The sequence below is a fragment of the Algoriphagus sp. genome, from assembly GCF_029254265.1.
In the GTDB taxonomy this organism is placed as follows: Bacteria; Bacteroidota; Bacteroidia; order Cytophagales; family Cyclobacteriaceae; genus Algoriphagus.
Genome location: NZ_JAQWXX010000132.1, coordinates 1 through 163,435, shown reverse-complemented (window position 1 = coordinate 163,435; position 163,435 = coordinate 1). Strand labels below are relative to the sequence as shown.

Annotated in this window: 138 protein-coding genes, 2 tRNA genes and 1 pseudogene; 55 read left to right on the top strand and 86 right to left on the bottom strand. The window is 39.7% G+C overall.

The annotated features are described in order from the left end of the window. Window positions 1-372: 372 nt before the first annotated feature. The 5 genes from P8O16_RS20105 to rpmH are packed head-to-tail and all read right to left on the bottom strand — an operon-like array spanning window position 373 to window position 3,825. Complete coding sequence (locus tag P8O16_RS20105) at window positions 373-882, bottom strand: DUF2480 family protein (RefSeq protein ID WP_300318050.1); 510 nt, start codon at window positions 880-882, stop codon at window positions 373-375. Beyond that, window positions 879-1,568 (bottom strand): tRNA (adenosine(37)-N6)-threonylcarbamoyltransferase complex dimerization subunit type 1 TsaB, encoded by a 690-nt coding sequence (gene tsaB, locus P8O16_RS20100; protein WP_300318047.1) that lies wholly within the window; start codon window positions 1,566-1,568, stop codon window positions 879-881. The genes P8O16_RS20105 and tsaB overlap by 4 nt, the downstream gene beginning before the upstream one ends. Window positions 1,569-1,574: 6 nt before the next feature. Continuing rightward, complete coding sequence (locus P8O16_RS20095; protein ID WP_300318045.1) at window positions 1,575-3,236, bottom strand: S41 family peptidase; 1,662 nt, start codon at window positions 3,234-3,236, stop codon at window positions 1,575-1,577. Next, on the bottom strand, window positions 3,229-3,618 hold the full coding sequence (gene rnpA / locus P8O16_RS20090; RefSeq protein WP_300318042.1) for a ribonuclease P protein component: 390 nt from the start codon (window positions 3,616-3,618) through the stop codon (window positions 3,229-3,231). The genes P8O16_RS20095 and rnpA overlap by 8 nt, the downstream gene beginning before the upstream one ends. A gap of 48 nt (window positions 3,619-3,666) precedes the next feature. Beyond that, window positions 3,667-3,825, bottom strand: coding sequence for a 50S ribosomal protein L34 (rpmH, locus tag P8O16_RS20085; RefSeq protein WP_074226946.1), 159 nt, complete (start codon window positions 3,823-3,825; stop codon window positions 3,667-3,669). A 132-nt stretch (window positions 3,826-3,957) separates the two neighbouring features. Here rpmH and P8O16_RS20080 point away from each other — a divergent pair, with 132 nt between their 5' ends. Then, window positions 3,958-5,607 (top strand): M61 family peptidase, encoded by a 1,650-nt coding sequence (locus tag P8O16_RS20080; protein WP_300318036.1) that lies wholly within the window; start codon window positions 3,958-3,960, stop codon window positions 5,605-5,607. 47 nt (window positions 5,608-5,654) lie between these two features. On the opposite strand, the gene P8O16_RS20075 is transcribed toward P8O16_RS20080, so the two are convergent. From P8O16_RS20075 to P8O16_RS20030, 10 genes and pseudogenes are all read right to left on the bottom strand, one after another. Next, window positions 5,655-7,700 (bottom strand): pitrilysin family protein, encoded by a 2,046-nt coding sequence (locus tag P8O16_RS20075; protein WP_300318035.1) that lies wholly within the window; start codon window positions 7,698-7,700, stop codon window positions 5,655-5,657. Window positions 7,701-7,727: 27 nt separating this feature from the next. Then, window positions 7,728-9,056 (bottom strand): pitrilysin family protein, encoded by a 1,329-nt coding sequence (locus P8O16_RS20070; RefSeq protein ID WP_300318054.1) that lies wholly within the window; start codon window positions 9,054-9,056, stop codon window positions 7,728-7,730. A 214-nt stretch (window positions 9,057-9,270) separates the two neighbouring features. Then, window positions 9,271-10,266: an adenosine kinase gene (locus tag P8O16_RS20065; protein WP_300318033.1), complete on the bottom strand. Its 996-nt coding sequence runs from the start codon at window positions 10,264-10,266 to the stop codon at window positions 9,271-9,273. Between the two features lie 165 nt (window positions 10,267-10,431). Next, window positions 10,432-11,595 carry a hypothetical protein gene (locus P8O16_RS20060; RefSeq protein WP_300318031.1) on the bottom strand — a complete coding sequence of 388 codons (1,164 nt, stop codon included), beginning with the start codon at window positions 11,593-11,595 and terminating at the stop codon, window positions 10,432-10,434. Window positions 11,596-11,646: 51 nt separating this feature from the next. Next, window positions 11,647-12,516, bottom strand: a complete 870-nt coding sequence (locus P8O16_RS20055; RefSeq protein ID WP_300318030.1) for a glycerophosphodiester phosphodiesterase family protein — start codon at window positions 12,514-12,516, stop codon at window positions 11,647-11,649. A 182-nt stretch (window positions 12,517-12,698) separates the two neighbouring features. Continuing rightward, window positions 12,699-14,051, bottom strand: a complete 1,353-nt coding sequence (locus P8O16_RS20050; RefSeq protein ID WP_300318028.1) for a toxin-antitoxin system YwqK family antitoxin — start codon at window positions 14,049-14,051, stop codon at window positions 12,699-12,701. A gap of 82 nt (window positions 14,052-14,133) precedes the next feature. Further along, window positions 14,134-14,316: pseudogene (locus P8O16_RS20045) on the bottom strand (TRAM domain-containing protein); the annotation flags it as partial. Window positions 14,317-14,403: 87 nt separating this feature from the next. Next, the gene (locus P8O16_RS20040; protein WP_300318026.1) at window positions 14,404-15,591 is read right to left on the bottom strand and encodes a hypothetical protein; all 1,188 of its coding nucleotides are present in this window, start codon (window positions 15,589-15,591) and stop codon (window positions 14,404-14,406) included. Between the two features lie 93 nt (window positions 15,592-15,684). After that, window positions 15,685-16,998: a 30S ribosomal protein S12 methylthiotransferase RimO gene (gene rimO / locus P8O16_RS20035; protein WP_300318022.1), complete on the bottom strand. Its 1,314-nt coding sequence runs from the start codon at window positions 16,996-16,998 to the stop codon at window positions 15,685-15,687. A gap of 83 nt (window positions 16,999-17,081) precedes the next feature. Then, window positions 17,082-18,170 (bottom strand): hypothetical protein, encoded by a 1,089-nt coding sequence (locus P8O16_RS20030; RefSeq protein WP_300318020.1) that lies wholly within the window; start codon window positions 18,168-18,170, stop codon window positions 17,082-17,084. A 384-nt stretch (window positions 18,171-18,554) separates the two neighbouring features. On the opposite strand from P8O16_RS20030, the gene P8O16_RS20025 reads away from it, so the two are divergent. From P8O16_RS20025 to P8O16_RS20015, 3 genes are all read left to right on the top strand, one after another. After that, a complete protein-coding gene (locus tag P8O16_RS20025) occupies window positions 18,555-20,561 on the top strand; it encodes a dehydrogenase E1 component subunit alpha/beta (RefSeq protein WP_300318018.1) in 2,007 nt (668 codons plus the stop codon). Window positions 20,562-20,767: 206 nt separating this feature from the next. Next, the gene (locus tag P8O16_RS20020) at window positions 20,768-21,925 is read left to right on the top strand and encodes an ATP-binding protein (protein ID WP_300318015.1); all 1,158 of its coding nucleotides are present in this window, start codon (window positions 20,768-20,770) and stop codon (window positions 21,923-21,925) included. A gap of 56 nt (window positions 21,926-21,981) precedes the next feature. After that, complete coding sequence (locus P8O16_RS20015; RefSeq protein WP_300318013.1) at window positions 21,982-22,680, top strand: hypothetical protein; 699 nt, start codon at window positions 21,982-21,984, stop codon at window positions 22,678-22,680. Here P8O16_RS20015 and P8O16_RS20010 read toward each other — a convergent pair. The 10 genes from P8O16_RS20010 to P8O16_RS19965 all read right to left on the bottom strand — a co-directional run bounded on the left by P8O16_RS20010 (window position 22,674) and on the right by P8O16_RS19965 (window position 38,096). Then, window positions 22,674-23,861, bottom strand: a complete 1,188-nt coding sequence (locus P8O16_RS20010) for a hypothetical protein (RefSeq protein ID WP_300318012.1) — start codon at window positions 23,859-23,861, stop codon at window positions 22,674-22,676. The genes P8O16_RS20015 and P8O16_RS20010 overlap by 7 nt on opposite strands. 64 nt (window positions 23,862-23,925) lie before the next feature. Next, window positions 23,926-24,432 carry a hypothetical protein gene (locus P8O16_RS20005; RefSeq protein ID WP_300318009.1) on the bottom strand — a complete coding sequence of 169 codons (507 nt, stop codon included), beginning with the start codon at window positions 24,430-24,432 and terminating at the stop codon, window positions 23,926-23,928. Then, window positions 24,413-25,516, bottom strand: a complete 1,104-nt coding sequence (locus tag P8O16_RS20000; RefSeq protein WP_300318007.1) for a 6-bladed beta-propeller — start codon at window positions 25,514-25,516, stop codon at window positions 24,413-24,415. The genes P8O16_RS20005 and P8O16_RS20000 overlap by 20 nt, the downstream gene beginning before the upstream one ends. A 155-nt stretch (window positions 25,517-25,671) precedes the next feature. Next, window positions 25,672-28,851, bottom strand: a complete 3,180-nt coding sequence (locus tag P8O16_RS19995) for an efflux RND transporter permease subunit (RefSeq protein WP_300318004.1) — start codon at window positions 28,849-28,851, stop codon at window positions 25,672-25,674. Between the two features lies 1 nt (window position 28,852). Further along, complete coding sequence (locus P8O16_RS19990) at window positions 28,853-31,897, bottom strand: efflux RND transporter permease subunit (RefSeq protein WP_300318002.1); 3,045 nt, start codon at window positions 31,895-31,897, stop codon at window positions 28,853-28,855. A 4-nt stretch (window positions 31,898-31,901) separates the two neighbouring features. Further along, entirely contained in the window at window positions 31,902-32,972 is a 1,071-nt protein-coding gene (locus tag P8O16_RS19985; RefSeq protein WP_300317999.1) for an efflux RND transporter periplasmic adaptor subunit, read from the bottom strand. 99 nt (window positions 32,973-33,071) lie between these two features. After that, the gene (locus P8O16_RS19980; protein WP_300317997.1) at window positions 33,072-34,346 is read right to left on the bottom strand and encodes a 6-bladed beta-propeller; all 1,275 of its coding nucleotides are present in this window, start codon (window positions 34,344-34,346) and stop codon (window positions 33,072-33,074) included. A 351-nt stretch (window positions 34,347-34,697) separates the two neighbouring features. Continuing rightward, the gene (locus P8O16_RS19975) at window positions 34,698-35,837 is read right to left on the bottom strand and encodes a carboxypeptidase-like regulatory domain-containing protein (protein WP_300317995.1); all 1,140 of its coding nucleotides are present in this window, start codon (window positions 35,835-35,837) and stop codon (window positions 34,698-34,700) included. Beyond that, window positions 35,834-36,997, bottom strand: a complete 1,164-nt coding sequence (locus P8O16_RS19970) for a hypothetical protein (protein WP_300317992.1) — start codon at window positions 36,995-36,997, stop codon at window positions 35,834-35,836. Before P8O16_RS19970 ends, P8O16_RS19975 begins: the two co-directional genes overlap by 4 nt. Window positions 36,998-37,508: 511 nt before the next feature. Further along, window positions 37,509-38,096, bottom strand: coding sequence for a septal ring lytic transglycosylase RlpA family protein (locus tag P8O16_RS19965; protein ID WP_300317989.1), 588 nt, complete (start codon window positions 38,094-38,096; stop codon window positions 37,509-37,511). Between the two features lie 378 nt (window positions 38,097-38,474). Between P8O16_RS19965 and P8O16_RS19960 the strand changes: the two genes are divergently transcribed. Both P8O16_RS19960 and P8O16_RS19955 read left to right on the top strand, forming a co-directional pair. Next, on the top strand, window positions 38,475-39,704 hold the full coding sequence (locus tag P8O16_RS19960; RefSeq protein ID WP_300317986.1) for an exonuclease subunit SbcD: 1,230 nt from the start codon (window positions 38,475-38,477) through the stop codon (window positions 39,702-39,704). Beyond that, complete coding sequence (locus tag P8O16_RS19955) at window positions 39,701-42,733, top strand: SMC family ATPase (protein WP_300317983.1); 3,033 nt, start codon at window positions 39,701-39,703, stop codon at window positions 42,731-42,733. The genes P8O16_RS19960 and P8O16_RS19955 overlap by 4 nt, the downstream gene beginning before the upstream one ends. 80 nt (window positions 42,734-42,813) lie before the next feature. Here P8O16_RS19955 and P8O16_RS19950 read toward each other — a convergent pair whose 3' ends face one another. From P8O16_RS19950 to P8O16_RS19930, 5 genes are all read right to left on the bottom strand, one after another. Next, a complete protein-coding gene (locus P8O16_RS19950; RefSeq protein WP_300317980.1) occupies window positions 42,814-43,425 on the bottom strand; it encodes a dienelactone hydrolase family protein in 612 nt (203 codons plus the stop codon). Beyond that, window positions 43,418-44,368: a ring-cleaving dioxygenase gene (locus tag P8O16_RS19945; RefSeq protein WP_300317977.1), complete on the bottom strand. Its 951-nt coding sequence runs from the start codon at window positions 44,366-44,368 to the stop codon at window positions 43,418-43,420. The genes P8O16_RS19950 and P8O16_RS19945 overlap by 8 nt, the downstream gene beginning before the upstream one ends. 65 nt (window positions 44,369-44,433) lie before the next feature. Continuing rightward, the gene (locus P8O16_RS19940) at window positions 44,434-44,979 is read right to left on the bottom strand and encodes a YceI family protein (protein ID WP_300317975.1); all 546 of its coding nucleotides are present in this window, start codon (window positions 44,977-44,979) and stop codon (window positions 44,434-44,436) included. A gap of 76 nt (window positions 44,980-45,055) precedes the next feature. Continuing rightward, on the bottom strand, window positions 45,056-45,508 hold the full coding sequence (locus tag P8O16_RS19935; RefSeq protein WP_300317972.1) for a MarR family winged helix-turn-helix transcriptional regulator: 453 nt from the start codon (window positions 45,506-45,508) through the stop codon (window positions 45,056-45,058). A gap of 114 nt (window positions 45,509-45,622) precedes the next feature. Further along, on the bottom strand, window positions 45,623-48,523 hold the full coding sequence (locus tag P8O16_RS19930) for a triple tyrosine motif-containing protein (RefSeq protein ID WP_300317968.1): 2,901 nt from the start codon (window positions 48,521-48,523) through the stop codon (window positions 45,623-45,625). A gap of 205 nt (window positions 48,524-48,728) precedes the next feature. Here P8O16_RS19930 and P8O16_RS19925 point away from each other — a divergent pair, with 205 nt between their 5' ends. Both P8O16_RS19925 and P8O16_RS19920 read left to right on the top strand, forming a co-directional pair. Continuing rightward, the gene (locus tag P8O16_RS19925) at window positions 48,729-50,129 is read left to right on the top strand and encodes a hypothetical protein (RefSeq protein WP_300317965.1); all 1,401 of its coding nucleotides are present in this window, start codon (window positions 48,729-48,731) and stop codon (window positions 50,127-50,129) included. 62 nt (window positions 50,130-50,191) lie between these two features. After that, on the top strand, window positions 50,192-51,055 hold the full coding sequence (locus tag P8O16_RS19920) for a glycoside hydrolase family 16 protein (protein WP_300317961.1): 864 nt from the start codon (window positions 50,192-50,194) through the stop codon (window positions 51,053-51,055). A 23-nt stretch (window positions 51,056-51,078) separates the two neighbouring features. On the opposite strand, the gene P8O16_RS19915 is transcribed toward P8O16_RS19920, so the two are convergent. The 10 genes from P8O16_RS19915 to P8O16_RS19870 form a co-directional block, all read right to left on the bottom strand. Next, entirely contained in the window at window positions 51,079-51,879 is an 801-nt protein-coding gene (locus tag P8O16_RS19915; protein WP_300317959.1) for an alpha/beta hydrolase, read from the bottom strand. A 49-nt stretch (window positions 51,880-51,928) separates the two neighbouring features. After that, entirely contained in the window at window positions 51,929-53,521 is a 1,593-nt protein-coding gene (locus tag P8O16_RS19910) for an amidohydrolase family protein (protein WP_300317955.1), read from the bottom strand. Window positions 53,522-53,745: 224 nt separating this feature from the next. Beyond that, complete coding sequence (locus P8O16_RS19905; protein ID WP_300317952.1) at window positions 53,746-54,561, bottom strand: SDR family oxidoreductase; 816 nt, start codon at window positions 54,559-54,561, stop codon at window positions 53,746-53,748. Between the two features lie 84 nt (window positions 54,562-54,645). Next, entirely contained in the window at window positions 54,646-56,295 is a 1,650-nt protein-coding gene (gene recN, locus P8O16_RS19900; protein ID WP_300317949.1) for a DNA repair protein RecN, read from the bottom strand. Window positions 56,296-56,333: 38 nt separating this feature from the next. After that, a complete protein-coding gene (locus tag P8O16_RS19895; protein ID WP_300317947.1) occupies window positions 56,334-57,236 on the bottom strand; it encodes a DUF4835 family protein in 903 nt (300 codons plus the stop codon). 28 nt (window positions 57,237-57,264) lie between these two features. Then, window positions 57,265-58,473: a bifunctional phosphopantothenoylcysteine decarboxylase/phosphopantothenate--cysteine ligase CoaBC gene (gene coaBC, locus P8O16_RS19890; RefSeq protein ID WP_300317944.1), complete on the bottom strand. Its 1,209-nt coding sequence runs from the start codon at window positions 58,471-58,473 to the stop codon at window positions 57,265-57,267. A gap of 7 nt (window positions 58,474-58,480) precedes the next feature. Beyond that, window positions 58,481-58,792 carry a DNA-directed RNA polymerase subunit omega gene (locus P8O16_RS19885; RefSeq protein WP_300317941.1) on the bottom strand — a complete coding sequence of 104 codons (312 nt, stop codon included), beginning with the start codon at window positions 58,790-58,792 and terminating at the stop codon, window positions 58,481-58,483. A gap of 18 nt (window positions 58,793-58,810) precedes the next feature. After that, window positions 58,811-59,719: an outer membrane protein assembly factor BamD gene (locus P8O16_RS19880; protein ID WP_300317938.1), complete on the bottom strand. Its 909-nt coding sequence runs from the start codon at window positions 59,717-59,719 to the stop codon at window positions 58,811-58,813. Window positions 59,720-59,784: 65 nt separating this feature from the next. Continuing rightward, complete coding sequence (locus P8O16_RS19875; protein ID WP_300317935.1) at window positions 59,785-60,501, bottom strand: T9SS type A sorting domain-containing protein; 717 nt, start codon at window positions 60,499-60,501, stop codon at window positions 59,785-59,787. Window positions 60,502-60,641: 140 nt separating this feature from the next. Beyond that, entirely contained in the window at window positions 60,642-62,312 is a 1,671-nt protein-coding gene (locus P8O16_RS19870) for an OstA-like protein (RefSeq protein ID WP_300317932.1), read from the bottom strand. 48 nt (window positions 62,313-62,360) lie between these two features. On the opposite strand from P8O16_RS19870, the gene tilS reads away from it, so the two are divergent. The 10 genes from tilS to P8O16_RS19820 all read left to right on the top strand — a co-directional run bounded on the left by tilS (window position 62,361) and on the right by P8O16_RS19820 (window position 77,865). Then, window positions 62,361-63,680 (top strand): tRNA lysidine(34) synthetase TilS, encoded by a 1,320-nt coding sequence (gene tilS / locus P8O16_RS19865; protein WP_300317930.1) that lies wholly within the window; start codon window positions 62,361-62,363, stop codon window positions 63,678-63,680. A 2-nt stretch (window positions 63,681-63,682) separates the two neighbouring features. After that, the gene (locus tag P8O16_RS19860; RefSeq protein ID WP_300317928.1) at window positions 63,683-64,198 is read left to right on the top strand and encodes a Crp/Fnr family transcriptional regulator; all 516 of its coding nucleotides are present in this window, start codon (window positions 63,683-63,685) and stop codon (window positions 64,196-64,198) included. A gap of 147 nt (window positions 64,199-64,345) precedes the next feature. Continuing rightward, the gene (gene mdh / locus P8O16_RS19855; protein ID WP_300317925.1) at window positions 64,346-65,281 is read left to right on the top strand and encodes a malate dehydrogenase; all 936 of its coding nucleotides are present in this window, start codon (window positions 64,346-64,348) and stop codon (window positions 65,279-65,281) included. A gap of 100 nt (window positions 65,282-65,381) precedes the next feature. After that, complete coding sequence (locus P8O16_RS19850; protein ID WP_300317922.1) at window positions 65,382-68,087, top strand: hypothetical protein; 2,706 nt, start codon at window positions 65,382-65,384, stop codon at window positions 68,085-68,087. A gap of 66 nt (window positions 68,088-68,153) precedes the next feature. After that, entirely contained in the window at window positions 68,154-69,809 is a 1,656-nt protein-coding gene (locus P8O16_RS19845; RefSeq protein WP_300317919.1) for a mechanosensitive ion channel family protein, read from the top strand. A 208-nt stretch (window positions 69,810-70,017) separates the two neighbouring features. Then, entirely contained in the window at window positions 70,018-74,304 is a 4,287-nt protein-coding gene (gene dnaE / locus P8O16_RS19840; protein WP_300317917.1) for a DNA polymerase III subunit alpha, read from the top strand. Between the two features lie 150 nt (window positions 74,305-74,454). Continuing rightward, complete coding sequence (gene trxA, locus P8O16_RS19835) at window positions 74,455-74,775, top strand: thioredoxin (RefSeq protein WP_075351735.1); 321 nt, start codon at window positions 74,455-74,457, stop codon at window positions 74,773-74,775. 68 nt (window positions 74,776-74,843) lie between these two features. Further along, the gene (mnmH, locus tag P8O16_RS19830) at window positions 74,844-75,878 is read left to right on the top strand and encodes a tRNA 2-selenouridine(34) synthase MnmH (protein ID WP_300317914.1); all 1,035 of its coding nucleotides are present in this window, start codon (window positions 74,844-74,846) and stop codon (window positions 75,876-75,878) included. Next, window positions 75,853-76,914: a selenide, water dikinase SelD gene (gene selD / locus P8O16_RS19825; protein WP_300317911.1), complete on the top strand. Its 1,062-nt coding sequence runs from the start codon at window positions 75,853-75,855 to the stop codon at window positions 76,912-76,914. Before mnmH ends, selD begins: the two co-directional genes overlap by 26 nt. Before the next feature lie 45 nt (window positions 76,915-76,959). Then, a complete protein-coding gene (locus P8O16_RS19820) occupies window positions 76,960-77,865 on the top strand; it encodes a DUF5050 domain-containing protein (RefSeq protein WP_300317908.1) in 906 nt (301 codons plus the stop codon). On the opposite strand, the gene P8O16_RS19815 is transcribed toward P8O16_RS19820, so the two are convergent. The 10 genes from P8O16_RS19815 to cmk form a co-directional block, all read right to left on the bottom strand. Further along, window positions 77,862-78,416, bottom strand: a complete 555-nt coding sequence (locus P8O16_RS19815) for a DUF502 domain-containing protein (RefSeq protein ID WP_300317906.1) — start codon at window positions 78,414-78,416, stop codon at window positions 77,862-77,864. The two genes, P8O16_RS19820 and P8O16_RS19815, sit on opposite strands and share 4 nt — an antisense overlap. Window positions 78,417-78,460: 44 nt before the next feature. Next, the gene (locus tag P8O16_RS19810) at window positions 78,461-79,561 is read right to left on the bottom strand and encodes a 6-bladed beta-propeller (protein WP_300317904.1); all 1,101 of its coding nucleotides are present in this window, start codon (window positions 79,559-79,561) and stop codon (window positions 78,461-78,463) included. Between the two features lie 9 nt (window positions 79,562-79,570). Continuing rightward, window positions 79,571-80,191: a DUF1080 domain-containing protein gene (locus P8O16_RS19805; protein ID WP_300317902.1), complete on the bottom strand. Its 621-nt coding sequence runs from the start codon at window positions 80,189-80,191 to the stop codon at window positions 79,571-79,573. A 125-nt stretch (window positions 80,192-80,316) separates the two neighbouring features. After that, window positions 80,317-80,928, bottom strand: coding sequence for an NADH:ubiquinone reductase (Na(+)-transporting) subunit E (gene nqrE, locus P8O16_RS19800; protein ID WP_300317900.1), 612 nt, complete (start codon window positions 80,926-80,928; stop codon window positions 80,317-80,319). A 15-nt stretch (window positions 80,929-80,943) separates the two neighbouring features. Continuing rightward, window positions 80,944-81,627 (bottom strand): NADH:ubiquinone reductase (Na(+)-transporting) subunit D, encoded by a 684-nt coding sequence (locus tag P8O16_RS19795; RefSeq protein WP_075351746.1) that lies wholly within the window; start codon window positions 81,625-81,627, stop codon window positions 80,944-80,946. Window positions 81,628-81,655: 28 nt separating this feature from the next. Continuing rightward, window positions 81,656-82,405, bottom strand: a complete 750-nt coding sequence (nqrC, locus tag P8O16_RS19790) for an NADH:ubiquinone reductase (Na(+)-transporting) subunit C (protein ID WP_300317896.1) — start codon at window positions 82,403-82,405, stop codon at window positions 81,656-81,658. Continuing rightward, window positions 82,392-83,606: an NADH:ubiquinone reductase (Na(+)-transporting) subunit B gene (locus tag P8O16_RS19785; RefSeq protein WP_300317893.1), complete on the bottom strand. Its 1,215-nt coding sequence runs from the start codon at window positions 83,604-83,606 to the stop codon at window positions 82,392-82,394. Before P8O16_RS19785 ends, nqrC begins: the two co-directional genes overlap by 14 nt. 5 nt (window positions 83,607-83,611) lie before the next feature. Continuing rightward, window positions 83,612-84,967 carry a Na(+)-translocating NADH-quinone reductase subunit A gene (locus tag P8O16_RS19780; RefSeq protein WP_300317891.1) on the bottom strand — a complete coding sequence of 452 codons (1,356 nt, stop codon included), beginning with the start codon at window positions 84,965-84,967 and terminating at the stop codon, window positions 83,612-83,614. A gap of 133 nt (window positions 84,968-85,100) precedes the next feature. After that, window positions 85,101-85,997: a 4-hydroxy-3-methylbut-2-enyl diphosphate reductase gene (locus P8O16_RS19775; protein ID WP_300317887.1), complete on the bottom strand. Its 897-nt coding sequence runs from the start codon at window positions 85,995-85,997 to the stop codon at window positions 85,101-85,103. 3 nt (window positions 85,998-86,000) lie between these two features. Further along, entirely contained in the window at window positions 86,001-86,684 is a 684-nt protein-coding gene (cmk, locus tag P8O16_RS19770) for a (d)CMP kinase (protein WP_300317885.1), read from the bottom strand. A gap of 130 nt (window positions 86,685-86,814) precedes the next feature. Here cmk and ade point away from each other — a divergent pair, with 130 nt between their 5' ends. Further along, window positions 86,815-88,437: an adenine deaminase gene (gene ade / locus P8O16_RS19765; protein WP_300317882.1), complete on the top strand. Its 1,623-nt coding sequence runs from the start codon at window positions 86,815-86,817 to the stop codon at window positions 88,435-88,437. Here the strand turns inward: ade and P8O16_RS19760 are convergent. The 11 genes from P8O16_RS19760 to P8O16_RS19710 all read right to left on the bottom strand — a co-directional run bounded on the left by P8O16_RS19760 (window position 88,434) and on the right by P8O16_RS19710 (window position 99,694). After that, window positions 88,434-90,014, bottom strand: a complete 1,581-nt coding sequence (locus P8O16_RS19760) for a peptide chain release factor 3 (RefSeq protein WP_300317880.1) — start codon at window positions 90,012-90,014, stop codon at window positions 88,434-88,436. The two genes, ade and P8O16_RS19760, sit on opposite strands and share 4 nt — an antisense overlap. Window positions 90,015-90,200: 186 nt before the next feature. Beyond that, complete coding sequence (locus P8O16_RS19755; RefSeq protein ID WP_300317878.1) at window positions 90,201-91,436, bottom strand: ATP-binding protein; 1,236 nt, start codon at window positions 91,434-91,436, stop codon at window positions 90,201-90,203. A 207-nt stretch (window positions 91,437-91,643) separates the two neighbouring features. Beyond that, complete coding sequence (locus P8O16_RS19750) at window positions 91,644-92,954, bottom strand: ABC transporter permease (RefSeq protein WP_300317875.1); 1,311 nt, start codon at window positions 92,952-92,954, stop codon at window positions 91,644-91,646. Beyond that, entirely contained in the window at window positions 92,947-93,840 is an 894-nt protein-coding gene (locus P8O16_RS19745) for an ABC transporter ATP-binding protein (RefSeq protein WP_300317872.1), read from the bottom strand. Before P8O16_RS19745 ends, P8O16_RS19750 begins: the two co-directional genes overlap by 8 nt. An 18-nt stretch (window positions 93,841-93,858) precedes the next feature. Next, entirely contained in the window at window positions 93,859-94,746 is an 888-nt protein-coding gene (locus P8O16_RS19740; protein ID WP_300317870.1) for a hypothetical protein, read from the bottom strand. 77 nt (window positions 94,747-94,823) lie between these two features. Then, the gene (gene dnaJ, locus P8O16_RS19735; protein WP_300317868.1) at window positions 94,824-95,930 is read right to left on the bottom strand and encodes a molecular chaperone DnaJ; all 1,107 of its coding nucleotides are present in this window, start codon (window positions 95,928-95,930) and stop codon (window positions 94,824-94,826) included. Between the two features lie 2 nt (window positions 95,931-95,932). Further along, entirely contained in the window at window positions 95,933-96,478 is a 546-nt protein-coding gene (locus P8O16_RS19730; protein ID WP_300317867.1) for a nucleotide exchange factor GrpE, read from the bottom strand. 106 nt (window positions 96,479-96,584) lie between these two features. Further along, window positions 96,585-97,580, bottom strand: a complete 996-nt coding sequence (gene obgE, locus P8O16_RS19725; protein WP_300317864.1) for a GTPase ObgE — start codon at window positions 97,578-97,580, stop codon at window positions 96,585-96,587. Between the two features lie 75 nt (window positions 97,581-97,655). After that, window positions 97,656-98,228 (bottom strand): adenylate kinase, encoded by a 573-nt coding sequence (locus P8O16_RS19720; RefSeq protein WP_300317861.1) that lies wholly within the window; start codon window positions 98,226-98,228, stop codon window positions 97,656-97,658. A 3-nt stretch (window positions 98,229-98,231) separates the two neighbouring features. Continuing rightward, complete coding sequence (hpt, locus tag P8O16_RS19715; protein ID WP_300317858.1) at window positions 98,232-98,780, bottom strand: hypoxanthine phosphoribosyltransferase; 549 nt, start codon at window positions 98,778-98,780, stop codon at window positions 98,232-98,234. Between the two features lie 5 nt (window positions 98,781-98,785). Further along, on the bottom strand, window positions 98,786-99,694 hold the full coding sequence (locus P8O16_RS19710; RefSeq protein WP_300317855.1) for a M20/M25/M40 family metallo-hydrolase: 909 nt from the start codon (window positions 99,692-99,694) through the stop codon (window positions 98,786-98,788). Window positions 99,695-99,865: 171 nt separating this feature from the next. Here P8O16_RS19710 and P8O16_RS19705 point away from each other — a divergent pair, with 171 nt between their 5' ends. The 5 genes from P8O16_RS19705 to P8O16_RS19685 all read left to right on the top strand — a co-directional run bounded on the left by P8O16_RS19705 (window position 99,866) and on the right by P8O16_RS19685 (window position 104,908). Then, window positions 99,866-101,152 carry an OmpA family protein gene (locus tag P8O16_RS19705; protein ID WP_300317852.1) on the top strand — a complete coding sequence of 429 codons (1,287 nt, stop codon included), beginning with the start codon at window positions 99,866-99,868 and terminating at the stop codon, window positions 101,150-101,152. A gap of 268 nt (window positions 101,153-101,420) precedes the next feature. After that, window positions 101,421-102,728 (top strand): OmpA family protein, encoded by a 1,308-nt coding sequence (locus P8O16_RS19700; RefSeq protein WP_300317849.1) that lies wholly within the window; start codon window positions 101,421-101,423, stop codon window positions 102,726-102,728. Between the two features lie 149 nt (window positions 102,729-102,877). Further along, window positions 102,878-103,522, top strand: a complete 645-nt coding sequence (upp, locus tag P8O16_RS19695; RefSeq protein WP_300317847.1) for a uracil phosphoribosyltransferase — start codon at window positions 102,878-102,880, stop codon at window positions 103,520-103,522. 7 nt (window positions 103,523-103,529) lie between these two features. After that, complete coding sequence (locus P8O16_RS19690; RefSeq protein WP_300317845.1) at window positions 103,530-104,459, top strand: calcium/sodium antiporter; 930 nt, start codon at window positions 103,530-103,532, stop codon at window positions 104,457-104,459. Then, window positions 104,456-104,908, top strand: a complete 453-nt coding sequence (locus P8O16_RS19685; RefSeq protein ID WP_300317843.1) for a hypothetical protein — start codon at window positions 104,456-104,458, stop codon at window positions 104,906-104,908. Before P8O16_RS19690 ends, P8O16_RS19685 begins: the two co-directional genes overlap by 4 nt. On the opposite strand, the gene sdaAA is transcribed toward P8O16_RS19685, so the two are convergent. Both sdaAA and P8O16_RS19675 read right to left on the bottom strand, forming a co-directional pair. Continuing rightward, on the bottom strand, window positions 104,897-105,805 hold the full coding sequence (gene sdaAA, locus P8O16_RS19680; protein ID WP_300317840.1) for an L-serine ammonia-lyase, iron-sulfur-dependent, subunit alpha: 909 nt from the start codon (window positions 105,803-105,805) through the stop codon (window positions 104,897-104,899). The genes P8O16_RS19685 and sdaAA overlap by 12 nt on opposite strands. A gap of 57 nt (window positions 105,806-105,862) precedes the next feature. Continuing rightward, complete coding sequence (locus tag P8O16_RS19675; protein WP_300317837.1) at window positions 105,863-106,267, bottom strand: OsmC family protein; 405 nt, start codon at window positions 106,265-106,267, stop codon at window positions 105,863-105,865. Between the two features lie 72 nt (window positions 106,268-106,339). Between P8O16_RS19675 and P8O16_RS19670 the strand changes: the two genes are divergently transcribed. Together P8O16_RS19670 and lipA are read left to right on the top strand one after the other, a co-directional pair. Further along, window positions 106,340-107,068: a hypothetical protein gene (locus tag P8O16_RS19670; protein WP_075351877.1), complete on the top strand. Its 729-nt coding sequence runs from the start codon at window positions 106,340-106,342 to the stop codon at window positions 107,066-107,068. Between the two features lie 53 nt (window positions 107,069-107,121). Then, window positions 107,122-108,000, top strand: coding sequence for a lipoyl synthase (gene lipA / locus P8O16_RS19665; RefSeq protein WP_300317831.1), 879 nt, complete (start codon window positions 107,122-107,124; stop codon window positions 107,998-108,000). A gap of 70 nt (window positions 108,001-108,070) precedes the next feature. Here lipA and gcvP read toward each other — a convergent pair whose 3' ends face one another. Next, window positions 108,071-110,968, bottom strand: a complete 2,898-nt coding sequence (gene gcvP, locus P8O16_RS19660; RefSeq protein WP_300317828.1) for an aminomethyl-transferring glycine dehydrogenase — start codon at window positions 110,966-110,968, stop codon at window positions 108,071-108,073. 193 nt (window positions 110,969-111,161) lie between these two features. Between gcvP and P8O16_RS19655 the strand changes: the two genes are divergently transcribed. Next, window positions 111,162-112,658 carry a M28 family peptidase gene (locus tag P8O16_RS19655; RefSeq protein WP_300317826.1) on the top strand — a complete coding sequence of 499 codons (1,497 nt, stop codon included), beginning with the start codon at window positions 111,162-111,164 and terminating at the stop codon, window positions 112,656-112,658. Window positions 112,659-112,696: 38 nt separating this feature from the next. On the opposite strand, the gene P8O16_RS19650 is transcribed toward P8O16_RS19655, so the two are convergent. The 3 genes from P8O16_RS19650 to P8O16_RS19640 all read right to left on the bottom strand — a co-directional run bounded on the left by P8O16_RS19650 (window position 112,697) and on the right by P8O16_RS19640 (window position 116,398). Continuing rightward, window positions 112,697-113,782, bottom strand: a complete 1,086-nt coding sequence (locus P8O16_RS19650) for an alpha/beta fold hydrolase (RefSeq protein WP_300317823.1) — start codon at window positions 113,780-113,782, stop codon at window positions 112,697-112,699. A gap of 74 nt (window positions 113,783-113,856) precedes the next feature. Beyond that, window positions 113,857-114,966: a DUF4221 family protein gene (locus P8O16_RS19645; RefSeq protein ID WP_300317820.1), complete on the bottom strand. Its 1,110-nt coding sequence runs from the start codon at window positions 114,964-114,966 to the stop codon at window positions 113,857-113,859. A 58-nt stretch (window positions 114,967-115,024) separates the two neighbouring features. Then, window positions 115,025-116,398, bottom strand: coding sequence for a DEAD/DEAH box helicase (locus P8O16_RS19640; RefSeq protein ID WP_300317818.1), 1,374 nt, complete (start codon window positions 116,396-116,398; stop codon window positions 115,025-115,027). A 49-nt stretch (window positions 116,399-116,447) separates the two neighbouring features. On the opposite strand from P8O16_RS19640, the gene P8O16_RS19635 reads away from it, so the two are divergent. The 6 genes from P8O16_RS19635 (at window position 116,448) to P8O16_RS19610 (ending at window position 124,091) form a co-directional block, all read left to right on the top strand. Beyond that, window positions 116,448-117,791, top strand: a complete 1,344-nt coding sequence (locus P8O16_RS19635; protein WP_300317815.1) for a dihydroorotase — start codon at window positions 116,448-116,450, stop codon at window positions 117,789-117,791. A 77-nt stretch (window positions 117,792-117,868) separates the two neighbouring features. Further along, window positions 117,869-117,944, top strand: a tRNA-His gene (locus tag P8O16_RS19630). Between the two features lie 342 nt (window positions 117,945-118,286). Continuing rightward, window positions 118,287-120,203: an amylo-alpha-1,6-glucosidase gene (locus tag P8O16_RS19625; protein WP_300317813.1), complete on the top strand. Its 1,917-nt coding sequence runs from the start codon at window positions 118,287-118,289 to the stop codon at window positions 120,201-120,203. A 10-nt stretch (window positions 120,204-120,213) separates the two neighbouring features. Then, the gene (locus P8O16_RS19620; RefSeq protein ID WP_300317810.1) at window positions 120,214-121,503 is read left to right on the top strand and encodes a glycosyltransferase family 4 protein; all 1,290 of its coding nucleotides are present in this window, start codon (window positions 120,214-120,216) and stop codon (window positions 121,501-121,503) included. Beyond that, window positions 121,500-122,711: a glycoside hydrolase family 57 protein gene (locus tag P8O16_RS19615; RefSeq protein WP_300317807.1), complete on the top strand. Its 1,212-nt coding sequence runs from the start codon at window positions 121,500-121,502 to the stop codon at window positions 122,709-122,711. The genes P8O16_RS19620 and P8O16_RS19615 overlap by 4 nt, the downstream gene beginning before the upstream one ends. 294 nt (window positions 122,712-123,005) lie before the next feature. Next, window positions 123,006-124,091, top strand: a complete 1,086-nt coding sequence (locus P8O16_RS19610; RefSeq protein WP_300317805.1) for a hypothetical protein — start codon at window positions 123,006-123,008, stop codon at window positions 124,089-124,091. Window positions 124,092-124,162: 71 nt separating this feature from the next. Here the strand turns inward: P8O16_RS19610 and panB are convergent, their stop codons facing one another. The 4 genes from panB to P8O16_RS19590 are packed head-to-tail and all read right to left on the bottom strand — an operon-like array spanning window position 124,163 to window position 127,704. Further along, complete coding sequence (gene panB / locus P8O16_RS19605) at window positions 124,163-124,984, bottom strand: 3-methyl-2-oxobutanoate hydroxymethyltransferase (RefSeq protein ID WP_300317802.1); 822 nt, start codon at window positions 124,982-124,984, stop codon at window positions 124,163-124,165. Window positions 124,985-124,988: 4 nt separating this feature from the next. Beyond that, window positions 124,989-125,483 carry a phosphoribosyltransferase family protein gene (locus P8O16_RS19600; protein ID WP_300317799.1) on the bottom strand — a complete coding sequence of 165 codons (495 nt, stop codon included), beginning with the start codon at window positions 125,481-125,483 and terminating at the stop codon, window positions 124,989-124,991. 59 nt (window positions 125,484-125,542) lie between these two features. Then, window positions 125,543-126,466 (bottom strand): ribosome small subunit-dependent GTPase A, encoded by a 924-nt coding sequence (rsgA, locus tag P8O16_RS19595; protein WP_300317796.1) that lies wholly within the window; start codon window positions 126,464-126,466, stop codon window positions 125,543-125,545. Beyond that, window positions 126,463-127,704, bottom strand: coding sequence for a glycosyltransferase N-terminal domain-containing protein (locus P8O16_RS19590; RefSeq protein WP_300317793.1), 1,242 nt, complete (start codon window positions 127,702-127,704; stop codon window positions 126,463-126,465). The genes rsgA and P8O16_RS19590 overlap by 4 nt, the downstream gene beginning before the upstream one ends. A gap of 183 nt (window positions 127,705-127,887) precedes the next feature. Here P8O16_RS19590 and P8O16_RS19585 point away from each other — a divergent pair, with 183 nt between their 5' ends. Genes P8O16_RS19585 through P8O16_RS19575 form a run of 3 tightly spaced genes read left to right on the top strand, consistent with a single transcriptional unit; the run spans window position 127,888 to window position 129,738 of the window. After that, window positions 127,888-128,373: a low molecular weight protein-tyrosine-phosphatase gene (locus P8O16_RS19585; RefSeq protein ID WP_300317791.1), complete on the top strand. Its 486-nt coding sequence runs from the start codon at window positions 127,888-127,890 to the stop codon at window positions 128,371-128,373. Next, entirely contained in the window at window positions 128,366-129,241 is an 876-nt protein-coding gene (locus P8O16_RS19580) for a fructosamine kinase family protein (protein WP_300317789.1), read from the top strand. Before P8O16_RS19585 ends, P8O16_RS19580 begins: the two co-directional genes overlap by 8 nt. A 2-nt stretch (window positions 129,242-129,243) precedes the next feature. Continuing rightward, the gene (locus P8O16_RS19575; RefSeq protein WP_300317787.1) at window positions 129,244-129,738 is read left to right on the top strand and encodes a GNAT family N-acetyltransferase; all 495 of its coding nucleotides are present in this window, start codon (window positions 129,244-129,246) and stop codon (window positions 129,736-129,738) included. An 8-nt stretch (window positions 129,739-129,746) separates the two neighbouring features. Here the strand turns inward: P8O16_RS19575 and P8O16_RS19570 are convergent, their stop codons facing one another. Both P8O16_RS19570 and P8O16_RS19565 read right to left on the bottom strand, forming a co-directional pair. Beyond that, window positions 129,747-130,865, bottom strand: coding sequence for a Gfo/Idh/MocA family oxidoreductase (locus tag P8O16_RS19570; RefSeq protein ID WP_300317786.1), 1,119 nt, complete (start codon window positions 130,863-130,865; stop codon window positions 129,747-129,749). A gap of 159 nt (window positions 130,866-131,024) precedes the next feature. After that, on the bottom strand, window positions 131,025-132,299 hold the full coding sequence (locus P8O16_RS19565; protein ID WP_300317783.1) for an aspartate kinase: 1,275 nt from the start codon (window positions 132,297-132,299) through the stop codon (window positions 131,025-131,027). A gap of 56 nt (window positions 132,300-132,355) precedes the next feature. Between P8O16_RS19565 and fbp the strand changes: the two genes are divergently transcribed. The 3 genes from fbp to P8O16_RS19550 all read left to right on the top strand — a co-directional run bounded on the left by fbp (window position 132,356) and on the right by P8O16_RS19550 (window position 135,925). Next, window positions 132,356-133,402, top strand: coding sequence for a class 1 fructose-bisphosphatase (gene fbp, locus P8O16_RS19560; RefSeq protein ID WP_300317780.1), 1,047 nt, complete (start codon window positions 132,356-132,358; stop codon window positions 133,400-133,402). 60 nt (window positions 133,403-133,462) lie between these two features. Next, a complete protein-coding gene (locus P8O16_RS19555; protein WP_367182862.1) occupies window positions 133,463-134,626 on the top strand; it encodes a PQQ-dependent sugar dehydrogenase in 1,164 nt (387 codons plus the stop codon). A 138-nt stretch (window positions 134,627-134,764) separates the two neighbouring features. Continuing rightward, window positions 134,765-135,925 (top strand): PQQ-dependent sugar dehydrogenase, encoded by a 1,161-nt coding sequence (locus tag P8O16_RS19550; protein WP_300317777.1) that lies wholly within the window; start codon window positions 134,765-134,767, stop codon window positions 135,923-135,925. Window positions 135,926-136,034: 109 nt separating this feature from the next. Here P8O16_RS19550 and P8O16_RS19545 read toward each other — a convergent pair whose 3' ends face one another. The 3 genes from P8O16_RS19545 to P8O16_RS19535 all read right to left on the bottom strand — a co-directional run bounded on the left by P8O16_RS19545 (window position 136,035) and on the right by P8O16_RS19535 (window position 139,327). Next, a complete protein-coding gene (locus P8O16_RS19545; RefSeq protein WP_300317775.1) occupies window positions 136,035-137,093 on the bottom strand; it encodes an NAD(P)H-dependent glycerol-3-phosphate dehydrogenase in 1,059 nt (352 codons plus the stop codon). Next, entirely contained in the window at window positions 137,068-138,762 is a 1,695-nt protein-coding gene (locus P8O16_RS19540; RefSeq protein WP_300317774.1) for a 1-acyl-sn-glycerol-3-phosphate acyltransferase, read from the bottom strand. The genes P8O16_RS19545 and P8O16_RS19540 overlap by 26 nt, the downstream gene beginning before the upstream one ends. A gap of 85 nt (window positions 138,763-138,847) precedes the next feature. Then, a complete protein-coding gene (locus P8O16_RS19535) occupies window positions 138,848-139,327 on the bottom strand; it encodes a DUF4199 domain-containing protein (RefSeq protein WP_300317772.1) in 480 nt (159 codons plus the stop codon). Window positions 139,328-139,478: 151 nt separating this feature from the next. Between P8O16_RS19535 and P8O16_RS19530 the strand changes: the two genes are divergently transcribed. Then, window positions 139,479-140,453: a polyprenyl synthetase family protein gene (locus P8O16_RS19530; RefSeq protein WP_300317769.1), complete on the top strand. Its 975-nt coding sequence runs from the start codon at window positions 139,479-139,481 to the stop codon at window positions 140,451-140,453. A gap of 81 nt (window positions 140,454-140,534) precedes the next feature. Further along, the gene (locus tag P8O16_RS19525) at window positions 140,535-141,497 is read left to right on the top strand and encodes a Fic family protein (RefSeq protein ID WP_300317766.1); all 963 of its coding nucleotides are present in this window, start codon (window positions 140,535-140,537) and stop codon (window positions 141,495-141,497) included. 3 nt (window positions 141,498-141,500) lie between these two features. Here the strand turns inward: P8O16_RS19525 and thrC are convergent, their stop codons facing one another. Genes thrC through thrA form a run of 3 tightly spaced genes read right to left on the bottom strand, consistent with a single transcriptional unit; the run spans window position 141,501 to window position 146,226 of the window. Next, entirely contained in the window at window positions 141,501-142,799 is a 1,299-nt protein-coding gene (thrC, locus tag P8O16_RS19520) for a threonine synthase (RefSeq protein WP_300317763.1), read from the bottom strand. A gap of 44 nt (window positions 142,800-142,843) precedes the next feature. Beyond that, entirely contained in the window at window positions 142,844-143,776 is a 933-nt protein-coding gene (locus P8O16_RS19515) for a homoserine kinase (RefSeq protein WP_300317760.1), read from the bottom strand. After that, window positions 143,776-146,226, bottom strand: a complete 2,451-nt coding sequence (thrA, locus tag P8O16_RS19510) for a bifunctional aspartate kinase/homoserine dehydrogenase I (protein ID WP_300317757.1) — start codon at window positions 146,224-146,226, stop codon at window positions 143,776-143,778. The genes P8O16_RS19515 and thrA overlap by 1 nt, the downstream gene beginning before the upstream one ends. A 407-nt stretch (window positions 146,227-146,633) precedes the next feature. Between thrA and P8O16_RS19505 the strand changes: the two genes are divergently transcribed. Beyond that, entirely contained in the window at window positions 146,634-147,056 is a 423-nt protein-coding gene (locus P8O16_RS19505; protein WP_300317755.1) for an META domain-containing protein, read from the top strand. Here the strand turns inward: P8O16_RS19505 and P8O16_RS19500 are convergent. From P8O16_RS19500 to P8O16_RS19490, 3 genes are read right to left on the bottom strand one after another with little or no spacing between them, the layout of a single operon-like run. Then, entirely contained in the window at window positions 147,053-147,508 is a 456-nt protein-coding gene (locus P8O16_RS19500; RefSeq protein WP_300317752.1) for a hypothetical protein, read from the bottom strand. The genes P8O16_RS19505 and P8O16_RS19500 overlap by 4 nt on opposite strands. A gap of 4 nt (window positions 147,509-147,512) precedes the next feature. Next, the gene (locus P8O16_RS19495) at window positions 147,513-147,974 is read right to left on the bottom strand and encodes a nuclear transport factor 2 family protein (RefSeq protein WP_300317750.1); all 462 of its coding nucleotides are present in this window, start codon (window positions 147,972-147,974) and stop codon (window positions 147,513-147,515) included. 11 nt (window positions 147,975-147,985) lie between these two features. Next, a complete protein-coding gene (locus tag P8O16_RS19490) occupies window positions 147,986-148,663 on the bottom strand; it encodes an SDR family NAD(P)-dependent oxidoreductase (protein WP_300317747.1) in 678 nt (225 codons plus the stop codon). A gap of 59 nt (window positions 148,664-148,722) precedes the next feature. Here P8O16_RS19490 and P8O16_RS19485 point away from each other — a divergent pair, with 59 nt between their 5' ends. Next, a complete protein-coding gene (locus tag P8O16_RS19485; RefSeq protein ID WP_300317745.1) occupies window positions 148,723-149,616 on the top strand; it encodes a mechanosensitive ion channel domain-containing protein in 894 nt (297 codons plus the stop codon). Continuing rightward, a complete protein-coding gene (locus tag P8O16_RS19480) occupies window positions 149,597-149,935 on the top strand; it encodes an MGMT family protein (RefSeq protein WP_300317744.1) in 339 nt (112 codons plus the stop codon). Before P8O16_RS19485 ends, P8O16_RS19480 begins: the two co-directional genes overlap by 20 nt. Here P8O16_RS19480 and P8O16_RS19475 read toward each other — a convergent pair whose 3' ends face one another. Continuing rightward, complete coding sequence (locus tag P8O16_RS19475) at window positions 149,936-151,378, bottom strand: sodium:solute symporter (protein WP_300317742.1); 1,443 nt, start codon at window positions 151,376-151,378, stop codon at window positions 149,936-149,938. It abuts the gene before it with no gap. 52 nt (window positions 151,379-151,430) lie between these two features. Between P8O16_RS19475 and P8O16_RS19470 the strand changes: the two genes are divergently transcribed. The 7 genes from P8O16_RS19470 to P8O16_RS19440 all read left to right on the top strand — a co-directional run bounded on the left by P8O16_RS19470 (window position 151,431) and on the right by P8O16_RS19440 (window position 154,807). Continuing rightward, window positions 151,431-151,724, top strand: a complete 294-nt coding sequence (locus P8O16_RS19470; protein WP_300317739.1) for an ATP-dependent Clp protease adaptor ClpS — start codon at window positions 151,431-151,433, stop codon at window positions 151,722-151,724. Between the two features lie 14 nt (window positions 151,725-151,738). Beyond that, window positions 151,739-152,359 carry a recombination mediator RecR gene (recR, locus tag P8O16_RS19465; RefSeq protein ID WP_300317737.1) on the top strand — a complete coding sequence of 207 codons (621 nt, stop codon included), beginning with the start codon at window positions 151,739-151,741 and terminating at the stop codon, window positions 152,357-152,359. Window positions 152,360-152,469: 110 nt separating this feature from the next. Then, window positions 152,470-152,546: transfer RNA gene (locus P8O16_RS19460), tRNA-Ala, on the top strand. 277 nt (window positions 152,547-152,823) lie between these two features. Then, on the top strand, window positions 152,824-153,234 hold the full coding sequence (locus tag P8O16_RS19455; RefSeq protein ID WP_300317734.1) for a hypothetical protein: 411 nt from the start codon (window positions 152,824-152,826) through the stop codon (window positions 153,232-153,234). A 43-nt stretch (window positions 153,235-153,277) separates the two neighbouring features. Beyond that, entirely contained in the window at window positions 153,278-153,703 is a 426-nt protein-coding gene (locus tag P8O16_RS19450; protein ID WP_300317732.1) for a hypothetical protein, read from the top strand. A 20-nt stretch (window positions 153,704-153,723) separates the two neighbouring features. Continuing rightward, window positions 153,724-153,996, top strand: coding sequence for a hypothetical protein (locus P8O16_RS19445; protein ID WP_300317729.1), 273 nt, complete (start codon window positions 153,724-153,726; stop codon window positions 153,994-153,996). A 1-nt stretch (window position 153,997) separates the two neighbouring features. After that, window positions 153,998-154,807: a Cof-type HAD-IIB family hydrolase gene (locus P8O16_RS19440; RefSeq protein WP_300317726.1), complete on the top strand. Its 810-nt coding sequence runs from the start codon at window positions 153,998-154,000 to the stop codon at window positions 154,805-154,807. Between the two features lie 56 nt (window positions 154,808-154,863). Here P8O16_RS19440 and P8O16_RS19435 read toward each other — a convergent pair whose 3' ends face one another. After that, a complete protein-coding gene (locus P8O16_RS19435) occupies window positions 154,864-155,541 on the bottom strand; it encodes a DUF2461 domain-containing protein (RefSeq protein WP_300317723.1) in 678 nt (225 codons plus the stop codon). Window positions 155,542-155,604: 63 nt separating this feature from the next. Then, entirely contained in the window at window positions 155,605-156,900 is a 1,296-nt protein-coding gene (gene murF / locus P8O16_RS19430; RefSeq protein ID WP_300317721.1) for a UDP-N-acetylmuramoyl-tripeptide--D-alanyl-D-alanine ligase, read from the bottom strand. Between the two features lie 93 nt (window positions 156,901-156,993). Here murF and P8O16_RS19425 point away from each other — a divergent pair, with 93 nt between their 5' ends. The 4 genes from P8O16_RS19425 (at window position 156,994) to P8O16_RS19410 (ending at window position 162,748) form a co-directional block, all read left to right on the top strand. Beyond that, window positions 156,994-159,078 carry an FG-GAP-like repeat-containing protein gene (locus tag P8O16_RS19425; protein WP_300317720.1) on the top strand — a complete coding sequence of 695 codons (2,085 nt, stop codon included), beginning with the start codon at window positions 156,994-156,996 and terminating at the stop codon, window positions 159,076-159,078. 171 nt (window positions 159,079-159,249) lie between these two features. Further along, window positions 159,250-160,956, top strand: coding sequence for an amidohydrolase (locus tag P8O16_RS19420; protein ID WP_300317719.1), 1,707 nt, complete (start codon window positions 159,250-159,252; stop codon window positions 160,954-160,956). Between the two features lie 32 nt (window positions 160,957-160,988). Next, a complete protein-coding gene (locus tag P8O16_RS19415; RefSeq protein WP_300317717.1) occupies window positions 160,989-161,900 on the top strand; it encodes a Gfo/Idh/MocA family oxidoreductase in 912 nt (303 codons plus the stop codon). Further along, window positions 161,897-162,748, top strand: coding sequence for a glycosyltransferase (locus P8O16_RS19410; protein WP_300317716.1), 852 nt, complete (start codon window positions 161,897-161,899; stop codon window positions 162,746-162,748). The genes P8O16_RS19415 and P8O16_RS19410 overlap by 4 nt, the downstream gene beginning before the upstream one ends. Here the strand turns inward: P8O16_RS19410 and P8O16_RS19405 are convergent. Next, window positions 162,723-163,283 carry a dTDP-4-dehydrorhamnose 3,5-epimerase family protein gene (locus P8O16_RS19405; protein ID WP_300317715.1) on the bottom strand — a complete coding sequence of 187 codons (561 nt, stop codon included), beginning with the start codon at window positions 163,281-163,283 and terminating at the stop codon, window positions 162,723-162,725. The genes P8O16_RS19410 and P8O16_RS19405 overlap by 26 nt on opposite strands. Window positions 163,284-163,435 lie beyond the last annotated feature (152 nt).

Here is a 163,435-nt window from a genome sequence, read left to right as displayed (position 1 = left end):
AACTCTCCATTGTAAATTACTATATACACTATTTGACTTGGCACACCGAAGTGCCCAAATCTTCTCTTTCTTTACTCAGGTTACTATTTTTTTTCGCCTTACATCATTTCAAAGAACTTTTCCCTTTCTTTTAAAGGGTTTGTGAGGATCGTTTTCCCCAAATGCGAGTGCAAATATCGGGATTTTATTTTTGATTCAAAGCTTAATTTGAAAAAAAATAAAATCTTTAATTTTTATCACATTTCAATTTCTGTTTCCGCTTAAGTCTTTCCTCAAATGGGAGTGCAAACATAGCTCAGTGAAGCATATTTCACAAGCCTTTGCCAATCAAAATTAAAAGTATTTTAAAAGATTTTTTCTACCCCTTCAATATCAGGCTTTTGATTTTTTAAAAAGTGGAACTGTACTGCATGGTTCACCATACATTATGCTTTTGGCACGATCCTGAATCAATGATACAAGTCTTCCGTAAGCAAAAAGTGGAATCGGAAAATTACTACATCCTTTGATTACGACTGGTCTATCAGTAAGAGATACCAAATCAATTTTACCCAAAACCAATTCAGAAATTAAAACCTCTAGCTCTGTCAAATCTCCAATCACATATCCTTTACTTATAGGAGTAAGATAGGTAGCCACTAACATAAATGCCCAATTTGGAACAATCGCATCAGCAGAACAGATAATAGAAACCCATTTATCAGAATAATCCTTCCACTCCACTTCTTTCAATGCAGATCTAAATTCCTTCTCTCTCAACACAAACTCCTGAAATAAAAAAGGCTTCAAATCAAAAATCACCCGCTCTTCTTTGGGGTAAATCTCTTCCAGATCTATTGAAACTATAGGACTTTGCGTAACTCTATTTACAATTTCACTCATGATAGTAAAGGATTCTTTTTAGCCTGAAGTGCTTTAAACTCTTTTAGATAATTGGGAGCGAAATACGCCAAATTAACAAATTCTCCTCTTTCAAATTTTTCAAACGCCAATATCCCCATATGTATAGCGTCAATTTTTGTATCAAGAAAAGTAGCATTAACATGAGAGATTATTTGACTTACCTTTTCAACCCCATCCCCCACAAAGTAGGTAGGTCTCTCTTTCAGAATCTCATGATATGAATCCTTATCAATCAGTGCCGATCCTAAAGAGACAATGGATTTTAGATCTTGATTAAACACCTGATGAAAAACCTCCATTCTTCGAGCGTCTAGAAGAGTAACAATATAAGCATTGTCTGAAATCCTGCTTTTGGCAGCAATAGCTAAAATCTTCAACGTAGAAATCCCAATTAGCGGCAAGTCCCATGCAAAGGCCAGTCCTTTTGCGGTAGAAACACCTATTCGAAGACCAGTATATGAACCCGGACCTTCTGAAACGGCGATCGCATCCAACACCTCTGCTTGAAACTCATTTCTTTCCAAGAGCTGCTGAATCATAGTCATCAACCTCTCGGAATGAGCTCCGGGAACTTCGATGGATTCAGAATCGATTAAAATTCCATCTTGATGTAGAGCAATTGAACAGATGGGAGTCGAAGTCTCTATAGATAGAATAAGAGCCATTTTCAACTATTTAGCAGAGGCGGTCAGTGTTAATTTAAATTTTTCTGGCTGATTGAAATATTCTTTTGAAGCCAGAATATCAGGATCTTTGACCAAACCCGCAGCTATCATTCCCTCTTGAAAATAATACCTAGAAATAATTTCCTCTGAAAGTATTTTCTGGATTTCCCCTTTATAAGTAATCAAATCTTGCTCCTTGCTATGATTAACGCGCTTTTCTAAAGCCTCAATTTGATCCTTGATCTCAGGGTAATAATCCACTTTTTCAGCATTCTTTTTCATATCCTCCACGGACTTTTCCAAGTAGGTGGTATAGTCATATTCTTTCCCTTTCAGCCAATTTACAAAGTCATTGTAATCTTCTTCAGAAATAGAAAACGAGGTTGGATCAGCGATTTCCGAATGCTTATAAAAATATTCAGTTGCAAAATCAAAAATATGATTGCGGGCAACCAAGCTGTAAGAAATAGGTTTATAGCTAACTGACTCAACTTTTTCATCGGGTTCTATTCCAGCACCATCCAGAACTATCCTACCATTTTTAGTTTTAAATTCTTTCCTAAGTGAATCTGGTACAGAAGTCAGCTCTCCGTTTTCTCGACTCTGCATATAATCTATAGCTTGAATACATCTTCCGCTTGGAATATAATATTTGGCAGTGGTGATTTTCATCTGCGCATTATAATTAAGGGGGATTGTAGTCTGCACCAAGCCTTTTCCAAAAGACTTTCTCCCCACCAGAACTGCCCGATCATAATCTTGAAGGGCTCCCGCAACAATCTCAGATGCACTTGCACTTCGCTCGTTAATCAAGACGATTAAAGGAATATCTTTATCTATAGGAGTCTTGGTTGTTTTATAAGTGAAATTGACGTTTTCTAACTTCCCAATAGTCTTTACTACTTCCCTTCCTTTCGGAATAAAAATATTCACAATCTCAACAGCCTCATTCAAAAGTCCTCCAGGATTATCTCTTACGTCGAGAACTAGGCGCTCTATTCCCTGGCTTTTCAAATCTACTAGCGCGTTTCTAACTTCGTTTCCCGCATTGGTTGTGAAATCACTTAGTTTGATATATCCAGTCTTTGAATCAATTTTTCCGTAATAAGGGACATTTTTAATCGCGATTTTTTTCCTTACCACTTTAAAGTCTAGGGTATCATTATTTCTCTTCACCCTCAAGAAGACCTCGGTATTTGCTGGACCTTTCAAAAGTGTGGAAACCTCGGCTGTGCCCATACTTGTCACAATTGTAGTATCTACCTGAATAATATAATCTGCGATTTTCAACCCTGCATTTTGAGCTGGAAAACCAGTATAGGGCATGATTACCATATTGCCTTCTCCACGATTACCTATCACTGCTCCGATCCCGGCATATTCTCCTGTAGTCAGCATTCTGAAGTCGTCTGAGTTTTCCTCTGGAATATATTCCGTATAGGGATCCAACTCTTCCAACATGGCATTGATACCAATTGTCACCAACTGATCCGGGTCAATCTCATCTACATAATAGGAATCCAGCTCCCGGACCATCGTAGCAAAAATATCTATGTTCTTAGCTATCGCAAAAAGTTTATCGTTTTTGAAAGTGAAAGCTAGTACTCCTGAGAGTAGCACTATTCCCAAAAGGGCAATAATCCCTGCTTTTTTTGTTGTTTTATTCATTCTTTGAATCGTTTTGATCAATGATGATTGATATCTTTTTGAGAATTGGGATGATTTTGGATTCCAAATTGGTAAATTCCATTAAATTCGAGGATACATAAACCAAGCCTATAGAAATGTCTTTAGCCCCTAAGTTAAGAAGTGATTTATTTAACCTGTAAACTTCTTTTATCCTCCTTCTTACCAAATTTCTTTGGGTAGCTTTTTTTATTTTCTTCTTTGAAACGGAAAAAAGGACTTGAGCAGTTCCATTCCCCTCCTCCTTTTTAACATAAAAAAGGACTTTAAATGGGTATAAAAAAAAAGAGGAACCTTCGTTAAAAAGTTCCTTGATAAGTTTATCGGCATGAAGCCTTTCACTTTTTGGAAGTCGATAATTCATCGCAGATACTGTAGTCGTATGTGAACATACGAAAATCAGTACAAAGAATTACTTCTTCAATGTCTTTTCAGAAGAAACACTCAACTTGTGTCTTCCTTTTGCTCTTCTAGCCTTCAATACTCTTCTACCGTTAGCAGAAGACATTCTTTCTCTAAAGCCGTGCTTATTTTTTCTTTTTCTGCGCGAAGGTTGAAATGTTCTTTTCATGATCGAATATCTTTATCTAATTGCTTTCTAATTTGTAAATACCTGGATTACCCCCCAAAAAGGACTGCAAAGATAAGTACCATTTCTTTAAATACAAGCCAAGCAAATAAAATTGTTTCCAATTCGAATTACATGAAAATCAATTACCATTTCAGTTGCAAGAATCCCGCTTCACAATTTATCCAAATCGAAATAAAACTTTGTGCTGTGGATAGTGATCAGGTTATACTCCAAATGCCCAGTTGGCGACCAGGTAGATATCAGTTAGCCGATTACGCTCAAAATGTACGCTTTTTTCAAATTAAAGATTTTGCCAATAATCCAGTTGCTTTTGAAAAAGTATCCAAAAATCAATGGAAATTCTTAGCTAAAAATGAACAGGATTATTTAATAAGCTACGAATATTATGCAGCAAAAATGGATGCCGGTTCCTGCTGGGTAGACGAAAGTCAAATTTATCTCAACTTCGTAAACTGCTGCTTGGAGGTTCTAAATTTTCCGGATTTGAATTATGAGCTCTCTTTCGACCTTAATCCCCAATTCACGATCGCAACGACACTTACTCCAAAAGAGGTAAACAAATTCAGTACTTCCAATTTTCAAGAATTAGCTGATTCCTCATTTTTGGCTTCACAAAATTTGACTCGTTGGGAATATTTGATCGATAAAGTTCATTTCAACTGCTGGTTTAATGGAGAAATTCACTTTTCGAAAGAAGAGTTTTTAGAACAGTTTCAAAGATTTACCCAAAGGCAAATTGAGGACTTTGGAGAATTCCCAGAATCTCAGTACCATTTCATATTTCAATTACTTCCCTATCCGCATTATCACGGAGTAGAGCATAAAAAGGGAACGGTGATCACTTTTGGGCCTGCGGAAAGCCTCACTGACCCAAGTCAGATGGAAGAGCTTTTAGGAGTGAGTTCCCATGAATTGTATCATGCTTGGAATGTCTGTAGGATTCGACCCACCGAGCTATTGCCATACGATTTTTCAAAAGAAACATACACCAATGCTGGCTGGATGCTAGAAGGAATAACAACCTATATGGGTGATTTGTACTTATTGAAATCCGGGGTCTATTCGTTAGAGACTTATCTAAAACATCTCGAAAAAATCATTAACCGAGAAGCTCAAAATTTTGGATGGAAAAATTATACCATACTTGAATCCAGTATGGATCTTTGGCTGGATGGCTACCAGGCTGGCATTCCAGATCGTAAAGTAAATATCTATTCTCATGGTGCGCTAATCTGTCTTTGCTTGGATATCATGCTAATGCGAAGAAATGGATGTTCATTAGCTGACGTAATGAAAGCTGCTTGGGAAAAGTTTGGAAAAAGGAATAAGGGGTATTCACAGCGAACATTCTGGTCTATTTTTTTAGAAAAAGCGCTGGATGAAAGTGAGTTCAAGCTTTTTTATGAAAAATTCATTGCTGGAAAAGAAGACTTACTGGAAAAAGTCAAAGCACTCACCCCACTTCTAGGGTTGGAATTAATCTCAGATCCGAAAATTAATCCTCTGGCATCTAAGGCGGGGATCTTAACTTCTAATGGCAAAATCACAAAAATACACCCTGAAAGTGCTGCTTATAAAACCCTAATGATAGGGGATGAAATCAGTTTTTCACTTTCGGAAAAGTCAGTTGAATTAGAAGCAAAAAGATCAACTGGTCAGCTTATTCGTACTACTTTCGGGTTTAGTGATCAGGAATTTTTTCCTTCCTACACTCTAAAAAGAAATGAGGAGACAGATCTTCGAACCAAATGGATGAACTAAAAAAGGGAGCCTTTTGAGCTCCCTTTTCATGTATTCAAAATTAATAATTAGAAATCTGCATCTGTTATAGCAGGGTTGATTTCAAGATTAGTCACCTTAGCCTCAAGAGGCACTGGGATCATTGCTGATTTGATAGTCCACAGCATCGGAAGTAGGACACCGCTTTTTTCCTGGTAGTCACTAAAGAATGTATCACCACTGGCTGGATTTTCGTTTTTAATTTTTAATCCAGTTTCTTCAGAGTAGAAGTTTACCAGTTTAGCCCCGTTTGCAGAAGCAAAAACAACTTTATAAGCCGCAATTCCATCTACGTCTTTTAGCCCTTCCAGTGTAGCAGTATACCCTTTTTCGGCATACCAAGCCTCAGGGAATAAATAAGCATTGATCATAGCTTCTTCGAGTTGAGCACCAGTTAACTGCATGCTTTGACCTTGAGCACTTATCTCAGCTGCTCCATCTTTGATTTTGGTTGCTTGCATTACATTACCCATCACTGAGGTTTTTTGCCCATAAGCACTGTTTTCAGCGTCAAATACTATGGCAATGCTCAACGGATTACCCATCACATCTGCCTCCAACGTCATTTTTGCAGTTTTAACAGCCTGCGCTGCAGCCTTTCCTCCAATTGCATTTAGGTAATTCTCGATCACGTTTTCTGCAGAGATATTTGCATCAACCATTTTCATTTCTTTGGCCGGAAAGCCCATATTATCATACATAGTCACTTCGCCAAACTGAGCAAGTTTATCTTTGATTTCACTTGCATTTCCTACTGCAGTAATGTAAAGCTTATCTGGATCGATTAATTCGCGGGCAGTTTCGTTAATATCTTCTACCGTCAATGCATTCATTTTTTGCAGATAAGTCGCATAGTAATCTTTAGGAAGATTATATCGCTCAGTATTTAGTGCAAAATTTGCGATCGTCGAAGGACTTTCCAGTGATCTGCCAAATGATCCTGCTATACTTGCTTTTGCCAATTCCAATTCTTCTTGAGTGATTCCATTATCTACCAAGTTGTTGATCTCGTATATAAATTCATACACTGCAGAATCGGTTACTTCATTTCTCACTGAGGCAAATGCTGAGAACTGACCAACTAGCTTATCTGCTGAAATTGAGCTATTCGCCCCATAAGTGTATCCTTTATCCTCACGAAGATTCATGAAAAGACGGGATGAAAATCCTCCTCCAAATATCTCATTCAATAGTCGGCTTGCTATGTAATCCTCATCTCCTAGCGTCAAGTCAATCGGTTGGGCGATATTGATCACAGTTTGTACTGAGGAACTTCTATCCACCAAACCGACTGCATTTTTTGAAACCGGAGCTGGCTTATTGTAAGTAAATGTCGGAACTTCTCCCTTTTGCCATTTCGCAAAATACTTATTAACCACTTTCTCAGCTTCAGCTTTGTCCATATCTCCTACTATTGCCAGATATGCTACGTTTGGCTTGAAGAATGTTTCGTAGTAAGATTTGATATCAGACAATTCTACATTTTTCACAGTCTCTTCGGTCTCAACTTCTCCATAAGGATGATCTTTTCCATAAACAAGAGCTGAAGACAGTCTGCCAGAGATCGAATTAGGATCGTCTTTAGATTGCGCCAAACCTGTCAAAGTTTGCTTCTTGAGCTTGTCTAGTTCCTCCTGAGGAAACTTAGGATTGTACAATACGTCAGCCATTAGATCCAAAACTTTATCCTGATGCTTTTTAAGAGAGGATGCAAAAATCGAAGTTGATCCAGCTGAAAGGCTAGCTCCGATAAAATCTATCTCCTCATCCAGCTGATCTTTAGTCCGGCTTTCAGTCCCAGCCATCATCATTTGACCCACAAGGCCTAATAATCCAGCTTTATCACCTTCCATTATCGGATCACGCTCTAAAACTAGAGTAAATGAAACTCTCGGAAGTTTATCGTTTTTAACGACAAACACTTTTAAGCCATTATCAAGCGTGAAGGTCTCTGCCTCGCCAATTTTGATTTCTGGCGCAGGTCCTGATGATGGTAATTTACTTCGGTCTACCTGGGCAAAGCTCATCCCAGCGACCAAAAATGTCAATACAAATGCTATTGCTATTTTTTTCATGTCTTTTTTGATTATTAGGAGAAACAATTACTCAGTTGACTGAGCTGACTTTGGAAGGTAATACAACACTACCCGTCCATTCAGATCCAAGTATTTTTGAGCCACTCGCTGAAGATCAGCCTTGGTAACTTTACTATACATCTCCATTTCTTTGTTGATGTACTCAGTATCACCAAAAATCACATGAGATTCTGCCAAATTTTGGGCAATTCCAGCCATGGATGAATTTCCACTCACCAAATTGTTTTCCATGATGTTTTGCAGCTTCGCAAAATCCTGATCCGAAATACCTTCGTCCTGAACTTGCTTTATCAACTTGTCCACTTCGGTTTCCAAATCTTTTGGTTCAACCCCCATGTTGGTAATACCATACATGATAAATATGCCACCATCCTCCAATTCTAGAGGAATTGCTGCCAAAGCAAGTGCTTTTTGCTGCTTATCTACCAATTCTTTAGTCATCAATGAAGAATTACCACCTGTTAAATAAGTAGAAAGCATCGAAAGGGCATAGGAATCCTGATCAGTTCGCTTTGGAAGGTTATAAGCCTGAATCACAGCAGGAATCTGAATATTGTCATAAATGATATCTCTAATCTCAGCAGTTTTCTTAGGCTCAACGATATTTGGTCTATAAATCTCTTTAGTACCTCTTGGGATTTCAGAAAAATATTGTCTTACCCACTTTTCAGTTTGGGCATAATCAAGATCTCCCGCAATAGTCAAGGTGGCATTGTTTGGCACATAGAAATCCTTGTAAAATTGCTGAAACTCCTCGATAGAGGCCGCATTCAAATCATCCAAAGACCCAATAGGTGCCCAACGGTAAGGATGAACTGTGTATGCTCTTTTTAAAGTTTCGATAAGGATAGATCCATAAGGTCGGTTATCATAGCTCTGTCGCTTTTCTTCTTTTACGACTTCCCGCTGTGTTTCAACTCCTGTCTGATCTACTTTGGATTGTAGCATTCGCTCACTTTCCATATAGAGCGCTAGCTCCAACTCATTTGATGGAAGCAACTCATAATAATAAGTGATGTCATTTGAAGTGAATGCATTCAGCGTTCCACCACGACTCTGAATGATGTTCATATACTCTCCTCTTTCAATATTAGGTGATCCTTCAAACATTAAATGCTCAAAGAAGTGAGCAAATCCAGTACGGTCGGGTTGCTCATTTTTAGAACCTACGTGGTAAAGAACCGAAGTTATCACAATAGGAGTAGTCTCATCTTGGTGCATGATCACATGCAGACCGTTGTCCAAATCGAATTCCTTGTATTCGATTTTCTTTTGAGCAAGTGCAGGCAAGGTCAACATGCCGGCAACTAAGCCCAAAGCGGTAATTTTTCTCATCATAATCAAATTGGGTTTGTTTTCAATAAATACACTTAAAGTTAAAATTGTTTCAAAAATACCGATAAAGCACCATTTTAAACTTCTTAGCTCTCATCAGAACCTTTTATCACAATTAATCCTCTAAAAAATAACATTATAACCAAACTAAAAAATTTTTAGTGTGGTTTTAGAAAAAATTAACCCGAAACAAATTGCCTCGGGTTAATTTTTTTTAAGGATTCAATCTTGCTAAGATATCTTTAGCCTCATGCCATTGTAGTCTGGGACCAAACTGGCTAACAATTTTCGAACTGGCCATTGATGCTAATTTCCCGCTTGATGCATAACTGTGACCATTTGTGATCCCATAAATAAAAGCGCCTGCAAACATATCACCAGCTCCATTTGAATCTATAGCCGTGGTCTCATAAGGTTCGATATCGATAAATGTATCTCCATCAAATATCATCGCTCCATTTTTACCTTGCGTGATTACAAATCGCTTAGCCACTTTTTTCAATTCCTCCCGCGCTTCCAAAAGATTGTCATTTCCTGTGAACAGCATCGCTTCTTCCTCATTGGCAAAAAGTAAATCAACACTCGCTCCGATCACAGCATCAAAAGGTTCTCTGAAATACTTTACCATCGCAGGATCAGAAAAAGTCAAAGCTACTTTGACTCCATTTTCCTCCGCAATCTTCTTGGCATGAATCATCGCTGCTTTCCCATTTTCAGAAGTAATCAAATACCCTTCGATATAAAGATATTTTGAGTCCTTGATCGCAGCTTCATTTACATCAGCGATGGAATAGGTCTGAGTGATTCCAAGAAAAGTATTCATGGTCCGCTCCGCATCTTCGGTGACCATTACCAAACATTTCCCTGTGATTCCTGACTCAAGTTGATCCACATTTAGATTGGAAGTCACCCCAGCTTCTTTCATATCATCCATGAAAAAATGCCCCAACTCATCATTGGCAACCTTGCAAGAATAATATGATTTGCCTCCAAACTGACTCACCGCAATGACTGTATTTCCGGCGGATCCTCCACACTGTTTTTTAGCTGAAGCGGTAGGAATTACTTTCATCAAGGCATTTTGTCTCTCTTCATCGACCAATGTCATCAGGCCTTTTTCTACACCATTTTCAGAAAAAAACTGATCAGTAACTTTAAATTCAATATCTACTAAGGCGTTTCCTATTCCTGTTACGTCGTATTTTTTCATTCTTATTTTTTATTGGAAAATTTTAAAATTGAAATATTGGAAAATTGGATTCAGAGGTTAACGGTACTTCATTATTTGATATTCAGCATTCTTCATTCAAAATTTTAAGATTAGGAAATTGTGCCAACAATACTTTCAATCTCGCATTTCGAACTTAGTATTTCGTCAATCAAAAATTCGATGCCGCTCGAAAGGTTTCTCTCTATCAAATAAATACCGGTAGGTATGATGGGTTTTATAAATATCAGCTAAAAGTTGTTCACAGACTCGCATCATCTTTGGATTGAAGTCTCCAATCCAGTTCATCTCTATGGTTTTATATTGAAAATCACTTTTCCCACTCATTTTGTCATATTCTACTACCATGGCACTTTCTACGCCTTTTCCTTGATGCTCTGGCACTACGCCAAACACCAATCCCAACATTTTATTAGGTGGAGAAAAGGTCTTGTACCAAAGGAATTTGAGTTTTCCGATCAGATCCATTTTCCCATTTACATGCTTGAAAATCTGATTAATCTCCGGAATCTGAATAAACATGGAAACGGGCTCTCCTTTATAAAAACCAAAGTAAATTAACTTCGGATCGATGATCGGTTTCATCTTTCCAAACATCAGTTGCGCTTCCTTTAGCGCAATAGTTTTACCCATATGCCGAGCCCAGGCTTTATTATACACCGTCATAAAGTATTCCGGCGCTTTTTCCTGTAGTTCTTTTCCTTTTATATACCGAAACGAATAATCAGGATCTGCAATGACTGCATTTGCACGCTTGATCATCTTTTCATCAAAGCCTACATTCTGCACATTTCTGGCATAGGTGAATTGCTTGAAGTAAAGCTGAAAGCCATAATTCTCAAAGAATTCTTGGTAGTAGCCAAAGTTCCAGGGCATATTGTAGTTCGGCTCCGTAAATCCATCAACCAGTAGTCCCCACCACTTATCCCGCTCTCCAAAGTTGATCGGGCCGTCCATGGCTTCCATTCCCTCGCTTTCCAACCAAGCTTTTGCGGTATCGAAAAGTAAAAATGCGGCTTCCTGATCTTTGATGCATTCAAAGAAACCAAGGCCCCCGGTAGGCTGCTTTTCCTTCATCTTAGGATTGATGAAAGCAGCTACTCGTCCTATGGTTTCACCTTTGTCATTTTGTAAAAGCCAGCGTTTAGCTTTGGCACCATTTCGAAAAAGCTTGTTGGTTTCTGAATGAAAAAGTCCTTCGATATCAGCATCCAAGGGTCGAATCCAATTTTTCTCATTTTTATAAAGACGCACCGCCATCTCAATAAACTCCTTCTGATGGGCAGGCGTGGTGACTTCAATCAACTTCATTCGGGGGATTTTAGTCTGCTAAATTAGGAAAAGGGAGTCAAAGGGCAAAAACTAACGCTTCGGAGCCAAATTCGGATAATCTGTGATAATCCCATCCACACCCATTTCGAGAAGCTTTTCCATCTGAGGAGTAGTATTCACGGTCCAAGGAATAATTTTCATTCCTTTTTCTTTTAGCGTCTGGATGATTTCAGGAGTTAAACCCACAAAGTAAGGTGAGAAAATCTCCGGTTGAAAACCCAATTCCTCCAGATCTGCTTTGTAAGTTGCCGCATTCTCCACCAGCATGGCTAGCGGAACATCGGGATAAGTCGCATGAATATATTTTAAGACCCGAAAGTCAAAAGACTGGATATTCACCCGCTCCCAGCCTATCGATTCGGAAATCAGCTTGACCACTTTGTCTGAAAACTCGCTTACTTCAGGATGATAGATCCCATCTCCCTCCGGACTGCTTTTAATCTCAATATTGTAGCGTGGCGCAGGAAGATTCATATCCTTGGCGTATTTCTCAGTCACCACAAAAACATCTTTTAAGAGTGGTTTGGTGGCAAAAAACTTGACTTGCTGCGGAAATCCCTGATGAACTTTAGTTCCACAATCGAATCCCAAAATCTCACGATAAGTCATTTCATACAGATTGTAAGAATGATCTTTCGCATCAATCGTGGCTGCATCCGGAGTCAGGCAAATCACCGGATTCATAAATGGCTCGTGTGAAAGAATCACATCCCCGTCTTTGGTGATTGCCAGATCCATTTCCAGCGTCGTCGCACCAAGATCCATCGCTTTGATCATGGCAGGAATGGTATTTTCCGGCATCAAACCTCTACTGCCCCGATGGCCTTGAAGGTCGTAAGAGAATTGAGCAAAAACAGTCATGGGTAAAAGTGCGAGCAGTGAAAGAAGGATTTTTTTCATACTTTAAAAATAGAAGGTTTAACCGAGACTTGCCAAGAACTCCCAAATGTTTAACAGCTTTCTAATTGACTATTTTAAATTCAAATCATAGGGATCCCAAACCAATGATCTTATAAAAAAGCAATGCAGTCAAACCTTTCAGCCTGACTGCATTAAATGAAACATATAAGTGATTTTAAAGCTTAGAATGTGGAATTGACAAAATTAAACCGCTGCAAATAACTGAGATCATTGGCCGATTGAGGTTGGTTGGAAAAAAACCTTCCCAGACCTAATCGATCCTCTAACTGTTTTTCCGGTGTTGGTGGATTTCTAAAATCAGCATTTTCATCTTTGCTAAAGTCTTTTTGGCTGACCAATTGCCCGGCAAAGTCGTAATAGTTCCAAGTACCAATTTTGTTTCCCCCAGAATAGTTGCCAGTACTAGCCACACTTTCTGTTTTTGGAAAATACTGATACCATAGTCCTGAACGCTTACCTTTCGCATATCTTCCTTTTTCAAGAATATTCCCTACAGAATCGAAGATAATTCGCCTGCCGTTACCATTTTTTATTTTTCCACTTTCCAAAAGATTGCCTGAAATGGTTTTGAATTCGCTTATTGAGACCAGTTTGTCCTCAATATAGATTTCCTCCTGATACACGAATCCGTCGGAATCAATCACCTTCCAACTCCCTGTCTTTAAACCAACAAGGTATTCTCCCGATTTGTAAAGTCCGGCTACTCCTTCAAATACTTCTTTCCATTCTCCACTTTTTTGACCCGCTTGATAAGTTCCTTCGGAAAGCAATATGCCATCAGCATTAAAAAACTCCCAGTTCCCACTTAGACTACCTTTTTCGAATTCGCCTTTAGCACTTATTTTTCCATCTGGATAATATAAAATGAAATCTCCATGCTCCTTTCCATCCAGAAACTGTACCATTTTTTGCTTGACCCCATTTTGAAAAAAAGATTGATAGGAACCATCCATTTGGCCGGATTTTAATGAAATCAATTCCGCAACTGTCCCGTCTGGATAGTAATTTTTTGTAATTCCAGAAAGAAGACCTTCTTCATAAAAAAAATCAGATTTCTTAGTCCCATCCGAATAAAAAGAATTCCATTCTCCCACTTTCTGATCTTCAAAATAGCTTCCTGAGAGCAGAATTTCACCTTCCTGGCTAAATTCAAAAAAGTCACCATTTAGCATTCCTTCAGAATAATTTACCAACTTTTTAATTTTCCCATTTGAAAAATGCTCTTCCAAAATACCATCAGGGAGGTCATTTTTAAAGCTAATTCGATAAACAGTTTTCGTAAGATCAAATTGCTGACTAATCTTCTCACCATCCACTGCTTCGATAGATGCTACCGGCAATTCTGAGAGATCTATTCGTTGGTAGATATTCCAATCCCCATTCTTTTTTCCATTTTCCATTGGACCAGTCCCAATAAAATTGGTATTTCCAAAATAGAAATAAGTGTTTTTGTCTTCCTGTTGAGGATTATAAAGGAATATTAATCCGATGAGAAAAGTGAAGATCGTTTTCATAGGGATAGCGTTTTCAGATGAGCACGAAAAAACCCGATAGGTTCTAATTCTATCGGGTTAACGGTATTTGAAATTTAATTGTTTAGATCACTTCTCCATACAAATCAAATTCCGTCGCATCGGTGATTTTCGCTTGCACAAAGTCCCCCACTCGGCAGTAATGTTTGGCCGCATCGATTAGCACCTCATTATCCACTTCGATTGAGTCAAACTCCGTTCGGCCGACGAAGTGTCCGCATTCTTTCTTATTGATTAAGACTTTGAAAGGCAAGTCTAATTTCCTACTTCAGCATCTGATCAAATCGAAACGGCAATTTGATCAGATGATTTGGTCAAAAAAAACTGCTATTATTTATTTTAAAAATTGCCCCATGGTGGACATACGCATTTGCGTTTCGGCGAATTTGTCCGGAGTTAATGGTGATCCAGATCCAAAGGGAACACCCTGTCTGCCACTATCCAATTTCAATGAGTCTTGTCCGCTATAAGATTCCCCCTTTTCTCGTCCATAAGCAATTTGATCTAAGGTTTCACCGTCAAAACTGTAAAAATACCAGGTGCCAACTCGCTCAGATCCTGATAGCTGGCCTAAAGCTGAGATCCGATTGGATTCTGGAAAATAAAAATACCAATTACCCTTTACCATCCCTTTGGAGATTTTTCCCTTTGCAAGGATCTGCCCTTCTTCATTATAGAAATATCGTTTTCCATTGCCATTTTTTACTTTGTTTTTATCCAATTCCGGATTTGGAATCTGAAATTCACCCAGAGATATCAACTTTCCTTTCTTGTATTGCTCTGCCTGCAAAATCTTCCCTTCTGAACCAAGAAGTTGCCATTCACCTTCCTTGAGTCCGTTTTTATAAGTTCCTTTTCTATAAAATCCCGGAACGATTTCCAATTTCTCAAACCATTCTCCAACCGGAATATTCTTAGCAAATTGACCTTTGAATTTAATTCCCGAATCAGGCAGGTAATACGCATAAGGACCATCCAGTTCTCCTTTTTTGAATACACCCTCCCATTCTACGCTTCCATCAGGAAAATATCCATGAGATTTTCCGTCTAAATATCCTTGATTATAAATCAGCGAAGTTTTGATTTCTCCAGATTTTAGATATTCTATCCACTCCCCGTCCTTTTTACCCTGCAAAATTGTACCTGTAAAATGTAACTCCCCGTCTTCTTGAAATTCGCTGAATTCACCATCCAAAACTCCATCGGTCATATGAGTTACTACTTTGGGCTTGCCATTTGGATGATTTTCCAAGAAACGTCCATTGGGAACTCCTTTTTCAAAGTCTATGACAAACAAAGGAAATTCCTGTTTAAAATCTCGTTCAAACTCTTCAAGGTCAGCTTGAAGTAATGAACTTTTAGGAAGTTGCTCTGGATTATTTCTAACATAAACTTTCCATTCTCCCTCTTTCTCTTCTCCTTCGAGTATCCCTACTCCTATTACATTGGTATTGCCAAAATAATAATACCCAGTATCCAAAGTTTGGGTCTGTAGAAACACTGATAACAGTGCAAAAGCCATTGTATACATCTTAAAAAATTATTTGGTTTAACTAAAAATACGATAGCTAGGACAAAATTAAAACCATGTCTTTCAAATTTATTAAAAACTAGATTACTCTTCCACTGTAGCGTACAAATCAAATTCCGTCGCATCGGTGATTTTCGCTTGGACAAAGTCACCTACTCTACAATAATGTTTGGCTGCATCGATCAGCACTTCATTATCCACTTCTATCGAGTCAAACTCTGTTCGGCCGACGAAGTGTCCACCCTCTTTCTTATCGATTAGCACCTTAAAGGTTTTGCCTATTTTTTCCTGATTCAAGTCATAGGAGATTTGCTCCTGCACTTCCATCAGATGGTTGGCTCGCTCCTGTTTTACTTCCTGAGGAGTGATGTCGTCCATAGTATGCGCGTGAGTATTTTCTTCGTGTGAATAGGTAAACACACCCAAGCGCTCAAACTTCATTCGCTCCACAAAGTCTACCATCTCTTGGAATTCCTTTTCGCCTTCTCCCGGGTGTCCCGCAATCATGGTCGTACGTATCGCAATCTCTGGCAAAATATCTCGGATACTATGAATCAGTTCTTCCTGCTTTTCACGGGTCGTTCCTCTTCGCATCGCCTTGAGCACATCGCTTGATCCGTGTTGCAATGGAATATCCAAGTAGTTGCAAATATTCTCCCGCTCCTTCATCACTTCGATCACTTCCATCGGAAATCCAGTCGGATAGGCATAATGCAGGCGAATCCAGTCTATTCCCTCCACATCAGAAAGTCTTCTCATGAGTTCAGCCAGATTTCGCTTTTTATACAGATCCAAGCCATAATAAGTCGAATCCTGAGCTATCAAAAGCAATTCCTTGGTTCCTCCAGCTGCTTTATGCTGCGCTTCTTTCACCAGTTCCTCAATCGGTCGGGAGATATGTCCTCCACGCATCAAAGGAATCGCACAGAAAGAACAAGGTCTGTCGCAACCTTCTGAAATCTTCATGTAAGCATAGTGCGCGGAATGAGTTAAAAGCCGCTCGCCCACCAACTCATGCTTGTAATCTGCTTTGAACTTCTTTAAAATCGCAGGCAAGTCTCGCGTTCCAAAAAACGCATCTACTTGGGGGATTTCTTTTTCCAAATCGTCTTTGTAGCGCTGCGAAAGACAACCAGTCACATAGACTTTGTCCACCAAACCCTGCTCTTTGGCATCCACATATTGCAAAATCGTATCAATCGATTCCTGCTTCGCATTGTCTATAAAACCACAGGTATTGATGATCACAATATTATTATCATCCGAATTGGACTCATGGCTGGCGTTAATGCCATTGCCTCTAAGTTGGGTCAGTAGCACTTCCGAATCCACTAGATTCTTGGAGCAGCCCATGGTGATAATATTGACTTTGTCTTTTTTGAGAGTTCTCGCTTTCACAGTTTTCCTACTTTTTGAGGGTGCAAAGGTAGGGAAAATTTTATGTCAACAGACCACTGTCAACAGTCGACTGTGGTCTGTGGTCAATATCCCGTTATTTCTTTCATTAGCCTAAAGAACCCCTTTTTTCGCTCAGAATTAATTCCCCAATCTACCGGGACACTCTGGTAGCCTTTGGAGAATCCTTCTTCTTTCATTCGGTAATCAAAATATCCCCAGGAAGCGTAGGCAGAAACTGCTGCCGTGAAATTATTCAGGTCTTGATCAAAATTGAAGTGATCATCCTCATTAAAGACAATAGGTTTTGGGGCATAGCCTGCTACCGATTGAGTTTCCTGCACCATGGCTTTGATCCGATTGGGATCTTTTACACCATTTCCATGAAGAAGAATATAATCTGAAGTTCGAACTACATTTTCTAAAGGAATAGCCCCTCCGCCATAACTGGTGCTGACCAACAATCTCCGGCCTGATTTAGTTGGAATTTTCATCAATTCGATTAATTCGTGAACTCGCTCAGGTTGCAAAATCGCATGATCGTAGCGAATATTGCATTCGTTATTGATTTCAATCAAAACATTCCGGTAATCCTTTTTCAGTAGCCAGTCCCGCATCCCCGTAACAGCACGGATCACCGCTGTTTCATCTTCCAAATTTTCATCCTGACCAAAGTAAAATAAGCCTAAAATAGGCGCCATCCCCAATCGGTCAGCTTCATCAAGAATTAGTTCTAATCGAGCGAGATAGGCTTTTCGGATTTTTCCTTTTTCATCGAAAGCTGAATTGATCCAAGGCTGATTTTGAGAATAACCAAAAGGACTTCCTCCCTGTAGATTAATGGTAAAAGAAAGCATGCCGTAAGAATTCCACTCTTCCATGTGACTCACAAACTCACTCGTATTCCTATCGGCATCCCAAGTTTTAGTATCCGGGTATTCCCAATTAAAAATCGTCTCCTGGTTCAAATCGTCAAAAATTCCTTGAACCATTCTAGAATTCATCAGTAACCCTTCTATTCGATTTCCCTTCCAAGTCCTTCCTTCGTAAGTAGGCTTTCCATTAATAAAAAATTGCTCCCCTCGGATCTCAACTTCTGTTTTACCCTGAGCTAAAAGACACACTGATGAAGCGAAAAAGAGAATACCAATTAAAAATGCAGCTGTAAATTTCATAGGTCTTTAGGAGCTTCGTTAACTTAAAATTATGTCAAAAAGTACCCAAAACTTGCAAGAAAACATATGGAACGAGTAATTTTTAATCTCACTCAAGCCTGTATTACCAATTTATTAAACCTGCTCTTTTTTGTTAAACTAAGCATAACCGAAAAGTGTCGCTGGACGGAATTCCGATAGCTACTTTTGAATCATACAGCAAAACTTTTTAACTCCTTGCATTTATTTTTTAACCCCGGCCAAGGCCGGGGTTTTGCATTTTATAGGTTTAAATGGATTAAAAGACACATTTTTTAAAAATCCCCTAGACTGGATCAGAAAGCCGAATTTTAAGCTTTGTAAAGCCTAAAAGCTATTTTAACTTAGTGCTCAAATCCCAAAGAAATGACTGAATTGACCCAATCGGCTTTATTGACTTTTGATCGAAAGAATTATTCTAACGAAACACTTCTTTCTCTTTACGAATCACTGATTATGCCTCGCAGAATCGAAGAGAAAATGTTGATTCTGCTTCGTCAGGGTCGAATTTCCAAATGGTTTAGCGGTTGGGGACAAGAGGCAATTTCGATTGGAGCAGTCAATGCCTTGGCCGCAAATGAATACATTCTACCAATGCATCGAAATCTGGGGATTTTCACCGGCAGAGATATGCCGCTGGAAAAGCTTTTTGCTCAGTTTCAGGGAAAAGCTTCGGGTTTCACCAAAGGCAGGGATCGTTCTTTTCACTTTGGAAGTAATGAACATCACATCGTCGGGATGATCTCTCACTTAGGCCCACAACTTGCAATTGCAGATGGGATCGCTTTGGCAGATAAGCTTTCAAAAGAAAAGAAAGTGACCTTGGTTTTTTCAGGAGATGGGGCAAGTTCAGAGGGTGACTTTCACGAAGGTTTGAATGTCGCCGCAGTGTGGAAACTTCCGGTGATTTTTATTGTAGAGCACAATGGCTACGGACTTTCTACCCCAAGCGAAGAGCAATTTGCTTTCAAATACTTTACTGAAAAAGGCCCAGGCTATGGTATGGAAACTCTCAGAATTCAAGGAAATAACGTTTTGGAAGTCTACGATGCAATCAGGAATCTAGCAGAGGATATCCGGAAAAACCCACGTCCAGTGCTTGTCGAAGCCATCACCTTCCGAATGCGGGGACATGAGGAAGCATCTGGGACAAAGTATGTTCCTAAGCAATTGATGGAAGACTGGTCAAAGCTTGATCCGGTGGATAATTACGAAGCCTACTTAGAATCCATTGGCGTATTGGATGAAAAAACAAAAGAACGAATCAACAAAAAAGTAAAGAAAGCCATCAATGATGGACTGGAGGTTGCATTTGCGGAAGAAGCCATTCAACCAGATCTTGAGTTGGAATTGAAAGATGTTTATGCGCCATTTACCCAGGAAGTAATTTCTCCTTCAGAAAACAATCCCAAATCCGAAAAACGATTTGTGGACGCAATCTCAGACGGGCTTTTCCAGTCCATGGAAAAGTATCCAAACCTCGTGCTGATGGGACAAGATATTGGTGAGTACGGAGGAGTATTCAAAATCACTGATGGGTTCAAAGGAAAATTCGGAGCTGATCGCGTTCGAAATACGCCGCTCTGTGAAAGTGCTATTATCGGAGCAGGATTGGGACTTTCCATCAAAGGCTACAAAGCCATGGTGGAGATGCAATTTGCGGATTTTGTCTCGGTAGGCTTTAATCAAATCGTAAATAACCTGGCCAAAATCCATTACCGCTGGGGGCAAAATGCCGATGTGGTCGTTCGGATGCCAACCGGTGCCGGAATGGCTGCTGGCCCATTCCATTCTCAATCCAATGAGGCTTGGTTTTTCCATACCCCAGGATTAAAAATCGTCTATCCATCAAACCCTTACGATGCCAAAGGCTTACTCAATGCGGCTCTGGAGGACCCGAACCCTTATTTATATTTTGAGCACAAAGGCATGTACCGGTCCATCAGTGCGGAGATTCCGGATGAATATTACACGGTAGAAATAGGCAAAGCAGCTTTAGCGAAAACTGGAGATCAGGTATCCATCATCACTTATGGCATGGGAGTCCACTGGGCACTGAAAGCCATAGAAGAAATGGGGATTTCTGCAGATATCTTGGATCTGCGGACTCTTTTACCTTGGGATAAAGAATCTGTGAAAGCTACGGTGAAGAAAACAGGGAAAGTGATTTTTCTTCAGGAGGACTGCCTGACTGGCGGAATTGGAGCAGAGATTTGTGCCTGGATTTCTGAGCATTGCTTTACCGACCTAGATGCGCCTGTCATGCGGGAAGGGAGTTTGGATACCCCTGTTCCTTTTGCTCCAAGCTTGGAGAAGCAGTTTTTGCCTGTCGCCCGATTCCAGAATAAATTGAGGGAGTTGGTGGAGTATTGATTGGAAGATTACTTCGCAAAAGACAATTAACTGCCGCTGTTTGTCCTCACGGACAGCAAAATCTTAAGCTTCAAATAAACATCATTTATGTGAGTGGAGACACTCACTTGGGAGAAGTAGCAAAATCTTAAATCTTTGATAAAACAATTTAGGATTTGAGAATATCAACCCCTGCATTTTTAAAATTTATTTTTAATTTTACAGGGATGATAAAACGAAGCATAGAAAAGGATTTCATAGAATCACTACGGTTATTTCCAGTTACAGGAGTAATCGGCCCCCGCCAAGTCGGCAAAACCACCCTAGTGAAATCTATCACTTACAAAGTCCCATTTATCTATTTGGATTTGGAGCGTAATTCTGATTTGAATAAACTTTCGGACCCTGAATTATTCTTTTCACAGAATTTAGACAAAACAATTATTCTGGACGAGATCCATCATTTACCAAGCCTTTTTCCGATTATTCGAGCCATGGTGGACGAAGATCGGAGGCCAGGACGATTCGTTATTCTGGGCTCGGCAGCTCCGACCTTACTTCTCCAAAGTACAGAAAGCCTAGCTGGAAGAATAAATTACCTAGAAATGACTCCGCTAAATCTTCTCGAAATTTCAGATGTAGATCAAACTAATTCACTCTGGATAAACGGAGGCTTCCCAGAACCATTTCTCTCCACAGAAAACTCATTTTCACATATTTGGTATCGGAATTTCGTCAATAGCTATATCCAACGAGATTTACCTCAATACGGACTTCCCGCTGAACCAAGACAGACCCGACAGTTGATGATGATGATCGCAAATGCACAAGGTGGCCCGCTTAATTACAGTGCCTATTCGAAAGCACTAGGACTTTCAAACCCTACGGTGAAAACATATATGAGTTTCTTGATCGAGGCATTTCTCTTGCGTGAACTCCCCTCCTGGCACGTAAATCTCAAAAAGCGATTGGTAAAATCCCCAAAACTGTACTACCGAGACACCGGAATGCTTCATTACCTGACAGGGATCCAATCGATGAATGACCTATTCGGAAATATACTCTTGGGATCATCTTGGGAAGCTTTTGTGATCAATCAAGCGGCAAGTGTTTTGCCTCAAGATTGTGAACTTTATTATTACCGAACTCAGGACGGAGCTGAAATCGACCTCCTGATTAGAAGAGGGAATCAATGGCTTTCCGCAGTGGAAATTAAATTCAGTTTAACCCCTAAAATAAGTAAAGGGACTTTTCTAGCAATGGATGATCTGGGAATCGAACACCTCCATGTGGTCATTCCAAAAGAAGACAGCTACCCGATTGCAAAGAATGTGACTGTGGTCGGAATTGTAAAATTCTTGAAGGAGTTGGAATCTCTATCCTAGTCAAAATAAAAAACCCCGACAACTCCTTTTTCCGTATCAATTTAAAAAAACAGTTGATGCAAAGATTTCTAACATTCTCTTTTTTCTTCTTCACTACGCTAACCGTTCAAGCTCAATTTTTTCTTGCCGGTGGACATTTCAATGGGAGTTCGTCAGTAGGAAAACTTAAGGAAGAAGCAGGATCGATTTTTTTTCCTACCCTTTCAGGATTTATGCTTTATGAATTTCAAACCGCTCCCATACAAATTGGATTGGATTTGGGCTATGGTCTCTATGGAAGTAAGTTGGAAAAGCGAACTGATTTATACCAAGGATTTAGCGATGAGTTACGGCTGCGAAGAAATAATTACATCGCTACAGGCATGATTACCATGCGATACTTGCCTTGGGTAAATGCCAAATACACTCCTTTTATCGAAACTCAATTCGGGGCAAATTACCTCTATACACGATACCAAATCCGGGTAACCATCGATGAAGAACCAATCGAAGCAGATTCCGATCACAGGGATTGGGCTATAGCTTATCGAATCGGAGCGGGAATTCAGATTCCCTTGCCTTTTTTGGATGAAGGAACCAAGTTGGAATTAAAAACCAGTTACCAAGACAGCAACAGTATCCGTTTTTTGACCAAAGGGGATGTCACTTACCTTCCAGATCAGGGAAACGGGGAGTTTGACTACAATTTCCGTAGAAGCCCGCTTCAGTTACTTACTTTTTCAGTTGGAATCGTAGTGTATGATTTGTTTCATTGAGCGGTCTTGAGTCTCAGTTTATAAAACAAATTATAATCCCGCTCTATTTCTCCTTCAGCGGCTTTGACAATCAGCGTTCCATCAGACAAACCAATGTTTACAACACCTGCCACTGGAAGCTCATTGAGGATTCCAATTTGCTGATCTTCTTTTACAATAATATATCGCGGTTTTCTATACTTGGTTAGGGCTTCTCTGAATTCCGGATCTCTGAAATACTCCTCAGATTTTGCCCTGAAACCCATTAAAATATCTTCAGGCATTGGAGTGAAAAATATAAGTATCTGATAGGGGCCAAAAGCTTTGATATCGTTAAAACCTGGGTATACTAAACCATCCATACCAAGAGATGCCTCATACCCATCCCGATCAGGATGGCTCAACTCTACTACTGTTTGATAAACAGCGTCATTTCCTTCCAGCTTATAAATCCCAAGTTGATTACCCATCTGCGGTAAGGAAGCCAGGGTTTTGGTAGTTGGGTTAAACGATAAACTTGGATAAGTTGCCCCGATCCACTTTTGCTCTTTTTTATAAGTCCAGTCATCAGGATATACATTTAGGTAGTGAACGGAGTCCTGCTCCAAATCAAGTATAAATCCTTTATTCACCTTATTGTAAAAATCAGCTCCAATGGTCTCCAAATCTATATCAGCGATAGAGAAGGAGTTCGGTTCCTCCCCCACCAACTTATACTTCCCATCCTCTTCAAACACTGTAAAACTCTGTTTATTTGAGTTGATAGAAAGAGACATCATCTCTTTCACCGTACCCTTGGTTTTTTTGATCTTAGTAAAATCAGCATCGAACAAGTGATATGGCATCTCCATAGAAAGCTCTTTAAAAACATATCCGGATTCTCCGTAAAACCTCCCTTCAAAAAATTGAGGAACCTGATTTGGCCCTTCGCCTCCTAGCTCATGCTTTTCAAGTATTTCTCCCCGTCCATTGACCAGAAAAACCTTTCCTTCTCTGGTATTTTTCATCAGATATAGATCCTTTGAGGGATGGTAATCCAAAATGGTAACCGGCTCAAGCAAATCCACTAGGATAGAATCCACCACCTCAAACTGAAGCTCTTGAATTGGGCTAGTTGGAGTTGTAGTGGTTTCTTTTTCGGAACAGGAAAAAAGGGCTGCGAAGAACATCCCGAAACAAATTAAAAAAACAGGTCTGTACATGGATAAGGAGTTTGGTTTTATGATAGGTCGCATTTTCTAGCAATTATAGGACAATTCGGCACGGTTATTTTCCTTTAAGCTCATCCAAAAAATCCTGATAATTGGGAAATGAGGGATTTTCTAAAAACTGAACTTTTCCGTCTTTCGTATTAAAAACAATCCCATTCGTATCTCCGACTACATTTTGAATATAAAACTCCTTGGCAGGATCATACAATATGGGCCGCTGAAAATCCGTTTCTTTCATCCATTTTTCTATTTTACTCTTTTCATTTCCAGAATAGTAGAAAATGAATTTTATCTCAGGATTATTTTCAAAATAGGGATTCCAATCAAAGTTAAATATTGAATATTCCGAGAGGTTATTAGCAAAAACTATGACCTGAAAGTCTGCATCAAACCAGCTGGAATCAAACTTTGTACCCCGATCAGGATTGATTACTTCAGCGTTTCTAAAATGCTGAATCTGCTTTCCTTTTGGAGTCTCCGTCTCTTTTTGATTGATGAAAAATAACAAAGCGCCAATCCCAATCAGTAAAATTAGAATGACACTATTCTGGTATTTTCGCATACAAGATCACCGGGTTTGAATCCTCGCTTAGTTTCGATAGTTGCTCCAAAATGGCTGGACTAGCCTTGATCGAATTAAGATTCTTGATCAGATATGGTGCATAGGCTATAAAAACGATCTGATCCCCTTCGATGCCGATCGGACTATAAAATTGTCCAAGTCCTTCCTCATCTACCAAAAACTTCAACTGCTTCTGAGTTTTCTTATTTAAGATAAAAAGCTCCTTCTTCCGAAATTCAGAACTTTGGGTGATCACATCGGCAAAGAAGTAATCTGCAGTTTCAGCCATAAAATAAATATCTGAAAAACCCTGTTCTTGGATCATTTCAAAGCCTGCAAAAGGGTCGGTCATCTCCCAAAACTTCTCTGGAACGGTATATTTTCCAAAATCGATTTTTATGACCGGCTGAATGGTGTCAGACTCCATTTCATATACCATAGTTTTAAATGGTTCACGAAACAAAATCCGATTATCCCCTTTAAAAAAAACCTGCTCGTCGATAGGAAGCATCTCATCTGCAAATAGATTTTCCAAAATCGAGCGTTTTATTTTTCCATTTTGATCAGTTTTTATCAGACGATGTGTCCCCGCAACCTTGTTATAACCACTATAAAACCAATGGCCATCTTTCAAAGGTTGAAAAGAGAATACATTGAGTGGGAACTTCGTAGTAGAAACCAACTCATTTGAGGGTGCAAATTTATACAACTCAATTCTATCCCCAAGTCCATCAATGACTTGAAGGGTATCCCGATATACTTTAAAATCGTTGAACCCTCTGATTTGACCAGGAGCCTCACCTACCATAGCTGCTAGCCCTAAGTAATTTCCCTCCCTGGAAAAATGATGAATACCTTTTGGCCGCATGTAATTCGCTACATAAAATTGATCAGAATCATAACTAACCTTCAAATCTGAACCAAGCAACTCAGTAGTATCTGATTCAAGAAGAATCACTTTTAGAATTTCAAAATCTGGAGTAATTGCCTCCAATTGATCAAATTGAATAGCGATAGGTCCGGATTCCTCTGATTTACCACAGGCAAAAAGAGTAAGCAAGATGATTGGCAATAGATTTTTCATGTGATTATTTTTGATTTTCAAAGGTTACATGGAATCTCGCATCCAGCAAAATCATCCAAGTGTGTGACTTTTGAGTCATACTCGATTTCATATGAATTTTAATTTAATATTACATTCAAAACCTTCGAGGTTCGAAAAAAACCTCAAAGGTTATCTCACGTTCCGCCGCCGCGTCGCCGTGAGAAAAACCATTTGCGCCTTGGCTCCTTAGCGGGAGCCACAATCTTCTCCGCAATAACCTCTCTTTTCCAAAGCAACATCGGCAAGATCCAGAACACCCCCACCATACTAAATACCAATCCTCCGATCGTACCAATTGCCAGTGAAAACCAGAAAATCTCATTTTGCCCCTCAATCAGAAATGGAATCAATCCAAAGCAGGTGGACATGATCGTGAGCAAAATAGGAATTGCTTTTCCTGCTACTGATTTTAAAACATTGCGATTATAAAGTCCCGTTGAACGGTTGTTCAGGTCGTTGATGATAAAGATTCCGGCATTGACCGCCAAGCCCCCGAGCATCACAAAAGCGGCATATCCTCCCTGATCAAAGTAGAAATCAAACAGGGAAAAGATCAAAAATAAGCCGATAAAGCTAATCGGTATAATGACGATAATATAGATTGGCTGCTTGAGATTCTCAAACAAAACGGCACAGATAAAGAAAATCCCGATGATCAGGAACCCGATCAAGCCGTATTGACGCTTCGCTTTTTCGTAATCCCAAGACCAGGTTTGCTTTTTCGCTTCATAGCCGATTGGCATGAGTTGCTTCATTTCGGCTAATACTTCATCCAGATATTCATTTCCGAATTTAGCAGACCCCATGTACTCAAAGGAAGCTACCCGGAGGTATTGCCGATCTTCTTTATGCAGGGCATTGGTGGTGGTTTCTTTGGTCAGGGTGCCGTAATCAGAGATTTTAAAAATCCGATCTCCTCCACCAATCAATCCTTTTTGCTCTAAGTCAAACTTGCTGAAATCCTTAGAATCTGTTTCTCGAATTACTAAGCCATAGTTTTTTTCTTCCAAAGTCAACATCCCAGAGGGTCCTTGCGGCTTGCTCAGATCCAGCATGGTATTAATCACTTCATACTGATTGGTCTCGCCAAGAGCGATTTGATTCTGATCCAATCGCAAGACATATTCTTCCGTCTTTTGCTCATTGTAGCTGAGACGCTCGTTGGTATTGACCTCTTGGATTCGCTTGTGTTTCAGTAGTTTTTCAGCTAGGATTTCGGTTTGCTTTTCGAGTTCGTCAAAGTTGTAACCCCGCATTTCCACTCGGAAATTTGGGATTCCTTCACCTCCACCTCCGGTGTAAAAACCCTGACCCACTCCGTAAATATTCCATTGAGCACCCGACCAATCTGTGGATTTAACGGATAGTTTTCCCTTCAACTGATAAGGTAAAGCACCTTTTTCGTAGGCTTCATCAAATGTGATCGAGATCTGTGCACTTTGTCCAGATTGCACAAATGTGACAAACTGATCTATTCCTTTGACATCTTTCAGATAGGTTTCAAATTCCCGCATGATGAAATCCATCTGATCCAAGGTATTTCCAAATGGAAGTCGGGCATAAACATAGAGCCGAGTTTTCTCCGCTTCCCGATAGGAGCTTTTTTCATACACTCCACGCACAAACATCCGAAGGGAACCGCCCAAAGCTTTATCTACATAGGGTCGGATTTCCTCTTGGTAAAAGGTATTTCCCACCGTCTTATTGTACCATTCCTGACCTTCCCATTTGGCGGGAAGAAAGAAAATAGGCGTACCAAACAACAAAATCATCAACGTGATAAAGGACTTTCGGTAGCGCGCAGTCCACGCAATCCCGCTTTCATAGCGTCGCAAAGCCTTAACCCGCTTACGGAGTTTAGGGATAGTCAACCCCCTGGCCTTTTTCACAGATTCTTTGAACATCACCTGATAAAAGGCAGGCGTAAAAAACAGTGCAATCAACAAGCTAATCCCCAGCATCACGGATACCACAATGGAAAATTCTGTCAGGTTCTTTCGATCTTCTTCCGGAAGAAGAAAGACAATCATCAGCGCTGCAATCGTAGTCAGCGAAGCGGCCAGCAAAGCGAGGAAAACTTTACGATTTCGATGCTTGTGCAAGTGATCGATCATGATGATCGCATTATCCACAATCAATCCAAAACTAATCGTGAGACCCGCCAGTGAATAAAGATGAATATCAACTTTCAGAAAATAGAGAATGATCGCACAAAGGCTCAAATTTGCCACAATCCCCAAAAAGAGAATCGTGAGGTACTTCAAATTGCGATTGATCAAGAATATAAAAAGGATCAAGATCAAAATCGAGAGTCCCGATCGCTTGTAGATTTTATCAAGCTCTTTTTCGAGAAACTCAGTGTCGTCATTTTCGAGACGAACCTCAAATCCCGCAGGAAGTAGTTGCCCGGCTTGCTCGATGGATTCTTTTAGATTTTGCGCTAGCAGGACTTTATTGACCCCATCTCGGTTAAAGATGGAAAGCGTAACGGAGTTATTGCCATTGATCCGGTAATAGCTACTCGGCTCAGCTTCTTCCAAGGTGATTTTTGCAACATCCCGAAGACGTACCGGCATTCCGTTTACTTGTTTGATGGTCAGCTCTTCAAGTTGAACCATTTCCTTTAGCGAGCGATCCACTTGTACAAAAAGTGTCTCTCCTTTATTATTAACGACTGCACCGGGAAATTCCCGACCAAAAGCCTGATTGACCCTCGAATTCAATTCACCTCGAGTCACTCCAAAAGCCTGCATCTTTTGGATATCAAAGGTCACATAAAGCTGCAAGTCATTCGCTCCACGAACAGAGACTTCTTCCACCGCTTCGAATTTTGTCAAGGCTGGCTTCAAAATATCTTCTGCTATCTTTTTAATTTCGAAGGAAGCAAAAGGTCCGTTGACGCTGTAAGTCAAAATAGGAGTCTTGACATTATTTTGCCTTTCGGCAGTCTGACTCACCAATGGATACGAAACCCGCTGATCAAGTTGCGGATAAACCTGCCGAATCATAGAGGAAACCTCAAACTTTTTGAGCTCCATGTCCGCTTTCTTGTCAAATGTGAGCGTGATCGAACCCTGGTCGTAATTGGAAACTGAGGAAATTTTTTTCAGCTCAGAAAGTCTGGAAAAAGTCCCTTCCAGCGGAGAAGTCGCCAACTTTTCGACGATCTCAGGCGAAGACCTTGGAATCGAATAGCTGATCCGAAGCACGGGTTCCCGCTCTCGTGGGTTCAAATCCACAGAAAGCAAAGGAATAACCGCAAATCCACAAATGGAAAGCAATACAAAAGCAATCAGGATTCGAAATGGTGTCATATCAGATTTGCTTTAATTTTGACTTTGGTACAAAAAACCAGTAGGCTAGTGGCACAAAATACAAGGCTGTCAATGTTCCGATCGTCAAACCTCCTATCACCGCCTCCACCAAAGGACGCTGCAAATCTGCTCCCAAACCACTGCTGAAAATAATCGGAATCAAAGCTAGAATTGTCGTGATTGAAGTCATCAGAATCGGCTTCAATCGAATCTGACCTGCGCGATGAAGTGCCATTTCCAAAGCCTGCTCGGCATTGATTTCATCCGATTCTACATAGACCAGCCGTAAGCGATTGATCGTATCGATTTTCAAAATCGCATCATTCACCATGATTCCAAGCATCACCACCAAGCCGATGGCAGACATTACATTCAGCGAAGAACCTGCAAGCCACAAGACCAAAAATGCTCCTCCAATACCCAAAGGAAGCGTAAAGACCACAATCAGCGGCTGAACAAAACTTTCAAATTGGGCTGCCAAAATAAAATACAAGAGCAAAACCGAGATAAGTAAAATACCAATGAGTTGTTGAATATTTTCCCGGTCTTTGAAATATTGCCCGACGATAGCTATTCCTAAATTTTTGTCTTGTCCCCAATGGAAAAATTCACTCGCTTGTTCCTCGGGATTTTCAGCAGTCACCAAAGCAGATTGATAGATTCCACCTTTGTCTGCAGTCACATATTTATAATGATCCTCATAGCGAAAATCCACAAACTCACCCAAAATGTAAGAGGTGGAATCCGATGCATATACTCTCGTATTTCGCAGCAAATCTTCAAAGCGATCTTCCGGTTCCTTGAGCCGAATCGGGGTAATCTCCCCAAATCGTCGAATATCTGTGATGGTAAAACTTCCGAAAAGCTTCGAAAGCTGCTCCTGAATCGTATTCACAGGAATCTGATAAGTTGCCAATCGATCTGCTCGAAGCGTAAAAACTACCGAAGCCTCCTTTTGCAAACCTGGTCCCCGCTCCCACTCCGAAGTTGGAAATTGGCTAAGCCAAGGATCCATTTTTTCTTCTGGCACTGGCTCTTTCGCAGTCAGATCTTTCCATCGCACTTCATAATAAGGCATCGCCGAATTGAACAATTGATCAAACGCATTCGGGGCGTCGCCCAAAGTAAATGCTGCTTGTGGAAAGGTAGTCCTTACAAATTTTTCAAGCTTTGCGATCGCAGCCTCTTTTTCTTCCACAGTTGGGAAGAGAAAATAAAGCAAGGATTGCTGTATGGAATTTTCCCCGTCAAAAAGCAAAAACTGCCGGACTCCGACATCTGCTTCTGCCTGAGCAAAATCTCCTTCCAAAGTTTTCATCAGTTGGATCACTCTTTCCCGATTTTCCAAAGCAGAAATCGGCTCATTCCAATCCACTTCCAGGGTAGCATCCAATTTTTCAATTTCAGGAAGCCCTTCAGTTTTCAAAACCTGACTAATCAACAATCCCAGAGGAATCAGTATCGCAAAAATCGAAATCGCCAGTTTCCGATTCGCAGTAATTTTTCGATAGCCAAATTCATATAAACCTAAAATTCTGGAGAAAAAAGGACCTTCTTTCCCATCGTCCACTTTTTTGCTTTTGGAGAAAAACAGAAAATAAAGCATGGGAAGCAGGATAAATGCCACCGCCAACGAAACCGAAAGAATCGCAGCAACGGCAACCGCCTGATCGAAAAACAAAGCACCTGAAATTCCACTCAGAAAAACCAGCGGCACAAATACTGCCAAGGTAGTCAAGACCGAACTGATCAGCGCCCCCATCACTTCTTCCACACCTTCTACACAGGCGTCAAAAAGTCCTAATCCACTTTCCCGCTTGCGGGTAATATTATCCAGCACAATAATCGCATTATCAATCAGCATCCCGATCCCAAGTGCCAAACCGGAGAGGGAAATGATATTAATGGAAATATCAAAAAAGTAGAAAATCAGAAAACTGATCAAAAGTGAAGAAGGCAAACTCACCCCGATAATTAAAGGTAATCGAAAATCCTTCATAAAGAGAAAGAGCACTGCAAACGCGAAAATTCCTCCAAAAAGCAAGGAAGTTTGCAGATTGGAAATGGCCGCATTTAGCAGATTAGATTGATCTTGCGTCAGTTCAAAATCCACCTGAGGATAATCTGTTTTGAAAAGCTCCAGCGCAGCTTTCAATTCAGGAATCAATTCATTCATTTTGGCCGAAGCCTGCTTGTGAACCGTAATAACTAAGGCTTCTTTGGCTCCAAAGAGATGATAGCCGAGCATTTCCTTGGATTCATAGGTCACTTTTGCCAATCGGCCCAAGGGAATAATCGCACCTGAGGGAGAGGCTACAGGAAGCGTTTCGATATCACTTGGGCTATCCACCCGAGTTGCCAGCCTCAAATAATAGCGGAATTGCCCATCTTTTACGGAGATTCCCGGAAGCTCTGAGTTTCCGGACTGGATCGCCGAAATGACTTGTTGCTGGGTCATCCCCAAAGCTGCGAGCGCTTGCTCATCAGGTTCTACCGTGATGATGCGTTCTTTTTTTCCATTTATATCGACTAGTGAAACTCCGGGAAGCTGCTCGATTCGTTTCTTTAGCACATTTTCGGCAAGTAAGCTCACCTCCACTTCATCCACATTTTCTTTGGGAACCACCTGCACACGCGCCACAGGAATATCCGAAGTATTGATTCGGATGACCTCCGGTCGGCCAAGATCTTCAGGAAGGGAATTAGTCAATCGGTCAATTTTCTCATTGACATCGATGTAGGCCAGCTCCATCTTGGTACTGTAATCAAAAGTCAATCGAATAGTCCCAACCTCCGAACCAGCCTTCGAGTCCATTTCCTCCAGGCCATTCAAAGTGATCAATCCTTCTCGGATTGGACTGAGCACATTTTGCTCGATGGCTTCCGGGGAGGCATTGGGATAGTTGACCTTCACGACGATTTGAGGCACATCGATCGGAGGCAGAAGGGAAATTGGGAGCGTGCGCAGGACGATGAAGGCAAAAACCATCAAAGCCATAAAAGTCATGAAAACGGCGATCGGCCGGGCCAGTAAAAATCGTACCATGGGCTTAGTCTTTTACGATTTGAACCGGTGCTTGATGCGCTAGTTGCAGGTTGTTTGTAGTGATGACCGTACTTCCCGCTTCGATTCCATCCAAAATTTCCACTTCCTGTCCATTGTCTTTGCCTACTTCTACGTAGTTCCACTTGGACTCATTATTCTCGATGGTAAAGACCACTGCCCGACCGGAACGATAAACCAAAGCCGCTTTTGGAACAACCAGTGAATTATTTTGCGGAGCGCGGATGATGGCACGAGCATTCATGCCGGGAAGTAGATTTTTATTTCCTGCCAAAGCAATCGACACCTGTACCAAGCCATTCTCATCTACCCGAGGATTGATCCCAGTCACCCGACCAGCTAGCGCAACTGTAGTTGAAGTGATCGGATAGACTTCGGCAGTTTGTCCAAGGGAAATCTGTGGGATATCTGACTCCAAGACTTTCACTCTTAGAATCAATTGATTGGTACTGAGAATCTCACAAAGCGCCTGCGAACTGCTGACCAAACTTCCGGAATTGTATTTCAAATCGGCTACTTGACCGGAAATCGGCGCTTTGACTTCGCAGCGCTCAAAAATCATTTGAGCTTCTTTAAGCTCCAATTCTGCCAAAAACACCCCGCTTTTTGCCTTAAGCTGATCATCGATCAACGTAATTCGCTCCTGATCATTGGAAGAAAAAACAGCATCATAACCCATCTTCATCGACTCGTATTCGGCTTTCGCATTTCGAAGCGCGATCTGAGCTTTCTCGAGGCGAAACTGCGCTTCGGCCGGATCAAGCTTCGCAATGATATCTCCCTTTTTCACAAACTGTCCTTCTTTCACATTGACTTCCAAGAGGTAGCCAGCTTGCTCGATGATGGCCATGACTTCCGAACCCGCCTCTAGCTTTCCGGTGGCATTGATCAGGTAATCGAAGCTTTTGCGCTCGGCAGCGGCGGTGCGAACTTCTGTAGCGGCAACTTCATTTCGGAAGGATTCGGTGGGAGCTTCTTCAACTTTTTCGGTTTCTTCCTTGCAGGAAAAGGTAAAGATGAGCAGGCATGCAAAAAGTAATTGGGTATAATTTTTCATCTGGTTTTAGTTTACAACCTGAATAAACTAACTAATCATTCAAAATCAAAACGAAAAATTCGGAAAAGCTGTTAAAAAGAGTGAAAACTAAGATGTATTTTAAAATTCCTTCAAATCAAAGATCAACAAAACCGGCTGTTCAAAATCCTCTACGGACTCTAAGAATTTTTTAACCTTGGTGAATTCCCTCCCGCTCGCTTCCATCTTTTTAAATAATTCTTCATAATCTTTAAACTGCGTTCCCCCCAATCTGATAAAGGAAACACATCGTTGACCATCACATGCTAAGGGAAAACTATAGAAAATCAAATCCTCAAAATCAAATTCTAATCCTGTACCTGAAATAACCTCTCTAGTTGTTTTATTATAGTAAACATGAAGTTCCGGCCCACCAAACCGATTAAATTTCATCCCCATCCAAGTTGGGCTAACAAAATGGAGCCCAAAACCATAGAATTTTTGATCTTCTTTTCTATCAGAAATAAAATCCGGACCAATGTCTTCTAAGTCCTTTTCTAACAACCCTTTAGATTCCAGATTTACTTGGAAGATTGGGGATATTGTATTGTTTGCTACATCTATTTGAAGAAGTTCATTTGAAAATCTTGGAAAGTAAGTTACCACTCCGCCATTTGCTCTAATCACATCCCTAGGAACATAATTTGAAAGCATCTGATTGATTTTGGGGTATTTATAGGTGTTTTGGATGATAAAATTACTATCCAGCAAAAAAATATCACTTTCAGCGGTTTTCCCTAAATGACCATTCCCATTATTAAAGCTTGAGAAAAGAAGTTGATTTCCACTAAAAATCTTAAAAGAATGAGCCCTTATCGGAAGTCTCTTTTCAAAAAGAAAATCTCCTTTAAAATTGAAATACAAGACTTTCGCCAAAGAATTATCATAAATCAGGATTCTTTGGTTCGCTTCATCCAAATCAAACTCGGTGATTTCCTTCATTTCTCCTGGTCCCTCCCCGGTTGGGATAAATTGAAGTACTTGTTCACCTGTGAAAAAATCAAAAATTTGCAGTGAGTTGAAGGTGTACTGATCCAGAATAAAAATCAAAGAATCTGAAAGAAGGATTTTATCAATATCTCCCACCACTCCGCCTTCCCAATTCTTCAGACTCAGCAATCTATAGTCAGTCATTAAGTCTGAAAGCTTGATCTTCGCATCTATTTGATTCTCGTCCAGATTTAATACAACAGGATCACTTTCAGAATAGATAAATTCGGTACTCAAAGAGTCTGAACCTACAAAACTGAGAAATTTGCTATTTCCAGTTTCTGTCACTTCATCTTTCTGTCTTTCACATGCTGAAAACAGAAACAGGATGATAATTAATTGCAGCTGAAAATTAGATCTACACATAGATTACATTTGACAAAACTGAGATAGCGTTCGTGTTAATTAGTTTTGAAAAATAACAGACTTCGGCGCCGACCTTGATCTTTCGTTTTTAAACTTGAAAACAAACCCAATTATACGCAAGCTTAGTTTGAAAATATTTTAAACTAAGCTTGTAACTAATTGACTATCAAAGACTAGGTTTTTTGTTTGCATTAAAAAAGTAACCTAGAACACTCTATATCTGCTAGTTAGTAAACCTAACTTTACCTACCTCCCAAGTCCAAGCCGGTTCTGGTCTGGGTAGGGAAAATGGTTTTTCATAAATTCTTACACGAATCGTATCTGTCGGAAGTCTTACAATTCCTGAAAATCTTATCGGAGGTAATCCTGCACAAATTTATAATCAATTTTGGCCTTTTTATCAACCTTCTGATCAGTCAAATTATCAATCAGTAATCTGCCATAAATAAATTTTCTCCCGAGAGTTGGATTCGTTCCGATTAGGCTTTCTTTCTGGATTACTAACTGCTTTAAATGAGCTAAACCATTTACAACGAAATAATCAATTCTAAATCCTATTGAACCAGGATGATACGAAGCCATTGGGCTTGAATTCTTAGTGGTATCAAAAGGAATAAATCCTTCAATTGAATTAATTTCAAATGAATTTCTGTCTATCCAATAAGAAAAAAAATAGCCGCTTGCCCCTGAGTTTGTTACTTTGATAATTGTGCGTTCATCTTGATGTTCTATTTTCTCGAAATACCAATCAGACGAAGATACTTCCCGGTTGACAATGAATGCTCTTTGTTCGATCGCATTTTTAAATACAAAGAATTGAGAAATAAATGAATCCTCTTCGATTCCACCACCTCCGTATGGAAGCTCAAAACCAATCATTTTAGCAGCCATTAATAAGTTATACTTCTGGTGACCAGTTTTAGAGTGAATTTTCAGTAAATAAGCTTGATCATTTTCCACAAATTTATTTTTCCTCATTGCATCGCGAAAACCCTCTGACTCGATCATTAAGTTGATATCATATGAAAAAGTAGAATCACCATCCTCGATTATTTGCTCTTGATAATTACCTACAGATCGGTATTTATTAACTTCGAATGTTTCCTCTATTTGGCCTAATGCTTTGTTGATAAAATCCGTTGGACTCATTCCGATATCTATTACTTGAATCTCGTCCAACTCAGTGGGAGATACTTCCAAATAAAATCGATTCGTTTTACTTACCTCGAGCTGTCGTATTGAAAGGAAGAGTGTAGAATAGCCAACAAAGGAAATACCAATTGGCTTGTCTTTGAATTGCTCAGCGATTGTAATTGTACCTCTACCGTTTAGATCTGTGACTGTTCCGATGAGTTCGTTTTCGAGCTGGATATGAGCAAATGAAACGGGTTGTCCAGTGTCTTTGTCCATAATTTCAAAAGAAAAAGTCTGACCCATCAAAGGAATCGCTGAATGAGTAAAAAAAATAAAAATCAATATCCAATTCCTCATAATACATCCAATTTGAATCTGTATAAAATCAATTCTTCATTATCAGGGTTTTCAGCCGATCCATCCGCATAGTAAAAGTCACCTATCTTCCCTATTATTTTAAAGAAATTAGGCACCGAAACATCTCCTACCAATTGCTTCCCTTTGTAAATCTGCATGCGCTGTGGATTATCTCCATATTCATAAGCCAAAATATCTGGATTGCCCAAGGTATAGGTTCTAAATAATAGATCCTCTTCACTGAAAAACTTAATATGCTTATAGAATCCCTTTTGTGCTCTATTAATCCGCCAGTAGTCTTCCCAATCTTCCACCGTTGATACCTCTCTGTAAGATTGATCCATGCCTTTTCCAGAATTTCCAAAAGACTCTTTAGCCTCAAAGTCTTGATCCAAAACATAAATTAGAGAATCCGGCTCGAAACTGATGTAAATCTGATCCTCGTGGCGGTCATGGTAATAATAGTCAAAGTGAGGCAGTTGATTATAGCGCTGATATACCGGAGGATGCTTGCCAAAAAGGCTTAGTACTTTTCCGCTTTTGGGATCTACCTTTGCATAGAGATAAGAGTTACGATAATATTCAGAATTCATCACAAAATTGAATTTGGGATTTGAAGATTCAATTTTTGTATAGAGGTATCCATCGATCACTTCTAACTGATTTTCCCAATACTTGACTTCATAGATCCCAGCATCATCAGGGTTTGGATTACCCTCAATTTCCTTTAGACTACTTTGGTGATGAAAATTCAGAACAGAGCGACTGACTAACTCATTGTTTTTGTCATAGACCATTAGAGTATATCCATCCAAAAAATACCTGAATTCTCCATCACTGGTATAGGATTGAAATTTGGGAATTTCTGCAGGGCCTTCTCCATTTTCAAGGATCGTTTTCTGAAATTTGCCATTATTATCAAACTCTAGAACTTTCATTCCCAATCGATCTAAAAAAAGGATACTATTCCCTTCAATTTGAAAAAAACCTTTTCCAAAAAGTTGAACTGTTCCTGTAAATTCAATTTTTTCAATATTGACCAATGTGTCTATGAAGATCATCGGTTCAACATACAGAGAAGTCAAAGACACACCCTGTTGCTTTTCACTGCACCCCAAAGCAAAAATAAAAATCTGTATAACTATTAACGTTTTTTTCATGATTATCATAAAAAGAACCAGTTCTATTTGAACTGGTTCGATTAATTAAGCTTTAGTCTAGTGAAGGCATTTCCCAGTTACAGGAAGTCCCTAATTCACAATTAATTGGTTCACAAGATTTTCTAAAACTTATAGAAGAACCTGGTAAACAATACCCCTCGCCAACTGTGTGACATCTTGCATTAGAACATGATTCTTCTGCGTAAGAATCAGTACTCATTGAGAACAATAGTATCATTGTGCCAATCGAGAAAACAGATAGTAACTTTTTCATCTTTTTTTTTGGATGTGCCCCCGACCTACGAAAACTGAGACCGGGTTAGAATTCATTGATTTTGAAAAATTCCAGATTTTGGCGCCGACCTTGATCTTTCGGTTTCAATATCAAAAAAAAATCTAATAAGTAAGATTAGTTTGAACTATTTTACTAGAAAGTTTCTAACTAACTGATTTTCGGTTACTAAGTTTTTAGCCTTGACTCATAAAATCAATTCAACTCACTCAATATCTGCTAGTTAGTAAACATAACTCTTCCTACTTCCCAGTTCCAAGTCGGCTGGGGTCGAGCAAGGGTAATGGGTTTTTCATAGATTCTTAAACGGATCGTACCCGGAGCTTCTCCCTCAAAGTGCTTATAGAGCCGGTTCATTTCTTCAATGGTGGCGACATGAATACTCACTTCAGCGATTCCCTTTTCGATCATGTGGAGTTCTTTGGCTGCGCTTCTAGAGATATCGATGATTCTGCGTGAAGTCTTTGGCAGTCGATCGTTTACTCGCACCCAAACCGAATCTTTGGTATCCACTCGAGTTACTTTCACCCAGGTATTAAAAGGGAGGTATTTATGTGCGGCAGTCAAGGAATCCATATGGAAAATCTCCCCACTGGAAGTCATTCGCTGATGAAAACGCTTTCCATAAAAACTAGCAGTGCCCGTTTGGATCTTCACCGAATCGGCAAGCTGTCCAAAAGAGGAGCTGACAAAAGCTATTAGAAAGACGGAAAGCAAGAATAACCGCATATACAAAACTAGGATTTCGTCCCTGCTTTCCAAGAAGCCTGCCAATTGCTGACAAGTCAAGGTTAAAGTTTGTTCCAAATGGGGATAAAATCTAACTTAGATTTCTAGTCGAAAAACTTGATTTTCCCAAATTTCAACTTCACATGAAATCGAGCATGTCGTAATCGACACATACTGGTATGATTATAATCTGCGAGATTCCATATGGCCTTTAAAAAACAAATTATAATCATATGAAATGAATTTGACTTAAATGCTTTACAAAAGGCACTCGAAGATTAGATTACGCTGTGAATCTAATTTAGGGATGTAAGTTCAAAGAAATTGAAAGTCAAGCAATTGACTTAATCTAGATTTTTAAACCTGAACAGTGGTAATTAACCTGAAAACGAATAAGATTTCCATTTGCAGTCTTCGTGAAACCTTAGCGTGCGCTGTGGTTAAAAAAGAAAAAAAATGATAAAAATTCTACACACTGCCGATTGGCATCTTGGGAAGCGCCTGCAGGAATTCTCCCGCATTGAGGAGCAAAAGCTTGTATTAGCCGAAATCTGCGAAATCGCAGATCGGGAGGAAGTGGATCTGGTACTACTAGCCGGCGATATTTTTGACTCCTTCAATCCTAGTCATGAGGCAGTGGAGTTGCTTTACAAAACTCTTCGAAAACTCTCTAAAAATGGCGAAAGGCCAATCATTGCCATTGCCGGAAATCATGATAGCAATCAATTCATCGAAGCTCCGGATCCATTGGCTCGAGAACTCGGAATCTTTTTTTACAGTACTTATCAAAATCTCATTCCAACAGGGAGACTGGATTCCGGGATCGAAATCACTGCATCTGAACCGGGCTTTGTGGAACTCCGCCTTCCAAAATTTGAATTCCCTATCCGAATCCTTTTAGCTCCCTATGCCAATGAAGTTTCGCTCAAAACCTATCTCGGGGAGGGAAATCGGGAGTCAGAATTTCGCAATATACTTGCCGAGAAATGGAGTAAGCTTGCCGACAAGCACTGTGACGACAACGGAGTAAATTTGTTGATCGGGCATTTCTATTTTACCAAAGAAGGCGAACCGTTGGAAGCCGAGCCCGAATCCGAGCGGCCTATTCTACATGTAGGAGGTACCCAAGCACTTTTTACGAGTTCTATCCCTTTACAAATTCAATATGCCGCTTTGGGTCATCTTCATCGCTATCATGCGGTTTCCAAGTCTCCACAGCCAATCGTCTATTCCAGTTCGCCACTTGCTTATTCCTTTAGCGAAGCAGATCAGCAGAAACAAGTGGTCTTGATTGAAGCCGGGCCTGGAAATAAAGTGACTTATCAGCCAATTCCTTTAGAAAGCGGTCGTCCACTTTACCGGATGAAATTTGACAACCTTCCTGATACGCTAAAATGGCTGGAGGAAAATCCCTATTGCTTCGTGGAGCTGACTTTTGTAGCGGAGACATCCATCGAAGCAAGTACTCGAAAGGCAATTATGAAAGCACATGATGGCATCGTTAATCTGATTCCCCAACTAAAAGACCGAGGTAGAGCGGGAAGTAGCGCGCTGAAAGTAGAAGATCTGGGGAAAGACATGACCAGTTTATTTTCACTTTTTTATCAAAGTGAAAAAGGGGAAGAACCCAATGCGGAAATCCTCGCTTTATTTAAAGAAGTAATCAGTCAGGAGGGCAGCATATGATACCGATTCGATTAGAAATTCAGGGACTTTATTCCTACCGGGAAAAGCAAGTCATCGACTTCGACAAGTTGACGGCAGCTGGGCTTTTTGGGATTTTCGGAGCAGTTGGTTCTGGAAAATCCTCGATTTTAGAGGGAGTGCTTTTGGCACTTTACGGAAGTACAGAAAGGCTTTCCGACCGGGGCGAAAAAAATTCAATGATCAATCTGCAAAGCGATTCATTGACGATCAGCTTTCAATTTCGATCCGGCCAAAACAATCAATTCCTGTATCTAGCGCGCTATGCTGCAAAGCGAAATAAAAAAGACTGGGAAAAAGTCGATCCTGCGGAGCATACTTTTTATCAAGACAAAGGCGGAGAATGGGAGCCACTAGAAGCGCGAGCCGAGGAAATCATCGGCATGAAGAAGGAGCACTTCAAGCAGACCGTAATTATTCCGCAGGGCAAATTCCGGGAATTCATAGACCTTACTCCTGGCCCTAGAGCGGAGATGATGAAGGAGCTCTTTGGATTGGAGCGATTCGATCTCTCCCAGAAAACGGGGGCATTGCTGAAAATCGAAAAGGAAAATAAAATCCGATTAGAAACCCAATTAGCAGGGTTAGAAGAATTTTCACCTGAAAATCTTCAGGCATCTGAGCTGCAACTCGCTGAAGTCCAAACCAAAACTCAAGACTCAGCCAATAGTCTGGAAGTCAAGGAAGAGTTACTGAAAACCTTGGAAATAAAGGGACAACGATTTGCGGAGCTACTTAAATTCCGAGAGGAAAAGGCAAAGCTAGAAGATCAAAAACCTGAAATCGAGCGAAATCGAATTTTGCATCGGGAATTTATCAGCGCAAAGACTAATCTAAAACCGACCTGGGATAACCTTCAGGATTGTAAAGTTGAATTGGAAAAAGCAAAAGTGAGTGCGGATGATTGTGCACGATTTGCCATTCGATATGAGCAGGAAGTCGCCGAACTTGTCCAGGAAGAAACCGAGCTCAAGCAAAAAAATCAAGATCGCCCCAATCGCGAGGCAAAAATCCGAGATCTTAAAAAAGTGGCTGAAATTCAAGCTTTGGATCAAGAGCTAGCCGAGGCCAGTAAAAAAGTTGAAACCCTTCAGCCTGAAATTGAATCAAAGAAAACAGCTCAGAAATCACTGGAAAACAAAATCAAGGAGCTGGAAGATCAATCCGAAAATCTCATAAACGTGGACGCCAGTCAGTTGGCAGAATTGAAAAGCGCAGCTCGGGAATCTGAGCAAATCGAAAAGCAAAAATCGTATCTGGAGGAAAGCCTTCGGCAAATCTCCGACCTAGATCAGCGAATCGAAGTAGAATATCAAACCCTTCTTTCCAAAAAACCGGAAAAAGAAAAAACCTTGCTCAGTTGGTCTGAATCTGAAAAATCAACTTTAAAGTCCCTTGAAATCGATCGGGAAAAATTGATCACGAAACAAGGCTTGGCAGCGCATGTTCACTTATTGCATGCTGGGGAATCCTGCCCGCTTTGTGGTTCACTCGAGCATCCAAACCCGCTCCAAGCTGAAGCTGAAGAGCAGGAACTCCAAGCAATTAATCACCGGATCGAATCCATCAAGTCTGATCTTGAAGCGATTTCAAAGCTGATTCAAAAGCAGCAGGAGCTTGATATTCGGAAAGAAAATCAGCAGAAAAACAGGATCGAAAAAACTAAAGAATTTGAAGGAATTCAGAAATCTAGCTCGAATCTAACTACTAAGCTTGATTCCTTTGGCCTATCTGATCCAACAAAATTAGGCGCACAAATAAGCTCATTGGATCAGGCTGCACAGCTCAAATCCAAGCTAGATCAAGAACTCAAAACGGTACGTCAAACTTGGGAAAACCAGCGAACTCAGGTTGAAGTTCTGGAAAAATCGTTTAACCAAGCGACCCTTTCCTTTCAATCAAAGCAGATTGCCATCAACACCAAAAAAGAGGAAATCAAAGATCCGACTTTCTGCAAGCCGTTTTTTCAGAAAGAGCTGGAAGTCATCAAAGCCACCATTCAAAATGTGGAAAATGATATCCAAAAAGCGATCGAAGCCCTCGATGGAAAACAAAAACACCTTCGCGAAAAGCGAGCAGAACAGAGTACTAATCTTGCTGATCAAAAGAATTTCGAAAATCGGAAACGTGAGCTAAGCGACAAACTCACAGAATTAACCTCCACTTTTTCTAAGCTTAAACTCCAATTCAACTTTCATGACGAGCAAGCCCTAATCCGGCTTTTTGAGCATTCGATCAATGCGGAGAAAGTAGATTTAGAGATCCGCCAGTTTGATCAAAAATTGGGAACGGTGACAAGCCGAATTCAAGAACTGGAAAATGAAAAGGGCGTTTCGGATTTTGATGCAACAGGATTTTCAGATTTAAAACTCGATTTTCAGAATTTAAAATCACAGCATGAAGCATTGCAGCAGGAACTGATCTTGCTCCAGCAATCCATCAAAGAAACTCAGAGTAAGTTGGCCGAGAAAGTGATTTTAGAGCAGACGCTGGCCAAACTGGAAATCCGGGAAAGTAATCTCAAAGAACTCGAGCGGCTTTTTAAAGGAAGCGGATTTGTAAAGTATGTGAGTTCGATCTATCTCAAAGAGCTCTGCAATACCGCAAACTTGCGTTTTATGAAACTCAGCAAAAACAGTCTGAGTCTGGAAATCGATGATGATAATACCTTCTGGGTGATTGATTACCTGAACGGCGGTAAGCGAAGATTACTCAAAACCCTTTCGGGTGGACAGACTTTTCAGGCTTCACTTTGTCTGGCTTTGGCTTTGGCAGAAAAAGTGAAATCACTCAATCAAGCTGATCAGAGCTTTTTCTTTTTGGATGAAGGCTTTGGGGCCTTGGATCGCAATGCCCTTCGTGTAGTTTTTGAAACTCTCAAATCGCTTAGACATGAAAACCGAATTGTCGGAATCATCAGCCATGTGGAAGAGTTGCAACAGGAAATTGGAGTATTTGCACAGATCGAACTTGATCCGGAAAAAGGATCACAGGTAAGCTACTCTTATTAATGGGAGGAGATTTTGTGAAGAAATTAATTGGCACAAAAAAGCCCTGACGAATGCCAGAGCTTTTTTAAACTAAGAAAACCTTATGATAATATGTTATTGTTGACCCAATCAATCTCTTCCTTTCGAATAGTATGATCTGAGTCTTCAAAAATTAGCGTTTTCACATCCGCTCCTAGATCAACTAGCAAATCGGCAGAAAGTTTTATCCTCTCTAAAGGAACATGAAAATCCTGCTTGCTACTTCCAATAAAGATTGGAGTTGAGGCAAAATCTCCAATATATTTTTCACTTCTCAATTCCGCTCCAATCAGCCCTCCGGTGAATGCAATTACGCCTCCATACTTCTTGGCATGAAGCGCTGCGAATTCAAGCGAAAGACAAGCCCCTTGAGAAAATCCGATGAAGTATATCTGATCAGATTTGAACCCCTTGGAATACAAGCTTTGCACAATTTCTTCCAATTGCTTGATTGCTCTGGAATAAGCAGGCTCATTACTTGCATCAGGGGCCATAAAGCTGTAAGGATACCAAGAATTACCTTCTGCCTCAGGTGCTAGTAGCGCAAAATCTGAAAGATGCAGATGATCTTTCAGACCAAGAATTCCAGATGCACTTGCACCTCTTCCATGAATAAGGATTGCTACTTTTTTAGACTTGTCAAGTGGCAATCCTGCCGACAAAATTTTAGACATATTTTTCAGTGTTTAAGACAACTGGTGCAAGTCCTTTGGCTATCTGTGCTCTACTAGACTCAGCCCAGTCTGGCAATTTTAATAATTCACCCAAATGTGCTTCCTCTTCATCAATCGCAAAGCCAGGCTCGTCTGTGGCGATTTCAAATAAAACCCCACCCGGCTCCCGGAAATAAATAGACATGAAATAATTTCTGTCCTTTACCTCTGTCACCTGGTAGCCATTTTCCCAAAGTATTTTTTGAACCTCAAGTTGAGTGGTGGTATTGGCTGTTCGGAAAGCAATATGGTGAACTGTTCCAGCACTTTGCTGGCCTCTATTTCCAGCAGGATTCACCAAAATATCTACAATATCTCCAGGCTTGCCTTCAGTCCCGTATCTGAACCTCCCATTTTCTTCTCCAATAAATCGGTAGTCCATGTGATTAGTCAAGAGCTGGGCAGTTAGCTCTTTACTGCGCAAATTTAAAGTCGCTCCATAAAATCCTTTAATGGAATTTTCCTTCGGAATCTGACCATAAGACCAGCCTTCCCGATCATCCTGATCATTGGCGATCAACTCGATTCCCATTCCATCGTGATCTTCGAAGCGGATTAACTTATCTCCAAATCGAGTTAAGACATCAGAAACTTTGACATCAAATCGCTCTAATCTAGTTTTCCAATAGTCCAGAGAATCAGCAGCAATAGAAAAAGCCGTATATGTCAATTCCCCTGTTCCTTTAGTCCCTTTTCTGGCGCCTGTAAATGGGAATGTAGTAAAGACTGTGCCTGGCCTTCCTAACTCATCTCCGAAATAGAAATGATAAACATCAGGAGCATCGAAATTGATTGTTTTCTTTACCAATCTCAATCCCAAAATCCCAGTATAGAAATCAATATTCGCTTGGGGATTTCCTGCGATGGCAGTAATATGGTGGATTCCTGTGATTAATGGTTTCATTGATTTTCCTTTCTTTTTGTAAAAAAAAAGCTGCCATTGCGGCAGCTTTTAGATTAAGAATTTTCTTATGCTAATTCTGCTACTTGTTGTTTTACCAACTGCACATTCAAGTGTAATCTAACTTGATCGCTTACTACTACACTACCTGCCTCAGTGATTGCTGACCAAGATAATCCGAAATCTTTTCTGTTTACTTTACCGTCGATTTCAAATCCAGCCTTAGTCTGTCCGTATGGATCGCCAGCTACACCACCAAAGTCTACGTCCAACTCAACCGCTTTAGAAGTTCCTCTCATAGTTAGATCACCTACCAATTTATAATCTCCACCTTCATTCTTGATCACTCCAGAGAAAGTAAGGTTTGGATGATTTGCTACATCAAAGAAGTCACCTGATTTCAAGTGATTATCTCTATCTGTCTGATTGGTATCGATACTATCTATTGCTGCAGAAAAATTCACTTTTGCTCCCTCAAAATCATCAGATGTGCTTTCTACACTTCCTTCGAATTTTCTGAAAAAACCAGTAACTGTAGAGATTACTAGATGCTTCACTTTGAAAGATACTTCAGAGTGAGTGGGGTCGATAGTCCATTTTGTTGTGGTCATCATTGTGTTTATTTAGTTATAGTTTATTTATTACTTGTTTTAACATTTGTTGTCTATACATTGATTAGCTAAAAAAAATTTAGCCTCGCATTTTATCCAGCAGATCGTTCAATTGATTGACTTCATCAAGGTTAAGATTCACAAATTGCTTAGTTCCTTTTTCGACTTCAGCTTGAATTAGATTGAGCAGATTCAATCCTTCCTGAGTAATCAACACATCTACTTGCCTTCGATCATTAGGGCATTCTTCACGTTTTACAAGCCCTTTTAGCTTTAATTTCTCTATAAGCCGACTTGCGTTGGACATTTTATTCAACATGCGATCTTGTATAGAAGACACCGTAGTGGGCACACCATTTTGGCCTCTAAGGATACGAAGGACATTATATTGCTCAGGAGAGATTCCATGCGGTTTAAAAAACGCATTTTGAGAAGTTACCAAATAGCTATTTGTATAAAGTAAGTTCACCACTACTTTATTGTAGGGATCCTTGAATACTTTCTGCTGAATGGCATCTTCTATCTTGCCCATGATATTTGTAATTGTATTTAATGTATATACATTTAAATGCATGAAAAGGTTTACTTTAATTGAGTTTTTTTTTTAAAATGGTGGAAAAACTGTCAATTAGAACAAATTGAGACCTTAAAATCTTATGAGGTAGTCACTCAAATTATTCTTTCGCTCCAAATTAAGTTTCTTTCGAACCCGATATCTCCCAATTTCAACTCCCCTAACAGAGATGCCTAGCAGATTAGCAATCTCTTTTGTATTGAGGTTCATTCGGATGTAGGCGGCAAACTTTATCTCCTGAGGCGTGAGTGTTGGGTACATTTCTTTTAGGCGCCTGATAAAATTACCATGGACCTGATCAAAATTTTCTGAAAACTGTTCCCATTGGTTTCCATTTTCAAGATCCCGCTCAATTGACTTGATCAATCTGGAAAGCTGTGCATTAAATGCCTTACTTTTTTCTTCACTTGATATGGTTTTCAGAGTACTTTTTATTGTTGCCAGAAGCTGATTCTTTTGAATTAAATGCATCGCAGAAGATGTCAATTCTTGATTTTTATAATCTATTTCTGTCTGTAACTTTTCATTTTTAAGTTTTATAATTTCTTGTTCGGCACGTTGAGTTAAGCTCTCAAGCTCCATTTCTTTTTCACGCAGAACCAAACCTTGTTCTTTCTCCAATTTAATAGTGTTGCTTTTGTATCGCCGGTCCAACCATTTGTAGGCAAGAAAAAGCATAAAAAGAGTTCCGAAAAAGTAAAACAAGTAGGCAAAGACACTTCTATAAAAAGGAGGTTTTATGGAAAAAGAATAACTCAATTCAGGACTTATTTCATCAAATATATTTCTGGACCTTAATTGGAATTCGTATTCTCCTTCTCTGAGATTGGTGTATTCTTTTCTGTTTTCATAGGTCCAATCAGACCAATCTTCCTCAAAACCATACAATCTATACTGATATTTTATTTCATCACCACTTTCAAAATGAGGTGAAATAAACTCAAAGTGCATGGAGTTTTGAGCGAATGGAAAACTTACTTCTTTTATTCGCTCAAAAACATCCCCTTCAAAATCATGGCCCTGAAAAAGAATTGAATCCTTTTCCCCCAGATTGACGATTTCTTTAAACAAAACTTTGGCCTCTGAAACTCTTGAGAAATCATGGTCTGGCGAATAATGAATAAATCCATTCTTCCCTCCGATAAGAATATTTTTCTCATCTAAAACCATAATATTAGCTAAATCGTCATTCCAAAAACTTTTGATTTTATTGAAGCTCGAATAATCAAGTCGAAATCCATCCACCAAGTCAGATTTTAACACTCCAAGCTTATCCCTTTCTATAAAATAGAGATTATTCAATTCGTCACTTTCGATATCAATAATTGTGGCCCCCTTACCGAGTATGTTCGAAAATAGTTCGACAGGAACGAACTTATCTTCAATATCTGAGTACTCAAAAAAACCACTATCCGCGGTGAATACTAACCTATTAGCGATTTTAAAAACATTAATCAATATATCACGAGGGAATCCGTTTTTACTGTTGTAAAGCTTATAGCTTTTCACTTCAGTTTTTTCATCATTCAGACTGACTTTAAAAACGCCTTTATATCCATGTGAAACCCACAGATTCTGTTCGTCGAATTCAATGAGCCGAGAAGACTCATCAAACCCTTTTATTTTCCGGAGATATTTAACTCCACTTTCGGATGATTCTAAAAATGAAAGCCCGTCATAATTTCCCACAAGGATCAGGTTTTCATTGCCTGGCATTTGCTTAAAAATCCAAGTTCCTTTTTGTTTTGAAATCTGCTTCACCTCTTTTTCTTTCACAAGAAAAGTCCCCGCATCGTGACCCATCAACACATGACCATTGATTTGTTGGATGGTGTAAACTTGTCCTTCTGATCCTGGTAAAAACTCGAGCTTTCCATTCTCCAAAAGGTATAATCCAACATTGGTACCTAAATAGAGTTTTTCTTTGACTAAAAGGGAAGTATACCCAGCACCCAACAAACCCATTCTATCATCTATAAATGAAAATGGTGAATTAAGATCAACTCGGGAAATCCCATTATTCAGAGCCAACCAAAGTCCCTCAAAACTATCTTCAAAAATATAGTTAATGGTCAAATCTGGAATCCCGGAGGATTTGTCCAGATGTAGGATTAATTCACCAGCCTCCGAAATAATGAAAAGACCTGCATTTTGAGTGGCGAGAGCTATGGAGCCATTTCGAAGTCTAGTGCTATAATTGATTAAATAATTATCCTTCCAAAAATCACCTTTGAATTCAAATGGCAAAACTGATCCATTATAAAGAAAAGCTCCATTGTTAAAGGTTGTAATCAAAAGCGTCTCCTTATCAAAATTCAAAATATTAGAGATTCTCTTATCTATGAAAAAATTACCATTTCTAACTGTGTCCAATTTCCCATCTTTCAGTTGAACCAGACCTTTTTCAAATTCATATGAGTAAAGCCTATTATCAACTTTGAAGGAGACATCAAGACGGGTTTCAGTTGGAATATATTCCAACTTGGTACCTTCATAAATATAAATCCCTTTAAACGTGCAGAAATAAATTTTGCCTTCTATTTCAAAAACCTTCCAAGTCTCATCAAAATCCCTAAGTGAATCAGGAAGACTATCTGCTATCGACACATACTCTAATTCACCTGAAACATTCGCTCCTAGGTATCCGAAATCCGCTTGGCTACCCAAATAAATCTTGTTATCTGCTGCTTGGACAATTGATCTGACTTTGGTATCACTTCCAAAACGCTCCCAATATTTCCCGTCAAATTGCAATAAGCCCATATTGTTTGCGATATAGATAAATCCGGATTTATCTTGAATAATATCCCAATTTTGAATGCCTGCTTTGTAATCTTCAGGACTGTAATTGATAATCATGGGCAGCCCTTGAAAGGCTTGTTTACTTTGAGCATTGATGCTCAATAAAGTGATGACTTGTACACAAAAAAATAAATTGATCCCCCGACTCCATCTTTGTAAAATGAATTTCATACACTGCCCTTTTGCGAAAAGACATTCGCAGTCTTGCGAAAGTCGAAATAATTTAAAACCAAGCTCAATTCAATTAAATAGAAGATAATTCACAAAATGATGAATTTTTGATGTATTAAAAAATTCCATTTGATGAAATCTTGTAGCATACTTAGTTTTGTAATTTCAAAACTATATGGGCTTATTTGAGAAAAAAAATAAACCCATGAAAAATTTAATTCAAAACGGATTATTGGTGCTCTTTTCAGCGCTCATTATATCTGCTTGCGACAACGGTTTTGCAGATATTCCAATTGTAGATACTGCACCAAGTATTCAACTAGGAGCTATCACAAGTGGAACCACTGAAGACGAAGATTTTGTGATCAGTGTCACCCTTAAAGATGCTGTCGAAGGAAGTAAAATTAGTAGCCTCGGCGAGCTTGACTACGTGATCACAAGTGGTGGTGCTTCCATAGCTTCAGGAAAAGAAGTTTTGACTGGATGGACGCAAACTGTAACTATTCGAGTGGCTGGTGGTTTCCCGGCTGGTGATTACAATTTCGATGTTACTGCACGTGATTCTAATGGTAACTCAAGCGTTGATAACGTTTCATTTACTGTGGCACCTGCCAAACCTGCATTTGACATCACTGGGGTTTGGTCAATGGAGCAAGTTCCAGGTTCATTAGCGGTAGGACCAGGCCCCGGCACTGGAGATTTCTTCTCTATCAACGCTGGCCAGATTACTACAAGAGCATGTTTTTATGATGATACGTATACATTCGAGCCAGACGGTACGTTCAAAATCGATATGGGAGATGCTACTTGGCTAGAGCCTTGGCAAGGAGTTAATTCAGATGCATGCGGGACTCCAATTGCTCCTTTTGACGGCAAAGGAAGTTATACTTATTCTTATTCATCTACAAGCCTAACTCTTGTAGGAGTAGGTGCTCATGTTGGCTTAGCCAAAGTATTTAATAATGGAGAGCTTGCAGCAGGAGATACGCCAGCTAATCAAATTACTTACACCATTGCTGATCAGTCTCAAACTGGTAATGTAAAAAGAATGACACTTCATATCCAAGTTAGCCCTGGAGCTTGGTGGACATTCAAATTAATTTCTGGAGCAGATGCTCCTGCAGCGACAACTATCGAGGGTAATTGGAAGATTGCACCAGAAGCAGGCGCTTTCGTAGTAGGAGATGGTAACCAAGTATTCTTCTCTAATCCATTAAGCGATGTAACAGGAAGAGATTGTCTATTCGATGATATTTACACATTTGATGCTAACGGAGATTTCTCCATTGAAATGGGTAACTCCACTTGGTTAGAACCATGGCAAGGTGTGAGTGACCCTACTTGTGGAACACCTCTTGCGCCTCATGATGGAGCTGGTACTTACACTTACGAATTAAGTGGCGGTAAGCTAAAACTAATAGGAACTGGTGCACACGTAGTACTTCCTAAGGCAGTCAATGGTGGTGAACTGCCAAATGTACCTGTACCAAACGAAGTGACTTATGACGTGCTAAGCCTTACTTCTGATGGAACTACCAAAAGAATGGTTCTTGAGATCAATGTAGGTGGATCAGTAAGGTGGACATTTACTTTAGTGTCAGCCTAATATTTTCATAATACCCGCCTACCTAGTGTAGGCGGGTATTATCATTTATAATCCTATTGATTATGAAAAAAATAAAAATAATTCTTTCTCTTTTTGTCCTTAGCTTTATTACAGCTTGCGGTGATGACGAGAGTCCTAATACTCCTGGAGGCAGTTCGGCTAAAATCTCTATCCCGACGACTGGTTTCACTTCACCAAACTCTTATGGAGGAATGACCTTAGTGTGGGAGGATGACTTTACCGGAAATAGTCTGAATACATCTAATTGGTCTTTTGAAACAGGACGAGGACAAAATGGTTGGGGCAATAATGAACTTCAATTCTATCGAAGAGAAAATACTTCTCTACAAGATGGAAATCTCATTATTACGGCAAAAAAAGAATCTTTTGAAGGAAGTGAATACACTTCTTCTCGATTGATTACCCTCAATAAACAACAATTTCGATACGGACGAATAGATATAAGAGCCGTAATGCCTAGAGGCCAAGGATTATGGCCTGCACTATGGATGCTCGGGTCAAATTTCAACACTGTCGGATGGCCAGCATGTGGAGAAATCGATATCATGGAGATGATAGGTGGCCAAGGCAGAGAGAATACCGTTCATGGCACAGTCCACTGGGATAATAATGGCTCAAGAGCCCAATTCGGTGGTGAAAAAAAGCTTACAACTGGAACGCTGGCAGATGAATTCCATGTTTATTCAATCACTTGGGATGCTACCACTATTCGTTGGTTTATCGATGACATTCAATATCATGTCATAGATACAACTCCAGCTGAACTAGATGAATTCAGAAGACAATTCTTCTTTATTTTCAACGTAGCTGTAGGAGGAGATTGGCCAGGATCGCCTGATAATTCAACAACATTTCCCCAACATATGATTGTAGATTATGTCAGAGTGTTTCAAGTAAATCCTTAAAAAAAGCCCTTTAAGGGCTTTTTTTATTTAATCTGGATCAACCACTCTTTTATTAATTTATTTATTTCTTCAGGTTTTTCAATGCTACTACTATGACCCGCTCCAGTCACCATATGTAGTTTGGAACCTTTTATACCCATTTGGATAAATTTAGCTTTTTCAGGTTTTGTAGCTACATCCTCATCCCCGACTATAATCATGGCTGGACAGTTGATTTTTGAAAGCTCATTCTCCACTCCCTTCCGATAGATCACTCCCTCAACCGGTCCAGTAATTGATTTTTTATTTGAACTCAGTTGCTTTTTCCAAAACTTAATTGACTCTTTATTAATGGGGTCATTAAGCCAACTTTGAGCAAACATAATCGGCATGACTTGATTGGCTACTGGAGGTATAACCCCAAACCATTTCACGATACCATTAAGCATTTTATATTTTGGTAAGTTTTCAACCGGCTCTGGGTTGGCAGAGGTATCAAGTAGAATAAGACTTTTGATCAATTTTGAGTGGCGTGCCGCAAGTCTCATCCCCACAAATCCTCCCATCGAAAGTCCTGCAAAGTGAACAGGTCCCTTTACCAATTTTTTGATAATCTGTGCAGCATCCTCAGTCAGGGTCTCCATGTCAAAAGGACCAATAGATTCACTTTGTCCTTGACCACGGTGATCATAGGCAATGACTCGATAGTTTGTTTTCAGAAAATCAATCTGATCCTGAAACATACGGTTGGAATATAATAACCCATGTGAAAACACAATGGTCTCCTCTCCCATCCCAGTGTCTTGATAGTAGATTTTAGCCCCATTTATATCTATCTCTGCCATTTTTGATTTGGTTTATGATCTTATAAACAATCTATTTAGAAGGAAATTTTTATTCCCAATCCAATCCAGGTTGCTTTAGTATGACATTTCCTTCAGCCTTGGCCTTTTCAACCATTACTTTTACATCATCCAATAATTTTTTGGCATCGTAAACGATTCCGTCTTTGACGGTATATTTTACTCCGCCCACTCGAATAGGCTGGTTATTTTCATCAAGTCTGATTGCACCAGTTCCATACAAAACCTTTAAGTTTTGAAGTGGATTCTCTTCAAGAATTACAAAATCGGCCAATTTACCAACCTCCACAGTTCCAATTTCCTTTTCCATACCTAGAAGTTCTGCACCGTACATTGTAGCTGACCGAATGACTTCCAAAGGATGAAACCCTGCTTCTCGAAGCAATTCTAATTCTCTGATATAAGCAAAACCATACAACTGATAAATAAAACCAGAGTCTGAACCTGCCGTAACTCTTCCTCCACGATTTTTGTACTCATTGATGAACGTCATCCAAAGGCGGTAATTCTCCTTCCACTGAATCTCCTCCTCCGTAGTCCAATCAAACCAATAAGAACCGTGAGATTGTCGACTAGGCTGGTAGTATTTCCAAAGGGAAGGTAGCGTATAAACGGGATGCCACTCTGCAGTTCTCGCCCGCATCAGATCCCGATTAGCCTCATAAATATTGAATGTCGGATCAAGAGTGAAATCAAGCTCCAAAAGCTCATTCATTACATTATTCCAATGCTCCGAATAGGGTGCTGCGGCTTGCTTCCAGAGCTTTCCGGCTTCTCCAAATCGATGCTGCTCATTCTGATAGTTGTAATCTAATCGAAAATCCTGAATCGTACGATCTTCAAATAATGCCTCGGGAAGACCATACCAATGCTCCATCGAAGTCAATCCGGCCCGTGCCGAATTCAACACATTCCATCTTGCCACATCTAGTTGTTGATGATGCATCGCCGAACGAAGTCCCAAACGCTTGTTTTCTGAGATAGCTGCCTGCATGACTTCAGGACTTGCTCCAAAAAACTTAATCCCATCAGCACCTTTAGATTTATTTTCATTAACCCAAGCTTTTGCTTGCTCGGGAGTTGTAATTGGTTTTTCAGCTTTTTGTCCAAAAGATGTATACGCAAATAGCCTAGGGGCAGTAATCTCATTGGCAGCTGATCTTTTCTTTTGCTCTAGCACCCAATCCAATCCATTTCCTGCAGAAGGATCTCTCACAGAAGTGATTCCATGAGCCATCCAAAGTTTGTAAACATATTCAGCTGGAGTACCCTGCCCTTCTCCACCAATATGGGCGTGTGAATCAATAAACCCAGGAAGTAAATAATGACCTTCGAGCTCATATACTTTGTCATTTGGCCCAGCCTTTGGACGTCTGCTTTCTGGGATCGGAAGCCCAGGATAACCTACCACCTGAATTTGAGCAATTTTATTTTTCTCTACTACGATATCCACTGGGCCTATCGGAGGCGCTCCTGTCCCATCGATTAAGGTGACTCCCCGAAGTATCAATCGTCCGTATTGTCCGTCGCCTTCAGCACGGTCTGGGGCTGGTTGGATTTGAGAGAGTGCTGGAAGCAAAGTCCAAAAAGCGAGTAAAAGGAGTAGTGTAAAGTTCTTTTTCATTTGTTTATAATTTTCTTTTCAATTGTCATATAGAATCTCGCAGAATATAATCATCCGAGTGTATGACTTTTTAGTCATGCTAGATTTCATAAGGTATGGTGGTAAATTCAGATCAATAAGATAGCTGAAAATCCTTCAACAAAAAACTGCCTTTTGACAAAGGAAAGCATAAAAAAAGCCCTTCAGAAAATCTAAAGGGCTTTTTGGTATAAGGTTGGTGGTTGTTATAAATCTTTAACTTTTTCCATCATCTCTTCTGAGATTCCGGTAAATGAGTAGCCACCATCATGAAATAAATTCTGCATGGTAACCATTCTCGTCATGTCTGAAAACATAGTGACAATGTAGTCTGCACAAGATTCTGCAGAAGCGTTGCCTAGTGGTGAGAGCGATTCTGCAAAGTTGAAAAAGGAGTCAAATCCTCCAATTCCTGTTCCTGCAGTAGTTTTTGTAGGCGATTGGGAAATCGTATTTACTCTTACTTTCTTCAATTTTCCGAATCGGTAACCATAGCCTCTTGCGATGCTTTCTAGTAAAGCTTTTGCATCTGCCATATCGGTATAAAAAGGGAAAACACGCTGTGCGGCAATGTAGGATAACCCAACGATTGATGCCCATTCGTTCATCACATCCTGCTTTTCCGCTACTTGCATCATCTTGTGAAAAGAAATCGCCGAGACATCATAAGATTTCATCGCCCAATCATAGTTCAAATCACCATAAGATCTGCCTTTTCGAATATTTGGTGACATTCCAATAGAATGTAAAAGGAAGTCAAAATTACCTCCGAGATACTCCTTTGCTTCGGTATAAAGTTTTTCTATATCTTCCAAACTTGTGGCGTCAGCTGGAATCACGATCGTGTTACATTCCTGGGCTAGTTCGTTGATAGCTCCCATTCGCATAGCAATTGGGGCATTGGTTAGGACAAATTTAGCGCCTTGCTCTTTAGCTTTTAGCGCTGTTTTCCAAGCAATTGAATTCTCATCCAGTGCACCTGTGATGATTCCTACTTTTCCTTTCAGCAAATTTTCTGGCATATAGCTATGGGGTTGATTTCAAAAATATGTTCAAAAATAGGTAAAAAATATGATTCTAGACTTCAATCCGTAACAACAGGGCAATTACTGCAGTAATTCCTTGGCACTTTCCAAGGCTGAAGCAGATGGAGAAACCCCAGCTATCATTTTTGCCAACTCTTCAATTCTTTCTTCTCGATTCAACAATTTTATTTTGCTTATCGTCTTTTCCGAACTGTTGTCTTTGTAAACAAAAAAGTGAACATCGCCTTTTCCAGCAACTTGCGGCAAATGCGTAATGCAGATAACCTGATGGTTTTTAGAAATATCCTGCATCATCCCAACCATTTTGAGTGCTACTTCTCCAGAAATACCCGAATCTATTTCGTCGAAAATAAGTGTAGGCAATGCCATCTTATCTGCCATCAAATATTTGATCGCAAAAAGTAGTCTTGAAAATTCTCCCCCCGAAGCTACCTTTTTCAAGGGCTGGGGAGCGGATCCTTTATTGGCAGAAAAGAGAATCTCGATTTCATCAATTCCACTTGAATTCGGTGAAATCGATTTATGTTCAAACTCAATTTTTGCGTTTTCCATACCGAGGCCAGAAAGCAGAATCTCCAGTTCTTTACTAAACGCTTTAAAACAGGAAATCCGCTTTTTTTGAAGCTTTAAACCTGAACCAGAAAGATTTTCTTGAGCTAACTCCAACTCTTTAGCAGTATCTTGAAGGACTTCCTCCAGATTTTGAACTTCAAAAACTTTTTCAGCCAGTTCTTTTTCCAAAGCCATCAATTCTTCAACTGTAGCTAGTCCATGTTTTTTCTGAAGCTGATAAATCCTACTCAATCGATCTCTTGTATGTTCAAGCTTTTCAAAATCTACTTCTACAGCACTTTCCTCATGACCAAGAGTTTCCTCAATATCCTGCAATTCGATTAGTAAAGATTGAAAACGGGACCTCAATTCTTCGTAAACATGAGCCAGTTTAGAAAGCGCCTGCATTCCATGATTTAGTTGAGTCATTCCATTGAGAATCCCTAACTCTTCGTCTTGCAGTAAATGAAGCATCTCATTCATCCTTTGCTTAATTTCTTCGGCATTTTCGAGAATTTCCTGAGAAGATTCCAGTTCATGTTGCTCACCCTCTCGGAGCTCCAACACACTGAGTTCTTCGAGTTGAAAAGCATTAAAGTCAGCTTCCTTTTTCAGCTCAATCGCACGTTGTTGCAAAGCCTCAAATTTCTTTTGGGCAGCTTTAAAAATTCTAAAGTTCGATTTATACTCCTTTATCTCTGAGCTAGTCTGTGCAAAAGCATCGATCAAACCAAGTTGATATTCTCCAGAGCCTAATTGAAGGGTGTCATGCTGAGAATGAACATCCATCAATTTGGCGCCTAGAATCTTGAGGGTCTCAAGCAATACCGGCGTATCATTGATAAAAGATCTTGACTTACCACTGGGGCTGATTTCTCTTCTGATAATACATGTGGAATCATAATCCAAATCCTCACTCTCAAAGAAGCTTATCAAGCCATAATTCCCGATTTCAAAAACCCCTTCGATAACACATTTCTTATCTTCGTGAAGTAAGACTTTAGTATCTGCTCGATTACCAAGCAGCATCCCCACAGCACCTAACATAATCGATTTTCCTGCGCCAGTTTCCCCGGTAATCATACTCAGTCCTACTCCGGGCTGCATAAGCAACTGGTCTATCAGGGCATAATTAGCGATGCTTAGGGATTTGAGCATGATGGATAAAAACGATTGGTAAAACTAGAAAAACGAATTTAGCTTTTCAGCAAATCATTATACTTTTTCGCATTATTGGGATCTACTTCCAATAATAATTCGACCGCTTCGGTCCGAATATCCAATGGCGCATTTTTTAATATTTGAGAAATCTCATCACTTTTTGCATCCATAAAGGAAATCGTAAAAATTCCATTGGGTTGTGCTTTATTGGCTTCTGCCAGAATTCGAATTGATTCTAGGATATTTTGATATGCCTGATTGGGTTGAGTCTGAAGAATATCCAAACCTTGTCTATGATATAAGTAATAGGCATCACGAATCTTTGAAAAAACTGAAGAAATATAAATATCATTAATCAACCAGTAGCGATTTCTTCGATCAGAAGTACTCTGTGTCCAGCCCTGTCTGCCGGATTTTTGTGCATTGTTTACGATGTCATTTGCGATCTCAAAAAAGTCATCTCCCCCTCGACTTTGAAATGAATCATAATCCATTCCTAATGCAATGTGTGCATAAAAGGCTAGCAGTGAACTGACATTATTTAAATAAGTGAACCGATTAAACTCTAAAGGCTGAGATTCGATGTATTCAAAATTCCAGTTTCGGTCTGCAAAATTAAAAAGTAAGCTTTCGAAATTCGTACCATAGACCGGACGAACGGTTTGTATTTGCACAGTGGCATTATAACTCCCAACCTGCGGCACTTCATTTATTGTAATCAAAAGATTACCCTTGATTCTTTCCTCACCCCGAAACTCATCTGTCGTCCAAGATCGTCCATTGAGAAATTGTTCAAAACTGGTTTTCATCTGATTGAAAACATCTGTGTTTTGAATTCTAGATCTATCGCTATTAATGATAACCGTAAAATTGAGCTCTTGGGAAAAAGCTATGATAGTCATCAGGAATAAAGGTAAAAGAAGCAGGGCTTTTTTCATGAATTTAAAAATAAAGAAATATCCATGTTCAAATCCAAACTGGGATAGTTTTGATCTGATCCAAAATTAAATTTGCAATCACATCCTTAGTAGAAACTTCAGATGAAACAGAGTAGCCTGAACCTTGAAAAATCTCGACTTTATTTGTGTCTAGTTTAAATCCAGCTCCTTCTTCCCTAGTCGAATTTAGAACTATGAGATCAAAATTCTTTTTTTGAAGTTTAGCTTTCGCGTTCTCTTTTTCATTCTCCGTCTCCAAAGCAAAGCCTACATGGATTTGATTTGCCCTTTTTAATTTCCCAAGTTCGGCAGCGATATCTACATTCTTTTTCAACTCCAAAATCACGTTAGAATCACTTTTTTTGATTTTCTCTTCTGAAATTTTTGCAGGCGCATAATCCGCTACAGCAGCTGCAAAAACACAAATATCCATCTGAGGATGAAGTGATGAGGTTGCTCTGAACATTTCATTCGCTGTATTGACATCCTTCCAATGAAATTTTCCCTTTTCAACTTCTAGGGAAACTGGGCCTGAAATCACGAAAACATCAGCTCCTCTTGCCTTAAAAGCCTTGGCAAGAGCGAGCCCCATTTTTCCACTGGAATGATTGCTGATAAATCTCACAGGATCTAACGCTTCCTGGGTGGGTCCCATTGTAATTAAGACTTTTTTTCCTTTAAATTCTTGTGAGGAATTGAAAAATCTAAGGAGTTCAGAAAGGATGTGCTCAGGTTCCATCATTCTACCTTGACCTGATAACCCACTTGCGAGCTCACCGGATTCAGCATCTAAGATTTGATTTCCAAATGATCTCAGCTTGGACATATTTGCCAGTACCGATGGATGCTGATACATATCTAAGTCCATAGCCGGGGCAAGAATCACTGGGCAACGAGCAGAGAGATAAACTGCCGATAAAAGATTGTCGCAAAGCCCGTTTGCAAATTTCGCAAGGGTATTTGCACTCACAGGAGCAATTAAAAACAAATCAGCCCAAAGACCAAGCTCCACATGATTATTCCATTCTCCAGTCTCATCTTTCTTAAATTGACTTAAGACAGGATTTTTCGAAAGTGTGGCTAAAGTAAGAGGGGTAATAAAATCAGTAGCAGAAGCGCTCATAATAATTCGCACTTCTGCTCCAGCTTTGACCAATAATCGAGTAAGATGAGCTGACTTATACGCAGCTATGCTGCCAGTCACCCCCAATAAAATTTTCTTACCCTGAAGGCTCATAAGATTATTACCCTTGTGGTTCTTCAGGGAATCTATGGTAAACTTTTCCCTCGATAAATTCTTCCATTGCCAAAGTACTTGGCTTAGGCATTCTTTCGTAGAATTTAGAGATTTCGATTTGCTCCTTGTTTTCGAATACCTCTTCAAGATTATCTACAGTAGAAGCAAACTCAGAAAGCTTATTATTCAATTCTTCCTTAAGAGTATTTGAAATCTGCTTTGCTCGCTGTCCCACGACATGAAGTGACTCGTAAATATTACCAGTCTTATCTGCGATTTTGTCCAAATCTCTTGTAATGATCGATGGATTAGTAGCCATGTGCTTATTAGTTATGTTTTACTTATTTTCTTTTATTTCCGCAGGAGGGCCAGTAGTAATCTTTGCTGCCTGTGCAGCGGCTTGCTCTGCGTATTTCATTTTCAGTTCCAAATGGTCGACAAGCTCTTTTTTAACTTGTTCCTCATATTTTTTCACTTCACCTGTAAATTGGCTGCTTGGATATCTTCGATAAAAGGTTGAAGCAAATCCAATCGCATCATTAAGCCTTTCTTCCTTTTTTTGGTAAGCACTATTTTTTGCATAACCAGCACTGACCTCTACCAGTTTATATGCGAGCTCCTCATTGTATTTACTTTCAGGATAGTCCTTCGCAAAATTCTGGAAATTGATGATGCAAGCCCGATAGAAATCACCCGGATACAAACCGTCTTTCAGCCTATAATACATGGAAGATTCCTGATAGGCTTTCTCTTCAAATCTACTTTGTAAATCCACTAGCATCTCCATAGCTCGCTCATAGCTTGCAGATCCTGGAAAAGCTGTCACAAACTGCTGAATAGCCGAAACTGCTTCTTGTGAACTTTGTTGATCCAAGTTGTAATCAGGAGAATCCAAATAAAGGGAGTATGCATTCATAAAAAATGCTTCTTCTGCTAATGGACTTCGATTATAGGTTCTATAGAAATTACTAAAATAACCTGCAGCTTCGATGTACCTTTTTGTCTTAAAGTGACAATTAGCATAGTTATAATCAGCTAATTCGGCTTTTTCACTCCCACGAATCACAGGAAGCACCTTATCATAAAGAATAATGGCTTTATTATACTCTCCAGCCTGATAATAGTCATTCGCTCCTTTATATAGCTCTTCCCAATTGGTGCTTTTCTCCAATTTATTGAAAGGCCCACATGAAGTAAAGGCTAGGGTAATAATCAGAAATAGAATGGATTGTACGCGCATTTTCATTTTCAAGACCGCAAATATACGGGATAATTATTCGGATTCAAATGGGTTGTGAAATGGCATGAAGATCACTTCTTCACAACGAGCTTCTTGGTGACAATATTTTTATTGTCGAGGAAAAGAGTGTAGAAGTACACACCTGGATTTAAATCTGACACATTAATTATCAGTGATTTTCTACTTGGATCAAGCTCATAATCCACAATTGGGTTTCCAATAAAACTATTTATTGCAATCCTCGCTTTAACTTTTGAGTTTTTGAATTCGTAGTCAAATTGTGCTATTCGATTACTTGGATTAGGGTATACATCACTTAGAATTATCTCCTTATAATCAAATTCGTCTACTTTATTTTCTGCGTTAGCGACTTCATAGATAGCCTCTACAACGAACGTTTCCCTGATATTAGTTTCATTTGCAAAGAACAGATCAAAAGAACCTCGAGTCTCGGCGATTCCCATTTGAAAATCCAAATACAAATCAGTTACTATTTCCCCAGGTTCTAACGTTAATTTTATCTTGGCAAGATCTCTTTTAGGATCATAACACTGATCTCCGATACAAACTTTAATACTTTGAGAAGAACCTATATTTCCTTTCAAATTCTTAAGAAAGAAGGTTTTTTGCTGATCAGAATCGTTTTGAAGAATTACGGTTTTTCTTTGGGTAGTCCCCAAATCCCCGTTGAACTCAAGGGATTCGCTGAGCACACGAACTTGCTGCGCACTTCCCAAAATAGGAAGCGACAGCCAGAGGCATGTAAAAAGTATCAGCAATCTGTTCATGTAGAATTTTAATCTATAAGCTCTTCAGTTTTTGAAACTGTAATCAATATACGGACAAATTTAGCTTTAAGGTTATCAGATTGAGGAAAATTGCGGTTAAATTCTGTTAACCCCCAGAAAATAATTTCAGAAAGATGTCGTTACTCGTTTTCCCTCAAGATTAATTTCGGATTCAAACTCCTTTTGCCTGTTGTTTGAATTCGTTTTTCTATGGATTTTCGAATCTCATCTTCAGTAGGCATTCTAAGTTTGGCATTCGGAAGATTAAAAAGATTTTTTGCTTTTAGATCAACTTCTTCTACTTTTCGCCAGTCGAATATATCCTCCATACTTGGCTTCTCCTCAATTCGCCAATTGTATCCAGTCAGTTTTGATGTTTCTTCATCCAACATCTGGAAAGGAGTAAATCTCCCATCTGGCTTAACACCATAAGTAACCCTAGTAATAACTCCATCGGCAAATCTGAGCTTGATGGTAGCACTCAAGGTTTTATTTACACCTTGTGTAAGTGTATCTCCCTCCAACGCGAAATATAGGGACTCCCCGTTTCCGTCAATATCGAGACGACTGATCTGACCCTCTTCAAAATAGCCATTCAAAGTCCTTCCCTTCATTTGATTGGAATTGAAAAGAGTATCCTGTGTGATCACAAACCCATTGTCTTTGAGATAAACTCTATCGAGTTGTTCATTTACAATGTAAAAAATCATCGAGTCTGCAGAGATCTGACTTTTATTGTTCCACATTACCGGATCTTGGAATAGCCTTATAGATGAATCAGAGTAATTATAAACCAAGGAGTCTGCTACACCGGAAATGTCTTTATTTAAAATTTTGATAGCCCGAAATGCGAGCAAAAACTTAGCAGAATCTGCTTCATTGTCCTGAGAAATAAGCGAATCAGAAGTCATGTATAGGGTGTCTTTTTCGAAGTACCTTCTGACTAAGGCATTTCCGTGAACCAGACTATATTTTCGTTCTTCCCAGTATTCACCCACATCTCCAAAGATCTCTACTTGCCGTTCTTTATTTAAAACACTGACATCTTTTTCGCCTTTGTAATAGGCTGCCAGTTCATCATAAAACAACTCTTTCCCTTTGATCCGGCTCGTCTCCGTCTCAACGATTCCATCAAAAAAACGGAACTGCTTGGATTGAGTATTGTAAAAACTCCCCTCCTGAGCATCTAATTTATTCCCGTCTTTAGAGACAAGGTTGGTTAAACCCTTTGTCTCCGCAGTCTTTGGAATAGTCAGATAGACCAAATAATCTGTCTTCAAGGTATAATCTGGATTTACCAGTACCACTTCATTTTGAAAAGTGATCCGCTCCAGGTTTACTTCATACTTACCTCGCTCACTTGTCAAGACATTTACAGAGTCAACGACTTTTCCGTCGTTGTAGTAGTAAGCGATGTTACCAAGACGATCATAATCCAAGTATTCAGTATATAAAGTGGTAGCTTCATTAGTAAATACCACCTTATTTCTCAATTTGGCTAGCTTGGTGTTTCCATCATATTCTGCATAGGCACTTCTGGTTTTTACAGAATCAACTTCATCTTCAATAACTACATTTCCAAAAAGTCTAGCCTTATTTTCCATTCTGAAAAAATGTGCAGAATCACAGTAAATTAAAGTATTCTGATTTTTCATTCGCACAGAACCAATCAATCGCTCAAATCCCTCCGCTCCTTCCAAGACATCCGCCTGCCTAATTTCCAAAGTGGAAGAGGCTTGGCCTAGTACTTTTCCAGTAATCCCTGAAAAAAACAAAGTGAATAGAAATAGCGATAGGAGCTTTTGAGTCATGTGAAAGTGAATGTGCGCAAAATTAGTAGAAAATGATATTTTTGATCAATGGTAAACGCTTTTATCCAGCACATCGGCAGTAAATCTTTGTTAATTCCTTCCAAAACCTATCTACTCGCATGCAGTGGTGGCTTGGATAGTATCTGCCTTGGTGAACTTTTGATTCGAGCAGAGATTCCTTTTGAAGTTGCTCATGTTAATTTTCACCTTCGGGGCAAGGAAAGTGATGGTGATGAGAAATTTGTCAAGGATTGGGCAAAGTCCAATTCAAAAACAGTCCATTTCCATCAAGCAGAAACATTGGAGTTTGCTGTAGAATCTCACATTTCCACCCAAATGGCAGCCCGGGAAATTCGCTATGAATGGTTTGAGAAAATCCGGTCAGATCGAAATCTTGAAGGAATAATCCTGGCTCATCACCAAGATGATCAAATTGAGACGATATTCTTGAATTTGCTTCGAGGGACAGGGATTGAAGGGCTTTATGGGATGGCAGAAAGGCGAGGATATCTCATTCGTCCTTTGCTTCCTTTTTCAAGGGAGCAAATTGAAATCTTTGCCCAGCAAAATAAAATCATGTGGCGAGAGGATAGTAGCAATCAAAAAACTGACTACAAGAGAAATAAACTTCGCCACGATATTCTGCCTCACTTATACGGTTTTTCTTCAGACTCAAAGAAAAACCTGATTACTAGTTTTGAGCGATTAAAGGATACCGGAAAAGCTTTCAGTGGCCTATTTGACCATTGGGTCAAAGCAAATATCCAATCGGAAGAGGGAATCCAGAGCCTTTTGATTGCTGACATCCTGCATATGACTGGAGCCGCAAGTTTGATCTATTTTTGGCTGCGCTCCTACGGTTTCAATTCAGATCAGTCACAAGATATTTATGAAAGTATCCGCAAAAGGGAATCGGGAAAAATATTTGAGTCGGGAAGTCATCTATTGAATATCGATCGAGAGAAGTTATTCTTAGCTCCGACAGTTGCTCCCTTTGAATCAATTCAAATTGAAAGCTCCGAGATTGAGCTAAAGCTGCCTGATAGTGAGTATGAAATCTTAAAAATCGACTCTGATGTGACCATCGATTCACATCGGGCAAATGCGATGCTTGATCTTGACAGACTTACTTTTCCGTTAACAATTAGAAATTGGGAAACAGGAGACAGGTTTATACCACTCGGTATGAAGAGCAGCAAAAAAATCTCCGACTTTTTAATAGATTTGAAGGTGCCCCTGCTTAAAAAACCGATGGTTAAAGTTTTAATCTCTGATGGCGAAATTGCTTGGGTGATCGGGTACCGAATCGCTGATTGGGCTAAAACTACAGCCGCTACTCGCAAAATTCTTTACTTCAAAAAGAACTGACTATGATGAATCCATTTTCAAAAACCTACACCGAAGACGAACAGCATATGTTTGATTTTTTGGGATTGATCAAGTTTTTTGAGCGATTAAGAAATAAAGAAATGTCCCGTTTTATTCCAGCGATGCACCATCGAAAATATGTGCGTGATGAAGTCGTTTTTTTCAGTAAAGACCCCAGTCAAGCATTGTATTTGGTCAAAAAAGGGGAAGTATGCTTGACCATCGATATCAAAGACAATTTTGAAACGATCCTTGAAATAAAGAAAGGTGAGGCTTTTGGAGAAAACTCACTACTCGAAAATGCGAAGCGAACCTATACCGCGTTAATTACTTCTGAAGAAGCTGAGCTGATTGTGATTCCTCATTTTGCGATACAGGAGATTTTTGAAAGCAACCCAAAGATCAAAGCTAAAATGATGACATCCTTGTCAGAATATTATAACGAAAATAATCAGCGCCTTTTCCGGTCCTATCGTGAATCCTTTGGTTTTTTCAGTCTCCGCCAAATGTTTGAATAGACCGATCCGAACAGATAGTTTCCTTTCTGATAAAAATACATGCCGGAATCAAAGTATTCTTGGCTGAACTTCTATTCCTAGCCTTTGTTTAATAACTTAGCCCCGCTTTTTAGCAGGAACTATACTTAAAAAAATCAATATCTAATTATGAGCAAAGTAACCGTAGTAGGAGCCGGAAATGTGGGCGCAACTTGCGCAGATGTATTGGCTTATCGCGAAATCGCTGAAGAAATTGTTTTAATCGATATCAAAGAAGGTGTCGCTGAAGGCAAAGCATTGGACATATTTCAAAAAGCACCTATCAATCAGTATGATAGCCGAACAGTAGGAAGCACGAATGACTACAGCAAAACTGCAAATTCAGACGTCGTTGTAATCACTTCCGGCTTACCAAGAAAGCCAGGCATGACTCGCGATGATTTGATTGAAACCAATGCAGGCATTGTAAAGTCGGTGACTGAAAACGTAGTAAAGCACTCTCCAAATGCCATCATCATTGTAGTGTCCAATCCACTTGATGTAATGACCTACCAAGCTCATTTGACTTCAGGATTGAACAGAAATAAGGTGATCGGTATGGCTGGAATTTTGGATACAGCACGTTACAGAGCCTTTTTGGCAGAAGAATTGAATGTTTCTCCAAAAGAAATACAGGCGATCCTAATGGGTGGTCACGGAGATACGATGGTTCCACTTCCTAGATACACTACAGTTGCAGGTATTCCTGTAACAGAATTGGTAGCCAAGGATAAATTGGATGCAATTATCGAGCGTACCAAATTTGGTGGTGGAGAATTGGTGAAGCTAATGGGAACCTCAGCATGGTATGCTCCGGGATCCGCTGCAGCTCAGATGGTTGAAGCTATTCTTAAAAATCAGCGTAGAGTATTCCCAGTTTGTATCAAACTCGATGGAGAATACGGAATTGACGACTGTTACCTTGGAGTACCTGTAATATTAGGTAAGAATGGTGTGGAGAAAGTCATTGAACTCGATCTGAATGCAGAAGAAAAAGCACTTCTTGAAACTTCACGAGGTCACGTGAAAGAAGTAATGAATGTGCTTGACAATCTTGGAAAGTAATTTTCAAATCTCAAATTAATCAGACCTTCGAGGCTCGCTCTCAGTAGCGGGCATCCTAGGTCTGATTTTTGTAATATTACCCCCGAAGCACCCGAAAACTGTGAAAATCTGGAAAAGCCTTCTTGTTCTTATTTTTTTAATTCTTTTTGCCGCATCCGGCTATTGGGTTTACCAAACGTACTTTTCCGCTCGCAAGCTCAATAACCTCGAAGTTGTAAGCAACAATGCAGTTTTTGTTTTTGAAACGGCTCAACTTGGCACAACCTGGAAAGCCCTTACTGAAGATCCATCTTGGGAAATATTAAAAACTTTTCCAGGCTTTCAAAAACTATCTTCCCAACTCAAAGCGCTCGATACCTTATCAAAAGGAGAGGGTCAAATCCTAGAAAAACTCGCAGGTAGGCAGTCATCAATCAGTCTTCACCCTACAGGAATCGAAAGCTTCGAATTGCTTTTCACCTTCAATCTCAGCGAGGAAGAAACTTTGAGATTGATTGAAGAATTAAAAAGCCAAATCCCCCCTGGATCACAATTCCAAACAAGGACTTATTCGGATGAAGCTGTATTTGAGTACTTCAATGCTGATAATACACAGGATTGGAGTATTACCCATGTAGGTGATTTAGCCATTCTTTCCGAATCTTCTTTCCTGGTTGAGGAAGCTATAAGATTCTATGTGAATGGAAATACAGGGAGTTTTTTTGATTTAAATAAGACAGAACCATTGAAGAATTCAGGACTTGGAAGGTTATTGCTTTCAGGAAAAAGTATTGCAAGTCTTTTAAAAGGAGTTCGAAAAGACCGGGAATCAGCAATTATCGAAAGCTTTGATCTTTTAAATGGAGCTGTAGCGCTTGATTTGAATTTGAAAGAAAACGAATTGGAGTTTTCAGGCCCCATATTTTATGGAGATCAAGTCAATTTCACACCGTCAATTGCTGCAAACCTTGGCAGTATTCAAAATTTAATTCCAAATCAAACTAGGAGTGTTACCCAAATCAACCTTGAAAGTATTTTTGAAACTCAAAAAATTATCAATCGAGCATTTTCAGGTAGATCTACCTTGAGCGGAGAGATCCAACGTAAATTAATCGACAGGGGATTTTTTGACAGCTTTACAGGGGAGTTGTATTCTTTGGAACTGGAAAACTCAGGCGGAGCCACAAATAACAAAGTGCTCCTTGCTAGAACAAACTCAACGGAAACTCCTTTAGAATTGCTAAAAGACTTCCTTGCTATCGAAAATGAAAGCAATCAGGAGTTTTACCAAGGACAAGAGATCATATACATTCCAGAGGAAGAGTTTCCAGCACATTTATTTGATGGGAAATTTCAGGGGTTTCTTCAAACATTCGTTTCCAGCCAAAGTGATATTTTAATTTTTGCTAATTCGCAGCAGGCGATGAAGTCAATATTGGATGACATCCGACTTGAAAATACTTGGGGCAAATCCAGCAGAGGGCCTCAAGAATCGCAGTTTCTAAATCCAACTTCCGGCTTTGATAAGCTTTTCCTCGTTGATTTAATTTGGGATTCTTGGGTTGCAGATACCAATCCTTCTTGGAGTTCCTTTCTTCAGAAATATTCTAACTCATTTCGATCCTTTGGAGCCATTAATTTCAGAATTAATCAAATCCAGGGAAATCAGATTGGAACGCTGAGTTTACACTATTCAGGTGAGAGCAAGCCTACAGTTCAATCCAATGAGGCAATCTCACTTTCCCCTAGCAATAGAATTTCTTTTTCAAGCTCACTTATCTATGGACCGAAAGTGATCACTAATTACCAGGACAATACGGAGGATATTCTGGTACAAGATGATCAAAACATCCTCCATGTGATCAATGCTGCAGGAAAAGAAGTTTATTCAGAACAGCTTTCTGGTCCCCTAGTCTCAGATGCTTTTCAAATTGATTATTATAAAAATGGAAAGCTTCAATTATTAGTCGCTACTTCAGACTTTCTATACGGTATAGACCGTCTGGGAAATCCTTTGCCAAATTACCCGATAAGGATCAATGGAAAGCAAATCCATAACTTGAATTTAGTCGATTACAGCAATTCAAAAGATTATCGCTATTTCATTTCCACGACAGATGGAGACCTGTACTTATTGGATAAAACCGGAATTCAGTTGGAAGGCTGGAACCCGCTCTCTGTAAAATCAAAAACGATTGGCCCGCCAGCTTTTTATCGTGTCCCCAGTAAAGGAGATTTTATGGTTTCACTTTCTGAAAAAGGTCAGCTGCACCTTTTTAACCGACGCGGAGAACTTCAGACTAAATCTCCCATTCAATTGGCAGATTCATTCGATTCCAGACTAGTCGCATGGAATGATCCAAGCTCGAAGACAGTCCTTTTGGTGGGAATTTCTTCAGGAGGGGAAGTAATCCATACGAATTTCAACGGGGAGGTAACTTATCGAAATCAGTTGGTCAAAGGGGATCGAGATCATGAATTTTTAATTATCCCTAGTTCTGACGAATCCGACTTTATTTTTATTTCTCGACAATTCAATGAAGTCCAGGTATTGGATCGAAACGAGCAGCTTATTTTCAATGTCCGTGCATCAGCAGAAGGATTGACTTATCAGTATTTTGATTTTGGAGCGAGCCGGCAACTGGTTGCTATTACAGACCTTACCCAAGGCTTTTCCTATTTGTATGATCTTGCCGGAAAACTATTGACGACCATGCCCCTTGAAAGTGTCGGACCTATCCAGATATCGTATCAACCCGGCAACGGTCAATACTTGATCCGGGCCATCTCTGGCAAAACCCTGACAGAATTCCAACTGGCAGATTAGCAAAAAGGAGTTTCCTTTGGGCAGGGCCGCCTGAATCAGTAACTTGCACCCAAATACAATTGATTCATGATTAAAAAATATTTCCTTTTTCTAGTTCTTTCATTTCTGATCAGTAATCAGTCTATAGGACAACTGATTACTGAAGATAAGAACCTTCCAAAAATAGGAGAAAAGGTAAATCTCAGTTCTCCATATCATACAACACTCACCTTTTTTTTTAATCTAGAAGAATCTCATTTTGAACCAGAGAAAGCTGGTAAAACATTAGATGTCTCGGGAATGAAAAATCCCGATGCAGAAAAACTTGCTGTGCAACTCAAGCAGATTTTTGAGGGAAAAGGTGTAATTATTCGAACAAGTGAAATCCCGAATGATCAAAATTATCGGGACAGCACATCAGGTGCTGAACTCATCTTTTACTTTGATAAAAAAAATCTTCCCGGAATCTTTTTGGAAAAAGAAGGGAATGAATGGAAATTTTCTTCCTTTTCTGTAAGCCAGATCGAAGAACTTCACTCAGAAACCTACCCATATGGCACAGCCAAACTACTGAACATACTTCCAAAGATTGGGACCCAAGAATATCTCGGCTTGCAGCTTTGGCAATTGGTTGGAATCTTTATTCTAATCCTTTTGGTGTTTCTGGCACATTGGATTTTTACGGTGGCCGTAGATAATGTGCTGCTTTACTCCTTCAAAAGGTTTGGATATGGGAAATTAGGAGAGAATTACCTACTCCCTGTGGCTCGTGTGACCAGCTTTTACCTTATTGTACTTTTACTTTCCATTTTTATCAGAGTCCTGCAGCTCCCAACCGAAATTTGGTCTTGGGTATTGGTAGTTTTTAGAACGCTAAAGCCGTTTTTGATCACTTTGATTTTCTACAAATTGGTAAATGTTCTCGCAGCTTATTTTGCGCGATTAGCGACCAAAACCGAATCTACTCTCGATGATCAACTTGTTCCCCTGCTTCGCAAAACGCTAAAAGCTTTTGTTGTGATCATTGGTACACTTTTCATCCTTCGGGATGGGCTGAATCTAGATATCATTCCATTCCTGACAGGCTTATCTATTGGTGGTGTGGCAATTGCTTTGGCAGCGCAAGATACCATCAAAAATTTCTTTGGTTCGGTGATGATCTTTATTGACAAGCCATTCCAAGTTGGCGATTGGATTACTTCAGGAGATATAGATGGAACAGTGGAAGAAGTTGGATTTAGATCTACTCGAATCCGGACTTTCCGAAACTCACTCATGTACGTACCAAATGGCAAAATCGCAGACGCAACATTGGACAATCACGGACTGAGACAATACAGAAGATTTTACACCACACTTACAGTCACCTACGATACGCCCCCACAATTGATTGAGGAGTTTGTCAAAGGATTGAGAGAGATTGTAGTAGCACATCCGCATACTCGAAAGGATATGTATCACATCTATTTCAACAACCTTTCTTCCTATAGTCAGGACATTATGTTCTATATATTTTTCGAAGTACCTACTTGGGGCGAAGAGTTGGCTTGCCGGCATGAAATATTAGTACAGACGGTGAAGCTAGCTAATACACTTGGAGTTCGCTTTGCATTCCCAACACAAACCCTTCATATGGAAACTTTCCCCGAGAAGAAAGGATTGGTTCCGGAATACAATTCGGATTCGGCTTTCTACCAAAACAAGCTTGGTGAGTTTATGAATACCACCTTAAAGAAGAAGTGACATTCTTTTCTTGACTTGTGAGATTTCCTCAGCGGAAATAAATAGGATATCAGGTAAAATTAGACCCAGCATAAAAACTCAGATTTCCAATTTCAAAATCTGATTCCTGAAAAATCATGGAAAGAAAAATTCTCTGACAATTACCTCCTGTTCACTTGGCAGCTTCCCGAGATTAGTCCTATTTTGAAGTCTCAAATCCCCGAGCTGTATGTATTTAATTTTTGATACCGAGACCACCGGTCTTCCCCGCGATTACAATGCACCCATGTCCGACGTGGACAACTGGCCTCGCCTTGTCCAACTGGCATGGCAACTGCATGACGCTAAGGGAAATCTACTCTCGAATCATAATTACATCATCCGACCAGAAGGTTTTACGATTCCCTACAATGCGGAAAAAGTTCACGGCATTTCTACCAAACGCGCTTTGGCAGAGGGTCATGACCTGAAGCAGATTCTTGGAATTTTTGAAAATGATGTCCAGAAATCAACCTATTTAGTCGGGCATAATATCGAATTTGATATTAATGTGGTCGGCTCAGAATACCTGCGGGCAGAAGCTACCATGCCGCTCACCGCTACCCAGCTTGATACCAAAGATATCTCTACAGAATTTTGCGCCCTGCCGGGAGGAAGAGGAGGCAAATTCAAATGGCCCACGCTTACCGAATTGCATCAAAAATTGTTTGGAAAAGGATTTGGAGATGCGCACGATGCCGCTTATGATGTGGACGCCACAGCACGATGCTTTTTCGGACTAATCAATCAAGGTGTACAAACTCCAGTAGCGGGAATTGGGATTTCGGAAGTAATCTATGAAGCACCAAAGCTGGAAGAAGCCAACTTTGCGCAAGCAAAAGACAGCCAGAAAGCTGCCGCAAAAGATATCCTCAAGCAAGCCGGCAAAGCAGACATCTCTGATCTGACAGATGTGCCATTTACCCATCTGCATGTACATAGCCAATTTTCTGTGCTTCAAGCTACTTCAGAGATTCCGGCAATGATTGCTCGGGCAAAAGCCTTGGGTATGCCTGCAATTGCCATGACTGACCATGGAAATATGATGGGAGCTTTCAACTTTGTGAAGGAAGCAATGGCGAAAGAGATCAAACCCATTTTAGGTTGTGAATTCAACCTATGCCGTGATCGCAAAAACAAAAGTAATAAAGACGATGGCTATCAGACTGTCCTTTTGGCCAAAAACAAAGCTGGCTATCATAATCTGGCCAAATTAGCTTCCTACGCTAATATTGAAGGCTTTTATTACGTCCCTAGAATTGATAAGGAGTTGCTCCTTCAGTATAAAAGTGACTTGATCGCCACCACAGGAGGGCTTTGGGGAGAGATTCCTTATTTGATTTTGAATGTGGGGGAAACCCAAGCGGAAGAGGCTTTTCTTTGGTGGAAGGAACAGTTTGGGGAAGATTTCTATGTGGAATTAAATCGTCACGGAGTCCCTGAAGAGGAAAAAGTAAATGAGGTTTTGTTGGAGTTGGCTCATAAATACGATGTCAAATATTTCGCAGCAAACAATACTTATTACTCTGAAAAAACAGATGCCAAAGCCCATGACGTCTTGCTTTGTGTGAAAGACGGTGAACTCTATGACAAGCCGAAGAAATACATCGGGAAGCGCGGAAGAGAATTCCGGTATGGATTTCCAAATGACGAATTCTACCTCAAGACTCCTGAGGAGATGAAGAAGCTTTTTGCTGATCTTCCTGAAGCGATCGAATGCACTAACGAGATTGTAGCCAAAGTAGAAGCTTATAAGCTAGCACGTGAAGTACTCCTTCCAAAATTTGATATCCCAGCTGAATTCGTCCATCCAGAGGATGCTGAAGATGGAGGTAAGCGAGGGGAAAATGCCTATTTACGTCATTTGACTTACGAAGGAGCCAAAAAACGCTACAAAGAAATTACTCCTGAAATCCAAGAGCGTCTTGACTTCGAGTTGGCTACGGTAGCGAATACTGGATATCCGGGTTACTTCTTGATTGTACAAGATTTCATTGCAGAGGCAAGAAAAATGGGCGTATCGGTAGGACCAGGCCGTGGATCAGCTGCTGGATCAGCTGTTGCTTATTGCACAGGTATTACCAACATTGATCCAATCGAATACAATCTCCTATTTGAGAGATTCCTGAATCCTGACCGTGTATCACTTCCCGATATTGATATTGACTTTGACGATGAAGGCCGCCAGTCGGTGATCGATTATGTGATCAAAAAATACGGTTCGAATCAGGTGGCTCAGATCATCACTTACGGTACCATGGCTGCTAAGTCAGCGATACGAGATACTGCGCGAGTGCTGAATTTACCTTTGGCTGAAGCAGGAAGATTGGCAAACTTAGTTCCTGATATTAAATTAAAAGCACTTTTTGCGCTCCAAGGAAATAGAGCCGCTATTTCTGACAAACTCAAAGGTCAGGGCGAAATGATTGCTAAGGCCGATGAGTTGATTCGGATTTCCAAAGGTCAGGATGAATCGGCCAAGACGATCAATCAGGCGACGATGCTTGAAGGCTCGGTACGAAATCTCGGAATTCACGCCTGTGGGGTAATTATCACGCCGGATGACATCACCAATTTTGTCCCGGTAGCTTTGGCAAAGGATTCAGAGATGGTTTGTACTCAGTTTGACAACTCGGTAGTAGAATCTGCAGGTTTGTTGAAAATGGACTTTTTGGGTTTGAAAACCCTCACGCTGATCAAAGATGCCATCAAAATTGTAAAAGAGCGTCATGGGATAGAACTCAATGCTGATGAGTTTCCGATCGACGACGAAAAGACCTATGAGCTTTTCCAACGTGGTGAGACGGTAGGAATCTTCCAGTATGAATCTGCTGGAATGCAGAAATACATGCGAGAACTGAAGCCTACAGTTTTTGCAGATTTGATTGCTATGAACGCCCTTTATCGTCCAGGTCCACTTGCTTACATTCCTTCTTTTATCAAGCGAAAGCATGGAACGGAAGTGATCGACTACGATCTGGATGACATGAAAGAATATTTGGAAGAGACTTATGGAATTACAGTCTACCAAGAGCAAGTGATGCTTTTGTCCCAAAAACTTGCAGGATTCACCAAAGGTGAGGCTGATGTTTTGCGAAAGGCGATGGGTAAAAAGCAAAAGGATGTCTTGGACAAGATGAAGCCAAAATTCGTCGAACAAGCATCTGCCAAAGGCCATGATGCAAAAAAGCTTGCAAAAATCTGGACTGACTGGGAGGCATTTGCATCTTACGCATTTAATAAGTCCCACTCGACTTGTTATGCTTGGATAGCTTACCAAACAGCTTATTTGAAAGCGCACTATCCCGCAGAATATTTAGCTTCTGTTCTGAGCAACAACATGAATGATATCACTCAAGTGACATTTTTCATGGAGGAATGTAAGCGTGCCGCTATCCCAGTTTTGGGTCCTGACGTAAATGAATCCAAAAGCGGATTTACTGTAAATAAAGCCGGAGAAATCCGTTTTGGAATGGCCGCAATCAAAGGTGCAGGTTCGGCTGCAGTAGAAGAAATCATCAAAGAGCGCGAAAAAGGCGGGGTATTCAAAAATATCTTTGACTTTGCGAAGCGAGTGAGTTCAAAGGCACTAAATAAAAAGACGATGGAAGCTTTAGCAATGGCTGGTGCTTTTGACTGCTTTCCTGAGCATCACCGCAGACAATACCTCGAAGCGCCAGATGGTGATATCACTCTGATCGAAAAAGCCACAAAGTATGCGCAGAAAATACAACAGGAGGAAGATTCTTCGCAGTTTAGTATGTTCGGTGGCGGATCAGGTGGAATGGCTGTCCCAATGCCGACCATTTCTCCAATGGAGCCTTTCTCCCAACTTCAGCAACTTAATATCGAAAAGGAAGTCGTGGGACTTTATATTTCCGGACATCCCTTGGATCAGTATAAGCTGGAGATTGAGTCTTTCACCAATGCCACGCTTCCTGACCTCACTGACTTGGACAGTCTACGAAACCGAAGTGATATTAAATTAGCTGGTTCGGTGCAAAGCTTTGCACATCGTACCACTAAAAACGGAAAACCCTTTGGCACGTTGACTCTTGAAGATTATGCGGGTTCTTTTACCTTTTTCCTCTTCGGAGAAGATTATGTGAAGTTCAAAGAATACTTCATGTCGGGATGGTTTATTTTCTTGACGGGAAAAGTAGAACCCAAGCGCTGGGCTGAAAATGAGTTGGAATTTAAAATCAGTAGCATCATGCTATTGAGTGAAGTTCGTGGAAAAATGGTCAAAGGAATTCGGGTGAATATCAACTTGGATGATCTGACTTACGATTTGATGGAAAAACTGCAATCCATCACTGAGAAATACAAAGGCGAAGCAAAGCTTTATTTTGATGTAATCGACCGAAAGGAAAATATTTCACTGGAGCTTTTCTCTAAAAAATTCTCCATTGACCCAAGTGCGGATATGATCAAAGAGTTGAAACAAATCCCAGAAGTGATGTATAAAGTGGTTTGATTCGCCCTATATCAAAGGGAATTAAGAACGGAGGAGATGACGTTCCAGATTTAGAATTTAAAATATTTTTCTGGTACCTAGGAACTTATTAAACTTGAATTCACTTTAAAACCTATAATTTGAAATCTTAAAATATTAACAACACATAAAATGGCAAAAGCAATAGAAATTACCGACGCAAACTTTGAAGAAATCATCAAATCTGAGCAGCCGATCTTGGTTGACTTCTGGGCAGAGTGGTGCGGACCTTGTAAAATGATCGGACCAGTAGTGGAAGAACTTGCTGGCGACTACGAAGGAAAAGCAATAATCGGTAAAGTAGATGTGGATTCTAATCCAGGTGTAGCGCAAGCTTTTGGGATTCGTTCCATTCCTACACTTCTATTCTTCAAAGGTGGAGCTATCGTAGACAAGCAAGTTGGTGCAGTGCCAAAATCTGTACTTTCTCAAAAACTAGATGCACAATTATAAGCCAAAAGCTTAGAATCAATTCTGGCCGCAAGTATTCCTTGCGGCTTTTTTTTTAACTTCACCCAGCCATGGCAGAAACCCTTATTACCCTTCCTGAATTTTTTGAAATGCGAAAAACACTTCCCATCATCGATGCGAGAAGCGAAGGCGAATTTGATCAGAGCCATATTCCGAATGCCATTAATATTCCGATTCTGAATAATACCGAGCGGGTAGTCGTAGGCACTTTGTACAAAGAAAAAGGAGCAGAAGCTGCCACCTTGAAAGGTTTTGAATTGGTAGGGCCACGGTTTCATGAAATTCAAAAATCAGCTTTGACAGAATTTCCTGATAAAAGAATTTTAATCTATTGCTGGCGCGGTGGAATGCGAAGTCAAATCCTCTCCTGGTTGCTAACGATGGTGGGTTTTGAAGTATATCGTTTGATCGGAGGATATAAAACTTACCGGATCCATAGTTTCGATTTGGTTCGGAGCAAGTTAAATCTGATCGTATTGGCGGGAAGAACAGGAACAGGGAAAACGGTTTACCTTAAACTTCTGAAAGAAAAGGGAGAGCAAATTCTGGATTTGGAAGGACTTGCTAATCACAAAGGGTCCAGCTTCGGCGCAATCGGGCAGGCTCCACAGCCAACGGTCGAGCAATTCGAAAACTTACTGGCAGAAGCCATCGGAAAACTAGATCCCAACAAACCCACTTGGGTGGAAAACGAAAGCCGGAAGATTGGCAGATTGATTTTGCCGGATTTATTTTACCAACAAATGCTTAATGCACCTTTGGTTGATATTCATCGAAGTGACGCGGAGCGAATCAAATTAATTGCTTCGGAATATGCCATTTTACCGAAAGACGATTTAATTCAGGCAGTACTTAGACTCAAAAAGAAACTGGGAGGTCTTCGAACTTCTCAGGCGATTGAAGCCATCGTGGAAGAAAATCACGAAGATTGGATTGCAAATCTCCTACTCTATTACGACAAGGCTTATGATTTCGACTTGGACAAGCACGAATCAAAGCAAACCATTTCACTTGATTTGGAAGGGATTTCTGAATCTGAAGCTATAAACCAACTAATTCATGCTAGACATAAACTCTTCTCCTAAGCAACCCACTAGACTGACTGAATGGAGTGAAGGATCCGGCTGCGGCTGTAAAATCGCTCCGGCCATACTTGATCAGATTCTCAGTGCAAGTGGCTCTTTTACCCAGACTGACCCCAATCTTTTGGTGGGGAATTCCGGTAAAGATGATGCGGCAGTTTATCAGGTTTCAGAAGAAATTGCAGTCATCAACACGGTGGATTTTTTCACCCCGATTGTAGATGACCCATTTGATTTTGGTAGAATTGCGGCGGCCAATGCACTTTCTGATGTGTACGCCATGGGCGGAAAACCCATTTTTGCTAATGCAATTTTAAGTTGGCCGGTGGAAAAACTGGCACCCGAGCTAGCAGCCAAGGTGATGGAAGGCGCCAAGAGCATTTGCAAAACCGCAGGAATTGAATTGGCCGGTGGCCACAGCATTGCCGCTAAAGATCCAATTTTTGGACTTTCGGTAAATGGGATTATTCACCCCAAAAAGATCAAACTGAATAAAGGTGCTAAAGCTGGGGATTTGATTTTCCTGACCAAGGAATTGGGAGTTGGAGTTTTAGCTACAGCTCTGAAACGGCAAAAAATCTCTGAAGAAGATTACGCCAAACTGATAGAGACGGCTTGTAGCCTAAATTCAATTGGGGAAGTTTTGGGGAATCATCCCGAAGTGCATGCCATGACCGATGTAACTGGTTTTGGACTTTTGGGTCATTTGATCGAGATGTGCGAAGGTGCAGAACTATCAGCTGTAATCGAATTACCAAAACTCCCAATGATCGCTGGAGTACAGGAATACATCAACCAGTTTATTTTTCCTGATAATACCTACCGAAACTGGAATGCCTATTCGGCAAAAACCAAAGGTGTGGTAGGAATGGATTTAGTCAAACTTTGTGATCCACAGACAAGTGGCGGTTTAATGCTGGCTGTTGATCCTGAACAATTGGATTGGTTTCTTCAAGCGATGAAAGAGGCTGATCAGACTATTTGGCAAATTGGCAGGTTTGTGGAAAAGACTGAGTCAGTCGTAGAAGTTTTGGTGTAAGCTGGCGATGAGTTTCTTATATTTAATGAAACCAAGACCAAACCCATGAAAACCTTTTACCTTCTCGGAATCCTCCTAATCTCATCACTCCCTATTTTGGCACAAACTCCAGAAAATATAAGCAGTGAATTGGTACTCCTGAATGTCAATACAGGTGAAGAGAAATCCATTCTCAAAGAACAACGCCATTTTGAAGCGCCGAATTGGTCAAGAGATGGCAAGTATTTACTGATAAATGCAGCGGGATTTTTGGAAAAGATTGATTTGGAAGGAAATAACCTTGGGAAGATTTTTCCAGAAAAAGTATCCACTATCAATAATGATCATGGATTGAGTTTCGATGGAAAAACTCTGGTTTTCAGCAAGAATGAAAAAGGTTTGGGCTCACGAATTTATGTGATGCCACTGGCTGGAGGAGAAGCTAAACTTATAACAGAAAAGTATCCCAGCTATTGGCATGGAATCAGTCCTGACGGCAAGAGCTTAGTCTATTGCGCCATGAGAGAGGAGCAATGGGACATCTATGCGATCCCAACTTCAGGTGGTAAGGAAATTAGACTGACGGATGCAGAAGGACTGGATGATGGGCCGGAATTCTCCTATGATGGGAACTGGATCTATTTCAATTCCCACCGCACTGGGAGAATGCAATCCTATCGGATGAAACCTGATGGAAGCGGAACGGAACAACTGACTTTTGATGAGTTGGACAACTGGTTTCCACATCCTTCGCCCGATAACAAATCCGCAGTGATCATCTCTTATCTGGAAGATCAAAAAGGATCACATCCTTTTGGCAAGGATGTGAAGCTCCGATTAGTAGATGTCGAGACGAAAGTAATCAAGGATTTAACCTCAGTATTCTATGGAGGTCAAGGCACCATCAATGTTCATAGCTGGTCACCCGACGGGGATTGGATTGCTTTTGTGAGGTATCACAAACAAAATTAACCCAAGGGTGAAACTCCTCCAGAAACCATAAACTTCATCACATCAGAGCTCTTGACACCAGGCAGCGATTTTATTCTATCACGTGATATGAGAAAAACATTCCCCGATACATTGTAGCTATGTGGGAAATAGACTGCCACCAATTCCGGAAATCCAATCTCCGACATATCCTCTTGAGTGATAAATCCCAGCCTAGAAAGGTGATCACTAATCTGTACCAACACTGGTGTACTAAATTTTTTCTTATCCCCAACAAAAGCTCCCATCAAGTCCTTGATGCTTGTGTAGATCAAATTGACTAATGGAATCTTGATCAAGCCACGCTCTAGCCATTCAAAGAAAGGCTTCGCAAAGAAGAGGCTAGCCAAATAGCCAAAAAAAGTGATCAACCCCAAAACCATCAAAATCCCTATTCCAGGTATAGGAACTGGGATTAGGTTGTCTAAAAAGAGGATAGTTTGATAAATAATATAAACAGTGACCGTAATTGGGGTTAGAAATAGAAGTCCCCGCAAGAAATAGGAAACAATTCTACGATAAGTAAAATCCATAAACTTTATAAAATGAAATCTAAATTAAATGATAGTCCAAATTCCTAATCCTTGAATAAAAACCTAGCCAAATAGAAATTTTCTTTTTGAATATATTCATTTGGTAAGGGAGAGAAATTCCTATCTGTATTGGAGTAAAAAGTGAAGACACTTTCTTCATCCATAAAAAAAGGATTCCTGAATAACGAGTTCTCTGATACTAGTTGATAGAATTCATTTTTACCTTTAAAGTAAATTCCATTTTGCTCGTATTCTTTTTCATTCACCCAATTGAAGATCAAATACTTACTGTTTTCAAAATTTCGCCCTAAAGAAAAGAAAGATGCCTCTTTTTGGATTCCTTGTCCCAGCTCCATAATGTCTAGGACCTTCAACTCAGTTGATACTTTTCTATTTCCGAAATCGAGAAAATATTTTGGTTTGAATTCATTTTCTAAAACCGTGTAGATGGTATCATTTAATGCCCTACTAAAAAGGAAACTATGGCTGGATTTAGTAAATTCTTGACCATAAAACATGACAACTGTTTTTGGATAGTCAAGAATCCCTTTAAAAATCGTGTCGTTAAGGGTGAAATTCACAATATGACCAAGATTCTCTTTCTCACTTACCGTATTTCTCCCATCTACCTCGACTGCAAATAAGTCTTTGGAAAAAGCGATGAAATTTTCAACCTGAAAAGTTGAGTAGGAAAACTCTCGAATAAAACTTCCAGTAGTCTTATCGAAAACTAAGAATTTTCGGCTGTTCATATCCAGAATGAAGAGTTCTACCCCATTTTCCAGAAGATCAAAATCAAATGGGAGTTTAAATTGTCCAGGTCCTTCTCCTTTTGTATCAATTTTAAAGATGAAATTTCCCTCCAAGTCAAATTTGAAAATTGCTTCTGCGCGATTTCGATCTAAAATATAAAACCCAGAATCATCTTTTACGACCTTATTAATATCACCCATCAAGCAACTATCACATTGCTCCAATTCTATTATTTCAGGTTCTTCAAAAATATCAGCAATTCTTAATCTATTTTCTGAAGCTACTTTTATAGTGACTAACTCGGTCGGTTTTTCAACAGATTTATTATTACATGCACTTAACAACAAAAGGGCAATAAGGAGACATTGCCAAAATGAACCAGATTTAATCATGCCCTAGAATCAATCAAGGATTTTAACCTTCACGCTTCGATAATAAATCACGCTCTCAGGATCGTGAGCTTGAAGTGCGATGGTTCCCGAGCTCAATTTCTTATCTCCGAGATCTCCGGTTCTTACATCTGACTCATCGTATTCATTGATAGTTTTACCATTGATTTTAACTGTGATTTTGTCCCCATTGACGATTACGTGCTCAGTGTACCATTCCCCATCCTGAACATAGGTTTCCTTTACATCCTGAAACGAATAAACAGAACCAGTTTTTCGCCAATCGCTGTGACTTTGGTTAACCTGGATTTCATAGCCTTTATTGGGCCATCCATTTTCCTGATATTCTGTATGAATAAAAATTCCTGAATTTGCCTTCGGCATAGTTTTCAATTCCACCATCACTTCAAAATTTTTGAAATCGTGATTCCCTACTTCTCCTATGTAAAACGCATGACCTCGAGGGCCTGCTACCTTGATTACTCCATCTTCAACAGTGAACGAACCCGGATTTTCGGAGATCTTCCAGCCATCTAGATTTTTACCATTGAATAATTCTATCCATTCTCCAGACTGGGCTGAAAGTTGAAACGTAAAGGCTAAAAGAGCAATAATTGAAAAGAAATATTTCATAGCTAGGTGTGGGTTTGATTGAATAATTCAAAAGTTAAAAACTTCAGGCGAATACTTTTCTACCGAAAACAAAAAAGGCTCTGAAAATTAATTCAGAGCCTTGATATTTCTGCTTGAGCAACCGATTATAAATCGATACCCATAAAGGACATAAATGCTAATCCCATAAGTCCGGTCAAAAGCATGGTGATTCCCAAACCTTTCAAACCATTTGGGACGTGAGAATATTTCAACTTCTCTCTAATCGCTGCCAAAGCAACAATTGCAAGACAGAATCCTGTTCCTGATCCAAAGCCATAAACAGAAGCTTCCGCCAAGGTATAATCACGTTGAGCCATAAACAAAGAACCTCCAAGAATGGCACAGTTTACTGCGATCAAAGGAAGGAAAATACCCAAAGCACCATATAGCGCAGGAGCAAATTTCTCAACCACCATTTCTACAAGTTGAACCATCGCAGCGATAATCGCAATGAACATGATGAAACGAAGGAAAGAAAGATCAACTGTAGCTAATTCTCCATTTACCCAAGAAAGAGCTCCTTCTTTCAATACAAACTCATTCAAAAGCCAGTTGACGGGCACAGTTACTGTCAATACGAAAATAACAGCTGCACCAAGACCAATCGCAGTGCTTACTTTTTTAGATACAGCTAGGAAAGAACACATTCCTAAGAAGTAAGCGAAAATCATGTTGTCGATAAAGATCGACCGAATACCTAAATTAAATAAATCCATTTTTTCAGCTTCTATTTAGTGTTCAACATAACCTGTTTTGGTACGCTGTACCCAGATAATCAATCCTAGAATGATAAATGCTCCAACTGGAGAAACCATCAAACCATTTGTTGCTAATTTGAAATCAGGCCCGAAAAGGCTAGACACATACTCAAATACCGGAATACCGAATACTGCACCTGATCCCCAAAGCTCTCTAAAGAAAGCTACAGCTAAGATGATCCAAGAATACCCTAGCGCTGATCCAAAACCATCCAAGATCGAATCATAAGGCTTATTTCCCAAAGCGAATGCTTCTAGACGACCCATTACAATACAATTGGTAATAATCAAGCCTACGAATACAGAAAGCTCCTTATACATGTCGTATGCAAAAGCTTTCAACACCTCACTTACCAAAGTCACCAAGGTAGCAACCACAGCAAGCTGTACGATAATTCGTACTCGGCTTGGGATGGTATTTCGCATCAAGGAGATCGTCAAGTTTGACATCACTACTACGAAGATTACCGAAATGGCCATAACCAAAGTAGGCTTCATCTGAGTAGTCACCGCCAATGCGGAACAAATCCCCAATACCTGAATGGTGATTGGGTTATCATCCACCAAAGGATCAGATACTAATTTCTTTCTACGTTTCGAAAATAGCGCTTCAGCCGGCTTCTTTTCAATCGTTTTTTCTATAGTTTCAGCACTCATGTTTTTATATTCTTGAGTTGATGTTCAATTAAAGTGCAGCTACTGCTGTCGAAGACTTCTTACTTTCAATATAAGCCTGGTAGTATCCCAAGTAATTCTTTAGCATATTATTCACGCCATTACCTGTAATTGTTGCTCCAGACATACCATCTACTTGATGCGGATTAGACGAATAATCTTTTCCTTCACCTTTTTGCATTTGGATTGCTACTAGCTCTCCAGACTCGTTGAAGATTTCTTTTCCTGTGAATCTAGCTTGAACTCCTGGTTCAGTGATTCTAGCTCCTAGACCTGGAGTTTCACCTGCGTGTGCTAAGGTAATACCACCAACTGTATTCATGTCTGTGTCCAAGGCAAGGTATCCCCAGATTGCATCCCAAAGCCCAGCTCCGTAAAGTGGAAATATATAAGACTTCACAGATGATACATTTCCTTCTTCATGGAAAATGTAAACTGGAAACTGACGCTCTTCCACAGGCTTCTTATAATTCTTTGCTACGTCAACACCTTCTGCAGTAGCTCCTGCAATTTCTTTTCCATTTACATCTACCACTGTAGATGCTATATGACTTCCATAATAAGCATTTACTTCATCTGGAGTCATGGCTGCAATTTCGTCACCTGAAATTACTGCACCAAGAATTTGCTTTTTCTGATCCAAAGCAATTGCCTCTTTCTGCATCGGCCCTAAAACCTGGGAAGTACCTGACAGAAGAAGTCCTAATACAACCGTCAAAATGACGGAAAATGTAATAATATATGTGTTAGACTGTTGCACGTTGTAACCTCCTTGTTTTGTTAGCTTTAACTACATAATAATCGATTAGCGGAGCGAATACATTCATAAACAACACCGCCAACATAATTCCTTCAGGATAAGCTGGATTGGTCACACGGATAATTACCGTCAAGAAACCGATCAACAAACCATAAATCCATTTTCCTGTTTCGGTCTGCGCTGCCGAAACTGGGTCAGTTGCCATAAATACAATACCGAAGGCCAAACCACCCATTACCCAATGATACTGAGGAGGCATTGCCATGTATTCGTTTACTGCAAAAAGATTCATCACAAATCCCATGATATATGCTCCTGCAAAACCAGATACAATAATTTTCCAGCTTGCCACTCCAGTTCCTATCAGAATCAATGCCCCCAAAAGAGCCATTAAAGTCGAAGTCTCACCGATTGAACCCGGAATCCAACCCATAAATAAATTGGAGAAACTGAATAAATCTGCTCCCAAAACTGAGTTATGTGTGGATAGTGCTTCTGTCACAGGAACTCCATCAACTCCTGCGTTGTAGGCTACTGCAAGAGCTGTTGCTCCAGAGAATCCATCTACTGCTACTTTATCTCCTAGGTAAGTCCAAACCTGATCACCAGAAATCTGAGCCGGATATGCGAAGTACAAAAATGCTCGAGCAGTCATTGCTACGTTCAGAATATTCATCCCAGTACCACCGAATACTTCTTTAGCAATCACAACAGCAAAAACAGTGGCTAAAGCAACTTGCCAAAGTGGTGTAGTTGCAGGTACTACCAATGGAATTAACATCCCTGTAACCAAGAAACCTTCGTTTATTGGGTGCTTTCGGATCACTGCGAAAGCTGCTTCAACCATACCACCAGCAGCATAAGCTACAATTACGATAGGAAGAACCAAGATTAAACCTGTAGTGAGCTTGTCTCCAAAGTTTTCCCAAAGGCCTGCAGTACCACCGGTTGCTAATAGGTGCTGATGCCCTGTATTATAAATACCAAAGAGTAAAGCAGGAATCATAGCCACCACAACGGTGATCATCATTCGCTTCAAATCAATGGCATCTTTTACCTGAGCTCCCTTGATACCAGTGGTATGATTAGGGCTGAAGAGGAATGTCTCACCTGCTTCGAATGCGTAATATAAACTTTCAAGCTTGCCTCCCTTTTCAAAAAGAGGTCGCTGCTTGTCCATTAAATCTCTTAGAAACTTCATATGGATTAACTGTATTGGATTAATTCTATACCTTTTCTTACCAACTCCTGCACCGGATGCTTGGATACATCCACAAATTCACAAAGTGCTAAATCTTCTTCTACAATCTCATAGATTCCCAACTCTTCGATTTCATCAAAGTCTTCTGCCAAAATCGCTTTCAACAAGTAAACCGGAAGGATATCCATTGGAGTCACTGACTCAAAAACGCCTGTTTGTACAAAGGCTCGCTCCTCACCTCTACCATTTGAATCGAGTACATATTCTTTTTTAGGAGAAAGGAAAGACAACAAGCCAAGTGCTCTATGATAGCTCAACTTTTCTGTCGTAGGTTTTGCCCAACCAAGGAATTCGTAATAATCTCCCTCTGGAATGACGGTAATTTGATTATGATAGAAACCTAGGAAACCTTCTAAATGAATTTTCTCACCTGTCAAAACATTGCCAGAGATCACTCTCACATGTCCTGAGTTTAAATTTCCTTTTACGAAAGTGGATACGTTAGCCCCACTGTAAGTTTTTACATAAGATGGCTTAGTAATCTCCGAACCGGTCACTGCAATTACTTTAGAAGAATCATAAATTCCTTCCAATATAAACTTACCAATTTGAACCACTCCAGTTGGAGAAACAGTCCAAGCAATTTCGCCCTTATTAATTGGGTCTAAATGGTGGATTTGTACCCCAACGTTTCCTGCTGGATGTGGACCTGAAAATTGATTGACCTGCGCTCCCTGGATTCCTGAAAAAACTGCAGGAACTGGCTTCGATCCATCTACATTAAGATGAACTTTCCCGGAAGTAAGTTTCGATAAAGCATCAATACCAGCCTGAAGGTATTTTTCTTCTCCCTGTAGGGTAAATCCATAATCAGGAGCTAAAGGATGAGTATCAAATGCAGAAATGAAAATCGCTTTTGGAGTATCTGCAGGGTTAGCTACAATCCCAAAAGGACGCTGGATGATGTTTGGCCAAACTCCACTTCCTGCCAACTTTGCAGCTAATGTATCTCGATCAATTGATGCAAGATTCACTTTTTCGGAAGTCTCAAAAGTCATTGCTTTATCAGCCAATACTTTTATTTCGAGCAGTTTTCGGCGATCGCCTCGCTTGATTTCGACGATTTCTCCAGAAACAGGTGATGCGTAGATAACCTGATCCATGGCTTTATCGATCAGAAGGGGAGTACCTGCTTTCACAGTGTCTCCCTCATTGACAAGGACTTTAGGGCGTTGAAACCCAATGAAATCCGTTGGCTTAATTGCGAAAGTTTGAGCTGCAGCGAAATCAGCAAGCTCTTGCTTTGCTTTTCCCACTAAATTGATGTCAAAACCTTTCTTAAGCTTCACTATTTTAGACATATCTGTTTTTAAGTATGAGCCTTTGAAAAACGCCCCAAATCTAATAAATAACCTTTTTATTTTTGGGTTAATTGAAGTTTAATCTTTGAACTTTTACCAGAGCGGTAGTGAATTATCCCGATATCGCTCATTTTTAAACGGTTAACACTTGCTCCGAATGGAGTTCTAGATGCTCTTTCACCTGTTCCATTAACCACATCGGGGTGGAAGTAGCTCCACAGATCCCGACTTTATCATTTTTTGAAAACCACTCCAAGTCCAACTCTGTTTCGTTTTCGATGAAAAAACTTCTAGAATTTTCATTCAAACAAACTTGATACAATGCTTTTCCATTGGAGCTTTTCTTACCTGACACAAATAGAATCACATCATTTTCCTTTGCAAATCGCTGAAGCTGGGGCTCTCTATTCGAGACTTGGCGACAAATCGAATCATTTGAATTGTAATCAAGCTCTGTCAATTCTCCTTTTGAAGCTTTAATCCGCTCTTCGATTTTTTTGGAAATTTCATAAAAGCCTTTGGTGCTCTTGGTAGTTTGGCTGAAAAGGGTAACTGGTCTGGTGAAGTCGATTTTTTCCAAATCCGAATCTTCCATGACCACAATAGCTTTTTCTAAAGTTTGACCAGTCAAGCCGATCACTTCAGCATGACCTTTTTTACCGTAAATAACAATTTGACCTTCTTCACGCTCCATCTTATCGAAGGCATTTTTTACCCGATGCTGAAGCTTCAAAACTACCGGACAGGAAGCGTCAATCAGTTCAATATTATTTTCAATGGCTGTCTTATAAGTTTCGGGTGGCTCACCATGTGCACGAATTAAAACTTTACAATTGCTCAACTGACCTAGTTGTTCCCGATCAATGACCACAAGTCCCTTTTCACTCAGACGCTTGACCTCCATATCATTGTGCACAATATCTCCCAAGCAGTATAGCTTTTCGCTATGCTCCATCTCGTCCTCCGCCATCTTGATGGCAAATTCCACTCCGAAGCAATAGCCTGAATTCTTATCGATTGTCACTTCCATATCCTAATTCATTTCAATTTTTGCCTTGGCCAGTCGCACGATTTGTGCCACCTGCCCCTCAAAAGTTAAATTACTTGTGTCTACTTCTACTGCATCCTTCATTTTAAGCAAAGGACTTTCCGTTCGCGATGAATCTACCTCATCCCTTCCCGCCAAGTTTTCTTGGATAGCTTCCAAATCCACCGATTGCCCTTTTTCTAGGAGTTCCAGTTGTCTGCGTACCGCACGAGTTTCCAGATTAGCAGTCATGAAAACTTTCAACTCTGCATCCGGAAATACAACGGATCCAATATCTCTTCCATCCATCACTACTCCTTTACCTCTCCCCAAACGCTGTTGCTGGGCTACTAGTTCTTTCCGGATTGATGCAACGGTTGCCAATTCGCTTACTTTCTGTGAAATCTGCATGGAACGAATCTCATCCTCCACATTCTTCCCATTTAAATAAGTTTCCTGAAGACCTGTTTCCGGATTTATCTTGAAAGAAATTGAAAGTGTTGCGAGCCCTTTGATTACATCCTCCTGTTTAGCAGGAGAAAGTTTTTCATTTAAAAAGTGTAATGTAGCAGCCCGATACATGGCGCCTGAGTCGATATAGGTGTAACCCAGAATTTTTGCCACTGCTTTGGCAGTTGAACTTTTCCCGCAACCCGAATATCCATCGATAGCAATGACGATTTTACCCATCTAAAAACTATGCGTTTCCGCTTTTTAATTCAGGCGCAAATATAGTAGTTTTAATCTAAACCGGTCCTTCAATCCCCGAAAGCTCTGCTAGTAATTTGACTTATATCATCTTTCCAAAGCCCCAATTCTCATGCAGCTCAAAGCGCAATTTGTAGACATCCCCAATCGAAAAATTTACCCAGTTTTACTTACTCTGTCGAATTCCACAATTCTGAAAATCGAACCCATTGCTCCTGAAGTAGGCCTTCCCTATTTGATGCCGGGGTTTATCGATGCACATGTGCATGTGGAATCTTCGATGTTGGTTCCATCAGAATTTGCTCGATTAGCGGTGGTTCATGGTACTGTGGCAACGATCTCCGACCCACATGAAATCGCCAATGTCTGTGGAATGGCTGGTGTAGATTACATGATCGAGAACGGAAAGCAGGTTCCTTTCAAATTTTATTTTGGTGCTCCCTCTTGCGTGCCGGCTACTCCTTTTGAAACAGCGGGAGGAGAAATCAATGTCGCAGCTATTGAAGAGTTAATGAGTAGAAAAGAAATTCATTATTTAGCCGAAATGATGAATTGGCCAGGAACTGTCAATCAGGATCCTGTGGTGATGGAAAAAATCCGGATCTCCCAGAAATACGGCAAACCTATCGATGGGCATGCTCCGGGACTGCAAGGTGAATTAGCCGAAAAATATGTAAAAGCAGGTCCGAGTACAGATCATGAGTGCTTCACTTATGAAGAAGCTTTGGGTAAAATTAAACTCGGAATGAAAATCGCCATTCGGGAAGGTTCTGCTGCCAAAAATTTTGACGCGCTGATCGATCTGATGGACGACTATTCCGACATGCTCTTCTTTTGCTCGGATGATAAACATCCCGATAGTTTGGCAGTAAGCCACATCAACGAATTGGCAGCTCGGGCGATTGCAAAAGGGAAAGACCTCTTCGATGTCTTGAAAGTCGCCTGTATCAATCCGATTTCACATTATTCCATGGAAGTGGGTCAGCTTCGCAAAGGTGATCCTGCGGATTTCATTTTGGTGAAAAATCTTGAAAATTTTGAAGTACTCGCCACTTATATCAATGGGGAAAAGGTAGCCGAAAATGGCAAGACACTTATTCCAAGGGTGGAGAATAAGCTAATTAATAACTTTAATACTTCCCTTAAAAAACCTGCGGATTTCCGAATTCCAGCCAAAGGGACAAAAGTTCGGGTTATCGAAGCTTTGGATGGACAATTGATCACTCCGGAAACTTCTGGAGAAATTCTAATCCAGGATGGCTTTGCCGAATCAAACCCGGCAGCAGATATTTTAAAAATCACCGTGGTCAATCGCTACGAAGATGCTATACCTGCAGTGGCTTTTATCAAAAATTTTGGACTAAAATCTGGAGCGATCGCTTCCTCCGTAGGGCATGATTCGCATAATATTATTGCAGTTGGAGTAGATGATGAATCAATATGTAGAGCGGTAAATTTACTTATCCAGGCAAAAGGTGGTGTTTCTGCTGTCTTTGGAGAGAAGGAAGAAATTCTCCCTTTGCCTGTAGGCGGAATTATGTCAGCCGAAGATGGCTACGAGGTGGCTGCTGCATATACCCGGATTGATCAACTATCAAAAAAAATGGGCTCCAAGTTGGGCTCCCCATTTATGACCTTGAGTTTTATGGCCTTATTGGTAATTCCTGATCTGAAACTGAGTGACAAAGGGTTGTTTAGTGGGCAAAGATTTGAGTTTGAGGAGGTATTTATTTAATACTCCGAAGTAAAATGAAACTCTATCTCCGGATAATTATCCTGCACCATTTGTAGCCATGCTTTTGACTCAGCCATAAATACGAGCTTTCCGTCCTTGTCATGCGCGATATGACGATTCTTAGAGCGGACAAATTCGTCGAGCTGCTTTTTGTCCTTGCTGGTAATCCAGCAGGCTTTGTACAAGTTCATCGGCTGAAACTCAACCGTGGCGTTGTATTCGTTTTTCAATCGGAACTGGATCACTTCAAACTGAAGTTGACCCACTGTACCTACTACTTTTCGCGAACCCATATCAAAGGTAAAAAGCTGGGCAACACCTTCTTCCATTAATTGCTTGAGGCCTTTTTCCAGCTGTTTGGTTTTCATCGCATCCTTATTCACTACTTCCCGGAAAATCTCAGGGGAAAAGCTTGGAATTCCAGTAAACACCATGTCTTCACCTTCTGTCAGCGTATCTCCGATTTTCAGATTTCCAGTGTCGTAAAGACCTACAATATCCCCTGGAAATGCTTCATCGATGATTTCCTTGTCCTGTGCCATAAACTGGGTTACGTTGGAAAAACGAAGCGGCTTCGGTCCATGGACATGATTGTAGGGCTTGTTTCGCTCAAATTTCCCAGAACAGATTCGCAAGAAGGCAATTCGGTTTCGATGATTCGGGTCCATATTCGCGTGAATCTTAAATATAAATCCAGAAAATTTCGACTCATCTGGCTTCACTTCACGTGTATCGGTTTTTCTGCTTTTTGGTTTAGGAGCAATTTTGATAAAAGTATCCAGCATCTCATTGATACCGAAGTTATTTACTGCTGAACCAAAAAATACCGGTGCAACTTTCCCTGAAAGATAAGCCTCCGTATCAAACTCAGGATAAACTCCTTCGATCAATTCCACATCCTCACGAAGTTGGTTGGCAAAGTTTGGACCGATTAATTTATCCAATGCGGGATCATCCACATTTTCAAATTCCTGTCGAACATCACTCAGCTTTCGCTGCGAAGGAGTAAATAGGTTCAACTTATGATCAAAAAGATTGTAAACACCTTTGAAGGTTTTTCCCATTCCGATCGGCCAAGAAAGCGGATGACATTGAATATTGAGCTTTTGCTCCACTTCCTCCAGCAATTCGTAAGGATCCCTCCCCTCGCGATCGAGCTTGTTGATAAAGCAAATCACTGGCGTATTTCGCATACGGCAAACTTCCATCAACTTCTCAGTTTGAATCTCGACACCTTTCACACAGTCAATCACCATGATTACCGAATCCACGGCAGTCAACGTTCGATAGGTATCCTCTGCAAAATCCTGGTGACCTGGAGTATCCAGCAGGTTGATTTTAATCCCTTTGTATTCGAAGCCCATCACGGAAGTAGCTACTGAAATCCCTCGTTGCTTTTCGATGGCCATCCAGTCGGACTTGGTCGCGGTATCAATTTTGTTGGATTTCACTGCCCCTGCCGTTTGGATCGCTCCTCCAAAAAGGAGTAATTTCTCCGTCAAAGTAGTCTTCCCAGCATCTGGGTGAGCAATGATGGCAAATGTTCTACGCTTTTGGATTTCTTGATTCAAACTCATGGGTAATGTTTTTCAGCGGGCAAAGGTAGGAAAAAAAGCGCGAAGGGATTTACGAATGACAAAGTACGATTTACGAGTTTTCCAACACAATTTCCCAACCTAGACATTATTGGACATCCCATAAATCAGAATTGGAAAAAAAGATAGAGGTTCAAGAAAATGTCGTAAATCTAAAATCGTAAATCGTCAATATTCCAAAATTCCTTCCGTAATAAACTGTGACGCTCCTTCCAAGCTTCCATGTAACACGATTCTGAACGTGGTCCCTTTTCCTATTTCAGAATTTTTGACAAAAATCTTTCCTCCATGATAGCCTTCAATGATTCTTTTGGCAAGGGTCAAACCTAACCCCCATCCTCGCTTGCGTGTAGAAAAGCCAGGATTGAATACTCTTTTATACATATTCTTTTCCATTCCCTTTCCTGTATCCGTGATATCTACGATCACATATTTATCACTATCCTGCAAGACATCGATAGTAATGGTACCTTTCCCTTTCATGGCATCGACCCCATTTTTACAGATATTCTCAATCACCCACTCAAAGAGCGGTTTGTTCATCATCGCTTCTAGATCTTTGGAATCAGCATTGATGATTAAATCCACTTTGGTAGAAATTCTGGGACGTAAATAGGTAATCGTCTCCTCAATGCTTTCATAGAGATTTTCAGGCTGGATAACAGGCTTACTTCCAATGCTGCTAAATCGCTCGGTTACCATTCTCAGTTTGACCACATCCTTATCCATTTCTTGGATGATTTCCCGATTTTCCTCCCAAACTGGAGAATTTCGCAGATAATCAATCCAAGCCATCAGGGAAGCAATTGGAGTACCGAGTTGGTGTGCGGTTTCTTTAGTGAGTCCTGCCCAAACACGATTTTGTTCCGCTATTTTACTTTGATTAAAAAGTGTGTAGGCTAATACTCCAAAAAGAAGGATAACTGCAAGCTGGATATAAGGGTAGTATTTGAGATTGAGCAAAAGCTCAGAATTTCGGTAATAAACCTGAATATCTGCCTCAGAAAGATAGATCGGTTCATATTCCTCCTGCATTTCAATCAACTCCTTTTCAAGGATTTTAGCAGAATCTTCTTTATTGGAATTTTTCTTAAAAATGATATTACGAAACTCAAATGGGTCTCCCTCGGAGTCTACCATTATGATCGGGATCGAATAATTTTGATTAATGATCTCCTGAGAAATAAATGTGAGGTTTTCGGAGGTAGTAGAAGCATATTCCAATGCTTTTGACAACAGCTCGATTTGGCGTCTTTCACGCTCTTTAAGTTCTTCAACCAATCGATTGGTATACCAAATCGAACCTGTACCAATGACTAAAGACACCAATATCACAAGCCATTTTACTTGCTTTTTATTTCTGTAAAGATCTCCGGATGTCAAGTCTTGGAATCGGTTTTTCATTCGAAATAATCAGATGCTCGGATAATTAACTCGGCAATCTATAGGTTAGTATGATTCTGGTCTGGAAAATGGTGATTTCCATTTGAAACTTTGTATGTAAAAATAGACCATAAATACTTGGATGAAAATTTCTTGAGTTATTTAAAAAGTGAAGCTATTTCCAGGGTGAAAAGAAAAACCCGGAAAATAGAGTTCCGGGTATTAGTATTAATTGTTTGTTTTTATCCACTTCCAAAGTGTTTTATAAGTTGGCTTAGTCCCATGCATGAGAATGCCTATTCGGTAGATCTTACCAGCCAGCCAGGTGGTAAATAAAAACCCGGTAATTAAAAGTCCCATCGAAAGTATTAACTCCCACAACGGCACCCCATAGCTCACTCTTCCCATCATCGCTATGGGGGAAGTCAAGGGAATGATGGAAAGCCAAAAGGAAGTAGTCGAATTTGGGTCATTTAACACAAATACAAAAAGTCCCATATACGCGACAATCAAAGGAATCGTAACAGGAAGCATAAACTGCTGCGCATCGGATGGGGCATCCACTGCAGATCCAATTCCTGCGAATAATGCTCCATACAAGAGGTATCCTCCTAGAAAATAGAAAATAAAAGAAAGGACGATCTGAGTCACATTGATTCCTGATAGAACCAGAAGAATCTCACCTACGTCGGAGTTGTTTGCCATGCCTTGTGCGATTTCAGGATTTGCCATTTCCATAGCCTGCTGCTGAGGCATCTGCATTCCAAGAAAACCTGTGACAATAGTGGTCAACGTTCCAATCAAAACTATCCAAATCAGCAATTGTGTTAGTCCCACTCCCGCGATTCCGAGAATTTTCCCCATCATGAGCTGAAATGGTTTCAAAGAAGAAACCAAAATTTCCACAATTCTACTGGATTTCTCTTCAATCACCCCCTGCATAATCTGGTTGCCATAGATGAAAATAAACATGTAAATCAAAATCCCAGCGAGAAAACCGATCGCATAATTTACAGTGGCATCGCTTACGGTTTCAGTTCCCTGATCATCCAACGTGATAGATTTGATGGCGACTTTAGTCCTGACCTCATTGATTATTTTTGGATCAATTCCACTTTCAAAAAGCCGCTGTTCCTCGATTTTCTTTTTTAGATTATTTTCTAGATAGCTAATCAAATTCATGCTGGGATTTTCCTCACCATAATAAGTAATGCCTTTTGGGTCTTCCAGCTCAAAGTTGGGAATATGCAAAAATCCATACCGCTCTCCATTTTGAACCAATTCCTTAGCTTTTTCCTCACTCAAATTTGAAAATGAGAAAGCATATTGCTCAGAACTTTCCAGAAAAAACAAATTGTTATCATCTACGACTTCAATGATTCGCAGCGATTGATTGTCTTTCTCCTCTAATGCGATCCACACAAAAATCCCCATAATGGCAGGGAAGATCAAAGGCGTCAAAAGTGTGACTAATAAAAAAGATTTTTTCTTGACTCGTGCGAGGTATTCCCGCTGAATCACCAGCCAGATTTTATCCATTTTCTGTCGATTTTACCTGGTGAATAAAAATTTCTTCCATACTCGGAATTACCTCTCTAAACTGAGCCACTTCTCCATATTCCATCAGTTCATGTAAGAGTTGATTGGGTGTCTTACCACTAAGGGGAAGCGTAAAGTGATAGGATGTTTCATCTTGTTTTGCAGCCCATTCAGCTGGAATAGGTTGCTTGATTTGATCAATGGTAATCGTAAATACCTCAGGCCGATAGCTGGATTTCACTTGTTTGATAGTCCCGTCGAGGATTTTTTGAGACTTGTTGATCATAGCAACCTGATCACAAAGTAACTCTACAGATTCCATTCGGTGAGTAGATAGGATTACTGTTGTGCCTTTTTCTTTCAACTCTAAAATTTCATTTTTTATAATCTCCGCATTGACAGGATCAAATCCTGAAAAAGGTTCGTCTAAAATCAGCAGTGGCGGATTATGAATAATCGTAGAAATAAATTGGACTTTTTGTGCCATTCCTTTGGAGAGATCTTCGATTTTTTTGTCTCTCCAGGTAGACATCTCCAATTTATCAAGCCAGAATTTAATTTTCAATTTAGCATCAGCTGGACTTAATCCTTTTAATCTGGCGAAATACAGCATCTGGTCCCATACCTTCATTTTTTTGTACAGACCCCGTTCCTCCGGTAAATACCCAATTTGAGAGATATGCTTGGGAGCAAGAAGTTCACCATTAAGATATACCTTCCCACTATCCCCTTCGATAATCTGATTGATGATTCGGATCAAAGTCGTCTTCCCTGCTCCATTTGGCCCCAAAAGACCAAAGACCACCCCCTTACTTACTTCAAGATCCAGATCTGTGAGCGCTTTACTCGCTCCGTAGGATTTGTTTAATTTTTCGATTTTTAGCATTCGCTCAAAAAGTAAGGATTATTCAACAGTAATCGACCCTACACCCACATCAATTATCAAATCTAATAACCGAGGATCGGACTCTTTATAACCTTTGGTGATGTAAATATTATTCTCCAATTCCTTTAGATATTTTGGCAAATTAGTTCGGCACATTGGAGTAGTCTTCATTTTGATTCGAACTGGAAAAGAATCAGGAGGTAGATGAATATAAAGTTTACCTGCACCAACGGAAGCAATGACTTGACTTTGATTAGACATTCCATCCGAAAAATCAAGATTTATTGCTCCATAGTTTACTTCGAAAATCATTTTGTTGGCATTCGTGTAATTCGCTTTATCGACTTGAACTGTCCCCATATTAAGCGTAACCAAAAGTGTATCCATCTGTACTTGATTCGGAGCTTTTGAACTGTAATGGACTAATACATCTGCGCTTGCACTTCTTATCTTCAACTGACTGACTGTCAGATTAGCAAGGTCAAAATCTGATTTTCCCATCCCCAGATTAAAATCCAGATGATATAAAAAATTAGTGGTCAGTCCAAGATCCCAAGTATGATCAAAGTCTTCTGATGCACTTGCAAACAACTTTGAGGTGATACTTTTTCCTAAGTTTTCTGACTCCACATTTTTATGAACCAATGAAGCACTTAGGATATTATTGGAAATTTGACTTGAAAAAACAGGAAGAATATTGGCTTTTTCCAGATGCCCATGGATATATAAGGGATCTGACGATTTAACTCGTTTTAATTGAGTAGTGCTTTTATAGGAAGTAAATTCAAAGGCAACCAGATCAAACCCTTTGGACTCGGTGACTCTGAATTCCTTGACCAACTGAGCCTTACTCGCATTTACCCCTCCGACAAGCAATAGGAAAAGCAGACACAAATTTTTAAGCATAGGGATAAGTTACGGTTTGCCTGTCAAAAGGTTCTTTAAAAATATAAAAAAAGCCAGAATTGCTTCTGGCTAAATTTTTAAAAAAACTCCTTCATTTTATCAAAAAAGGTTTTATCACCTTTTCCAGGGTCTGGCTTGAAGTTTTCAGAGAATCTCAAATTTTCCAAAACGTTTTTCTCTTCTCTGGATAAATTTGTTGGCGTCCAAACATTTACCATTATTAATTGGTCTCCACGAGTATAGCCATTGATATCTTTGATCCCTTTTCCTTTTAAGCGAAGCATTTTTCCACTTTGTGTTCCCGGATCAATTTTGATTTTCACCTTTCCTTCGATTGTAGGCACCTCTACAGATGCTCCAAGAGCTGCATCTATGAATGAAATATATAAATCAAAGATGACGTTATTTCCGTCTCGCTGTAAAGTATCATCTTCAAGCTCTTCGATTACTATCAAAAGATCACCTGCTATTCCACCTGGAATTTCGTTGCCTTTTCCAGACATGCTTAATTGCATTCCTTCAGCGACTCCACCTGGTATATTGATTGGAATAATTTCTTCTTTGACAACCAGACCTCTGGAATCTGCTTCTGCAGGTTTTTTATCAACGATTTGTCCACTACCGCCGCAAACAGCACAGGTGCTGGCGGAGACCATCTGGCCAAGCATGGTATTTACTACCTTCTTGATTTGGCCCGAGCCTTGACAAGTAGAGCAAGACTTGAAAGAAACACCATCAGCGACAACATGTCGCTTTACTTTTATCTTTTTCTCTACTCCATTTGCAATTTCGCTTAGAGTCAACTTGAGTTTTAACCTGAGGTTTGTTCCTTTCTTAGTACGCCGGCCACCGCCTCCGCCACCTCCAAAAAATGACCCGAAGCCACCTCCGCCGAAGATGTCACCGAATTGGGAGAAAATATCTTCCATATTCATACCTCCTCCGCCATATCCGCCACCGCCAAGACCTTGATGACCGAATTGATCGTATCGTTGTTTTTTCTCTGGGTTACTCAATACCTCATATGCCTCAGCAGCCTCTTTGAATTTATCTTCAGCTTCAGGGTTATTAGGATTTTTATCTGGATGATATTGGATTGCTAGTTTTCTATAAGCTTTCTTAATCTCATCTGCTGAGGCAGACTTGGATAATCCTAGCACCTCATAATAATCTCTTTTTGCCATAATTATGCTCCTATCACTACTTTGGCAAAGCGGACAACTTTATCCCCAAGAGTATATCCTTTCTCCACCACATCTACTACTTTTCCTTTCAATTCTTTTGTTGGGGCTGGTATTTGAGTAATTGCCTCCTGGGTATCGGCATCAAATGGCTTACCTATCAAATCATCCATAGGTACAAGGCCCTTGCTTTTTAGAATTCTGATCAATTTTTGAAAAATCAGATGATTTCCCTCTCCAACTTTGGAAGCATCTTTTTCATTTTCGCTAGCTTTAAGCGCTCTTTCGAAATCATCGACAACGGGAATCAAATCTCTCAATACTTCCTCAGAAGCTGTCGAAATCAGATCTAGACGTTCTTTAGAAGTCCTCTTACGAAAGTTCTCAAAATCCGAATACAGTCTGAGGTACTTATTTTTCAATTCTGCGATCTCCTGCTCAAGCGTATTTTCTCCGCCTTCTCCATTAGTCGAATCAGAAGATTCAGTTGGACCATCTTCCATATTTTCCTTTTCGCTTACCCCTTCTAATTGGTCTTCTTGTTCGTTCATTTCTTGATTTATTTGTTCTTCATCAATCATAATTCAATTTCTTCTAGTTGGCTTTGCATCCATATCAATATTGTTGCCATCTGGCAAAAACTGACAATGTGGCACTTTATGCCTGATGTATTGCCTGCCAGATTAAATCTTTAAGCACGTCAAGATTGTATTGGGAGACCGAGGAAATAAAAGTGTAAGGAATTCCTTTTGGGATTTCTCTTTCCATTTCCTTCATCAACTCCTCGTCTAGCATATCGGATTTTGAAATAGCCAAAATCCTTCGTTTGTCTAATAATTCAGGATTGTACTTTTCCAGCTCTCCAATTAAAATTTCATACTGCTTTTTTAAATCGGGTGCATCTGCAGGAATCATGAAAAGTAAGATGGAGTTCCTCTCAATATGCCTTAAAAAACGAATACCTAATCCTTTCCCTTCGGCGGCTCCTTCTATGATACCAGGAATATCTGCCATTACAAATGATTGATCTCCGCGATAGGCTACTACTCCGAGATTAGGAACCAATGTCGTAAAAGGATAATCTCCAATCTCAGGTCGTGCCGCAGAAATTGATGACAATAAGGTAGATTTACCGGCGTTCGGGAAACCAACTAAACCCACATCAGCCAAGAGTTTAAGCTCAAGTATGATCCATTCTTCAATTCCAGGTTCTCCCGGTTGAGAATAGTGTGGAGCCTGATTCGTAGATGTTTTAAAATGATCATTCCCCAATCCACCTCTACCTCCACGGGTTAAGATCACTTCTTGCCCATCTTCGGTTATTTCAAACCTTTTTTCCCCAGTTTCAGCATCTTTGGCTACAGTTCCCAAAGGCACTTCAAGAATAATATCTTTACCATCAGCACCTGTCCTACGTCCTCCTTCACCGTGCTTTCCCCCGTCAGCAATGACATGTTTTTTATATTTCAAATGGAGTAAAGTCCATACTTGAGTAGTTCCCTTTAAAATAATATGACCACCTCTTCCACCATCACCGCCGTCTGGTCCGCCTTTAGGCACATGCTTTTCCCTTCGGAAATGCATAGCACCAGCACCCCCAGCACCTGATCGGGAGCAAAATTTAACATAATCTATAAAGTTGGAATCGGCCATTTTTTTGGAAAGAAAAAGGCTAAGCTTTAAAGCTTAGCCAAATATTGAAATGCAAAATTACTAAAATAAAGGCAATCAGTAGCTATCTATCACAGAAGCGATCTCAGCAAAGATTTTTTCAATTTTTCCCACTCCGTTTATTTTGGTTAATTTATTTTGACCCGAGTAGTAATCAGCTACAGGAAGCGTTTCATCCAGATACACCTTAATTCTTGTATTTATTTTAGCATCATCTTGGTCATCAACTCTATTGGAGGTCTTACCACGTTCCTTTATTCGCTCTTTCAAAATCTCTTGTGGGACTTCTAAAGCAATCATTCCCGAAATCTCCATTTTATGATTTTCAAGCATCTTATCCAAAGCCTCAGCTTGCGCAGTGGTCCGGGGAAAACCATCAAAAATAAATCCGTGGGTATCCTTTGTCTCGCTGATTTTATTCTCAACCATGCCAATTACCACTTCATCGGGAACAAGATGACCTTCATTCATATACTTTTTAGCCAACAATCCCAACTCCGTTCCTTCCCCTAAATGTTTTCGAAACAAGTCACCGGTTGAAAGATGGGTTAATCCATATTTTTGAATAAGCTTTTCACTTTGAGTGCCTTTTCCTGCACCAGGAGGGCCAAATAGTACAATATTATACATTCCTTAGATAATTAATTGAGATACCGATAACTGATAAATTGAGGGTAAATTTCTTCCTAAACCATCGTAATCGAGACCATAACCGACGACAAATTTATTCGGAATTTCAAAACCGACATAATCTAAAGCATAATTAAACTGAAAAGCCTCTGGCTTAAAGAGCAAAGTTGCTATTGAAATCTTAGCTGGATTTAAGTTTGAGATTTCTGAAATTAGGTATTTCATGGTAATTCCTGTATCTACAATATCTTCTACGATCAAGATATTTTTCCCATCTAAGTCATCATCTAAACCTAGAATTGATTGAATTTTCCCTGAACTTTCAGTACCCACATAACTTTTGACTTTGATAAAAGAAGTAGATAACGGAAGATCTATTGCCCTACATAAATCTGCCATAAAAATGGAAGCTCCATTTAACACGCCAATCACCAGCAGTTCCTCCCCTTCAAAATCTTTAGTGATCCGCTGACCAAGGTTTTTAACCTTAGTCAAAATTTTTGCCTCCTCAAGAAAGAGTGAAAATTCTTGATTGCGTATACTTATACTCATATATCTTATAGGTTCTTAAGTAGATATTGATACATTTTTATCATGGCCTCTAAATCAAATAGAGAAACCTTTTCGTCTGGAGTATGAACATTATCCTCCGGAGCCCCTATAAAACACCAATCAATTGCATAGGGGGAAAATTGAACTTCTCTTCCGTCAGATCCACCATACGCCTCGACTTCCAGTTGATAAGGTATACCGCTTCTTTCCGCCAGTTCAATAATTCTATCTATAAATTTTTTTCGTGGAACAAATTTATCTCTAATTGATATAGCTACTCCTTCATGATGCCTTATGCCTTCTGTCACCCAGGTAATGTCAGAAATAAGCGCCTGTTTAATAGGGGCTTTTTCCTGAATAAAATCTAAAAGAAAAGGAATACTACCTCCTCCATGTTCCTCATATGTGGAAAAAACTACCCAACCATCGGAAATTGTTTCGCAAAGTTTTAGCGCATTATAAACGCCAAGCCTATTATCAAGATAAGCCCCCTGAATAAATTGATCATCAATTCTAAGATTTTGTTTGAAAGAAAGTCTTGTGCCCGGAATTATTTTTCTGGGAAAATCATGGAAAATAGCATCATCATCCCCTACTAATTTACATTGAATACCACCCAATTTATCCTCTCCAATAAGTTCTGAACCTTCAATTATCTCGGGACCTCCAATGCTAATCAGTTGATTAGCATAACGAACCATGAATCCCACAGTGTCTATATGGGCAAAAACAGCAGTTTTGGGGTTTCCGAATTTCAAAAGAATACAATCATGAAACTCTTCACCAGAATATATTTCTGGCGAAACTTTCCAAGTAACACTTCGTTTCTGTATTGTCTTGATCAAAAACTCAGAAATGCTAGATTCATCACCCGAAACTGCATTTATATTAAGGATTTCAGTTAAAAATTTCATTTTGGCATAAAATATGTTAAATTCATTAACTTAATTTGAAAAAAAGTTTAGAATTATTTTTTTGCTGCAATATGCTTTTAAATAATTCATTTAGATTTGTAGTAAATTAAAAGTTTATAAATTTGTATTCACATCTATCAACACTTAAAATTTGAACAAAAATTTTTTGTTATGAAAAAAATAATACTATCAACAATTATGGCTGGCGCCTTAGCATTCGGCGCTAACGCTCAAGAATTCGACAAATGGTCACTAGAAGTAGGTGGCGGTTTTAACAAGCCAATGGCTCCGCTGGGTCCTGACTTTCTATCTCCTACGTTAAATTTGGGTCACATCGAATTCGGTGCTCGTTACATGTTAAATGAAAAATTTGGTCTAAAATTGGATTATGGATTTGGATCAATGAGAGAAGCAAAAGGAAATGATTCCCAAAGCCTCCCATTCGATACCAAATATTTTAGAATGAATCTTCAAGGTGTAGCAAACATTGGAAGAATCATGAATTTCGAATCATTCACAAGAAGTTTTGGATTATTACTCCATGGTGGAGCTGGAATAGGCAGAGTTAATCCTGAAGAGAATCTGTATAATGATTTCGACGATGATGTTTATACCATCATGTTTGGATTAACACCTCAATTGAAACTAAGTAAAAATATAGCCTTAGTTGGTGATATTAGTACTGTTTTGAACGGTAGACAAACTGTCACTTGGGATGGCTCTACAGCTATTAGACCTTCAACTGACAACGGTTTCTATGGTGCAAATGGTACTTGGTGGTCTGGAACACTTGGATTACAGTTTTATTTGGGTAAAAGCGAAGAACATGCAGACTGGTTTATTGCTGCTGACAAATATGCTACCAAAGAGGAACTTGCTACTCAGATCAACGGTATTAAAGACATGTTGAAAGATTCAGACGGTGATGGTGTTCCAGATTATTTGGACAAAGAGCCTAACACTCCAGCAGGAGCAAGAGTTAATTCTTCTGGTATGACTATGGATTCTGATGGTGATGGTACTCCTGATCACATGGATAAATGTCCATTCCTTCCTGGTCCAGCCTCTACAGGCGGTTGCCCAGTAGAAGAAGTTGTTGAGCAAGTTGATTTCTTCAGAAAGGCTTTAAATGACGGATATGTGAATGTTTACTATGCATTCGACAGCGATAAGCCACTAGGTTATTCTACTAGCGCAGCTAACTATGTATCAAACTTCTTGAAAAAGAATCCAGGTGTAAGTGTTGAGGTTAAAGGTTATGCCGACGAATTAGGTCCAGAAGATTACAACATGAAGCTTTCTGAAAGAAGAGCTAAGGCTGTATATGATCTGATAATTGCTTCTGGAATTGATGCTTCAAGAATCTCTTACAAAGGTTATGGCGAGGACACAAGTGTTGATAAGTCTTCAGCTGATGCAAGACAAATGGCAAGAAGAGCAAGCTTCGAAGTGAAGTAATTCTCCTAACATATATTTAAGAAAGCCTGATCAAATTTGATCAGGCTTTCTTTTTTATAAAGAATTGGAAAAAAAATTCAGATTATCAATCTTCTATTTTTAAAACTGAAAATCAAAATTCATTTTATTATTCATTCGCTTTTCCATCGGAAGTCAGAATTCTCATGCTGAAAATTGATTATTATTCAAAGAACAAAGAAAGTAAGTTTTTTTACTCCTTTTTTCTATAATTTTGAAGCTGAATTACCCTAATCAAATATCCTTTGAAATGAGACACCTTTTATTATTCCTATCAATTGTATTTATTTCCAATACAGCATTTTCCCAAAAAGATTTCAACAAATGGTCAATTGACGCTAACCTAGGTGTAAATAAGCCTATGGGACCACTCACAGGTGGCTATTTATCTCCTACACTTAATATTGGACATGTCGATTTTGGTGGAAGATATATGGTCAACCAATACTTTGGATTTTCCGGAAATTTTGGATTTGGAAGTTTTAGTGAAGCCAAAGATGTAAGTCCTGAATTCAAAACAGATTACCTAAGTCTTAGTTTACGAGGTGTTTGGAATATTGGTCGATCACTTTCATTTGAAACATTTACAAAAAGGTTTACTGTTTTAGGTGAATTTGGAGCAGGTTTTGGATCTTTAAAATCAGAAGATCGGATTAACTCAGAAGGTAAGTTACCCGATTTTGATCCTGATTATGTTTATTCTTTTAACTCATCATTAAAAGGGCTGTATTCTCTTTCAAATAGAATCAGCTTACAAGGAACTATTTCTATGATTGTCAACGGAAGACAGCGATATACATTCGACGGAAATGACTTTAATCAGATTGGAAGACCTTTTTTACCAGAAATCCCTTTTCCCCACGCTACTGCCACCTGGTGGACCGGTACCATAGGGCTTAATTTTTACTTAGGAAAAAATGAGACTCATGCAGATTGGTTCATAGAACCCGATAAGTATGCTTCTAAAGAAGAACTCACTTCTAATATCAATGAAATCAAAGATATGTTAAAGGATTCTGACGGAGATGGAGTACCTGATTACTTAGATAAAGAACCCAATACTCCCGCTGGAGCTAGAGTAAATAGCTTTGGAGTAACAATGGATTCTGATGGTGACGGCACACCAGATCATCTGGATAATTGTCCATTCCTTCCTGGCCCTTCTTCAACAGGAGGCTGTCCAGTAGAAAAGATTGTAGAACAAGTTGACTTCCTAATAAAAGCCATTAATGATGGCTACGTGAATGTTTACTATGCATTCGACAGTGATAAGCCACTAGCCTATTCTACTAGCGCAGCTAACTATGTATCAAACTTCTTAAAAAAGAATCCAGGAGTAAGTGTTGAAGTTAAAGGTTATGCAGACGAATTGGGTCCAGAAGACTACAACATGAAACTTTCTGAAAGAAGGGCTAAGGCAGTTTATGACTTATTGATTTCTTCTGGAGTTGATCCTTCAAGAATTTCTTATAAAGGCTATGGAGAAGATACAAGTGTAGATAAGTCTTCTGCTGACGCAAGACAGATGGCAAGAAGAGCAAGCTTCGAAGTAAAATAATTCTCTCTTCAAATATTTAGGAAAGCCTGATCAAGTTTGGTCAGGCTTTCCTGTTTTAATAGTTTTAATTACAATTTGAAAAGATTTGTAACTTCTACAAGAATAAAAATCGGTCTTAAACAGCCGGTTTTTTCTTTTATCTTTGAAACATGTTTATCCTTTCTCAAACTCCTTCTATTGCCAACCAATTTATGGCAGAAATGAGAGATACTGTCATCCAGAAAGACAGAATGAGGTTTAGAAAAAACCTAGAACGTTTAGGTGAAATTTTGGCTTATGAAATATCCAAAACTCTCGTTTATCAACCGAAACTGATTCAAACACCACTTTCTAAAATTAATATTTTAACTCCTTCCGAAAATCCTGTTATAGTTTCTGTTCTAAGGGCCTCCCTGCCGTTTTACCAAGGCTTTTTGAATTTCTTTGATCAAGCAGAAAGTGCTTTTATAGGTGCTTTTAGAGAAGAGGAAAATAATGGGAAAATCAAAATCAATCTTGGCTACCATGCAAGTCCTTTTCTAGGGGAAAAAATAATGATCTTAACAGATCCAATGCTCGCAACTGGGAAATCTTTAATGGAGTCAATTGACACACTTTCTAAAAATGGAACTCCAAAACACATCCACATCGCTGCGGGGTTTGCCGCTCCAGAAGGAATAAAATTTATTAAGGATAATTTAAGCATACCGCATAGTTTTTGGATTGGAAGTATGGATGAGAGATTGAATGAGCAATTTTATATTGTTCCTGGATTGGGTGATGCAGGAGATTTAGCCTTCGGTCCAAAAATTTAATCAAAAAATGGCAGCGTACTTTCTTTTATTATTAGGGTTTATAATTCTTCTTGCTGGTGGTAAAATATTGGTAGATGGAGCATCTGGCATAGCAGTCAAACTAGGAATGAGTGCAGGCCTAATTGGTTTAACTATCGTTGCTTTTGGCACTTCTGCACCAGAACTTTTGGTAAGTGTAAATGCAGCGCTAAAAGGAAATAGTGATATATCAATTGGAAATGTAATCGGTTCGAATATTGCCAATATTGGGCTAGTACTTGGAATTACGGGACTTTTCTACCGCGTATTAATTAGAAGAATACATATACGATTTGATTATACAGTTACCCTTCTTGTTTCAATACTTTTTTATGGTCTAAGCTATAATGGGATAATTGAAACTTGGGAGGGGATTTTACTCCTTGTTTTATTCATTGTTTTCAATTTTTATTTATTCAAAACTAGTACTATAGAAAACCCTGAGATTGATGAAGAAATTGAGCAAGTAAAAAGTTTTTCTTGGCTGAAATCTATTATCTATTTCATTGGGGGAATAGTAGGGCTATATTTTGGTTCAGAGTTATTAGTAGAAAATGCAGTTCTGATTTCGAGAGAATTTGGAGTGTCAGAAAGAGTAATCGGGGTGACAATTATCGCTATTGGAACTAGTCTACCAGAACTGATTACCTCCATAATAGCTGCTCTTTCAAAGCGCACCGATTTAGCTCTAGGCAATATTCTTGGAAGTAACATCATGAATATTCTCTCCATTATAGGAATCACTGCAATAATTAAACCTATTGAGGTCTCCCAGGAATTCATAAACTCAGATTTTCTGTGGATGCTAGGAATCACAATTTTGCTTTTTCCTCTGATGCGTACCAAAATGCAAATTTCGAAAGTTGAGGGTTCATTTCTATTATTGGCCTACTTCACCTATATATTCTTCTTACTATGATCGAATCTATCCTCAAACTTCTGGGGATTTATTTCTTGTCTTGGTTCAAATTTATTGCTGGACCAGTACTTGGTACTGCAGCGGGATACAGTGTGATTCAAACCATTCTGGTGACTGTCTCTGGTATGATGAGTAGTGTAGTTGTATTCACATTTATTGGAGCACGATTTAAAAAATTTATAGAAATACGCTTCCCAAAACCCAAGTTTTCCAAAAAAAATCGGAACATCGTGAAAATTTGGAAAAAATATGGGGAAATGGGAATTGCGGCGATCACTCCACTTCTGTTGACTCCAATAGGAGGAACTTTAATTATGGTTTCATTTGGAGTGAAAAAGAGAAGAATTTTTATTCAAATGCTAATTAGTTCAATTCTTTGGGCAACATTCTTTTCCCTCACCATTGATTCAATCCTGAAAATCCCCTTTTTCAACAATCTATTCCTCTAAATCTTGGTCGGGAAGAATCTCTATATCTTGGATTAAAACCCGATTTGAAATCTCCTGACCAGTAAGAGTTGCTGCCAAACCACCCATAGCAGTTTCTTTATATCTGCTTTCCATTGAAGCCCCGATTTCTCCCATTGCCTCAATACATTCGTCAACGGGGATTACCGCGCTTACATTAGCGAGAGCTATCTGGGAGGAACTAAAGGATATCGCTGCCGCACTGGCATTTCGGACAACACATGGCACTTCAACTAAACCTGCCACAGGATCACAAACCAGACCAAGCATACATTGAATAGTAATCGCAACTGCATTAAAAATCTGATCAATATTCCCTCTAAGACAGTATACTATTGCTCCAGCTGCCATTGCAGCTGCTGATCCTGTTTCTGCCTGACACCCTCCTACTGCTCCTGCCAAACTGGCTTTCTCCTCAATAATTAGCGCGATCCCTGCGCCCACTAAAAGCCCCTCTATAATCTGCTCGTCCGAAAGAGAATGAATCTCTTGCAGGGTTACCAAAGTTCCAGGCAAAATTCCACTTGCCCCAGCTGTAGGAGCAGCCACCACTCTTCCCATACAAGAATTGACTTCCTTAGCTGCCAAAGCTCTGGAAATTAATTTTTGAAATTCTGGTGAAAGGACTGCAAGTGGATAATTAAAAACTTTTTTTGCCCCATTATTAATCATTCCTGATCTAGAAACCATGTCTTCCTCCAAGCCTGCTTTCACAGCATCCTTCATCACTTGATAGGCATGTAGTAATCCGATTTTTATTTTACCTTCTTCACCATTTTTTTGCTCTACCTCGTATTCGATGACAGACTGAGGCAAACTTATATTATTCAATTCGCAATAGGCTTTCCAGCCTTTGAAGTCTTCAAAAAGATAGCACATAGTAAATTTGGGTTTATATAATTTGGTAATCTTGAAATTTGTCTTTTTGTTCCAATCTTAAAAATTGAAATTTAAAGTCTGCTTAATCGCGGGATCTAAACTTAAAGCTACTGGACAAGTCTTGGCAGCATTCTTTAATTTTTGAATAAAAACAGAATTGTTCACCGGGACTTCCCAGGTAAAATCAACTTTTATTTCTTCAATTTTTCTAGGGTTTGCTTGCATGATTTTGGTTACTTCCCAATTAAGCCCCTCTAAGGAAATATTTTCTCTGGCAGCAATTATGCCCATAATGGTAACCATGCAACTCCCTAATGCGCTTGCTACCAAGTCCGTAGGAGAAAAGGCCTCTCCTTTTCCATTATTATCAACTGGTGCATCCGTCAGGATCTTTGTACCAGATTGAAGATGCTCGGACTCAGTCCTTAAATTCCCTAAATACGAACTTTTTATAGTCGGCATAAACTCTTACTTTTAAAATTCAGTTTAAAATAAATGAACCCAAAAATAGGGCTATATTTTCGACCAACTCGAATGAAGAAGCTGAATTTAATTCTAACGCTTATTTTATTTTTCCTTTCAATTGAGTCGTGGGCCCAGCGAGAAGATGCTGGAAACTACGATTATGATAAGGAATATACATTTGGATTGAATAAAAACACCAATGGAGGATTGATTGGTGGATTTGTTTTTAAATCCGGAACTCGAATAGATGACAATCAATTTAGCTTTTGGGCTATCGAACTTTCTAATGTAAAAAATCCAAAGGAAGTCCGCTTTAATACCGTTTTGGGAAATAGCTATATTTTTGGAAAATCAAATTATCTCTATTCCATAAGGCCTCAATACGGAAGAGAAATTATTCTTTTCAAAAAAGCACCAAATCAAGGAGTGCAAGTATCTGCCCTTGCTGCTGTAGGCCCCACATTTGGTTTGATTGCACCGTATTACATAGAATATGCTATCAACCGGATAGAAACTGTCCGAGAGCAATATGATCCTGAAATTCATCAAAGTAGATTCAATATCCTTGGGACAGGAAGACTTTTTGAAGGATTAGGCCAATCGGAGTTTGCATTTGGTGCTAACTTGAAGGCAGCTATGTCTTTTGAATTTGGCGTTTTCAGATCAAATGTCACTGGACTGGAACTTGGTTACATGCTTGAGGGTTTTACAAAAGAAATTCCACTAATTCCAACGGTTGAAAACAAGCAGTTATTCCAATCAGTTTATTTCACCTTTTTCTACGGATTTAGACAATAAGCAATCATTGGCTTTTTTAGGATAAGCCATACCTTTGCCACAAATCAATATACATGATCGAATTACCAGTTATATCAGAAGAAGCAACAAGAAGGAAAAAGCCAAATTGGCTCCGAGTAAAGCTTCCTGTTGGAAAAGAATACGCAAAAGTCCGAAAACTAGTCGACGAACATAAGCTCCACACTATTTGCGAAAGCGGTAATTGTCCTAATATGGGTGAATGTTGGGGAGCTGGTACAGCTACCTTCATGATCTTAGGGAATGTCTGTACCAGATCTTGTTCATTCTGTGCAGTAGCGACCGGAAGACCACCAGAGTATGATACTGATGAACCTAGAAGAGTTGCTGAAGCGATCAAATTAATGGGCGTAAAACATGCAGTAATCACCTCTGTGAATCGGGATGAATTAAAAGACCGTGGGGCTGAGATATGGTATCAGACCGTGGTTCAAACCAAAGCTCTTTCTCCTTCTACCACTATTGAGACATTGATCCCTGATGTGAAATCTAATTGGGACGCCCTTTATCGGATGATTGAGGGTGGCCAAGAGGTAGTTTCACATAATATGGAAACTGTGGGAAGTCTATACAGAAGAGTACGTCCCCAGGCAAAATATGAACGCTCCTTAGAACAAATCAAATTGACCAAAGAATATGGAAAGCGTACTAAAACTGGGATAATGCTAGGTTTAGGTGAAAAAAAGGAAGAAGTGTTTCAGGCGATGGACGATCTTGTAGCTCATGGTTGTGACATCCTAACTCTTGGCCAATACCTACAGCCAACAAAGTTGCATATTGAAGTTGCAGAATTTATTCATCCTGATCTTTTTGATGAATATCGAGAAGTTGGCCTTTCCAAAGGATTAAAATATGTGGAATCTGGGCCACTGGTGAGGTCTTCTTACCATGCCGAAAGACACGTAAACGTTTAAGTATTCCCAAATAAGTTCATAAAAAAAGCCTCGAGAAATCGAGGCTTTTTTTACGTTGATGATTTAAATTTTAAGCAATCTCTTCTTCAGAGGTTGCATATTCTTCTACTGGAATACAGCTACAAATTAAGTTTCTATCCCCATAAGCTGAATCAATCCTTCTAACACTTGGCCAAAATTTATTGGCTTTTACATTCTCAGACGGGAAAACTGCTTTCTCTCTAGAGTAAGGCAAATCCCATTCTCCGGTCAATACCATAGTAGCCGTATGAGGAGCATTTTTCAAGACATTATTTTCACGATCAGCTTTTCCATTTTCTATTTCACGGATTTCCTCACGGATTGAAAGAAGCGCATCACAGAACTTATCCAATTCAGACTTAGTCTCAGATTCAGTTGGCTCGATCATCAAAGTACCAGCTACTGGGAACGAAACTGTTGGTGCATGATACCCATAGTCCATCAATCGCTTTGCAATATCTTCTACCTCCACTCCGAATTCTTTGAAAGCTCTACAATCCACAATCATCTCGTGTGCAGCTCTTCCTTTTGTTCCTGTATATAGAATTTCAAAATTACCTTTAAGTCTTTCCTTGATATAATTTGCATTTAGAATCGCCATTTTGGTTGCGTTGGTCAAACCATCACCACCCATCATTGCGATGTATGCGTAGGAAATAGGTAAAATACTTGCACTTCCATAAGGCGCTGCAGAGATCGAAGACACTGGATCTTCACCACCAGTTTTCACCAAAGGATTTCCCGGCAAGAATGGTGCAAGGTGCGCTGCTACGCAAATTGGTCCCATACCAGGTCCGCCACCACCATGAGGAATACAGAAAGTTTTATGAAGGTTAAGGTGACAAACGTCAGCACCAATTCTTCCTGGACTGGTCAATCCTACCTGAGCATTCATATTTGCTCCGTCCATATAAACTTGTCCTCCAAACTGGTGAATGGTAGCACAAATCTCTTGAATAGCCTCCTCAAATACACCGTGAGTTGAAGGATAAGTAACCATCAAGGCAGCTAAGTCATTTGCATGAGCAGCTGCTTTTTCTTTAAGATCTACCAAATCAATGTTTCCTTTTTCGTCACATTTCACTAAGACAACTTTCATTCCCGCCATAACTGCAGAAGCTGGATTGGTACCATGAGCTGAAGTAGGAATCAAAGCTATATTTCGATGAGCATCTCCTCTGCTGAGGTGATATTGACGAATTACCATTAATCCTGCAAACTCTCCTTGAGCACCTGAGTTCGGCTGAAGAGAGGTATCTGCAAAACCCGTAATTTCATTCAGCCAATGTCTAAGGTGAGCGAAAAGTTCTTGGTATCCAGCTGTCTGATCGATTGGAGCAAATGGGTGCATTTGACCAAACTCAGGCCAGGTAACCGGGATCATTTCAGCAGTCGCATTCAATTTCATGGTACAAGAACCCAAAGAAATCATGGAATGAACAAGCGAAAGATCTTTCGCCTCCAAACGCTTAATATAGCGAAGCATTTCATGCTCACTATGATAATTATTGAATACAGGGTGAGTTAAGTATTCAGATTTACGCATCAATGAATCTGGGAGATCCAAAGTCAAGTCTTTAGCAAGACTACTGAGATCTGGGCTTTCAATTCCTTGAGCCTTCGCAAATACGTCTACGATATGTGCTACATCATCTAAGGTTTTTGCTTCATCAAACGTCATGAATACCGTATCATAATCGTATCTGAAATTCATTTCTGAATCCACTGCAATTGATTTGATAGTATTCAAAGTTTTTGCCTCTATGGCGACTTTCAGCGTATCAAAATAAGTTTGAGAAGAGACTTCATAACCTAGAAGTTGCAATGCTTTTCCTGTCAACTTTGCTAAACCATGTGTTCTAAGCGCTATGTTTTTCAAGCCTTTTGGCCCGTGATAGACCGCATAAAAACTAGACATTACTGCTAAAAGCACCTGCGCAGTACAGATATTTGAAGTTGCTTTCTCTCTTTTGATGTGCTGCTCTCTGGTTTGTAAAGCCATTCTGTAAGCCTTATTTCCCGCTCGATCAATTGATACACCAATGATCCTTCCAGGAATTTGTCTCTTATAAGCTTCTTTAGTTGCGAAGAATGCTGAATGCGGTCCTCCATATCCCATTGGCACACCAAATCGCTGCGCTGAGCCTACCACTACATCAGCTCCCATTTCACCTGGAGGTGTCAGGAGTGTCAACGCTAGCAAATCTGCCGCAAAGGCAGTGCTTACATGATTCTCTTTTGCAGAAGCTACTATTGCCGAATAGTCCATTACAGCACCTTCTGCATTCGGGTATTGAAACAGAACTCCATAAAGATTTTCATCTGTCAGGTCCAGTGAATCCAATGATCCAAAAACCAATTCTATTCCAAGTGGCTCTGCCCTTGTAACCAAAACTGCTTTGGTTTGTGGAAAAACCTGCTCGTCTACAAAAAACTTTTGGGCGTTTTTCTTTTCTCTTGGCTTGACCGAATACAACATGGTCATTGCCTCAGCTGCAGCTGTTCCTTCGTCCAAAAGTGAAGCATTGGCAAGCTCCATTCCAGTAAGCTCCATTACCACTGTCTGGAAATTGATTAAAGCTTCTAGCCTACCTTGTGCAATTTCTGCTTGGTAAGGTGTGTAAGCAGTATACCATCCCGGATTTTCCAAGACATTTCTCAAAACTACTCCTGGCACTAGGGTATCATAATATCCCAATCCAATGAATGATTTGAAGACTTTGTTTTTGGCTGCCAAAACTTTGAATTCCTTAAGAAACTCAGATTCCAACTTTGCTGCCGGGAGATTCATAGGCTTCTCCAGTTGGATTGATTTTGGTACAGTCTGGTTGATTAATTCCTCTACTGATGAGGCACCGATTTTCTCCAACATCTCTGCGATTTCCGCTTCAGTCGGGCCATTGTGTCTGCTCTCAAATTTGACAGCGTTTGAAAGGTTGATCTGCATAAAGAACTTAAGGAATAATGAAGTATTTGGGTATGGAATCTTAAAGATTTTTCAAGGTGCAAAGGTATAATATCTAAAAAGAATTAGCCCTTATGAACCTCAATAATTTACCCCCATAACATGCATAATTTACAAACGGTTTATTGCAGGGTTAAAATTTTATCTAGTTTAGGGCCAGAATAAAAATAAATCAATGAAAAAAGGACTGTTATTAACCGGGACTTTGGCGTTGGGCCTGACAATAAGTGCAGTAGCTCAAGATCCCATTCAAGTAAAATATGCCAATACTATTACTGCTGCTGATCTTACAGAATACCTTACTTACCTAGCATCCGATGAAATGAGAGGGAGAGATACAGGATCTGAGGAGCAAAAAATTGCAGCACAATATCTTGCTGATTTCTACAAAGAACTTGGTTTTACAGGACCAGTTGAAGGAAGCTACCTGCAGCAGGTCCCCTTGGTCAGTTCAGCATTTAATGCGGTTGATCTGAAAATAGGAAAGAATAAACTCGTAATGAACGAGGATTTTGTCTTTTCTGGGGATGGCAATATGGCAAAAGCCATGAAGACGGATTTAGTATTCCTTGGGTTGGTAAATGATGAAAATCTTGCCAAAGTGGCTGTTACGGACAAACTCGTGGGCATCTGGGCTGTAGGCGTACGAACTAATGATTTGATCAAAAAAGTAATGGATGCCGGTGCAGCTGGAATCGTCATGGTAAACATGGAAGGTCAGGCGAACTTTGACAGAATAGCAAACAGAGCTAAAACGCTTGCAGGAAAAGGTAGAATTGGCTTTGAAAAAGAAGTGACTCAGAGACCAATATTTACGGTAAGCTCTGACAAAATGGGAGAGTTATTCGGGCAACCTGTAGAAACTTTGAAAGAAGCTGCAAAAACAAACCCTGAATCTATTCCTTTTCAAAAAGCAACTTTTCAAGTAAAGAAAACTGTGAATCCTGTAGAAAGCTCCAATGTGATGGGCTACTTGGAAGGTACAGACCTTAAAGATGAAGTGTTGGTAATTTCATCACACTATGATCACGTAGGCGTAAGTAGCACTGGCGAGATTTTCAACGGAGCAGATGACGACGGTTCAGGAACTGTATCGGTGATGGAGATTGCTCAAGCATTTGCCACTGCTGCAAAAGAAGGCCATAAACCTCGTAGATCAATCCTGTTTTTGAACGTGACAGGTGAAGAAAAAGGGCTTTTGGGATCTGAATACTATGGCGACCATCCTATTTTCCCGATGGAAAATACGGTGAACAACATCAATATTGATATGGTGGGTCGAATCGATTACGAATATCAAAAGGCTGACAACAAAGATTATATCTATGTGATCGGTTCAGAGATGCTTTCTTCTCAATTGAAAAAGATCAACGAATACAACAATATCACTTATACCGATTTGATTTTAGATTATCGCTATGATGCGGAGGACGACCCAAATCGATTCTACTACAGATCTGATCACTACAACTTTGCAAAACATAATGTACCTGTGATCTTCTTCTTCAATGGTGTACACGATGATTACCATCAGGTAACAGATACCGTAGACAAAATCGAATTCCAACTGATGGAAAAAAGAGCCAAGCTAGTTTTCCACACAGCTTGGGACTTGGCAAATCGCGATAAGCGAACTCCTGTTGACGGGACAAATACTAGAACAGACCGATAAAAATTAAGCCCTGAAAATTTAAAATTTTCAGGGCTTTTTTAATTTTTCGCTCGAACCGAGTTGTAATCACTTTTTAAATAAAGAAGGTCAGCTTTCTTGAGTTCTTCGTATACTTTTATTTTGGAAGTGTGTCGATTCAAAATGAAAGCTTCTAAAAAGTCTGAGTAATATGGTGAGGATTGAAACACCTTTAAAGCATGACCATCTTTCAATTGGATTAGCGTACTATTCGGGTAGAATTCTGCCAGCACATCGAGTATTTTTGGATTAAGTAAAAGATCAAAAGCACCGCCAATCAGAACTACTTTTCCCTCAAATTCCAGCCATTTGTCAAAGTTTAACCCGTAAACAAGGAATGGTTTTTCCTTAAAGGTTTGGAAAATAGGTAAAGCGGCTCTAAGAAAAGATTCAAGTGTTTTTGAAGTAGTTTCTGAAAAAGGAGAAGTATTGTAAATCAGTTCAAATGCTCTAACCCTCAAAGAAATTGATTTAAATTGAAGTTTGGAAAATCCAGATATTTTATCAGCTTTAAATTGGTTTAACGCCAACACTAGCAAGCTGTCTTTTATTGATTTCGAGGAATTGAAAAAATCAGAATGAGAAAAATAAGCAAAATCAAGCGCTCTATCTGAGTTTAATTTTTCAACTTTTTCTTCAATGAAACTGAATTGATTCCAAAAACTCAAATTCTCTTCTACATCAAAAAACATTGGACTTATGCTGATCATAGTTGAAACTTGATCGGGATAAAGTGAAAGGTAATAATGTAAAACTGAAGCTGAAGATGAGTATCCTAAAAGTGTCACTTTTTCATTCCCAAGAAGCTCCCTTCTAATCAATTCAACATCCTCAGCAACTTGTTTTTGATTGAGCAGATTGTACTTCATGTCCCAATCAGGAGCCTTTCGATTTTCAAAGAAATCATTTAAGTCTCTTGATTGATACCTCCCTTTTATGGAGACAAGATTAAATTGATCAGTGAGTTGAATGGGAATATTTAAATAGCCAAACACTGAATCTACTGGATCTTCTAAATAAAACACAGTAAGTTTAGAGCTATCAAAAGAACCTGAAATCGAATATTCAATTGAAATTTTCCTACTGCCCGAATTAAAATGATCCATAGGAACCTGAATCGAAAAGATAGTAGCAATTCCAGATTGCAGCACTAAAAGCAGTCCTAGACAAAATCCAAGCATCACCTAATTTCTTTGAATTTGAATAAATCAAACACTAAAAAATCCTCGGAAACAGTTTCATTTTTGGGATGCGCTACATTGAGGTAAAGCCCATTTTCATTGACAAACCAATTATTAATCTGATAGGTATAGCTTGGGAGAGAAAATTCCTGAATCAAACTTAATTCCGAATCAAAAACAGAAATGGACGAAGATTTTTCAGTAAATCCATTTTCTCCAAGACTTGGATCCGGTGCTCCCCAAGTAAATCTGTAGATCAAATTCTTCCAAGGATCAGGCACTGGACTGAGAAAGTGTGGATTTTCGATTGCGTGTCGATCAAAGACTTCTGAGTCTTCCTGTGTCAGAAGCTCACTAATCTTCTTTTCTTCATGAATGCTACTTTGATCAATCACATCACCGATTGGTGAATAAGCATATAAAGGTGATTCGTACTGAAAATTATAAATCATCTTTTCATTCAGAAATCCGGAGAATCCCAAATAAGAAATAAACCCAACTTGACCATTCAGGTTTTTGAAATGCTCCGTATGCTTAATAGGCAATAGTTTCACAGTCTTATTTTTAATTGATAATGAAGTGACTAAGAACAGGTCACTTTTCCCCTTTAAATCAACTGTTGGATTTATCATAAAAAAGAAAACCTCTTTGGTTTCCTTTACATAATTCAATTTGAAATAAAAGTTGCAAACTGGTTCACCAAGATTCAAATTCCCATAAATCTCATAAAGATCAAAGGTGTCTACTTTTTCACCTTTGCTTGAGACGATGTGGAGCTTTCCTCGCTCATACATAAAAATAGAATCTTCATTATACCAAGAGAGCGATTGGATTTGGCCAAGCCCGTTTGGCCCATCTGAAACAAGGGATTGCGATCTTTCTACCTTTTGATTATCTAAATCAAAAAAATCAAGAGTATGACGGAGATAGTTATATCCTACCATCTTATTGTTTTCAGTTTTATAAACACTGAATTCCTGATAGCTATTTAACTGATCTGAAGAAATGGGAATACTTATTCGAACTTGCTCAAAAGCTAGTTCAGAGGCCTCCTCTTTCCTATCGCAGGCGAATGAAAGAAAACAAAGCAGTACTAAATACCTATTCATTCCGAAAAATAAGAGCTACAGCACTAAAAAATATTCCCTTAAAGAAATTTAACTTCTATTACTTCCCTTTATTCTTCTGATGTTTAGTCTTTAGCTGGTTTCGATTGGTCTTAGCTTTGGAGTTTTTGTTGCCACGCTTCTTTTCTTCTTTTGCTTTTTCTTTGAACAGATTCGGCTTCTTCCGCTCCTTTTTATCATGGAAAGCACCTTTGTAATCTGGATTATCCCGCTGCATCAAGTGATCGAGCTCCCGAGCATATGCTTGGCGCTCCGCGAAAGGTGTTTCCGGCACATCTACTTGCGCTGGAATTTCTAATTCAGAAACTTCCATTCGGATCAATTCCTCGATTCTTTGGAAATGGTAGGCCTCTGCTGGATTTATGAAAGTGATGGCCTTACCTTCATGCTCTGCCCTTCCAGTACGTCCAATTCGGTGAACATAATCTTCATAGATAAGTGGCACATCGAAATTAATCACATGCGATACCAAGGTAACATCCAAACCGCGAGAAGCCACATCAGTAGCCACTAACAGTCTAACATCCCCAGATTTGAAATCATCGATGGAATTAATCCTTGTATTTTGTCCTTTGTTTGCATGAATTACCCGAACCTCACCTTCCACCCGATTTTTCAAATAGGCATAGACCTCCTCCGCATTTTTGCGTGACCTGGTAAAAACAATCGCCCGGGCAATTTCCTCTTTCTTTAGAAGTTCCCCTAGCAAATTGATTTTGGTTCGAATATTTGGCACGAAATATTTGACTTGAGCAATGGTCTCAGCTGTGGTTGCAGAGGGAGTCACTTCCACTCGCTCTGGAAACTCCAGAAATTCCGAAGCCAACTTCTCAACTCGATCACTGAAGGTTGCTGAAAAAAGTAAGTTTTGACGTTTAACAGGGAATATCTCTAAAATATTTCGAATCTGAGGCATAAAGCCCATATCCATCATTTTATCAGCCTCATCCAAAATCATGGTTTTGATCTCTTTGGTGAAGATTTTCCCTTTTTTGTAGAGATCTAAAAAACGACCAGTTGTAGAGATAATAATATCTACACCAGCCTCTATCAATTCGATTTGGGTTTTTGGGCCTAATCCACCATAAAGACAAACGATTCGTAAATCAGTATTTTCCGCCATCTGAATGGCAACTTCCTCGATCTGCATTGCCAACTCTCTGGTAGGAGCCAAAATCAGCGCTTTTGGATGCATCCCTTGAGCATATTTCACCTTCATTAAAAGTGGTAAAATATAAGCGGCAGTCTTCCCTGTTCCTGTTTGGGCAATCCCCAAGACATCATGTCCAGCCAGAGCTAAAGGAATTGCCTTTTGCTGTATCGGAGTTGGAGTAGTATATCCGGCTGCCGTTACTGCTTCCAAAAGCTGACGATTTAGCTTAAATACCTCAAATGTTGGGGTTTCATTGGACATGATTGATTATTTTTGAAAGGAGTTGTAAACCTGATAAAAAGCGAATAAGATGAAAAGTATTTTAATCACCGGTGCAAATATAGTCAATGAAGGTCGGATAAGTCCGAATGACGTATTAGTCGTAGATGGAAGAATAGCTAAAATAGGCGTAGATCTTTCAAATGAGAAGGCTGACATTCATATAAATGGGAGCGGAAAGTATCTTTTTCCTGGTTTGATTGACGATCAAGTCCATTTCAGAGAGCCTGGGTTGACTCATAAAGGTGAAATTTATACCGAAGCAAAAGCAGGAGTGGCAGGCGGAACTACCACCTATATGGAAATGCCAAATACTGTCCCTCAAGCAGTGACTTTACCACTTCTTGATGATAAATATGCTCGTGCAGCCGAAGTTTCTTTAGCAAATTATTCGTTCTACTTTGGCGCCACAAATAACAACTTGGATGAAATCCTCAAAGTTGATTTTGAAAATGTATGCGGGTTAAAGATTTTTCAGGGCTCCTCTACCGGAAATATGGTAGTAGATAATATTGAATCTCTAGAAGGAATCTTCAGAGAATGCAAAGCACTCATCGCGATACATAGCGAAAACGATCACATCATTGCAGCCAACCTCGCCGAATTCAAAGCAATCTATGGAGATGATATTCCGGTAAAATTCCATCCTAAAATCCGTTCTGAAGAAGCGTGCTATGATGCTTCTAGCCGAGCAGTAGCTATGGCAAAGAAATACGGTACCCGTCTTCATATTTTACACATCAGCACAGCCAAAGAACTAGAGCTTTTTGATAATACCATTCCCTTAGAAGAGAAACACATCACAGCTGAGGCGTGCATTCACCACATGTGGTTTTCAGAAGAAGATTATGCAGAAAAGGGTAATTTGATCAAATGGAATCCCGCTATCAAAACTTCTAAAGACAGGGATGCTATTTTTCAGGCAGTCTTGGATGATAAAATCGATGTGATCGCTACCGATCATGCTCCGCACACTTTAGAAGAAAAAGCGCAGATTTACACCAAAGCTCCATCTGGAGGACCGCTAAATCAGCACAGTTTGGTCGCCATGTTGGAATTCTATCACGCTGGCAAAATCAGTCTAGAAAAGATTGCCGAAAAGATGTCTCATAACGTAGCAAAGTTATTCAGGATTAAAGAAAGAGGCTACATCAGGGAAGGCTACTTTGCCGATTTGGTATTAGTAGACCTTAATTCCCCATGGACTGTGTCAAAAGAAAATATCTTATCTAAGTGCGGATGGTCACCTTTTGAAGGACATACATTTAAGTCAAATGTGACTCATACGATTGTTTCAGGGCATTTAGCATATGAGAATGGTAAGTTTGACGAAACTAAAAAAGGAGAGCGGCTGAAATTTTTTATAAATAATTAGAATCAGTGTTGTACTAATTTGTCTTAATTATTACCTTTGCCAACCGTTAAGGAAAACATTCCTCAACAGACACAAATGGTGATTGTAGCTCAGCTGGTTAGAGCGCCGGTTTGTGGATCCGGAGGTCGCCGGTTCGAACCCGGTCTTTCACCCAAAGCCCCTCTATATGAGGGGCTTTACTTTTAAATAGAAGGCCCCTTTTGGCACAACATTTGACTAAATAAAAAAAACTAAACCAATTTTCAGATGTTTCCGTTATTCAAAACTTCCCCAAAATTTCCGGTGGTAAAGCCAATCAACATTCGGCAAGCGAAAAATTACCTTCGGAAATTTGAAGAATCGTTGAAAAATTTCGAAGAAGTACAAAAAGAAGCGATTCACTCTTGAAAAATCACGATTAAAACAAAGGTTATGGAGACATAACCTTTATTTTTTTGTTTTTCATTTTTCTTATGGATGCAAAACTCTATTTTTAACTCTTTAGAATTTTCTACTATGAGTTATATCCATTTCGATAAGACACAACTGGTAAACTTGAATTATTCCTTAGATCGTGAGATTATTAGGACTAATCAATCAGGAACCTACACAAGTACAACAATCATCGGGTGTAACACCCGAAAATACCACGGTTTACTGGTGGTTCCTCAGCCTCAGATTGATTCACAAAATCATGTAATGCTCTCCACCGTACACGAAACGGTAATACAACATGGAGCAAGCTTCAACTTAGGTATTAGTAAATTTCCGGGAAATTATTCTCCAAGAGGACACAAATATCTTGAAGATTTCGACTCTGAACCTATTCCAAAACTAACCTATCGTGTGGGTGGGGTTTTGTTGCAAAAAGAATTAATACTTGATACTAACCGCGATCGTTTGATGATCCGGTACACATTATTGGACGCCCACTCTCCGACCAAAATAAGAATATCCCCATTCTTGGCTTTTAGAAGTTTTCACAACCTTTCTAAAGCGAATACAATCGTTAATAAAAAATTCAAAAAGGTACCAAATGGCGCTAGTTTCCATCTATATCAAGAATACGATCCACTTTTCCTTCAGCTATCAAAGAAATGTGAATATGTTCCTGCTCCGGATTGGTATTACAATATTGAGTATATAATGGAGCGAGAGCGGGGCTACGACTATCAAGAGGACTTATATGTTCCCGGATATTTCGAGTTTGATATTGAAAAGGGAGAATCTGTTATTTTTTCAGCAGGATTGACTGAGGCAGACCCAAAAACCAGACAAAACGCTTTTCAAAAGGAAATTGCACGAAGAATCCCAAGGAACAATTTTGAAAATTGTCTTAAAAATTCTGCAGGTCAATTTCTTCGAAATAGAGATGGGGAAACCAGAGTAATTGCAGGGTACCCTTGGTTTGGATGGTGGGGAAGAGATACTTTCGTGGCAGCTCCTGGGCTTACGCTTACCAAAGGAGATTCTAAAACGTTTCTCAACATCATGGACACAATGTCCAAAGATTTAACTGGACCACTTTTCCCTAATGTAGGAAGCGGCGTGATGACCAATATGAATTCAATAGATGCACCTCTGTGGTATTTTTGGTCCTTGCAGCAATACATTATTTATACAGGTGATAGTAAAACCATAAAAGAGCGTTATCTCGGGAAAATGAAAGGAATCATCGATGGCTATCGGGCTGGAACTGATTTCAACATTCATGTTAGGGAAGATGGATTGGTTTATGGAGGTGTTGAAGGCATTGCCTTGACTTGGATGGATGCTGTAACTCCTGATGGACCTGTAACTCCAAGGATTGGTTGCCCAGTTGAAATTCAAGCTCTTTGGTACAATGCCTTATGTTTTTATCACGAACTAACAGGAGATCAGGAAATTGCTTCCTTGGCTGAAAAAGTTCGCGACTCCTTTGAAAGAGAATTTTGGTCTATAGATCATGGTTACTTAGCAGACTTGGTAAATGGTGATGAGAAAGATTGGGCAATAAGACCAAATATGGTTTTTGCCACATCACTTCCATATGTTATGCTTAATGAAAATCAAAATGATCAGATCTTAGAAACTGTCAAATCAAAGCTTTTGACAAACAGGGGACTAAGATCTCTTTCACCAGATGATCTTGCTTATAAAGGATATTATTTTGGAGATCAAATTAGTAGGGATAATGCCTACCACAACGGTACAGTTTGGGTTTGGCCTATGGGGCATTTTGTTGAGGGTTATATTAAGCTACATGGCAAATCCGCGAGCAATTTCATTAAAAAAATAATAAAGGGGTTTGACGGAGTAATGACCCAATACGGCATAGGCACAGTAGCTGAAATATATGATGGAGATCCTCCTCACCGTCCAAAAGGAGCTGTATCCCAAGCTTGGAGTGTGGCAGAACTATTGCGAATGATGGATTTGACCAATAAGATTTAAAGGACTTTTTATGAAGGTATTAATGTTTGGGTGGGAATTCCCACCACATATTTCAGGAGGCCTAGGTACAGCTTGCTACGGCTTAGTAAAAGGAATGGTTCACCATAAGCAAGATGTCATTTTTGTTGTCCCAAAACTTTGGGGTGATGAAGAACAAATGGCAGATTTTGTGAATGCCAGTGATATTTCTATTGACTACCGGGAGAAAAAATTTAAATCTATTTGGAAAAATCTCACCTACTTGGAAGTCAGCAGTTTCTTAGTACCCTATCTTGGCCCGGAAGAGTACCAAAAATTCACTGATTATGCCATCCATGATCGAGCTGATGTAGATGAAAGTATTTTTTCAACGAAATATGAATTCAGTGGGAAATACGGAAAAAATCTACTAGAGGAGGTTTCAAGATATGCTCTCACAGGAGCTCAAATCGCAAGAGATCGAAGTGACTTCGATATTATTCATGCGCATGACTGGCTATCATTCCCGGCAGGAATTGCTGCTAAAGAAATAAGCGGTAAACCATTGGTTGCGCACGTACATGCAACTGAATTTGATCGATCAGGTCAATCTGTAAATAAGCCGGTATACGAAATCGAACGAGCTGGCATGCATGCTGCAGATCACGTATGTGCGGTAAGCCAATTGACCAAAAATATCATCATTGATAAATATGGAGTTCCAGCACACAAAATCAGTGTATTACACAATGCAGTGCTGGATGCTTCAATTATCAAATCTACTTACAACAAGAAAGTCCCTGAGAAAATAGTGACATTCTTAGGTAGAATCACTTTCCAGAAAGGCCCTGAATACTTTGTGGAAGCTGCAAAAAAAGTGCTCGAAAGAGATCCGAACGTGCGTTTTGTGATGGCTGGTTCCGGAGACCTACTGAATAGAATGATCGACCGAGTAGCAGAACTTCGGATTGCTGACAAGTTTCATTTTACGGGCTTCTTGAAAGGAGATGATGTGGACCATATGTATGCAATCAGTGATGTGTATGTTATGCCGTCAGTTTCAGAACCATTTGGCATTTCTCCTTTAGAGGCAGTAAGACATAATACACCTGTCATTATCTCTAAGCAATCAGGAGTGGCAGAGGTACTTGATAATGCAATCAAAGTTGATTTTTGGGATATCGACTCAATGGCAGATGCCACTTTTGCGCTACTTCACTATGAAGGTATTTCTAAAATGTTCAAAGAGTTGGGTACTGAAGAATTGAAAAAATTGAAATGGGAGCATGTGGCTGCCAAACTTGTCACCATCTATCAAAAAATATTAGCTGAGAAATCATGAGAACTATCTGTTTTTACTTCCAGGTTCACCAACCTTATCGTTTAAAACCTTATCGTTTTTTTGACATTGGTGAGGATCATCATTATTGGGATGACTTTCTAAATAGAAGTGTCATGAGGAGAGTTGCTCAAAAGTGCTACTTGCCAATGAACGCACTACTATTGGAATTGATCAACAAGTATGATGGTGGCTTTAAAATTTGCTTTTCTATGTCTGGGACTTTCCTAGATCAAATGGAATCTTATGCACCAGATGTACTTGAAAGCTTTCGGAAATTAGTTGACACAGGACATGTGGAACTGTTGAATGAAACCTACGGCCACTCGCTTGCTTCACTGAAAAGCAAGGCTGAGTTTCAGACTATGGTGAGAAATCACCAGGAAAAAATAAAGAAATTATTCAACGGCTATACTCCAACGATCTTTAGGAATACTGAATTAATCTATTCGGATCAAATCGGAGCCATGATTGCAGAGATGGGTTTTGAGGCAACTCTAACTGAAGGAGCTAAGCATATCTTAGGCTGGAAAAGCCCCAATTATGTGTATTGCAATAGTATTGAGCCAAAATTGAAAGTCCTTTTAAAGAATTTCCAACTCAGTGATGATATCGCATTCCGATTTGGAAATAAGACATGGGCTGATTATCCATTGACTACAGATAAGTTTGTAAAATGGATCAATAATGTACCTCAATCAGAGGAGGTTATTAATCTTTTCATGGATTATGAGACCTTCGGAGAGCATCAGTGGGCAGAAACAGGGATTTTTGAATTCATGAAGCATCTACCGGAGGCAGTTTTTAAGCACACCAATTATGGCTTTTCAACTCCTTCCGAAGTGGTAGCAAAAGTTCCACCTATAGGTAAAATTCATGTCCCTACGCCTATATCTTGGGCTGATGAAGAGCGGGACTTGACCGCTTGGTTGGGTAACGACCTTCAGGATGAAGCATTTGGCAAACTATATGAGTTAGAAAAAATGGTCAATCAAATCGACGATGCAGAAATTAAGCGCGATTGGACATATCTGCAGACTTCTGATCATTTCTATTATATGTGTACCAAATTCTTTTCGGATGGAGACATACACTCTTACTTTAGTCCTTATGATTCTCCTTACGATGCATTCATAAATTACATGAATGTACTAAGTGATTTCGTCCTGAGGCTTAAAGAAAAAATAAAAGAACAAGAGGCTGAGGCCTAGAATAAAGACCGGTTAAACCGGTCTTTTTTTTGAGAAAAATTGACCGAAAAGTTTCAAGTTTTTTAAAAAGATAATTTAGTAGCCCTTTTTTCTTGTAGGGCATTTGCCGTATTTAATTATCAAAACTTATTTTTTAATTAATAATAAAATCATTTTAACCGTCTAATATTCAGTATTTTAATTCTTTTTCAGGCCTGCCTAATTGAATCACTCAAGAATTCAATAATTGTATTTTTGACTACGTAAAGGCTAATTTAGATCCAAGAAGAAATACAACCATTTACTCTAAAAGCTATGAAATCACTACTTACAATTATCCTATTAGTCCTTGCCGGAATATTACAGCCAGCAGATCCATACATTTCTTCCAAAGATTATGACGTAGGATCTTTTCACAGAAACAAGCAATCATCCAAATCTCCAAAGAGAGTTTACATCCAGAAATTTCGAGCGCTATTCGAAGTCTTTGAAGAAGCTTCTTCAAGTACCGCTGCATACAAGAATGAAAGTGCCAACAGTGTAACCACAGTATCCGGCACGAAAACTCGCATGGGAGTCCAGTTGAGCGGAGTTGACATCCCTGATTTTCAAAAACTAGTTGATGAAGCTTATGCAGATTTTGTAGCACAGCTAGAAGCAGATGGATACGAAATTATCTCAGCTGAAGAAGCTGGAAAAACTGATTACTATGCTGGTTATACCAAATTAAAGGGTGGTGCCACTTCCACAGATCAAGTAAAAGGTTTTGTGATGGTCACTCCTTCGGACTATGAATATTGGGTAAAAGGAGTTTCAAACAGTGGTCGGGAAAAAGGAACTTTTACTGATACCAGTTCAAAACTTTCTCAAGATTTAGGTGAAGCCTATATCGCTGAAGCTACATTTGTTTTCCCTTTTGTAGCATTGGACGCGAGCTCTGTCAGCTGGGGAAACTATGCATCCTCAAAAGTGAAGGCTGATATTAATCTAAGATTAGATGTTTCGACATCAACTAAAGATAACGAACAGATGAGTTTAACTAGTTTTGCGAAGGGATTTACTAATTCAGGAGCCTCAGCTACTCTAGCTTCCCGAGTTCGCTTTGTGGCAGGTCATATGGCGAGCTCTCCAATGTTCGACTCGAGTACTGGTCTCAAAAGGGCCGTGTATTTTGACGGAGTTTTCAAAGAAGACAAGCTGGTAGAAGTGACCTCAGCTGAAGTAGCCACATTTAGTAAAACTGGATATCCCCAATTGGTGATGGTTTCGGGCGGAGAATTAAATTTAGCGTCACATTATGTGGCTTGCGATACTAAGACCTACATCGAAGCTGCTAAAGGCTCAATGAAAGAACTAATCGGAAGCGGAATTTATAATTTCAAAACTCTTGTGAAGGACTAATTGCTCCCCTTCACTTAAAAGCAAAAGGCTGGAAAAATTTTCCAGCCTTTTGCTTTTGTCCGATCTGAAGCTTAATAACTCTCTCCCTCATTCGGGAAATCTTGGCTTTTCACATCTTTGATATAATTGGAAAAAGCCTCCATCATGATTCCTTGTAGGTCGGCATATTGCCGTAAAAACCTTGGCTTGAATTCTTGAGTGATTCCCAGCATATCATGCATCACAAGCACTTGTCCATCCACTCCTCCTCCTGCACCAATTCCAATAACAGGTATAGAAACAGTCTGAGCCACTTTTGTCGCCAACTCGGCAGGAATCTTCTCCAACACAATCGCAAAACATCCGCAAGCTTCAAGAATTTTGGCATCCTCTAGGAGTTTGTTTGCCTCTGCCTCTTCCTTTGCCCGAACGGTATAAGTACCAAATTTATAAATTGACTGAGGAGTCAAGCCCAAATGCCCCATTACAGGAACTCCAGCGCTGAGGATACGAATCACGGATTCTTTGATTTCTGCTCCGCCCTCCACCTTGACTGCGTGCGCACCAGATTCTTTCATTATCCGGATTGCAGATCGTAATGCCTCAGAACTATTGCCCTGATAATTTCCAAAAGGAATATCTACCACGATAAATGATCGCTTCACTGCCCTTACCACAGCTGATGCGTGATAAATCATCTGATCCAAGGTGATCGGCAGGGTAGTTTCATGACCTGCCATTACATTGGAAGCCGAGTCCCCTACTAGGATGATATCAATACCCGCTGCGTCAACAATCTTCGCCATCGAAAAATCATAAGCAGTAAGCATAGAAATCTTCTCTCCACGATCCTTCATTTCCTGGAGTATATGAGTAGTGATTCGCTTTATAGTAGCGGAAGAATAAACTGACATAAGGTTAGTGAAGATGTACAGAATAATTGTTTTCGGTAGAAAAGTCTACTCGAATATGCTCATTGAAGGTTGTGGAAAGCTCATATCCCGTATAATCAGGCCGAATTGGAAATAAGCCGTGACTTCGGTTGACCAACACTGCTACTTCCATTTTATACAACTCAATGTCTAAAAATGGTTTCATAGCATAGGCAAGTGTTTTTCCGGTATTAAGGACATCATCTACGATCAGTAAGGTTTTCCCTTGTAGATCAATGTTTTTAGAAAGCTTTACTTCAGCCTCTGCAAGATTAGATTTATCCAAGATCACTTCAACTTCCTCCACTTTCAAAGGGGAAATAGCTTGAAGTTCTTTTGCTAAAAGATCTGCCAATGTCATCCCCATACCAGAAATACCAGCTAAAACTACCGCTTTTGAATTGAGATTTCTTTCATAAATCTCATAAGCCATTCGTGTGATTTTCTTCTTGATTTGCTCGTGATTGAGTACTTCGCTCATAATTCTTTTAAAAATGAAAATTAAGTATTTATGTGCGGATTCAAAATTTAATCCGTCCACTATCTCCTGTTGTCCTCTTCATTTAGAATATTCAAATAGCTTTGATAGCGGTAGGGATGAATAAAGCCTTCCTCCAATTTTTGTAATACTACGCATCCGGGCTCATTCACATGCTGGCAATTGTTGTATTTGCATTGACCAAGATACTTCCGCATTTCGGGGAAATAATGAGAAAGTTCATTATCCTCTATATCCAGTATTCCAAACTCTTTGATTCCTGGAGTATCAATTAGACTTCCATCATATTCCAATGGAAAAAGCTCTGCAAATGTAGTCGTATGAACGCCTTTGTCACTAAAAGAGGATATTTCTTTGGTACTCTGTGCTGCTTTAGGAATCAATGCATTTAGCAAGGTTGATTTTCCTACCCCGGAATGTCCGGAAATAAGCGTTGTCTTTCCCTCGAGAAATGGCTGGAAAAGTTCTTTAGGATTTTCAGTATACAATGCGGACACTTCAATCACTTTATACCCTAATGGCTCATATATTTCATGAATATCCAACAACCAATCTTCGGCGGATTCTCCAGACAACAAGTCCATTTTATTGACTACAAGGATTGCTGGGATTCTAAAACTTTCTGTACTCACCAAAAACCGATCAATGAACCCCAAAGAAGTCCGTGGATTTTTCATGGTAATGACCAGTATTGCCTGATCTATATTACTTGCAATAATATGGGAGAAATGCTGCTTTCTTGTGGACTTTCGAATGACGTAATTTTCCCTCGGAAGAATCTCATTAATGACCGCAGTATCTTGATTTTCCTCCTTTTCCATTTCTACCCAATCCCCCACGGCTATTGGATTAGTCAACTTCAGTTCATCTTGCTTAAACTTCCCTTTTAACCTTGCGGAAACTAGACTCGAATCTGTCTGAACAATATACCAGCTCCCGGTAGATTTGATTACTCTTCCTTTCATAGCTCGCCTTTTAAACTAATTTTGGATATGATTTTTGCTGCAGCTCCTCTATTTGCTTCTACCCAAGCCATCGCAGAATCTTTACTTTTTTTGTAATAATCAGAATCTTGAAGATTCTCAAATACACTGTTTAATCCCTCAAAATCTTCTACTTCGAAACCACAACCTTGTAATTGACTCTGAGCTGCTTCCGGGAATTTGGATTCTTTTTTCAACTTTCCATAAATAACCGGCGCCCCAAAAGCAATCGGCTCCAGTATATTATGAAGACCTTTCCCAAATGCACCTCCTACATAGGCTAGCTTTGCAAACTGGTAAAGTGAACTTAACATTCCAATATTGTCTATAAATATAACTTGATAATCTCCACTCTTATCCCACTCTGAATATCGAACACTAGAGACTTTAAGTCTCGACGCCCAATCTATCATTGGAGAAGGATCAAGGGAATGAGGTGCGATTATCCATCGATAATCTGGGTTTGAATTAATCAAGGGAATTAATAAACTCATATCCTCACCCCAGACTGAACCAGCTACCAATACAGGCCTTTCGTCCTTCCATTTATTGATATCCTCGAAAATTTTGGGACTCTTTGCTATCTCCACAACTCGATCGAAACGAGTGTCTCCAGCTAACATCCCATCACTATAACCTATCGATTGAAGTAAGTCTATACTATTTTGATTTTGAGTGAAAATCTGATCAAAGAAGAAAAGTAAATTCCTGAAAAATGGAATCCTTTTAAAATAGATTTGATCGGAACGGAAAGAGGCCGAAATCAGATAAAGCGGGATTTTTCGAGTTTTAATAGCGCTCAAGTGATGATACCATAGATCGTATTTGACAAAAAACACCAAATCAGGATTAAGTAATTGTACAAATTTTTCAGCATTTCGCTTAGTATCGATAGGGAGATAGCTAATGAAATCCACTTGTTGCTGAGGTTTCTTGATCACATGATCATAACCAGAAGGACTAAAAAAACTAATAACAACATGGTAGTCCGGAAAGACTGTTTTCAATGATTCAATTACGGGTATTGCCTGCTCATATTCTCCGAGAGAAGCAACATGAAACCATGCTGTTTTGGCAGAATTACCTTCTTTGAATTTGCTTAACTTCTCAAACAGCGTTTTGCGACCATCTAAAAAATGAGCTATCCGAGGAATCATAAGCGCCGCCAAAGGCAGAAACAAGCGTGCTAATAAAATTCCAAACCGATAAATCAATTTCATTTTCCAAAAGTAGACAATCAGAGGCAAAACCTATTTCATCAACTTTTCCTTTCCAGCCAAATACCAAAGATTTTGTATTAATTCAGGAAAAAAGATCTCAACCACATGCAATTCCTGATAAAAATCAGTAATTTCAAAGCCCAAATTTTTCGTACCCGAATTTAGTCTTCCATTCGATGTAATATGATTAAAGTGCTATTTGTATGTCTTGGAAATATCTGTAGATCGCCTTTGGCAGAGGCAATTTTCAATAAGAAAATCGAGGAAGCTGGAATACATCACCAATTCAAATCAGATAGTGCAGGGACATCGGATTTTCATATCGGTGAACTCCCAGACGAGCGAACCATTAAATGTGCGGGTAAACATAACCTTACTATTAATCATAGAGGAAGGCAAGTCAATCGAACTGATTTAAGGGATTTTCATTACATCATTGCGATGGATGATAGCAATCTCCGAATACTAAATAACCTCAAAGAGCGTTTTGGATTCCAAACAAAGCAGATTTATCTCATGAGGGATTTTGCCGAAGGAAGTGAGGGACAATCTGTACCAGACCCTTATTACGGTGGTGAAGAGGGATTTGAAGAAATCTACACAATACTCGATGAATCAATAGAGGGGTTTTTAGGAAAAGTGATCCAAACTCATCAAATCTATGTTTGATCTCAATGAGATCTACGAACAAGTACTTTTCGAATGCCTTGGAGCAGAGGCTACTTTAAAATCTGCTTCTCTAATTGCAGCAGGTAATCACAATCAAGGAATCCAATTAAAATCTTCAATTGGAGCATTTTTTTTGAAATTAAATTTTGATCATGAGCGTGATATTCTAACGAAAGAAGCAAATGGATTAAGAATACTCAAGAAATCAACATTTCTAAAAGTGCCTGAAACCTATGGATCAGGTAGAATAGGTGATTATAACTACCTCCTTTCTGAATTTATTCCCACGGGGAGATATCAACTTGATTATTGGGAAAATCTAGGGATTGGTTTGGCTCATTTGCATTTGACTGAGTCTAATCGATTTGGTTTTGAAGAAGACAATTACATTGCTTCGATTCATCAAAAAAATAATCAATGCTCGAATTGGGCGGACTTTTTTATAGAACAAAGATTGGAACCATTGGCAGGTAAGGCCTATTTTGACAAATTGATTCCGCTGGAGTTTCTTAAAAAATTTCAAGAGATCTACCCAAAAATAGAATCTATCTTTCCAGACGAAAAACCTGCTTTAATTCATGGGGATCTTTGGTCAGGAAACGTACTTAGTAATTCTTCCGGTGAACCCTGCTTGATCGATCCTGCAGTTTATTTCGGGCACAGGGAAATGGACTTGGCTTTCAGCCGGCTTTTCGGAGGATTTGACTCGCTCTTTTATGAGTCTTATGAGTCGGTATTCCCTTTAGAATCTGGCTTTGATTCCAGAATGGGCATCTATAATCTCTACCCTTTGCTTGTTCATTTGAATCTTTTTGGATCTGCATATTTACCCGGAATAGAGCGGATCGTAAATCGTTTTGTAAAATAATCATGATCATTTTACGAAAAGCAGAAGTGGAAGATTTGGAAGAAATTCTAAAAATCAACAATCACGAAATCCTCAATTCGACGATCAATTATGACTTTGATGCAAAAACTTTAAAGGAGCAAACCGACTGGTTTAACCAAAAAAATCTTGCTGGTTTCCCGATACTAGTTGCTGTTTCGGATGGGAAAATTGCTGGATTCGCGACTTACGGCACTTTTCGACCGAAACCCGGCTATCGATTCACGGTTGAGCACTCTGTGTATTTAGGGGAAAACTTCCGTGGAAAAGGAATTGGGACGCTTCTGCTGAGCGAACTGATAATAATCGCCAAAGAAGCTGGATTCCATACTATGATCGGAGGAATCGATAGCTCGAACAAGGGAAGCTACTTATTTCATCAAAAACTTGGATTCAAGGAAGTGGCCCGCTTCAGTGAAGTGGGCCATAAATTTGGTCGATGGCTCGATATTATTTTTATGCAGCTTATTTTAAAGTGATTCCCAGATCAGGAAAGCATAACTTTTTTTCCAGTTTTCACAGCTTTAAATATTGCGTCGATAATCTTCATGTCCCTTACTCCCTCTTCTCCATTTACAGGAACCTCAGGCACTTTTCCATCAAAGATAATCGCAGCCATTTGATCCATTTGTACAGTCTGATGAGTCACGTGTGGCAGTTCTAATGGTCCTTTATTTGTCTTTCCTTTGATCGGGCCATACCCAGTGGAAGGCTGCATTTCTACCCAACCTTTTGATCCATTCAGAAAAAATTTATCCAGTCCGTTCATGGCATAAGTCGATAAGCAGGAGGCAACAGCGCCGCTAGGGAATCCCATTTGAAACTGAATCGTCTCGTCAATCCCCTCCTTAAATTTAACAGGATCAGTTTTTGTTTCCTGTGCAGTCACCCAAATAGGCTCCTCCCCCAACATGTATCTAGCCCCGTTGATCGAATAGATTCCAATATCCATCATGGCACCACCTCCTGAAAGCGCTGGGTCTAATCGCCACTGAGTAGGATCGCCTATCACAAAGCCACTTAATCCTTGGAAAAATTTCAATTCCCCAAGTTCTCCGGATTTTCTCATCCGAATAGCCTCAAGCGTATTTGCTTCAAAATGCATCCGATATCCAATCAATAATTTTACTCCAGCAGCTTTGCAGGCATCAACCATTTCCTGACCATCTTTAGCGTTTATTGCCATTGGCTTTTCACAGATTACATGTTTACCAGCTTTTGCCACACGGATTGATTGTTCCTTATGGAGGGCATTTGGTGTGATCACATAGACGGCATCGATGCTTGGATTATTTTTTATCTCATCAAAATTCTCATAGTTATAACAGTTTTCTGCTGGTATTCCATATTTAGCTTTCCAAGTTTCAACTTTTGAAGGTGTCCCACTGATTACTCCAACCAACTTTGCTCTTTTACTATCCAGCATCGCTTCAGCTACTCGAGTACCATAACTTCCCAGCCCCATGATCGCAACTCGAAGTACTTTATCTTCCTTGAGTATAGATTCAGCAAGATTATTTTTCGCAGATAATGTCGCAATGCTGGGAATTGAAATCGCTAATGCAGACAAACTTGCTTTTTGTAAAAAAACTCTTCTTGATTTCATATGATTATATTTTGTTTTTTAAAGGCCGTATGGAATGCCCTCCATGAAAAATCATTCCACTATGTGAGAACTTTTCTTTTGGGCATTCCATAGGGGTTAATTTTAGGTTTGGAATAACGTAAAGTATTAATTTTCTGGCGCTAATGAAAAAAAAATAGACTAACTTAATTTGGATCTTCTTACCACTTGATAGGTATTTCGGGTACTTTGCTCCAATAGTGACTCAAATCCTTCAAGCTGTGCTGAGATCACTTTCTCATTAGGATGCAAAATCGTCAAAAGCTGTAAATTCTCATTGTATCGAATTTCAAAGGAATCCTGAAGTGATTTAATAAGATTTTCTAATTTAAATAACTGACTATCTATTACAATTGAAATACTAATCGCAGCTATTTGGAGCATATTTACCCTTAATTTCAATTTCTGCAACTGATCATAAACTTGATGAATGTGGCTTTCTTCAATGAAAGTAAAATCTTTTACTTTAAAGCTTACCAGCACTTGATTTTCTTTAAGAATAATCGTTGGTATTTGGTGAGCTCTAGAGTTTTCATGGATTTTGGTACCCGAAGCTTCTGGAGCTAGGAAAGATTTTACAAAAAGTGGGATTTTCAGATTGGCTAAAGGCTTAATGGTTTTCGGATGGATCACAGAAGCACCATAATAAGTCATTTCTGCCGCTTGTTTGTATTCCAATTCCTCAAAAAGCTGTGTATCTGAAAATTTCTTAGGATCGGCATTTAAAATCCCGGGAACATCTTTCCAAATAGTCACTGAAGCCGCATCCAAAGAAGCTGCCAAAATAGCGGCGGTGAAATCCGACCCCTCCCTTCCCAATGTGGTTGTCCTTCCTTTTTGATCCGCTCCTATGAATCCTTGGGTAACCACTGGAAATTGATCCAAAATAGGTAGAAGTTGAGCTTGACATCTTTTTTTGGTTTTCCCCCAATCAACTTTCGCGAAGCGAAAACTGCTATCGGTCTGAATCAATTCTCTTGCATCCTTCCAAACAACCAAGATTTCTTGAAGACAGAGGTATTCCATGACGATCTGGGTCGCAAGTAATTCCCCAAAACAAATTACCCGATCGTAATATTCATCGTAGTTTGAAGGGGAAATAGGCTTTTGAAGTTCCTGATTCAAAAGGACAAAATAATTTTCAACCTTAGGGAAAATGAGATGATTTTCCGGAAACAGCTCCTTACAAATCTCAAGATGATAAGTCTTTAAAATTGAACTATTCAAAGAAAAATCTTTATTAGCTAATTTATCACCGAGAAGATTTTCTAATGCATTTGTTGTTTTTCCCATCGCCGAGATTACGATTATCAATTTTTTTCGCAATCGATTACGTAAAATATCAGCTAGGTTTTTTACTCCAGCCGCATCTTTAACTGACGCCCCTCCAAATTTAAAAATTACTGTTTTTGCCATAAGAAATATTTCTTACTTTTCGAAAGTATAAACCCATTAATTGTATTTTTCTAAGCATGAAAATTCTTCCTTACCAGCCCGACCAAAGCGGTTTAGCTTACACGGTCGGCACCACTTTAGATCGATTCATCAAACTTAAACAAAGCGATTTTCCCTATGCCTCAGGAGAGCTTTCGCAACTTCTGCGTGACATCGCACTTGCATCCAAGATAGTCAATCGCGAAACAAACCGAGCAGGACTTTCTTCTATTGGAGGTGCTTTCGGGCAAACAAATGTACAAGGCGAAGAGCAGCAAAAGCTAGACGTGATAGCAAATATTCGTTTTATGAGAGCGCTCAGCAAAGGAGGTGAAGTTTGTGCAATTGTTTCGGAAGAGGAGGATGCGGTCATTGATCTTCAAAATAAATCAGGCAAGTATGTGGTTGCAATTGATCCATTAGACGGAAGTTCTAATATTGATGTGAATATCAGCATTGGAACGATCTTCTCAATTTATAGAAGAAAAACCCCTGTTGGTAGTCCAATTTTAAAAGAGGACATCATGCAGAAAGGCACTGAACAAGTGGCGGCTGGCTATGTGTTGTATGGATCATCCACCATGCTGGTATACACTACTGGTTTTGGAGTCAATGGCTTCACTTACGAAAACTCCCTGGGTGAATTTTTTCTTTCCCATCCCGACATCCAAGCGCCAAAAACCGGGCAAATTTACTCTGTAAACGAAGGCTTATACAATGATTTTGATCCTTCCATTCGAAGCTATATCGAGGAATGCAAGACTAGAAAATATTCTGCAAGATATATTGGGTCATTGGTAGCCGACTTTCATAGAAATCTTCTCAAGGGTGGAATCTACCTCTATCCTGCAACAAAAAAGAATCCTTCCGGAAAGCTCCGCTTGCTATATGAGGCAAATGCTTTGGCTTTTATAGCTGAGCAGTCTGGAGCTTTGGCAGTAGATGGAAAGCAACGAATTCTCGAAATCGAACCGACTTCCCTTCATCAGCGGACTCCACTTTATATCGGTTCAGAACAGATGGTAAGTGAGATCCAATCTGTGATCCTGAATACGAATGATCAAATCAAGGAATATCACCATTGAGAAAAGATTGCGATTAGTCTTACAAAGAGTTATTATCTTGGGGGTCTAAAATCAAAATCTATGAAATCTATTAAATTAAGTTGGTCATTGGCCCTTGTTGCCGGTACAATCTTTCTTTACACAAATTGTGAGACCAAAGATCAAGTTGTAGAAGAGCCTATTGATGAGACTTTTGCTGTACAAACAGAAAAGCTTTTATTAAATGTAGACACCCTATACACCGAATTCGAAAATCCATGGGGAATGACCTGGCTTTCCGATGGAAAAATGCTTGTAACTGAGAAAAAAGGAGAGATCCTGATTTTTCAAGATGACAAATTTACTGGTGAAAAAGTACTAGGCTTACCTGCTGTTTGGAATGTCGGTCAGTCAGGACTATTGGATATCACGACACATCCTCAGTTCGAAGAAAATGGATGGATCTATATTGCTTATGGTAAAAATATGCCGGATAGCACGGGAGCTACCACAATCATGAGATTCAAGCTAGAAGGCAATAATGCTATACAACAGGAAGAATTAATTACTGCTGGCCCGGCTTGGAAAGGTGGACGTCACTTCGGAAGCAGAATCGTGTTTGACAATGATGGCTATCTTTATTTCTCCAATGGAGACAAAGGAAATATGCCTGAAAACGCACAAGACCTGACTAATTCTCATGGTAAAATTCACAGAATCCATGATGATGGAAGAATCCCTACAGACAACCCTTTTGTAGGAGTTGAAGGTGCTATCGGTTCGATCTGGACCTATGGCAATAGAAATCCTCAAGGAATGGTTTACGACAAAGTAAATAATCGATTGTATGAAACTGAGCATGGCCCAATGGGTGGAGATGAGCTAAACTTGATCGAAAAAGGAAAAAATTATGGCTGGCCCGTGATTACTTACGGTCAGAATTATGATGGAACTCCTATCACAGAAATCACCGAGAAAGAAGGAATGGAGCAACCTCTAACCTATTATGTTCCTTCTATAGCGACTGCAGGTGTAGCATTGGTTACTTCTGATCGATACCCTGCTTGGAAGGGTGACATACTAATCGGAGCTTTGGCTAAAATGCATATCAATCGAGTAGATATGGACGGGGCAAAAGCCGGAGCTCAAGAAATCATGCTTCAAAATATTGGACGTGTTCGTCAAGTAAAAGAAAGCCCTGATGGATATATTTATGCAATTACTGAAGGAACAGGCTTATTAATCAAGTTGATTCCAATCAGATAACCTCATTTTAAATGCAGTGATGAAGTCCCTTTGAGAAATCAAAGGGACTTTTTTATGCAGAAAATTTCGAAAGTTTTTAAAACCGAATTAAACTAATTCAACTCATCATCGTTTTTTAAATGTCAATAAAATATTATCATGAAACTGAAAGTCAAACTTTTACCACTTTTTATCCTGATTTCTTTTGTCAATGTCGCCTGTTCCCAAAAAACGGGAGACGAATTGCCAGTTATGGAAAGAGAAGTACTAGAGTTTTCGACCCCAACCGAAAAACTTGCTATCAAGCTTGACACCTTATATACGGGTCTTCAAAACCCTTGGGGGATAACATGGCTCGAGAATGAGAAAATGCTTATCACAGAGCGGAAAGGAGAAATTCTCATTTTTGAAGATGATAAATTCACCGGTCAAAAAGTACAGGGCCTGCCGGCGATGTATGTCAATGGCCAGGCAGGCTTGTTGGATATTATTCCGCATCCTGAATATTCACAAAACGGCTGGATTTACATTTCCTATGCAAAAGCAGTTCCGGGAGGAGGCGCCACGAGTGTTGCTAGATTTAAGCTCAATGGCAATCAAGCAAGCGAATTTGAAGACTTAATTGTCACCGTTCCCGCCTGGAATGGAGGCACACATTATGGCAGCAGGATTGTTTTTGATAAAGACAATTTCCTTTTTTTCACTAATGGTGAAAGGGGATCACAAAATAATGCTCAAAACCTCACCAATTCTCATGGGAAGATTCATCGGATCAAAGATGACGGCACAATCCCAAGTGACAATCCATTTGTCAACAGTCCAAATGCTATTAAATCGATCTGGACCTATGGAAACCGGAATCCTCAAGGAATGATTTACGATCAAGCTAATAATCGCATCTGGTCTGTAGAGCATGGACCACAAGGTGGAGATGAACTCAATCTAATCGAAAAAGGAAAAAATTACGGTTGGCCCGTAATTACTTATGGCATCAACTATAACGGAACTCCCATCACCAACATCACAGAAAAGGAAAGAATGGAACAGCCGGTACATTACTGGACACCTTCAATAGCAACTTGTGGCATGACACTGGTTACTTCTGATCGATACCCTGAGTGGAAAGGGAATATTTTGGTAGCAGCATTGGCCAAGCAACACATCACCAGAATAGAATTAGATGAGACTGATTTTTCATCAGAAGAAAAGCTCTTTCAGAATATCGGACGAGTAAGACAAGTCTCCCAAAGTCCAAATGGCTATATCTATGCAATCACAGAAGGTACAGGATTGCTTGTGAAAATGATTCCAGCGAGATAGAGCTGGTTAGTTTTAATTCAAATCTCAATAAAAAATAAGGTTGTCAGTGGTAATTCTGACAACCTTATTTTTTGCTTTCAAAGACCAACTATGGCAGACCAGATTCAAATTACACAAAATCAACATCCACACTAAATGGATACTTCATCAGAAACTGAAGTGCCTCTTCAATTTCAAGATCTTCAAATAATACTTTATACAAATTCTCTGTGATGGGTGCTCGGAGTCCAGTAGTTTCTAAGAAAGCCTTGATGATCCGTACCGTATTGATCCCTTCAGCTACCTCATCCATACTTGCCAAAATCTCTTCCAAACTTTCTCCTTTTGCTAGTCTATAGCCTACTGTATAATTTCTCGAGTCAACCGAATTGCAGGTAGTTACCAAGTCTCCAATTCCGGCTAGTCCAAACACGGATTTTACGCTTCCTCCAAGTGCATTACTTAAATGGACCATCTCGACCATTCCTCTGGAGATCAAGAGTCCTTTCGCATTTTCTCCCAATCCCAAACCTGCTAATGCTCCTGCAGCAATCGCAATTATATTTTTCAAAACACCCGATAGCTCAACACCTATGATGTCAGAATTCCCATAAACCTGAAACTTTTCAGAACGAAGGAGTCGCTGTCCTTCCAAAATCACTTCATTGTATTTACTGGCAATGACAGTGGCCGCCGGTTGGCCTTGAATCAATTCTTTAGAGAGATTTGGACCTGCAAGACACCCCACTCGTACAGCTACTGTCTCTTGCAGAATCACCTCGCTCATAGTCAGAATTTGATTTCGATTTAGCCTTTTCACAGTATCCAGTGTTTCACCTGGTTTAAGATTTAAGCTGAGTCCTTTGGTCCCATGAATGATCAGATGATATGGAAAAAGAAAGGGAGCAAAAGTTTTTACGACCTCCAAAAATCCCGAAGATGGGATCATGAAAAACAAAATATCACAACGGTCGCAGATATCTTTTGGCTCGTTCGTTGCTAAAATCGTGGGATTCAAATTCTTTCCTTGAGCAGTATTAGTACTATTGATCTCATTGACTACTTCTGGTTTGCGGGCATACACAATCACTTTATTTTTCTCAGCCAGCATATTTGCTATGGCAGTACCAAAGCTTCCAACCCCGACTACACCGATTACTTTTTCATTTGAAGAGTTTTTCGAGTCCATATCCTGTCAGTCTGTTGTGATAAAAATAGAGTAAACTCATGTCTTGAGTTGTGATATTTCCTAAAGAATCCTTCACCAGAGGGCGTTTGGCATGATACATTCCTACATTATCCATCCCATGACTAATAATCTCTTCAATATCTCGGTTCATATGAGGAGCTGTTTTGATCAAGTTTTGAGATTTTAATTCAAAAATTGCATTCAAAACATTTTGACATTCTTGTTTGAATTCTTCATACGAAATAATCAAATCCTCCTCAGGAAGACGTAATAATTCAAACAAATCAAGTTTCTGATTTTTCCTCTTGATCATTTCAAAGGCAGTGAATGAAACCAAATGTGAACTAAAAACACGATTGATTTTGTGAAATTCCTCAACTATTCGCTTTCCAAGCATATTCGTGTATTCTTCTTCGCGCTGCTGATCTACCGTCACCACTCCGTCAGACATAAAATAGTCTCGGGTATGAATTTGCCTTCCATTCTTGTCAATTGTTCTGCCATCTTGGTCTACATAATTACCAAGGACGTCCATCGCTTTGCCGATAGAGACAGAAATATCAGATCCCTTGGTAAAAAACTTGACCAAAAACTTCGAAATCTTATATGAGGTCGAGAACTCATCGTTCTCTTTGTAATAACGCTCTTGACCTGTAGAACTTAGGTGATCGCGGATCAAACTTGGAGCCTCCAGCACAAAATGATAGTTGATCGTAACTGGAACAATGAATATTTTTCCAGATATCTCATTATTCCCCGCTTGGTAATTGGCACGCTGAGCTTCAATTGCAGTACTTAGCAAACCTAACTTCAATCTGGATTCGATCGTGCCACTTCTGGATCTTGTACCTCCGGGAAAAAACAAACTATGGCAACCAAACTGAATAGCTTCTTTGGAATAAGTCTTCAAAGTCTCCAAATACATCAGATTCTTTTTTCTGCGATCCACTTTATAAGCACCCAAGGCATTCATGAAGTAAGCAAAAATGGAAATATTAAATAGGTTTAAACCAGCTCCATAGATAAACGGAGGCAATCCCAAAACGGAAATAATCCAACCAATCAAAATACTGTCCAAATTACTAAAATGTGTAGGAACCATGACGATCGTCCCCTTGGTGGCCAGATCTCGAATCTGATCAGTTTCTCCAGTAATCTGAATTTTATCCTGAAGCGTATATTGATTGCTAAAAATAGACTTAATACCCTTTACCCGAGCTGCATTCAACAATCTGGAAAATCCATAGGTCACCACGCTACGTGTAAATTTATAGTGAGTCGCTTTGAAATTACTGGCGATTTCCTCTGCGTATCTATTCGTGATTTTATTGAGAACGGCCTTATAGCCTTCGAATCGACTAGTCTTTTTCTCTTCACTACTGATATGTAGCAAGGAAGACTTCACTTCTCCCCAAAACTCCCCCTCATCATCCGGATCCACCACCCATGGGTTTTGCTTGATGCGGAGCTTTTCTCTATAAAGCGTCGTCTCAAGTTCCTCTTTAAGGATTTCAGGATTATTCCCAGTTTGTTTAAGAATTCTATTTTCTGCTAGGTCAGCGACTTTTTTTACAAATTCTTTACGCTCTCTAGCCAGTTTTACAACCGGCCATTCTTCCTTACTTGGAAGTATTGGTTCGTATCGATGTTTGATGTATTTCTCCTCCAAAGCGAGTTTCTATTTTTAAAAATTTCATCAAAGATAATCAAAAGACCTTCTGCCCCCGAATTATCAAAAGAGAGAAGATCTGAAATTAACCTTTTGATTTTAGAAAAAATGCTAAAATAGCAGTTGTAACCAACCCCATAAGCAAAGCTCCAACAGAGGCTTGAACCATATAGCTTTGAATATTAAAATAGGCTTCTGCTGCTTCTCGTTTCATTTCTCCGGCACTTACCGAATAATCGATTATGTTGTTGAAATAATCCGGAGTTATAAATTTATTGATAATGTACTGTGTCAAGGGACTAAGAATTGCTATAAATACCGATAGAATCGCACCAGAAGCAAAGCCTTGTTTGTAATTCATGACTCCCTTGAAATAATTTCGCTTTTTATCTAGCAAAGCAAAAACATAAAGTGTAATCGCCACTACTGCAAAAATATTTGTCAGAGAGGCATGGTCTCCGATTTTTTCATCATGCCAGCCGAGGGATTTCTCCACAACCATCCATAACAATGTGGCCAGAGAAAATAGAAACGCCCACTTAATTTCAATTTTAAGATTTTTCATAATGCGTAGGTTTTGTGATAGATACTGGGATATCATAAACAAAATACGAAATTTTGAAAACGATAACGATTTTAGACTGTTTCAATGTCTATATACTGATTACTATTGCCCAAGAAAGAAAGGGTAGTATTTTTACGCTATCAAAGACCTGATGAAAGCAGACCTCAAGCAAATACAAGATCCGATTGCTTCCGAAATGACTGAGTTTGAACTCAAGTTTAAAGACTTGATGAAAAGCAAAGTCAAACTTCTCGATCATATCATGAATTACATCGTGAAGCGAAAGGGTAAGCAAATGCGGCCTATGTTCGTTTTCTTAAGCGCTGGATTGACAGGTGGTATTAACGAGTCCACACATCGGGGAGCAGCACTTATTGAACTGCTACATACTGCCACGCTCGTTCACGACGATGTAGTCGATGACGCAAACTATCGAAGAGGTTTCTTCTCCGTAAATGCCTTGTGGAAAAATAAGATAGCCGTGTTGGTTGGGGATTTCCTATTATCCCGAGGACTTTTGCTTAGCGTAGACAACGATGATTTTCATCTGTTGAAAATTGTATCAAATGCAGTAAAGGAAATGTCTGAAGGCGAACTCCTTCAAATCGCCAAAGCCCGAAAACTCGATATCACAGAAGAAGTTTACTATCAGATCATTCGCCAAAAGACAGCAAGCTTAATGGCTTCCTGCTGTGCCGTGGGAGCATCAAGTACAGCTAGCAGTATAGAGACTATCCAACAGATGCGGACTTTTGGGGAAAAAGTAGGGATGGCTTTCCAGATCAAAGACGATCTTTTTGACTATGGTGATGATGAAATTGGTAAGCCAGTTGGTATCGATATCAAAGAGAAAAAGATGACTTTGCCGCTGATTTACGCACTTTCTCAGGCAGATTGGTTTGAGAAAAGACGGATTATTAGTTTGATCCGAAATAAAAGCGATAATAAAAAAGCGGTCAACGAAGTCATTGACTTTGTTAAAAAAAGCGGCGGATTAAATTACGCCAAAGAAGCCATGTATCGATTTTACGAAGAGGCGATGGTTATTTTGAATCAATTCCCAGAATCGGAATATAAAACGTCAATGGCAGCATTAGTGGATTATACTATTGAGCGGAAGAAGTAAGTCAGCTCCTAAAAACTAGTTTTATTTTTTATTACTTCTTGCCAATTATTTTAACTTTGATAGTATCAAATGATACTATCAATGAGGCCTCCTTACGATATAACTTCTAATATTTTAAAATATATAAGCTCGATCTCTGAGAAAATCGGAGCGGCAAATACACTTTTTTTAGACAAACAATCGCCTCAGCTTCGGAAGCAAAATAAAATTAAGACTATTCATTCCTCTCTACAAATCGAGGGAAATACCCTTTCTGAAGAACAAATAACTGCATTGGTTGACAATAAACGCATTATTGGTCCACAAAAAGACATTACCGAAGTCATCAATGCTATTGCTGTTTATGAAAGTTTAGATTCATTAAAATCTGTTTCAGAGAAATCCTTCCTTTCTGCTCATGGCTCACTGATGAAAGGATTAATAACTCAACCTGGAAAATACCGAACTTCAGGTGTTGGAGTCGTAAAAGGTTCTCAGGTAGCCCACTTAGCTCCACCCGCTCAAAATGTCCCAGGATTGATGAAAGATCTGTTCAATTACCTTAAAAATGACCAAGAACTGGCATTGATCAAAAGCTGTGTTTTTCATTATGAAATGGAATTCATTCACCCGTTTCTAGATGGAAATGGAAGAATGGGACGACTTTGGCAAACCATCATTTTAAAAGAGCGGTATTCAGTTTTTGAATTTCTACCTTTTGAAACATTAATCAGTCAAAGCCAAGAAGAGTACTATCAAGCTTTAGCTGCAAGTGACAAAGCTGGAAAATCCACTGTTTTCATTGAATACATGCTTCGAATCATCGATAGTTCACTTGAAAACATGCTCAAAATTACCGGTAGAACGTTAACTTCTGATGAGCGCATTTCCTACTTTTTGACCTTAGGCAAAAATGAATTCAGCAGAAAAGATTATATGGAAGTGTTTAAAAGCTTATCATCTGCAACAGCAAGTCGCGACTTGAAAAAGGCAGTGGAAAAAAAAATGTTTTTAGCTGAAGGTGAGGGAAATCAAATGAGGTATTCCTTAAATAAAACCAAATAATTATTATGCCAGGTTTTCCAAAAACCCCTTAAACTCCTCAAAATCATTCTCCATCGGAATCACCTTTTTCTCTCCTTTCAGAAAAGCTGCTAATCGCTCGGGCAAGACAAGTTTTTCTCCCAGTGCTTTTTCCACCACGTCTCTGAATTTTCCAGGGTGCGCAGTTTCTAAAAATACTCCTTGAAAGCCCGGGTTATCCTTCATAAAATCAACCAAGCCTAAATAACCCACCGCTCCATGTGGATCAAGAGTGTATCCTATTTCATTGACTTTTTGAATTGCTTTCACAGTTTCTGAATCGGAATAAAAAGCGCCGGAGACCTGCTGCTTTAAGCGATTTTCATCGAAATCATATAAAGCCAAAAGTCTCGGGAAATTACTTGGATTTCCTACATCCATACTGTTGGAAACTGTCTGAACAGATGGCTTTGCCAAAAATGCATCACCAGACAAAAACTGAGGAACCACTTTATTTTCATTGGTTGCAGCCACGAAATGGTCGATTGGCAAACCCATTTTTTGCGCTAAAATACCCGCAGCCAAATTCCCAAAATTCCCACTTGGTACAGAAAAAACAACCTTTTTGCCATTTTTTGGAAGTCTTGAAAAGGCATAGAAATAATACAAACACTGTGGAATCCAACGGGCAATATTGATCGAATTCGCCGAAGTCAGAAGCAATTTCTGGTTCAATTCAGGATCGAGAAAAGCTTCTTTCACCATTCGCTGGCAATCATCAAAAACACCTTCCACTTCCAGAGAAATGATATTCTGACCCAAGGTCGTAAACTGCTTTTCTTGTAACTCACTTACTTTTCCTTTCGGAAAAAGAATAATCACTTCCACTCCCTCCACACCAAGGAAACCATTTGCAACGGCACTTCCTGTATCTCCGGATGTTGCCACCAAGACTCGAACTTTTTGATCCGATTTAGTTAGTAGCATGCTCATCAATTTTGAACAAAACCGAGCTCCAAAATCCTTAAATGCCAGCGTTGGTCCATGAAAAAGCTCCAAACTGTAGACATCATGTTTCACCTCCACTAGTGGCGCATCAAAAACCAATGTATGATCTACTAACTCCCTGATTTGAGAATCACTAAGTGCAGAAGAAAAAAGCGCATCAATGACTTTATAGCCAATCTCCTGAAAAGTCATTGTTGAAAAGTCCGCATAGAAAGATTCCTCCAAAATTGGAATCTCCTCAGGCATATATAATCCTTGATCCGGAGCCAAACCTTTAATTACAGCTTCAGAAAGTGAAACCTTGTGGGAGGAATTGGATGTGCTATAAAATTTCATACGGAGAAGTGCTACTAATTAAAACTTGGGTACATTTTTCCGGGTTAACCCTGAATCACATAAGCCCCTTGAGTGTTGATTTTTGAGAAATAGGTGTCTACTTCCAAACCGATGGTTTGATAGATTTCTTGTGCCGCAGCTGCGATTTTAGCTGAATTCCCTACCCCTTTGGAAAGTGCAAAAAGTGTAGGTCCAGACCCTGAAATCCCCACCCCCAATGCTCCAGCATCTTTTAAAGCCTCTCGGATCTCATAAAATCCAGGAATTAAAACTGCACGATAGGGCTCCGCAATCACATCCTTGAGAGACCGAGAAATCAAATCATAATCTTCCTGATACAATCCAGCAATCAAACCGGCAACATTACCAGACTGAATAGTAGATACTTTCATCGGGATTTGATCTCGCAATACCGATCTGGAATCCGCAGTATTCAACTCAAAGTGAGGATGCAACAGCGTACAGTACAATTGATCTGGAACATGTAATTTGATCACATCCAATGGGTGATAATCACGAATCAAAACAAACCCACCCAATAAGCTAGGAGCTACATTATCAGCATGTCCAGCTCCACAAGCCACTTTTTCGGAAACGATCGCAAAGGGGAGTAAATCTTTTTTATCAAAAGGATTCGCCAAAAGCTCATTGGCAGCCACTATTGCTGCCACTGCACTAGCTGCACTTGACCCCATTCCTGATCCTAGCGGCAAACCCTTTTTAAGATATATGTCAATCCCAGGATTAATCCCTAGTTCATCAAGCATGGCTTGAATTGCCACTGCGCAGGCGTTTTTGGAAGCTTCCAAAGGCAACCTTCCTTGATCTCCTTCAATAGAAACTACCCGAAGTCCAGGCTCGTCTTTGAGCACAAGTTCGACTGTATCCCCCATCGCATCGATGGCAAATCCAAGAATATCGAAACCGCAAGAAACGTTGGCTACAGTAGCTGGGGCAAAGGCTTTGACAGATTTCATTATTCTCGAGTATAGTTACCGATTCGAATCACATCTGCAAAAACTCCTGCAGCGGTCACATCTGCTCCTGCTCCTGGTCCACGAATAATCATCGGTCGATCTAGGTACCGATCTGTGGTTAAAAGAATCATATTATCACTTCCACTCAAGGAACTAAAAGGATGTGAATTTGGCAGCGAATTCAATCCCACTTTAGCTTTTCCATTTTCTAAAGTAGCCATGAATCTGAGCTTTTCTCCTTTTGCTTCTGCGGCCTTCAAGAGATCTAAAAAGGACTGATCGTGCCCTTGGAGTTTTTCGAAAAACTCTGTAACAGAGCTTGCCTTTTGGCAATCCTCCGGAACCATGCTCTGAATCGTAATATTATCAAATTCCAAAGTCTGCTCTGCTTCTCTACCCAAAATCAATATTTTACGGGCCACATCCATTCCGCTGAGATCATCTCTAGGATCAGGCTCGGTATAACCTTTTTCCTTGGCGAGCTTCACTACTTCAGAGAATGGATCACCTTTCTCGAGTTCTGAGAAAATGAAATTCATCGAACCACTCAATACTGCTTCAATCCGAATGACTTTATCTCCTGAAAGCATTAAATCTTGTAATGTATTAATTACAGGAAGACCAGCCGCAACATTCGTTTCATAGAGGAATTTGACTCCTCGTTTTTTCGCGATTTTTTTCAAGGCCAAGTAATTTTCCATCGATCCGGAATTTGCCTTTTTATTTGGAGTTACGATGGCAACTTTCGCTTCCAAAATTTTAGAATACAGCTCAGCTACATCCTGACTGGCGGTACAATCCACAAAAACAGAATTCGAGAAGTTCATCTCTTCCATCTTTTCGATAAATCGATTGAGATCAGTTTTATCATCTGTATCACTAAGTTGATATGGATTTTTCAAATCAAATCCATCTTCATGGAAGGCCATATATCTACTATTTGCCAAGCCGTGAATTTGAATATCCAGTTCGTTGTCGCCACGGAGTTTTTCTTGCTGATTGGCAATCATCTTGATAAGCGCCTGCCCAATCAATCCTGTCCCTACCAAAAACACGTGTAAAACTTTATTTTCTGAGAGAAAAAATGCCTCATGCAACGCATTCAGTGCTTTTTGAAGATCTGCTTGGGGAATTACCGCAGAAATATTTAACTCCGAACTACCCTGCGCAATCGCAGCGACGTTGATATTATTTCTACCTAAGGCACGAAACATTCTTCCAGAAGCTCCTGGATTATGTTTCATATTTTCTCCTACCACCGCGATGGTTGCTAGATTATGAAGCAGAGTTACCTCATCCATCTCACCGGATTTGATCTCATAATAAAACTCTTTTTCTACCGATTCTTTGGCTAAAAATGCCTCGTGAGACTTTATCGCAAGACAAATGCTATGCTCGGAAGATGCTTGTGAAATTAGGAGTATTGTAACTTTTGCTTCTGCCAAAGCTTTAAAAACCCTACTACTTGCTCCAGCAGAATCCATCAAACCAGCTCCCTGCACAGTGACCATGGAAATATTTGAAATTGAGCTGATTCCCTTTATCAATGGCCCTACACTCACATCCCCATTAATCAGAGTTCCAGGGTTTTCAGGCTCAAAAGTATTCTTGATGTAAATCGGAATATTCCGCTTCATCGCCGGCTGCATAGTTGCAGGGAAAATCACTTTGGCACCGAAATGCGAAAGCTCCATCGCCTCACTATAACTCAACTGGGGAATGGTAAATGCAGTATAAACCAACCTTGGATCTGAAGTCAAAACTCCGGAAACATCTGTCCAGATCTCCAAGTCTGTCGCTTCCAAAGCTCCCGCAAAAATCGCTGCAGTATAATCTGAGCCAGATCTACCTAATGTAGTGGTTTCGCCCTTTGCTGTGGAAGCAATAAATCCTGTGATCACTTTGACTCCTTCATGCTTACCAAAGTAGGATTTGATTTGAGAGTTGGTAGTTTCAAAGTCCACTTTCGCCTGACCAAATCGATCATTTGTCCTGATCACATCCCTTGCATCCAAAAACTGAGTTCGCACTCCTTGAGCCGAAAGGGCCTCGGCCAAAATAAATGCGGACAAACGCTCTCCAAAACTTGCGACATAATCTAGTGTGCGTGGTGAGTTTTCCTTGATTAAATAGATACCGTGAAAGAGATCCTCCAATTCTTTAAATCGGACTTTGACATAAGTCATGACAGTAGACTGATTATGCACTCCAATGAGCTGTCTGACAAGCATCAAATGTTTTTCTTCCAGTGTTTGAAGGAGGTCTCGATACGTTTCATCTCCCTCCCTAGCCAATCTGGCAATCTCTAAAAGACTCTCGGTAACACCCCCAAAAGCTGAAAAAATAACGGCGATTTCGCTTCGTTTCAGTTTTTCCTGAAGAATTGAAAAAACTCGTTTAATGTTGTCATGGTTCGCTACGGATGAGCCACCAAACTTGATGATTTTCATAAATAAACTGGAGATTAATTTCTGTAATTGATTATGCCTTTTCAGGCCTCGGAGGCGGGTACTTTATAGATCGAACGGGATCAACCCGTAATCATCGTGAACATTCCGGTAGTCATAGAAAAAAATGTGCATGCGCCAGTCGCCGAGATCGGAAATTGGGTTTCATTGGAAGAAAATTTCGCTGCAAATACCATGATTGGAAAATTGACTTGACAATCTTACTGCCTAAATCCCAATTAGCCAAACAATTCATTAGAGTTTTTTGAAAAAAATAGCACAAACATTAGAAAAAAATCAAAAAAGGAAGCAATTATTACTATAAGATCTTATTTAGGGAATTCGATTAATCTGAATTTTGGCTAAATTAGATCATTACATTTTCAACTTTCCCATCAAAATAAAACACCATGAAAGCAATCAAGTCATTCAGTATAGGGTTAATTTTCTTTGTTGTAAGTAGCTGTGGAAGTTTGAACCCAATAAACCCTCTAAGTCTGTTGATGGGAAATTCATGGGCACTGTCTTCTCTAATGGGAAAGAGCCTGGATCTAAGTCAATTTGCAGATGGTGTTCCTTCCCTTAATTTTCTTGAAGGCGGAAAACTAGCAGGTTTCACGGGCTGTAACAATCTATCCGGCAGTTTTGCTCTTGAAGGATCATCTATCAGACTCGATCCTGGTGCAGTAACCAGAAAAGCTTGTCCTGGAACTGGTGAACAAGATTTTCTGGGAGCTTTAAGCAAAGTGGGAAATCTGAAAATCGGAAAAGACAAACTTACTTTCCTTAATGGAGAAGAAGAATTGATGAGTTTTATCCCAAAGGAGGATTAAAATAAGCCTTCAATTTTCATCATTTTGCCTCTAAAATTGACCTCGCTTCCTTTTTTCTGACCGATCAAAGTTTGTCCAAGTGGAGAGCTTTCGCTTAGTAAAAAGATCTTTTGTCCATCCACATCAAGCTGACCAAGACTAAGAGAAATCAAGAAAATATCATTTCCCAAATGGACTAAACTACCTTCTTGCACAGTTGGAGATATACCCTTTATGGATTGGAGTCTGCAGAGTTCGTCAAACTCAAATTTAGCCTGCTTCAGTTGTTTTTCAACTGTAAGCAAATCTTGAGTCATAGTCTCTCGACCAGTCTCAAACTTATCTCCTGCACTACTTTTGGTATCTTCGAGAATCCCAAGATTAATCGCTCGACGTTCTTCATCAAGCATTTTTATTTTTTCCTTCACCTTGGATATGGCGGTCTCATAAACCTTTGCCTTTAATTCATTCATATTCTTAGGGGTTACAAGGCTCCTTGCGACGGGTATCAATGATGTATACTATTTTCCAGCCTTCGGCAAATTTGACCAACTGAAAGGAATTCACCCCACAATGACTAAAATCACCATTGACATAAAACTCATAAGGAGTCCAGGCAGTTGCCATTGGACCATCTATTTTGATTTGATAATCTAAAATCCGTTCATCAAGTTGGGTATCTGCTGGTGTTGTACCTATCCGGTTTAAGAAATCCGGAACAGAGCCCGAGTTAACTTGAGGTCCATCAGCTGACATGGCAATGGTCTGCATAATCGCATCTCCCGAGAAAACAGCAGCAATTTGATCCGTATTTTTGGTTCTCATTCCATCAAAAAGAGATTCGATCACATGTTTAACTTCCTGCTCAGCAGTTTGGGCTAGGCAGATATTTGAAAAAAAAGAAGCAAATACAAATGCTAAAATTAGTTTAATTCTCATCTTAAAATAAGTTAGACCTCACCGTAAAGTTTGAAGGTAGTATTCTGAAGTGCTGGAGTATTCACTGCGAAATGCATGGATTCTGCGATATCGGTTGGAGTTACCCACTTACTATAGTCCGCATCAGGCATCGACTCTCTATTTTGCGGAGTATCTATAATACTTGGCACAAAGATATGGGATCGAATTGAAGTCTCTTTGGTTTCCTCTCCGACTATTTCCGCCAAATCGAAAATTAACTTCTTACTCATTGCATAGGCGAGTTTGCCGACTGCATCTTCTAATTGTAATGCCGGACGAGCCCCGACAAATAGCATTGTTCCTTTTTTCTGATTTTTCATGATTGGCAAAAATCCTTTTACCAAATGAAAAGCACTGAAAAAATTAAGCTTGAACATGCTTTCAAAATCATCCTGACTAGTCTCTGAGATAGATCCCATTGCAAATCCTCCAACGATCATTGCCAGCGCATCCAATTCACCATATTGGAGTTGATATTCCTTAATGAATTCAGCCACAGCATTTTCATCAGTCACATCCACCTCGTAGATATCGTCTGCCTCCTCTACTTGTTCATCTTTATTAGGCTGTACCAAAGCAATGATATGATAACCTTCACGCTTAAACTTTTCTACTACGGCTGTTCCAAGATTTCCTGCTGCTCCAGTTATGATTATATTTCTGCTCATACTAATTAAAATTTGTCTCGTATTATTCCTAAAATTAGGCTTAATTTTTAAAAAAAGGCATGAACCAACTTAAATCGATCATAAAGAGTAAGGAAAATGTAAGGAGAAGAAACTTCTTCATTAAACTAGCTATTCTATTCGGATTGGAATTTTTGTATGAAGGAAATTCCTTTTTGACTAGATACATTTCAGAAAGCGTTTTCATCCAAGCAGGACTCCGAGCTTTAATCTTCTTACTAAGTGCAAACCTCATTATTTCTTTAGGAAGGATTGCAGTTTTGAAATTTTATCTTCAAAAAACTGATGATCACAAAGTTCAGCCAAACTTTATGATTGGAATTGACCGGATCAGCTGGATTCTGAACGTGAATATATTGCTGATAGCAATTATGCTAGCCTTCAACATTAAACCCTTGGAGTTTCTGACTAGCATCACTATTGTCGCTGCAGCCATTGCACTTTTGACCAAAGACTACATTACTAATATTGTCAACGGATTAATCATTATGTTTTCTGAACAATTGGAGATTGGCGATAAAATTACAGTTGGAAAGAATACAGGTTTTATTCGAGATATCACTTTGGTCAATTTGGTATTGAAAGGAGAAACGGGGGAAATTATATTGGTGCCAAACAACATGATTTTCAGTTCAGATGTGGTGAATTACTCCAAAAATGACTCACATCAAGTTATTATTGATTCAGAAATTCCTTTTCATTCAAATGTCCAATTAAATGAATTAGAGTCATCCCTTTCCAAAGAATTGGCTCCATTTTCTGATCGGGTTTTTGTGGACGGTGCTCAATTAAATGTCCTGGAGCGGAAGCCAGAAAGTCTAGTCATCCGTTTCCAATTCCCAATTAAATCAGGTGAAAAAGCAATTGAAAAAAGTGCGAAAAACGCCATAAACCAAGCAATAATCAACTGGTCCGATGAAAGGAGAAAAGCCTAATTACTTTGATTTAGTGTACCAAGTGGTACGATTAATCCCCGAAGGCAGAGTCACCAGCTACGGCACAATCGCTCACTATCTGGGGCTGAAAAGTGGAGCTCGAATGGTGGGATACGCCATGAACGCAGCCCATACGATGGCCGATGTACCTGCCCATCGCGTAGTAAATCGAGTCGGTTTATTAACAGGAAAAAACCATTTTTCCAGCCCGACCGCAATGCAGGAATTACTTGAAAAAGAAGGTGTGAAAATCGAGAATGATCAGATCCTAAATTTTGAAAAGCATTTTTGGAATCCTGAGATTGAACTCTCGATCTAATTATTTTTTGCGAAGCAAAAACAATCCAGTAAACATCAGGAGACCGTTCAAAATCAAAACTTCAAAGCCAAATTTATAGCCCCAAAACCAAGCCTCTGAATTTGAGCTAATGATATAAGCCAAAACGGGAGCCGCTACTGCAATGTATGGCACCCAGCGATCTTGAACCTGCCATTTTGTAAAAAGCCCAAATGAATACAAGCCCAAAAGGGGGCCATAGGTGTAACCCGCAATTATAAATACCGAATTGATCACGCTTTGATCATTAATCCAATGGAATAAAAGGATCACTAAAAACATCACAAAAGTAAATACCAAGTGGACTTTTTTGCGGATACTCACTCGCTTTTCCGCAGGATATTTTCGCTCAAGCTCCAAGAAATCAATACAAAAGGAAGTGGTCAATGCGGTCAAAGTAGAATCTGCACTTGAATAGGCTGCAGCAGTAATTCCGAGTACAAAAACAATCCCTGCAAATGCAGAAAAATGCTGCGTTGCCAGCATCGGAAACAGCTCATCTGTTTTAGCAGGAAGCGAAATTCCATTTGTCTCCGAATACAAATAAAGCATCACCCCAAGAGAGAGAAAAAGTAAATTAACGAATACCAAAATGATGGTAAACCAGAACATATTCTTCTGTGCATCTCCGATGTTCTTACAAGTCAGATTTTTCTGCATCATATCCTGATCCAATCCAGTCATCACAATAGTAATGAAAGCCCCGGAGATAAACTGTTTGAAAAAATTGGTACCTGCTTTCCAATCCCAGTTGAAAATCTTCGATCTAGGATCATTGGATACTGCGGTGAAATAGTCCTTGACACCCTCGAAATTCAATTCGTTGCCAATCAAAACAATACAAACCACCACTGCAGCGAGCATAAAGAAAGTCTGAAGTGTATCTGTCCAAACCACCGTTTTAATTCCTCCACGATGGGTATAAAGCCAAATCAACCCTACTGTAATCAATACAGAAACCCAAAATGGAATACCAAGGGAATCAAAAAGAATCAACTGCAATACTGAAGCGACTAGAAAGACCCGAAGTGATGAACCTAAAGTCCGGGAGAGAATAAAGAAAAAAGCACCGGTCTTATAAGACCAAAATCCAAATCGATCCTCGAGATAAGAGTAAATCGAAACCAGGTTTAAACGGTAATAGAGTGGAAGTAAAACCTTGGCAATAGTGAAATATCCCAAGGTATAGCCTAAAACAACTTGAAAGTAAAAGAAGTTAGAATTACCTACTTCACCTGGTACAGAAATGAAAGTCACTCCGGAAAGCGATGCTCCGATCATTCCAAAAGCGACCAAAAACCAGGGTGACTGGCGATCCCCTGTGAAAAAAGTGTCAGCAGAAACTTTTCTGGATGTAAACCAGGAAATCAGAAAAAGCAGTAAGAAATAACATGAGATTACTACGAGAACTATTTGGGGATTCATAAATGAGGAGCTGACGGTTCGCTAAGTTGTCTAATATTCTTAATTTTGCAAAATGAATCAAATGAACACAACCCATCCGATGTTTGAGGAAGAAGAAGTATTAGTGGAGGAATTAGTCGATTTGGACGCCTATGATTTGGTTGTTTATAATGATGATTTCAACACCTTTGATCATGTTGCCAATATTTTGGTAAAAGTTTGCAAGCATACTGTCGAACAAGCAGAGCAATGCACCCTAATTATTCATTATAAAGGGAAATGTGCTGTGAAAAAAGGAGGTTATGAAGAGTTAAAACCTCTATGTGAAGCTATTTTAGACGCTGGAATCCAAGCTGCAATAGTTTAATTAATCCCTATCTAGTGAACTTACCCTCCAAACTCATCGAAGACGCGGTAACCGAAATCTCCAGACTTCCTGGAATAGGAAAAAAAACTGCATTGCGACTTGCGCTACATCTACTCAAGCAAAATGAAGTGAACACTGAAGCGCTTGCTTTAGCCCTTACGCGGATGCGAACTGAAATCCAGTACTGTAAAACTTGTCACAATATTTCAGATGCAGAAGAGTGTAGTATTTGTATTAGTCATAGAAGAGATGGAGGTCTAATCTGTGTGGTCGAAGATATTCGAGACGTCTTAGCCATTGAAAATACCAACCAATTCTCAGGGAAATACCATGTTCTTGGTGGTGTCATTTCTCCAATTCAGGGGATAGGTCCGGAAGAATTGAAAATAGAATCCTTAATGGAACGAATCGAAAAAGCTCAACAAGATCAACCGGTTCAAGAAGTTATTTTGGCTCTTTCTGCTACGATGGAAGGAGATACTACTTCCTTTTATCTAGCCAAAAGGTTAAAGGAAAAATCAATAAAAGTAAGTACGATAGCAAGAGGAATTCCTGTTGGTGGCGAACTTGAGTTTACCGATGAGGTCACTCTGGGCCGAAGCATTCTAACTAGAATAAATTATTCGACAGAGTAAATATTCTCTTGTAAACAAGAAACTGAGGTCTATATTTGCAAACCATAAAATGGGGGATTAGCTCATCCCAATAGCTATCGGGAGGCTAGAGCCTTAAACGTCACAATAAAGGGGGATTAGCTCAGCTGGCTAGAGCGCTACACTGGCAGTGTAGAGGTCATCGGTTCGACTCCGTTATCCTCCACCAAGGCAAGTCTATCGGCTTGCCTTTTTTATTTGTAGCGCTGCTCTGAGACTAAAATGTCCCGCTAGCCAGCGGGAAGGTCATCGGTTCGACTCCCCCCGAAAGCAAGTCTTACATGCTTGCCTTTTTTATTTGTACAGCTCTAGAACAAAACGACACAAATCGGAAACTATGAATTGAGAAAAATAAGCTCATGTTTTCACTTATACACTTTTATAAAAAACTTAATCCACTCAGCTTTCGTCTTATTTGGTAATTTTCCACCACTATGAAACCCCTAATGCTTTTCCTACTTTCAGTTTCACTATTCTTTTCATGTGTACAAGACCCTGATTGTGTCGATGCAGCGATGGGAGAAGAAATCTCAATACAAGTTTTCGATACAGTAAACTATTGTAGCGAAAACCTTTCCATCACATTCAATGCCTATCCCAATGAATCCAGGTGTCCATCCGATGTCACTTGCATTTGGGCTGGATTTGTAGAAGTAGAATTACTGATCAATCAAAAAGGGAAGGAAAGCGTGTTGAAATTATCTACAGAGCCAAATGTGTCAGGCTTACCTGTTCAGGCAAAAGTGGGAGATTATGCTATAAAACTAATTGATGTGACTCCTTATCCTGCCACCAATATTCGAATTGACCCAGACCAATTCAGGGTCGTGCTATTGGTGGAAAAAGCTTCTTCCTGATTTTTTATTAATTTGAAGTTTCAATTTCATCTAAACCAAATTAATGAAAACTTCAAATTTGATTTTTCTTCTGCCCTTACTATTGCTTTTAGGTTCTTGCTCTTGCAATCCTGAAGGTCTAATCAAGTTTGCTGCTAAAGGAATGGAATCCATGATCGGGGAAGGCTTCCTTCCCTCGGATGAAATTAGACAATTGGGTGACTTCCAAAGTATGAGTGTCAACTTGAGCACCAACAAAACAGATGACAATGTAGAATCTACCATTTTTCTCAAACTCGAAAATGGGGATCCACTTATCCTTGGGAATCAACCTGAAGTTTTAGCCAGAAAATGTGCTGAGATCTACCTAAGAGATTTTGAAAACTCCGATAATTATAAACAGATTACTGTTCAATTTCTTCAAGGTGACCCTACCAACCCAGAGAATTTTGCAATGCAGGAATACACTTTTGAAACCTCCGATTTTTAAAAACTTAACCACTAAGCGCTATGAATATTCCAGAAGAATTTAAAAAGCCACCCGTAACCCTCGGCGATTGGATCATATCCGTAATTGTTACTAAAATACCCTTAATAGGATTTATCATGCTGATTGTATGGGCTGTAGACAAAAACACTGAGCCAAACAAAGCAAATTGGGCAAAAGCTGAATTGATAGTAAAGCTGATCGGCTTTTTGATCGTAATCATTTTCATAGCCATTATTGGAATTGGGTTCTTTACCAACTTTGCAGATCAAGTGGATTGGTCAGACTTCGATTAATATGGTTAAAGCTTTATGTTCTGATATTGACGGAACTCTTTTGAATTCAATTCGGGATCTCTCTCCTCGATTGAAAGATGTAGTGAACCGATTTCCAGCAAACTTCCCTGTCATCCTCGCGAGTTCGCGAATGCCAGATGCTATGCGGCATTTGGTCAATGATCTTGGAAAGAATCCCCAGCCTTTGATAGCCTACAATGGAGGCTTTGTATTGAGTTCGGAAGGTGAGATTTTAGAAGACGTGTCGATTCCAGTGGCTTTGGTTGAAAAAATCCTTCGCCTCACGGCCAAATCTGAGATTCATATTAGTCTCTATCAGGGAGAAAATTGGTATGAGGAGAAAGATGACTATTGGTCTCAACGAGAAGTGAAAAACACCAAAGTTCAATATACTTGGATGAAAGGCTTGGAAGTAGTCGATATGTGGAGCAAAGGGAATTCAGGGGCTCATAAAGTGATGTGCATGGGTTCATCCCAAGACATCTCTTGGCTTTTTGGAGAATTACATTTCGAACATTCATTGGATCTACATCTCTACCGATCAAGCGATACTTATTTAGAAATCGCTCCAAAAGCTATCTCCAAAGCAACAGGGCTGAAAAAAATCTTAGCTCATGAATTTGATTTTGGAATGGAATCTGTCATTGCCTTCGGGGACAATTACAATGACATTGACCTGCTTCAATCTGTGGGATGGGGAGTGGCAGTAGACAATGCCAGACCGGAAGTGAAAGCCGTAGCTAAAGAAATAACACTACATCACAAAGAAGACGGCGTTGCTGCAATCCTCGAGAAACTACTAGAAAAATGAGAAGTCTGAAATCACAAATTTAAAATTTTCAGACTTCTCACCTTAGCTTTCTAACTTTAAAGAATACCTGATCCATCTTCCACATCCTCAATCGCCCGGCTCAAAAATTCTTGGAAAGGCTTCATTCGCTGAAAACCATCGAGTGCCACGTTAATAAAATTACCTGAATCGATATCCCGATCTGAAATAGGTTTACTCAAAATAAAGCTCTTCAATTTTAGAAATTCTATGAATTCGTGATCTGCATCATAATCTCTAGGACTGGTTTTCAACTTTTCCCCCTCAATTCCTGAATAGACTTCCGAGACTTCTTTACTCGCTAAAATCTTTTTCAATTCTTCTCCAGAATAGTCTATCTCTCTTCGGATTTTTTTCAAGACGTCAGAACTAGGCATCCACAATCCACCCCCGATAAAAGATGCTCCGGGCTGTACATGAACATAATATCCTGGCCACTCAACCTTTTTTCCTTTTGCAGAAAAATAGGCCGAAAAGTTATTTTTATAGGGATTTTTATTCGCTGAGAACCGAACATCTCGATTGATTCGGAAGATGCAATCCTTTGGTTTGAAAGCTGCCATAGCAGGCTCAAATGCCTCCACTCCTTTGAGCATCACGGCCACATCTTCGATAAACTCCTCTCTTGAATCGAGATACCACTTCTTATTATCATCCATCCACTCTTTGGAATTGTGGTCTGCTAAGGCTGACAAAAATTTGAGGTAAGGTCGCATAGATTTAATTTAAAATATAGAATGTGAAATTCAGAAGTTATAACAAGGCAAAGACTTACAGGTTTAAATAAAATCTACCAAAGTCTCGAGTTTCATGCCACGGCTGCCTTTGATCAAAATCAGGTAATCCTCCAATTTACTATCCTCAAGCCAGTTTCGAAAAGAAAAAGGATCTGGAAAATACAGCGCTTTCGGTGCAGTCTCCAAGGCAGAAACAATCAGATTCCCAGTAAAGCAAACCTTATCAATTTCATACTCACTGACAATCTCACCCAATCTGCGATGCTCGGCTTCGGCATGTTCCCCCAGCTCAAACATATCTCCAAGGATGATCATCTTGTGCTTTCGTCCAGTCATGTCCCCAAAAGTCCGAATGGCAACTTCCATACTGGAAGGATTTGCATTGTATGCGTCGAGAATGATCAGATTGCTTCGCTTCTCTACTAGCTGGGAGCGCATATTGGCCGGGCGGTAATTCACTACCCCTTCAATGGCTTTTTCCATCGGCACTCCGAAAAATTTCCCTAAAGTCAAGGCCGTGGCAATATTTCCAAAATTATAGGCTCCAATCATCGAAGTTAGATAAATCTCCTCCGAACCCTCAGTAGAAAACTTCACAAATGGATCTGCTCCTTTAAACTCCACTTCACAAAAATCGCCTTTGGCAGGATATAGAATTGGATTTTCAAATCGCTTGATCATGTTGGACAAAATCGGATCCTGCGAATTAATAAAAACAGTCCCTCCGTTCGCCAATAAATGCTGATAAAGTTCGGTCTTGGTTTTCAAAACACCTGCGGGACCACCCATTCCTTCCAAATGCGCTTTTCCAATATTGGTAATAAAACCATGAGTAGGCTCAGTAATCTCGCAAAGCTCCTGAATATCGCCTTGTTTATTGGCGCCCATCTCGATGATGGCGATTTCATGTTCTGGTTTAATCTGAAGCAAAGTCAAGGGTACTCCGATGTGATTGTTGAGATTTCCTATCGTAGCGAGGGTATTGAATTTTTGTTTTAAAACAGCGTTTAAAAGTTCTTTTGAGGTAGTTTTACCATTAGAACCTGTCAATCCGATAATTGGAATATCCAACTGATGCCGATGATGATTTGCTAGTTTTTGCAAGGCAATCAAGGCGTCTTCTACCAAAAAGTACCGCTCATCCCCTTCGATCAAATAGGCCTCTTCATCAATCACTACTGTGCTTGCCCCAATCTCCAAAGCTTTTGCAGCAAAGTCATTTGCATTGAAGTTTGGTCCCTTTAGGGCAAAGAAGATATTTCCTGGATTGATTTTTCGAGTGTCCGTACTGACGCCGGTACTGGCCAAATAGCGTTGATAGAGGTCGGAGATATTCATAGCTTTATAATTAATTATTCTCAAAATAAACGAATCATTCACATCTTTGAAGCCTGACTGACGTATTAATTTTAGTCTGAACACCTCCAATTTATGCGCAAAATTTATCTTATATTCCTTTTCATTATTTCGGCTGGGGCAAAAGCGCAAGAAAATTATAGCCTCAAAAATGACTTGAGTATAGATCTGTCAGGTGAAATCCTCTCTGCTCCTTTCGCGGGAGGCATCAATTCTGCTCAGATTCAGACCATAGACCTTACAGGTGATGGAAAGGAAGAGTGGGCAATCTGGGATATCAATTCCCGACAACTTCAAGTCTTTGAAAAGTCAGGTGATGGCTTCACTCATTTACCTGAACTCAGCTATTTATTTCCAACTGATATTTCAGGATTTTTAAAATTGGTAGATTTTGATGGGGATGGCAAAAAGGACTTGTTTACAGCTACGGCTTTAGGGATCAAAGCCTACAAAAACACAAGTCAAGGAAATCAACTTTCTTGGTCACTAGCTCAAAATTTCCTCAAATTGGATGGTTCAGGAAATATTCAGGTCAATAATTTAGATACGCCTCTTATTCAAGATTTAGATGGTGATGGGGATCTCGACTTGGTGATTTTCAATTTTGCCTCAGGTGATTTTTTGGAGTTTTACAAAAACACCTCCATCGAGCGAAAAGGGATAGCTGATCTCGATGGCTTCGAATTTCCCGTTCGATTTTGGGGGAATTTTGTATTCTGTGGTTGTAGTGAATTTACCTTCGGGCAGACCTGCCAAGGTTCGCCGATAGCCCCAAACTCCCGGATCGATGAAAATCAACGTATCCAGCATGCTGGAGGACATTCGATACTTTACAAAGATTTTGATGGCGATGGCGTTAATGATTTAGTGCTCGGAAGAGATGAGTGCAGCAGCCTTTATTTCCTTCCCAATGGTGGAACAAATGCAAATCCAATTTTTGAAAGCTTCAAAACTGAAATTCCTGGTTATGGCAAATTTCCTGAATTCCCACTTTTCCACATTGGTCAGTTGATTGAAGATGAACTTATCATTTCACTAAACACGAATGAATCTGCTTTCAATTATGCTATCGATTTCCAGAATTCAATTGTCAAACTTTCTTCAAACGGAAATTTAACAAGCCCATATCTTCAAGATCAAATCTTGGATCTAGGCGAAAATTCCAGACCATTTTTCAAGGGAAATAAAAATAGCGGGACACTGATTTTCACAAGCAACCAATTCAAAAATGGAGAAATAAAATCCAAAGTTTCCACATTTGCTTTTCGAAACAACAGCTTTATCAGCCAAGAAATCGGAGCGGATATGTTGGGGAATCTTCAAATCCTAGATGCCCAGTATTTAGAATTCAAAGATAAAACCAACCAATCCTACCAGTTTTACAATGGAGTTATTTTTGAAAACAATATCCCAAAACAACAGCTTTATGAAGTTTTCTCAGATGGAGTTAAGCCTCTATCCATTTCCGGATACGAACCGAAAATAGGGGACTATCTCCAGTTTTTTGGATATTCTCAAAATGATTACCTTCTCGTGGCGAAGCAAAATGGAGGTTTGGATCTATATGAAATGAATTTTAATTCCTTGACTGCAACAGTACAGGAAATTGACTTTTTAGATTTTTCGGATAATCCTGCCAATCGTAATTTGAATGTAGCCGTCCTCCAAAAGGATAAGCCCGATCTCTATGCGATCGACCAGCGAGGGATTTTGGTAAAAGTAAAAGACTTCATGAATTCCGACTTGCGAGAAGAAGTTTTGGTGACTGTGGGCATTCAAAATTTCCCCACGCGTCTTGGGAGAAACACCTGGATTGCTGTGGTAAATCCACTTTTCAGCGAAGCTCCTGATTTGATCTTGGGAACCAAAGCCGGAGGGATGATCTACTTCAAATCTACCGACAACCAGAACTCAGGTTCAGATGAATTCCAACTCAAAGTCTATCCCAACCCAAGTTCCGGTCCGATCAAAATCATCACCAACTTAGCTGCAAAAGGCCGATTGGTTAATGCCATGGGTCAAATACTTTTGGAGGATATTGACATTCCTGCCAATACCACAGTGGAAATCCAATCTCAATTTTTAACACCGGGTCTTTATATTTTAAATCTGGAAGTGGATGGGAGATTTACCGAATCAAGAAAGATCTGGATTAGGTAATTACAGGATTGGTTTTGGGGGATTGATCCAAAACTTTTAGCTTTCAGAAAAGAAAACCAAATATGAAATCTAGCATAACTCGGGAAGTCCAACTGAGCTGTGATTAAAATGCGAGATTCTCCCGATTCTTAGGACAGGCAATATGACCGTTAAAAATCAAATTAAAAACATATGAAATACTTTTACCTATTAGGGATCCTGGGGCTTTTTCTGTTTTCCTGTAATTCAAAAAAAGTTGAACCAGCCGATCTAGTCTTTGCCAATGGAATCGTCTATACCGTAGATGAGGCTAATCCTACTGCAGAAGCAGTTGCTGTAAAAGACGGACTGATCCTCGCAATCGGCAGCACTGCTGAAATCAGCGAACACATTGGTGATCAGACCGAAGTAATCGACCTTGAAGGCAAAACCATGACCCCAGGCCTCATCGAATCCCATGCACACTTGATGGGAATTGGCTACAATAAGCTGGAGCTTGACCTGATGTACGTGAAAACCTACGATGAATTAGTCGAGAAAGTAGCCGAGGCAGTAGCCAAAGCCAAACCTGGCGATTGGATCACCGGTCGTGGCTGGCATCAGGATAAATGGATCGAAAAGCCAGAGAAAATGGTCAAAGGCTTCCAAACCAATGACAAACTAAACGAAGTCTCTGCCGATAATCCAGTGTATCTCAGTCATGCTTCCGGACATGCTTCATTTACCAATGCAAAAGCACTGGAATTGGCGGGCATCTCCAATCTCAAAGGCGAACGACCGGGTGAAGTGGAAGGTGGAGAAATTATTTTAGATGATTTGGGAAATCCTACCGGTATCCTGACTGAGCGAGCTTCAGGATTAGTTGCCCGGTTGATCCCGGAAACTACTCCTGAGAAAGACGAACAAGCCCTGACTTTAGCTTTACAAGAACTGGTGGAGAAAGGGATTACTTCCTTCCACGACGCCGGAAGTGGGCAGGAAGTGATTGATTTGGTACAGAAATTCAAAAATGAAGGCAAGCTCACCGTCCGTCAGTACATCATGTTGACTGGAAGACAGCCGCAACTTTTGGAAGAATGGTATAAAAAAGGCCCAATGATCGATTCCGCAGATCACATGCTGACAGTACGTTCGATCAAGCTGAACTGTGATGGTGCCCTTGGCCCAAGGGGAGCTTGGCTACTTGAAGATTATACCGATCGCCCAGGACACAGAGGCCATGAGACTTTGCCGATGTCTGTTGTGACTGAAGTTTCTGAAAAAGCTTTGCCTTTGGGTTTCCAAGTTTGTGCACATGCCATCGGCGACCGTGCAAATCAAGAGATTTTGGATCGCTACGAAGCAGCTCTTGCAAAAAATCCAAACGCAACCGATCACCGATTCAGGATTGAGCATGCACAGCATATTCACCCGGATGATATTCCAAGATTTGGACAATTGGGCGTAATCGCGGCGATGCAGGCAATTCACTTGAGTTCAGATCGTCCTTGGGCAATTGATCGCTTGGGCGAGAAGCGAATCATTGATGGCGCCTACGTTTGGCAAAAGCTGATGAAAACCGGAGCGGTAGTCACCAACGGAACTGATGCGCCAGTAGAACCTGTGGATCCACTTCCTTCTTTCTATGCATCCGTAACAAGAAAAACATTGCAAGGAATGCCGGAAGGTGGCTACGAAGCCGATCAGAAAATGACCCGAGCTGAAGCCTTAAAATCCTATACTTTAGATGGGGCTTTTGCGGAGTTTGAAGAAGATTTCAAAGGTTCGATCGAAGTCGGTAAAGCAGCTGATTTCACTATCTATGACAAGGATATCATGCAAGTTCCCGAGGAAGAAATTTTGACAACCAAAGTGATGATGACTGTGGTTGCTGGGAAGGTAGTTTTCAAAAACAACTAATTGATTTTCAATTTTATACCATTGAAAACACTATGGAAACTGAGATTGGATTAATAGGTTGTGGGATTTGGGGAAGGAATATTCTACGTGATTTAATAGGCCTAAAGCAGTCCGTCTTCGTAGTGGATCCTTCCGAGGAAAACAGAATCAAAGCTCTCGATATGGGAGCAACGCAGGTTTTCGCAAGCAGACCAGAAAACTTCAGCCCTAAAGGATGGGTCATCTCTACTCCAGCGATCACCCATTTTGAGGTGCTGAAAGACCTCGTAAATGATAAGGTCCCTATTTTTGTTGAAAAACCTCTGACCTGTAATCTTCAAGAAGCTGAAGAGCTACTAAATATTGAAGGAAATCAAATCTATGTCATGCACAATTGGCTTTATCATGCAGGTATTCGAATGCTTGCTGATTTAGTGAAAAGTGGAGAACTGGGAGATCTTGTTTTTTATAAATCCAATCGCTGTAATTGGACTAGCCCACGATCAGATGTGGATTCGGTTTGGACCTTGATTCCACATGATATTACAATTGCCTTTTGTCTGCTGGGCTATTTCCCTAAACCAAAAGCTGCAGTGGTGGAAGTTTATAATGGTATTCAACGCGGAATGACTGCATTTCTTGGAGAGGAAATACCATGTGTATTGGAAGTTTCGAATAGATATGCTGACAAAAGACGGGAAGTGCGATTGCATTTCACCAAGGGTGTGGCAGTCCTAAAAGACGAGAAAGTAAATTACATCGAAATTTTTCATGGAGATGATCGGTCGAAGCCTGAAGAAATCCGAAGTGAAAAACGGGCATTTAACACTAAATCCCCTCTTGAAAGTGAACTTGCTTCTTTCATCAATTACTTGAATGGAGGAAGTCCTCCATTAACAGATTTGGCAGAAGGAGTAGAAGTAATTAGAACTATAGATCAATTGAAGAAACTGGCAAATACATGACCACCTCGACTGTAAAATTTTCTGTGGTAATTCCTACCACAATTGACAGAGGTCTGATTTTACCTCATTCTGTAGCTAGCGTACTTAAGCAGACTGTACAGGATTTTGAAATATTAATCATTGGAGATGGTACTTATGAATTTACTAAAGAAGTCATAAGAGATCTTATGAAAAAAGACTCTAGGATAAGATTCTTTGATTTCGAAAAGCACCCCCGAAGAGGCGAAGAAAACCGACACAAAGTCCTAATGGAGGAAGCAAAGGGAAAGTATATTTCTTATTTATGTGATCGGGATCTTATGTTACCTAATCATCTAGAGACATTAGAAATCTACCTAAGCAATTATGACTTTGCATCAACTCTGAACTATTCAACTTTAGAAGAGAGTGAGGTAATGTTCAATGGATGGAAAAATCTCGATAATTTGGAAAAACCCCTATTGAAACTCTCCTGTGTAGGACATAGACTTGATTTTTATAAAAAACTACCTTTTGGGTGGCGCACTACTCCTAAGGAATTGCGCACAGACATGTATATGTGGGAACAGTTTCTAAATCAACCTGAATGCAGATCTTACTTCGGTCTGGAATTTACCATCATGTGGTTTCATAGAGGTAGCCACCCGGGAATGTCTTCCAAACAGCGAAAGGTAGAATTGATGCGATGGGAAAAAATCATAGCGGACAAATTCCTTTTTCAAATGAAAAAAGAAGAAGCTTTTAAAAGGGTTATTTCAGATTCTGATTTTAGGTCCCAAAGTCTCATCATTCGCTTAAAGGGAAGAAAACTTTCTGATGTTCCTAATCACCTCCTAAAAAAGATTAAAAAGGTGCTATTCCGGAAATAAAAGAATCTAAATCAGGAAAATCCCCTGCTCGATTAGATACAATGGGATTATCAAATGACCAGGGAATACCTAAATCAGGATCGTTCCAGACCACTCCCCAATTGTCATCCTTACCATAATCCACATATGACTCAGAAACGGATTGAGCGTGAATAGATGGAATTGGAAAATACCAGCCATGCAGGAGGCCGCGAGGAAAAATCAATGCTGCAAGATCGTCTCCATGAAGTTCATACAACGACCACTGCAGATATGTCGGAGAATTGGACCTCATATCCTTAAGCCCTAATTCGCATTTCCCCTGAACAAGACAAAAATATTCATCGTGACGCTTGTGAAAATGCATCCCGCGATAAACATTAGCCACTGATTTGACTAAACTCCATTGAACGGCATCTAAGTCTATATCCCATCGGTGATTAAAAATTTCAGTAAAACTTCCTCTATAATCTTTGTGTTCTGTTAATTTTTTAAGAGATACTCCTTGGATTTCTGTTCCCGCTATTAGGCGAGACTCTTTCAAACTAATTTCCATAAAAAAGGTGGCTTAATTGACTTTTATATTTACTTATTATGTATATCCGCAAAGATGCCAGTAGCCAAATAAGTTAGAAGTGACAGCCAGTGACAATCGCTTTCTTGCGATCTTAACGGGTACTAAATTAGGTCAAAATAAACGGTTTTGAC

Excerpts from the sequence above, each read along its gene's own strand:
- P8O16_RS19515 (WP_300317760.1), bottom strand. The coding sequence starts at position 143,776 with ATGAAATCTGTCAAAGCCTTTGCCCCAGCTACTGTAGCCAACGTTTCT.
- P8O16_RS19470 (WP_300317739.1), top strand. The coding sequence starts at position 151,431 with ATGAATCAAATGAACACAACCCATCCGATGTTTGAGGAAGAAGAAGTA.
- P8O16_RS19485 (WP_300317745.1), top strand. The coding sequence starts at position 148,723 with ATGAACCAACTTAAATCGATCATAAAGAGTAAGGAAAATGTAAGGAGA.
- P8O16_RS19650 (WP_300317823.1), bottom strand. The coding sequence starts at position 113,782 with ATGGATCATTTTAATTCGGGCAGTAGGAAAATTTCAATTGAATATTCG.
- nqrE (WP_300317900.1), bottom strand. The coding sequence starts at position 80,928 with ATGGATTTATTTAATTTAGGTATTCGGTCGATCTTTATCGACAACATG.
- P8O16_RS19455 (WP_300317734.1), top strand. The coding sequence starts at position 152,824 with ATGCTTTTCCTACTTTCAGTTTCACTATTCTTTTCATGTGTACAAGAC.
- P8O16_RS19940 (WP_300317975.1), bottom strand. The coding sequence starts at position 44,979 with ATGATGACCACAACAAAATGGACTATCGACCCCACTCACTCTGAAGTA.
- P8O16_RS20080 (WP_300318036.1), top strand. The coding sequence starts at position 3,958 with ATGAAAATCAATTACCATTTCAGTTGCAAGAATCCCGCTTCACAATTT.
- P8O16_RS19535 (WP_300317772.1), bottom strand. The coding sequence starts at position 139,327 with ATGAAAAATCTTAAAATTGAAATTAAGTGGGCGTTTCTATTTTCTCTG.
- P8O16_RS20010 (WP_300318012.1), bottom strand. The coding sequence starts at position 23,861 with ATGTACAGACCTGTTTTTTTAATTTGTTTCGGGATGTTCTTCGCAGCC.
- dnaE (WP_300317917.1), top strand. The coding sequence starts at position 70,018 with ATGTATTTAATTTTTGATACCGAGACCACCGGTCTTCCCCGCGATTAC.
- P8O16_RS19955 (WP_300317983.1), top strand. The coding sequence starts at position 39,701 with ATGATACCGATTCGATTAGAAATTCAGGGACTTTATTCCTACCGGGAA.
- P8O16_RS19915 (WP_300317959.1), bottom strand. The coding sequence starts at position 51,879 with ATGGCAGAGATAGATATAAATGGGGCTAAAATCTACTATCAAGACACT.
- P8O16_RS19495 (WP_300317750.1), bottom strand. The coding sequence starts at position 147,974 with ATGAGAATTAAACTAATTTTAGCATTTGTATTTGCTTCTTTTTTTTCA.
- P8O16_RS19425 (WP_300317720.1), top strand. The coding sequence starts at position 156,994 with ATGCGCAAAATTTATCTTATATTCCTTTTCATTATTTCGGCTGGGGCA.
- P8O16_RS19995 (WP_300318004.1), bottom strand. The coding sequence starts at position 28,851 with ATGACACCATTTCGAATCCTGATTGCTTTTGTATTGCTTTCCATTTGT.
- P8O16_RS19610 (WP_300317805.1), top strand. The coding sequence starts at position 123,006 with ATGAAATCACTACTTACAATTATCCTATTAGTCCTTGCCGGAATATTA.
- P8O16_RS19475 (WP_300317742.1), bottom strand. The coding sequence starts at position 151,378 with ATGAATCCCCAAATAGTTCTCGTAGTAATCTCATGTTATTTCTTACTG.
- P8O16_RS19420 (WP_300317719.1), top strand. The coding sequence starts at position 159,250 with ATGAAATACTTTTACCTATTAGGGATCCTGGGGCTTTTTCTGTTTTCC.
- P8O16_RS19810 (WP_300317904.1), bottom strand. The coding sequence starts at position 79,561 with ATGATTAAATCTGGTTCATTTTGGCAATGTCTCCTTATTGCCCTTTTG.
- P8O16_RS19960 (WP_300317986.1), top strand. The coding sequence starts at position 38,475 with ATGATAAAAATTCTACACACTGCCGATTGGCATCTTGGGAAGCGCCTG.
- P8O16_RS19410 (WP_300317716.1), top strand. The coding sequence starts at position 161,897 with ATGACCACCTCGACTGTAAAATTTTCTGTGGTAATTCCTACCACAATT.
- P8O16_RS19755 (WP_300317878.1), bottom strand. The coding sequence starts at position 91,436 with ATGAAAAACCGATTCCAAGACTTGACATCCGGAGATCTTTACAGAAAT.
- coaBC (WP_300317944.1), bottom strand. The coding sequence starts at position 58,473 with ATGAGCCTTCAGGGTAAGAAAATTTTATTGGGGGTGACTGGCAGCATA.
- P8O16_RS19905 (WP_300317952.1), bottom strand. The coding sequence starts at position 54,561 with ATGCCAGAAAATTTGCTGAAAGGAAAAGTAGGAATCATCACAGGTGCA.
- P8O16_RS20025 (WP_300318018.1), top strand. The coding sequence starts at position 18,555 with ATGACTGAATTGACCCAATCGGCTTTATTGACTTTTGATCGAAAGAAT.
- P8O16_RS19930 (WP_300317968.1), bottom strand. The coding sequence starts at position 48,523 with ATGAAATTCATTTTACAAAGATGGAGTCGGGGGATCAATTTATTTTTT.
- P8O16_RS20015 (WP_300318013.1), top strand. The coding sequence starts at position 21,982 with ATGCAAAGATTTCTAACATTCTCTTTTTTCTTCTTCACTACGCTAACC.
- P8O16_RS19980 (WP_300317997.1), bottom strand. The coding sequence starts at position 34,346 with ATGTGTAGATCTAATTTTCAGCTGCAATTAATTATCATCCTGTTTCTG.
- P8O16_RS19490 (WP_300317747.1), bottom strand. The coding sequence starts at position 148,663 with ATGAGCAGAAATATAATCATAACTGGAGCAGCAGGAAATCTTGGAACA.
- P8O16_RS19435 (WP_300317723.1), bottom strand. The coding sequence starts at position 155,541 with ATGCGACCTTACCTCAAATTTTTGTCAGCCTTAGCAGACCACAATTCC.
- P8O16_RS19690 (WP_300317845.1), top strand. The coding sequence starts at position 103,530 with ATGGCAGCGTACTTTCTTTTATTATTAGGGTTTATAATTCTTCTTGCT.
- P8O16_RS19655 (WP_300317826.1), top strand. The coding sequence starts at position 111,162 with ATGAAAAAAGGACTGTTATTAACCGGGACTTTGGCGTTGGGCCTGACA.
- P8O16_RS20095 (WP_300318045.1), bottom strand. The coding sequence starts at position 3,236 with ATGAATAAAACAACAAAAAAAGCAGGGATTATTGCCCTTTTGGGAATA.
- P8O16_RS19880 (WP_300317938.1), bottom strand. The coding sequence starts at position 59,719 with ATGAAAATGCGCGTACAATCCATTCTATTTCTGATTATTACCCTAGCC.
- panB (WP_300317802.1), bottom strand. The coding sequence starts at position 124,984 with ATGTCAGTTTATTCTTCCGCTACTATAAAGCGAATCACTACTCATATA.
- P8O16_RS20075 (WP_300318035.1), bottom strand. The coding sequence starts at position 7,700 with ATGAAAAAAATAGCAATAGCATTTGTATTGACATTTTTGGTCGCTGGG.
- cmk (WP_300317885.1), bottom strand. The coding sequence starts at position 86,684 with ATGGGTAAAATCGTCATTGCTATCGATGGATATTCGGGTTGCGGGAAA.
- P8O16_RS20105 (WP_300318050.1), bottom strand. The coding sequence starts at position 882 with ATGAGTGAAATTGTAAATAGAGTTACGCAAAGTCCTATAGTTTCAATA.
- P8O16_RS19550 (WP_300317777.1), top strand. The coding sequence starts at position 134,765 with ATGAAACTGAAAGTCAAACTTTTACCACTTTTTATCCTGATTTCTTTT.
- P8O16_RS19875 (WP_300317935.1), bottom strand. The coding sequence starts at position 60,501 with ATGAACAGATTGCTGATACTTTTTACATGCCTCTGGCTGTCGCTTCCT.
- P8O16_RS19935 (WP_300317972.1), bottom strand. The coding sequence starts at position 45,508 with ATGGGCAAGATAGAAGATGCCATTCAGCAGAAAGTATTCAAGGATCCC.
- P8O16_RS19570 (WP_300317786.1), bottom strand. The coding sequence starts at position 130,865 with ATGAAATCAAGAAGAGTTTTTTTACAAAAAGCAAGTTTGTCTGCATTA.
- P8O16_RS20055 (WP_300318030.1), bottom strand. The coding sequence starts at position 12,516 with ATGAAAAAAATCCTTCTTTCACTGCTCGCACTTTTACCCATGACTGTT.
- P8O16_RS19480 (WP_300317744.1), top strand. The coding sequence starts at position 149,597 with ATGAAAGGAGAAAAGCCTAATTACTTTGATTTAGTGTACCAAGTGGTA.
- P8O16_RS19920 (WP_300317961.1), top strand. The coding sequence starts at position 50,192 with ATGAAAAAAATAAAAATAATTCTTTCTCTTTTTGTCCTTAGCTTTATT.
- thrC (WP_300317763.1), bottom strand. The coding sequence starts at position 142,799 with ATGAAATTTTATAGCACATCCAATTCCTCCCACAAGGTTTCACTTTCT.
- P8O16_RS19505 (WP_300317755.1), top strand. The coding sequence starts at position 146,634 with ATGAAAGCAATCAAGTCATTCAGTATAGGGTTAATTTTCTTTGTTGTA.
- P8O16_RS19585 (WP_300317791.1), top strand. The coding sequence starts at position 127,888 with ATGATTAAAGTGCTATTTGTATGTCTTGGAAATATCTGTAGATCGCCT.
- P8O16_RS19970 (WP_300317992.1), bottom strand. The coding sequence starts at position 36,997 with ATGAAAAAAACGTTAATAGTTATACAGATTTTTATTTTTGCTTTGGGG.
- P8O16_RS19555 (WP_367182862.1), top strand. The coding sequence starts at position 133,463 with ATGAAATCTATTAAATTAAGTTGGTCATTGGCCCTTGTTGCCGGTACA.
- dnaJ (WP_300317868.1), bottom strand. The coding sequence starts at position 95,930 with ATGGCAAAAAGAGATTATTATGAGGTGCTAGGATTATCCAAGTCTGCC.
- sdaAA (WP_300317840.1), bottom strand. The coding sequence starts at position 105,805 with ATGTGCTATCTTTTTGAAGACTTCAAAGGCTGGAAAGCCTATTGCGAA.
- P8O16_RS19720 (WP_300317861.1), bottom strand. The coding sequence starts at position 98,228 with ATGTATAATATTGTACTATTTGGCCCTCCTGGTGCAGGAAAAGGCACT.
- rpmH (WP_074226946.1), bottom strand. The coding sequence starts at position 3,825 with ATGAAAAGAACATTTCAACCTTCGCGCAGAAAAAGAAAAAATAAGCAC.
- P8O16_RS19445 (WP_300317729.1), top strand. The coding sequence starts at position 153,724 with ATGAATATTCCAGAAGAATTTAAAAAGCCACCCGTAACCCTCGGCGAT.
- P8O16_RS19795 (WP_075351746.1), bottom strand. The coding sequence starts at position 81,627 with ATGAGTGCTGAAACTATAGAAAAAACGATTGAAAAGAAGCCGGCTGAA.
- ade (WP_300317882.1), top strand. The coding sequence starts at position 86,815 with ATGCAGCTCAAAGCGCAATTTGTAGACATCCCCAATCGAAAAATTTAC.
- P8O16_RS20030 (WP_300318020.1), bottom strand. The coding sequence starts at position 18,170 with ATGAAATTTACAGCTGCATTTTTAATTGGTATTCTCTTTTTCGCTTCA.
- P8O16_RS19645 (WP_300317820.1), bottom strand. The coding sequence starts at position 114,966 with ATGAATAGGTATTTAGTACTGCTTTGTTTTCTTTCATTCGCCTGCGAT.
- P8O16_RS19625 (WP_300317813.1), top strand. The coding sequence starts at position 118,287 with ATGAGTTATATCCATTTCGATAAGACACAACTGGTAAACTTGAATTAT.
- P8O16_RS20005 (WP_300318009.1), bottom strand. The coding sequence starts at position 24,432 with ATGCGAAAATACCAGAATAGTGTCATTCTAATTTTACTGATTGGGATT.
- P8O16_RS20060 (WP_300318031.1), bottom strand. The coding sequence starts at position 11,595 with ATGAAGTTGATTGAAGTCACCACGCCTGCCCATCAGAAGGAGTTTATT.
- P8O16_RS19775 (WP_300317887.1), bottom strand. The coding sequence starts at position 85,997 with ATGGAAGTGACAATCGATAAGAATTCAGGCTATTGCTTCGGAGTGGAA.
- P8O16_RS19945 (WP_300317977.1), bottom strand. The coding sequence starts at position 44,368 with ATGAAACCATTAATCACAGGAATCCACCATATTACTGCCATCGCAGGA.
- P8O16_RS19950 (WP_300317980.1), bottom strand. The coding sequence starts at position 43,425 with ATGTCTAAAATTTTGTCGGCAGGATTGCCACTTGACAAGTCTAAAAAA.
- P8O16_RS20065 (WP_300318033.1), bottom strand. The coding sequence starts at position 10,266 with ATGAAAAAATACGACGTAACAGGAATAGGAAACGCCTTAGTAGATATT.
- gcvP (WP_300317828.1), bottom strand. The coding sequence starts at position 110,968 with ATGCAGATCAACCTTTCAAACGCTGTCAAATTTGAGAGCAGACACAAT.
- P8O16_RS19615 (WP_300317807.1), top strand. The coding sequence starts at position 121,500 with ATGAGAACTATCTGTTTTTACTTCCAGGTTCACCAACCTTATCGTTTA.
- P8O16_RS19975 (WP_300317995.1), bottom strand. The coding sequence starts at position 35,837 with ATGAGGAATTGGATATTGATTTTTATTTTTTTTACTCATTCAGCGATT.
- P8O16_RS20020 (WP_300318015.1), top strand. The coding sequence starts at position 20,768 with ATGATAAAACGAAGCATAGAAAAGGATTTCATAGAATCACTACGGTTA.
- P8O16_RS19910 (WP_300317955.1), bottom strand. The coding sequence starts at position 53,521 with ATGAAAAAGAACTTTACACTACTCCTTTTACTCGCTTTTTGGACTTTG.
- P8O16_RS19545 (WP_300317775.1), bottom strand. The coding sequence starts at position 137,093 with ATGGACTCGAAAAACTCTTCAAATGAAAAAGTAATCGGTGTAGTCGGG.
- upp (WP_300317847.1), top strand. The coding sequence starts at position 102,878 with ATGTTTATCCTTTCTCAAACTCCTTCTATTGCCAACCAATTTATGGCA.
- hpt (WP_300317858.1), bottom strand. The coding sequence starts at position 98,780 with ATGAGTATAAGTATACGCAATCAAGAATTTTCACTCTTTCTTGAGGAG.
- P8O16_RS19780 (WP_300317891.1), bottom strand. The coding sequence starts at position 84,967 with ATGTCTAAAATAGTGAAGCTTAAGAAAGGTTTTGACATCAATTTAGTG.
- P8O16_RS19575 (WP_300317787.1), top strand. The coding sequence starts at position 129,244 with ATGATCATTTTACGAAAAGCAGAAGTGGAAGATTTGGAAGAAATTCTA.
- P8O16_RS19760 (WP_300317880.1), bottom strand. The coding sequence starts at position 90,014 with ATGAGTTTGAATCAAGAAATCCAAAAGCGTAGAACATTTGCCATCATT.
- P8O16_RS19525 (WP_300317766.1), top strand. The coding sequence starts at position 140,535 with ATGAGGCCTCCTTACGATATAACTTCTAATATTTTAAAATATATAAGC.
- P8O16_RS19740 (WP_300317870.1), bottom strand. The coding sequence starts at position 94,746 with ATGCTTAAAAATTTGTGTCTGCTTTTCCTATTGCTTGTCGGAGGGGTA.
- P8O16_RS19785 (WP_300317893.1), bottom strand. The coding sequence starts at position 83,606 with ATGAAGTTTCTAAGAGATTTAATGGACAAGCAGCGACCTCTTTTTGAA.
- P8O16_RS19990 (WP_300318002.1), bottom strand. The coding sequence starts at position 31,897 with ATGGTACGATTTTTACTGGCCCGGCCGATCGCCGTTTTCATGACTTTT.
- P8O16_RS19820 (WP_300317908.1), top strand. The coding sequence starts at position 76,960 with ATGAAAACCTTTTACCTTCTCGGAATCCTCCTAATCTCATCACTCCCT.
- P8O16_RS19805 (WP_300317902.1), bottom strand. The coding sequence starts at position 80,191 with ATGAAATATTTCTTTTCAATTATTGCTCTTTTAGCCTTTACGTTTCAA.
- murF (WP_300317721.1), bottom strand. The coding sequence starts at position 156,900 with ATGAATATCTCCGACCTCTATCAACGCTATTTGGCCAGTACCGGCGTC.
- P8O16_RS20050 (WP_300318028.1), bottom strand. The coding sequence starts at position 14,051 with ATGAAAACGATCTTCACTTTTCTCATCGGATTAATATTCCTTTATAAT.
- P8O16_RS19870 (WP_300317932.1), bottom strand. The coding sequence starts at position 62,312 with ATGACTCAAAAGCTCCTATCGCTATTTCTATTCACTTTGTTTTTTTCA.
- P8O16_RS19750 (WP_300317875.1), bottom strand. The coding sequence starts at position 92,954 with ATGGATAAAATCTGGCTGGTGATTCAGCGGGAATACCTCGCACGAGTC.
- P8O16_RS20040 (WP_300318026.1), bottom strand. The coding sequence starts at position 15,591 with ATGGCTTTTGCACTGTTATCAGTGTTTCTACAGACCCAAACTTTGGAT.
- P8O16_RS19500 (WP_300317752.1), bottom strand. The coding sequence starts at position 147,508 with ATGAATGAATTAAAGGCAAAGGTTTATGAGACCGCCATATCCAAGGTG.
- P8O16_RS19565 (WP_300317783.1), bottom strand. The coding sequence starts at position 132,299 with ATGGCAAAAACAGTAATTTTTAAATTTGGAGGGGCGTCAGTTAAAGAT.
- P8O16_RS19845 (WP_300317919.1), top strand. The coding sequence starts at position 68,154 with ATGATTAAAAAATATTTCCTTTTTCTAGTTCTTTCATTTCTGATCAGT.
- P8O16_RS20070 (WP_300318054.1), bottom strand. The coding sequence starts at position 9,056 with ATGAGAAAAATTACCGCTTTGGGCTTAGTTGCCGGCATGTTGACCTTG.
- P8O16_RS20000 (WP_300318007.1), bottom strand. The coding sequence starts at position 25,516 with ATGAAAAATCTATTGCCAATCATCTTGCTTACTCTTTTTGCCTGTGGT.
- fbp (WP_300317780.1), top strand. The coding sequence starts at position 132,356 with ATGAAAATTCTTCCTTACCAGCCCGACCAAAGCGGTTTAGCTTACACG.
- P8O16_RS19700 (WP_300317849.1), top strand. The coding sequence starts at position 101,421 with ATGAGACACCTTTTATTATTCCTATCAATTGTATTTATTTCCAATACA.
- P8O16_RS19405 (WP_300317715.1), bottom strand. The coding sequence starts at position 163,283 with ATGGAAATTAGTTTGAAAGAGTCTCGCCTAATAGCGGGAACAGAAATC.
- P8O16_RS19885 (WP_300317941.1), bottom strand. The coding sequence starts at position 58,792 with ATGGCTACTAATCCATCGATCATTACAAGAGATTTGGACAAAATCGCA.
- recN (WP_300317949.1), bottom strand. The coding sequence starts at position 56,295 with ATGCTCAAATCCCTAAGCATCGCTAATTATGCCCTGATAGACCAGTTG.
- P8O16_RS19530 (WP_300317769.1), top strand. The coding sequence starts at position 139,479 with ATGAAAGCAGACCTCAAGCAAATACAAGATCCGATTGCTTCCGAAATG.
- P8O16_RS19925 (WP_300317965.1), top strand. The coding sequence starts at position 48,729 with ATGAAAAATTTAATTCAAAACGGATTATTGGTGCTCTTTTCAGCGCTC.
- P8O16_RS19620 (WP_300317810.1), top strand. The coding sequence starts at position 120,214 with ATGAAGGTATTAATGTTTGGGTGGGAATTCCCACCACATATTTCAGGA.
- rsgA (WP_300317796.1), bottom strand. The coding sequence starts at position 126,466 with ATGAAAGGAAGAGTAATCAAATCTACCGGGAGCTGGTATATTGTTCAG.
- P8O16_RS19635 (WP_300317815.1), top strand. The coding sequence starts at position 116,448 with ATGAAAAGTATTTTAATCACCGGTGCAAATATAGTCAATGAAGGTCGG.
- P8O16_RS19985 (WP_300317999.1), bottom strand. The coding sequence starts at position 32,972 with ATGAAAAATTATACCCAATTACTTTTTGCATGCCTGCTCATCTTTACC.
- P8O16_RS19440 (WP_300317726.1), top strand. The coding sequence starts at position 153,998 with ATGGTTAAAGCTTTATGTTCTGATATTGACGGAACTCTTTTGAATTCA.
- P8O16_RS19815 (WP_300317906.1), bottom strand. The coding sequence starts at position 78,416 with ATGGATTTTACTTATCGTAGAATTGTTTCCTATTTCTTGCGGGGACTT.
- mnmH (WP_300317914.1), top strand. The coding sequence starts at position 74,844 with ATGGCAGAAACCCTTATTACCCTTCCTGAATTTTTTGAAATGCGAAAA.
- P8O16_RS19600 (WP_300317799.1), bottom strand. The coding sequence starts at position 125,483 with ATGAGCGAAGTACTCAATCACGAGCAAATCAAGAAGAAAATCACACGA.
- P8O16_RS19670 (WP_075351877.1), top strand. The coding sequence starts at position 106,340 with ATGAAGAAGCTGAATTTAATTCTAACGCTTATTTTATTTTTCCTTTCA.
- P8O16_RS19675 (WP_300317837.1), bottom strand. The coding sequence starts at position 106,267 with ATGCCGACTATAAAAAGTTCGTATTTAGGGAATTTAAGGACTGAGTCC.
- P8O16_RS19745 (WP_300317872.1), bottom strand. The coding sequence starts at position 93,840 with ATGCTAAAAATCGAAAAATTAAACAAATCCTACGGAGCGAGTAAAGCG.
- mdh (WP_300317925.1), top strand. The coding sequence starts at position 64,346 with ATGAGCAAAGTAACCGTAGTAGGAGCCGGAAATGTGGGCGCAACTTGC.
- P8O16_RS19580 (WP_300317789.1), top strand. The coding sequence starts at position 128,366 with ATGTTTGATCTCAATGAGATCTACGAACAAGTACTTTTCGAATGCCTT.
- P8O16_RS19450 (WP_300317732.1), top strand. The coding sequence starts at position 153,278 with ATGAAAACTTCAAATTTGATTTTTCTTCTGCCCTTACTATTGCTTTTA.
- trxA (WP_075351735.1), top strand. The coding sequence starts at position 74,455 with ATGGCAAAAGCAATAGAAATTACCGACGCAAACTTTGAAGAAATCATC.
- P8O16_RS19710 (WP_300317855.1), bottom strand. The coding sequence starts at position 99,694 with ATGAAATTTTTAACTGAAATCCTTAATATAAATGCAGTTTCGGGTGAT.
- tsaB (WP_300318047.1), bottom strand. The coding sequence starts at position 1,568 with ATGGCTCTTATTCTATCTATAGAGACTTCGACTCCCATCTGTTCAATT.
- P8O16_RS19590 (WP_300317793.1), bottom strand. The coding sequence starts at position 127,704 with ATGAAATTGATTTATCGGTTTGGAATTTTATTAGCACGCTTGTTTCTG.
- P8O16_RS19685 (WP_300317843.1), top strand. The coding sequence starts at position 104,456 with ATGATCGAATCTATCCTCAAACTTCTGGGGATTTATTTCTTGTCTTGG.
- obgE (WP_300317864.1), bottom strand. The coding sequence starts at position 97,580 with ATGGCCGATTCCAACTTTATAGATTATGTTAAATTTTGCTCCCGATCA.
- P8O16_RS19415 (WP_300317717.1), top strand. The coding sequence starts at position 160,989 with ATGGAAACTGAGATTGGATTAATAGGTTGTGGGATTTGGGGAAGGAAT.
- P8O16_RS19895 (WP_300317947.1), bottom strand. The coding sequence starts at position 57,236 with ATGAAAAAAGCCCTGCTTCTTTTACCTTTATTCCTGATGACTATCATA.
- lipA (WP_300317831.1), top strand. The coding sequence starts at position 107,122 with ATGATCGAATTACCAGTTATATCAGAAGAAGCAACAAGAAGGAAAAAG.
- thrA (WP_300317757.1), bottom strand. The coding sequence starts at position 146,226 with ATGAAAATCATCAAGTTTGGTGGCTCATCCGTAGCGAACCATGACAAC.
- selD (WP_300317911.1), top strand. The coding sequence starts at position 75,853 with ATGCTAGACATAAACTCTTCTCCTAAGCAACCCACTAGACTGACTGAA.
- P8O16_RS19705 (WP_300317852.1), top strand. The coding sequence starts at position 99,866 with ATGAAAAAAATAATACTATCAACAATTATGGCTGGCGCCTTAGCATTC.
- P8O16_RS19640 (WP_300317818.1), bottom strand. The coding sequence starts at position 116,398 with ATGTCCAATGAAACCCCAACATTTGAGGTATTTAAGCTAAATCGTCAG.
- tilS (WP_300317930.1), top strand. The coding sequence starts at position 62,361 with ATGGTAAACGCTTTTATCCAGCACATCGGCAGTAAATCTTTGTTAATT.
- P8O16_RS19730 (WP_300317867.1), bottom strand. The coding sequence starts at position 96,478 with ATGAACGAACAAGAAGACCAATTAGAAGGGGTAAGCGAAAAGGAAAAT.
- P8O16_RS19860 (WP_300317928.1), top strand. The coding sequence starts at position 63,683 with ATGATGAATCCATTTTCAAAAACCTACACCGAAGACGAACAGCATATG.
- rnpA (WP_300318042.1), bottom strand. The coding sequence starts at position 3,618 with ATGAATTATCGACTTCCAAAAAGTGAAAGGCTTCATGCCGATAAACTT.